This is a genomic window from Paenibacillus sp. RC73 (genome assembly GCF_044908085.1).
GTDB classification, from domain to species: Bacteria; Bacillota; Bacilli; order Paenibacillales; family Paenibacillaceae; genus Paenibacillus; species Paenibacillus terrae_A.
The window spans coordinates 1-230686 of the sequence record NZ_JBIYCV010000007.1 but is presented as its reverse complement, the minus strand read 5'-3'; the positions used below and the strand labels follow the sequence as shown (position 1 = coordinate 230686).

Genomic DNA, 230686 nt, shown 5'->3' with positions numbered 1-230686 from the left:
GCTTGTCCCGAAGAACCGAATACCGCAAGCCAGAGAAAAATTTGCGTCATGATCGGCAGCATGAACCCCGCCATCTGGAGCCAGTAATTGGCCCGGTATTCCATTTCGTTTTGCATGCCAAGCTGGAGCACCTTCATATATTTGTTATTTCGCATCAGCTAGCCTGCCTCCATCGTACAAATTGGCTATCCCCTCTTCCAACGGGACGTCCTCAATCGTAAAATCAACGACAGGCAGCGCATCCAAAATCTTTTTGGACCAGGTCAGAGTATCTTCTGCATCCAGCTCAAATACCGCCTCCAGCTCCGAGTTGGAGCGCAGCTTGCCAAGTCCCGCCAACGTCAGGTTAGGCACAGGGGTCTCCAGTCGAACCTTGAGCAACTTGCGGGCGCCGATCACCTCATTCACCTTGTTCAAATCCCCGTCATACACCAGTCTTCCCCCGCTGATAATGATGGATCTGCTGCACAAGTCCTCAATATCCTTCATGTAATGGCTTGTCAGCAGGATGGTCGTCCGGTGTGTGCGGTTATAGGCTTTGAAAAACTCGCGAATGCGCCGCTGAGAAACCAGATCCAGTCCAATGGTCGGCTCGTCCAGCAAAATGACCCGTGGACGATGCAGGAGCGCGGCAATCAGCTCCATTTTCATACGCTCGCCAAGAGATAATCGCCGAACCTGAACATGAAGCTGTTCCTCCACCCCAAGCAAGGTAACCAGCTCGTCCAGCGCCTCTTTGTAACGACTTTCATCTATTTCGTAAATAAGCTTGTTCAGCTCGAACGACTCGCTTGCGGGCAAATCCCACCAGAGCTGGTTTTTCTGTCCCATCACGATGGAAAACTGCCGTTTAAACTCCTTTTGCCGCTTCCACGGGGTAAAACCAAGTACAGATGCCTCCCCCTCACTGGGATGAAGAATGCCGGACAGCATTTTGAGCGTCGTTGTTTTGCCCGCCCCGTTCGGGCCGAGAAACCCGACGATTTCACCTTCCTCAATGGTGAAGCTGACATCCCGTACGGCCTCCTTGGTCAGCTTTTCCCGCCTGAACAGGTTTTGTAATGATTTGCGCACGCCCGGCTCCTTTTTATAGTACGTAAACGTTTTCGACAATTGATTCAATGTAATGGACGGCATTCAATTCTCCTCCTCTTTCATCTGTCCGTGACACCTTGTTGAGCATTCCTGATACGATTTGCCTGATACGTTATGCCTGAACTACTCGGCTGCTTGCTCGGCTAAAATCATCAATTCCTCCAGCATATGCCGCTGTTTGTCAATCAGGCCGAGGGCGCGGTCGCTAATGTCAGGCATCCGATGCTTGCGCAGTTGAAGACCTGTTTTGTAAATATGCAGATTGAGCTTATGCCATTCCGCATTCAATGACTGCGCCAGTTCCATCACATGCTGCGCTCGCGGTCCCAATGTGGCTTCATGCAGCATGCAATAATCCGCTGTGTAATCGGTCAGATGAAGGGCACTGCCCAAACGCAGATTGTAATAGATTTCATGGCAGTACGTACGGAAGTCCGCATCCTCCATGTCTGTCAGCAGGCGGAAGTCCTCGACAAAGGCCCGGTATCCCTCATCTCCCCGCTTGACCTGTTTGCCAACTGCGACATTTCCGGGGTTATTTCCCAGGTCATTGGACGAAGGTACACCTCTCCAGACCGCTTCATGTCCAGTCACATATTGACGAATATGGTATGCACACGCTGCATGCAATTCGCCTGGCGAAAGCGGCGCGGGCTGTTCCACCACCCAGGCATATTCAATAATGCCCTGCATCAGGTCGTCGAGCCGGGCCGAACCGACGTAAGTCATGGCATGGCCCGAAGAATCCAGCAGGAAGCTGTCATTTACCTGTGCTGTTCGCTCCTGCAAGTCCAGTCCAGACAGCTCAATGACATGGCCCCTTGGGTAATTTTTCACATACACGTCGTGGTAGGTTAAAGCGGTACTCGATGTGTGCAGCATCGTACCGTAGCCTGATGTCAGCGCCCGCAGCAGGTCGGTTTCATCGCTTACACCAACAATCCACGGCTCCACCCGAATCACCGGACCGCCGCTGGCTGCCATTTCCTGAAGCTGCTCCGGATATTTCTCGGGACCGAAGCGCTTCAAATCTCCGCTATATTCCGCGCACATACTGCCGCACAGCATGAACAGCTCGGATTCCGCCATGTTCACGCCATACCGCCGCAGCGAGGTGCGCAGGGATGAATATACACAGTGCTTGCCTGGAGGAGCATCTATAATTTCTTCAGCAGCGTAATCGACAACGGAGTCATGAACATCCTCCATGCCGGATACCTGCATAGGCTTGATCTCTGCCGCCCCCTTATGCATATTTGCCCAGCAGACGTTCAATACCTCGAAGTGTGGAAAGATGCTCCAGCACCAGATCGTCGTCCTCCATCGTAATATCCAGCTCATTTTCCAGCTCTACAATCAATTCAACAGCGGATAGGGAATTCAGCCCCAAGGTTCGCAAATCTTGCTCCGGCGTCAATTGTTCCAGTTCACCTGGAGCCAGCTTCAATACCTTTTCCAGCAAAGGTACTACATGGTACACATCTGTTTTCATCCTAAATTCCTCCCGATTATGAGCTTGCCAATCCCGCAATGACATCTTCCAGCCTGTGCGCATAGGCTTCGGCTTCCTGCCAGCTATCTGCCATAATAAGCGTGAAAATCCGATTCACATACCCCCGCTTCACCGGAGTACCGGACAACGTACCTGCTGTATAAACAAACACCCCTTCGGGGCGTTCGGGCGTGTAGAGCAAGCCTTCCTCTGCGAGCAAGCCGCACAAGCGGCTGTAGGTCAGCGGTGTGGCGGTAACGTTGCGGTAGTAGCGGGACAGCGTTTTATGCTGCTCTCCCAAGACCGAAGACAGGAACGAAATATAGGTAGACAGGGTAAACCTGCCGTTAATCTCGATCACCGGAACCAGCAAGCCTCCTTCATCGACAAAGCCGTCAATGGAAGCCATGCCTGTATAACCGATGGAATACAGATACGTTCCCAACTGGTAAGCGCAGCGTCTCACTTCTTCTTCCAGCGCAGCGCCAAGCTCAGCCGGAACGCGGGACCCGGTGTACACCGTGCCGTCCACATTTTGCCTTTTCAGCGAAAACATTGTCACCCCACCGCCCTCGTCAATACAGAGCTGGTAGTTCAGATCCATCTGCTTGTTATGCCAGCGCTCCACCAGCCAGCCTCCCGAAGAAGGGGACGAGCCGCCAAAGCGTTTCATCACACTTAGCAGCGTATCCAGCTTGGACAGCTCGTCCAGCATATACATACCTTGTCCCGATGCGCCATGCGGCTGCTTGATGATCAGCTTCACAGGCCCGTCCGACAAGTCGTCCAGTCTGCCGCACTCCCTGCGGATCGCCGCTTCGTCCGCGCATACGGCTCCCTCACTGACGGCAAAACCGAGCTTTTGCGCAGTCAGGCGGCTGAATATTTTATCATTCACCCGAGCGCTGACGGAGGACGGAGCGCCGATCAGTTCCAGTCCACAGCGCTCCGCAATCGCTTCCTCCTGCGGGGTAACCGCATACGGAACGAGCCACGCTTTGGCACGGCTACTACTGTGGCCTGCTTCCGCAACCACTCGCAGCCGTGCCAAAAGTGCCTCGTCCGCCAGCACCAGCTCCGAAATCGGCGTTAACGGATCAGTCGGCTCCGGCACCTCAATACGCGGCAGGCTAAAGCCCAACCGCTGAAGCATGTCCAGAAAAGCCTGATCCGGCTGTTCTCGCAGCACGATCACATCCTGACTTCGGCACAACAGAAGATTCATTTCCTCCATCCGATTTACCACCTGCTGTTCATCACGATCTACCATCCCCCCCTTACGGGGGGACGGATGCCATACCTGCTCTGCGCCAATATTAAACAGCCAAATCAGGACTCCATGATCGCGTTCATGGGCAAGCGCTTCCACAAGGTTAATGGTTTTAGTCGTCACGTCCTGTCATCCCTCTCTTCCATCCAGTAAGAAACAACTGCGATCGAAACTAAATATATTTCAGGGAGCCAGCTCCGTGCAGATACAATACGCTGCATTTGGAGCACACCGGCGTTAATCCTTCGTGATTAATCGTTTGGCGTGTTTTCTCATACGCATCCGAATTCCAGATTTCCTTCAGACTGTGCTCTCGCAAGCTTCCAATCGTGAATTCGCTAAAAAATTTGCAAGGCATCACCTTTCCGTCCGGCAAAATATCCGTTCTGGAGGTGAGCGCCAGGCAATGATTGGAGCAGCGACTGACCATTTCCTCGCCATGTATAAATTTGTCGATTTCCTCATAGTCCAGACCGGGCTGATAGCGCACACGAATGTTCCACGTCCGCTCATTAATCCGCTGTAGCTCCTGCATCAAAGGATCGATGTTATCCGGGTTGATTTTATATTTGAAAGCATGCCAGCTACTAATATTTTTTTCCTCCAGTTGTCGGAGCCAAGAAAAGTTTTGTGTAAAATAGTCATCCATTTTGAGGGAAGTCTCTTTGGAAATGTACCAGGGGAACGTCAGCAGCACCAGATCCAGCCTCTTGTCCTCCAGCATTTGCAGAAACTCGTACATCCGTCCGATCATGTTATCGTTAATGACGGCATGGACGGTCACCCGTCCCTTGTACAATCCCTGGTCACGCAGTTCAATCAGCTTATCCATCTGCCGCATCGTTTTTTGAAAGGTGCCTTTACCGCGAATCAGATCATGTTCTCTTTCAAAGCCTTCAATCGCTATTAACAGCTCCAGATTTTCAGATAAATCCAAAATCCGGTCCAAATATTTATCAATGAGCAGTCCATTGGTACAAAAGGTCATTTCGCGCCGATCTTCGGCCAGCACGTCCAAAATTTCGTCAAAACGCCGATGAAACATCGGCTCTCCGCCCCACATATACAGCCGGGACTTGGCCTCCTTCGTCTCGCTCAAAATTTGCCGAAGCATATCCGGGGCAAGATCCATGTTTTGCTCTTCTTTGTCCATTTGATGATGATAGCCTTCCTCGTTCCATTCAAAGCAGTGCGTACATCTCAGGTTGCAGCGGTTGGTCAGCTTAATGCCGATCGTCTGGGGCATGTCCGTTTTGAAGGCAGGGTCTTGTGTTGCGTTACGGTAAGATACAGAAGCGTTTTTCAGGTTGCGCTTAATGAGCTTGAACGCTTTCTCATCAATCAGCACATTGCTTTTGGGCTGCATGCTAACACCTCGTTTAATGGATTTTCAGGCACATGTACCAAGCTGTACGTCAGACTGTCTCCATTCCCTCCGGGTGCGGCGCTTTTTCCGCATCGCTGATCCCCTGAATGTAGCTGCAAAACGCATCTACCGAGCTCAAATGCTCCAGCTCAAAGGAATCAAAATCAATTTCCACGTCAAACGCATCCTCCACTTGCAGCATGAAATGAACCAACTGTAACGAATCCAGTCCTGCATCATGAATAATGTCCGAATGTCCATCCAGCTTACCGACCAGCTCAGGATCTTCCTTGACCGCGCTGATCATTTCAATCACTTGGCTTTGCATAGCAAACTCCTCCTTGTGAATGATCCTATTCGTTCCGCCCGACAATGCCATCTGCAAAGCTCCTCGAAAAATTCCTACACTGGAACTTTATTCAATTATACTCCTCCATGGAAGAGACAAGTCAATAGGTGATTTTGTAAATATATCGCACAATATGTAAATTAATGTGTGTTTTTTTCTACAATTTTCGCTATCTTTTTTTCGTAAAATCTAGCTCACATCTTGCTTGCAAGTGCGACAGGATTATTTTACAATAGATATGAAAATAATTTTCTTTTTAATGTTTATTTTTACGATATTTATTTTCATGTAAAATACTCTACAGCCAAAGGAGCGCAGCTCATGTCCCCCATTCTTCATACCTTAACCCACAGATTGGAGCAGCTTCCCGTCCAAGAGCGCAAGCTGGCGGAATCCATTCTGCAATCTCCGGGAGATGTGCTGCATCTGGGCATTCGGGAGCTGGCGGAGCGTTGTGGTGTGAGTCCGGCGACCGTTACGCGGTTTTGCAAATCACTTCATTTTAAAGGCTATCCCGATTTCAAAATGAAGCTGGCCGCCGAGCTGCCCCGTTCTAATAGTGACGGTGAAGCCTCCTATCAGGACATCGTCGCCGGAAATTCGCTCTCTCGTATCGTGGAAGCTATAGAGGCGAATCATACCGCATCTATTGCGGACACGACCCGACTGCTGGATTTCAGCAAGCTGGAGCAGGCGATTGCATGGCTGTCCGCCACAAGCCGCATTGATCTGTACGGCATGGCGACTTCCTCGATTGTGGCGCAGGATTTTTATCAAAAGCTCATTCGAATTGGCAAAAATAGTACCGCCTTCGCGGACTCGCACATGCAGATTACCTCTGCCTCCTCGCTTGGGCCGGGAGATGTCGCCTTTGCCGTCTCCTATTCGGGGGAAACACAGGAAACCATCGCGGCTCTGCGCTGTGCACAGGAACAGGGAGCCAGAACATTATCCCTGACCTCCTTCGGAAATAACACGCTGGCAGGTGTTGCGGATATTGCGCTATTTTCCTCCTCGCTGGAAGAAGGGATGCGGCGTGGAGATATGGCGTCCCGCATTGCCCAGCTTCATATCATAGATATCCTGTTTACAGGTATGGTCAGCGCGGATTTTGACAAATATATTCCGAGACTGGAAGGTTCGTATCAGCAAGTAAGCAAGCTCAAAAAACAACCAGGGGGCCACTAAAGATGAACATACGTATTTTGAACAGCCGTGAAGACCTGAATGCTACCGCTGCCGCTGTGATCGCCAGTTTACTGCTGAACAAGCCTCAAGCCATGCTTGGGCTTGCTACCGGAAGTACACCTATCGGCATTTACCGTCATCTTGTAGAAATGTACCGTAAGGGACAGGTGAGCTTTGCACGAGCCTACTCCGTGAATCTCGATGAATACGTTGGTCTTCCCCCGGAACATCCGCAGAGCTACCGCAGCTTTATGAATGAGCACTTGTTTCAGCATATCGACATTCCTCTTGCCCATACACGCGTACCTGACGGTAATGCGGCTGATCTGGCAGCAGAATGTGCGGCCCACGAGCAGGCAATGCTAGATCATGGACCCGTGGATCTCCAATTGCTCGGCATTGGTCACAACGGTCATATCGGTTTTAATGAACCCGGGCACGGCCTGACCGGAGCCACACATGTGGTAGATTTGGAAGAGAGGACGCGTACAGCGAATGCCCGATTTTTTGGCAATATAGATGATGTACCCAAGCAAGCAGTCACAATGGGGGTAGGCACGATTCTGAAGGCGAAGCAAATTATACTGGTAGCTTTTGGCGCGGATAAGGCAGACATTGTAAAGCAGGCTTTCACCGGACCTGTAACCACAAAATGCCCGGCTTCCCTGCTGCAATGTCATCCCAACGTGCTGATTTTACTGGATCAGGAAGCGGGAGGCTGGTTGAATTGAACTCGGATGAAACGATTTTTGATTTAACCCAACTACTGTATGGACAAGTCGTTATTGGGGATCACATGATTGAAAAAGGGGTTGTCGCAATTGAGGGGCAATCCATCGTATATGCTGGTGCAGAGGATGATTTGCCTGCTGATCTAATTGCAGCAGTAGTGGAAAATCAGGGTGATGGGGCAGCGGTGGGGGCAAACATCATGCGATTGGAAAGCGGCTACCTGCTGCCGGGCTTTATTGATATTCATGTTCACGGCGGTAACGGAGAGGACTTTATGGACGCCGATCCGCAGGTACTGGATACGATTACCTCTTTTCACGGCTCACAAGGAACGACCGCCATGCTGGCTACCACCATGACCGCACCAAAAAAGCGAATCGACCAGGTGCTAAGTGAGGTTTACGCCTATATGGCGCAGCCTATGCCCTATGCACAACTGGAGGGCGTACATCTGGAAGGGCCGTTTATTAGCCCGAACTGGCCGGGAGCGCAAAACCCGGAGCATATTCAACTGCCGAATCTGGCCTGGGCGAAGGAATGGGAGCAGCGCTATCCGGGCCTTGTCCGCCAGTTGACGCTTGCACCAGAGCGGGAAGGCGCGCTAGAGCTGATTGCCTGGCTGCGCAGCCATAACATTACTGCGGCTCTCGGTCATACGGATGCCACGTATGAAGAGGTGGAACGCGCAGCGGCGGCGGGCCTGAACCATGCGGTGCATACGTTCAATGCCATGACTCCGCTGCATCACCGCAAGCCGGGAGCCGCCGGAGCCGTGCTTACCGATCCGCGCATTGAAGCGGAGGTGATTGCGGACGGTATCCACGTGCATCCGGCAGCGGTCTCCCTGCTCGCCAAGCTGAAACGGGAGCACAATCTTATTCTTATCACCGATGCTATGTCTGCCACCGGACTGGAGGACGGGCATTACACACTCGGTGATTTACCAGTAATCGTGCAGAGCGGTGTGGCACGGCTGGAGGATGGCGTGACTCTGGCAGGAAGCACGCTGACGATGATTGAAGGCTTCCAATATCTGGTTCGTCATGTGGGTCTGACCATTCCCCAGGCATCACAAGCCGCCAGCCTGAATCCGGCTAAGTCCCTGAACATTGCGCATCGAACAGGTTCGCTTGCAGCAGGCAAACAAGCAGACGTTCTGTTACTGGATGCGGACTTAAAGCTGCAAGGCGTATGGATTAAAGGAATACGAAGATAATTTCTTCTTATGATTCCCCTAAACCAAAGAGCTATCCCTCAGCGATTTCGCCGAGATGGATAGCTCTTTCTTTGGCATTACACACATATGTGGTGAATTAGCGATGATTCATAGGTGCAGGGGTATAATTTTGTGGACGAGTTGGTGCGGTTGTTGATCCATCTGTTGGATGAGTTGCACCAGCAGCAGGAGTCGGGAATACCCGTTGGATGATATCCGCCAATTGGGCACTCATTCCTTTGATCGGATGACCGTTTTGCACACTGCGTGTAAAGTCAGTGGTATGCTTTACAAAATCGGGGTTAGCCGATACATACACCTGTTCAATCGAAGGTGCAAATTGCTTTACCTTGTTGGCGATGCGACTTTTGACGGCTTCGGTCAACGTACTAGGCTCATACGCAGTTCTTGCGCCTTCCACTGTGGTGCCATCCGTGCGTCCGATATCCGTGCGGGTACCGTCCGCCAAGCCACGAATCATACCATAAGAACCAGTACCCATCGTGCCGTACAATCCGTCACCACGACGCGGAGGTGTTACGGGTCGGCTCATTCCATTGTCCGTAATTCCCGGCGCTATGCCATCGGTGGTATAGTTGCCTCTTGTACCATCCACCCCATACGTAGTCATGCCATGTGTATTCATGGGATGCTTAGTACCTTTAACGCTTGAAGTACCTACACCGGTTCCGTTGGCTTGGTCCTTCAAGGAAACCGCTACATAAGCATTACGGTTACCGACCAGCACTGTCGCAGATTTTACATCCGGCAACTCGGATATACGTTTGGACAAATTGCGATCGACTTGCAGATTACCAATTTGGTGTCCAGTTCCATTGGCATTTTGGTTTAAACGCATCCCGTCCATACCATTGGACTTAACTCCGAAACGGTTCACACCATCCATATGATGTGTACTTTGCGCGTTATAGCGGGTAGTGTTCGTGCGGACATTATGATTCGCAGTCCCACACCCTGTCAAAGCAGCCATACTGGCGAGCAAAGCAGCAGAAATCGTTAAACTGATTACCTTCTTAGTCCCTGGCATGAACTCATCCTCCATACATATAAAATGTGTGACGAGATTAGGATGCGCTATGATTCTCAGGGCTATCCTGACTAAAAAATGACTAAATAAATAAATTTTTAATGTAAATATGAAATACAATTGATGATTTACCACAAGATGGCATGTATAATAAGGTTGAAAAATACTTTATTTTACAAAGGAGGATTTTCAGTTTGAAAAAGATCACCGTTTTGATGCTCATTTTTTTGTTATCCGTCACTCTTGTCCCTGTCGGCGCTTTTGCAGGCTCCACTACACCCCAACCCCCGAAAGATCCTGGAGGAAGCTGGGCAGAAGGCCCACCACCTAATCGCGTGGATCCTGCCAAGCCCGCACTATTATTTGTACATGGTTTGAACAGCAGCGCGGAAGTCTGGAAGAATAATAACGACATGCTTCAGCGCGCACGTGACGCCGGATACCAGACGGCCACCGTTAATCTGTACGATGCAAATGGCACATCACAGGATATGTGGGACAATGGTAAGCTTTTAGCCGACAAAATCAAGGTCATTAGTAATCACTTTGGAAAAAAACTCATCATCATTGCCCACAGCAAAGGTGGAGTGGATACTCAAACCGCTCTTGCATATAACGGAGCCGCTCCCTATGTACAACGTGTGATCACCCTCAGCAGTCCCCACCATGGCTCACAGCTTGCAGATCTTGCTTACAGTAGCTGGGCCGGATGGCTGGCAGATATTGTCGGCTCACAAAATCCAGGCACCTCCACTTTACAGACATCTTATATGAAGTATTTCCGATCCAAGACCGATGCACTCAGCAACGCGACTACAATTCCATTCTTCACGTTTGCTGGTGATAACTGGTCTGACGGAAGCGCTTCCTACATACTGGGCGGACTTTATCTTTCATCCTTTGGCAAAAATGATGGAGTAGTCGCAGTCGACAATGCCAAGCTTCCCGGTGGACGTGTAGTTAAAGTCGGCCCCTGGGATCATGCCAAAGTTCGTACCGGCTCTTATGTCTTCTCCCTGATCCAACCTTACCTCCAAGCAAACACTCCAGCATTGAATCAGGAAACTGAAGCACTTTCAGCAGCATCTTCCTTGCGTGCTTCCGCTTTAACATCCACCTATAGCGAGATCGACAATTCATACTTTATCCGCGGCGGAGACTATAACGGAAAAGCCTCCGAAATCCTCACCGTTGAAAATGGCGTCAAATCCATTGATTTGGACTGGATCAGCGATAAACGTGTAAGTAAACTTGAGCTGACCAAGCCTGACGGTACCAGCGAGATCGTTAATCTGAAAGCAGGTTATGATGACGAAATTTTTGCTGGTGCCTGGCATCATAATGCAGTCATCAAAAATCCAAAACCGGGCATCTATAAACTGAACGTCACGATTCCTGATAAAGGAGCGTATCTCCTGATCGCCCGTTATCAGGCCGCTCAGGTTCCTGAGCTGAAATATAATCTGAATGCCGTAGGTCCGAAGCTGAATCTGCAACCACAGGATTCCCCTAAAAGCGTTACACAAGTCACGTATCAGGTTCAATATTACGGTGATCCACAGCAAGGAATTACTCCTGCGTCCACAGATCTGACGGTACAACAAAAAGCGGTTAACCCCACCGGACAAATCGAGCTGTCCAAAGCGGACAAGCCCGGCATTTATTCCGTAACCTATGAAATCGAGGGAACTACAGAGGCAGGCTATCCATACCGCCGTACAGCTGTTCAGTCCATTTATATTGACGCTGACGGGAATAAGTATGTTGATTAAACTCCCCCACGCAATCATTTATATCATTCACTAAAACAAAAAGGTGTAGGCCCTCAAAAGCCTGCACCTTTTCTTTTCTGTATCATAATAATGGCATCCGGTTTAATCACTTCAAATATCGTCACGCTTCAAATCTTCTATAAAATCAGTCACAATACTTTGGACGGCATCTTCCCGGGACATTCGGATATACCGACTGGTTTTCTGAATATCTTCCTCGAACAGATGAAGTATACTGCTCATAGCTTCCTGATCTCCGTTTCGTGCTAATTTGAGCAGTTTGATGAACTCAGCATCTGAGATAATTGACGCAGCATTTTCTTTTTCCATTTATTCACCGCCTGTTGGGATAGCTTCAGCTCTCTTGCAATCTGTGCTTCGGTTTTGTCTAGTATGTAAAGGTCAAAGATGATGGCTTTTCCGATCTCAGATGGTAGAGAGTTAATGAGCTGTAGAATGTACATTTTAGAGTTTGCAGAGTCTGTAAAAGATGGAGTAGCGACGGCTTCGTTCTTTTCCATGACAAATTCATGATTGGTTTGTACCCGGGCACGATACTGGATTCTCCATGCAATGCGATACAGCTTCTTACGATATTGTTCAACCAATGTTAGCTGAGATTGATTCATCATAAACCACCCTTTCTCTTTGGATTTGGCTTTTCGAAATCCTCATATTATAGGGTAATTTGAGAACACATTTCACAACCAAATAAGAACATTTGTTCTTATTTATTATACTATTTTTTAGGTCGGTTGTATACGGTTCTTTTGATTTACCTTCCTTTATATACGGCTAAAAAGGAGGGAAACCATTGCAGATGGATGATGCTCTTTCTATCATAACCAACGTAGGCTTTCCGGCAGGTCTTTGCTTTATTTTGTTGCGGCACATCCTGCACACCATGGAAGAAAAACTGGATAAGCTGGATCTCTCGCTCCATGAGCTGATTGAGGTCATTAAGGAATTAAACGATGGGAACCGTCATTCTTCCAAAGGCAGCAAGCCTGATGAATAACGAACACAAAGAAGCTCCAACCGACGATCCTCGCCGATGGAGCCTCTTTGTTTGTTTCATACCGGAAAATTTGTTTGATTGCGGATCTGATCATGCTCCAAGCTCGTGTTCAGATGATCATTTTCCAGTTTGAGCCTGGTCATGTCCAGCCTGTTCAATACGCTTCACGTCAGATGCCGACAGACCATACGCCCAATTGCTTTGCGGAGGCACGACCCATACGATATCCGGTTCACCGTTCACCATCCAGCCCTGATACACCTGCTGCGACTCATCCTGCTTGCCCAGCGATACGCTCAGCGTAAAGCGGTGAACAGGTTGGTTTAGCTCGGAGGCTTTACGCAAGGACTGGCTGCTGGCCAGATTTTTGATTTGCTGCGATAAGGAGGTCGCCGTATCACTGGTTACCGACTTTCCATTCAACGTCCAAGCTGTGGAAGAGCTTTCCCCGGTTCCCCCGTCACCGGATGACTTAAGCATCCAAGACGCAGACTGGCCTTCCCACTCCAGTCCGCCCAGCTTGTCATCATCCCAGTCAAACGGCGTCGTATCCGTAAAATCGGCTGCACCCAGTAACAACCCGGAAAGGGTATCCACAGGTACGGAAGCTACCTCTGTTTTATCTGACAGCACATAAGCAGCATCTCCGGAAGGCAACGTTTCGCCAAAAGCAAAGGTATGCTCGCTTCCATCCTTGGTCTTGATCTGAATTTGGTTGTTGGTGGCGCTGATTCCGTATTTGGCTACGTCTTTTGGAGAAGACTCCACCACCTCACCGAGCTTCACGTTTTGAATAGCGGCTAACCAATTGTCTATCGTATAACCGTTTAACGGATAAGACTGCGGCTTGCTCATGCTCCATTTGCCATCACGTTGGTTAAGCTCCACTGGCTTGCCGTCCTTCCCCATTATAGCGAAAGACGTAATATCCCCCTGCGTAAGCTGGACCAGCTGGCGAGCAGCAGGAGCTTGTTCACGAAAAAAGTTTTGGCTCTTGGCATAGACTATACCCGCTCCCAATACAACTAACAGCAGCACTGTGGGTATCCATTTTCTCATGCTCTTCTTCGCCTCCACCATAATAAGATTCCGGCTGCCGCAAACAACATCGGCAATCCGATCACGGATAGGGTCAATATAATCTTCGCTTGCGCAGGAGTCAAATAAACCACCTTATAATCCTGCTCCTGACGAGGACGAATGGTAAGCCCGTCAGATTGTTCCTGTACATAATTCAGACTGTTCAGCACAAAATCCCGATTGCCTCCCGTGCTGATCTCGGTGTCGCTCAGAAGGGCCGACGTTCCGAGAATAATTGCCTTAGGCTTGCCGTCCTTGCCATCTACCGCGTAACCCAGATCAAGCGGCCCCTGCGGGTCCTTGTCATCCTTCTGTGTTTCGTTGTTCAGCAGCCCCTGAATATTCGTTTCCCCATAGCTGGCGGCAGAAGATTTGAGCAAGGCCGTAGTCTTCCAATTCTTCTGCTCCCCCGCTTGCAAAGCAATAGACAGCGAAAGCACCGGGTACAGATTGGAGGCCGCCAGCTTATCGGTAATCGCATGACTGCCAAAGGTGGGTACTGTAAACAGAGGTCCAAGCGTATTCGTCTGCTCCTGATCCACCACGATCGCATGTGTATCCTTCACACCGTAATCCGCCGCCAGTGCGTCAAGATTTTTCCAGTCCGATTGCATGTTCGGATGAAAGCCCAACGCCAGAAACAGCTTTCCACCACCCTCCAAATAGGTGCGAATGCTTTTCAGCTCCGTCGCGCTGATATCCCGTTGCGGCCCAACAATAGCCAGCACCGATGCATCTTTAGGCACGCTACCCGCCTGATTGAGCTGCACTTCTTCTGTTTTCACATTATCCTGCGCCAGTGAATTGCTCAATCCGGTCATTTGGGACAAAGGGATTTCCTCATGTCCGGTCAGGAAAACGGCTTTTCCCTGGCGGGTAGACGATAGCCCCAGCAGTCCGCTGGTCAGCTTTTCTTCCCCTGTAAACTGGTACGCCCCCTCGCTACTTCCCTGTGCCTGTGTAAACAGACTACCTATATCAATAACACGTTTCTTCTCACCCTGAACCAGCACGATGGATGCTTCGGTGACACCGTATTCCTTGGCCAGCAGCGGCTCCTGATTCAGATCATATTGCTCGACCTTGAGCTTGCTGTTACGCTTGGCGTATTCCCTCAGCATATCCGTAACGTCCCGGTTCAGCTTTTGATTTTGCGAAGTCGATACGGTAAAAGCAATCAGACGCACGTCTTCCTTCACTCCCTGAATGGCCGTCAATGTCTGATCAGACAACGTATACTGTTTGCCTGCCGTCAAATCTAGCTGAAAGCCTCCCAGCGAACGCAGAAACAACGTCAGCAAAATAAAAATACCTACAGCAGCAACCGACAATACCACACTGTTTGTATGACCCAGCCATTTTTTCATGTTCATCACCTCCACCGTTTCCGTTCGACCACCTGAATGCTGAATAACAAAAAGAGCCCCGCCACCGTCACGTAATACAGCACATCGGCTCCGTTCAGCAATCCTTTGGTGAAGCTGTCAAACCGTGCGGTTAGTGAAAAAGGCTCCAGCCATTGCTGCAATGCCGCAGACGCGCCTGTTTGTCCACCAAACGAATCCAGCATCCAAAATACAAGCAAAATAATAAAGCTGACGACCGCGGACATCATCTGATGCTGCGAAAGCGTCGAAGCGAACAGACCAATGGCCATCATGGCTGCACCCAGCATAAACAGACCGATCACAGACGTAAATACCAGTGTCCAGTCCAACGCCCCGTAAAAGGACATTACGACCGGATATGCCAGGCTGCACAGCACCAAAATGAGCAGCATGCCCAGCGACGCCAAAAATTTACCCACAATCATTTCCGTCACACTCACAGGCGAGGTAAGTAACAGCTCATCCGTACCCTGCCTGAATTCCTCCGCAACCAGCCTCATCGTGAGCAGTGGGACGACAAACACCAGCATGGACAGCGTATCACCGAGTACCAGCCGATAATCCAAGATGCTTGGCTGATACATGACAAAATTTGTGTAAAAGAGCAACCCCGTCAGCAGCATGTACACCGCAAGCGCAAAATACGTTGTCGGCGTCCATAGATAGGCTTGAAGCTCTTTTTGACAGACCGCGAACAAACGCCTCATGGCCGTTCACCTCCTGTACTTTTGTTTTGCCCGTCCTTGTCGTTGCTGGACGCAGCCTCCTCACTGTCCTCCGTAACATCTGCGGAGATTTCATTTTCCGTCGAATGCTCGACTTGTTCCACTGAATTCACTTGATCTGCCTGACCCGTTTTCGACTCGCGAGTCGTTAACTGCTGGAATATATTTTCCAAGCTGAGGCTTTCTTTTTTCAACTCCAAAATCGGAAGCTTCGCACCAGACAGCACATAAAAAAGCTCCTCACGGAAATCCTCACTGGAGGCGCCTGTCAGTAACAGCCCGGTCAAATCTTGCTCAGTTGCAGTCTGCTTCGTGTCAGCTTGAGACAGGCCAGATGTTAATAGCTCCACCTCTACTTTCCCCCAACCGCTAAGAACGTTCAGCACCTGCTCACGGCTGCCTTTGACCTCTACTTTTACCTTAAATCCGTCTTCCATCGAACCGCCGAGCGCCTCAGGCCGTCCATCCAGCACCAACTCACCCTCATGGATGATAAGAACCCGATTACACAAGGCGTCCACCTCGGGCAAAATATGTGTGCTGAGCAGCACCGTATGATTTTCTCCAATCTCCTGAATGAGCTGGCGAATTTCGAGAATCTGATTCGGGTCCAAACCTGAGGTCGGCTCATCCAGCACCAGCAAATCCGGGTTATGAATAATTGCCCCCGCCAGTCCCAAACGCTGCTTATACCCTTTGGACAAACTGCGTACCAGTTGCTTTTCACGCCCGTTCAGCCCAAGCCGGGAAATCATCTCAGAAATGCGCAGCTTTTGTTCTCTCGCAGGTACATCTCGAATGCTTGCCACAAACTTTAAGTAGGATCGAACGGACATATCTCCATACAGAGGGGGCGTTTCCGGCAAATAACCGATTTTGGAACGAGCCTGTCTGCCCTGCTCCTGAATCGGTATGCCATCAATCGTAATCACTCCCTCATTCGGCTGGAGATACCCTGTAATCATGCGCATCGTCGTCGTTTTGCCTGCACCATTAGGCCCCAGAAACCCGACAATCTCGCCACGCTGCATTTCAAAATCCAGCTTATGTACGCCCCGGTTGCCCTCGTACCACTTGCTCACCTGCTGCACCTTGAGCACACGCTTCACCCTTTCTTTTATCATATTGCAAAGTCATAGTCTTTCACTGTAAACTACCCATTCGTCCAAACGGCTCTATTCCCTTCTCACACATCCAAAATGTTGCGTAGCGGAGGTTTTGAAGCTGGAGAAGCGCTAGCGCTCGCCTGATCGAAAGCTCAAATCCTTCGCGGAGCGGCCTCATCTGCACCTCATGCAACACTTTTAAACTCTAATGTTAATCCCACACATATAACTCCAGCTTAAAGTCACTTAAATATAAGCTTAAAATAATATGTCTAAAATGTGAACGAATGTACTTTTACACTCGTTAACTTGTACGGTTCGCTCTAACATTCATTTGCATCCCCGCATCAGCCACAATTTTATGCTGATTCCATCTAGGCTTCCATAGATACCCACACCCTGTCCTTTTGCTGGAATACCTTGGTATATAAGAAACTTTCGATTGGCTGAAGGGGGTTATTGAGATCAAAGTCCTATTTACCTTTTATATACCCAGCGGCGGCGTGGAAACCTTGAACCGCCAACGCTGCAAGGTGCTTAGCCAGGATGGGATTGAATGCCATCTTCTCTACTATCAGCAGGGTACGGGGATGCAAAACTTGCATGGAGATATTCCCGTGTTTACGACTTCTTCCGAGGGAGATATTTCTAGTCTGATACACACTCACCGTTACGATGCCATCATCGTCTCGTCGGATTACCAGATGCTCGCAAAACTGCGCATGTTGGGCTATCAGGGTGTGCTAATCTATGAATCACAGGGCTTCGGTCCGCACGTGGAGGCTGCATTGGTAGTAGGCGAAGCCACACCGTTTCTTCAAAGATACGCCAATGCAGTACTGCTACCCACCACTACGCATCTGGTCGAACTATTTTCCAGCATGTGTCCGTGGCTTAAGCGTTACGTGTTTCCAAATGTACTGGATACCAGCGTATTTAATTATGTACCTAACACTCCTCCGGTCAATCCGGTCATTGCATGGGTTGGGCGACTGGAGCCGAACAAAAACTGGAGGCATTTTATCGATATCTCTTACTGGATGCTGCAAAACCGCCCGGATCTTCGCATCTGGATGTTCTATGATAATACCCTTTCGCAGCCAGAGGATAAGGTACAATTCGAGAGCATGGTTACACAGCTTGGCTTGTCCTCCATTGTAGAACGTTTCAACAACGTGCCCCATGCTAAAATGCCTCTGTATTACTCCATGATTGGCGATTCGGGAGGGTATCTGTTGTCCACTTCACTGGTAGAGGGATTTGGATACGCCGTAGCTGAGGCCATGGCTTGCCGCTGTCCCGTGCTCAGCTCTGATTCTGACGGGGTGCGAGCCTTCATCGATCACAACGTAACGGGTAAATTTTATGCGCAAGGAGATATCTTGCAGGCGATATTGGAGGGACTGGATCTGATGAACAACGCGCCCGACCGCGAATCCATTCGCCAGAAGGGGCTGACAAGGGTCGTCGACCTGTTAGCACCGGATAAATATGTGCAATCCTTCCGGCAAATGATGGGCGCGCTGGGCGTGGGGTAAGCTATTATTTTAATGAAGAATTACTCCAGCAGCTTAAAGTAGGGCAGGTCTCCAAGACGATACAGAAACCATTATCCCCCAAAAATAATAGCTGACGACATCCCTTTTTACACACGGGCCATCGTCAGCATTATGACTTTCTTTTTTTATCACTACTGTTCGGAATCTATCTAATCTTTAATAATTGGTCTCCAGCATGAATAACTGTTGTAGCTTCCATTATGATATCTGTGTACACGGCTGTATTAGTTACAATGACGGATGTGGTGATATCATATCCTTCATCTGCTATAGCCTCGGGATCAAATTCAACCAGCTTGTCTCCTTTTTGAATGGTATCTCCTTCAGACACAAAAGAAGTGAAATGCTTTCCTTTCAGGCTGACCGTATTTATTCCAATGTGAATGAGCAGTTCAACACCATCCTCAGAAATAAGCCCAATCGCATGTTTTGTTTTGAAAACGGTAACAACAGTTCCGTTAAACGGCGCGTAGGCTACCCCGTCTCTTGGAATAATAGCCGCGCCCTGACCCATCGCACCACTGGAGAACGCTTCATCTTTTACTGCGGTTAAAGGAATCAATTCCCCGCTTAAAGGACTGAATACCGCTTTTTCCTCCTCTTTGCTTTCATCTGCAACCTTAATCTCAGAAGCAGGTTTAGCATTTTTATAGCCGAAAAGATAGGTCAGGATAAATGCGAGTACAAAAGCCACAACCAAAGATATGATAAAGCCGATGAAACCTGCATCTATACCTTTTGGATTAATGAACAGAGGAATACCGAAAACGCCGCCTGAGGCAAAACCATATGCCGTGGATCCCAGCAAACCTGCTGCGGCTCCCCCTATACCTGCGGCAATGGAAGCTAAAATAAACGGCTTTTTGGCAGGTAGCGTAACACCGTAAATAGCTGGTTCCGTAACTCCCATCAAACCCGCAATTGAAGCAGAAGTGGCAATAGGTTTTAATTTAGGGTCACGTGATTTCAAAGCAATGGCAAAGGCCGCACCGGTTTGAGCAAAAGTAGTACAGAACAACATACCGTTAATCGGATCAAACCCGTTCGTAACTACATTATTCAGGAGGATTGGAATAAATGCCCAATGCAGACCGAAGATAATAATGGCCTGCCAGAACCCGGCCAGAACGAGACCAGCTACAGCCGGACTTAACTGGTAAATCCACATGGAGCCTTTAGCTAACCCATCGCTGACTATAGTTGCTATCGGCCCGACAACCAGAAAAACAATCGGTGATATGATGACCAAAGTCAGAAAAGGCACAATGAACATTTTAATGGAGGCAGGTGCATACTTACTTATAAATTTTTCGACCTTAGCTGCCAACAATGCTCCAATAATGATAGGTATAACAGAAGAAGTATAATTAATCAGAACGACAGGTATGGTCAAAAAGGACAGCGCCGTTTTATCCGTAAAGGCGGAAGTAATGGTCGGATATACCAAGGCGGCTCCCAAAACAGCAGACAGGTACGGGTTTCCTCCAAATTTTTTACCTGCTGAAAACCCTAAAATAACCGGAAAGAAATAAAACATAGCGTCTGCTGTCGCATATAAAATTTTATACGTGCCCATCTGATCCGTCATCCAGCCCAGGGATGTGCATAAAGCCAAAAGTCCTTTTAGAATCCCCACAGCGGCGAGCACACCAACAACGGGCATGAACACGCCTGAAATTACATCGACAAATCGGGAGAATAAACTGGATTTCTCATTGTTTTGCTCTTCTTGACTCGCTTGATTCGGCTTTACTCCCATCGTCTCCAAAAGAGCTTCATATACCTTTGGGACCTCATTACCAATGACCACCTGAAATTGTCCGCCGCTTTCTACGACAGTAATGACACCGTCAATCTGTTTGATTTTTTCTTTATCTGGTAATTGATTATCCTTTAATTTGAACCTCAATCGAGTGACGCAGTGAATTACACTGTTCACATTTTCGCTTCCTCCCACTGAACTTAATACTTCTTCGGCTGTTTTTTTATGATCCATCATGTTCACTCCTTCTTGGATGCGCTTTCTATTTTCTTTCTTGCAATAGCAGCGACAATTATGACGCTTATACCGCCTGCAAGCTTACCCACGATCATAGCTGCCATCATGTTCGTCTTTTGTTTTATTTTGTTCCGATGATCACAACATCACTTTCAAAACTATGCATGTCTATAATGGATTGACCATCCTGGATGTACACCTCTGTTTGGGCAAAACGTTTTCCCGCTAAATCAATCGTTGTAAACTTGTAATCCTGCACATTGATGCTTAACCGCACCTTTGTGTTAACCGGAATATACAAAACTACGGTATTCTCGTTTCCGGCGGCTCTAATCTCTTCTGTCTTATTTAGAACAATATCCAGCGGCCTAATGCCAACAAGCTTATACATTTCAAACAGATATTTAATAAATGAATAATCCCATGCACCTTCAAAACGCAATGCCGTTCTCCAATCATAGGGGCTATCAAAGCCTTCCCCTTCTACGATGCCGAATTTCTTCCCTTTTTTATGCCAGCTCCAAATTCCGTGCGCTCCGTATGTTACTCCTGCTCCCCCACCTGCAAGGAGACTCTGCCATGCTGCTTTTCTGGCATCCAATGCAGTATATCTGCCATACACATTGCGGCTGTAACTAATTTGTTCATAACATGGCTCCCCGTTAATTACAGGCCGTATATCCGACTTATGATAGAAATGTTGAGCAATCTCGTGGGCTACATGTTGAAACTGGGAGTTGTGTCCTGATTGATACATATAGAATGCAAGACCCTTGTGTTTCTCAAAGACATGAGGAATTTCCCTCAATCTTCCTTGAATATGCAGCGTAGTTAAGCTTGCCGGGCTTAATTGGTGTACAATATCCAGTGCTTTTAAATAATAGGAATTGGCACGTTCAGTTGGAAAATCACTATCCCCACTGATCAGAAAAATAGGATCAAATGGAGAAAAACGGTTTACGACGTGCGTTACGTAGTGTTCAATGCATTCAAACGGCATTTTATTGCCCTTTTGGAACATTTCAGCCCATGTATCCGGTACGTAGTTACACCACAACAGAACCAGTGCTGGAACAAATCCACGCTCTACAGCCATTTTTATCATGACTTCCGCTCGATCAAAATAAGCTTCGTTTAATGTATGGTAGTCGAAGTCTCCATTTTCCAGTAACGCAAACGGCTGTAGATTCAGATCCGATTCACTTGCATCCCATTGTTGAAGCATGTTGATTTGCAACACATTGAAGCCCTGCATCTTCCGATAGTCAAGGTAATCGCTCCACTCCTCCAACGTCGCGTTGGTAAATACGCTCCAAACCGTATCTGCCAAATAAAAAAAGAGTTTTCCCTCTTTGATAAAACTTCTTTGATTTTCAGCAATGTTTAAACTCAAATGAATCACCTTTCCTTTCTCGCCAAATTCACAACATCCCCTAAACAAAACTAAATAAACAACTAAATTATATGTTTTATTCGTAAAATAAACTAAATTAAAGCGCTTTACATTTGAATATTAACACCATCATTTATAAAAGGTCAACATTTTTCTGTTCAATGTTTTTTAGTTTAGTTTAGTTTAGTTTATAATCTAAACTTTTTTGTAGAATAATGATATAATTTATGTAGTTTAGTTCAATAGGGGGTTCTGCATTGAAAATTGATGATATTGCAAGGCTTGCAGGTGTTTCGAAATCTGCTGTCTCCCTTGCTTTTAATAACAAACCCGGAGTTAGTGAAGAAACAAAGGAGCAAATTCTAAAAATTGCACAAGAGCATGGATATAAACCACGTACCATGAAGTCCAACAAGGAATCTATTAAAAATCACCATGTGATTCGCTTTGTGGCATGTAAAAATACAGACATCGTAACAGAGCATTATGATTCATTTCCCTTTTTCAATGAATTAATTCATCATATTACTAATCAGGTGAGAGAGCATGGAAATACCCTAATTTTTTCGTCTTTTGATAGCCATAACCTCGAAGAAGAATTATCTGCTTTGGAAAAAGATCAGCCCTCTTCAGGCGTACTTCTGCTTGGCACCAATTTAACTTCCGAGATTATTCATTCTATACAATCCATTCATACCAATATTGTGATTTTGGATACCTGCTTTGAACACGTCGACGCCAGTTTCGTATCCATTAATAACTATCTTGGCGGGTATCAGGCAGGCCAATACTTAATTCAGTCTGGACACAGACGAATAGGATACGTGCAATCCAGTACCAGAATCCTCAACTTTAAAAAACGAAAGGAAGGGTTTATGGCGGCTTTAGAGGAGCACAATCTTTCCATAGAAAATGGGCTTATATTTGATATGCATCCCATGCTTGTGATGTCACAGGACTCTTTCAAAACAGCTATTCATGAATTGAATGAGCTTCCTTCGGCCCTATTTTGCGAAAATGATTATATGGCGATCAGTGCCATTAAAACGTTTCAGGAAACGAACATTCGAGTGCCTGAACAAATTTCCATCATGGGGTTTGATAATATTAATGAGGCTAAGGTTATTAGCCCGGAACTCACAACCATTCATGTGAAAAAGGAGGTTTTGGCCCGAACTGCTGTAAACTTGCTTATGGAGAGACTTAACAACGATCAGAAGCATCATACTCAGGTTCTGGTGAATACAGAGGTTATTGAAAGAAAATCTTGTTTAGCCTCAGAATGACCTATGATAAGGTAAACTAAATGGGGTGATAGAGAAGATAACAAGAGGGAGGGTTCAGCATGATATATGATTATGTGAGCTGGACAGGAGCGGTCTTCATCATACTCGCCATTATTTTAAGTGGAACAGGGGTTCTATGATTCTAAAATAAAGCCGCCGGGTAGGCGGCCTGCCTATTTACTCTCCTGTTTCAGCAAACTTATGAATGCGTACCCCAATTTCATCACGCACACGCTGGAAGACGGCCCATTTTTCCTCTTCGGTACCCTGCGCTTTCGCTGGATCATCAAAACCCCAGTGCTCACGGCGCACATGAGGAGGCGTAACAGGACATTTATCCGCTGCATCCCCGCACAAGGTCACAACCAAGTCGGCGGAGTTTAGCCGTTCAGAGCTGATGATATCTGATGTTTGCCCTGAAATATCAATCTCCACTTCCTGCATAGCCTGTACAGCTTTCGGGTTCAGTCCATGTGCTTCAATGCCTGCGCTGTATACGTTCCAGTGATCGCCCAGAACCTTTTTGGCCCAGCCTTCTGCTATCTGACTACGGCAAGAATTACCAGTACACAAGAAGTAAATTGTCTTTTTATCCATGATGATCGTCTCCTTTAGTGTTTAAATCATAATATTGTCAACCACAAATACAAACCCAAAAGTGTGAAAAAAAGCGTAGGCAAGGTCAGAATTACACCTGTTTTGAAGTAGGTTCCCCAACGAATCTTTATGCCTTTAGAAGTAAGCACATGCAGCCAGAGCAGCGTAGCCAAGGAGCCAATGGGTGTCATCTTGGGCCCTAAATCCGACCCGATTACATTGGCGTAAACAAGTGCCTCCCGGATCATTCCTGTTGCGTTCGTAGCATGGATCGCCAGCGCATTAATCATGACTGTAGGCATGTTGTTCATCACCGACGAAATGACGGCAGCCATAAAACCCATAGCCATCGTAGCCACAAACATCCCCTCGTCTGCTGCCGCTTGAATAAGATGAGCTAGCAAATCTGTCAAACCCACATTACGCAACCCGTATACTACGACGTACATCCCGATGGAGAAAAATACGATGGCCCATGGCGCGCTTCTCATGACTTCTTTTACAGGTACCACAGGACTTTTACGAGCAATAAATAAGAGAATAACAGCAATGATTGTCACAATTACCGAAACTGGAATGTTGAAAAATTCGCTGATCAGATAACCTGCAAGCAGAAGGGTCAGGAAGATCCAGGAAAGCCGGAACATTTTCGCATCCTTAATCGCTTTAGCAGGAGCCGTTACATGAGCAACATCAAACTTCCCTGGAATGCTTTTACGGAAAAAGAGATACAGCACTAACATGCTCGCAGCTATAGAAAAAAAATTCGGAATAATCATGCGGCCTGCATACTCCATAAATGTAATGTTGAAGAAATTGGCGGTCACGATGTTAACCAAATTGCTGACGACGAGCGGAAGCGAAGCCGTATCTGCAATAAAGCCGCTGGCTATGATAAAAGGGAATACCCTTGTTTCTTCAAACTTGAGCGCCCGTACCATCGCCAGTACAATGGGAGTCAGGATCAAAGCGGCACCATCATTTGCAAAAAAAGCAGCTACCACCGCTCCCAGCAAAGTCACATACATAAACAGCCGGACCCCGCTTCCCTGCGCAGCCCTCGCCATATGTAAAGCGGCCCATTCAAATAGTCCGATCTTATCCAGCACCAATGAAATGAGAATAATAGCTACAAAAGCCAGCGTGGCATTCCACACGATTCGGGTTACTTCCCACACATCTTGAATATGAACCACGCCAACAAGCAGAGCCAAAATTGCTCCTGCGGAGGCTGACCATCCAATAGACAGGTTCTTGGGCTGCCAGATCACCAGCGTCAAAGTTAACAGGAAAATAGCGCATGACAAGAAAACCGATAACACGTTCAAACCTCCGATCCAAGATGTATCATCACATCAAATCATTTTATAAGCATATGCTTATATATTGGGCATCATTTTCCATGCTCACAGAGGCAACTTTTCCATCGAATCTTTAGCAGGAGCAGGAATTCGAATCAGGTCCGCAAGCAGCGGTTGGTTCTTCTTTATTTAAAAGCTTCAAAATTTGCTTCTCATCTGGCATACATTGAAGGACCGCTTGAATATGAGGCTTGTCCTCCACATTGAGAGAATAGTACACCCACTGTCCGCGTCGAGCTTCTTTTACAATCCCTTGAGACTTTAGCTTTCTTAGATGCTGGCTGATACCCGGTTGCGAAATATCAAAAATCTCGACAAATTCGCACACACACCATTCCCTCTCTTGGAGCAAAGAGAGCATCGTCAGCCGTGTTCTATCACCCAATAGCTTTAATTGATCCGCTACATAAGCCAGTTGGTCCAATATGATCACCTCTTCTCTCTATATATAATCATTTGCTTATATCTTAATTGTATACTCAACACCACTCTTTTTCAATACAATCGTATAATCGGATTTTTCACTTTTACATAACCAATCTACTTTAACCGTTGTATACTGTTCATCAGAACAGCTATGGAAGGAGGCTCGTTTTGCGTATTTTTGATATTCTTCGTATATTGGTTGCAGAACAGATGGTGAGCGGAGAACACCTGGCAAATGTATTGAAGGTATCCTCTCGAACCATACGAACGGATTTAAAGGAATTGGGGGCGCTGTTGTCGAAGCATGGAGCAGCAGTCAAACCCCTTAAAGGAACGGGCTACAAGTTAGAAATTCGGGACGAACAAGCATTTCATCATTTACTAAAGCAGTTAAAGGATTATGAAAATCATGTGCCCTATCCATTAGCGAATTCTTCTGAAGCCAGAAATCGTGTTTTAATGAAAAAGCTGCTACTCACCAATGCATATATCAAACTTGATGATTTAGCTGAGATCCTGTATGTTAGTCGATCTACTTTACAGAATGACCTCAAAGAACTGCGCAAGTTACTGGCAACCTACGGACTATCCCTGGAGAATAGACCGTATCATGGTATTCGAGTCAAAGGTAACGAGGCCAAGCTGCGTTATTGCATTTCCGACTATATATTCAGTAGAACAGATGAAATAGGCGAGCGGCAGATGTCCCACCCTCCTCTGATCTCTAACGAAGAGATGGAATGGATAAGAGAAGTGATTCTGGATCGCATTGAATTCAATGATGTTCAGTTGTCGGACATTGCTTTGAACAATCTGGTCATTCATATTGCTATTGCATGTAAGCGTATTCGTGAAGAAAGGTATGTTTCGTATTATCCTCAAGAAATGAAAAAAATTGAAGCGCAGAAAGAGTTTATGGTGGCGACTGAGATCGTATCTGCTTTAGAACAAAAAATGAAGCACTCCTTTCCACTTGTTGAAGTTGCGTACATTGCTGTGCACCTGCTGGGTGTAAGGACAGTCGTTAGTGCCCATTTGGATGAAATAGAGATTAAAAAGATCATTGATAAAGATATCTACGAACTGACTATTGAAATACTAAACCAAATTGATCAACAGTTGAAAATGAACATTCACAACGACAAGGAATTGCTGATTGCTTTTTGTCTTCACCTCAAACCGGTCATTAACCGTTATCAATACGGAATGAATTTGCGGAATCCTATGCTGGATGAAATCAAAGCCAATTACCCGCTTGCCTTTGAAGCAGGTATCATTGCTGCGGAAGTCATCAAGCAGCGACTTCATATACACATCGAGGAAAATGAAATTGGGTATTTAGCCATTCATATCGGAGTCGCGATGGAAAGAAAGAAAATGGAGGGCGCACCCAAAAAGTGCATGATCGTATGTGCTTCTGGACTCGGCAGCGCAAAGCTGCTGTATTATAAGCTTCAATCGGTCTTCGGTTCCAGGTTGGAAATCGTGGGAACCACTGAATTTTATAAGCTTAAACAAATGCCGTTGGATACACTGGACTTTGTCATTAGCACGATCCCCATTTCAGAACCGCTTTCTGTACCCATGATACATGTGAATACATTTTTAGGCGGTTCTGATATCACTAAAATTGAACAAGCAATCTCAGAGGCAAGACTTCCTGCTGTGCAGTATGTACGAAAAAAATTGGTTTTTCTTCAGCAGAAGTTTGAAAACAAACTCCAAGTGCTTGAATTTATAGCCGCAAAAATACACGAAGCCGATCTTGTGAAAGGCCCCTTGCTGCAATCTGTGGTAGAGCGTGAAGCTGTTTCCCCAACTTCATTTGGCAACTTTGTCGCGATTCCGCATCCGATGGAACCTTTCGCTGATTCCACGTTTTGGGCCATCTGTACATTACAAAAAGCTATCGATTGGGATGGCAAGCCAGTACAGTTTATTTGTATGCTCTGCATACAGCGCACCAAATCAGAAGATTTACAGAGTATGTATCATATTTTGCTTGAAATTTTAAATAATGAAAAGCTCGTCCAGCAGCTTATCCGCTGCAAAACGTACACGGAATTTGTAGAAGTGCTGCATATAAATAGCTGAATATTAGCAATATGTAATTGCAAAGGAGGAACCTGAAGCCTGCAAGGCGGGGGTCTCTCCTTTTTGTGGTGATGGAGAAGTCATTTAGAAGAGACGATTTTTCCGTTAAGAAGCGGAAAAATTATGCGTTAAATTGAAAGCGATTCCAAATTATAATACTAAAGAAGGCAGCTTTTGAAGGGAGATAAAAAAACATGAATAATGATGAAACTACAGAGCACGACGTGAGTATGGAGGGCATGGATGATACAGAAATTGTATTCCAAATTATATTATACGCTGGGAATGCACGCAGCTCGGCCATGGAGGCGATTGAGCTTGCAAAGGCGGGAAAGTTTCAGGAAGCCAAAGAAGAATTATCCTCAGCTAAAAAAGAACTGGTGTCCTCCCACAAAATTCAAACCAGAATCATCAATAAGGAAGCAGCGGGTGAAAAAACAGAGATGTCGGTCATGATGGTACATGCTCAAGATCATTTGATGAATGCTATCACCATTCGAGATATGGCCTCAGAGTTTGTAGATCTGTATGAACGTATTGATCAATTCGTACCAAAATCGTAGAGGGAGGGGCACTATCCCATGGCTTTCAAAAACAAGCTAGTCGACGGCCTCACATCAGTGGCAAATGCAATCAACAATTTTAAATATATTATAGCGATCAAATCAGCCTTTATCACATTAATGCCTGTCATCATTGTCGGTGCCTTTGCTGTACTGATTTCCAATATGGTCATGGACCCGGTCAATGGTCTGGCCCATTTTAAACCTTTCTCCTTCCTGGCAGAGTACAAACCGATTTTCTCAGGCATTAACTATGCCAGTTTGAATATCCTTACCATCCTGGCTATTTTCATGATTGGTCTGGAGCTAGGAAAAATTAACGGGGAGAAAAACCTCTTCCCAGGACTACTCGCTGTAATCTGCTTTATATCTGTAACGCCAACCACGATAGAGTTGATGGTTAACGGAGAAATGCAAAAAGTAACGGATGTCATAGCCCGCCAGTTTACGGATACCAAAAGCTTGTTTTTAGGTATTTTCATAAGCATTCTATCCGTTGAGCTGTACAGCAAACTGGGCAAGTCCGATAAGCTAAAAATTAAAATGCCTGAAAGTGTTCCCAGCAATGTGGCTGTTTCTTTCTCTGCACTCATTCCAACCATCATTACGGTGACTGTCTTCTCGATGCTTGGATTCTTCTTTCATAAATTTACAGGTCTCTACCTGTATGATGCCGTCTATAATGTGGTGCAAAAACCTCTGGAGACCGTGGTGCAAGGACTGCCGGGTATATTGGTACTGATGCTGGTTGCGCAAATCTTCTGGGTGATCGGCATTCACGGGAACCAAATGGTAAAACCGATTCGTGAACCTCTGCTGCTTGGAGCGATTACCGTCAACATGACTGCTTATGAGCAAGGACTGCCGATTCCGAACATTATTACGATGCCTTTCTGGGACGTATACATGAGTATCGGTGGTTCAGGGATTACGCTGGCCCTTTTGATTTGTATTATGATTGCTTCCAAGCGCGAGGATATGAAGGAAATTACCAAGCTTTCGTTTGGACCTGGCCTGTTTAATATTAACGAGCCTGTCATTTTCGGACTTCCGATTATGTTGAATCCATTGATGGCTATCCCTTTCATTATTACTCCGCTTATCACAGGAACGATTGGCTACTTTTCGACGTTGCTTGGATTTGCAGGTAAGGCCGTCGTCATGGTTCCATGGACTACTCCGCCTATTATTAATGCCTACCTGTCTACAGGTGGAAGCATTGGCGCCGTCGTAACCCAGATCATTTGTATTGTGGTAGCGATTATCATCTATTTCCCGTTCGTCAAAATTGCCAACAAGCGAACGGCTGAATAATGCGCTACTATGGAGGTATATTTCCTAATAGAAAGCGTATTCTTATTGGATTCAGGTTAACGCCAACTTTAAAGGAAGAAGCTGATCATGGTGAAAATGACTTTTCGGTGGTATGGCGAGCAGGATTCCATTCCACTCTCTTACATCCGGCATGTCCCCTATATCAAAGGAATTGTAAGCGCGGTTTATACCGTTCCGCCTGGAGAGGTATGGCCTTGGGACCGTATCACTGCTCTCAAGCAGCAAATCGAGGAAGCGGGACTTACATTTGAAGTCGTGGAAAGCGTTCCTGTACATGAAGCGATCAAGCTGGGACTCCCCACCAGGGACAACTATATTGCCAATTATAAAGAAACGCTGAGAAGGCTGGGTGATGCCAGGGTAAAAGTCGTCTGCTACAATTTCATGCCTGCCTTTGACTGGTTTCGTACCGTCATTGACAAGCCTCTTCCCGACGGATCGTTGACATTGGCTTTCTCGGGGGAAGAACTGAAAAAGATTGAGCCGAACATTGCTGATTTTACGCTTCCGGGTTGGGATTTATCATATCCAAAGAAAGAACTCCCTGCTTTAATGAAGCAGTATAAAGAACTGGGAGCCGAAGGAATCTGGGAGAATCTAGCTTATTTTCTGGCAGAAGTAATTCCCGTAGCCGAAGAGGTCGGCGTAAAAATGGCGATCCATCCAGATGATCCGCCATGGCCTGTTCTGGGTCTGCCGCGTATTCTTAGCAAGGAAGCAGATTTTGACCGTCTGCTGGAGCTTCAGCCCAGCGTGCATAACGGTATTACCTTTTGCAGTGGCTCGCTAGGCAGCTCACCAGACAATGATTTACCCGGAATGCTAGACAAATACGCCGCGCAGAAAAGGATTCATTTTGTTCATCTACGTAATGTCAAACGTTATCCTAACGGTGATTTTGAAGAGTCAGCGCATCTGTCCGAATCGGGTAGCATAGATATGGCGGAGCTGATTCATATCCTGCATCGTCATCAGTTTGAAGGGTATGTAAGACCTGACCACGGGAGAATGATCTGGGGAGAACAAGGAAAGCCCGGCTATGGACTGTATGACCGTGCATTGGGAGCGGCCTACTTAACGGGCCTTTGGGAATCTATAGTACGAAAAGGAGAAGCATGTAATGGCTAAACATACGATACAAATTCCGTCGAATTTCATCATGGGTGCTGCGGCTTCCGCCTGGCAGACAGAGGGCTGGAGCGGTAAAAAGGAAGGGCAGGACTCATTTCTCGACCAATGGTACAAAAATGACCGCTATGTCTGGCACAATGGATATGGACCTGCGGGTGCAACCGACTTCTATAATCGTTACGCTGAGGATATTGCGCTGATGAAGCAGATTGGCCTAACCCATTATCGTACTTCTATTAATTGGTCCCGCTTCTTAACGGATTATGAGAATGTTGTCGTGGATGAAACGTATGCGGATTATATGAGCCGGGTCATTGACGAGTTGATTGCAAGTGGGGTCGAGCCCATGATTTGTCTGGAGCACTACGAGGTGCCCGCTTTTTTGCTGGACAAATATGAGGGCTGGTCTTCCAAGCATGTGGTGGAACTGTTTGTGAAATATGCAGAAAAGGTTTTTGAACGATACGGAGATCGGGTAAAACACTGGTTTACATTTAATGAGCCCATTGTTGTACAGACTCGTGTCTATCTGGATGCCCTTCGCTATCCCTATGAACAAAATACGCGGAAGTGGATGCAATGGAATTATAATAAAACGCTGGCTACTGCGAAATGCGTACAACTTTTCAAAACCAAAAACTATAATCAGAACGGGGCTAAAATAGGCGTTATTTTGAATCCTGAAGTAACCTATGCCCGATCCAGCGCCCCTCATGACCAGTATGCTGCACATGTGTATGATTTATTTTACAATCGAGTATTTCTGGACCCGCTTATTAAAGGCGAATACCCGCAAGAACTATTCGACTTAATGAGCAAGCATGATATTGCATTTGAAGCTACAACGGAAGAACTGGCAGTGATTAAGGAACATACCGTTGACTACGTCGGGATCAATCTCTATTATCCGCACCGGGTCAAAGCGCAGAGTAAAGCGTGGAATGAAAACATTCCCTTCCACCCCTCTTACTACTATGAGCATTTCGATCTTCCGGGTAAAAGAATGAACAAGTCACGGGGCTGGGAGATTTATCCCAAGATCATTTACGATATGGGAATGCGTATCAAGAATGAATATAACAATATCGAGTGGTTTGTCGCGGAAAATGGTATGGGTATTGAGAATGAAGTTGTCTTCAAAAATGAGGAGCACATCATTCAGGACGACTATCGCATTGACTTTATAACTGAGCATTTATGCTACACGTTACAGGCTGTAGAAGCCGGCTCCAACTGTACAGGTTATATGCTGTGGGCCTTTACAGACAACGTTTCTCCCATGAATGCTTTTAAAAATCGCTATGGACTGGTGGAAATTAACCTGGAGAATGATCGAAGTCGGCATTTGAAGAAGTCCGGCTACTGGTATCAATCTGCCATCAAAGAACGCTCGTTTGTTGCTGATCTGGATGAAGAGTATAAATAATTAAAAATCAATTTCTGGAGGCGTTCAAATATGAAAAAAATTATTCTGGCCTGCTCTGCGGGTATGTCCACATCCATTCTGGTTTCCAAGATGAAAAAAGAAGCAGCAGCCAGATCCATGGAGCTTAACATCGAAGCCATCCCCGAAAGTACCATTAAGGAAGAGCTGGAAGGCATTAAAGATTCTGTGATTGCTATTTTGCTTGGTCCTCAAGTACGGATGCGTAAAAAGCCGGTTGCCGAAATTGCAGCTCCCTATGGCATCCCGGTGGATGTCATTGATACGATCGCTTATGGTAGAGCAAACGGTGCCGCCGTGCTGGATCAAGCCTTGAAGCTGGCTGGCGAATCATAATGAACATGTAGACATTTTTCGATGAATAGCAAAAGGCAGCAGTCTCCCATCAGGAAGCTGCCGCCTTTCCGTATATTGGTATACATATTGATATTGATTATCCCGTCACCTTAAACCGTCCAATCAACTGGCGTAGCTCGGCGGACATCCCTTTCAGGCTCTCCGCCGATTGGCTGACGCCTTCCATGGAGGTTAGCTGCCCATCCGAGGCTTCTGTAATCAGGTGGAAGTGTTCGGCTGCATGCCGTGAAATTCCCTCCATTTGGTCCACGGAAGCTGCGACTTCCTCCGAAACAGAAGTGATCTCCTCCGAGGCAGCCGATACCTCCTGCAATTGTGTCGTGATCCGTTCCAGACCGGAATGAATATGGCCAAAGGATTGTCCAGCCACATTTACAATGTCCATTCCCACCCTGGCTTCAAGGGCGCTTCCCTCCATCCGCTTGGACAGCTCGGAAGTCTGTTGCTGAACCGAGGTGATGATGCCTGCGATAACCGCCGAGGACGACTGGGATTGAGTCGCCAGCTTCCTTACCTGCTCGGCTACCACGGCAAAACCACGCCCATGCTCTCCGGCCCGAGCCGCTTCTATCGCTGCATTCAGCGCGAGGAGATTGGTTTGTCCGGCAATATCCGTCATCAGGGAAAGTACCTCTCCGATTTCCACGGAATGCTCCTCTAATTGTTTGGTGGCGGTAGCCATCGCCGCTGTAGAGTCTACAATGGATTTCATTTGATCCACAGCCCTGACAATGGCTTCATTACCCTGATGAGCATTCTCGGTAGTTTCCTGCGATAAGTCCGCTACAATCGCAGCAGATTGTGCAATTCGATGCATGCTGGAGGTCATGTCCTCCATGCCTTTATTCATCTCCATGGCCTGGAATACCTGGGTTTCTGCCCCCACCGCAGCTTCTTTAATATGTATGGAAATATCCCGACTGGCTTCTGCTGTAACATGGGCATGATTGTACACATCCCCGGATGAAGACAGGATCTGGTCCGAGCCTTTGCCAATGCCCTCAATTACCGTTCTTGTATCCGTTACGAGGACCCCAAAAGCCGAAGCCAGACGGCCAATTTCATCCTTACGATTCGTATCAATAACGACCGTAAGATCGCCTTCACCAACCTTGGCAACATCTTTGGTCAACCTTAATAACGGACGAGTCAAATATTTGGCTAGTGCAAAGACCAACAGAATACATACCACCAGCACAATCGCAGCTACGATCAGCATCGTTCTTCTGGATGTTTCCATTAATTTGTATACCTCTGTAGCATCCAGATCTGCCCCGACAACTCCTGTAATGCTGCCGTCCTTGCCTTTAATCGGAACATAAGCCGAGACGGTGGCTCCGTACTCATCCTTCGTCAGATCGCCTATGGAAGCCTCCCCAGTTTCCAAAGTATGCAGCATCCCCGGGTACGCATTGTTTTCGGGAGTGCCCAGCGGCGAATAGTCCTCTTTGGCGGTGGAAGCAGCCACGCCGTCAACGATGTACACATAGCTCGCTTGGCCTCCGTCTTCCACTTTCCCCAGCGTGTATAAATACTTGAAGCCGTTAGCTTCCTTCAGCTCGTTAAGCTGATCGCGCAGCTCATTAAAATAAGCATTCTCTCCCCCGGCAACGGGTTTAATGTCTGTGTATTTGTCCACATTAATCATGGCTGCGGCCCTTTCGGCCACCGCTTTGGCCTGCTGGCCCATGGAGTTTTCCACCAGTTCGCTCGAAGATTGATACAAGGTAAAACCCAGAATGGCTCCACCGATTACAATAAGGCCCGAAAAAAACAACACCATACGTGACAACAGACTGTTCAACCCGCCAACGCTCCTTTGGATAATCCAACTTGTATTTACATCATTTTATATTATACATGTCTTTCTGCCTATCCTTTTTAGTTAAATCGTCCCATATTTCCTATTCCACATCAAAATTGAAGTATGTTTTAGCATAAGGCTCCTTCATCAGCGTAAAGTGCCACCATTCCTTGTTGTAAGGTTTGAAGCCACGCTTCACCATAGCATCCCTAAGGATTTTTCGGTTCGCCTGCTGTGTCTTGCTGATCAGCTTCGTGTTGTAATAGGAAATATCACCGAAAAAATCAAACGGACTCCCCATATCGACAGTCTTCCCCGTTTTGATGTGCACCAGCGTCAAATCCACGGTGCTCCCCCGCGAATGGCCGGATTTCCTGGCGATGAAGCCCAGCTTGAACAATTTGCGCTTATCCAGCTTCGGGTAATACTGCTGCTTCATTTTGAGATCACCGTTATCCTGCGACCATCTGACAAAATGATTCACGGCTTTTTGCGGACGATAGGCATCGTATACTTTCAACAGATATCCTTTGGCTGCCAGATCATCGCTAACCCCTTTTAAAGCCGCTGCACCTGTATGGGTCATGATCGCAAAAGGCCTCTTATATCCATCAATCCGTCTGCCAACAAAGTTATTTTCACTATAATAGCGGATTTCATATTGCGCCGCAGGAATCACTTCATCCAGATACACGAATCCCTTGGGCAATTTATTTTTCTTCTCAATGTTCAAATTCTGCGTTGTACTGCTATCCGCAGTTACGTCCGAGGCTCCGGCAGCAACGGTGAAAAAAGGACCTGCATTTAGCAATAATGCATATGTAATCAGTGCGATGCCGATTTTTCTTAAAGACTTCTTCAACATAGGCAGACTCCCCTTTGTGAAACTGGTTGGCTTACTGCTGACCATTGTATCAGGTGAGGACATATTTTCCTATAAGTAGCTGCCAGGCTATCCATAAAAAAGAGGCTGCCCCCAGCCCCTTCCTGAATCGCACGCTTTCCCGCTACACGCCTTCTTTTCCTGAACCAATACTGCTCGCATACGTTTCCTTCAATCCGGCAGAGATGCCATATAGCGGCTCCCATCGAAGCCAATGTCTCGCGACTGCGTTGCTAAGACAGCTATGGTGAATGTCTCCCGCCCGCGCAGCTGAATACACGGGCCGAACGGACGAGCCGTGCAGCTTCAGCAAATCGTAGGCCAGCCGATTGATGGACGTGGTTCGTCCCGTACTCACATGTACCGTACGCTGATCCGCTGCACGTATAGCCGCCAGATTCGCTCTGATTACATCCTTGACGTACACGAAATCGCGGGTTTGCGTTCCGTCGCCGTGAATGAGCAAGGGGCTCCCTTTTTTCAGTCGATCCATAAAAAGAGCGACTACACCGCCCTCTCCCTTCGCGGCCTGACCGGGACCATACACATTCCCGTAACGCAAAATCGTGTAATTTATGCCATATAACCGATGAAAAAGACGGATATACGATTCTGCGGTCAGCTTGGAAAGCCCGTAGCCCGAAATCGGCTCCACAGGATCGTCTTCCTGAATACATTGCTTTTGCAGTTCACCGTATACGCCGGATGTGGACGCAAATATCAGCTTGGATACACCGGCTTCATGACAAGCCTGCAACAGATGAATCGTCCCCATCACATTCACATCTGCGTCCTCATCCGGTCGATGGATGGATTGCTGGACATCGGCCTGTGCCGCCAAGTGAAATACAATATCCGGGCTTTCCCGAATGAGCAGCGTCCGGGTCTCGGAGCTGCGGATATCCGCCATATGCATGACCGCGCGCGGGTCCACATTTGCGACATTCCCGGTCGTCAGATTATCCAGCACATGCACCCTGATGCCCGAATCAGCAAGCGCACGCACCAGATGGGAACCAATAAATCCGGCTCCCCCGGTGACCAAAGCCTTCACTAGCTCACCCTCCTTTTGAACCGAAGCAAGTTTCTTCCTTTCCCATCATGTTATGCGGTGCTCTACAGCTTGGCGCAGGCACAAGCACAGACACCAAAGACAATCTAAGACGTACCTTCCAGTTGCTCAGACGTGTAGCCTGACGTTTGCCAGCATAAAGCGCCACATCTCATCCTGCCCGCTCCAAATATCCTCAGGCGGCAGCGCCACTGGAACCAGTTGCTCCAGCCCCCAATCCAGCTCCGTCACATCGGCAGCCCCTGTATAATCCACGAATAACAAGCGAAAATCGTGGGTAATCATCTGTGACAATACGGTGTGCAGTTCTACCGCCTGATCCCGACTGCCCCCCAGACGAACCAGCAGCAAACAGGATGCAAGCGCAGATTTCTCCAATAGACGTGCGATGCGGCGATCAAGCGTCGTTTTGAATGCAGGATAGGAAGTCAGCTGCTCCGATGTATTCAGGGTAACAGGAAAATGGTGTGCCGCTGTAATTTCATACGACGCGTCCTCGACCATGAAGTTATACTCGCCGTAATCATGCCCCGTCACACGCAGGCTGGCAAAGTCCATGAATCCGGCGAAACGGGCATCCAGCAAGCGACTGATCTGCGACAAGTTGCCGGAAATCATCCAGTCCAGCGGTCCCGCGTATGGACGCAGTCCGTTTTTATCCAGCTGAATGGAAGGCAGGCAATGTCCTCCCAAGCTGAATACAGCGTCATAATCCCCCTGCAATCGCTCAAGCACGCCGTCCTCCCCTTTCCGAAGATAGGGACATTCCCTGAAAAAGCGTACACCAGTGCGGATCACTTTTATAATTCCATACATCGGCAAAAGGCATTTCCACCGCGCATACATTTGGAAGCTGCCAGTCGACCTCAGTCAGCTCTGTTACACCGGAACAGTTCACGATGAGCAGTCGAAATTCATGCGCCACCATGCCGTACAAGATGCGCTCCAGTTCCTCTGCCTCTTCATAGGTTCCCAGCATACGGACGAACAAGCTGTGCTGCGCCTTCTGCGTTTTTGCAAAAAAACGTTCGATACGGCGGTCTATCTTCTCCCTGAACTCTGGATAAGTCGCCAGATCTGCGGACGTATTGCGTTCCTGCGGGAAATCATGTACCGAGATCACGTTATAATCGATATCCCTGACCATATAGTTCAGTTGGCTCGTACCAACGACACTTAAATTGGGAAAATCCATAAACCCGGCAAACCGGTTTTCCAGCAAGCGATTCACATCGGACAGCGTGTCAGACATCATCCAGTCCAGCACTCCGGCAAACGGCCGCAGGCGGTTTTTTTCCAATTGAATGGCAGGCGTGCAGTTTTGCCCCAAACTGAAGACCGCATCATATTCCCCTGCCAGCTGTGCAAGTCTCATAGCCGTGCCTCCTTTTTAAAGCGACCCTTTCCTCAGGCCGCAGGTTGTTCCACTCTACATTACATGCCAGCTCGGCTAAAAGGGTTGGACCCCGGCGCGTATTTTGTCAAAAAAGGCGTACAACTATCCAGTCCAGACACGGCCATTTTTCATATGATATAAGGCTGGTAACCTAACGAAATTCAAGGAGGCTTCATCATATGTCCGTGTTTCTTTTATCTGCTGATCATCACCTCGCTTATCACAGCGCCAGTATACAAAGCTGTCATGTGACCCTGTTCAATCGTGAAAAGAGACCTGTCGATGTAATGTTGGAAATAGGAAATGATAGCGGCGTTTTCCGACGACAACTACTTAGCCTGAGCACTTCTCCCCAAGCCGGGTCTGTCGTACAGCTCAAAGATATGGAAACAGCCCAAAACCCTTTTTACCTGCGGGTGGTCACAAGTATATGCAATCCAGAAACGTTATTTATTTTGGCTGAATTTGTGGAGAACGAGAACGTGGTCGCTATGCGTACAGCCAGTCATTTTACCGTGACGCCCTAATACACGGACAGGAGAGGAAGAAAGTATGCTAAAATACTCGGTACAAAACAAAGCCGAAGCAGGCACACATGCGCTGCCTTTTCAGGTCACCGAACAGGAGAGCGTGCTATCTACGTTGATCATTCCTGCGAGTGAGTCTGAAGGAAGTATTGTCATTGAAGCCTCCTTGGCATGGGAAAATCCGCTGCTCAACTGGGATATCGGAGAGCTGGTTATCCGACTGCGTCGCAACGACGGTCAGGGTCCCGTGCTGGACTGGTTGCAGGATTCCTGCTATCAGGAGGGCTTTGCCGAGCTAAGGTATGAGGAAACTGTGGAACAGACAGCGCCATATGTTTATTGCCTGACTGTGCAATCGGCTGACCGTCGGGCCGTTGTCACCGGTCCACTCGTGATCCAAGGCTCAGTTTACGATGATTCAGTTGATGGAAACCTGGACGAAACATGATCTGTAATCGCCCAAAAGGCAGGCTGGGAATCACGCCCCGGCCTGCCTTTTACACTTGCTCCACATATAATGAAACAGTCGAATATTTATATGCATTACGGACGTTTCGGTTCAGAATGACGACTGTCACTCTCATCGCGTGGCTTGTTTCAGACGTTCCAGTATGTTCGCGTCCGGTAGCTTATAATGTTCTGGTAAAGAGGTGTTAATCCGATTCCATATTTCATAATCCACCTCCAGATCCAGGTGCGATTGCTCGATTTCAAAAATACGGTTGTACAAGTCTCCAACTACAGGAAAAGTCATGATCCCCCTCCTCACTATCGAATCAACGTACTTGCTTGAGCGCTTGCGCGTAAATATCCACGAGTCGTGCAATCATTACATCCAGAGACCACTGCGTGGTTCCCCATGCTTTGGCTCGGTTCCCCATAGCAATACGCACATCATCCTGAGCCAGTAAATGTTGCAATTGAGCTGCTAACGCCTCCACATCGCCAACCGGGGAGACCAGCCCAGTATGTTCATGCTCCACCATTTCCGGGAGTCCACCTGCATCCGATACCACTGCCGGAAGCCCCGAAACCTGCGCCTCCATAACCGAAAATGGCTGATTATCTTGTATACTCGGATGAACAAAAATATCCGCCAGTTGCAAGAGGGCAGGCACATCCTCACGATGTCCGAGAAAAACTACCTCTTCCCTCAGCCCCAGCTCATCAGCCTGTGTTTGAAGTTCTTCCCTTTTGTCTCCCTCTCCGACAATCCAGCACACCCAATCTGTGCGCCGATCTTTCAGCAAACCAAGAGCACTCATTAAGTAGTGCAGCCCTTTGATATATACCAGCCGTGAAGGACAAATAATGACCTTTTTCCCCTCAGGTCGTGTGACATCCGTCCCCTTCGCGCAAACCTCCCAGAAGTGTTCGGTATCCAAACCATATTGGAAAGTAGCAATCTGTTGCTCGGGCACTTCAAACTCACGAATGAGCGTCTGCTTCATCCATTCCGTAGATGTAATTGTAATATCAGCGGATATAGCGCCATAGTGCTCCAGTGCCCAATAATATTTCCATACCAACAACTCTCGATATCCCGGCTCTTGATCCCGTTCCATCGCCATCATGACTTCGCGGGCCAGCGAGCCGTGAATATTGGCGACCAATGCGCTATCTTTACGTTTGACCCGGCTTAGGGCACGTGTCGCAATGACATCCTGTGTATGAATGACATCGTATTGTTCAACTCCAAAATACGCCGCCGACAGTTCCATGCAGTATCGGTCTTTTTCCACCGTCTGCACCCAGGAGTCCTGATGTAATACAGGTACAACCGTCTCATTCAGCTTCGTGTTCAGCATGGGCAACAACTGATCCTTCAGCAGCTCCCTATTCTCAAAAACAATATGGTATTTGGGTATATCCGGTCCGTTGCCCATCAAATCCACGGTGTGACCCAGCAGCTCCAGCCGTCGTTTAATTTGCAGCATAAACGGCCACACGCCTCCCAAATGAGGGATCGGCCAGTAGGTAGCCAACAAAATTTTCACAACAGCCTCACCTCCTCCTGTCTCGTACGCTAAGCTACATTCCGTTACTTCCGTAAATTTGCTGAGAGCCCGACAGTGCATCTGTCCATACCGCAAAGAAACCGTTATTGGGCACGATGGTCACATCAATAAAATTACCGATGGTGACAACCGGAACCGGGGCTGTTCCCGTTAGGATTAAAGGAACTATTGGTTACCAGAAGCTCTGTTAAATTTTATGCGCAGACTCCTGACAACCATACAAGCTTTCTATTCAGTAGATTCATAGTATAGAAGCATCCCTACAGGGATTTTCCAATATTCTGTATTCGAGAGGATGATTGTTTTGGCTTTTACAACCGGATATATGACAAACACTAGGGATTTTGGTACTGCCTGCTCCAATGTCGTTGTGAATCTGGTGAATGAGGATACGGTAAACGCAGCAACCGTGACCATACAAATTTTTTTCTCGCTCGTACCGGATACCAAGATCCCCTTGTACGTAACATCAGTTAACGTACCTGCAAACTCCATTGCCCGACGCACCTTCTTTATACAAGGTGTGCTTGCCTATGAAGTGCAATACAACGTGGTCGCCGCTGTTCCATCCAATGTGGTTCTTTCCAACTTCGGTCTGGACCAGTTTGGCAATGTTGTGCAGGAGCATCGTGTCCTTCAATCGGAGCTGACCACGATTGCGGCCCTGTCTCCAGTTAGCTAAAAGCGACCCTGTTCCAGCGCCTGATGCAATCGATGGGTGTAATACACGTAATTCCATTCCGGCGGTACAGCGGTGACTTCCCGCCCGCTGCCTATGGTAGAGTGATCATCTGTATAGTAGGAAAAAACGTGGGTATTCGGCAGTGGGCGGAGTAAATCCGTCAGATACAGCAAATCCGTCACGGCGATATAAGGTTTAACCCCGTAGCATACAACAAAGCGGGTCACCGTTTCCCCAATGGCCTGAATCAGCGCTTCCCTCATGGAATATCGCGGTCTTGGAGTTACGATCAGGCGAGGGTCGAGCATGATGGGCAGGAAGGAAGAGGCGCCCTGTTCAGGCGTAAGATCCAGCAACCGCACCAAGCAATTGCTGTAATGCTGCTCCAGCAGCTGATCCAGCAACGGCTCAGCCTGAGTCATATCCGTAACGGGCATCAAAATGGTCATTTCAAGCGGGATACCCCGGCGCGCTCTCGTCTCATGCTTGGCGACTTGAAATGCGTGCCGCCAGCGTCGATGCTCCTTCTGGCTGTGCAAGCTGGCCGATACACTAAAAGCGGAATCCACCCGGTAATCCATAAGGACCTCCGGGATGAATTTCATGCTGCACTTCTCGGTCAGTCGCAGCCAGTAATCATAGTCCTCCACGGGTTGCAACCGATAGCCGCCGATCTGACGGGCATATTGGCTTTTGTACATAAATGAAACCCCAACAATGCTGGCGTTCAGTAATTCGTGATGTGGCTGGCTCTGGTATCGGATCAGCGCTTGTTGATGCTGCTCGTCATACAACGGGTTTCCTCCAGCGTCAACCTGGCGGAAAGTGGAGAATACAAGGCCAAGCGAGTCGGGCCCCTGCTCCAGCTCTCTCCGCAATCGTTCAATAAAGAATGAATTATAAACATTGTCACTGGATACCCAGGTCACATATGTGATCGCAGGATCTTCGAACAACTCGTCGAACCCCCGGTTGAGAGCATGTGATACTCCTTTGTTTTCAGGAAGTATAATCAACTGAACACGCGGGTCCCCCCCTGCTGCATGGAACGCCGGTCCTACCATTTCCGGCGCTCCGTCAATAACGATGATGAAACGAAACGCTCCGTAGCTCTGGGCCAGTACGGACGAAATCGCCGCTTGTAGATAACCGATATCCTGTTTGTAGAGCGGCATTACAACCCCCGTATCTACCATATCAATCTCCCCCTGACAGACTTCCGGATTCATGAGGATAAACCGTTCAACAGCTGGCTGAAGCGATCTCGATACCGCGCTTGAGTTATGTTGTATTCCCGTTCAACGGCAGGCCAGTGCTTTTTTGTCCCCATTTCGTCATGCCAGCGATAGTTAACCAACGCTTCGTTCAGAAAAGGGAAAGGGTAACCCGCCAACATGACTCGATACCACATATCCAGATCATGGGTGTACGGCAGCAATTCATCGAACAGACCGATATGCGCAAACAGTTCCTTTTTGAACATGACAGTGCATCCATTGACCGGATTCCCTTGCTGGAAAAAACGGCAAAACTCCGGTATGGACGGAAATACGGCTGCCGCCTGCGGGTTCGTGATTTGGCTGTATTGATTGATAAGATTAAAATTGGTGTGAGAGATATATGCCCCCTGTTCCACCATAAAGGATACCTGGTTGTTAATTTTGTCCTTGTGATAGATATCATCTGAGCTGAGCCACGCAATATATTCGCCGCTGGCATGCCGGATGCCGTGATTCAGTGCGCTGGCTGTTCCGCCATTGGATTTGCCCAAATAATATATATATGGAAGATAGGGCTGAAGCATTTCGGTATGTGTCGTGGAACCGTCATCAACGACAATAATTTCAAGCGGACCATAGGTTTGCTCCAATGCGCTTTGCACAGCCTTATCCACGTATCCACAGTTATAAAATGGAATGACGATCGTTACACTCGGTCTCATATCGTTCCTTCCTTTCCGACTCGGCGGTATCGAATCATATCCTCCAGCGATTGCCCCAGCGGTATGATCGGCCTCCATCCCATATCCTCCAGCTCCTTGGCCCGGTATGCATCCATATACGCTGACTCTGCCGCGTCCCCCCATTCGATGGCAACAGGTGTCTCTGCCATTGCAACCATACGTTCCACGATATCTCCCAGCTCCACGATGCGGCCTGTGCAAACCGGGTAAACCTGCCCCGACACCCCTTGCTCCAGCAGCACACCGTATGCGCGGACGGCATCGCGCACATCGAGAAAATCACGCTGCGCATGCCGGGAAGATACCCGGAACGGTGCGGGTTCGAGTGCGGGCAAAGGCTCACATGCTGATTCGGTTGCTGGCTCCGTGTACGTGCGCTCCGTACGGATAATATGACCCGCCAGCAATGCGCAAAAGCCAGTGGATGGACCCGGCCCAATCAGATTACAAGGCTCTGCCAGCATGACGGATTGGTCAAACAACGTGCTCCAGGAGAGGGCGACTGCTTCTTGAAGGCTTTTGCTGAGACTATATGGATGCGATGGATGATACGGAGCCTGCAAAATTGCCTTTAGCCGGGAACCCGCCACGACAATCCGGGCCTTTGGAAAAGGACGCAGCGCATCCAGCAGATACAGCGTGGACAGCACATTGGATTCCATGTAGAGCAGCGGGCTTCGCCAAGATTCGGGCACCGAATTTTTTCCACCCAGATGGAGCACATAATCCGGCGCAATCTGGCCAATCACTTCGCGAAGACGCTCCTTGTCGAGCAAATCGCATACATAAGACGTGATGTAAAAGCTGGTGCCGGAATCTACGCCGACGTTCTCATCACCGTTAAACTGCAAGATCAGCTCCCGGGCGGAAGCAGCCGTGCGGGTCAGAGCCGCTACCTTCCAGCCGAGCTTTGCAAAATGGCGGCAGGCGTGTATCCCGGTATAGCCTGCCGCTCCGGTAATTACAATGACGGGCCGACGTTGTTCCGCTGTGCTTCTGTCCATTCCAGCAGCTCCTTCAGCATAATGCTGTAGTGAGGAACATCGTAGAGCAGATCGGCCCGGGTAGAACGAAGTGTCCGGTCTTGAACCGGCTCATCCTTCAGCACGATCCGAATATCCTCCCTCTTCCAGATGTCCTTGAACAACAGCAACAGATCATACTTGCTGATCGGTTCAGGATGAACCAGATGAATGAGTCCATCTAGCGGCTCATTCATCAACACCTGTATAGCCTTTGCCAGCTCCAGTGTTGTAACCCCGTTCCAAAAGACGCGGCGATACCCGTCAACGTCCCCACTCTGCTGCAAGAACCAGTTCAGCAGACCAATGCCCCCCGGCCGGATTTCCGGGCCGATAATGGAGGTGCGAATCGTCAGATGGCCCGGCGCCTTTACTTCCCCGAGTATTTTCGTCAATGCATAGGCGCTTGTCCCGTCAGGTTGATCCGTTTCTGCATATAAACCGGGTACCCGCGTCCCCTCGAATACACAGTCCGTACTGATATGAATGAACCGAGCACCGATTCTGTCCGCCGTCCGCTGGAGAAAGTGCGGCAGCAGGCCGTTAATTTGATATGCTGTAATCTGATCCGCTCCGGCATACTGGTTTAGCACACCCACCGCGTTAATAATGACGTCAGGTCGCACACTCCGCACCAGTTGCTCCACCATAAAGCTGTCATTCACATCCAGCAGCAGACCCCCTTTATTCTTGGGATCACGCGTGGTGTAGAACACATGATATCCGCCCTGCTTTTGAAAGTAATCGACCAGCACATGGCCTGCCATGCCGTTACCGCCCAAAATAAGCAGCTTCATTTAATGAACCCCCCGCTCTGGAGAATGCTTCGAATCTCCGCTTTAGACATCAGATTGAACTCTGAGCTAAAGCTGCTGAACGACACTGGAGGGCATTGCTTATATCGATCCTTTAGTTGAGGGATATTCAGCGTTGGCAGAATGATTAAATATTGCTCGTCGTATACGACCGTCGTCAGACTTTCAAAGTCGCTCATTAAAATCTCATGAATTTTCTCGCCAGGACGGACACCTTTTTCTACAATTTCTACATTCTCCACGCCCGAATCCTCGATGAGCACCTCTGCCAAATCCACAATGCGGCAGGTTGGCATGGTCATGATGAAAATTTCCCCGCCTACACTTTCCACCGAGGCTTTGAACAGAAGGCTGATCGCATCACGCAGGGTCAGGAAAAAACGGGTCATGTTCATATCCGTGATCGAAACGGTACCCTTTTGGCGAATCTGGCTTTGAAACAGATGCACCACGCTTCCGTTCGTGCCCAATACGTTACCGCCACGCACCGTCACAAATCGTGTATCGCTATTCAGCAGATTGGCGTAGACGATCAGTTTTTCACCAATCGCCTTGGTCATCCCGTAAAAATTGGATGGATTCGCAGCCTTGTCAGTGGAGATATAAATGACTTTCTTGACCTGATTGATGACAGCGGCTTCGATCACGTTTTGGGTGCCTACCACGTTCGTTTTTAGTGCTTCATAGGGCTGATCTTCACATACAGGTACGTGCTTGAGAGCCGCCAAATGAAATACATAATCCACACCCTGACAGGCGGTAACCAGTGCATCCTTATCCCGAATATCCCCGATGCAGAAGCTAAGTCGTTCATCCTCAAACTGCCTGTTCATCGCAACCTGACTCGATTCTCCGCGCGAAAAGATAATGACCTCTTTGGGGTTACGCGGCAGTAGCTGGGCAACCAGCTCATGCCCCCAGGAGCCGGTACCGCCGGTAACCAAGATACGTTGGTTTTCAAACATGCCGTTTCCCTCCAAGCAAAAATTTGACTACCTTATCTGACACATCCTCCGCCAGATAACCTGCGGGACACTGCCACTTATGCTTCATCCCGGTCATTAAGACTACTGCGTTCGCTATAACCTCTCCATCCAACCCGGACACGATATTGCTGCCACAATCTACGGTTTCCGGCCGTTCCGTCGTCCGGCGCATCGTGACCGTCGGCACACCCATGATGCAGCATTCCTCCTGTACGGTGCCGCTGTCCGTCAAAGCGCAGCGGGCATGCCGCTCCAGCAGTACGAAGTCAAAAAAACCGAACGGCTCATGGAATTCCACCAGCGGATCAAGCTGGATCGGCGGATGGCTCGCGATACGAGCGGCGGTGCGAGGATGAATACTGCAAATGACCCGCTGTCCGGACTGCTGTGCTACCCGATTCAGGCCATCCAGAATAGCCAGCAAATGTGGCGGATGGTCGACATTTTCGGCTCTGTGGGCGGTTACCAGGAAATATTGCCCTGGCGACAGTCCCAGCTTCTTCAAAATGTCGCTGCCGGACACCTCTTTCTCGTAATGCTGCATCACTTCGTAAATCGGGTTTCCAGTCAATACAATTTGTTGGCTCGGAAAGCCTTCCCGTATTAGATGCTGCTTGCTTTGCTCCGTATACGGCATATTAATCGTAGAAATCGCGTCAATGACGCGGCGATTCTTCTCTTCCGGCACATCCAGATCGTAGCAGCGGTTCCCCGCCTCCATATGCACGACCGGGTAGCCCATACGTTCCGCAAGCAAGGCGCACAGGGCGCTGTTCGTATCGCCGAGCAGCAGCACATGATCCGGGCGCTCCTTGTTTAAAATATCCTCCATCTGCGAGTACATGGCAGACAACTGTTTGCCCAGCGTTCCCGCCTTCTCCTGAAGCACATAATCCGGGGCACGCAGCCCCAGTTCGCGGAAGAATTGCCCGCTCAGGCTTTCCGTGTAATTTTGGCCCGTATGCACAAGCACATGCTGGTCTGCATGGCGATCCAGCTTCGGAATGATCAGGCTGAGCCGTATAATTTCCGGTCTTGTGCCGAGCACGGTCAATATTTTCATTGTGTTGGAACCCACCTTTGCTGTCGTTGTTTCATTAAACTGTGGAGTTTAATGCGTGAGATAGCCATCCAGCAAACTGTCTGTGCTCCAGCTAAACGTTCACCTCAACGGTCCGGCGTGCTTTCACCCGGACCGTTGTTTTTTGTGGCGTCCAGCCTTGAGCGTTAGCCGCTTCCGCTTGTGCGGATGCGGACGCCTCGACACAGGCTTGAGCTTGTGTTTTCGTTTGAGCTTCCGCTTCAACCTGGGTTTCTGTCTGGACTTGGATTTCGGCAGAAGCCCTGACAGCGGAAACCAGTTAATGCGATAGCTCCTGCTGCTGGCGTTGCTCTTACCCTTGCGCTTGCGGGGTCTGCTTTGCTTGCGGGCCGCTGGCCATCTCGCTCGAATGCCACGCTTGCCATGATGCAGGTCTGGCTGTAGCTCCGGTAAAGGAGGGGGTGGCTGTGGCAAGCCCGGAATGGCTGCATACTCGATAGGTGGCAAACCGAGCACAGGCAGTTGGCCAACCAGCGATTCGGGAAATTCTCGAATAGCGCTGGTACATGCCTCCGGTATAGCGATGACCTGACGTAGCCCTTCTCCCTCCCGCGTCCATACCGGACCACCCGGCTGCTGAATCAGCGGGAACCACTGCGGATCATGACACACCCATTGGCTGGCCATGACGTACAGGTTGTTTTGGTAGGAATCAGACCCGTATACACGTGTAGCCGCGCTGTGGTTCCGTACACCAATCCGTTCCACTTCCTCGGGATGATTGAGCAGATAGCCCACTTTTTCAGCCAGCATATCGCTGTTTCCCGGCTCTACCAAAAACTCAGTATTTCCGGTCGCCTCCATCAGCTCCACCAGTCCGCCCTGCGCAAAGGCCACAACCGGCTTTCCGTAAACCAGCCCCTCCAGTGCCGTCAGACCAAAGCCTTCCTCCACCATGCTCGGGATGACAACCATATCCATCGCGCTATATGCGGTGGATACAGATTCCTCAAATGAGCTGAACTGGAATCGGCGGCTGTAACGGGATTTGCGGATTAAAGAAACGCATTTCACGTAATATTCCGAGTCCACCGAGCTGCCGATGATCCAGAAGCGGCAGCTCGAATTCGTTTCACACAGCTTCAGAGCCATTTGAACAAAAGGTAACAGTCCTTTGGCTTCGCAGATAAAGGAAGAAATATAACCAATACAGATATGCGATTCCTTCAACCCCAGCTTTTCACGTTTGCGTTTCCGTTGCAGTACATGCTCTTTGTGCGGCGGCATATCCATATCCCGACAAGGAGACAACACCGTATGCGGACGTGTCAGCCCCGCCCCGTGCAAAGGCCTCAAGACGGCTTGCGAAATACCGATGACCCATCGGCTGTAACGCTCGATGATGGAGACCGAGACAGGTGTATGCTCATTCTGGTTAATGACTTCGGTTATTTTCCAGACCACTGGAATATTCGACTCATGGGAAGCCATCGCGGGCATGACGTTCACACAGGTATTGACCAGCACCACATCTGGACGCGCTTGCTGTAGCAACTGAAGCAACGGTGCGTACGAAGCATGGTTTCGCAAATTCTCCGCATCTTGCGCCAATCCCTCATACGGGGTATACATGCCGTGCAGCATGGGCAGGTTCTGAATTTGGACGGTAATCCCGCGCTTGCGGGCAATCGTGGTCAGCCGCCCTTCACCGGGCGTCACCAGAATGCAGTCGAAGTACGTACGAATGTCTACACAAAATTGCAATAACAGCTTCTCCGCTCCCGTAATGCTGCGGACATTGCTGACATGGCTGAATAGCATCATTTTCGGTTTGATCGGAGTTCACCTCCTTTAAAATAGCAATCATCGGGCGTATGAACCGAATTATGGAAATACGATCGACAGCAGCTGGTCAATCCGGTGACCATACGTGTGCTCACGCAGTGTCCGTTCCAGAGCACGCAAGGCAATCTCACGGCGTTCCTTTTCGTGCGTCAAATAAAACTCAATCTTCTCCAGCAGCTCCTGTTGGGAACTGTACGTCTCGATCTCTTCTCCCGGCTTGTAAAAATGAGCCAGATCATCCCGTGTGTCGGTCAGTTGCAAGGTGCCGCAGGCAGAAATTTCGAACGTGCGCGGATTCGGCGACGCCCCCGGAATTTTCAGCGCATTGTTATTCACTGAATCATCCTGATGCGAACGATGAAGATTAATGACAATTTTGCTGCCATTATACGTATCATTCGTCTCGACCGGAGACATCCAGCGGCCTATCTCGATTTTGTCTCCGTACGATTGATAATCAGGGAGACGATCCCACCAGATTCCGTTGATTTTAATATTACGAGCCATGAGCTGCGGCATAATCGGATTAAAGAAATAGATGCGATTCCAGTAGGCCGAGCCGGTAAACCCGATTTCACGCCGTACAGAAGCGGGAGAGCTAAGCGGGAAATATTGAGTCAGAAATGCCGCAAAGGGCAAGTAATGTACAGATGGGCAGCCAAGCTGACGGTACATTTCAATGCAATTCAGCTCTAGCGTGAACACATGGTCATAATGCGGGACAATTTGGGTCGTCGTGTCCGTGTAATAGGGATCATCCGTTAGCCAGATGGCGGTCGGAATGCCCAACTGACGCACCGCTTCCACCTGCTCCAGTGGAAGGTCCATCCCATCCAGCGCCAGCACCAGATTCGGACGGAGCTGAGCAGCGATACCACCTACGGGCTGACGCGGGTCGGTTACAGTAACCTGAGCCGTCATACTTTGCAATGTGGTAATAACCGCTTCATCCAGTGGAGAATAGGGAAGACCTTTACCGGAGACTACATACAGTACATGGATTTGTCGAAAAGGAAAGACCGCCTTCGTCCGGGTAAGAATCGCATTGGCGCGCCCGCGCAAATAGCCTTCGTCGTAACCGTCACTGATTCCCGCAGCTCTCCCCTTTTCCCAGGAAGTTGTGGCCGGGTCAAACGGTCCTGTCGTAGATATCGTCATCACTTTCACTCCTCACTGTTTTTGGTGTTTACTTTAGGCCATCGCCTTGTCCAGCAATTCTTCCATACGATTTGTGTACAGATGCTTTTGCATGGTGGTGTGCAGCCCGCGCCAGGCCATGCGTTCACGTTCCCAGTCATGCTTGAGATAGTAGTCCAGCTTGACCTTCAACTCCTCTACTCCACCAAAGGTTTCAATGTCATAGCCCGGTCGGTAATAGCGGCTCAGATCCTTCCGAATGTCCGTCATCTGGAGCGTGCCACAGGCAGCAATTTCGTAGGTCCGGGGATTAATGGACTCCGCCGACAGCTGATGTGTATTCCGGTTATCCAGTCCGGGGTCCGTCGGACGATGCAGATTGATAACAATTTTGGAGCCGTTATAATATTTGGCTGTTTCCTCCGGCTCCATGAAGATTGGACGGATAAATCGTTCCAGCACATCCCGACGGGTCAGCCGATCCCAGCTTCCACCCACGATCAGCACCCTTTTATCCGCTAAAAAAGAAGCGAGGTGGTCAAACAGCTTTACGCGGTTCCAGAAGGCATTCCCGATGAAGCAAATGTCATGCTGGTGCTCCCGCTCCACCCGCTGGGGATAAAAGATCCGGGCTGACGCAGCAAGCGGCAAATAATGTACCTTTGCCACTCCCTGATCTCGATAAAACGGCAGGCATGACATCTCGTGCGTAAATACAACATCGTAGGATTGGCAGATCAACGCCGTATCCTCCGTAAAGTAAGGATCATCTACAAACCATATGGCCGTCCGAATACCCAGGCCCCGTATTTGCTGCACCTGCTCCAGATGATCCGGTGGAAAAACATGCAGCCCGTTCATGACCAGTACGAGCTCGGGTCGATGGGCTTCGGCGTCAGCCAGCATTCTGGCAGGAGTACCGATGATGAATTCACTGCATATTTGGCTTAATGCCTCTTGTACCCCTGTGTCTATTGCGGCGAAGCCTTGCGGGATATACAGCACTTTCAAATGGCGAACAGCAGGCACCGTGGCCACGACCTGTGACAGAGCAGCCGTGCACCCCCCCATTCTGCGTCCTTCCCGGTAGCCACATCGATAGGCTTCGCGTTCATTCCCGCTTCGTTGATCGTTCACATCCTTCACCCTGTCCTGTTGTAGAATAAACTTCTGTCACTCCTAAACTATATGCGGAGGGGTCAAACGCATCATGGACGACTGCCACTGCCCGGACAAAATTGGCGTTTGCCCGTCCATCTGCCAAACAACAAATAACCCCGAGGCTGTTAGCTTCGGGGGATCAGTTACAATAGATGATGTTCACGGTTTACTGGGCCTTGTATGCGACTTGGTGTCCTTCTTCGTAGCCTTTGGCAAAGCCTGAATTGAAGCCCTCGTTATAGGCAGCATCATATCCCTGCTGGAATGCCTGCGGATCATGCTCCAGCACAACAGGCTCGGGCTGTGGATTTTCCGCTGCAGGAGCTGTAGACTGGGTGGGCTGAGGTTTTTTCTCCCGACGCAGATGAGGACGACTTCTACGGGCGGAGTGAAGCCCTCTTTTACGCCGTCTTAAAGCAAGCAGACGTTTTCTTCTCAGCTTTAATCTTCGGATACTCGAACGCCGGGTACTTTTGCGTCTTTTGCGGGCTTTTCCCCGCGTAACGCGTTCCCACCGTATTCTCATTCTCATTCCTCCTTAGTTTCCTCGTCGTTGTTGCGTTTTTGGAACAGGCAGTTGGAGCCACGGCTGAGTCGGTTTACCATACACCTGCCGTCTTAATGGTATGCCCGCCAACATCTGCGTGATTTTCCCCTGGTAGTTGCTGAGCACACGAATGGTTTCCTCCAGACGGGTAGCGGACATATCCGCATGGGGCGTCAAGTCCGCAAGACTGCTCAGCATCCGAGCAACGGCGTGCTGGCTGGTAGCAATGGACTCCATCATATCCAGCTTGATCTCACGTTCGCGCCTCATACTCATTAGCTCATATCCCCCGGTCCCATTCCTCCCATCATCCCTTCCAATCCGCCACCCTGCTGCTCATCCTGATCCAGTAATGCCTTGAGATTACTGCATAGTCCGGTTTGAAGCCGGGTTAAACCCTCCAGCATTTCCACCATCTGCTCATGAATTTCCAAAGGCCGTCCCAATTGTTCTTCATCCGTGTCAAATGCGTGAGGCTCCAGATGGTTCAGCGTCCAATTACGCATTTTTTCGGCTTCTACCGCCTTGGCCTCCAGGATCATGGACACATTCCATTGCATTTTGGAAGCTGCGTCCAGCATATGAATCATTGCTTTTTCCCTACTCATGTGTTCACTCCCTGCCCTCGGTTGGTACGTTACTCCTCGTCCGGGTATGCCGTCTCTTTCACGACACGAACGAGCATTTCAGCCATTGCTTCCTGAAGATCGGCAATACCGTTCAAGTAGGCAACAATGCTTTTGTTTACTTGTCCCGAGCTGTCGAGAATGCCCGGAATTCCATCAAAACGCGGCTCTTCGTCCGGCAGTTCATGTATGATCTGCGACATGCGCACGACCACCTGCCGTTCCGCATCCAACAGCCTTGACATCTGCTGCTGCGAGTGCGAAATATGGATCAGCAAATCATCTACCTGGTTATGCATAAGCCCCTCCTTTATGTGCTCCGCCGTGCGGAACGCACGAATTGCCTACGGGCTTTCCGCTACTACAGCGTATGCCGCAACGAGTAGTCGGTTCCGCCTAAAAGCGCCTATTCCGATCATTACAAATGCCCGTGCAGCACAGGTGGCGCAATAATGGGCTGCTCCTCCGCCAAATCCGACAAATCTCCGGGGGACACCAACCGAATCCGGTAATCAGCCGCCAGCCAGCTCATGGCGGCATAGGGGGTAAGGAACGATCTTTTCCAGCCGTTCCCGATTTGATACAGTTGCCCGCCTTCGACATAAAGGACCTCAATCCATCGCATGCGTTGAGCCGGGATATTAAGTGTGGGCAACACGGGCATGTTCTCCAGTTCCGGAGCCGCCAGCACCGGAACAGCTTCCTCTGGCACAAGGGATGCGAGAGGCGAAATCTCGTTTACAGGATCATAATCGCCGGGAATCGTAACCTCTGGCTTTGGCACCAACGGAAGCGCCATTAGATCAAGCTGTGATACCCTGACCGGGGCAACGTCTTCGCCTCCTGCATCCCTGACTCCATGCAGAAGCCGCCTTCCCCCCGGCTCCAGCCGATATATTGCACCAGACGGTCCCTGAACGAGCGCTCCAATGGGATAAAAGGTTGCCGCCGACACGTGTCTGGACTTGGTTGGCGATATCTGGCTGTCCAGCTCTGCTGCTGTGCCGAATTTCAGGCTGTGGAGCAGCTTATCCGCATCCCCCCATTTTCGTACAAAAAAGGATCGGTTCCGGCTGCTTTCCTCCATCAAACCGCCTTCTCCGGTCGTCTGGGGAGAGGCATAAGCCGTATCCCGATCACTTTCTGTGCAATGGATAAAAGCATCTCCCGCAATGGCCAGACGTGTCCCCAACAAGCGTACACGCAGCAGCCAATCTGCATCTGCTTCCTGACCGCTGTGACAGCCTTCGTCCCAGTACCCCGTCTTTTCCAGCGTCTCTCTGCTCAGCAGTAAACAAAATCCGGCCAGGCTTTTGGTTTCCCGCCATGCAGCCGGATTGGAAACATTATGAGAAATGGCGAAAAGACGTGCTTCATTTTCGTTCGTATAAGGTGCCTCAATCTGTTGCTCTCCGAACGGACCGTTCGTTACAGGTCCGACGACACCAATACGTGGATCACTGTGCAAGCACTCTAGCAGTCGATCCAGCCAGTCTGGCGTTACCAGCGCATTTGGGTCCAGCACCACAATGGTCGTGCCTTTCGCCATCATCAGTCCCTGATTCAAGCTGCCTGTCAAATGGATATCCTTTTGGAGTAGCGCGTAACGCACAGCGATGCTTTTACGCAGCAGATAGGTGCGTGTCCCGTCCGTTGAGCCGCAATCCACCACGATGATTTCATGCGGACAGCTTGTATTTTCCTCAATACGATCAATACAGGTGCGAAGCCGATGAAGCTGATTATAGGACGGAATGATAATACTGACGCCTTCAAAGACTTTGCCGAACGAAGCCTGGCCCAATCTGCTGCCCTGCTCCCGACCCCTTTTATATCCCGCCCAATAGCCTTTCTTACTGAGCCGCTTGCTGTGTTTCCTTTTTATACTCAGGCGTTTCATGCCGTTCACTCCTCCGGGTGGCATTATGTCCATACTATATGCCTAGCCCGGCCGGATGGTGTATCGCTGAGATCAGGGCAGAAGCCCTTTCATTTTTACACCGGCTTCCTGAAGGGAATCGAAGGTCCCCGCATCGCTCCAATACCGCCGCAAAATATCGTATTCAAGCTTGCCCTCAGCCGCATAACAGTTGTTAACATCCGTGATTTCAAGCTCACCACGCGCCGAAGGCGTAATTTGCCGGATCTTATCGAACACGGTGGTATCGTACATGTAGATGCCAGTTACACAATATCTGGACTGGGGATGCTGCGGCTTTTCTTCAATCCGCGCAATGCTCTCCGGCCGCTCGGGATCAAACACGGGTACTCCGTAGCGATGGGCATCTGCCACCTTTTTTAACAATACTCTGGCGCTCCCCGGAGGCTGCTGCCCGAACCGTTCAATAACAGGTCCCAGATCTTCCTTGAACAAATTATCACCCAGCAAAACAGTGAATTTTTCTCCTGGCTCCATGTAGCTTTTCGCCAGTTCCAGTGCTTCCGCAATGCCGCCCGCCTTTTCCTGAATCCGGTACGTCAGTTGGACACCATAATTACTGCCACTACCCAGAAAATCGGTGTACAGCCCGGCCGATTGTTTGCCAATAATAAGAAGCATATCGGTAATTCCCGCCTGTCGCAGTCTTTCGATACCATACACGATCATGGGATACTTGCCGACCGGAAGCAGATGCTTGTTGAGTAATGAAGTCAACGGATGAAGGCGCGATCCGGTTCCTCCTGCGAGAATAACCCCTTTCATATCTTCCTTCCTCCTTCGACAGCATGTTCAGTGCCTAAAGCTCCGCTATTTCCAGTCTCAATAAACGCTCTGGGGTCTATGTTCCATTTGTCCATAAACAAACGATAATTCCGCTCAATCAACTCTTCGACCCAGGCAGATTCCGAGCGTGAAAAGCTCGCACTCCCCTGGTGATAGACAAAACAGTCACTGCACATCAACAGCTTGTAGCCATGTACACGTGCGCGCAGACAATAATCGTCATCCTCATAATGCCCGGGGTTAAACCGTTCATCCAGTAATCCGATCCGTTCCATCAGCTCACGCCGGAACATCAGACAAAACCCGACCAGCCGCTTGACCTCCTGCCATCTGGACGGATTACTTGCATTATTCTGCTCTGCAAACTGGAGACAGCTATCCAGATCCCCTGCTAATCCGTCAATCTGCTGAGTACCGCTAATATAATTCGTCACTGGTCCCACCAGTCCCACTGTGCTTTGGCTCCGCAATGCAACCAGCATATTGGATAACCATCCCCGTGTAACCGTCACATCATTATTCAAAATGATGAGCTGATCACCCGAAGCCAGCCGAAGCCCTTGATTACAAGCTGCCGGAAAACCCCGGTTTTCGGGGAGACGGATGCTGATCAGCCGCTCGGCTTCACAAAAATCATCCGTTCCGTCATTTGAAGCGTTGTCCGCAACAATAATTTCATAAGGCACATCTGTCGTATGTGTCCTAATCGCCTCAATACACGGCTTGAGCAGGTGCAAACCGTTATAGGTCGGAATAATAATGCTCGTCAGACTCATCGTGCATTCCTCCCTTTAGCGACGTCGGCCCGTGTTGGAACAGGTCCCAACGGGAAAGCTCCGGCTACCTGAAACACCGCAGCCAGTGCCTCCGCATGATCGCCGACGATCAATTGCTCCATGGCATTCCCTTTGCCGATATTGATAGTCCGCTTGCGGTTTGTTCCAATGACGTCTACGGCATGTACTGCCGTCACCTTCATACCGTGCAGTATCGCCATAGCGTGGGCTTTCGGCGGAACAGCGAGCATAGCAGGGCCGAGCAGCTCCAGCGAACGTCGTGATAACGCGTGCGGCACAGCGGTCAAGGAGCTTGCTCCCAGATCCGGCCTGCGCAGCACGCGGTTCAGGAACCCTTTGCACCGGGTCACGCTGTCCTGCCGGAAGTAAGGTGGCAAATGTCTGCTCAGATCATTAAGTGCCACATCCGTTCCTTGATCCACTGCATAGAGGAACGGCAGCAAGTCAAACGCAGGAATCGGCAGATCCCCGTCTACGAACAATACGATTTCAGCCTGCGTCATACGTGCGCCTACCGCCCGTCCGACATCATGCCCGAGCCGAGTCGGCACGCTGACGAGAGTCACACCCGGATGATGCTCCGCTACTATAGAACGCGTGCCATCCGTGCAACCGTTCAATACGACGATGATGTCCGTAAGAGGCAGCTTTTCCAGCTCGCTCAGCACCCCACCAATCGTAGATTCCTCGTTGCAGGCGCTGACCACTGCGGCGGCTGTCCCCCGCAGCAGCATATCCCCGGGCAATGCCCGTACCTCCAGCGGATTTGCTTCGGTCATTTTCCCCCGCCGGGGCGCGGGTTTCCTCACCCTGCGGCTATCCATCATAGTCGTCGTTCCATGTCTTCGCTGTACACGTCGTATGCCCCGGCTTCGGTCATCACGCCTCCCTTTTCGATACATTCTGCTCACGGCCTCACCTCGTTTCTGATCCGTTTGCGCTTCAAATCCGTATATCCTGCACGCGTTCCCAAATGTGATGTAAGCCAGGCAATCGCGTCAAGATGATCCTGTACGACCACATCCACAAGCGGGTCCCTGCCATTCATTTTTTTGCGGGTCGCATTCACTTTACCCACGGCTATTCCACGAACAGTCACCACCCGCAAGCCGGAGGTAATCGTCATGGCCTGAAATAACGGAGGTTTTTCCAAGGACTTTAGACCTATTTTATTTAAGGCCTTTCGACTTATGGCATGCGGAATTCCAGTCATGGATGCCCCTCCTAAATCAGCACGGTTCGACAAAATATTCAATACATGCTTTGCTTCAACCACAGGATGCACCGACGTACGGTCTACTGGCCCATGATAATCATTCAGTGCAACATCCGCTCCCGCACATACAGCTTGTATGAATGGCTTGAGTCTGACGCAGGGAATAACGATATCACCATCCAGAAAAAGCAGTACCTGCCCGGAAGCCGCTTCCGCTCCAATACGGCGACCAATATCATGCCCCAAGGGTTGCGGAAAGGAAAGCACTCGCGCGCCCGCCGCTTTTGCCGCCTTGGCCGTCCTGTCGCTTGATCCGTTCTCGACCACGATGACCTCGGTGTGTGGATGAACATGGCGTGCCTCACGGACAACAGCCCCGATCGTTTTTTGCTCATTCATAGCCGGAATGATGACGGATACCAGCAGTTTTCCCGCCGAAGACGAACCGGATGGCCGTTCTTCACCTGTCTGTGCTTCTGCTTCTGTGCCTGGTCCCCTTCTTGTTACAAGGTACGGGGTGATATGCACGGATGGCGTTCGTACAGGCAGCCATACCTTTGAGTAGGGATTATTAGCACTGGAATGCCGCCTGCGATGAGCCTTGAATCCAAATCTTGTCTGCTTCCTCATGCTCCCGCCTCACCTCCCTTGCTGCTGTATGGATAGACAGCATGATTAGGACAGTTCAACATAACCTATGCGTTCTAAAACCCGTGTGTAACGGCAAGCGTGGAGTCTTTTCGACAAAGCAATTTTCGACTTTATTTTACAAAACTTATTAATCCTATTGAATAAATCAGTTATTAGGGTCTAAAGAATCATTTTGGATAAATTTGTGACATACATCTTCTCGTTCGTCATTCTCTGTGCTAATATCAGAGCCAGATGATGGGAGTTCAAAAATTCAGCATTTGTTTTTTTTGCATAAGTAAACTTCTTTCCATTATCCGCCTTTTTTCCACTTTCACTTATATGACAGGAAAGGAGGAGTTTGTCACCTTTTCAGGCTGTACGCTTCACATGCAATACCCTCTTTTCACACACGCTTCCATGAAAGACACTTCGGCTTTTCTTCTTCACGTTCCATTTTCTTCATGTTCCAGACGACAACACGACCTACATAAATGGCGCAATGCCTATTTCTTAACAGGATGGTCTTCATCCTGACATTAACCGGGGAGAGTGAATTTTTAATGAAAAAAGTATGGGTTTCGCTTCTTGGAGGAGCTATGTTATTAGGGTCGGTAGCGTCTGGTGCATCTGCGGAAAGTTCCGTTTCGGAGCCAAATCAGCTTACGCCAACCTTCCACGCCGAGCAATGGAAGGCCCCTTCATCGTTATCAGGTGATGACATTGTATGGAGTTATTTGAATCGACAAAAGAAAACGCTGCTAGGTGCGGACAGCACCAGTGTCCGTGATCAATTTCGCATTATTGATCGCACGAGCGACAAATCTGGTGTAAGTCATTATCGGCTGAAACAGTATGTGAACGGGATTCCCGTATATGGAGCTGAACAGACAATTCATGTGGACAAGTCTGGTGAAGTCACCTCTTATCTGGGAGCCGTGATTACTGAGGATCAGCAGCAAGAAGCTACGGAAGGTACAACTCCGAAAATCAGCGCTACCAAGGCCGTATATACCGCTTATGAAGAAGCCGCTACACGGATTCAAGCCCTCCCTTCCTTCGACGATACGATCTCTAAAGATGCTAAGGAGCAAAGCAGTGTAAGTAAAGACACTTACACGGAAGCTGCTAACAACGAACAAACCACCTATATTGATAAAGACAAGCTGAGTCTTGAAAAAGCTGCTGATTTGAAGGACAGCAAAATTGAAGCTGTAGAAGCACAAAGTTCCATCGCTAAAATCGCCAATTTACAGCCTGAAGTAGATCCTAAAGCTGAGCTGTACTTCTATCCTACTGGCGATACGACGCGTCTGGTTTATGTAACAGAAGTTAATATTTTGGAGCCTGCGCCGCTGCGTACACGCTACATCATTGATGCCAATGATGGCAAGATCGTATTCCAGTATGACATCATTAATGAAGCGACGGGCACAGGTAAAGGTGTGCTTGGTGATACCAAGTCGTTCAACACTACGCAGTCCGGAAGCAGTTATCAGTTAAAAGACACAACACGCGGTAACGGAATCGTGACCTACACGGCCTCCAATCGTCAGACCATTCCAGGTACGCTCCTGACGGATGCCGATAACGTTTGGAATGATCCAGCCGGCGTAGATGCTCATGCTTATGCGGCCAAAACATATGATTACTATAAGGACAAATTCGGACGCAACAGTATTGACGGACGTGGCCTGCAACTCCGTTCGACGGTCCATTACGGCAGCCGCTACAACAACGCCTTCTGGAACGGCTCCCAAATGACTTATGGAGACGGGGACGGTACCACATTTATCGCTTTCAGTGGTGATCCTGATGTAGTTGGTCATGAACTCACGCACGGTGTTACAGAGTATACTTCGAATTTGGATTATTACGGGGAATCCGGTGCGTTGAACGAGTCCTTCTCGGACATCATCGGCAATGACATCCAGCGTAAAAACTGGCTTGTAGGCGATGATATTTATACGCCAAGCATTGCGGGTGATGCTCTGCGCTCTATGTCTAACCCTACCCTGTACGATCAACCAGACCACTATTCCAACTTGTATAAAGGCAGCTCTGATAACGGTGGCGTTCATACCAACAGCGGCATTATTAATAAAGCATATTATCTGTTGGCACAAGGTGGTACCTTCCATAACGTAACTGTAAGTGGAATTGGTCGTGACGCAGCTGTCCAAATTTACTATAGTGCCTTTACGAACTACCTGACTTCTACTTCCAACTTCTCCAATACACGCGCCGCTGTGGTGCAGGCAGCAAAAGACCTTTACGGTGCGAATTCAGCGCAAGCAACCGCAGCCGCCAAATCTTTTGACGCTGTAGGAGTTAACTAAATCATAATTGCAATCCCTCTTATTCATCCTCGTCCATAGACCATTGTCGTTGTGCAGCTGTCATCCAACCCAGCTCATAAAATGGACGAAAAAATAGGGGTGCAGTGTACAAGTCTGCGCCCCTTCCCCCTTATGTATATGGCGTCCCCCAGCGGGACGCTCTTTTTTTGTCTACATAGCGGATGCTCTAAAACCAGTATGCTATGGCCATTGCCATTGCGGAATCATTTACACTTCAACAAGACTATTTTCGATCAATTTCGACTAAATAAGACAAACACAATCTAAATAAGGGTCTTTAGTCTCATTTTGGAGTAATTTGTAATATACATCTTCTCGTCCTACATTCTCTGTGCTAATATCAGAGCCAAGACGATTTAATCACAAAAAAATAAAACTTGTTTTTTTGCATAAGTTTATTTTTTCATGATCTTCACGTTTTAAAAAAGCAGCAAGACCTACATACATGGCGCCGTGCCTAAAAAACAAAACAGGATGCACATCATCCTGACCTAAATTTGGGGAGAGTGGTTTTTAATGAAAAAAGTATGGGTTTCACTTCTTGGAGGAGCTATGTTATTAGGGGCTGTAGCACCTGGTGCCTCAGCAGCGGAGAATTCTGTTCCCGATCCTACTCAGCTTACACCAACCTTTCACGCAGAACAATGGAAGGCTCCTTCATCCGTATCGGGTGACAATATTGTATGGAGTTATTTGAATCGACAAAAGAAAACGCTGCTAGGTGCAGACAGCACCAGTGTCCGTGAGCAATTTCGCATTATTGATCGCACGAGCGACAAATCCGGTGTAAACCATTATCGATTGAAGCAATATGTAAACGGGGTTCCCGTATATGGAGCTGAGCAGACCATCCATGTGAATAAGTCAGGTAAAGTCACCTCTTATCTGGGCGCCGTCATTTCGGAGGATCAACAACAAGATGCCACTGAAGACACCACTCCAAAAATTAGCGCTACCCAGGCCGTCTATACCGCGTATGAAGAAGCCGCTATACGGATTCAATCCTACCCTTCCGTCACCGATAACGTTACTGAGGGTAGTCAGGATCAAGGCAGTGTAAGTAAAGACACTTACAGAGAAGCATCTAACAACGAAATATCCATCCCGGAACAAATTTCCATTGCCAAAATCGCCAATCTGGAGCCAAGTGTAGAACCTAATGCAGAACTGTACATCTATCCTGACGGTGAGACTACACGGCTGGTTTATGTGACAGAGGTTAATATTCTGGAGCCTGCACCTTTGCGTACACGCTACTTTATTGATGCCAAAGACGGAAAAATCGTATTCCAGTATGACATCCTCAACTACGCAACGGGCAACGGCCGCGGCGTGGATGGTGTAATGAAATCGTTCACGACTACAGCTTCCGGCAACGGATATCAGTTGAAAGACTCGACACGCAGTAATGGAATCGTAACCTACACCGCTGCCAACCGTCAGACAACGCCGGGTACGATTTTGACGGATGCGGATAATGTATGGGATGATCCGGCGGCTGTTGATGCCCATGCCTACGCTATTAGAACCTACGATTATTATAAAAATAAATTTGGTCGCAACAGCATTGATGGACGTGGCATGCAAATCCGTTCGACCGTCCATTACGGCAAAAAATATAACAACGCCTTCTGGAACGGCTCTCAAATGACATACGGCGACGGCGACGGCAAATTATTTACCTTTTTCAGTGGTGATCCCGATGTCGTGGGGCATGAACTCACCCACGGTGTCACAGAGTTCACCTCCAATCTGGAGTATTACGGTGAATCAGGTGCGCTGAATGAAGCCTTCTCAGATATTATGGGTAATGATATGGATGGCAGCAACTGGCTCCTTGGCGATGGCATTTATACGCCTAACATTCCGGGCGACGCTCTGCGCTCTCTATCCGACCCTGCAAAATATGGCCAGCCGGATCACTATTCCAATTTTTACCCTGACCCTAACAATGATGATGAAGGAGGAGTCCATACAAATAGCGGTATTATCAACAAAGCCTATTATTTGCTGGCACAAGGCGGTACATCCCATGGTGTAACGGTAACCGGTATCGGACGCGAAGCGGCTGTATACATCTACTATAATGCCTTTACGAACTATTTGACCTCTACCTCCAACTTCTCTAATGCGCGGGCTGCTGTTATACAGGCGGCCAAGGATTTCTATGGTACTGATTCGCTAGCAGTAACTAGCGCTATTCAATCCTTTGATGCTGTAGGAATCAAGTAAATCATATTCCGTATTCCTCGCAATTGATCCTCATTCAGTAGACAGAAGCCTGTTGTGTGGGTATCATCTGATCCTGCTCATAAGCGGACCAAAAATAGGGGTGCAGTGTAAGTCTGTACCCCTTCCTCCTTGAGTCTATGGCGTCCCGTTCAACGGGATGCCCCTTTTTTTCATCGTGATGCCTGTTCGACTATATGATTTTCTATTTATTCGACGAATTATGACAAAAAAATTAATATTTTGGGACTATCGAATCATTTTGGAGTTATTTGTAAGATAAATCTTCTCGTTCGACAATCTCTGTGCTAATATCAAAGCTTAGAAGATAGAATGGAAAAAAAATAATCCCCATTTTTTTGCATAAGGTAATTTCTTTCCATCCTCTTCGCATTCTTATCCATAATCTTTACGTTTCAAAGGAGCAACAAGACCTACATACATGGCAAAATGCCTATTCAACAGGATGATTTTCATCCTCACATTAACTTGGGAGAGTGAGTATTTAATGAAAAAAGTATGGGTTTCACTTCTTGGAGGAGCTATGCTATTAGGAGCAGTAGCACCCGGAGCATCCGCAGCGGAGAATTCTGTTGCCGAGCCCACTCAGTTTACGCCAACATTTCAAACGGTAGACTGGAAATCTCCTTCATCGCTATCAGGTGACAATCTGGTCTGGAGCTTTTTAAATCGACAACAGAAAAAATTAATGAGTATGGACAACAGCGGCACCAGTGCCCGTGAGCAATTTCGGATCGTGGATCGAACCAGTGATAAATTCGGTACGCAACATTATCGCCTAAAACAGTATGTGGACGGCATCCCCGTATTTGGAGCTGAACAGACGATCCATGTGAATAAGGCTGGTAAAATTACTTCTTATCTGGGAGCTGTCATTTCAGAAGATCAGCAAGCGGACGCTAAAGAAAATACAACTCCAAAAATTAGCGCTACTGAGGCCGTATATACTGCGTATGAAGATGCAGCTACACGCGTTCAATCTCTCTCTTCCTCTGCTAATACCGTTTCTGAACCTTCCGAGGACGTTAGCAGTGTAAGTAAAGACACCTACGCAGAAGCATCTAACAACGAAGGATATCCCTCTATTGACAAGGATAAGCTGGATCTGGAAAAAGAAGCTGAACTGAAAAATAGTAAATTGGAAGCGGTAGAGCCTGCGTCTGCACCTATCGCCAAAATCGCCAATCTGGAACCAAACGTGGACCCTAAGGCAGAGTTGTACATCTATCCCGATGGAGACACAACACGTCTGGTTTATGTAACGGAAGTTAATATTTTGCAGCCTACTTTACTGCGCACACGTTACTTTATTGATGCCAATGACGGCAAAATCGTGTTCAAGTATGACATCCTCAATGAAGTAATCGGCACAGGTCGTGGTGTACTCGGGGATACCAAAACGTTCGAAACAACAGCTTCCGGTAAAAAGTACCAATTGAAGGATGCGACTCGTGGTAAAGGCATCTTAACTTACAATGTTCACAATACCGAGACGCTTCCAGGCACCCTTTATACAAGTACAGATAACGTATGGAAAGATCCGGCTGCGGTGGATGCCCATGCTTATGCCATTCGCACCTATGATTATTATAAAGAAAAATTTGGACGCGACAGCATCGACGGACGTGGCATGGCTATTGCCTCGGCAGTCCATTACGGGGAAAAGAACTACAATAATGCCCACTGGGGCGGCACCCATATGCTATACGGAGACGGTGACGGCACGCTATTTGCCCCTTTCAGCAGCGACCTTGAAATTGTTGCTCACGAGCTGACTCACGGCGTGACCGAGCATTCATCCGGGCTGGTGTATTTCGCTGAATCTGGCGCACTGAGTGAAAGCATCTCGGATATTATCGGTAACGACATTGAGCGTACCAACTGGGATTTTGGCAAAGTCGCTTATACACCAAAAATTAAGGGTGACGCAATCCGCTCCCTTTCCGATCCTGTCAAATACGGTCAGGTAGATCACTACAGCAATTTTTATCCTGACCCGAATAACGAGGATTATGGTGGGACCCATATTAATAGCGGTATTATTAATAAAGCCTACTATCTACTGGCACAGGGCGGTACCTTTCATGGTGTCAAGGTAGATGGAATCGGACGTGATGCAGCCGTATATATTTACTATAATGCCTTTACTAATTACCTGACCTCCACTTCTAACTTCTCCACTGCACGCGCCGCCGTTATTCAGGCAGCCAAGGACAGCTATGGTGAAAATTCAATAGCAGTCATTTCTGCCATTAAGTCCTTTGACGCTGTAGGTGTGAAATAAGTTGAGCTTAAACAAGCAATCTTCTGGCTCTACTTAGGATGTACAAAAAGAGGGCGATATTACCATTACAAGTGTGCCCTCTTCCCCCTCATGTATACGGCTTCCCTTCATCGGGACGCCTTTTTCTTGTTTTATGCAAATTCGCAATCCTGTGCAGAGGTCTTTTAATCGTGCCCGATTGCAATCCACAGAATCAAACCTTCACAAACCGAACCTGCATGTCTGCGTTCCACAGTGAACACCGCCGAATCTCTCTGACAATTCGTTACAGATACTATTACCCCAGGCATGCTCGCATTACCTGTGATTGCATAACGTACATCCTGGAATGGCTGCTCAAACACAATGCTCACATCATCCCTGTCCGCTTCTGCGGGAATGTAAAAAGGAATGCTGCCAAACCGTGTTGAGGCCACTCTTGAATTAAATGTATGCTCACGAAGAAGCCCGTCATCATAAGTCACGTTAAGCGGAGGTTCGTCATCATCCGTAAAAGCAGCAGCAGGCTTGTCAGCGGACAACGCTACCCGCTGCTGCTTGAGGCGATGCCTGCCTTCAGCAATGTGAATACTGGTAATGGAGCAATCCAGCAACGATTCCTGCTCTGACTGACCTCTGTATGCTATAGACGATATGCCTTCTTCTGTATTATGTTCCGTATCTGCCTCAGGCACAGACAGCAGCAGTACAGACGCCCGGTTCATCAGCATGGCTTCCTCCAGTGTCTTGGGAAGCTTATGCTTCCGCCATGCTGCTTCATCCACAGTGATAGGGTCATGAGCTGGAGCATGGATATCCACCATTGGCTTTACACTTGCCGTTTCCCGCTGGATCGGTTTGCCGGATACGGAAGACGTTTTATTTTTGTCTATTCGAGGGGAGGGAACCGCGTTGGAAGGGTTACGCCGCGCTGTTCTTTTATCCTTACTATTATGGTTCATACGATGGTTCATAATGAACGCTCCTTTGGACAGGAGTGAACCAGCGGTCGCTCCGCTTCATTCACCCGGCTGGGAATTATGCTAATGCCTATACGATAGCCTATGCTCACAGCTGGGCTCATGTCACTACGTTACGCAATCCAGCATGATTTGCGCCCAGCGCTGTGCTGAATGCTGCCATAAAAATCGTTTTCGCACCTCGTTAAGCCCGGCCTCTCCCATGCGCCGCCGCAATTCAGGCTGCTGAAGCAGTCCGATGACGGCAGCGGCCATTTCCTGCTCCCCCTGAGATGGCGAAACAAGCCAGCCCGTCTCCCCGTGCCGTACAATCTCCGGAATGCCGCCTGTATGGGAAGCAACTACGGGCACGCCTGCGGCCATCGCCTCCAGATTGACCAGCCCGAAGGCCTCATCTCTCACCGAAGGAACAACGGTCACATCGGCCAACTGATATAGCGAGGCCAATGCCGGATGGGGAACATAGTCGAGAAACTTGACGTGCTTTCCCATCCTGAGCTTACGCGTCTGCCGATGCAGCGACACCGAGTAAGGCGTGAGGCGATCCTGCCCGTAATAGGCGCTGCCCGCAATGAGCAGCAGCACATCCGGGCAGGTACGGGCGATGCGCGGCAGGGCCTTGAGCAGCCGATGAACGCCTTTACCCGGTACCAGCCTGCCCGCGTAGAGTACGATGCGACGGCCTTCCCAGCCGAAATCGTTCAGCCGTGCCGCTCTGACCGCTTCTGCCGCAGGGGTCCAGCGCGGCAGGAAATCGCCGGGATGAATGCCCAGCTCATTTATAGCGATGCGTTGCCTGACAGCATCAGAGCTGTCAGCGGTCACGGCTGCCCGCATGTAGGCGCTGTTCACGATGATCCGCTCCATCAGCTGCAGAGATCGATCCACTTCCTTCCGTTTGAGGTGCGGCTCCCGGATGAAAGTGGTCGAATGCAAAGTTAGCACGACCCGGCTATCGGGCAAAGCGTTGTGAATCGCATATGCCGCAGCCGGGCGGTTGTGTACATCCACCACCGCAGGTGACCATCTTTTCAGGTCAGCAATCACCTCGGGAATATAACTTGGCCCCTGCTTATAACGTATGCATGGCACCCCGTCCACATCGGCGTTATCCGGTACCTCTTCTCCCCGTATGCCATATATCTGTACCTGAAGCTTATCGCTGGCCAGCGGTACCGTATGGGCAATAACCCGCTCCACCGAGCTGCTGCGGGGCGAAGGTATAACAAAAGAGCCCGGTGTAATAACTGCTACCTTCGGCCTCTGCATCAGCCCTGCACCTTCTTTCCTCTTTGATTCAAGCTCTCTCCTGCAAATTCTCTTCAACACTCATGGTGTATCATATCGTCCCCCTGCCTGAAAGGTGCCTGGCTCCTCACTTTGGGCAAGCAGCAAGGCTACCGTCCATGCCTGGCCGATCTTTGATACATATGATGGACTAGAACCACTGAATTGTCAGTTGGAGTCACAACAAGGAAGGGCGGACATACCCATGCTGCATGTCGGCGTCATGCTCAACCCGGCAACGTACCGGGGCATCCCCGCCATGAGGACCGGATATGAATCACTCGCCAATTACGTGGACGCCGGGTTGAGCCATGAGCTAATCCCCTGCTTTCTTCGTTTGGAGGAAATTCATATACCGACCGGAACATGCCGGGCTTTTGTTAAACACGGTAACGGCTATCAGCAGATGACTCTCCCGTTGCCACGGGTCATCCACAATCGGACTCTCTATCGGCAAAACGAAAACGCCCGTGAAATCAACAGACTGGTGCAGAACGGAATTTATATCTTTAATGAACAAAACCGTTTCCGTAAGGACCACATACATGCGATATTGCAGGAAGACCCTCTGCTGCACCCCCATCTTCCGCGAACGCTACAAGGCAATCCGGCTTCGATTCGTACCTTGATGAAGCAGACCGGAGATGTCATCATCAAACCAAGCAGCGGGAGCATCGGTAGAGGAATTATGCGCCTGAGACATTCCCGTAGTGACTGGACTTTACAATGCGCACATCCCGCTGTACCCGATCGCTGGACTACACTGCGCCTGCATGCTGGAGAACTGCCTTCATTTCTGCACAAGCGGCTGTTGCATAGTCCTCATATCGTGCAGGAAACTTTACCGCTCGCTTTGTATAACAACCGCCCTTTTGATATTCGCGTGACGGTTCAACGCGGATATGGCAGCATTTGGAGCGTAACGGGCATGTTTGCCAAAATTGCTCCCTCCCACACCTTCGTTTCCAATGTGGCGCAGGGTGGCTCAGCCCGTTTCTTGCCAGAGGTGCTGTCACAGGTACAAACGGCTCAGCCAATGAACGCAGCCCGTCTGATGAATGAATTGGAAAGGCTCGCGTTGCAAATCGTCCATAGGCTGGCACAAAACCTTCCCCGGCTCGCCGATGTCGGTCTGGACCTGGGCATTACGCAAGAAGGCAAGATTGTTTTTATCGAATGCAACGGTCGCGATCAGCGCTACGGATTCAGCCAGGCGGGCATGAACAATGTCTGGAAAGAAACGTACACTCAGCCGATGGCTTACGCACGTTGGCTTCTCGAACGGATGCCCCCGGCGGACACCGCCCGTTCACTCGACCGTCCACTGTATTGATTTACGTCACATTCTGTGTCAATATAATTCAGAGCGGCCGGACATGTTCCGGCCAAGACGGCTCGGAAATGAACAAGGGGGATCTGAAATGGCAAAACAGTGGCTGCGGCTCATGACTGAGCTATCATCGCGCAAGTGGGTGTGCCGGGTTGTGGGTTCCTTCGCGCAAAGCGGTGCAAGCCGACTTTTTATCCCCACCTTTATACGTACGTACCAGATCCAGACGCATGAGGCTGAACAGGAATGGAAGGAATACCGTTCCCTGAACGCCTATTTTACACGCAAATTAAAAGCGGGCATGCGCCCGATTGATACGAACGCCGAGGTGATGACCAGTCCGGTGGATGCGCGGATTACGTTCACTGGCCCAATTACGTCCGGCACTATTTTGAATGTCAAAGGTCAGGACTATACGCTGGATGAGTTGCTTAACCGTTCGCCGCGTCTTGAGAAATACACGCACGGCTATGCCTTTGTGCTGTATCTCAGCCCGACCGATTATCATCGTATTCATGCGCCGGTATCCGGTACACTGGTGGAGAAGGAGCATTTGCGCGGCAAGGTATATCCGGTGAATGACTTCGGCTTACAGCACATGAGAGCGGTTCTGAGCCGCAATGAACGGCAGATTACGTACATAGCCCATGAATACGGCGAGGTGGCGGTCGTCAAGGTTGGCGCGATGAATGTAAGCAGCATCAAATACACCGATGATGAAGCTGTCTCATGGGAAAAAGGCGAGGATCTCGCATATTTCGAGTTTGGATCAACCGTCGTTTTGCTGACCGAAAACGGCACGTTTGATCCTGACCCTGCGCTGAAGCTGGGAGATGTGGTTAGAATGGGGCAGCGTCTCGGTTGCTTCCGGCACGATCCCAAAGTGTAAGCACGTTTGCCGTTACAGCATGACAACAGCAACATATATGATAAAGGACCCGACATCATTGCTCAGGTCCTTTTTTGTGTTTATCTTTTTATTCGTTATAGGAAATATGCTCAGAACCACACGTTCACCGCTCCGTCGCTTGGCTACAGCCTGTCCACCCGCTCATTCCTTCACCTGATCTCGGATGGACTTTTCCCCGTGTACTGCTTGAATTGGCGGCTGAAGAAAAAAATATCGCGGTATCCCAAAGCCTCTGCCACCTCAGTCACATTCATTCCGGCATGTAGTAACAGATGCTGTGCGCGCTCAATTCGCATGCTGATGATATGAGATTGAGCGGAAACACCCAGCAACTCCTTGAATTTGATTGAAAAATAGCGCGGTGACAGCCCTGCCCGTGCCGCCAAATCCTCGACGCGATGAGGAAGCCCGGGATGCTGGCGCACATAATTGGCCGTTTCCCGGATGACCTCGGTGAGCTGGTGGCTGGCCGACCGCTCCTGCGGCTCCTTGCGGTCGGCACGCAGCAGATGTATCATGAGCTGCTTCAGGATTAGCCTGCACTCCTCCTCGGCCCCGTAAGCACGTTCCAGGCGCAGACGGACGTACCTGGCAAGCATATGCTCCACCTCGATCGTTTCCTCCAGCATACGATAGCTTGCAGGTATGATCTCCGGCTGCTCGGTAAGATCAAAATGAATATAGGTAAGTATTAGCGGCTTTTGCGGGTTATGTGTAGCTCGGGTATCATCCCCCGGCTTGAACAGGAAGCAGCTTCCTTTGCTTACCGGATAGGACTCCCCGTTCAATACAACCGTTCCTTCACCGCTCCATACATAAAATAAATCATAGTTTGGCATCGGCCTTTCACGCACCTGCCATTTCCAGCCCGGCTCGCACACAATTTTGGCAAAGGCGGACAACAGGATGAACGATGACGCAGACGTATCCAGCAAAATCTGCACCTCCTTATGCTATTCTTTCGTTGTCCCTGATCCCGTTAAATTATAATATAAGCGCAGACCAGCCATTACGCAAAAAATAAAGCCTTCTTTTTCAGGAGCGCTTTTGCGTGACGCTTACCGTGTGTGATGCTATAATATGTAATCAAAATGACTTGGAAGGATGAAACCGGAATGAATCCACTGGCAGCGCAGTTAAACCGCAACATTCAGGCAAGCAACGAGCATGTATATGAAATGCTTTCTCTTTTAGGTAAAGAGATTTATTTCCCAAAAGAAGGAATTTTGAGTCAATCCGCAGAGGCGGGGAAACTTGCCAAGAAGTACAACGCTACGATTGGTATTGCTACCGAGGGCAGCGGCCCTATGCATTTGGGGGTCATTCAGGAGAAGCTGTCCGCATACAGCCCCAAGGACCTGTACCCTTATGCCCCCCCTGCGGGCAAGCCTGAACTGCGTAGTGTATGGCGGGAAAAAATGCTGAAGGAAAACCCGTCGCTCGCTGGAAAAAGCTACGGCCTACCGGTGGTTACGAACGCGCTGACTCATGGATTGAGCATCGTTGCCGACCTGTTTACGGATGAAGGGGATGCTGTCATTTATCCGGACAAGAACTGGGAAAATTATGAGCTGACCTTCGGTATTCGCCGTCATGGACGATTGGTGAATTTCCCGTTGTTCACAGAGGATCAACGTTTTAATAGTGAGGGGTTACGTGAAGCGCTGCTGGCGCAGAAGGAATACGGCAAAGCCATCGTTGTGCTGAACTTCCCGAACAACCCGACCGGCTATACACCGGGAATCGAAGAGGGCAAAGCGATTGTTGCTTCCATTCAGGAAGCAGCAGAAGCAGGCATCAATGTCGTAGTTGTGACGGATGACGCTTATTTTGGCCTGTTCTTCGAGGATTCGCTGCATGAATCGCTATTCGGCCAGTTGGCTGGACTTCATCCAAGAATTTTACCAGTCAAAATTGACGGAGCTACCAAAGAAGAATTCGTTTGGGGCTTCCGTGTCGGATTTATTACCTTTGCTTCGGAACATCAGGACGTGCTGAGCGCACTGGAGCAAAAAACACTGGGAATTATACGGGCAACGATTTCCAGCGGCCCTCACCCGTCGCAAACCTTCGTGCTGGATGCTCTCAAATCACCGGATTTTGAGCAACAGAAGGAAGAAAAGTTCCAAATCATGAAAGGCCGGGCCAACAAGGTCAAGGCGTTACTTGATAGCGGAAAATACGGAGATGTATGGAGTTACTATCCTTTCAACTCGGGTTATTTCATGTGTCTCAAGCTGAACGGCTTGTCCGCCGAACAATTGCGCACACATCTGCTGGAGCAATATGGGGTGGGAACGATTGCGCTGGGTGAGCATGATCTCCGTATCGCATTCTCCTGTATCGAGGAAGAATATCTGGAAGACTTGTACGACATTGTGTATCGTGGTGTGCAAGACTTATTGAACGCCTAATCTAATCGGTCGGTACTAACTGGTTAGAGTTATAGCTGGATGGAGCGGTGTGCCGGATGTTGCGGCATACCGTTTTTTTATATCCCCTGCTGAACGATTCATTCACAACTCAAAGCACTTATCCCTCAGCAGCCAGCAAAGATTATTGTGCCAGCGGCAGCAAAATGATAACCTCCGTACCCGCTCCCGGCTCGCTCTCATACCGTATACTGCCGTTCATCGCTTCAATCATGCGAAAGGAGACTGCTGTTCCCAGCCCTGTTCCTACTTCTTTGGTCGAAAAAAACAAAGTGCCTACCCGCTCCAGATGTTCCGGGCTCATGCCTTTTCCAGTATCCTTGATATTCAGACATGCCTTCTCTTCCTGAACTGCCAGCTTTATGTCTACCTCGCCTCCATCTTCCGCAGCCTCAATCGCATTTTTCGTGATATGAATTAACGCCTGCAACAGTTGATTACGATCCGTATGTAGATATATATCATTCCTTAACTCCGTCTGCATTCTTACGCCTTGCTTGGTCGCCATCGGTTTCAGGAGCAGAACAATCTGTTGAACCATGCCGGACAGATCCATCAGCTCTGTCTTCCCAATCTGCGGCTTGGATAAATTCAAATAGTCGCTAATGATTCTTTCAGCCCGATCCACCTCCGCCAGCGCCAGCGCCATATATCTGCGGTTTTTCCCTTCCAGCCCTGACTGAACCATTTGCAGAAACCCTTTAACGACTGTCAACGGATTTCGAACTTCGTGAGCCATGGAGGCGGCCAGTTCCCCTAACGTATTGAGACGTTCAGCATATTTGATCTTTTTTCTCATCTCTTCCCGCTCCAGACTAAACTCCATCCAGCAAGAGGCGGCTCCGATACTTAGAAATTGAATTATAGCAAACCAGAGAACCCCCTTGAACAGCTCGGCTTCATCCTGATCCAGTCTGCCGTTGGCCCAGGAATGCATCATAAGAATAACCAGCATAATCACATTCATCCATACACTCATGAGCAAGTTTATCCACACTCGGGGCAGCATACCTTTGAGCTGCATAAATCTTTTTCTCACCAAGAGAGGTACGAGATAACATAGCAGCATGCTAATCAGCCCCACCCCGATGGAATCAGGTCCAACATAAATGCGAGCCATCACCATGAGTGTTATATTCACCAGTCCTGCTCCGGGTCCAAAATATAAAACGGAGAGGATCAGCGGAACATATCGGAGATCCCAAAACAAGCCATACCAGCTATACGAGAAAATAAGACAAAGCACAGAAGAGATACCCAGCACCCCTCCCATGAGCAATGGGGCATGTTTCATATGTCGATGATCCGATAAAGTGCTATACACCAGCAAGGGTACAAAAACCAGAAATATATTCACGAGCAGCTTGTCTGCCAGCATCTCGTTGTTCCCACTTTCCAAGTGATAATGATTACATACTTCTTCTATTCTCGACAAAACGTGGCTTTTCCTCTCTATTCCCCCCTATCCGTTGAAAAAAATAAGGCGATCCGGCAATGTACCTCCACATTGGCCCAAGCAATACGAAAATGCGCTTCATAATATACGGTGTATCCTACATCACGATGACCGAGAGGAGAATGAGCATGGGAGCAGAAGAAACAAGAGGCGGTTACGGTGGTTACGGTGGTTTCGGCGCATTCACAAGCACAGGAACGATTCTGGTGCTGTTCATTTTGTTAGTGATCATCAGCAAAACGATTTTCATTTAAGCAGACGGACATCTGCGCCCACGGCTGACAAATAGCAGCTTCCCACGAAAAAAGGTTATTCTGCAAACAGCCCTTGCTGCTTGCGGAATAACCTTTGCTTTATCCACACAGGATTAAACTTCTTCTTCATCTTGACCGTCCAGGCGCCATTTCTTCGCCTGAGCGCCTCGTACCAGGTATACTACCAACACTCCACCAGCCAGCGTAAGCAGCATGGAGATCATCCCTTCAGTTCCTCTCAACAAAAAAGGAAGCCACAGGACGACCGCAACCGGCAACAGCAGCCGGACAACAAAGTCCAGGAAAGACGCGCGGCGGGTATGTGCAGGAAGCGGATAGAGCTGGAGCCATAGCGAATCCTTGTGGTACTGCCTTAGCGAAGTAATCTGCACGCCGATCAGGAATATAAAAAATATATACACAGCGATACCGATCCAGCTCGTATGCGTGATCCATATAATCAACAGGCCGAGGATACCCAGTCGTATCACCATCCCCACAGGCTCTGTGCGCACAAAGGTCTTGAACAGCAGGTAACGATAAGCTCCCCTTTTGTCCCACGGTATGTTACCACCCAACCAGGACAACCAGCGACGCGGAGTCACTCTCTGCGTAAGGGCCGGCACATCAACAAACCAGCCCAAGGTACGCATCACACGGGCAGCCTGAATACCTTCTGTGCGGATCAGGGTTTCCCATGCCACCAGCAGTTTGACCGGAAAACGCAGGACAAGCACGTACACCACACCTACCAGTATGATAAACGGCAAGCTGCGCAGCGGAGGCTGCCACAGCCATGCGGCTACCAGCAGCACTGCCAGCGCCCAGCGAAGCAGACGATACCCCATACTCGCGCCGCGCGATACCATGCGCAGCTCCTGCCAGCCGCCATAGCTGAACAGCAGCTTCAGCAGCACGAACAGCAGTATGGTCAGCAGCAGTGACTTAGGCGCAGTGTCGCTGCGGATATACAGCGGCCACGCGATCACAAGCAGCAACAGCAGGCCGAATATTTTGTACACTACGCCACGGATACGGCTGGACTTAAAATATTGGTGCATCGCATACTCCTGCGGACGCAGGAAGACGATATCGGCTTCATTCAAATACGTACGGAAGCTCACATGAGCGACCGGAACAGCTACAATGAGCATAATCCAGCGGATGGGCAAATCCGGCGGGATATGCATAATCAACGACGTGTACCATGCGGCAAAGGCAATCAGCGCAAAGCCGAAGACGACCGCCAGACCGCTCTGAATGACATAGCCGAGATAAGGCAGCACTTGTCCCCAGAACGCAACACGTCTTTCTTTATGTATACGTTGCAAATCCATGCTCATTCCCTGCCCTGTACCAGCTCATAAAATGCATCTTCCAGCGGCATGCCCGGCTTACCCGCCTGTGCTGTCACTTCGTCCAGCGTGCCCTGTGCAATGATGGCACCCTGATGAAGCACAATGAAACGATCACAATAATTTTCAATCGTGGACAAAATATGAGAACTAAGTAAAATGGACGAGCCCGAGCGCTTCATTTCCAGCATAAAATCAAGCAGGGAACGAATACCGAGCGGGTCCAGACCCAAAAATGGCTCATCAATCACATACAGCGGCGGCCCCGCCAAAAATGCGCACATAATCATCACTTTCTGGCGCATCCCTTTGGAAAGATGCATCGACATGCTTCCGCTCTTATCCCGCATACGGAACAAGTCCAGCATTTGGTCACTGCGGGTGCGGAAATCAGCTTCACTGACTCCATACGCTCTGGCGGTGAATTCCATATGCTCCATCACGGTCATTTCGGGATACAGCTCTGGAGACTCGGGTACAAAAGCAATGGCTCCCTGATACTGCTCGGGATTTTCCGCCTGCTTATGTCCCTGCACGCGGATTTCTCCCGCCTGCGGTGTCATCAGTCCCAAAATATGCTTCATCGTCGTACTTTTCCCGGCTCCGTTCAGACCGATCAGCCCCACCATTTCGCCCGGCTTTACATCCAGAGAAATCTGGTGCAGCACCGGGCGCTTGGCGCTGTATCCGCCTGTCAGTCCATTAATTTGCAATACAGGCTGTTGTTCCATGGCTCCCCCTCTTCTCACTTATCCGTTCGGTTTTGACCCTTTTTCCTTCAGCCATCTTGGTGCTCCCTTATTTTTACGATCACGCTCGCGCTGCGCTTTCCCTGCTTTGGACAAAGCTGCTCCTTTGCTCTTGCCTGGAGCCGAGCTATTTGCCGCAGTTCTGCCAGGACGACCGTTCTCACCGCGGGCAGGTGCCTTGCGGCTTTCCACTGGTGCTCCGTCAGAAGTAGGTCTGGCTTCGGATGGCCTTGCAGGCGCTCGCTTGGCATCCACCGGACGCGGCACGACAACCCGGCCTCCGTGCAACGCACGCTCCGCAATGTCGATGCCCAGTTCACGGGAAAATTTACGCATGATGAATGTTTCACGGTCGGTAACAACCGACGCAACCAATCCTTTACGTCCCATTCGTCCGGTCCGTCCTGCACGGTGAACATAAGCCTGACTGTCCGTAGCCGGATCAAAATGGATCACCATCTCCAGTCCCTCAATATCCAGACCACGGGCTGCCACATCGGAAGCAATCAGCACCTTGAGCTTGTCCGCACGAAACTGGGCCAGCACGTTGGTACGTGTAACTTTGTCCGCATCACCGTACAGGGATGCTGTAGTCAGTCCCATATGCTTGAGCTTGGCCTCAATCTCCCCGATGGCATTGGTTGTATTGACGAACACCAGTGCTTTTCTCGGATTAAAATGACGCACCAGTCGGCGCAGCATGTCCACCTTATCCCGTTCTTCGGATACAAAGTAGTAGTGTTCCAAACCGCTGGCCGTCTTCTGGTCAGGATCAATCCCGATTTCCACGTAATCCTGCATTTCCCGCTTTGCCAACGCTTGAATTTCGTCGTTCAGCGTCGCGGACAAAAATACTAACTGACGGTCACGCTGGGCAGTGCCCAAGATGTTCGTGACATCGCCTGCTCCCCCGAGCTGGAACATCTGATCCACCTCATCGATGACGATGGTTGTAATGTTGTGCATTTTCAGCTTCTTGGAAGCGATAAGTTCCCGTACACGTCCCGGTGTGCCAACCACAAGCTGCGGATGGTCCTTCAGCTTCTCGATCTGGCGCTTGACTGCCGCTCCACCGATCAGGCCGAGTACACGGATGCCGCGATGCTCCCCATAACGCTGACCTTCGCGTACAATTTGCATCGCCAGCTCCTGACTGGGAGCCAGGATCAGCTTTTGCGTAGCCTTTTTCTGCGGGTCAATGGCTTGCAGCAGCGGCAGCAAATAAGCCAGCGTCTTCCCTGTGCCGGTCTGCGAACGCGCCAATACATGCCTGCCCTTGATCATTTCTGGTATAGCCTGCGCCTGAACTGGCGAAGGCTGCGTAATCTCATGCTCAGCCAGCTTGGTCAACAGGTCTTGTTCAACGCCGAGCGATTCAAAATTCAATGTCATGAAAAGGTCCAACCCCTATACGTAAATTCGTTACTCTCCATTATATGCGAAAACAGCCCTGCAACCAAATGCAGATATTTAGTCCCGCCCTCCTTTGCTACGAAATAACAAAAAAAAGATGTCCCTCCACCATCACATGGCTTGCGGGACATCCTTTATTTTTTGTTCATCACGCCATGGCCCAGCCTGTCGGTCAGTCTGGGAGCAAGCTGATACAGCTTGAGAAAAGGAGAGATCCACCGTGGCAGATTAACCTCCTCCTTGCGAAGCTCCATCGCTCTCACGATGTGCTGCGCCACCTTGTCCGGCTTTAGCATAAACCAGCCTACATTACGGACATATCCGCCCGAAGGATCAGCGAGGTCAAAAAACGGCGTGTCAATCGGTCCGGGATTAATCGTCGTTACCGTAACTCCGCTCCCGCGCAGCTCCTGCCGAAGCGCATTGCTGAACCCTAGCAGCGCATGCTTCGTTGCTGTGTAGGAGGACGATTTGGCTGTCCCGATTTTTCCCGCCATGGATGCCACATTGACGATCTGACCTGTACCTCTTGCCGTCATTTGCGGCAGAAACGCCTTGATACAACGGACAGCACCCATATAGTTCACATCCATCATTTGTTCAAACTCTGTCAGGTCTGTCTCATGAAAATACTCAAACTTCCCGTAACCTGCGTTGTTGAGCAAAATATCGACCCGTCCGTACTGCTCCATCACACGGGCAGCCACGGCCTCTACCTGCTCCTGACGAGTGACATCCAGAGGGATCAGCTCATGCCTGCCGCTAATTCCCGCCGACACTTGATCCAACCGTTCCTGCGAACGCGCTGTCAAAATAGGAATCGCGCCCTTTTCGCTCAGCAACCGTGCGCAAAGGGCGCCAATTCCACTGGATGCCCCTGTAATGACAACCACCTTGTTTTGCAATGTACTCATGGTCATCCCTCCATATTAAAGAAACCTGCTTCTTTAATATTAAGAGATCATCACCTGAATATCCAGCTCACCGATTCCTTCCATCGTAAGCGGAATATAAAGGGCACGCTGAGGTACGAAGGAGGTCAAGTTTTCCGACTTCATGACCTGCGGAGGCGTAATGTCGACTACAATCCCCTGATTGGACAAAATCGTGCTGGCATTACCGCTGATCATATTGCCCAATTCCGAAATGGCGCTTTTGCCCATCTCATCAATTTCAGTCAAAACGAATCCGCCCATCATCGCCGAAACCATGCGCAACGCTACCTGTTCATTCAGGCCGAACACAATATTTCCGCTAAGCTGTCCGGTCATCCCGATCATAATCCAAATATGGTCTTCCACCAGCTCGACATTTTTCACACCGAGATCGCCGGGTGAGGGAGAGATTTGGATCAATTGTTCAATGACCCGCCGCGCCGACTCCAAAAAAGGATTTATCACTTCTGCCTTCACGATCATTGCGCCCCTTTACGATGGGCTTTTAGACACACAACAAAAGTCCCATTTTAATTAGAATTTTATTTTTCAAAATGATGCATAACGAATCAACCTTCAGTAAAATACTCTCTCTATCACTTATCGACAGCTATCCAGCAATTTTTTATAGCCGAATCACAAAAAATGTGAATAATGTCCTATTCCATTGCTTTCCATCGAATTCAAATGGGTTACTTTTGATGTATAGCAGGACTTTAGTCTTTATTTTCCAATATACCATACTTCACTGTGTTCTGCTTCGATTCATTGCCCTTCCCGCTCGAATAACCTATAATTTAATGAAATAAGCATAACGATGGTTTTACATATGCACATGTGGATTTGTGAAAAATCCTCAGGCTGTGCTGCTGCGACAGAATTAAGAAAAGAGAGGAGGAACTTCATGAACATCAGTCAACTTGAAACACTTATCATGATTTCCAAAACGATGAGCTTCCGCAAAGCCGGAGAACTTCTCAATTTGACGCAGCCGGCGGTATCCGCCCAAATCAAAAGTCTGGAGGACGAGTTCAAGACCATTCTGATCGACCGCAACCAACCCGTCACCCTGACCGACCGAGGGGCTGTTTTTTTGGAACATGCAGAGCGGATCTTGAGTGTTGTCGAGGAACTACGACAAAAATTGTACGATCTGAACGAAACGCCGCAGGGTCATATTGCGCTGGGCACTACGACGTCCATCGCCATTCAAATTTTACCACGTGTACTTTCCTACTTTCAGGATCAATTCCCGCTCATCAAAACCTCCATTCAATCCATGGCTTCCTCCATGATTTATCAACAGGTGGAAAACGGGCTTATTGATGTTGGCATCGGTTACTTGATCGAACGTAATCCAAATTTGAGCACTTCGATTTTGTATTACGATTCCTTTGAGCTTGTCGTATCGCCCACTCATCCGCTGGCCTCCCAACCGCATGCTACCATTGAAGCCCTTCGGGAAATTCCACTTATTCTGCTCTCACCCGATACGGTAGGACGAAAATTCGTGGACGATGTATTTAAAAAACACCAAATTGTGCCTCATGTCGTGATCGAATTGTCCAGCAGCGAGGAAGTCAAACGGATGGTCGAGATCAATCTGGGCGCTGCCATTATATCCAGGCTGTCGGTCACTCCCGAGCTACGTGCGGGTACATTGAAAATGATCCAGATTACCGAGCTGGAGGTTAGCCATCCGGTGGGAGTCATTTATAAATCCGGCCGATATCTGAACTCCGCTATGCAGCAGTTTCTAAGCGATCTAAAGGGTATGCCGGAAACCAATTTTATTAGTTCTGAATAGCGCACTCCGCTAGAAACACCATACGAAATACAAACCTTAAATACGAGAGGACGACATTCTATGAAATTTGATCTGCACACCCATCATTTCCGCTGCGGTCATGCAGACGGAAATATTCGGGACTATATCGAAGCAGGCATTCAGTCCGGTTTACAGGCAATTGGTATTTCAGACCACTCCCCCTTCTTATGCAGCGAGCAGGATCAGGCTTTTCCGAAAATTTATATGGCGAAATCACAGCTTGCCGAGTACGTAGAAGAGGTACAGCAGCTACAGAAGGAATACGAAGGCCGTATTGACGTGCTGCTCGGATTGGAAACAGATTATTTTCCTGATTTTGCAGAACTGTACCGTTCCACCCTGGCCCCTTATCCGTTCGACTACCTCATTGGGTCGATCCACAACGTTGAGGGAGACAGCATTTTTAATCGTAGCCGTTGGAATGACGTAAGTGATGCACGCAAAATCGAGGTCAAACAAGCTTACTATGCGCTCATTCAGGAATCTGCGCGGAGCGGTATGTTTCAGATTTTGGGTCATATCGACGCGATGAAGGGGAATTTCCCGGCTTTCTCAGATATTCCTGCCGATGAAGCGATTGATGAAACCTTGAAAGTGATTGCAGAATCCGATGTTGCCATTGAAATTAACACATCAGGCAAAACCAAGCTCAGTGGCGGATGGTACCCGTCCGTTCCTATTTTAGAAAGAGCGCATCATTTTGGCGTAGAGGTCACTTTTGGTTCAGATGCCCATAAACCTGCTCGGGTAGGCGATGATTGGGACGAAGTGAAGGCGATGCTGAAGGATATTGGCTTCCGCGAATGGGTTTATTTTAAACAAAAACGTAAAATTTCGGTGCCGCTTTAAAATTTGTTTAGGGTGGGAATTGCCGCTTCGCTGCCAACCACCTTAAACCGCACGGCTCCATTATTTTAAATATTATTTACATTTTACGACATCTATGTGTGAGGAGAATTACATATGTATCTGGAAGACCCGATGGACAAGATCAAAAAGCTAAAGCACGATATCACGCGTTTTATGCTGATCTATAAATTTGCACTCGACGAAATGGAAACCAAGATTGAAATACTAAAGCAGGAATTTCAGGCGTTGCACGATTATAGCCCTATTGAGCATACCAAATCGCGCCTCAAATCCCCTGAGAGCATCATGAACAAAATGCTTCGTAAAAATAGTGAGCTTTCCCTCGCTGCCGTCAAGGATAACATTAAGGATATCGCGGGACTACGCATTACCTGCTCTTTTATTTCGGACATTTATGATGTAAGTGACATGTTACAGAGACAAAGTGATTTGAAGGTGCTGGAGGTCAAGGATTACATCAAAAATCCCAAACCAAACGGTTACCAAAGTCTGCATCTGTTGATCCAGGTTCCTGTATTCATGTCCGACTGCCAGGAGCTGGTCTGCGTAGAGGTACAAATTCGGACGATTGCGATGGATTTCTGGGCCAGTCTGGAGCATAAAATCTTTTATAAATACAACCAGTCCGTTCCTGAAAGCCTGACACGCGAATTAAAAAATGCGGCAGATTCAGCCAATGCGCTTGACCTCCAAATGGAACGTCTCCACCGTGAAATTAAAGAGATTAAAGACGCCCAAGGTGAAGAAGACTCTATTGAAGAGATTCGGAAGATTATCATTAATAATCAGCAATTTTCGGTGCCAGCCAACTTTTTGAAGCTGCTCGGAGAGTAATTGGACAGGCTTCGTTAGTGATTTCATCGCTACGCGAATGATTTGATCTTACGATCGCTGTTGCAACGGGATTCTCAGGTTTGTATAAGCCCTTTAAAGGATAGAATCCCATTGCAAAGGCGAACGCTTACGCATATTCGACACCTCTATAAAATTGATTATCAATAAGCATCTGTAGGCTGATCCAATCACCTCCAAGTGTCTTTAGAAACAGTTTGCCGTTAATTAATCTTCCCGTTCTGTACATACGCACTCCTCCTCAGTAAACAGTTAATAACCGGATACATATCGGTCGACTTCGTCCTCAGCCCTCTCAATCACTTGAATCAAAGTTATTTCAGGTTCCTCCTGTTTATATTGAATAGCCTTCTCACACGTACCTCCTACCCCTGCCCACTCCCAATACAGATGGATGTCTACGGACTCCAGAAAATATACAGATAAGGCTTCAATAGGATTTGCAACATACAAGTCCATAAATTCCTCGTCTGTAAGCTGATGATACCGAAGATATTCACCCTTCATATTGCAGAGTAGATTAAAAGTGTCTTGTTCGTTAATATAAATAGAACGGGCAATGAATTCATTGCGCCTTTCAACCGAGTTCAGTATGATTTGCATAGCGTTACGGATGTGCTCATCTTCGGGGCTGATATGAAACATTTGAATGAGATCGTTCGTGCTCAATTTGGGGTTAAACGGGGCTGGCTTTATGATTCGTGTCCACATATCAGTCTTTCCTGTCTCAAACACTTCAATAGCGTCCGAGACATTATAGCCAATCGTTTGCCATTTACGGTTCAGAGCATCAGTGATGTGATAATAATGTATCTCTTGGTCATCGCTCCCCACTTCTTGCGGCCAAACTGGTTCCATGCGAACAATGTCCAGAATGTGCTGTTTGTTGAGTTTGTTTCCTAGTGTAGTCATATGTATTTCCCCCGGTTCTTTTTGGTAAAATGGCAATAGTAAAGCCAAGGATATGATGCATATCCCCTTGTTAAGATAAATAGTATGTAAATCATTATTATACGTTCCTTAGTATATACTTTGGATAGTATAATGTCAACGGAGGTTTTAGATTTGCTGAAGGTTAAATTAAAGCTACATATTGTCATGAAAAATAAAGGGATCACTCAGACAAAGCTGTCTCAATTAACAGGAATCCGCCAAGCCACGATTTCTGACATGTGTCGTAATGCAAGACAAGAAATTAGCTTTCCCGTAATCGAAAAAATTGCTCATGCTTTGAATATTACGGATTTATCAGAATTAATCCAGTTAGAAGAAGAAAACTAATTGCTCTCAATTCAAGTTAGGAGATAAATCTAAGATGGAACTGATCATAAAACTTAAAGACGTTATGAAAGAAAGAGGCATCACTCAGTTACAATTAGCAAAAATGGCAAATGTCCGGCAAGCTGCAGTATCGGAATTATGCAGAAATGCTCGGGAAGAAGTGAATTTAGCTATGCTAACAAGGATCGCCATCGCTTTAGATATTAAGGACATATCAGAATTAATGCAATTCGATGAGACTGAGTAGAGAAATTATACAGGGATAACTGGAAGGATTAAATAAACTCCATGTGTGATGTAATTGAAGAAGCAGGCGTGTTATTAAATCAATTAAATTACTACTTTAGGATTATTCAAACTCAAATTGCAACGAGCAAGCCTAAAATGGCATTGCTCGACATTGAAGCATGAGAATCTTTTTCGGGATACTACTCAACACATTTCTTAATTGCAAGCATAGCTCTGATCTTTTACAAATCTCTTCCAGATCCACTCCCGTCATGCCCTCCGTTACTTGAGCAAAAATAGAAAACGAAACATACTCATCAGGCGCCACCAAGTATCATATTTCGGTAAAGTTAGTGAAAAATAAGTAAACACATCCAGATCTAAACAAGGATACTTTCTTCCTTTTTACTACATGTGTCGAGACGATAAAAAGGGATATATTCCTTTTTATTATATATATTACCTACACTATCAAAAGCCACTCTTTCTCACAACACCCCTTTTTCCAGATGATGCCCGTTCTCCCTTCACTTCACTTCTATTGATCCCACTGATTCCATATGAGCCTGTATTAATTTACCGGAATCCATGATCACGATTAAATCAGCCATGTTCTTGACTTTGAAAGGCAATTGCCCAAAATTACTATCAGCTTTCTACATTCCATTATTTAACATAGTAAATACACCAATCAATGGATCATTCTGTAAACTAAATCTCTCTTTTAACCGATAAATACATATGCTGGACTGTTTAATAAATATCACCTCTTGCCCTTTTGTACCTTGAATGAAAGCTTACTCGGAACATCTGTATCCGAATAAGAACGTTTTGTACCCAACAAACTCAGTGATACATATGGGTCTTAACTCAAAGTTGTATCCATCCATTTCTTCTATTCGTCAGACCCGAATTAAAAATGCTGCACTTTACTTTTGTAATCAGCCATCACATCTTAGAAAGGAGTCATGAACTCACTTGAGCGTATTGTCAGATGGAATCGGATATGAAAGCCTACGCTTTTATGGTCCCTTTCAGCCACAACATATTGAACAACTTCAAATAACACGTGCCATCAACGATCATACCTTTTTACATATCAGTGGTATGCTCTCCGAAGAACAGGGAGCCGCATGCATCGGACAAAATATGGAGCAAGAGCCGATTGTGATTCGTCAATTGGATGATCAGGGACAATCGCTGAGAAGACTGTTCCACGGGATCGTTACGCAAATGTCTGTGAATTGCACACGTGGAGTATATACCTTTGAACTGAAGGCTGCTTCCCATTCGTATCAGATGGATATCAAGCTGAAAAAACGTTCCTATCAGGATATTCACCGTACCTATGATGATCTGGTCACCGCGATGGTTCGAAAGTATCAGTATGGGGAGACGCCATTGATACCGTAACTAATTATGCCAAACTGGATACTTTTGTTTTACAATATGAGGAGACGGATTGGGCTTTTTTAAAGCGTCTTGCTTCCCGCTTTGGCTCCGTACTTGTGCCAGAGGTAACCGCAGCCTCACCCAAGGTTTTCTTCGGGATGCCAGAAGGCAAACAGCACAAAGTGGAACGGGATGTGTTTTATCGGGTACGGAAAACGTTTCATGAGCTGGATGCAGAAAAGCCCGGAGAACAACGTGCTGGCTCGTATGTCACCTATACAATTGAAAGTCTGCAATACTATGCGCTAGGAGATCTCATCACGTTACCCATCGGACAAGGCAAAGAGTTGGTCGTGGTTCGGGCAGTGACAACGTTAGCGGATGGATTACTGCGTACTCGTTATGATCTCCAAGCGGAACAGAATATTCGCTATGCCCGGTATGAAAACGATCAGGCCACCGGGATTTCGCTGACAGGAACGGTGCTCAAGATACAGCAGGATTTCGTACAGCTTCAACTCGACATCGACCCGAAGCAAGACCCTGCCAAAGCCTGCTGGTTTCCCGTGGCGACTCGATATGTGGCCGAAGAACATAGCGGTTGGTACGATATGCCTGAGATCGGGGAACAAGTAGAACTGTATCTGCCTACACACCGCGAACAGGATGCCTATGTAACGGATTCCCTCCGACAACAACGCCACGCTCATGGACAGCCGAATGTGAAGGCTTGGCAACATGTGCAAGGTAGCGGCGTAGAAATGTCTGAGCAAGAACTGACCCTTTCCACCTCGTATGGATTTTCAATTACACTAAATGAAGATGGTGGCATCACCATCAACAGTCCGGGGGATGTACAGATTCAGGGTGGTCATGTGAAGCTGGATGCAGGTGAGGAACTGTCGTTAGAAGCTGGAACAGCCCTTTATCTAAAAGGTGGAGCCAGCAGCATGGTGCTGGATGGTGAGACGGATACCCATGCTCCAGTGATATATCAGGAAGGTACAGTGAAAGCTCCTGTTTTCGTAGCTGACCTCCCTCCTGTCCCTGAACCGCCGTTAATGAGCATCAAAGCATATGAGGCCGCACAAACCGTAACAGCCAAGAGCAGCCAAGCCCCTACTCCTAAAGCAAAAGTTACGACTCCAGCAGCGCTTCAACAGGCCAATGCTTTGTTGGGTATGGTATCCAAGCTATTAGGCTCCATTCCCATAGTTGGGAACGTAGCCAGTGTAATGTTGAATACTGTTGGTGGGCCAGCAGGTAAAGTGGCGGCAACGGTGTTACAAGCAACTGGAGCCATCCCTATTCGTAGTAAAGGAACTCCTACAGTTGGAGGAAGCGGTAAAGGAAGCGGAGTTCATCCGTTGAAATATTTGGCTGGTTTAGCCCTTGAGGGACTGATTAGTCATTATGAGCATGAGCAAGCTAAACAAGCTTACTATAGCAAGTGGATTTTAGGAAAAGCATATACGAGTGCGCGTCATGTAGCGAATTCTGGAGGCCCACTGGAGCTGGTTCAGAACCTGCTGAAAGAGTCGAATGCTATGGCTCATGCCTATCAGCAGATTCCTGTGGAATTGAGACAACGCTGGAGAGCAAATTATGACAGCTACATGGCACAACAACCGAAACCACAAGTTGAGGAGCCTAAGTCCTTGTGGGATCGTTATCTAGATCATACGGGTAATGGTGAGATGGTAAAAGGCCAAATAGCCATGGAGCAGGCACATGCATCTAAAAAATCAGCAAACAGCCTAGTTGAATTATACAAAGGCATAGAGCAGGCTAATAACGTAAGGTACCAAAATCAAGGAAACTCCATTGGTGAATTTTTAGATTATTGGTCATTTGGTATACCTAAAGGATTGTATCAAGCCTATATGGAGCGTGCACGTAATCAAGGTAACTCTGGTAGTGACGCTATCAATTTTGGTACATTTGGAATAACAGAGGCTATACGTGGAGCTGTGACACCTGAAGATCCTTTGTCACCAGACCATTGGTCCAATATCATTAGTGTAGCAGCGATCGTTGAGGGAGCCGGTTCATTTTTCAAGCCGAAAACCATACTAAATTCACCAGTTAAAGAACCTGTTCATCCAGGCCCTAAAATCATAAATGAAAAAACAGAGTCACCCCAACTCTCAAATCTGAAGCCTAATAAAGAGATAGAGATTGAGGGAGTGGGGAAAATTACTAATGTTGGTCGCATAGTTAAGGATGGAAATAAGACGAAATATACAAACCCTGCTGGTAATGAATTAACTTGGGTTGACCAACATCCGAAAAATATTAATCGGGATATTGATAATGCTCTAGATAGTTCAAACGTTGGTAAAGCAACTGAGGCAAAGGTTGCAGATTTTGTAAGAAAAGAAAAAGAAGTAACAGGGTTTGGACAGAAAGTTTTAAAAGATAATGGTGAAGCTGCTGGTGACTTAGATGTAGTTACAAAAGATGCGATTATCGAAGTCAAAGCATCAATTAAAGCGGTAAAGGACGACCAATTTAATAAGTTGACTCATACAAACCAGGACTATTTCTTTAATCCCGATAAGAAAAATGTTATTTTGTATATTGATAAACCTATGACTAATCTAGGACCTGAACACAAAATAATGCTAGAAAACATTAAATCTAAAGGAGTTACTATTGTTAACTCATTAGATGAGTTGAAGGAGGTTTTAAAGTAGAATGGGAACGTCAGCCTATATATTAATGAGTAAAAAAAAATATTCGCCTGAGCGACTTTTAGCTGATTCAATTATTTCTACTTTTCATGCAGATGTGATGCTGAACTTTCATAACAGTAAAAATTTTGGAAATAATGGACAACTTCTTTCTACAACATTGAATATCAATGATAGAATGGTACGAGAAAATAATTATTCGTTTATTTTTTATGTGGATTCAACGGATAACCCAAATCTTAATTTTTACTATAACGAAGATGTAGGCCTAGATTCTAATAATAAACTATACCAAGTAGGATGTATTGAGGATGTTTATGGTGTTGAAGCGTTAGTATTCCGGTTCATTTATGAATACCTCAAATTAAACTCAGATGATTATTTCTGGGTTGCAGATTATGATTGGGTTTACAGTTGGGAGGATATGCAGAAATTAAAATCCCAACCCTATGACCCAGACTGGTGTTATAAAAATCCAAAACTAATTTTCTAATGGTCAAAAAAATGTGAGTTTTAAAAAAACAAAGAATCATTCAATACAACCAACCATACTCTAAAAAACTTGACAAGAACACTTGAGAAGCTTTCAAAAGCTTATTCCAAACTTGAACCTTAAGTGAGGAATGAGCTTTTTGGCATGCCCAAGCTCAAAGGAGGAAGAAATAACCTCAATACTCTAAAACAATAACTTGCCATCCCTCCCCATCAGAGTTAACATACACACACTTCAACAACGGGAGGGGAAATGCGCTATGTCAAAATGGCCAGATTGGTTTCAAGAAGCATTACGCCAACGTTTTTATCAGTTGGAATTAGCCAGTGAGCAACAATCTTCTTGTTCATCAGAAGATGAGTATCTATTCACCAAAATGGATCAATTCAAGATTAACCAAGACGAGGATATCCAACATCTGTTATCTGAATGAGAAGAAGCCATAGGCTATCAACTAAGTCAGGAAACGCAAGCTGGAGGATGGAGACATCGACCATCTTATTTTTTTCATGCGGAACCCTTTCTTGTACTATTATTATAGAAAAATAATCCTTTCATCGTTCCGTTTCCTTTGAGAACATTATTCCGTCTACCTTAATAAAACCAATCCCTTAAGGAGTGATTCATGAATGAGAAAGATACTTGTATTAGGTGGAACGCGCTTTTTTGGCAAAAGGCTGGTGGAACGTCTGGTGGAGGATTCCGAGAACAACGTTACGATCCTCACGAGAGGTCAAACAAGCGATTCGTTCGGTGAGAGCGTTCAGCGGATTATTGCAGATCGTAACGATGCGGAAGCGTTGGCTGAGGCGGTAGGTGAGCAGGTTTGGGATGTTGTCTACGATAATATTTGCTTTTCTCCAGATGAAGCCAGAGAAGCGTGCCGCATTTTTGATGCTAAAGCCAAACGGTATATTCTGACCTCCAGCTTATCCGTCTACGATCCAGGTCCAAAAGTGCTGACCGAGAGTATCTTCGATCCTCAGGCTTACCCGGTTCGCAAAGGCAGACAGGGCGATTTTACATATCAGGAGGCTAAACGGCAGGCAGAAGCGGTTTTCATGCAACAAGCTACGTTCCCGGTTGCCGCTGTTCGTTTTCCGATTGTATTAGGAACAGATGATTATACGAGAAGACTTCATTTTCATATTGAGCATGTTCGTGATGGAATAAAAATAGGCATACCGAATCCGGCAGCGCACATCTCGTTTATCCGTTCTGATGAAGCCGCAGATTTTCTGCTTTGGCTTGGTCAATCTCATTTGACAGGACCCGTAAATGCTTGCTCCGACGGTACTGTGAAGATTGGAGAACTCATTTCCACCATTGAGCAGGTAACTGGAAAACAAGCCGTGATTCAAGAAAAAACAACGGACGAGCATATGTCTCCATTCGGTATTACACAATCGTGGTATATGGATACGACCAAAGCCCGGTCAGATGGGTACTCGTTCCTTTCCCTGACCGAATGGCTTCCCGAGCTGATCACCAACCTGAACCGTTCCTATGAATCATAAAAGTAACTTGTAACTCGCAAGCAGCTACAATAGAAACAAGGCAAAAAAAGAGGACCCGAAGCTTCGGGTCCCATCTATATATATCAATCAAAAGGGGGTCATGTCTATCTTGTACCCGTCCTATGTTAGAGTTATTTTACAGTTATGTTTCATCTTTGTAACAAAATAAAATACAAACAAAACCAACACAGGCAAGAAGTCCGCTCGCTGCAACAGAAATCGAAAATGCCCTGATATAATCCGACAGTGCGCTTCCGAAAGTGTATGCCTGAGCGAAGAAGAGAACAAAATACCGATTAAAGCAACGCCCAACGAATTAGCCAAATACATAGAGGTTGTGAACAAGCCTGAGCCTGTCCCTGCATCTTCAGCCGATACTGTGCCAAGGACGACATTGGCCAGTGGCGTTGTAGCCATCCCCAGCCCCAAACCATATATGCCTAATATCATGATGTTTTGAATATGAAACAAATGGATAGCATCCATATGCAGCGATCCAATAAGTAAAAAGCTGCTAACTCCCATCGTCAGCGTACCTGATTTTAGCACCGCTCTCCCCCACCTTTTAACCAACCTGGATGATAACAGCGAGGTAAGAAAAAAGCCAACACCCAGCGGTAAAAAGACCATACTCGTGGATTGAACACTGTAGTGCAACCCGGATTGTACATAGTAATTCAATATGATGAATAACGAATTCACGGGCCGTATTCAGCTTTGAAATATCTTCACGACTTATAAAATGACTTGCTCCCATCGTTTCAATGTCCGTCTATCTCTCCACATAAAGCAATAAACTCCATAGCCTTGCTTTCCATGTATAACCGCTTCATCCTCCCAATATAGGTGCAATTTATCATGTCAAAAACACATTTGTGCATCGCTGACATGTCTGCGTATGAATGAATACTCCCTCTGTGACGCTGTAGCTATGTTTCCATCCTGTGCTTTTCTGTGATATCTCCAGCATAATGAAAAAGCTCTTGTGGCGATAACCGTATTTCCAGCATTTGATGGCGAATACCAGCCTTCTTTTTCTTTATGATGAACACAGCCATCCACAAGTTCAGTGAATTGGTCAAACAGATGATGAATGTCGGTACTACATATATTCAAAGCCAATATCAGCCCTTCTTTCCTGTCCGGTCCCTATATGATAACAAAAAAAGAGGACCCGAATCATCGGGCCCAGCAACATATATTATTCAAAAGGGGGTCATGTCTGTATTGTACCCGTCCTGTGTTAGAGTTAGTTTGCAGTTATATTTCATCTCTGTAACAAAGTATTCCTTTTCCATTTCTATGCATAATCCCCTTGGGTAATCGAGAACACCAATACACTCGGCACTTCTCCTGAATGATCATAGGCACTGATTGTGCGCAGCTGGCGCATCTTATTTTTGATCAGCACACGCACAGAAGCCTGATTATCCTCTTGGCAACGACCCTCGATCCGCTTGAGCTTTAAAGCACCAAAACCAAATCTCAGCATTTCCTCCACGACCTCTGTAGCCAGCCCTTGTCCCCAGAAAGGACGGTCCAAAATATAGCCTAGCTGCGCCTCCCCTGCTTTTTCATTCCATTGCTGGAATGAAGCGATACCGAGCAGCGGCGAGTGGCTGCGTTCATTGAGTTCATTAAGTTCGCCAGGTTCGTTGTTTGCTGCTGTATTTCCCCCCTGCCATTCCACCGCAAAATGCAGGGAATCCAGGGAATCCGCAGCTACTCTGATTTGCGCTACCAGACGCCGCATCCGCGCATCGGCTGGCTTGCGAATCCGGTTCACATACCGGATAACCAATGGATCGGACAGCATCCGTTCCAGCGCGGGGTAATCCCTTGCTTGTAGCTGGCGCAACCGGACACGGTCGGTATAAAGCTCCGGTAGCCCTGACCCTGAACGAAGCATTTCTCTGGTCAGCACAATGATCCCTCCTGCGGATGGATTGGCTTTTTGCAGCGAATAGGTTGCACACTCAATCCAGGTCCTGAATTCCCCGGTAAATGCCTGTGCGCAACTCACGGATATAATACGGCAAAGAAGGTACGTCTGCTTCCTCAGCCTGTCTCACCGCCAGCTCAATATCATAAGGCACACGTACAAACTGGATAGAAAAAGGGGTAGGACTCTCTTCTCCCATGTTCCCCTCCAAAATGCAGTAGGAAGCCTGAGTTACATCCAGCGGATTGCCAACACTGCCGACATTAAAAAGCGTTTTGCCCTGAAAATGCTGTATAAAGGCATTATGCACATCTCCATACCCCACGACATCCGGGGCAAAAGCAACTTCTCCACTTTCCTCGGCCAACGGGTCGAACATGGCGAGTCTTTTCTCCGGCTCATCCCATGGCTGCACGCGATGATATACACTTTGCGGCGAAGCATGCACCAGACGGATACGACGTCCACTCATCCTGAAATCATGATGAAACGGTAGCTCTGCCAAATACTGTAGCCGTTCTGTGCCCAGGCGCTCGGCTTGCCAGCTAAAATTGAGATCATCCGTAATGCTAACCAGCTCATCCCAATTGCCACGCACCACCACCTCGCAATGTTGACGGACAGCCTCCAGAACCTCGCACGGGCTAGGCCCTTTGCCGATCAGATCGCCCAAACAAAACACACGACTAATCCCTCGGGAAGCAATATCCTCCAGCACCGCCTCGCAGGCAGGCCAATTGCCATGTATATCTGAAATGACAGCAATACGATCCATCTGAATATCACTCCTTTGTCCGAAACAGCTACATACTACACTAAACCCTTTTTATGTGAGGATTTTAAATAATCCTGATAGTAGTTACAAGCCGATGCTGATGAAGGTAAACATATAATAGCCTATTGACCGGATTTCAGTGTAATGACACTCAGCTCCGGCCTGCACAGCACACGAATCGGCAGCTTGGTCATACCAATGCCTCTGCTGACATACAGCGGCATTCTGTCGGTCCCTACATGAAATAATCCCTGAATGTACTTGCGTCCACCCGGAGGCGGCATCGGCGCTCCCATGACAGGCAAGCGCACCTGTCCTCCATGCGTATGCCCCGACAGCTGAAGATCAAAGGACATTCTCGCCGCCACATCCGCATAATCCGGCTCATGCATAAGCAGAAGCTTGCACATCTCATCAGGTAGTCCGTGGATGGCACGCCGTGGATTGGGTTTGCCCATAATGTCATCCTCTAAACCGACAATCGCCATTCGCTGTCCTGCTCGCTCCACAATCACGTGTTCATTTCTCAGCAACGTAAACCCGGTTTTCGGATATAGCTCCTGTACCCCGGCTGGTAAACCTCTATAATCGTGATTGCCGAGAATGGCGAATTTGCCGAGTGTGGCGTGCATAGAGGCCATGACCGGAACAGCAGCTTTCATAGATACGGCATAATCATCCACAATATCACCTGTAAAACAAAGCAAATCCGGCTCCAGTCCTGCAATCCGATCCGCAAGCTCCCGCAGGTCCTGCTCATCCATGTGAAAGCCCAAATGTACATCACTAAAATGCACCACCCTGATGCCGTCAAAAGCCAACGGCAGACGGGGCAAAGCTAGTGTGAAACGTGTAATCTCCAAATGATTAGGCTCCCATAAGGAAGCGTATCCTCCAGTCAAAAGCGCGGTTCCGGCTGTCGCTAAAGCGGCTTTTTTCAAAAAACGGCGGCGCGAAGGATTGGCTGGCTCATTTGAAATGGAACGCCGCGAAGAACCGGGAGGGATAGCTGCCTCATCGTGTGAGCCATCCTGACTCTCGCGGCGGGTTTGCGGCGTCTTCTCCATATGCGTGCCCCCTTGCTATCTATTCAACTATTGTACAGTTCAGATATCTCATGATTCAAATGTTCAAATATCTCACGCTTTTAGCCCTCTAGCGGTTGGTGGCTAACCATCGTTCTGCATAGTCTACCAAATCGCGCTGCCTCGCTAAAAAACAGAAGGCCTCTCCAATGTTGACCCGTGTAAAGCACGCAGGGCAATCCCGTTCAAAGTCATGGCCCAGCTGCTCAAAATCATCTGAGGTAATATTAAAATCCTGAAAAGTGACCCATGCTCTCTCCCCGTCCACCATCATCGGGGCCTGATGGGTCGATTCTTCACGTCCATTGTACGCCGTGCGGTATTCCGCCAAATGAAAGGACGTGTTGCTCTCATGTCCGCAGCCCAGCAACAGCACGAAGGCGTCTGCCTCATATAGCTTCGCCAGTGGCGAATGTTCACCCAGCCCGAAATCAGGCTCATGCCCTTCCAGCAAGTGTGAAGCCGCAGGTCCACGGGCCGCAAACGAAACATGCGGGTGTCCGCTGCGCAATGTTCCCGGCAGGCCACGGAACGTTTCCACAATGACACCCATCCCCCCGGTCAGTGTCCAGGCCGGATCATAGACGGGCATTTCCTCGCGTACAAGATCCCACCATGACTCATCCAGAGGCGGGTTCATCCATGTCGACGGATCGGTCAGATCATGGGATTGCGTCGGCGTGACCAGCGTCCCTTCCGGACCAATGGCTTCGGTTAACGATGCAAGAATGGCAGAGGCCCCGCCCGGAACAAAACTGCCGAAGCTGCGCATCGACGAGTGCACAAGCAGCGTCATGCCTTTTTGAACTCCTAGCTCCTTTAATCCCTTCAACACATCCGACCCGGTAACAGGCCGTCGCGTCATCGGTTGTACAGCCACCTGTCCAGCCTCCTTTTCTCCAAAAACGATACACAATACCATAATTATACCATAACTGCTGCCCCACTCTCCTCCCTCCACGATAACTCCGATCTGTCCTGAGCACAAAAAACAGGCTTTCTCCGGTTCAGGGAAAAAGCCTGTTTTTGTATAAAGCATTCACTGACGAGTGCTATACGGTCAACCAGCGCTTGAACATATGCTTGGTCGTTTGCTTGTTCATTTCGGCAATGGAGGTTGTCAACGGAATGCCCTTCGGGCAGGAACGTACGCAGTTTTGCGAGTTACCGCAGCCCTCCAGCCCGTCGTCCGTCATCAACGCATCCAGCCGCTCCTCCTGATTCATTTCCCCAGTTGGATGGCTATTGAACAGACGAACCTGAGATATCGCCGCAGGTCCAATGAATGTCGTTTTCTCGTTAACATTCGGGCAAGCTTCCAGGCAGACACCGCAAGTCATGCACTTGGACAGCTCATACGCCCATTGACGCTTCTTCTCTGCCATTCTGGGGCCTGGGCCCAGATCGTAGGTGCCGTCAATTGGAATCCATGCTTTGACCTTCTTGAGCGCGTTAAACATCCGGCTGCGGTCGATGACCAAATCCCGCACAACCGGAAACGTGCTCATCGGCGCGATGGTAATCGGCTGCTCCAGCTTATCCACAAGCGCGGCACAGGCCTGACGCGGCTTGCCGTTAATCACCATGGAGCAGGCTCCGCACACTTCCTCCAGGCAGTTCGACTCCCAGCATACCGGGGCTGTCTCTTTACCATGGCTGTCCACCGGGTTACGCTGAATCTCCATCAACGCACTGATTACATTCATCCCCGGTCGATAAGCCAACTCAAATTCTTCCGTATATGGATTCGCATTAGGTTCATCCTGACGGGTCACAACGAACTTCACGGTTTTATCCGATTTCACTGCTTGCTCCGACATCTAATACACTCCCTTCTGTATCTTCCTTTTACTTGTTCTTGGAGTAATCCCGAATACGCGGCTTGATCAACGAAACATCTACCGCTTCATACGAGATTTGCGGTCCTTCCGGTGTCCAGTCCGCAATCGTCGTTTTCAGGAAATCCTCATCGTTACGGTCCGGGAAGTCAGGTTTGTAGTGGGCTCCACGGCTTTCGTTACGCAGCAGCGCTCCTTTAGTCATCGCTTCGGCCAGCTCCATCATATTCCACAGCTGACGTGTGAACGCCGCACCCGCATTGTTCCAGCGCGAAGCATCATTAATGTTAATGTTGGAATAACGCTCCTTCAGCTCCTTAATCTTGTGGATCGTAGCTTCCAGCTTGTCATTATAACGAACCACGGTCATGTTATTCGTCATCCACTCGCCCAGTTCTTTATGAAGGACATAGGCATTTTCTTTCCCGTCCATATGCAAAATACGCTCATACTTCTCTGTCTGCTGGTTGACCGCCGCATCGAACACGGAGGAAGCTACATCCTGCGCGGATTTTTTCAAGCCTTTAATGTATTCCACAGCCTTTGGTCCAGCCACCATCCCGCCATAAATGGCTGACAGCAGCGAGTTGGCACCCAAACGGTTCGCTCCGTGATACTGGAATTCACATTCCCCGGCGGCAAACAGTCCCGGAATATTCGTCATCTGATTGTAATCGACCCACATGCCGCCCATCGAATAATGCACAGCCGGGAAGATTTTCATCGGTATTTTACGCGGATCGTCACCGACGAATTTTTCATAAATTTCAATAATACCGCCCAGCTTCACGTCCAGCTCTTTCGGGTCCTTGTGGGACAGATCAAGGTACACCATGTTCTCGCCATTAATGCCGAGCCCATCATCGACACATACACTGAATATTTCACGTGTCGCAATATCACGAGGGACCAGATTTCCATAAGCCGGATACTTTTCTTCGAGGAAATACCACGGCTTGCCGTCCTTGTATGTCCAGATACGGCCGCCCTCTCCCCGTGCCGACTCAGACATCAGACGCAGCTTGTCATCCCCAGGAATAGCCGTCGGATGAATCTGGATAAACTCGCCGTTGGCATAGCGTACGCCCTGCTGATATACCGCCCCGGCAGCCGTACCGGTATTGATCACGGAATTCGTGGTTTTACCGAAAATAATGCCAGGTCCGCCCGATGCCAAAATAACTGCATCCGCTGCAAAAGTCTTCACTTCCATCGTGCGCAAATCCTGCGCACAGATGCCGCGACAGATACTCTCATCATCTAGTACAGCCTGTAAAAACTCCCAGTTTTCATACTTGGTCACCAAGCCTTCGGATTCCCAGCGCCGTACCTGTTCATCAAGTGCGTACAAAAGCTGCTGCCCTGTCGTCGCTCCAGCAAAGGCGGTCCGATGATGCTGCGTACCCCCGAAGCGGCGGAAATCCAGCAGTCCTTCCGGTGTCCGGTTAAACATGACACCCATACGGTCCATGAGATGGATAATTCCCGGAGCCGCTTCGCACATCGCTTTTACCGGAGGCTGGTTTGCCAGAAAGTCCCCGCCATAGACCGAATCGTCAAAGTGAATCCAGGGTGAGTCACCTTCACCCTTCGTATTCACCGCGCCGTTGATGCCGCCTTGAGCACAAACGGAATGGGACCTTTTGACCGGAACCAAAGAAAATAAATGAACGTGAACTCCTACCTCTGCCGCCTTGATCGTAGCCATTAGACCCGCAAGACCGCCGCCCACGACAATGATGTTGGATGCTGCCATTTCTGCTCACTCCTTTTTTTCAGGATTTTAGCCAAATCCCCTTTTACCATAAGAAATAGAATCTGCAAACGATGTATTGCAAACACGTAAAGTGTGCATTCATTTTTTACAGTAGCTGTTGAATAGCACTGCTTTGTATCAAGGCGGTTGCCGTTTCCTGGAATTCCGCGCTGCGGAATGCCAACAGGGAAGCGATGAAGCCGATGGATACAACCACGAACAAGGTCATGCAGATATAGGAGGACACTTTTTGTGCACGCGGTCCCACCGTAATCCCCCAACTGACCATAAAAGCCCATAGTCCGTTAGCAAAGTGAAAGGATGCCGAAACAACACTGATTAAATAAAGGATAAAATAAACCGGATTCGTTACAATGCCATGCATCACGCCGCCTAGCTGCTCATGTGTTACATTACCCAGAGCCACCTGAAAACGTGTATCATATACGTGCCAGATAATGAATACGAACGTAATCACACCGGAAATGCGCTGAAACAGAAAGCGCCAGTTACGCGAATAGCCAAAATTTTTGACATTCGGATCAGCCTGGTAAGCGATATACAAGCCATAGATTCCATGGAACAGCAATGGTAAGTAAATAAATAACGTTTCAAGCACAATAACAAGCGGTAGACCATTCAGGAAGGCCACGCTGCGATTGAATCCTTCCTTGCCGCCCTCCACCGCTGTGAAGTTGGTCACCAAATGCTCTACAAAAAACAGAGCCAGCGGGATGACGCCAAGAAGCGAGTGCAGCTTTCTGGAATAAAATCCTCTCATCTAGGTAATGCTCCCTTCTCCCAATAATAGCGTTTTCAATAGTAATATAACATATGAAATGACAGTTTCCGACAGGAAATGTCCAACAAGGTGTTCCTTAAAAGGGAAAACAAAAGTGTGAACATCTTGTGTCGCTTTCATGTTACTCCTTTTCGGCTTATAATGGAATTGCAATATACGTATTAATTGTTATGTCTTTTTTGCATATAGAGAGGAAGTGGATGATTTGTTTGAGGATTTGAACGCTTTTGCTGTCATTGTCGAGCAATCCAGCCTGAATAAAGCCTCCAAGCTGCTTAATCTGTCCCAGCCGGCCCTGTCCCGCAAAATCGCCAAGCTGGAGGAAGAGATGGGTGTGAACCTCTTTGATCGGAGGGGCAAACGACTCGAAATTACGTCGACAGGCCGATTTGTATATACCTTCGCACTGGAGCAACGGCAACGGCAGCTCCGCTTTTTGCAAAAGCTGTCCCAGCACAAAAACGAAGCCCAGAGCATGCTCACACTGGGCGCGAGTCTGACGACACTCCAAACGACGCTACCTACCCTCGTTGAAGCTTTCATGAGCAAGCATCCCCAAACCGAGCTGAAACTACTCACGGGCAAAACCCATGAAATCGTCGCTTTTGTACGCGACAAAAAAGCAGACGCCGGTATTGTCGGGTCTGCCATTCATGAGGCCGGACTGCGTTGCATTCCGCTGTTTGATGATCATTTGGAGCTAGTCGTTCCGATCGGACATGAATTAACGATGAAGACGGGAACGGCCTCGATGAAAGACCTGCAAGGACTGCCAATGATTATTTTTTCCAAGGGAACCTGGTATCGCAGTCTTACAGATGACCTGTTCCAGCGCAGCGGCATCATGCCGGATATCCGTATGGAAATCGACTCGTTCGAGGCGATTGTGCGCCTGCTGCCGACCTGCAAGGCTTCCGCATTGCTGCCCAAATCCTACTTGCGCAGCGAGCTGCTTCGGGATAATGGGCTAACCGCGCTGTACTTGCCCGATCTGAAGGAGACACGACGCACCACCTCCCTTATCTACTCGGAGACAACCGATCTGGGGCCGACAGCACGGCGCTGGATCAGCGAGACACGTGCATCGTTTGCAGGCTATCGTATGGTGTAGCTGAGAACAGCTTTCCTAGTTAACGTTAACGACCTCGTCCTCGAAGCGGCCGATATTATCATTGGAGCCGATGATGACCATAATATCGTCCGCTTTTAGCCGATCCATCGCTGTTGGTGCAATCAGGATACCGTTCGCCGTATGAAGCGCGACGATGCTGCAACCAAAGCGGGTGCGGGCATTCAGCTCAGATAGCGTTTTGCCATGCAGACATGCAGGAACGTTGAGTTCTACAATACTGTATTCCTTGGACAGCTCCAAATAATCAAGCAAATTAGGCGTGACCAGTTGATGCGCGACCCGTATCCCCATATCCCGCTCGGGATAAATGACCCGGTCCACACCGAGCTTTTCCAACGCCCGTCCGTGCAGCACAGAAATCGCTTTGGCAACGACTTTGCTCACTCCCAGCTCCTTTAGCAAAATGGCAGCCAGAATGCTGACCTGAATATCAGCACCAATCGCAACAATGCCGCAATCGAAATTGCGGATGCCCAGTGATCGTAGTGAATCCTCATCTGTAGCGTCCGCCACGACGGTATGCGTCAACAGCTCACTCATACTGTCCACAACATCCTCATTCCGGTCGATGCCAAGCACCTCGCACCCCATATCTACCAATTGCAAAGCCAGGCTTGAGCCAAATCGTCCCAAACCAATAACTACAAACTGCTGCGTTTTCATATCTACTCGAAAACTCCCTTATCTGAATCAATTTCATAAATGATTGATTCATCCTATAATCATTTTGCCTTCCGGATGACGATATAATTCCTTACCCTTTTTCGGAGTCATTGCATAAGCGAGCGTGAGCGGACCCAATCTGCCCGCAAACATCGTCAGGGTAATGACCAGCTTGCCTATAACTGTCAAGTCAGGTGTAAGTCCCATGGACAATCCCACCGTCCCAAATGCAGACACCGTCTCGAATAATATCATCAGAAAATGATGATCCTCGGTTGCCGATAAAATCATCGTCACGCCAATCACAAACAGCAGCCCAAGCAGTGTAATAGTCAAAGCCTTGTAAATTCGCCCCTGCGCAAGCCGGTATTTGAACAGCACAATATCCTCCCGACCCCGCAGCATCGAAATCACGGCTCCAATGAGCAGCGCAAACGTTGTCGTCTTAATACCGCCTCCAGTAGAGCCAGGAGAAGCACCGATAAACATCAATATAACGATGAAAAACTGCGTGGCCTGTCGCAAGCCAGCGATATCTAACGTATTGGCACCTGCGGTGCGTGGTGTTACGGACTGGAATAAAGATCCCAGCAGCTTTCCACTCCAATCCAGCGAGCCCAATGTCTTCGGATTGGTAAACTCGAATACAAAGATGACGAGCGTACCGACTACAATCAGGGCAGCCGTCATACTGAGTACCACCTTGGTATGCAAGGAAAGTCTCCCGCGCTTGCGGTATTCTACCAGGTCCGACATAACCACAAAGCCGATGCCACCCGAAATAATCAGAAACATAGCTGTAAAATTAACAATAGGATCATACACATAACCTGTCAGGCTGCGAAATTGACCGAATAAATCAAAGCCTGCATTGTTAAACATGGAAATCGCATGCCAGATTCCAAAATAAATCGCCCTGCCTACGGGCATATCAAAGGACCAGCGAATCGCGAATATCGTGGCGCACACGCCCTCAATAATTAGCGAGTACAGCAACACCCTACGAATCAATCCGACAATTCCCTCAACAGAAGTCTGATTCATCGCTTCCTGCAAAATCAGGCGCTCCCGCAAGGAAATGCGGCGCTTGAACACCAGCGCAATCAAAGTAGCCATCGTCATAAAGCCGAGACCACCAATCTGGATCAGCGCAGCGATAACCACCTGACCAAAGGTGGTAAAGAAGGTACCAGTATCCTTAACGACAAGACCTGTTACACAGGTTGCGGAGGCAGCTGTAAACAAAGCATCTATAAATGCAAGCGGCTTCCCCGTTGTATTGGAAATCGGCAGCATTAACAACAAGCTGCCTATAAGAATGATAATGGCAAAGCCCGCAACAAATATCTGCGGTGGAGAAAGCCGAAGCCATCTTGCATTGGGATTCATCTATTTATCACTGCTCCTACTAGGTGAATTATGAGCATGGAGACGCTCCGGGTGCAGATTGTTCTTCCGATTGCTGTTACCCCCGGATTTTTTTCTGATTTTATAAGCCCTTTTAATGGTTAAAATCCGGTGGTAAAGGCAAACGCTGGCGCTTCTTCAGAACAATTCTGCCCCCTCCGCTACTGCCAGCTCATAAAATCACCAATCTCTTTTCAGTTTCTTTAGTCCGTTTTTTTAGCAAACAGAAAAGTATCCGCAGAGCAAGATACTTTTACCTATCAGTACTCATCACACTTCATACCTCACTACCTCATGAAACGTTTAGTGACTTTAAGGCGGGCAGCAGCGCAGCGATCCATTTGAATCTGGAGAAGCGGTAGCGCTCGCCTTTGTCTCTGAATTTTAACCTTAACAGGGCTTATCTAATCCAATAAAATTCAGAGACAACAGCGATCGGAAGATCAAATGGAGCGCGAAGCGGACTTAACTCAGCTACGTTTTAATCGCACAAAAAAAGACACCGGAAAACCGAGTGCCTGACTTGGTTCCTGCTCACAGCCTACGAGGTTAGCTGACGGATTCGGGCAGCACAGTATGCCCTATTCACACTTCCGGTCCGGGACCGGCTGTGAAATTCACCCCAGTAACATGGTTCCCCCGTTTTCCTATGGAAATTCGGCTCAAAATGTATATCGTTACCTATGTATTTCATATCCATTGCCTCAAGATTATAATCTTTATGTATGCAGAGCACAAAACCGATTTCGTCGAAATAACGTTAAATTAGCGGTAATTTGAGAATAGGCCACCTTTAATCGCAGCTTATCTTATTTTATTGAAACTTTAAAGTGCTTTCACTCCATTTTCATGAATATCGTAGGTCTGTTGGCGGGAACCTGTGCAGTATGATATCTTTAATGGATGTTCTTATTTACAGATTAAGGAGGAAACTCATGAATCCTATCGGGAAACCGGTCGTGCTCACGGCCAACTTCAAAAGATTAGGCTTGCTGGGCGCGATTGGCCTGATTTGCTTTTTTGTCTTTCAATTGCTTATTCCCTCATTTAGTAATCCGAATCCGGAGGCACTGGCGAATGCCAAGGTCATCAGCAAGCAGGAAGCAGTCATACACGCGCTGGACTTCGCCCGCTCCGAGCTGAGCTATACCGAATTACGGTCTAAGGAGCCTCTGGTGACCTATCAGGCCGAAACGGACCTGTACGGTTATTTATCCAGAGAAAAGCTGCTTCAACAGTATGACCGTACATGGAAAAAAAGTTATCCTTACGAAACCTTCCGGGTCGATTTGCCGGAACCTTCTTCGAAGAGCAAGTTGCAAATTCATGTGGATTTGTCCACTGGCAAAGTCGTTAGCTTTAAACGAATTACCTCCAGCACCAGTTACACACAAGCTGATATTTCTACGGATGAGCAAGCACGTAACAGGCTTGTACGTGCAGCTGAGGGAGACATGACGCTGGATGCGAAGGAGCAGGCAGCGACAGCTTGGGTGAAGCGCTTTGGCTTTAAGCCGTCGGACTTGAAGCTCGCAACAACCGATGGCGAGGGTGGATTGAAGTATACCGTGGACGATAAGAAAATCGGTTCCTCGGTGCTTACACTGGCTTTTACTTTTGAAGACGGGGATGTTCGCTCGTTTACACAAAGCTTTTCTGCCCCATCGTCCTATACGGATTATGTCAAAAAACAAACGTACTGGGCAAACTGGATGACCTACGCGGGTTATGCCTTATTAAGCATGGTCTTGGGCATACTTGCCATCGTATACGCCTCACTCACACGACGCCACACTTCCTTTGTACGCGGCATTGTTCTGTCCATTGTATATTTTGCTGCCAGTATGGCAGGAACATTTAACATGCTACCTGTACTGCAAGCGGAAGCAGGCGTACGGGGAGCGCTTATATTTCTTATGATTTTGCAAGTTGTGGTTTCCTTCGTAATGGCTGTAGCGATCTACTTCTCCTTGGTCGGCGGTGACGGGCTGATGCGCAAGGTTGGACTGAATGCATGGCCACGCGCCAAGGAGTCTGGCTATGGGCTGTATGTGCTTCGCAGTATGTATGTTGGCTACTTGTGGGCCTTTATTTTACTTGGGGTGCAATCCATTTTGTTCTTTGTACTGGAGCGCACGCTTAATACGTTCTCCACAACAGATGCCACACAGTCTCCTTATAACATGGCTTATCCATGGCTACTGCCGATTATGGCCTGGATGGCTGGTATTGGAGAGGAAGCCGTATACCGTCTGTTTGGTATTCCGATGGTGAAAAAAATAGTAAGAAATACTTTTGTTGCCTGTCTGATCACCACATTGATTTGGGCACTGGGGCACACACTGTATCCGATCTATCCGGTCATTTCCAGACCGATTGAGCTGACCTTCCTTGGATTGCTGTTCAGTTTTGTGTTCCTGCGCTACGGCTTTATTGCCGCCATGTTCAGCCACGTTATTTTTGACAGCATTCTGATGGGACTGAGTGTGATGACGCTGGGAGATAGCGTGAACCTGTTCGCAGGTATATTCTGGATCGTGCTCCCTGCCATTGTGGCCTATATCATGTACTGGTTTAGTCCAAAGAAACCAAATCGAGTCATGTTTGAGCCCATAAAAAAAGAAGAGCCGTATTCTACGACTCCTCCTCCCGAAGGGCAGCTATAATCTGACGCGCAAGCTTATCACCGATAGAGAGAGGCCGGAAGTCTTCGACGCTGGCCTCTCTTATTTTTTTAAGTGAGCCAAAATGCTTAAGCAGCAGCTTACGCCGCTTCTCGCCAATTCCCGGAATCGAGTCCAAACGAGAGGTTACCATGGATTTGCCCCGTTGCTCACGATGGAATGTAATGGCGAATCGGTGAACCTCGTCCTGAATGCGTTGCAGCAGGTAAAATTCTTCACTGTTGCGGGCCAGTGTCACGGCCTCTGGAGAATCCCCCACCAGTAGTTGAGAGGTTCTATGCTTGGTATCCTTCACCAGACCACACACAGGAATGAACAAACCCAGTTCATTCTCCAGCACATCCACAGCGGCCTTAATCTGTCCGCGTCCACCATCGACGACGATCAAATTCGGACGCTCCAGATTTTCCTTGAGCACACGTTCATATCGACGCCGAATAACCTCACGCATCGTTTCATAATCATCCGGCCCCTGCACTGAACGGATTTTATATTTACGGTATTCCTTCTTGGCAGGCTTGCCATCAATGAACACAATCATTGCCGAGACTGGATCGGAGCCCTGTATGTTGGAGTTATCAAACGCCTCCACCCGATGCAGGCTATCCAGCCCAATCGCACGCCCCAGATTGCTTGCAGCCTTGGATGTCCGTTCCTCGTCCCGCTCAATCAGCTTAAACTTCTCATCCAAAGCAACCCGTGCATTTTCCGTAGCCATACCCGTCATTTGCTTTTTCAGTCCACGCTGAGGCACCAGTACCTTTACATCCAGCCATTCAGCCAGAGCGAGTGCCGCCGTAGCTGGTTCCTCCAGCCCGCCGGACAGTTGGGCTTCTGTCTGGTCCTGCTCCGTTGCTTCTCCATAAGAAGCACGCTCTTCGGCCACCAGCAGTGCATCCGCGGAACGCTCGAACGGCTGCTCTTCATTTGCCACATCCGATAATGTCCCTGCTTCTTGTACAGCATTGTTACTGGTCTGTGCGGTTCCCTCGGTTGTTGCAGTGTGAGAAACAGCTTCCGTCACAGCCGATTGACCGACATCACCCTGTTCCGCCTGCTTCATCAGCTTCGGTGTATCCGGCAGCAATATTTCCTGCGGCACCGCCGGGTTATCACTATAATATTGCGTCACATAGGACATAAAGTCGCTGTAGGCCTCGCCATAAAAAGGAAACGTAGACATATGCCGCTCGATCATTTTACCTTTACGAACATATAGGATCTGCACACACATCCAGCCCTTGTCTACCGAAAATCCAAATACATCGCGGTCCTTCGCATCGGCTGTCGTGATCTTCTGCTTTTCCATCATCGCGTCAATGCTGATAATCTGGTCGCGTAGCTCCTTGGCACGCTCAAAGTACAGCTCCTCTGCGGCCTCCTGCATTTTGCGTTGAAGATCCTTTTTGATTTCCTCATGCCCGCCACTCAAAAAAGAACCGATCTCCTGACCAATCTGGTCATACGTTTCCTTCGCAACCTCTTTCACACAAGGGCCCAGGCATTGATGCATATGATAATAAAGGCACACTTCCTTCGGCATCACACCGCACTTGCGTAACGGATACATACGGTCCAGCAGCTTCTTCGTCTGATGTGCCGCGTAGGAATTAGGATAAGGGCCAAAATATTTTGCTTTATCTTTCAGAACGCGCCGGGTCACCTCCAGCTTGGGGTGCTCCTCGTTCGTAATTTTCAAATAAGGAAAGGTTTTGTCATCCTTCAACAGCACGTTATAGCGCGGCTGATGCTTTTTAATCAGGTTGCACTCCAGAATGAGCGCCTCCATATTACTGCCCGTAACGATATATTCAAAATCACGGATATCGGAAACCAGTCGCTGCGTCTTGCCGTTATGGCTGCCTGTAAAATAGGAACGGACCCGGTTTTTCAGCACTTTGGCCTTGCCGACATAAATGATGGTGCCCTCGCTGTTCTTCATCAAGTAACAGCCCGATGCATCTGGCAGCAACGCTAATTTGTGTCGTATGTTCTCCAGCGCCTTCTCCTGATTCCGCAAGTCCTCCGCATAAGATTCCATTCGCCCGGTTCCTCCTTCCATTCTTATAATGACTGCTCGACTACTATATAATATACAGGAATAATACACAAAAACGCCCCCGGTATTTACAACCGGAGGCATTGACCGTTCATGGCCGCTCCCCAAGCCCCCGCAGGAGCATGGGTCACATGCGATAATTACTGGTGTTTGGTAAGCATGCTTTTCAGCGCTTCTTTGGAATTCAGACCCACCACTTTATCAACGGGCTGTCCGTCTTTGAAGACGATCAGGGTAGGAATGCTCATAACGCCGAAACGGGAAGCAGACTCTGGGTTTTCATCCACGTTCACTTTCGCGATTTTGACGCTGTCGCCAACTTCTGTGGACAGATCCTCCAGAATAGGAGCGATCATTTTGCAAGGACCGCACCATGGCGCCCAAAAATCAACCAAAACGGTTCCTGTACCTTCGACTTCTGCGTTGAAGGATTGGTCGGACACGTTAACAATTGCCATTGTATGTTCCTCCTTTATAGAAAAGTCAAGATTATTATAACCTGTAATTTCTTTTTTGACACCTTTTAATTATATCACAATAGTTTTTTAATTGTAAGATATCAAAATAGCAAATTGATTTACAATTATCCTCGCTGATTTTTCCCTTTAACGGTAATGACATCTACAAAAGGGCGAATCCGGTCCATCAAACGCTGTCCCTTGTACAATTCCTCACCGTCCTTGCTCGTAAAGCTCAGATGCTTCTCCAGCCCTTGCAACGAATAATTCGAAGTATAAAAGGTAGGTTTGCGGTTCATTCGATAATTTAAAATCGAGCCCATCACATGATCCCGTACCCATGGACTCAAATTTTCGGCTCCAATGTCGTCAAATACGAGCAGATCACAATTTTTAAGCATTTCAGTCGTTTCCTTCAGCTTCTGCCCTTCCTGAATCATGGACTTTAAGTCCTCCACAAAATCAGGCATATACACAATCACACCGTTCAGTCCGGACAGGGCCAGCTCGTGCAGCAGATATCCCATTAAAAAGGTCTTACCCGTACCAAACGTACCTTCCAGGTAGAGTCCTTTTTTGGATAAACCCTGGCTTTTCGTTTCTTCGATGTAACGGAATAGTTGTGTGACTGCGGGCATACGTTGTGCATCCTTACGTGCAATCTCAAGGGCATTATAGCCTTCCAAGAGCGCACGCTCATCCACATAAAAGCTTTTAATCCGCTGACGCACCCGCTGTTCGTGCTGTGAAGCTACCAGTTTGGCGCAAGGGGTACGGATGTCCACCATTTCGGCTGTACCATTTGGGTATTCTACGCCCAGCTTGCAAAAATGTCCCTGAAAATCGTTAGGACACTGTTCGAGTCCCGGACAATTGTCGCAATTTCGACGATCCCGGGCATACTGAAAAAGCATACTCATGTTTAATCGCAGTTGTGTTTCGTCAATATCGTGATGCGCAGCACAAAATTCCTGCACCAGCGGATCATTGAGAACCTGATCGGCCACATTGCGCGTGCGCTGGCGAAACGAAGGGTTCTGCATCTGCTGTAGCAAATCGCCCAGTGATTCCAAGAACGCTCCTCCTTTCTAAAATGTACAGAATTATGGAGGGGAGATGCTTCGCATGCAGATTGTTCTTCCGATTGCTGTTATCCTCAGATTTTTCCTATTGGAATAAGGATTTAAAGGTTAAAATCCGGGGATAGCTTATGCTTACGATGCCAGCTTTCCTTCGGAAAGCTTTTAGGCAAACGCTTCGCTTCTACAGAACAATTCTGCCCGCTCCGCTGCCGACCGCCATAAAGTCGACACATATTTGAATTGGCTTCGCTGAACATTTTTATAATACCTAATTGGTTTTGGATCAAAACCAATTGATAGTTTGATTTAGCGTAGAGCTATCCACTACACCTTTTTTTGCTTGCCGGATTGCATTCGTTCGGCCAGGCGCAGCAATTCATCCAGTTCTTCCTCGGATACCGGTTCCTCGGCAGGATGATCCTGTACGATGGGAATGGATGGCTTGGATGGGCCGTTGTTTTTGGCATACGAACGGGAACGGCCGCCGGAAGGAGAGGCAGCGGACTGCTTGCCTTTTACCTTGGCTTGGTCACGTATATATTGAACGGCCTTTTCGTAGGTACTTACCTGCTTTAACAGCATATTGGAAGCGACGGCCTCGACAAAGTTTCGGTTGATCCGCTGATCGCTTCCTGATACCAGCAGGGACATTAAATAATGGATAAGTACATTGATGACTTCACCGGGCAACTTGTAGCTGATATCAATCTTTTCGAATATATCCAGCAGGTTACCGGGAACCGTGCCGGGGAAAAAGGTTTGCAACAAACGACGATAAGGCTCGTTGCGCAGCATCATATTATATTGGTGAATGTCGCATTTAGCTGTGAACTGTGGTGGAACTTCCACATAGAACTCCATTTCCACGGCCTGCTCCGCAGGAGGCTCTTCCGAAGTGGCAGCTTCTCTCTGACGCAGAGCAACCACTTTGGCGGCCTGCACCTGCTGTTCCTCCTGACGCTTCCGATCCTGTCTGGAATGCTGGCTGGCCCGGAGTTGAAGCTCGTCTAGCAGCAAATCGCCCGCTTCGGTAAAAACACCGTCCTCATCCAGCAAGCGGCTGATGTCCTGTACAGATAAGTCAAATTTGCGAACAACGTAATTGACCATGCCTAACTGCTCGTGCTCAAAACGCAGACGCTCTACATGCTTGCGATTAACGGATTCGCGCGGAAAACGGAGAATGATGTCCGCATAATTCAGCCCTTCCTCCGACTCTGCGGCCAGAGCCCCATTGTGACGGCCCGAAGACACCTCGGACAGCGCCTGCTCCAACTCGTAATCAATAACATGGGTGTTCAGCTCAAATAACTCGTAAAACGGAATAGATATATTCTCTTTATTATAGGAAGATTGCGACCATTCCGCAGAATCGCTGCTCCACAGCGATTCTCGCAGAGAAAGCACCGCAAACTTGCCAATTTTGTCTCTCAACAAAAGAGTAAGATGCTGCGTCCTAAAAAAATCGGCAGGCGCAAGCGGTGGCTGCATCTCATATTCATACATATAGTCGTCCGTTTCCGGTGCATACAGCCTGGACGTCTGCAACAGACCGACAGCCTCCAGCTTGGAGGTCTGTTCAATTAGATACTTGCGTCCCTTCTCACTTGGCTCCAGCCCTAGTGTCAGAAAAAGACGACGCTGCTGCTCCAGCGGCGAATAACCGATCTGTCCGGCTGGCACATGCTGGAACAATAGCCGATACAGGCTGACCGCAAATGCGCCTACCATCGGCTGATAGACGCTTCCCAGCATCAATTCATCCAGTGCGCTCAAGCCGAATTCCCGATAAACGCAGTAGCGGTGGTTCTCAGTATAGTGCAGCAGGTTTTTCATCCGCATTCCAACATTCTTCCTTTCCTGACATAACGGTCTCCAAGATGTTTTTCTATTCTATCATACTTGACCCCAACTGAGACCAGCAAAATAAGTCCAATTGTCCTCCTTTTTGGCAGCCTCATTCGTCCGTGTTCCCCTTTTTTCGAGAATACTAACTATTTTACGACTTGTGACCTGCATCACGGAAAAAACAAAATTCTTCACATTTCTTTCATTGGTGAAAATCCTTTATTTGGGCTACAATATAATAGTTAAGCATCACATATTTCTCATACGCAGGACATACTTAAAGCGCACATGTTTCGGCCATGCCGATGATTATTTACAGATTTGAAAAAGGAGTGACCATTGTGAACCAACATCAACCTCAACAACCCCCATCAACGCCAAATGAAGTAGCATCCACGCTGGAAGGCTGGTATGCACTTCACGATTTCCGATCCATCAATTGGACGGCATGGAAAACAGCAGACGATGAAGAACGCGCCGGGGCGCTGGACGAGCTTCAAGAGTTTATGAAGGAATGGAGCGTTACCGAGGAAGCGGGTCTGGGCAGCTCTGCCGTATATACTGTAATCGGACAAAAGGCTGATTTTGTGATGTTACATCTACGCGAAACGCTGGAAGATCTCAACAAACTCGAAAATGATTTTAACAAAACAACCTTTGCCAAATATACGACTAAAACCTACTCTTACGTGAGTGTGGTCGAGCTGAGCAACTATTTGAGCAAAGAAGAAGATCCGATGCAAAATCCGCAAATTGTTGCACGTCTGAAGCCTGTTTTGAACAAGGCTCGATATATTTGCTTCTATCCGATGAACAAAAAACGCGATCTGGATGACAACTGGTACATGCTTTCGATGGACGAGCGTCGCACTCTGATGCGCAGTCACGGTTTGATCGGACGCAGCTACGCCGGCAAAGTGAAGCAAATCATTTCCGGCTCCGTCGGCTTTGACGATTGGGAATGGGGCGTAACACTGTTCTCCGATGATGCCCTTCAATTCAAGAAGCTCATCTACGAAATGCGTTTTGACGAAGTTAGTGCCCGTTACGGTGAATTCGGCTCCTTCTATGTCGGCAGCGTGTTGAACGAAGAAACATTTGAAGACATGTTAAAGCTGTAAAACGCAAATCACCAGAACCCTTTTAAAATAAGACTACCAAGGATTTCGTGAACTCCCGCTTTAGGGAATGCGGAATCCTTTTTATATGCTGCAAAGCCGCACAAGATGAGAAAAGGCCCCCTCACAGGCGCCTGAAAAATCATATTCTTTGATATTAGTGTAACACAGGTTCAACCACTACAGCTGCATCCTCGCTTTTTGCCAGCTTTCTTTTCTCCAGAGCAATCAGAATAAAGATCAGAAGCAACAAAGCACTTAACAGGATCAAAAATCCTCCAACCTCAGGAATGAAATACTTCAAGCTTCCGCCCTTGAATCCCATCCCTCTCAAAAACTTGAAATGCCAGGTTAATGGAAGAATGTTACTTACATACTGCAACGATGGAGGTAGCATAGCTACCGGCAATTGAGCACCACTCAGCATAAACGAAGGCAATATAAGCAGCATGAGACGCGGGGAAGCTTTTCCCGGATTAGCCGCACTCCATCCCAGAACCATTGCAAACAAACCCAAAGTAATCGTGTACAGTAGAAACGGAATACTCATTTGCCATACATTGGCCTCAAAACGGAGTCCGCCGATCTGCTTGAGCAAACCAATGGATAGAAAAAAGGATACACATCCAACTACCGCATACGGTATGACCCTCAGAATCAGACCGTATGAATGCTGCAGCTCATCTTTTAATCGTCCTTCCTCCCGTAAGCGAGGAACAATCGTCAGCGCAGCAGCACCAATCAGTGAAATCATGACCGTATTCATGAACCCCATAACCGAGGTCATCAAAGTAACATTGGTCGGATTATACAGCAGACGCTGCTGGAGTAGCATATTGGAGGTAAGCCCTGTAACCTGGCTGTCACTCATTCCCATGCCCCTTAGTCCACCACCAGCCAGCATCGCATTTTCCGTGGCAATGATCTCCGTCACCGCCGACCGCAGATTCCCTGTAGCCAGCCCGACCGTGTTATCTACATAAAAGCCGATGTTGCTCTGGACTCCCTTAACTCTATTCTCCTCCAGACCTGCCGGAAGATAAATCACTGCAAAAAACTTTTCATTATATAAGAGTAAATTCGGATCGGTTTCATTCTCTTGCACATAACGTACATCAATGTACTGGGATGCATTTAATTTATTAATAAGCTGTCGGCTATAATTGCTATGATCTAAATCGACTACAGCCACAGAGGCATCATTAAGCTGATTGTTTTTAAAAACAAACCCTAAAGATGCCGATACGACAATCGGGACGAGCAGCATAACGAATACCAGCTTGCCGCTGATCAATAGCTTCCATTCTTCTATAAACGCCTTCATTTCGTCACAACCTCTATCGTCATTCCAGGTAATAATTCAGGTGTTCGCTGAACATCTACCCTTACCTGGAAGGAGCTTATATCCGACAAACCTTTATCCCGGCTCATTCTCATGTTGGTATACTGCGGAGCAGAGGTAACGTATCTCACCTTGCCCTGGATATTTTTGTCTAAAGCTACGACATGTGAAGCCACATTTTCCCCTGCTTTAAACTGTGAGATGGAATCCTCATCCACATAAATATCATAGTATAGCTGGTTGGTTTCAATAACGACGCCTGTTGCCCCCGTAGCAACGATTTCTCCCATCTTGGGAACAATGCGGGACACTTTACCGTCTGCGGATGCCTTCAGCACCGTACGTCCGCGCTGCAATTCCAAGGTTTTGAGCTGAACGCTTAATGCCTGCTTTTGTTGAGCCAGAAGATCCACGTTGTATTCACTATTTTTAACATCTTTACGTGTTTGGGAGGTCTGGGTTAGTGCTTCCTTGGCCTTTTCTGTTTTGATGCGGGCCTGTTCGCGTTCCTCTGCGGTTGCACCTGCCTCCATTTTTTCCAGAGCGGTTTGCTGCTGGGCGATACTATTTTTAGCAATGTCGGATTGTTTGCTGGCCGCAGTAATCTGATTATTGGCAATCTCCACCTGATCCCGGGCTGTATCTAGCACAATTTGTGCAGAATCCAGTTGGTTTTTAGCGTTATCCAGCTCCGCCTTGGTTCCAGCCCCAGCATCGTACAAAGCTTTAATACGGTTGTAATTGACTTTAGCCAGTTCCAGCGCCTGTTGTCTGGAGGTCACTGTCTTTTGCGCGATCTCTGCATTTCTCTTGGATGTCTCCACTCCTGTCAGAGATGCGTCCAAAGATTGCTGCGCCGCTTCAATAGCCAGCTTTTGCTTCTGGATATCCTCCGCACGTGTGCCTTGGTTCAACAGGGATTCTCCCGCTTGCGCAGCCTGAATATCGAGTTGCCCCTGTTTTTCTGAAGTCGAAATTTTCTCTGACTGATTTTGCAGTCCGTCTTTAGCCTGCTTTATTTTTACATCAGCCTGCGCGATATCCGTTTTTAATTTCTCAATTTGCAGGTCGAGGTCCACAGGATCGAGGGTCATGAGCACATCCCCTTTTTTCACCTGTTGTTCCTCCTTCACCTCAATGGTGTTCACTCTTCCCCCAACGCCCTGAAAGGCAGCATTTACGGTATCTGCCGTAAGCAGCGTGTTTTTTTGTGTGGCAGCCATACTCACAGCATCCTTGCCGCTCATAGCCATCAGCGTACCTCCAGTACCTAACGCGGCAATAAGTATAACGTACACAATGATCTTTTTATTCATTGCAATGAACTCTCCTTCATGATGATTTAGCCAATAATAAGCGGAAAATGATTGTTTTAAAAAACAAGTACGCAATCTGATAGTACGACGTCTAACTATCGGCCTTGGGAAAACATTTATTCCCGTTTTATTCGCTCCACACCTGTGGAAAGCTTCTGTAGCATCCCCGCGAAGTGGACATGATCTTCCTTCGTAAATTCCTTCAATAAATCGGAAAAAAGCTGAATGAACATCGGAATTCTTTCCGTCATTAACTGTCTTCCTTCCTCAGTCAAGGAGATTGCGGTCATACGGCGATCCGCCAGCGTACTTCTTCGGATGATACCGTCACGTTCCAGCTTGTCGATTACACTGGTTACGGTTGACCGTGTTACTCCTGAATATTCGGCCAGTTCAGATGGAGTCAATGCACGTTCATGCAGATACAGCGGAATTAAAATTTTCAGACTTCCAATCGATAGTCCATATTCGGACAGTCTGGAGCACACACCATTGTATACTTCATGAGCTGTCTGCATGAAAAGCGCTAGCGTACTCAACGATTGGGGGTCCACATGGGGAAATTTTTCTGCCAATAAATTTATCTTTTTGGGATCACCCTTGAAGTTAAAATCAGAATACAACGTGAAGGCCCCCCCTCTGTAATTAATATCCACACTATACGTCGCCGTATAGTTATGTGTCAATACCCTTTTTAGGAGTACATTAATAAAAAAGGTTTCCAAGCCCCCTGGCCAGGAGTCATGGAAACCTTCTCAATGCATAAGATCTTTTGATGTCATGCTCAAGCTTAGAAAAAACGTCCCTTTTTCAGCACCAACGGAATCCCGCCAATGATAAACAGATAACGGATATCCACAATTTTTTTCAGTTGCGCGGCTATCCAGCCCTTTATTTTGCGATTGCCCACGACGGCGACAGCCTCCCCTTTTCCAAGAGAAGCAACCGTGCCTTTGTTGGAAAATACAAACTTGTGCAGCTCCTTTTTACGAAGCGTAGCTGCCAGATTCTTCGCGCAGAGTACCCCTTGCTGCATTGCAATTTGGGCGGTCGGCGGATACGGGCGTCCTTCGGGATTAAACATTAAAGAACTGTCCCCGATAATAAAAATGTCGTCATGGCCCGGTGTGCGTAGAAAATCGTCGATCTTCACCCGTCCGCGCATCACTTCAAATCCGGCTTTCTCGATCAGGCCGTTACCACGAATACCTCCAGTCCATACGACCGTGCAGGCTTCGATTTTCTCACCCTCACCAACAATGACGCCGTCCTCAAGACATTCCTTAATTGGAACACCGATGCGGAAGGTAACGCCCTTGCGCTTAAGGACATCCATCGCGTATTCTACCAGTTCCGGATCGAAGCCCGGCAATGCCGTAGGAGCCGCCTCGACGTTAATGATTTGAATCCGGTTAAAGTCAATATCATAGGCTCTCGCCAATTGTGGCAGACGATCCGCCAGCTCCGCCACAAATTCAATGCCGCTAAAGCCCGCACCTCCGACTACAAAATTCAGCCGTCCGGGGTTTCCATCATTTTTATACAAAGCAAGCTGGTATTCGATATGCTCACGGATCAAGCGGACCGAGTTAATGCTTCGAATCGTAAGCGCGAACTTATCCATCCCCTGAATACCGAAGGTTTCCGGTTCTCCGCCCAGCCCGATTACCAGATAATCGTAGGATAGCGATCCATCCTCCAGCACGATTTTTTTCTCCTTCGGTATGATATCCTTAACCGTCCCTTTGATTAGATCCACCTTGAACTCATCGATCAGCTGCGAAATCGGAATACGTGAATGCTCAATCGTATCCGTACCCGCTGCGGGCATGTGGAGATGCGTTGTTATATAGTGGTAATCATGGCGGTTAATCAGCGTGACATCCGCCTCGTTGTGCTTGAGCTCCTTTTGCAATTGCTGAGCCGTCAAAATACCGCCATACCCGGCACCCACAATGACAATTTTGGGAATACTGCTCATGCTTCTACCCCTTCCGGTTTACGTAATCAGTAATTATTCACAGCTTTGCTCTCAAAATGACTTATTTATACACGCCGGATAACCTTCATCAAATAATAATTCGCTTAAACTTTGCAAGCGGAACCCGGCAGTTTATAATGATAGACAGTGAATCATACGTTCGGCGGCTTTTTTTAACCTCTATGCGGCTGATTCAACATTCAATATCCATTATCCATACTATCCCTTTCGGAGGTGTTTTTAGAGTGACAGCTCAATCCACAGGTGCGGAGCTCCGCGATCTGATTATCATCGGAGGCGGTCCAGCCGGTATTTTCGCTGCTTTCTACGGGGGAATGCGTCAGGCATCCGTCACCTTAATTGAAAGTATGCCCCAACTCGGAGGCCAGCTTGCAGCCCTTTATCCTGAAAAATATATTTATGACGTCGCTGGCTTTCCTAAAGTGACTGCACAGGAACTGGTCAACAATCTGGTTCAGCAGATGAACCACTTTAATCCAGAAGTACAGTTAGAAGAGAAAGTCGTATCATTAGAGAAAAAGGAAGAACGCCACTTCATCGTAAAAACAGATAAAGGCGGCGAGTATCACGGTAAAGCGGTCATTATTACCGCTGGCGTGGGTGCTTTCGAGCCACGCAGACTGGAACTGCCGGGCGCAGATCGTTTTGAAAAAACGAACCTGCATTACTTTGTCAGCGACCTGAGTAAATTTGCAGGCCGGAAAGTGCTGATCAGCGGCGGCGGCGACTCTGCGGTAGACTGGGCGCTTATGCTGGAACCGATTGCAGAACAGGTTACATTGATTCATCGCCGCGACAAATTCCGTGCGCATGAACACAGTGTAGAAAACCTCCTCGCTTCCAAAGTAAACGTCGTTACACCGACCGAAATTACAGAGCTGCACGGGGAAGACTCGATTACGAAGGTTACCCTTGCTCATGTAAAAACCAAAGAAACTCAGGAAATCGAAGTGGACGATGTGATCGTTAACTTTGGATTTGTATCCACTCTCGGTCCGATTGCCGAATGGGGAATCGAAATCGAAAGTAACTCCATCGTGGTCGATTCCCGTCAGGAAACGAATATTCCCGGCATTTTCGCCGCTGGGGACATTACGACCTATCCAGGCAAGCTCAAGCTGATTGCTGTCGGCTTCGGTGAAGCGCCTACGGCCGTCAACAACGCCAAGGTTTATGTTGATCCGGACGCCAAGCTGTCCCCGGGTCACAGTAGTAACATGAAACTGTAGTCTATTCTTAGACTATGACAAAAAAGGGTATTTTACTCCAAAATTGAATTATTGGAGTGAAATACCCTTTTCTACGGTGTGCCTATTCGTTGCAGTGATTGTCCGTAAAGTCATTCGAACCCTGAATGACTTCACAGTCGCAGTACGAGAGCTTGTCCGGTCTAATGAAGGACTACGGCTGTATTCATCTCTAAGTTTCTTTTGTGGATCTCAGCCAGCAACAGTGCAATGAAGTCGCATTCAAGTTTAAGCTCGATTGCCATCTGATAGGAATCCAAAAGCATTTCATCCGTCAGCATAGCCATCCTCGACACAACCTTTCCTTTTATTTCAAAATCTATTCTATCAAAATACCAAAAACGGAACAAGCGTTCTGTTATCCACAGCATGTTGTGGAAATCCTGTGTATAAATTGTTGGTAAGTGTCGTAAAGCCTTATATGTGACAGGGGATAATGTGGACAATACTTATACACAGGATTTTGACGCTGGTAAATAAAAAAAAATTTTTTATTGTTTACACAAATATATTATATTCACAATCTACTAAATTGAATTTTATGGGATTGAATTCAAGAAAATCAAGAATTATTGGGGCCTTGTGTTTACCTCCAAAATCCATATCCGTCCATTCGGATCAAGTCCATAATCAAATCCCAATTGTCCAATCCCCGGAAATCTTTTCTCCAGTACAGGAATACACCGCTGTGTAAGATTAACGATTTCACGTCGCTTTCGGGTAGCCACCTGGCGGGGATAAATCTTCCGAAGTGCATCCATTCCCTTCATCAAAGTTCCCCCTTTGCACAGGTTCGTAATGACTAGTCCGGGACGGGCATGACGTGCAACCACCGACCGGAAAACCCATTTCTGGCCCACTTTCACCACTTTTACCCGATAGTCAACCGGTCTGCCCTGAATAGTAGCCAACAAAATACCCTGCTGAATCAAATACGGACGCTGGAGCCGGAGCTTTCCGATTCCGACAGCAAGCTCTCCAAAGCTGCTGAACCGGTATGTGCGTTCCATGCGCGTGCAGGTGTATTCCCTGCGCCCCCTAGCCACACGCATGACTCCGATTCCACCGCCGCCCTTCACAGGCTTTATGAACACAAAAGCTTGCCGCCGCAGCATCATGCGCAGTTGATCTTCGCTATACAGACACGTTTCCGGTATATAAACGGCGGTATACGGATGGCGGAGCAGCGCCTTCGTCTTTAACCACTTGCTTGCAAGTTGTCTCATGAATCCTCTCTCCTTTCGCCGTCAAACTATACTTATACATACTCAACACGGATGCTCTATTCTTGGATGATTGCCCGAGGAACATATCCATTTCGACAAGATCAATGCTAACGGTAGCATGCACGGGACATCACTGGTACAATGACAATAATCTACTTATATTTGCACGGAGCAGCGGGTTTGCCGGCAAATTGTTTTTTCGACAAGGAGGTCAACTCATGAACAGCAAAATCGGCATCATGGACATTGGCTCCAACTCCATACGTCTAGTGATCTATGAAATAACAGAGACAGGAGCCTACCGGATTGTCCAGGAATGCAAAGAGGCTGCCCGACTAAGTGAAAAGGTTGGAACCAACGGCCGTATGGAGCGGGAAGCGATTCGAAGCATCGCTCCATTACTGCGCCAATTTATAACGGTATGCCGTATGCACGAGGTTGTTCGTATGCGTGCAGCAGCGACAGCCGCTATCCGTAATGCGGCGAATTCGGATGAGATTGTTCAATGGATTGCGGAGGAAACAGGCTTAACGCTGGAAATATTGAGCGGGGAGCAGGAGGGCTATGCCGGTTTTCTGGGCGTCGTCAATACCATGAATGTAAACGACGGCATTATTATTGACATCGGGGGCGGCAGTACCGAAATTACGCTGTTCCGCGAGCGACAGCGGCTTCATACCGTATCGTTTCCTTTTGGCGCGGTCAACACGAATTCGCGCTTTGGCCAGGAAGTCAGGAATGGTGAATGGTCCTCTCAGCAGATCGAGGAGATGGAGAGCTTCGTCCGTTCTTCCCTGCAAGACCATGATTGGATCTTTTCCAATCCGGGCCTGCCGTTCATCGGTTTGGGCGGTACCTTGCGTACCTTGGCCAAAATCAATCAGAAGCGGCAGGATTACTCGTTGCCCGTGACGCACCATTACGAAATGACGACAGAAGATGTCGATTATTTTTATGTCAGTCTGCCCCATCTTCCCTATGAAAAACGCAAAAAAACAGCCGGCCTGTCCAAAGACAGAGCCGACATTATTGTACCGGGGCTAGTTATATTGAAAACGATATTCGAGGCCGCTCATGGCTCCACCTATTTGGTCAGCGGAGCGGGCTTGCGTGACGGTTTGTTTCATGAACTGGTCAATTCCGAAAAGCCTGTGGTCGACAATCCGCTCATTGCGTCGATCCGCAATATACTTTCATTCGCTGTTCCGGTTAGCGAAGAGCACGTCAAGCGGGTTAACGAGTACGCTGTCCGACTCTATGACGAACTCGTTGACGTATGGGCTGACGTATCATCCTCAGCGATGGACAAACGTCTGCTGCTGACCGCCGCAACGCTGTACAAAACCGGAGCAGCCTTAAATTACTATCATTTCCGCCAGCATTCCGTGTTCTGGATCCTACATGCGGGCATCGGCGGTTTATCCCATCAGGAAACGGTGCTGGCTGCACTGATCGCAGACTACCATCCCAAGAATCGGACGCCCCGACTGTTGCGCACACATGCCGATATTCTGGAGCCTTCCGACGAAGAACGTGTACATCGGTTGGGCTCCCTGCTCCAGCTTGCGATCGGCATGGATCGGAGCGAATCCGGCATCATCACCAGCATCAATCCCACCACAGGTGACGATGCGCTACATCTTCGTCTGGAAAGCATGAGTGAACCGATTCTGGAACAGCGGGAGCTGGAGGCTGTCGCCAAGGATTTTCAAAAAGCATGGAACCTTACGTTGTCGTGGTCCATTCTTCCTTCTTCCAATTTCTAACCTTCATGGCTTCGGATTGGCTCCGCATAGGGGCCTCTTCGTCGTTTCTTGCCACAAACTGATAACTGCCATTGGACAGAAGCTGCCGCGCCTTCACATTATCTCTCAAGGACAAAAGCAAAATGTCCGACAGCATTCCCTTGATCCGGTCATCGTAAATCGGGCACATCAGTTCAATCCGGCGTGTCAGGTTGCGAGTCATCCAGTCCGCGCTGGACAGGAACAGCTCCGAAGCCCCTGCATTTTCAAAATAAAACAGCCTTGAATGCTCCAGAAAGCGATCCACAATACTAATGACGCTGATATTCTCGCTGAATCCTTCCACACCGGGACGCAAGCAGCAGACCCCTCTAATGATCAAATCAATCTTCACACCCGCCTGAGAAGCTGCATATAGTTCATCAATCATCTCCTGACTGGATAAGGAGTTGATTTTGGCAATGATACGGGCTGGCTTGCCTGCAAGTGCTTGCTCCGCTTCCCTGCGGATCAGCTCGAACAGCTTGTTTTTCATTCCCGTCGGAGCCACCGTAAAAGCTTGCAGCGTCTTGAGTGCGGAGAAGCCCGTGATTTCATTAAACAGCTCGGAGGCATCCTCGCCCAAGACCGGGTCTGACGTGAATAACCCGATATCCGTATATACGCGGGCCGTGCTTTCATTGTAGTTGCCAGTCCCCACATGCACGTATCGTTTGAGCATGTTACGTTCGTGGCGTACCACGAGAATGATTTTGGCGTGCGTCTTCAAACCGACTAGCCCGTACACCACATGACAGCCTGCTTTCTCAAGCGTACGCGCCCAGGCAATATTACGTTCCTCATCAAAACGGGCCTTTAATTCCACCACCACCGTGACCTGCTTGCCCGATTCAGCCGCACGTGCCAGTGCCGGTATCAGCTTGGATTCCCCGTTGACCCGGTACAGGGTCATTTTGATCGCCATCACATCCGGGTCCTCTGACGCCTCAATGATAAAATCCGTTACCGCATCGAACGACTCATACGGATGATATACCAGCACGTCCCGTTTGCGAAGTACGTTGAAGATATCCTCTTGCGGGGGCAGCTCTTCCGGATACACCGGTTTGATTGCCGGAAACTTCAAATGCGAATGCCCTTCCAATTGATCGGCAAAGGACGATAGAAACGTCAAATCCAGCGGCCCGTCCATCTCAAACACATGATCGAACAACTTGAATTCGCGCTGAAGCTCCATCAGAGCAAAGGGATTAATCCCTTTTTCCACTTCCAGCCTTACTGGCGCACCGCGTCTTCTTCGACGCAGTTCTTTTTCAATCTCTTCGAGCAAATCTTCGATTTCTTCTTCATTAATGGACAAATCGGAATTGCGCGTGACCCGAAAGGCTTGGACCGATTCCGGCACATAACCTGTGAACAGCGTTTGAATATGATGCTTGATCAGCTCTTCAATTAAAATGAATGATTTCTTCTTGCTATTGGAACGTAGCGGCACAGACACGACACGCGGAATATTGGAAGGCACCTGCACAATGGCAAAAAACGGCTTATCCTCCTCCGTATCCCCTTGACGTCTCAGTACAACTGCCAAATATACATATTTATTGTGAACTAGTGGAAAAGGACGGCTCTGATCGACCGCCATTGGCGTTAGCACCGGAAATATAATTTCATGAAAGTAGGTATCCAGAGACTTGCGCTGTGTCGCATTCAAGCCCTCATATTCAAGCAGCAAAATCCCCTTTTTCGTCAACAGGCGGGAAATTTCGCGATAGGTTCGATACTGCTCCGATACCATTGAGACCGTGCGCTTGATCAGCCGTTTGTACAAACCGGAGGGAGTATATCCGGTAAAATCCTTTTGCATAAAACCAGCCTTAATCTTCTCGCGCGTCTCTGCCACCCGAACAGCCATAAATTCATCCAGATTGCTGGACACAATCGCCAAAAATTTGGCTCTCTCCAGCAACGGTGTGTCTGTATCCTGAGCTTCCTGAAGCACACGACGGTTAAATTCAATCCAGCTCAAATCCCGATTAAAGTAGCGTTCTGACCCGGCTTTATCTTTATCCTTATTCTGACTCTCTATCAACATATGGCCTCCATCAATCATGCAGTATAGTTATGTTTTATTGTACTATTAGATGAAACGCACTAGCATCACGGCTGTGTAAACACAATGTAAAATGTGTGTAAAACGCAGCCTGTTGTTGAAAAGGTCAATCGGATACTTTACAAAAATAGTATTAAAGGGTACAGTGTTTACGTCTGTTTCATTGAGGTAGATTGTCGAATCGTACTTTTTCATCGTTTTTTTATATTTATCACGCTTTACTTGTCACATACCAGCCACTTTCAATTGTTTCATTTTCAAATGGCATCATATAGGGAGGATTTACGTTATGGAACCCAAGAAAACGCCACGCGTACTGCAAAAAAACATCGAATTTTTTACCGCAGCGCTGTCTCAGCATCTCGTTTCAGTCTGGCAGGAGGACCCGACGGGCGTATACTGCGAGATTGGCAGCGGATATATCGAATTGTTCAGCAGCGAGATGATTCGGGTGCGCAATCAGGATGGGACCCAAAGCCATTATGACCGCAATATCACGATGTTTCAGTTGATCACCAAGGATCAGCCGATATAATTATTATATGCTATGCCTGTACTGTTCTTCCAGATTAGAAATGCTTTTTTTCTTGAATATAACTGCTATCTAACTGTTACTTATAGGCTAAACGTTATTCTTTAAGGCAGCGATGCTGCTGGCTTTCGGTCTGTGAAAATATTACAGGTTTATCCAAAAGGCGCCACAGAGCGCTTTTTTTGTCGTTTTTTTTGAACATCGTTTCAAAAAGCAGTATGATAAAGTAGCATAAAATCTAAATTTAAAGGGGAATCAACCGATGGAGCCTACAACATCAGACGGACGCATCCTGATCATGACCGCGGTTGAGGGCGAACGGGAAGCCGTGCTGCGCGGGCTGAACGGCGACACCCGCTTTGCAGTTGAGCTGGCTGGTGTGGGCGCTCCGTCCGCAGCGGCTTCGACTGCTCTGGCGCTGGTTGGCGGCGGCTACCGCCTGGTCATCAGCGCCGGAATCGGCGGCGGCTTCGTGGATGTAGCCGCACTGGAGAGCGTCGTCGTCGCGGACGCGATCATCGCCGCCGACCTCGGGGCCGAGACGGCGGAGGGCTTCAGCAGCGTGGACGAGCTGGGCTTCGGCTCCAGCCGAATCGCCGTGAACGGCGCAACCACGCAGCGACTCGTTCAGGCGCTGCGTGCCGCCGGACAGACAGCCGTCGCCGGGCCGATCCTGACCGTCACGACGGCGACTGGTACGGCGGCAACCGCAGAACAGCTGGCTGTGCGCGTTCCCGGGGCTGCTGCCGAAGCGATGGAAGGCTATGGGGTAGCCGTAGCGGCGAACAGGCTGGAGCTGCCTGTGATGGAGATCCGCACGATCTCCAATGCAGTTGGCCCACGTGACCGCGCCGCCTGGCGGATCAAAGAGGCTTTGCAAGCGTTGGAAGCCGCATTTTCTACATTAACGGAGGTTATATAGATGCAAATTGCTTTTTCACCTTGTCCCAACGACACCTTTGTCTTTCATGCCTTGGCGCATGGGTTGATTCCGGGCGCACCCTCGCTGGACATCACATTCGCCGATATCGACATCACCAACAATCTGGCGGTAACGCCAAACGGGCTGGATGTTATGAAAATCTCTTATGCTGCACTCCCTTGGGTGCTGGACGAATACGCCCTGCTGCCTTGCGGCGGCGCGCTAGGCCGGGGCTGCGGACCGCTCGTGCTGACCAAGGAAGATACCACGGCGGAAGGACCGGAAGCCCTGTCCGGCAAGCGCGTAGCTGTGCCGAGCGAACGCTCCACGGCCTATCTGCTATTCCGCCTGTGGGCGGCCAAGCATGTGCCGGGAGGGGTCGGTGAAATTGTCGTGATGCCGTTCGACCAGATCATGCCTGCTGTCCGTGACGGACATATGGATGCCGGGCTGGTCATTCACGAGGCACGTTTCACGTATCCATCCTACGGTCTCAGCAAGCAAGTGGATCTGGGCAACTGGTGGGAAGAAGATACGGGTCTCCCGATTCCGCTTGGAGCCATTATTGCCCGCCGTTCTCTGGACCTCGATGCGATCGCAGGCTGGTTACACGCCTCTGTCGAGTATGCTTGGAAGCATCCCGAGGCCTCGCGCGAATATGTATTGTCCCATGCACAGGAGCTGTCTCCGGATGTGGCCCAATCACATATCGACCTGTACGTGAACGACTTTACCGCCAATCTGGGCGACAGTGGATACGCAGCCATCGAAGCACTGCTCGGACGCGCCGCACAGGAAGGACTTGTGCCTTCGTTTGATTTAGCCAAGCTGCGCCTTGCGTCCACCACCCGCTAATGGACCGACATTGCATGTTTTCCAGCTGAATAGAGCAGTTTAAACATATAAAACCTCCCGAACGAGCACATTGCCTAGCCATGCGCCCCATTCGGGAGGTTCTATGATTTCATATTGCGAATCATCATTCAGACTCGCCTGATCCTTGTCCTTAGTTCTGTTCCTGCTCCACGACCTCGGTCTTAAACACGTTATCCAATTTGGTACCCAATCTTTTGACCAGTGGCACCTTAATATCCCGGCTCAGCTCCTTGAAAAAAGCGTCCATGTCACAATTAATCTTATCCAACACGACCTTTACGGTGCCCTCTGCCAAGATCTGCTCATTCAGATCTTCCGGTACGGTAACCGAGATATCATACTTCTTGCTTAACGTTTTAATGTAGCGGGTAAAGATTTCGATAAGCTCCTCATTGTTGAACTTCTCGACTGCAACTTGCCCTTTGTTCGTAAATTTCAAATTCACTCTCACGTTAGCATTTCCCCTTTTCCTTTTGACCATTTATTTTGGATAAACGTTGAACCTTACGAGGTTCTTCAAAGAAAGGGCCTTACCGGTCGTTTTAGACTCTTGTCCTTTGATATACTAAGTATAACACATTAAGTCCGTTTTCATTTCCCAACTTGTCGTTTTATGATAAAAAATGATACAATTTGCGCATTTTCAGCATTAATTCTTTCTTTTCATGCCAATCATTAGGAAGATTTTATACATAAATACACAAAAAAACGCCTATCTCGCAAAAGAAAGACGTTTCCGTATAGATGCTTATGCAGTATGGATTTACAAAGGTTTTGTACATTCCCAACCATGTGAACGATACTCACGCACCGCATCCCGTACATCCTCGATATCATCGGTATGCAGCAGAACCGCAGGTAAAATCACCCAATATTCGTTCTCTGCTAGATCAATAAACACGTCCTCGACATCATAATATTGCATATCGCCAAAAGCCGTATCCCTGATTTTCTGTCCAACCAAAGGTGTAAAATGGGAATCAAATGTTTTAATCACCTTCGTATATTCCTTCACGCCCGTTGCTGTAATCTGCTGTGAAATAATGACGCTCAATGCTGTTTACCTCCCTGACTGATAATGCTCATTATAACCTCTTATCAGGCCTTCCACAAAACCTTGTGCTGCAAAAATAATAAAAATCAACAACCCGATGCCGACCCCAACGGAGCTTAAAACGATAATCAGGATGCCTTGTGTATTACGTTGCTCTATCCGTTTCGTCAAAATGCCGAAGACTAAACCCAGAATAGCCGACAGATTACCAATGACGAAAATACTTAATAGTAGCCCCAATCCTGCAAAAATCCAGCCAAACAAAGCAAGCACCCAGCCCTGCGGCTGCGGCTCACTCTGTCTCATCTGCCAGCGTTCCCTCGCTGTAGACGTGTACCTATCCATTCTTTAGCTCCCCCGCTCTTTAACCAATACTCAAGAAAGAAATTCGCTCGCCTTCTCCCGGTGGGCAGGCTTGATATGCATGTCCAGCACTTTTAAGGCCGCCAGCACGACACCCGCATCGTCCGTGAAGCCCAGCATCGGAATGACATCCGATATCGCATCCAATGGAGAAATAAAATACGCCAAGGCCCCGAAGGCCACCCCTTTGGCATAAAGAGGCGTTTCAGGATCTACCGCACAATAGTACATGGCCACTGCATCCTTCACAAAAGGAACCTTTCCGGCCGTGGATTTCACCTTTTTGAAAAATCCCTTTTTTACCTGTTCTTCCTGCTTCGGATCATATTTGGCTTTAGTTACATCAAAATCCTTCATAAGGTACCTCCTATTTCTGACTGGCAAGCTTGAAAATTCCACCTTCCCGCTTTCCAAGTTCATAATTTTGTACCGTCATTTCCACCTTCGTATTTTTATCCCATACCGGAAGCTTGTCCGACGTACCATACTGTTTCATAGCTATGTCTATGACTTCCTCCGCCTTCTTCGTCAAAGTAGAAGAAGCCATATTATATTTACCATAACCTCGATAAGCACCACCCAAACCAAGATTCGGTTGATTGTTCACATTTAAAAGCACACCCTTCAACGTACCATTCTCTGCTACATCAAAGGTCGCTTTTTCCAATACAAAATCATCAGTAACGACGGAAGTCTGCTCCAATACATGCGATATGGACGACAGGTTGGCTGCTAATCTAACCCGTTGCAGCAGGGCCTCTGTATCCTTTTGTTGCTTTGTCAATGCTTGCGTTGTCTTGTTGAGTGAAGCATTCGCTGTAGTTAAAGTATTTACCTTTGCAGTCAGATTATAATTCCATAACGCCAAGGTAATACATCCGAGTACAGCTATTCCTGAAATGACCGTGGCTACAACTGCGAGCTTACGAACAGCCTGTGGTTGCGGCTCCACAGACTGAGTATGACTGCTTAATTCCCCCATAGCAAACTTCCTCTCTATTTACATAGTCATATTTTACTATGACCCCCTTTTATAATCTAGTATATTCTTCCTGCTTTCGCATTCTCTATTTATGGGTACAGGATTTCGTTTCATTGGCCCTTGAGCTTGGGTTGCCTCGTTTTCCCGGTAAAGCCGTATTCACCAGATACACACTGCCCGCGATCAGCACCAATCCCACCACGAATGTCAGAGTAAGCGACTCCTTGAGCATCACCATACTGAAGATCGTAGACAGCACCGGAATCATAAATGTATAGGAGCCGACGGTTCCTGCTTCTCCGTTGTCGATCAGTTTAAAATAAATCATCCAGCCCATCGCAATCACGAATACCGATATAAACAGCAAGATACCGATAAAGGAGGGGGTCCAGTGAATATCGCTCCATTTCTCCGTCGTAAGTCCAATCCCATTGAGTATAATTCCCCCAAAAATGAGCTGCATCGTCATCGCCCAAATGGAGTCCAGCTGCTTGCTTTTTTTCTTCATATACATTGTTCCGAGCGCCCAGCACAGTCCAGAGGCCAGCCCCAGCACGATACCTAAGACGGACAAATGCCCTGCCATCCCGCCGGAGCTAATCACGATCACCCCGCCAAAGCCAAGAACCAGTCCAATGACCTTCATCGGAAACATGCGCTCACCCAACCACAACCAGGAGAACAATCCAAGCAAGATCGGCTGGAGGAATACTAAAGTGGAAAATAACCCGGCAGGCAAATACCGTAGCCCCACCGTCTGCAAGCCATAGTAGCCTGCAATATTAAATATCGCCAGAACGAGATACGTCCACGCATTCTGTCTCAAGCGTAAGGTTTCCCTGTGACGCATAGCGAACAGAAGCAGGATTAGCCCGCCTAACAGCGTACGGATGCCTGAAAATAAAATCGGCGGTGTATCCGGCAGAGCCAGCTTGGTCAACGGCCAGTTAATTCCCCACACCATCACTAATATCAATACAAGCCACAGCGTAGCTTTAGGTGTTAATGTTTTCATAGATATCTTCCTCTCCCCTAACGATGATCATCGCTCATTTCATACGGCTATAATCATTTACAGCCGTTTGCAAAGCTTCACTTTACTAGCGTATACTGTGGGCTTTAATAAATAAAATGAATGTTGTCAGAAAAGAGTTCGGCTATTCTTACGAAGTCTGGAACCAGCGGTTATTAGCTCAGCACGTTCGTAAATACGCTTTGGCTGAAGGTCATGAATGTCTTTTACGTTATTTCAGGATCGTTCTACTAGGCTGGTGAAAGTGTTTTACTTCTAAGCCATTTTCCCGGGGAGCAGTTTTTCGTAAATCGGTAAAGTTACAAACCATGTAAAAAAAAGCTTCCCTGGTCCCAGGCTGGGCCCAGCGCTTTTTCGTCGTTTCGGATTACGAACTTTCGTCAGGCCGAGCAGGCCGGGTTGGCGACTTATTTCCTAAAATGACGCATTCCCGTCCGTTCGCCTCTCTTGTTACTGGGCCGTTAAAATCAGTGGCCCGTCCGGCGTGACTGCGATCGTATGCTCATATTGCGCCGACAACTTGCCGTCGGCCGTTCTCGCCGTCCACTGATCGTCGTCGATCATGATACGGAACGTACCTTCGTTGATCATGGGTTCAATCGTAAATACCATGCCTTCCTTTAACCGAATGCCTTTGCCGGCTGTGCCGATATGCTCGTAGCTCGGCTCTTCGTGCAGGCTCCGCCCAATCCCGTGCGCCAGCAGATCGCGTACGACGGAATACCCATTCGCCTCCGCATGCTGTTGAATTGCTGACGTGATGTCGCCGAGCCGGCCCCCGGGGAGCGCCCGGGCGATCCCCAGATCCAGACATTCCTTCGTCACCTTCATTAATTGTTGCGCCTCAGGCCGGATATTGCCCACCGCATAGGTCATGCACGAATCGCCGAACCATCCGCCGTATTCCGCGACGATGTCGAGCTTCAACAAGTCCCCGTCCATAAGCGCCCGATTGGAAGGAATGCCGTGAGCCACGACATCGTTGATCGAAATACAGGTTTCGGCGGGGAAACCGTTGTATCCTTTCGTAAACTGCTTGCCGCCCAGCTTGGTGATGTGTCTGGCAACAAATTCATTGATTTCCTGGGTGGTAATCCCAGGCTCGATCAGTTTGGCCACCTTACGGTAGCAATCCGCAACGATTTGGCTCGCCGGCTTCATCTCTTCAATTTCCCTAGGTGATTTTAAAATGATCATCTTTGTTTATTCGCTCCTTATCCATTCTATAATTTTAAAAACCCGGCGATATCCCTGGCCTCCTCGTGCAGCTTTCCGCGGCGAAGCGAAAGTGAGGCGCAGCCGACCAAGGCGGCCAGCAGCATTTCCGCGCGCTGTAGCCGATCCGGCGGCTCCGCTGCGTTTCTGCCGGAAGCGGCAGCCCCGTCCGCCGCACGCCCAGTTTCCAGCAGCGCGGCAAGCGGCGCGAGCACCTCCCGGCGAAAGGCGGCCGAGAGCGGAGCCGACCGTGCTTCAGGCAGCGAGGCAAAGCCCTCACCGGCCAGCTTATGCAGCAGGTACAGAGCGTGGTCCTCCGCCCAAAGCTGTAACAGCCGGACCCCAGCGGCGGCGACGGGGCCAAGCTCTGCGGCAGCGGCCGTTTCGCGACTTCCGCTTCGGGAATCCGCGGCAGCCGCGTTCCCGGTGTCCGCCGCAGCAGCCAAGCCGAAATGCCCGCCCTCCGGCGCCTCCCCCGAAGCCGAAGCCGAAGCGCAAGGGACCTCCAGCGGGGCCTCTAGCGTGTCCTTCTGCCATCCCCCGGCCCGCTCCAACGCGTCCCATAGCAGATCGTGGAGCAAATCGCCCTTATTGCTGTAATAATGGTATACCGTGCCATAGCCGAGTCCCGCCTGCGCGGCCACATCGCGCATTTCCAGTAAAGGCCCTTTATTCAAAAACACATCGGCAGCGGCTTTCCGGATTTGCGCCAGACGCCGCAGCCGGATCTCTTCGTTTTGTTCCTTCGTGCGTGGAGACATCTCGTCCGTTCACCTCTTTTATTTTTGACCTACTCTTATGTCAATATAAAACATCGGCTTGCGAATAACAAGGAATTAGCTGGAGAATTTACGGCTTACCTAGAAATCGGAGCTGTTTACGGATGCGAAAAAATAGGAAGCAATAGTAACGAGATTTTGGCAGGTGTATAATGTTCCTTAAATACTGATTGAGATCGTTATTATAAGGGGTGTCTTTTCAAAAGTAGGTGGTTTTCCTGTCTTTACGTGATGTGCTTAAAAATAAAAAAGAGTTTTCCATGAACGGAAAACTCTTTCGCTATTTATCTTTTGGGTTGAGCCATCATAGACTTAGAACGATCCCTTTCACCGACATACCGCTCAAGGTTTTCGGCATGCTTCTATAGTTTCGTCAATGACGGACCAAACCTCCAGCCAAATCATCCCAGCGCCAGGAAACCTCATGTCCGTGAAGATGCAGCCCCCCAAACCACTCGTCGATCCCTTGAACTGCAATACGGTCCGCTGATCCATTTAGTACCTCATTACCCAACTCAGTCAGAATTACCGGGCGGTTCAGAAACTCCGGGATTTGCCTGAAATCCAAGCCGTCCTCAGCCCCGTCAATAATCAGTAAAGGATGCTCACCTTCCACCAAAGAACGAATAACTTTCCAATATTCGAGATCGCCCATGCCGAGCACATGCAGGACGTCAGTTACCTGACGGAACAATTCCAAAGGCGTATCCACTCCGTTGCGAACGGCCTGAAGCGTGGTCTGTTCCACAATGCCAAGACCATTCCGTTCCGAGGGCAACCGTTTGAGATGCGCTGTGAAGGCCTCATAGGCAAAAGGCAGGCCGGATGCTGCCAATGTTGCCTTCTTGTCTTCCAGAAGATTAGCCATTTGAACAGGATCAGGAGAAGCATACGCCTGCCAAAGCTCGCTTCCGAGCTCCATTTCTTGCCGCCCAATGGTCCGCCAGGTCCCGGATAATGTCTGAAGCTGTGCCGGAGTGAGCTGTCCCAGACCATGAAACCGTTCAATTCCTGGAAACTCCCCAATACAGAGCAGACTCAGCTTCGTGCGACCCAGTTTCTGTCTTTTGAACCAGTGGAGCAGATAGGCGAGCATACTCTGATCAAACAGGTCATGCTCAAACCACAACACGACTTCATCGTACTTGGTATATTCACGAAGTTTCTGTTCTTGTTCCTCACAGCCCGTTATGTATTCGCTGGCCGGAATACCCATCGTTTCTTCCAGAACCCGGGCCCGCAGTGACCGTTCTTCAGCCCCTGCTGGATTTGCAAATATCGGCCCTGATGGATAAACCTCTCTCCATACAAGCACATCACCCTGTACAACGCCCTGCTTCAACATCTCACCTACAACATCACCGTTAACAATATGTAGCATGTTTTGCCCTCCCTCATACAAATGATTGAACACGGAGACGAGGTCGGCCACCGGGAGTGTACCTTTCAACTTTCGGCGGGCATCGTGCAGCCGCTTCTTAAGCGTCGGGACCGGAGTGCCCAGATAATCGGAAATTTCCTGAAGAGAGTAGCCGTAAAAATAAAATAGCCGCAGAGGCACGCGCAGCTTGGCAGACAGTGCCTTCACCGATTGTTGCAAAACTTGACTCTCCTCCCTACGCTCCGAAATTTCTGCCAAATCCGGTACTCCTCCCGATACCTGCACCGCTTCATCCAGAGGAAGCACCGAATGATGCTTGCGCCGCAGCGTCCGCTGGGACTGTCTTACGACAATGGTCTTGAACCAGCCTGGAAAAGCGGCCGGGTTCTGTAGCTTCTCCAGATTCTGATAAGCCTCTATGAACGCATCCTGCACGGCATCTTCCGCGAGATGGACATCCTTCAGCATGTCATAGGACACCGCATAGGCCATCCCACGAAAATGCAGCACCAGCTGCCCAAACGCTTCCGCATCCCCTAGCCGCGCCTTTTCAACCCACTCCCTCATACGTCCCTAGCCTCGTTTCTTTCGTGTTCTTAATCTTAAGTGCCAACTCAATGGGGGAAGGTTACAAATTATATTGATGGAAAAATGAAATGATTGATACATAGCGTCACCGAACACTGCAACAATATGAACAGATTCTTTCTCATAGGAGCATACTGTAGTTACAGCTGATAGTTTCCAACCGAAATAAATCACCCTTTATTTTTCACGAGGTTAAGTTCAATGTGACTTCTACCATGTAGCCATAGCAGTTCATCCAGTAAAAATGCTAATCCATCCTTACTGCGCAAACGCTCGATCAGTTCTGTGACGACCTCCATGATCTCACGTTGCACATTCTCCGCTAGTTGTAGTCCCCCGCTTTCCCCGTCCACATAAAGATACGGATGATCCGGTTGTTCTACCTTTCGTACATATCGCAGACACAATATTCCATGTTCAAGATAAAAAAAATAGCTACGATCATACAGGACTCCCTCAAATAATTCATACATATGAGGATCATCATCAAGTCCATATACCATGGCAACTCTTTTCAATTCAACAGATTCGCTCATAAATAATTCCCCCTACCTTATAATATTACTGATTTATTTATGTATTGATATCCAGCATAAGCATGATTACTGTATGAATGATCTGGAAAACATAAACGACACGCCCCTTCACTCCCTAAATCATTGTTATAAGAAATTTTTTATCAATACTTAAATTCAGTATCCAGTACCGTTCTACTTTAGAACCAAGTACCAAGTGATCAAATTAACAATGTTGAGAGAAAATAAATTTAATACTCATATTCGTATATTCGTTTATTAGTATAATATATACGACTTTTAGTATAGAGTCAACATCAATTTTACGGATATTCGTATATTGGATATAATGGGCTAGAGGATGGTGTACATATGAGAACGATTCGGCTTAAATTGAACGAGGTTATGACACAACGGGGACTTACGCAAACTCAACTTTCCGAACTATCTGGTGTTCGTCAGGCGGCTATATCAGAAATGTCACGGAACATTCGTGAACAAATAAATCTAAAAACACTTATCAAAATCGCGGATGCACTTGAAATTGATGATATATCTGAACTCATAGCAATTGAAAATTCTGAAAAGGATCGCCTATAAAAACGGTCCTATTTTCGTTAAGTACTTTTCGTCTGCACTGGCTAAACTTAAATAATGTACAAGGAAAACGGAGAAGACGGATTGGTGCTGTACAAGCCAAGCGGTCGCTTCGGAAGCACCATCCGTCTGCGAAGTGGCAGTTCCATTTATATATTCGATCTTTTGATCAGTTCCTCCACGGCTTTATAAGTCATGTCAAGGTAATCACTTTATATAGTGTAGTGATTATGATCATTTAACACATTCAAAAAGGCCTCCATAGCAATATAGTATTATACGACTATACCGCTATAGAGGCCTTCATTTATAGTTAGATCATTTCTTTGCTTTCGTCTGATCCTATTTAAAAATCACTTCGATTGCTTTGTGGCTTCGTACAAACGCTGTAAAATGGTAACCGCCTCAGCCCGTGTGACTAGCGCTTTGGGGTGAAGGTATCCATCATTGGCGGTAAGGACGCCCATATTAGTCAGGGTGTAGAATGCTTCTCCTTTTTGATCTTGGGAATCTCCATCATAATAGGGCTCCTCTTGAGTCGTGTCGATGTATATTACTGGATAGCTGAACGAGTAATTGTCATTGTAATTCGCCTTACGAATTTTTATATCCTTATACTGCGCAGCTGCAGAGATTACTTCCTTGATCTCAGGATGAAGAGTCTGATTCGTATAATCCGTCCGAACGGAAGCAATCATCATAACATCCCAGCGGGTCAGCGGTTTGTCGGGATTGATATAGAATTGATAGTTTGGATATTTGCCTCCTACTCTTTCAGTGAAGCCCCAAACATAATCCCCATTGAATAATGCTGCAAAATCTTTATTCGCCCAGTGCTTACGCGCATCAACAAATTCTGAAGCTTTTCCGGACGAATGATTGATCTCTGGAAAAAGCTTGTGAAACATATTTACAAATTCCGCTTTCGTTATGGTTTTGCCTGGCTTGAAGGTCCCATCCTCATAGCCCTTGACAACGCCTTTGTCGACCATCGAACGAATAGATTCAGCAGCCCACTCATATTTTGTCCCGTTCACATCAGTAAACGTATTTGCCGCGAATGCGGATTGGCTAAAAAACAGTGCCACCGCAACCAGCGGAGTGATAAGCCATTTCTTTTTCAACATCTCTTTCCACTTCCTTCAGGTAAAATTTATGTAGAAAATAGTTCTTCAGAACTCCATGTTATATCGGCATCTCAAAAGCAAATGATAATAATAATCAGAAAAAACAACACAAAAACGACCTCGCAACGAGTAATTCCCGTCACAAAGGCCGTTATCCGCATTCCCTAACAAACCTGACATTTAGGCTTCTATAATTCAGACCACCACTCGAAAAACATTAATTAACAAGGCTCTTCGTTCGGCTTCCCTGCATCCGTAGCTGTACGGAAGCTTGAACCGCAACCACAGGTAGCGATTGCATTCGGATTATGAATGGTAAAACCGCCTGACATACCAGACTCTTCAAAGTCGATTTCCAGACCGTCCAGGTAGCGGATGCTTTCCTTTTCCACTACAATCTTCATATCCTGTACGTTCATATATATATCCTGATCCGTCTCGTTGTCGTCAAAGCCCATGGCATACGAGAATCCGGTGCAACCGCCCGGCGTAACACCCAGACGCAAAAACATATTCGGCGTTTCCTGCTGCTCCAGCATATCTTTCAAGCGCTCGGCAGCGGAATCGGTGATGTTAATCATGACTCCATCCTCCTCTTTTACTTCATGTTCTCCTTTAGTATACTCCACTATTTGCAGGTGCTCAAGTCATGGAATGTCCTTCTCTTACAGGCTAGAAGACCTGTTTTTCTATTCGTTTGTATTGAACACCTGTGAGGTGAGGTTTATAATAGGTGAAGAGTGTGTAAAAGAAACTGTCGGAAATTTGTCATTTCACAGATGAAGTTCTGAGACATTCATCATTGTAGCTTGTCATTGTAACATTTTTCACATATCACATATCCGCGCTGCCGGATTCGTACCGACGGAACGGGACATCCTGTGTGCATTAAGCGCTTGTGCCGCTTATCAGGCGGACAGCCTCGCACAGAGCAACTTGAAGGAGGAATAGGCATGTCCACATTAGTTACACCCTTTACAGACCGCAGAATGGCGGAGATTGTAGAAAAGGTACAGAATGGTATTCGTTTGAGCCTTGAAGACGGTATATATTTGTACGAAACTGACGATATTCTCACACTGGGTCAGTTGGCTAACGAAGCGAATTTACGCAAGAACGGAAAAAAGGTTTATTTTATTGAGAACATGAGCCTGTACTTCACCAATGTATGCGAAGCGCGCTGCGCGTTCTGCAATTTCCGCAAGGATCAGGGGGAAGAAGGCTCTTATACGTTGTCCGGGCAGGAAATGATTGATTATGTTGAGCAGCATATCCATCCGGGCGTCAGAGAATTCCATATCGTCGGCGGTCATAATAATCATGTGCCTTTCCAATACTATGTAGACTCATTGAAGGCGCTGAATGAAAAGTACCCCAATGTTACACTGAAAGCCTATACTGCGGCAGAGATTGATTTTTTCACACGCATTAGCGGCTTGAGTATCAAAGAAGTGCTTCAGGAGCTGCAAAAGGCAGGGCTGCAAACACTGACCGGCGGTGGCGCAGAAATTTTATCGGATGAGTATCGCCAAAAAATGCGTGTCACCAAAGCGAATGTAGATCGCTATCTTGAGGTTCATCGCACGGCTCACAATCTCGGCATGAGAACTCATACGACGATGTTGTACGGTTCGGTTGAATCCTACGAGGATCGTATTGAACATATGCTGCAAATTCGCGCATTGCAGGACGAAACGAACGGATTTATGGTATTTATTCCACTGTCCATGCAGCCGAAAAGCAAAAATGCCAACATTATGCGCCGTAACTCCGCTTACGAGGATCTCAAAACGATTGCGATCAGCCGCCTGATGCTGGACAATATCGATCATGTTAAAGCTTACTTCATTAATATTGGTCCGCAATTGACGCAGGTCGCTCTGACCTTCGGTGCATCGGACGTCCACGGCACGATTGTGCGCGAGCAAATCAGCCATGCCGCAGGCGCACTGACCCCGGCCGGATTGACCCGTAAAGAGCTGATCTGGCTGGTCAAAGGTGCAGGACGCACCCCGGTTGAACGGGACACCTTCTATAACGAAATCGAAGTTTTCGAATAAAAGCCATATCGGATTCGTATTTTCCCGCGTGCATTTCATCCCCATACCTCACACCATGCAGCGTCAAGCTGCCTCGGAATTTTCTGGTCTGCCTACAGGCGGGCCGGGAAGCCGGGTTTTATAACAACAAAAAACTTGTGTCTGATCGGAAACATTGAATTTGCATGTCGCCGGGATAAGACGTAATTTGAAGGCGAACAAGGTTTCCTGATGAGGCACCAGACCATTTGCCGGGGACACGGCAGCGAAAGGACGGCGGATTTTGATGAAAAATTTCGTTATTCTGGGAGGCGGCTACGGTGGCCTTACCATTGCCAAGGAATTAATCAATAAATATATTCCCGATGATGTACAGGTTATTCTAGTGGATCGAATGCCCTTTCAGGGATTGAAAACAGAATACTACGCACTCGCGGCGGGGACGGTATCTGATTTTGATTTACGGGTACATTTTCCCGATGAACAACGGCTCATTCGCAAATACGGAGAAGTCACCTCGATGGATTTGGAAAATAAAATTGTACATTTCCAGGACGGCGAGCCTTTGCCCTATGAACAGCTTGTGATTGCACTGGGCTGTACGGACCGTTTTCACAATACACCAGGGGCTGAAGAACATAGCTGTACCATCCAGTCCTTTAACAATACACGTCAAACGTATCTGCGCCTGAATGAAATCAAGCCTTACGGACATGTGCATATTGTAGGTGGCGGTCTGAGCGGTGTTGAGATTGCGGCGGAATTGCGCGAAAGCCGCACGGATTTGAATATTACCATTATGGATCGGGGCGAGCGGGTGCTGTCGGCATTCCCGCAGCGTTTGTCTGCCTATGTGCATGCCTGGTTTAAGGAGCATCAAGTCGATGCGTTAAATCATGTGGGGGTTTGCCGCATTGAGCCGGGCGCTATTTACAACCATGATGAAGAAATTGTGACGGATGCGGTTGTATGGACTGCCGGGATTCAACCCGTGAAAATCGTGCAGGATTTAGCTGTGCCCAAAGATCCTCAGGGCCGCATTGTACTAAATGAATATTACCAAATTCCGGATCATCCCGAGGTGTATGTAGTTGGAGACTGCGCCAGTCTCCCCTACTCCCCAAGTGCTCAGGCGGCCGAGGTGCAAGGTGAGCAGATTGCACACATTGTACACGACCTGTGGAAAGGCCAAACGCCTCACCCGCATCCTTTGAAGCTGCGTGGCACATTGGGTGCGCTTGGCAAGAAAGCCGGATTCGGCTATGGTTTTATGGGCAGCACCTCGCTGCGTGGTCGTGTACCCCGCCTGCTCAAAAGCGGCGTGCTCTGGAAATCCAAACGCCATTTTGGCTAATCTGTTGGTACAACACACAAAGAAAACCTGCTCTGGGAGCGGGTCTTCTTTGTATTAAACATGTATGGACGGTGCGTATATCATAGATAGAACGAAGAAGGCTGACGAATGATTAACATCTTAGTCCAGATCAAGGTTATCCCATGCCTCGGCTTCCTTGATTTTGTTCATAATCACTTCGTACAGCAGCTCGGCTGAATCGGCAGATACAATCTCACCGTTGACCATCGCATACGGTTCTGCGTTACACTGACCACAATTGCTGAGACAGCCGTATTCAATGACGTCGTAATCCGGATTTTGCTCCAGTCTGGACATCATTTCATCGGTGCCAAAATGCATATTGCTGGTGCAAAATTCAATGATGGGTCTTAACATTTTTTCACCTGCTTTGGTCGACGGGCATTTTAATTTGGCCCGCTTTGTAATATAATAAATAAGGTATAGGAAAGGAGTTGAATTCTAATGAGCGAAACACAAAGCGTTCAAATGTATGATGAAGTAGCGGATGTACTGGATAAGCTTCGTCCGTTCCTGCAACGCGATGGTGGCGACGTTGAACTGGTTGATGTAGAAGACGGCATCGTTAAGCTGAAGCTGGTAGGCGCTTGCGGCAGTTGCCCAAGTTCCACAATCACGCTGAAAGCAGGGATTGAACGCGCTCTTCTCGAAGAAGTCGACGGCGTCCAAGAAGTGGTACAAGTATTCTAATGCTTGATGCATAATGATCATGAGAGTCTTGACTTCGGTAACGAAGCTCAAGACTCTTTTTTGTGTGACGGGATGTACTGATCTTAATCCCTTATATGGTCGGCCGAATCGGGTCCAGTCCTCCCGACACATCCATAATATTACCCGTGATAAAATCCGAATGCTCATCACACAAATAAGCAATCACACGCGCAATATCCTCTCCACTCCCCGGGCGTCCGCGCGGTGTCTCTTTATCCTGCAAGCCGATGACGTCGGCAATTGACTTTTCCTTGTTCGCACCCCGGATATCCCCGGGACAAATCATATTGACCGTGATACCATAAGGAGCCTCTTCCACAGCCAGTGACTTCGTTAAAGACACCAGCCCCACCTTGGCGGCTGCGTACACAGCACGATGCGGCCAAGCCCGTGCTTCTCCAGCATGACCGAAGCCAAAATGAATAATACGTCCCCATTGCTGGTTCCGCATATGAGGTAATACCAGATGATCCAGCAGCATCGTACCAACCAGATTCCCCTGAATCATAGTATGGATCTCAGCTACACTGTACTCCGCAAACAAGCGACGTTCCCGGATGAACGGTCCGGCGTTATTCACCATAATATCTACGCCGCCCAGCCGATCCTGTACTTCGCCGATCAGCCTTGTAATATCTTCCTGAATCGAAATATCCCCTTGCAAAGACAGACAGCGTACTCCCTTGGCTTCAATCACCTGCCTAAGCTCTTCGGCTTCCGTTTGGCTATGCACATAGTTTAGTGCAATGTCACAGCCTTCATCAGCCAGGCGCAGAGCGGTCATTTTACCTAATCCTTTGGCACTGCCCGTTATAAGCGCGACTTTGTGTCTCAACAGTTTTCCTCCTCTTCACAGAGAACGGTCACCCCCAAGTATAAAATATTTACGCTTCGCCTACAACTCCAAGCAAAAAGAAACCCCAAATCCTCTTGTTCAAGAGAATTCGGGGTTGGGGTTCAAAGCGTTCTTGTGTCCAGCTTAAAATGCCGGGATAATCGCGCCTTGGTATTTGTCTTCGATGAATTTTTTAGTTTCCGGGGATTGCAACGCTTTGATCAGCTTTTGAATCGCTTCGGAATCCTTATTATCCGGACGTGCTACCAGAACGTTAGCATATGGAGAATCTTTATCTTCCAATGCCAGTGCATCCTTCGTCGGGTTTAGCTTCGCTTCCAGAGCATAGTTCGTGTTGATCAGAGCAATGTCGACTTCAGGCAACTGACGTGGCAGCATAGCCGCTTCCAGCTCCTTGAATTTCAGGTTTTTCGGGTTTTCTGTAATATCTTTTACTGTAGCTTCAATGTTGCTTGCGTCTTTCAGCTTGATCAGACCTTGTTTCTCCAACAACAACAATGCACGACCTCCATTGGTTGCATCGTTCGGGATGGCTACGGTAGCACCGTCCGGAATTTCATCAAGCTTTTTATATTTTTGGGAGTAGATACCGAATGGCTCGAGATGAACCGCGCCCACAGAAACCAGGTCCATTTTGCGCTCTTTGTTCATAACATCCATGTAAGGTACATGTTGATAGAAGTTAGCATCCAGTTGCTTGTCGAACAATTGTACGTTCGGTTGTACGTAGTCGTTAAACTGAACGACTTGAAGACGAACACCCTCTTTTTCCAACTGAGGCTTGATCGCTTCTAAAATTTCCGCATGTGGCACAGGAGAAGCGCCAACTTTCAGCTCGACTTCACGTGGTGACCCGCCTGTGCTTTGGGTCGCATTGTTTGTATCGGATGTCGTGCTTTTTGTACCGCAAGCAGCCAGCACCGCAATTAATGTCAAGCTTAATACGGCCAATACCCATTTTTTCATGTGATTACCCCTCCAATAAATTGTAGTGTTCAGGATTCAGACTTCCTGATCAATAAGGATATCTATATGGTTTCCCTATTTTCGAGTATAATGCCGCACCAGACGGTCTCCCGCCATTTGTAGCAATTGCACCAGTACGACCATCAGTATGACCGCAACGATCATTACAGCCGTTTCATAACGGTAGTATCCGTAGTTGATAGCCAGTGTACCCAAACCACCGCCCCCGATCATACCGGACATTGCTGTATAGGATACGAGCGTAACGACGGTAATCGTTAATGCGGCGAGCAGACCCGGCAGTGCCTCACGCAACAGCACCCGCCTAATAATCTGACCTGTAGAGGCGCCCATGGCTTGTGCAGCCTCGATGACACCCTTGTCCACTTCGCGCAATGACGTCTCTACGAGACGGGCGAAGAATGGCGCAGCGCCAATGACCAGCGGTGGAATCGTACCCAGCACCCCGGTAGAGGTACCAACCAACGACCGCGTAAAAGGAATTAGTGCAACAATCAAAATAATAAACGGTACGGACCGCAAAATGTTTACGATAAAGGAAAGTACAACGTATATCACCTTCATCAGACTCCATGAAGAGCGGCTTGCCAGAAATAATAAAATCCCGAGCGGTAAACCAATAATAAGGGTGAACAACGCAGATGCACCGAGCATCTGAAGTGTCTCTAATGTAGAGTTACCTAGTTCTTCCCAACTCACTTGCGAAAAATCAAGTTCACTCATTGTCCGATCACCTCCACATCAAGTCCCTGACCGGACACTTCGCGTAGCGTATGCTCAATATCCTCCTGATTACCTTCAAAACGGACGATAAGCTGTCCATACGGTACGTTTTTAATCGTGGAGATGGTACCCTGCAAGATCGCAAAATCAACGCCGGTGCTGCGGACTGTACGTGACAGAATCGCATCATATGTCTTGCTGCCCAAAAATGAAATCCGTACAACATGCGCTGATTCCCCGCCCCCTGCTGCTGCTATGGCTGCTTGCAGCTCCTCGGGATGCTCAGACTCCCGCTGGATAAAGTCCTTGGTCACCTGATGCTGCGGCTTGAGGAATACTTCTGCCACCGGACCTTGCTCCACGATGTCGCCCTGATGAATGACGCCGACACGATCACAGATGCTTTGAATGACATGCATTTCATGCGTAATCAGCACGATGGTCAAATTAAAGCGCTGGTTAATGTCTAACAGCAATTTCAGGATGGACCCTGTCGTCTGCGGATCAAGCGCTGAGGTCGCCTCGTCGCACAGCAGTACATGAGGATCACTGGCAAGCGCCCGTGCAATACCTACCCGCTGCTTTTGTCCACCCGAGAGCTGTGACGGATATTTAGCGCTGTGTTCTTCCAGACCGACCAGTTCCAGCAATTCACGAACCTTCTGGTCCAGCTTCTGCTTGGGCGTGTTCACCAGACGCAACGGAAAGGCAATATTGTCATACACCGTCGCCGAGGATAATAAATTAAAATGCTGAAAGATCATTCCGATTTTACGACGCTGTTTCTGTAACTGGGATTGGCTCACGGTGGCGAGGTTCACACCATCTACCCATACCTCACCCGAAGTCGGCCGTTCCAATAGATTAATACAGCGGATCAGCGTACTTTTTCCCGCCCCGGAATGACCGATGACTCCAAAAATTTCACCACGCTTTATAGAAAGATTCAAACCGGACAGCGCACTAACGCGTCGGATGCCTTTGCCATAATGCTTGGTTAATTGTTTAAGCTCTATCAACGTGCTGCGACCCCCTTCACTCTTCCTTACCCTTTTAAGCAACGTTCATCTCTATGATGATACAAAAAGAGCCCCTTTCACAGAATGAAAAGGGCCCCGCTATGCGAACCTTTTCTCATCTGTCAAAACTGCTATAACTCTAGCGGTTTTGTAGGAATTAGCACCATCATGTCCCCTCCCGGTGTGTTACACCGGGAAAGAACGGGTTGCCGGGCTTCATCGGGCCAGTCCCTCCACCTCTCTGGATAAGAAAAATATGTTAAACTCCAGCTTTAGCTGTCCGTTAAGTTTATATTTAAAATCATAATTCAATCATTTTTCTGAAACTAGATTTCAGTATAGATAGTTTACATAGCTTTGTCAAAGGATATTTTCTCACATAATTATGGGCGAGCTTCCCTGTTCTCCCATTGTTTCACCGTATAACGAAAGGCAGTTGTCAAGGAACGGTTCACCATCTCCAGGCCTTGCTTCAAATCCTCCAGGTGATGATCCAAATCCTCCAGTTGTATCTTGCCGTACAAAGCACGATGCCGTTGCCAGAGATCATCCTGCATTTCCGTATTCATATAGTGTATTTCCGTGTTACGCCGCTTGCGCAGCCGATTGATCGCGTCAGTGTATGAGTCCTTGATATCATTCAGATCGTCGGTCATTACAGGATGCATTTTCAAATACTTGAATTGCCGTAGCACGGTAAAATAAGAATAATGCGGCTTATACTCGCCTGTTTTCAGATCATACAGATCATTGAGCCAGTTCCCGAGCTTATCCAAAATGGAAAATACCCTCACAAACCCATCCTTATAAAAGAATACGTACAGCGCATAATCCGATTTTTCATCAACGCTCATATCCTCGGCATATCCGGCCTTCACTTTCGTTCGGAAAAAGGCGGCAGCATGATGGCTCTGCTCCAGCTCATCCAAAGATGACATCAGGCCGCGTGTCAAAATATCCGCCTTGCGAAAATCATGAGTCGGATCTCCACTGGCCTGAATATGCCGCTCCAGTACTTTTAGCATGTCTGACATGCTGTTCATAGCATTCAGCAGGATGCCCTTGTCCACACGTGGCGGCTCGCCTAGCAGCTTGCGTATCATGCTCACGCCTCCTTTTATGAATGTAAATCCGGTTGTTGGGTTGACTAGGGCGTCAAGCGAAATAACTCGTCCATCGTTGGTCTACAAGCTTAACAATATCCTCGCGCGGCAGCACTTCATCCGGGTACCCCGGCTTCATGCGTGCATCCACCACAATTGGCAGCTTGTAGTTCAGATGATGCAAACGCACCTCGCTATCTGCATACATATCCGTAGCCGGGTTAAATCGAGTAAACACCGTCCACAAGAATGATGCTTGTGAGCGAACGACTTCCTTGGCATCATCTACAATAAAGACAAGTGGCCATTCCTGCTCACCCGCAGCCAGACGCTCCAGCACCCGCGCCGCCAACTCAGGCTCCTGCTCAAAGGTCGCACCGGATACGACGAGACAGCCTCCGCAATACGGCTCAATCTCGCGAATACCCGGCAGGTCGCCTCCTTCATAGGCTCGAGGCAGCTCACGTATAGGCTCACCTACACCCATCAGGATCGCTTTACTGCCGTGATTCAGCTTACGGCCCGTATAATCAAGTGTATCGTGAGACGTATGATTGAAAATAAACAAATCTGTCGCTGGATTAAATCTCTCCAGAATGGTTTCCAGCAGCAGGTTAAAGTCGGATAAATCAATGACCCGATCCGTGAGCATCAGGAATTTGGTTAACGACAATTGGCCCTGTCCCAAAATGGTAAAGCCTGAGACCAGTGCTTCACGGGAATAGCTTTCACGCACAACTGCCGCTGCCAATGCATGTACGCCCGTTTCTGCGTAAGCCCACAGCGACTTGACGGAAGGCATCACAAGCGGATAGGCAGGTGACAGAAGACGTTGTAAAAATTCTCCGAGATAGTAATCCTCCTGCCGTGGTTTACCTACAATGGTCGCTGGATAAATGGCATCCTTGCGGTGGTACATATGCTTGACATGAAATACAGGGAAATCATGCTGTAAGGAGTAGTAGCCAAAATGATCGCCAAACGGTCCTTCCGGACGGCGTTCATGAGGCGGCACGTAGCCGCTGATTGCAAATTCGGCCTCTGCCGGAATCCGGTGACCGCCGAGCGGGTCCTCAGTCATCGGCAGCTTGCCGCCCATAATGAGCGAGGCAAGCAGCAGCTCAGGCAGATTTTCCGGTGCCGGAGCAATCGCGGACGCAATCAGGGCTGGTGGCCCGCCGATAATAACTGTCGTCGGCAACGGCTCATTACGCAGCTCAGCTTCATGATAATGAAAGCCGCCGCCTTTATGAATTTGCCAATGAATCCCGGTCGTCTGATCATCATAAATCTGGATACGGTACATGCCCAAATTATGATCCTTGGACTGACCCGGCTTCTCGGTATATACGAGCGGAAGCGTGATAAACGGCCCCCCGTCGTCCTGCCAACTCGTCACTCTTGGGAGTGGAGCCAGCGGAGCATCCGTACGGCGAACTCCCAATACAGGAGCCTCGCTATGAGATACCGTTTTCAGTCCTACTTTTAGCATGTCCTTAATCAGCCCACGTTCATTCCACAATGCCTTGGGTGTAGGTGGAAGCAATGTTTTGGTCGCCCCTACAATCGCATCCATCAATTGCTCCGGGCGAGGGCCAAAGGCCATGTCCACACGACGGTTTGTGCCAAACAGATTGCTGGCTACAGGGAACGGGGTACCTTTTACATTGGTGAACAGCAATGCCGGTCCCTCTTCCTCAATAACTCTCCGATGAATCTCGGCCAGCTCCAAATAAGGATCGACGGGTGCTTCTATAATTTGAAGATTATTTTCTTTACGCAGCGCTTCAATAAATTGGCGCAAATTCTGGTAGATCAACTGGACGATTCCTCCTAAGCAAATCAAGCCCTCGAGAAACTCGCGGGCCTGGTTTGTTTCTTATATGCTATTATACGTGCTTCAACGCCACTTGGGCAAAATATCCGTTTCACCAACCATACATGACTACTTAAGTGCGCTGTGAATGCGTCCGAACGATGTTGCGATCCGGTGACAATTGCCACACACGGTAGCTCATGTAGCACAAAATGGAGAACAGTGTTGCAATGGCCAGCATGTGTGCCAGTACCACAAACATGTAAATTTCCGGTCTGGTGACGTACAACAGGCTAATGCCAATAACAACCTGAAGCATAATCAATACCACCGCAACGACACCCAGTATACGTATATCCCGATGATTTGGGTGATAGCGATAAGAATAGTGCCCCACAGCCAAAATGACCACGAACAGCAGTCCCGATGAAAGCTGGTGAAGCAACAACGGAGATATAATACCGCCGAGATTTACAACTTTTTGAATTACCGAGTGACTGAGCAGTGCGCCCGAGTATACCGCAATATACGTATAGATCGTCGACAACCATATAAAATTACGAAAGCCCCTGTTGACAGGCACGGTGGCCAAACGCGGGTTGAAGCGCGAATCCGCATGTTCCTTCCAGGCTCCCAATGTCATCATAGTCGCGCTGGCAAAGGCGATCAGGGCAAAGCCAAAATGCAGCGCCATGACCGGAGCGGATTGGGAGAAGACCACAGCCAAGGCCCCCATCGCTCCTTGTATAATGACAAATACTAGCGTCAACAACGAGAACAGCTGCAAATCCTTCCGATGCTTCATATACAGCAGAAAGCCAACAAAAGAGGCGATAGAAAGCAGACCGGCCATCGTGCTGACGGAGCGGTGAGTAAACTCAATAATGGATGCGACCGTATGTGCCGGAACCAGCTTACCATTACAAAGCGGGAACTCCCGACCGCAACCCAGTCCCGAATCGGTCCGCGTCACGACACCTCCGCCAAAGGTAGCCAAAAACATGACAATACATGTTACGAGTGCAAGCCACTTTAATATTCTAATTTTGTTGTTCAACGAACTCACCATATCCTTCCAGATAAAATATTTATTATCCTTATATGTTGTGAAATGATCACTTAAAATAATTATAACTGATATATCGTTCCTTGACATACGCGCTTTGTTGACAAAATGTGAACGTGTCCCGTTAGAAAGCCGCCCCCTTTGGAAGGAAGCGGCTCTCTGAATACCCTTATGAATAATTTCCCTCGGAACCCTCATACCAGCATAACATCAATTATTTAGCCAAGCTGGCGTGTACTTCCACAGCCCGGTCCAAAAACTGCTCGATTTCCTCACGGGATTTACGCAATCTGTTCACCAGACGCACCAGCTCGCGGCCTTCACTGTAAGCGATAAAGCTGGGAATACCCAGTACATTTTGCTCCTGGCTAACGCTCTCCGCCTGCTCTACATCAATCTCAATTAATGTAAGCTTGTCTGCATATTGCTGCTCCACATCAGGCATAAACGGATCAATGAAATGGCAATCCCCGCACCAGTCCGCCTTAAACACAGCCACCGTTACGCCAGAAGCGGATATTGCCTTATTAAAGTCTTCATGAGAGACGATCTTTTGCATGGATGAGTCCTCCTTCAATTCTGTTTGTATAAAAGAGCTTGTGCTCTCTATTGTAACGCCAAGTGGCGCTTTTGCACACTCCCCTATTATTCTCGTATCACCGATTGGAAGCCCTGCCATCGAGACATACTAATCATATAACTTAAGAACACACTTTGAGCATCCCCGTATACTTAACGGGTACGGAGTGTTCTCATCATTGAAAGGAGGTTATCAAGTATGTCTCTCACCGAATGGTTCCATGTGGCATCACGTCAGCTACAGGGTGGGCTAAAGCTGCTCGGTTCCGTACCACGTGTTGCGGAGGAAGCGTGGGAAGGCAAGCGGGCGGCCTGGACCGAGTCCCGCAAACTGCGCTATCCGCTACGTGAGTTACCATGGGATTATCATACCGCACAGACCGCCATGGATGAAGCCGAAGCGCTGATGCTGGTAAATGGACCTGCATCCCGTCCCTCTTCTCTGAATATGCCCTTATGTGAAACGGACTGCGAGCTGGTCGAGCGGATCAAGAACGATACGGCACAAGAGAATCGCAGCAACATCACCCGTACAGCCGCTTACCTGGAGTGCTATCATGGCTACCCCGAGTTGCATTGGGCGCTGCTGGCTCACCTGGTTTCTCGCAATGGTGGCTATAACATGACCGATTTGAAGGGCGGTCTGATCGACAGTCTGTTCGGCGAACAAGAGAAGGAATGGTTATATCGGCTGCTGGAGCGCTGCAATGCCCTTATTTTTCAGGACGCCTACCCGCAGCTGCAGCTATACATGCACAGCCGTCATTTGGGCCGAAGCTGTTTTCATTTGCTGCCCCATTTTCATGTATCACCATTCATGAGACCCTTCTGGGAACGTTTCTGGGCTTGGCGGGACAGCTCTCTCTTAAGCGTAGCCCTCATCATCAATGAACAAAACTATATTGAAGGCCGGGTAGTGAAAGATCCATATTTCCAAAAATTTGTGACGCACAAACCAGGCTTTTATTTGCATGATTGGCTCCAGTTGAATCAGATCATATTTCCGCTCGGACTAAACGGGGGGCTCGCCGGACTTATAATGGAGCGCTTTGGCCATCTGGATGAACGGATTGGCTTTGGTAAAAGCCTGTATGCCATGCTGTTCGGACACCAGCAGGTGCTGGACCAAGTAACAGCATTCGCTACCAGGGTGCCCCACACTGGCTCACGCAGCGACTATTGGCCGGGACTGTTCACTCCGGACAAACAAAAAGCGCTGCGCTCCCCTGAAGAGAGTGCAGCGCTCCTGGCGCATGAATGGCTACCGCAAGGACAACGCCTGTACAGCCCCGAGCTGAACGCCGTCTGGTCGGATACCGCTTATGATCCGATCCCCCGTTACGACTGGTTTCAGGACGGATCCACACTTGGGCATCTCAGCGAACCAAAGCGACCGCTGTTATTTGCCATGCGGCATGAGCACCGCCATGGCATCCAAAAAACAGCGATGGCCCATGACGCTCATGCCAGCCTGCGGCCTTTCCACTAAAAAAGCTGGGGGGCTGCCTTTACTTCTTTTAGCCTCGTTGTCCTGTGGACTCACGCTGGAGACGCATCAGTGGACGCAGTACCTTTTGCAACACACGCGGGTAGTTACCCAGCTCGTCCCGGCGCAGTACGCGTAGTACGACCAACAGCACCAGATAGCATACCAGTACAGCCGCACCGGCAGTACAGCATGCGATGAAGAAGGCCACACGTGCAGGCATGATATGAACCAGCAGAATACAAGCCTCATTCACACCATATCCAATGACTCCCGAGAGCACGACTGCAGTCAGAAAGCCTGCCCAGCGACGGCCCATGATGGAGAAAGATACGATGCCTTTGAGCACACGCAAATTCAGCAGCGTAATCACGAGGAAACATAATCCGGTTGCGGCAATGATGCCGTAAATTCCAAGCCAGCCAGCCAGCAGCCAGCTCGCCAGAAACTTAACCACGATACCGACCATAACATTAACCATTGAAATACGTGGTTTGCCCATACCGATCAGAATTGAGTTGGAGGTCATCATCGTGATCTGGAATATCGTTCCGAGTGTCAGAACAGCGATAATCCCGCTGCCTCCAAGCGAGCTAAACAGTAAACCATTGATGGAATAGGCGGTTACACACAAGGCCAGCACAATCGGCATTCCGGTCAAAATAGAGATACGCAAGGCCAGCGTCATCTGATTTTGCAAATGCTGTTCATCCTTGCGGGCAAAGGCTGCCGAAATGATCGGAATGAGCGATTGACTGAGCGCGATAGCCAAAATCGGCGGAATTCCCGCCACACTCTGCGCACGTGCTCCCAAATAACCCAACTGGGTCGTTGCCTGATCCAAGCCGATTTGGACGGATAACAGTCTGACCACAATCGACGTATCAATAAAGTTAACGGCCGGAACCGTCAAAGAAGACAATACAATTGGAATAGACAGCGTAAAAATGTCTTTGTAAATGCGCATCATCGGCAGTGCCGAGCTTTCCTCATGGAATTGCTCTTGTCGATCCTGACGATCCTGGCGACGCATTTTCACCGTGTAATACAGCATGACCGCCAGTGCGCCAATGCTTCCCATGACACCCCCGAACGATGCCCCGGCCGCAACCTCGCGATCTCCATAACCGAGCTTCAAAATAATAAAGGCGAGCAAAATAGCAGTAGCCACCCGTGCGACCTGCTCCACAATTTGTGAAATACCACCTGCGGTCATGTTACCTCGCCCCTGGAAGTACCCGCGCATCATGGCAATGGCGGGAAACAGCAGCAAGGCAGGTGCCAATGCCTGAATAGCCAAGGCCGACTGCGGAACTCCCGCCACATGCTCGGCAAAATAAGGCGCGCCAAAATACAGCACCACCGTAATGATAATGCCAGCCGCCGCCGCAAACAGCAACGCCGCATGGTACACACGTCGTGCTTCTGAAGGCCGATTCAGCGCATAACGCTCGGAGACCATTTTGCTCAACGTGCTTGGAATACCTGCTGTAGCCACCGTGAGCAACATCAAATAAGCATTGTTCGCAATCGTAAACGAGGCGTTCCCTACGGAACCAAGCAAATGCTCTAACGGAACTCGCTGCACCAGACCCAGCACTCTCGCCACCAAGGCGGCTGCGGCTAAAATAAGCGTGCCTCTAAGAAATGTTTCTTTATTGGACAAAATGCGTTCCCTTCTTTCTTGCTGTTGACACGCATGCAAAAGCTCCGCAAAGCAGTCATGGCCTGAGCCATCACCGGTGCGGAGCCGCATGTCGATTCTGTCTCTGCAAATCACAAGCATAGGATGTTAAACTAAAACACCCAAATCAAGAATACAAGAATCATGACAAGCTGTAAAATTACTTTCATCACGGTGCTGGTAAACAGCCCTAATACAGAACCAAAGCCCACTTTAATCGCTCGATCCAGCGGGGCCTTGTTAATTAGTTCACCCAGCACAGCGCCAATAAACGGCCCTAGAATCAGACCAAATGCCGGAATAACAAAAGGGCCGATAATAATCCCGATGGTACTAAGGATCGTGGACAGACGCGAGCCGCCAAATCGTTTGACCCCCCACGCAGTGACGGCATAATCTGCAACAAATAGTGCAACGACGATAAGCGTCTGTATGATCCAAAACCATGCGTTATAAGGAGCAAACGAGAAAAACCAGCCGTACACAAAAAATGCAAAATAGATGGCGAGCGCCCCTGGCAATACGGGGTATACCGCCCCTGCCATGCCAACAATGAACAGCGCCACAATAATAATCCAGCCTACAACGTCCATTGGCTCCCTCCTTCTCGTCCAATTATTATCCTATATGCTTCATCATTCGTTCTCTTAGACAAGTACATAATCGCGGATAACTTCAACGATGCCATCTTCATTGTTCGAAGCTACGACCAGATCAGCCGCTTCTTTTACCGTATCCTGTGCATTACCCATCGCAACACCCAGTCCAACCGCTTGAATCACAGCCAAATCATTCAAACTATCCCCCACTGCAACTACCTGTTCCATTGTAATTCCAAGCAAATCGCATACTTCAGCAATCCCACTGGCCTTCGATATACCAGCCGGGTTGATTTCCAAGTTCGTCATGGATGAATTGGAAATTTCAAGTCCACCCATGTCCTGAAGCTTGAGCAAAATTTGATGACGAATTTCGTCATTTTCCGTATTATAACCAAATTTTAGCCATTCCTGTGTATCCAATGTATCCGGCCAACGATCTCTGTTAAATAATTCCTCAGTGGAGTATGCCCAGAACCAGGACCCGGTTTCTACAGCAATCCGGTGCATTTCCCGAACTAGCTCCTTATCAAGCAAATAACGGCGCCACAGTTCATGCGGGGATTTCCATACCTCGCTGCCGTTTACCGTTACCATAGGCGTATCCAGGCCGAGCTGTTGCCCGTAAGGCAAGGCATGCATCGCCGCCCGCCCGGTAGACAAGCACACGTGAATCCCCTCTTGAATCGCCTTGTTAATCCAGTTGATCGTTTCCAGCGTAATTTCATGATTGTCGTTCAATAAAGTTCCATCCATGTCGAGCGCAAGCAGCTTGTATTTATATCGGTTTTCTCCCATGGGTTCTCTTCCTCCTGTATGTCCCTTATGTCCAACGACATTTTACCATGAAAAAGAGAAGCCCACAAAAGAATTCAAGTCCTCATTTCGCTGCCTGCGGCTTTTTTGGTGTACCATCCAACCCGTAAACCTCGTCATAAGCTTCAAATATTTTACGTGCCACAGGCCCGGCGCTCGTCGAGCCAAAGCCCCCTTCAGGAATAATGACCGCGACGGCCAGCTTCGGATTTTGACGCGGAGCAAAAGCAATGAACACCCCGTTATCTTTAACCGCACGTCCCACCACCTGCTGAGAAGTCCCCGTTTTACGGGCATAATCATACGGAAACCCGTTAAATGCTTTAACATCCGTAGCCATACCGCGAATCACCGTATTCCAGTACGTATCTGAAAAAGCGACCTCATTCAGCACCTTAGGCTTGAACTCACGCACGAGGTTGCCCTGATCATCCACAATTTTACTGACCAAATGCGGCTGCATACGCTTGCCCTTTGTTGCCAGTACAGTTGTATACTGGGCAAGCTGCATCGCCGTATATTTCCCCTGTTGACCAAAGGATGCCTGTACCAAGCGTGTCAGCGCACTTTCATGCTTGCTCGTATACTCAAGTCTGCCTGCCCACTCGCCCGGCAGATCGACTTCAGTCGGTACGCCTAATCCAAATTCTTTCATATACTTGTCCCATACATCAATTCCCTGATGCATCCCTGCATTACTTCCGTATTTGTCATACAGCGGCTTGCCGATCATATCCACCATGAAAGTATTCGACGAGAACTCAATTGCCTTGCTAGGTGTCAGAGGACCATACACGTGTCCACTCGAATTACCGACCCGACTTGATCGATTTTTACCATAGTATGCGCTCCCCGTATCCAGATAAGTTTGTCCGGGAGAAAATAAGTTTTCCTTCAACCCGATCAGCACGGTTAGGGGTTTAATGGTTGAACCCAGCAGCACCGAGGATTCTGGATGCGGACCCGCTTTTCCACTAGGTACGGATTTAATCGTTCCATTCCCCATTTTATGCTGAATTTCGTCATATACCGAAGGCGATGTACTTCCCGTTTTCCATACATTGGAGTCATAGTCCGGCATACTGGCCATCGCTATGACATTCCCTGTCTCGACCTCCATCGCTACAGCGAAGCCGGTAGTGGCATCGCCGTGGAGCTTACCCGATACCGGATGGGTATGAAGCCAACGAAGCTGATCAACAATCGCTTGTTCTGTTTTTTGCTGAATTTCCTTGTTAATGGTGGAATACAGATGGTATCCTTTTTTCGGAGGAGTAATGGATTCAATGCCTTCTGGCATGCTACGCGGATTTACCTCTATAGTTTTATAGCCGTTTTTTCCTCTCAGCTCATCCTGATACTGAAGCTCCAAGCCATCATATCCGACGGTCTCACTTTCCGAGTAAACCTGTTCGGGTCTTAGGACCTCCGAATTGGCTTGATATATCTCCTTGTATTTTGGCCGATTGGTACGTGCTCCTTTGAACTTGTACATATATCCAATCGTTTGCACCGCCACCCGATCCGGGTCATAATGGCGCACACTCTCCTCCACAACTTCTACTCCGGGAAACTCCTGCCGATGCTCCAGAAAATATGCGATTTCCTCCCGATTCAAGTCAGCTTTGACCAAGCGCGGAGTAAAGCCCCTGTATTGAGTGTAGTCCTTGTCCAGCCGTTCCTTAATTTTCTCTACATCAAGCTGCTCGCCCTCTGTACTTCCTAACTCATTCAGCTTGACAGCAAGCTTTTCAGCAAAAGTATTAAACTCGGGGAGCAGCTTTTTTCCCGGCTTACGGTCTTTTTCTGCTCGTTTGCTATAATCCTTGGGTAAGGTCACATACAGCGACTGTACCGGAGTTGAATACGCCAGCTTGACGAGACCCGTAGAGTCATAAATCGTGCCGCGTCTCGGGGCTAACGGGACATTTTTCGTATTTACGGATTGCTGCTGCTCCTTCAGCTCTGCCGATTGCACAAACTGTAAGACCGCTAGTCTGGTAAAGATAATGGCAAATAACACAAAAACACTGAAAAAAAGAAGATTAGTCCGAAAAACCGTCCGCTTTTTTTGTGCCTCTTCATTTTCTTCATGGCTTTTCTTTTTGAATGAAAACTTCTTATCCAAACTGCCTCTGTCCATATTAGCAGGTCATTACTCCTTTCACCGGGTTATCATATCCCTGATCCTACCATAATAGTGGTAAATAACGATGAATTTAGTGGTTACAATTTTGTAAGAAAACATATAAATATCATAAAAAAAGCTCCTCTCAGCACAAAGGCCAAGAAAAGCTTAAATAAAATTATACGTAGTACGTTATTATGGCTGTTTGATTGCATTGGAATTGGATGTTGTAGCATCCTTTTTCTTAGGTACTCCGTCCAATCCATAAACTTCATCATAGGCATCAAAGATTTTACGTGCCACAGGTCCAGCGCTCGTCGCGCCAAAACCTCCTTCGGGAATAATGACCGCTACGGCCAGCTTCGGATTCTTTCGTGGTGCAAATGCAATAAATACCCCGTTATCCTTCAGTTTCCCGCCTACGCTTTGCTGAGATGTACCTGTTTTGCGGGCGAAGTCATAAGGAAAACCATTAAATGCGCTGACATCTGTAGCCATCCCGCGTATAACTTCATTCCAGTAAGCATCCGGGAATTTCACTTCATTCAGCACCTTCGGCTTAATCGTTTGGACTACATTGCCGTTGGTATCTTTAATTTGACTGACCAAATGCGGCTCCATCCGTTTGCCCTTGGTAGCCAGCACGGCTGTATATTGTGCAAGCTGGAGCGTTGTATATTTCCCTTGCTGACCAAAAGAAGCATACGCCAACTTGGACAGTGACGACTCCTTGCTTCTAGGTCCATACTCTCTTAACCCAGGATATTCCATTGGCAAATCTACCCCCGTAGACACACCTAGTCCAAACTCCTTCATGTAACGGTCCCATACATTCACACCTTGATCTTCCTTGGCATTATTAATGTATTTGTTGTATAGTCTTTTGCCTACCATATCGACCATGAATGCATTCGAAGAATGTCGAATAGCAGATGCCGGGTCCAATCCGCCATACACATGACCCGAAGAGTTACGTACCCGAGACGAATTGTTACGTCCAAAATAAGCAGCACCCGTATCCTGATAATAGGACGATGTACTGAATAGACCTTCCTCTAAGCCCACCAACACAGATAGCGGTTTGATCGTGGAACCGAGCAATACAACCGACTCTGGATGTTGACCCGATTGACCGGAGCCGAAGGAGCGTATAGTACCATTCAAATATACATTTTGAATTTTCTTGTAGTTATCTGATGATATATTTCCGGTTTGCCAATAGTTCGCATCATAATCCGGCATACTGGCCATCGCCACTACATTCCCTGTATCCACTTCCATGGCTACAGCAAAGCCTGTCTTGGCATAAGGATGAGTCTTGCCAGATACAGCATGGGAATGCAACCATCTTAATTGATCCATAATGGCGGTTTCTGTTTTAATCTGAATCTCTTTGTTAATGGTGGAATAAATGTTGTTTCCCTTCTGCGGAGGAGTAACGGAATCTACACCCTCCGGCATATTACGCGGATCAATCGGGACCGTTTTGTAGCCATTTTTCCCTCGTAGCTGCTCCTGATATTGAAATTCCAGTCCATCAAAACCAACAGATTCGTTATCCATATAGATGAGTCCCGGATCATTTTCTGCTGACATGGATTTTTGAATGTCTTTATATTTTTTCAGGTTTTCACGGGCACTTTTATAGCTTTTAATGTAACCCACTGTTTGGACAGCCACCGTATCAGGATCATAATGGCGTACAGTTTCCTCAACAACATCTAACCCTGGAAACTCGCTTTTATGCTGCATGAAATAGGCAACTTCATCTTTATTAAGATTGGTTTTAATCAGGCGGGGCGTAAAACCGCTAAACCGTTGATAGTTCCGGTCCATAGCGTCCATAATTTGCTCTGCCGTCATTTTCGGCTCATCTTTATTGCCATATTGAGCAAATCGATTTGCCAGCTTTTGTGTCATCTTTTCCAGCTCAGGCAGCAGCTTTTTATCTGGATTACGCTTTTCTTCCACGCTGTCACTATAATTCTTGGAGAGCGTGATATACAGCGATTGTACAGGTGTAGAATACGCCAGTCTGTTCTGCCCGGTTGAATCATAAATTGTTCCGCGAATCGGCGTAAGCGGTACGTTTTGGGTAACATTACTGGCCTCCTGCTGCTTAAGCTGAGGGCCCTCCACAAATTGAAGTATCGCCAGTCTTACGATAATGACCGTAAATATAATGAACGAGCTGAAAAAGAACAGATTGATCCGGAAGCTGAATCTTTTTCGGTCGGACGTCTCGTTGTCTTTTCCTTGCTCGTTGTCCATCTTTCTCATGTGCCCTTTTCCACTCCTTTTTAAATCACTTTATCCTTGATATGTGTTTGGGCAAAACCAGGCGGATTAAACCAGTCTCCACTCTGTGCCCAGGTCGGGTCTAACGGTACCCACTGATGCTGCCCACTCAAGTACACTTCATTCCAGGCATGTGAACCGTAGCCTCCCTGCCCGTTGTAACCAAGCCCGGTCACCACCTTGACCTGAAGTCCCTGAGAACGAGCCATCACCGCATAGAGGCGGGCATAGTCAATACAGACACCCTTGCGTGTATCAAACGTATCTCTGGGAGTCTGCTCATGCCAGTCACCACGCTGCTCATAGGCGTCCACCTTGCCGTAATCATAGCTAATACGCGTGCCTACCCACTGATACAACGCTCTGGCTTTTTGCTCATCGCCGCTTGCCCCCTCTGTAATCTTGGTCGCGGCCTGCTCAATATCGTTCGGAATATCCCGGTCAATCATTTCATATTTACGCTGCAAAATGCCGTTCAATTCCTTCGTGACGGCCTGCGTAAATACGGGCAGTTTATCCTTAATCAGCGTACCGGACAATGGTTCAATGACCGATTGCGCCCCTTGTTTATAAATCGGTGAAGCCTGAACATAGCTGCTAAACCCGCTGTCCGGGTATAAGCTTACACCTATAAACAGTAACGCTATGACCATCACAGCACGTGCTCCACCGATAAGGGTACCAATCCCGGCCCCCGCCAGCCTGCTGAAAAAGCCCGATTTCTTTTCCTGCTCACGTAGAGAGTTATCCGATCTGCCACCCACCACCATCACATAAATCGCGCGCAGCACAAATTGCGCGACAGCATAGCTGAGCATGAACAATACGGCAAAACGCAGCAGCGGAAAGCCCTCAAGCCCTGCTACAAGCGTATAATAAAATTGCTCAATTCCGCTCAGTCCACGTTGTGGCAAATGCTCCATATAAGCGGCCAGCCATTGCTGCACCTTCGGTGAAAGCCACATAGCCAACCCTAATGAGCACAGAATTCCGGCAACAGTCAGTATGCCATCCACAATGAGACTGAGTAGTGCACCTACAGATCTGGAAGCTCCCCGCCGCCAGCCCTGTATTAACGACAAAAGAACGATAACGATCAACAACACCGTCACGCCATTCCAATGAAGGACAGGCTCCAGCCAGGATGGTTTCATCATGCTCCCCCTGTCTTTACGGCGACTGCGGCGACTGCGGCGACTGTTGTGTTACAGTCGAGCCTTTTGCACTTTCGATATATTTCTTGACGGTGTCGCTCATGCTCCACTCGCCCAGCGGCATGCCTTGAAACCATACCTTGACCTTATCACCATCGAACGGGCCTTTTACCTCCAGGTTGGAGCTGGTTACCGAAAACGTACCGTCTCCGTTAGAGGTGTATTTCGCATCCCGTCCTTCCTTGATCATCATGCTCAAGGCCTCGCTCTGAAACTTGTTAATCGCATCATCCTTCGCCTGGGTAACTACCTTGCCGACCTGATCAAAGGAAATACCGCTGTAGATTAGCAAGCCCACAACCACCACAATGACAAGCAGCCATTTAACAAGGGTTCTCACAATCTTCAATATGACAAGCAATAGGACAAGCCCAATTAATATATATAGCCAGTTATCCTGAACGATCTGCCAATTATGTTTTAAAAATTCTGTCCAGACACTCTTATCCATTTCACTACACTCCCGTTTTCAACTGCATCTTTCGAATTGTAAAATCGTCTCTGTAATTATACATGATTACATAACGTCCTGTCAGCTTAGCTCTTTTCCGCCCCTTGTCCGCACAAAAAGGGTCTATGTTCGTCCACTCCAGCGTACAACTTAGAATGAGCTCATGCCACATAGCAGCATAGAAAGTCTATCTAGGGAAAGGGGGTCATCCACTTGAAAACAGCCCTCTGGCTGTATCTGTTTTTGTTCATCGCTTTTTTTGATCTGCACGCACAATATCCTATTCTCACACCATTCGCCATCTCTCTGGGCGCAGCGCCCACCTTTATCGGCTGGATGTTGGGCATATACTCCCTGACTCATCTGCCTGGTAATTTAATGGCGGGGCCAAGGGTAGATAAACACGGCAGCCGCCGATATATTATGTTCAGTCTGACAGCTGCAGGGCTCATCCTGATTATTCAGGCATATATTCATACGCCGTGGGAGCTGCTTTTTCTTCGTGCCATCAGCGGCTTTGTGCTGGCTTTTTTGTCCCCGGCTTGCATGACTATGCTCGCCCAGCTATCCGATCACCCGGTTACGCAGGGCAAATATATGTCGGGACATGGCGTCGTTCACACGCTAGCCTCTGTCCTGTCTCCAGCGGCAGGCGCGTTCATCGTAGCCAGCTTTGGCTTTAGCGAGACATTCCGTTCCCTCGGCATCATTCTGGTGATCACAGGACTCATGGCTTATTTTACGTTACCCAAAACGGCACCCGCTCTCCTAGCTCAACGATCTGACGGACATACGGCACCCGCTCCACTGACCGGGGCACAACCGCTTCTACCCTTCAATTGGCGTTACCTGCTTGTGCCTTTTGTTTTGGCGTGCGCACAAGGCATTTTATTTTACGTAATCCCGTTGCGCAATAACGGTACTGCGTCCATGATGTCTACGGGACTGCTCTTTTCCATTATCAGTCTGGGAGCGCTCTGTACACTCAGTCTGCTTTTTCTAAACAAGTATTCACCGATGATACGGCTGATTTGCGGCATCATACTGATGTCGCTGTGCTTTTATGCCCTCGCCACCTTGCCCGAGTCCGTGATTGGAATCGTACTCTTTATACTGGGAACAGCCAAAGGCATTACTTTTCCAGCACTGGCCTCACTCTTTATACGGCTTGGAGGTGCACGCTTGGGCAAAACCTTTGCGATGCAATCCATTGCAACGTCTCTCGGCTCCTTTGCCGGACCGGTGCTGGCTGGCCAGCTCCCCGTTCATTTTTCACCTTTTTTTATCGCTTTTCTGATTTTGATGACCGGCCTGCTGTTCATTCCCATTCAACGGTTATTCCCGGCACCGCCGCTGTCTACTTCAGGGCCGTATCATTCCTAGATCGTTTGAGATGCTCCCCCTGTAACGCCCAAAGAACCTTACAAAAAGGCGAATGCACAGTACCTAAATCCCTTATCAACATAGACTGGTTTGACTGAACATTTATGTATGAAGGGAGGTGCATTCCGTGAGCCACTGTCATCCTGTAAGCCCTGTTTCTTGTGGTGGATTTGGGACTTCGACCGGCACCATTCTCGTTCTTTATATCCTGCTCGTCATTATTCTCCGTACTTGCTGGATTTAATGTCTGAATTGCCCTAACATGCCGCCCTGTACCCATGCCTGCCACTCCCGGCAGGCTGTTTTGTTGCTTTTTTGCATGAGAACCCTGTTTGGAGCTACACTATACACATATTCTTTCATTTCCCGGGGAATTTCGAGCACAGGCTTTAAGCAGGGGGTGAGCAAGATGACGATTACCGTTATCGTTGAAGGGAAAAATGACCGCAGTAAACTTCGTCGTTTACTTGATCCCGAGGTTCATATCTTATGCACCTTCGGCACGCTAAACTCAGTAAAACTGGAGTCCCTCCGCAAGAAGGCCAAGCATGAAGAAATATACTTATTTATGGACAATGACAGCTCAGGCAAAAAAATACGTGGTGTGCTTGCCGACTCTTTTCCAGATGCGCATCATATGTATACCCGCAAAGGATACGCAGGAGTAGAAGGCACACCAGATGAATATGTGATCGCCCAATTGGAAAAGGCAGGACTGGAAGAGTATATTTTATACCCGCCTGTTCTATAGTTATGAGAACCCTAGTCATGAAAACCATCCACAAAAAAAGCTGTCCGCCAGGCCGATTTATGCCTGATGGACAGCTAAATTTTACACAGCAATAAAATTTTAAAAAATATCTTGTCTTAGAACTTGTGAACCGTATCCACGATCATCAGCAGAAAGCTGAGTGTCAGATGGTTAATGGAAAAGAAAAATACTTTTTTAGCCCAGGAATCCGTCTCTTCTTCTTTAATGGTAAAACCTTTAAAGGCATAAAAGGCCCAGAGCACGGACAGCAATACGGAAATGATCATAAAAATCATGCCAGCATATCCATAAGCATACATCAGGATCGGTACCGGAATCAGCAACACGATATAAGGAATCATTTGAATTTTAGTACGGTGAATACCTTTCACGACAGGCAACAACGGAAATCCTGCTGCACGGTATTCTTCGACCCTGCGGATTGCAAGTGCCCAAAAATGTGGAGGCTGCCATAGGAACAAAAGGGCGAATAAGAGCCATGCGCCCAAGTCAATACGACCCGAAGCGGCTACATAGCCGATCACAGGAGGCATTGCGCCCGAAATACCGCCAATGGATGTACTCCATGTGGATGAGCGTTTCAGCCAAAGCGTGTAAATACCGACGTATACGAACATGCCGAGTATACCGAGCAATCCTGCCTTGACACCAGAAAAAAAGAACAGTACAGCCAGCCCGACAACACCCAAAATAATAGCGTATGACAATACCGTTGTGGGAGTCAAACGCCCTGTTGGCAGTGAGCGATTGCGTGTACGCTCCATTTTCAAATCCAGTTCACGATCAAAATAGTTATTAAAAACACAAGAAGACGCCATAACCAGCATTGTACCTAGCAACGTCAGAATCAGCTTTATATAGTCAACGTCCCATTGTGAGGCCAACCAAAAACCACCAAATGCCGCAACCAGATTAGTGCGGAGAATGCCTGGCTTGGTGACTGTTATAAAATCTTTCCATGTACCCGCCTTACCGGGTGGTTTGGATTTAACCGAATAGGTAGCCGTATCTGAAGTAGCCTTATAACTAATATTGTCCATAGTGAGTAACTCCCCCTTAGAGATATATGAATTCGGGAGTAAGTTGAACTCCGATATAAATTTTATCATATAGTTTCCGTAAAAAGTTTGACAGAAAACGCACAAAACGTTCACAATTTCGATAACGAATCGAGCTTGCTGATCGTTTACAGTAAATTGGGGTAGTAATAAGTACAGGATACAATACAAAAAGGAGCGACAGATATGGATACAGCCACACACTTTGTCATGGGGATCGGGTTGGCCGGGCTGGCCTACACCGATCCTGCCGTCGCCGCAGATCCTAAGCTGGCGGGAGTCATACTGCTCGCCACGGTCGTAGGGTCACAGGCACCAGACTTTGACACCTTGCTTCGATTAAAAAACAATGCAGCCTACATCCGCAATCATCGTGGACTGTCGCACTCCATCCCCTTCTGGCTGATATGGATCTTGTCCATAACGGGATTAATTGGCCTTATTTTCAGGGATGTACCTATCGAACATGTCGCCTTGTGGGTCACGATTGCTGTCTGCCTGCACGTGTTTGTAGATTTGTTCAATACGTACGGGACACAGGCATTTCGACCGTTTACGCCCAAATGGATATCATGGAATATTATTCACATCTTTGATCCCTTTATATTCGGCACCCATGTTGCTGCTATTCTACTGTGGGTCACTGGACTGGTTTCACCAGCTCCCTTATTTATTACGTTGTACATCATTACAGGCCTGTACTATATTTGGCGCACCTGGAGTCATTTCCGTACCAGAAATGCGGTAGGTGACATGGACACCGAGCGTCAGCCGGACGATATCTATTATATCATTCCCACGGTTTCATGGAACCGGTGGCATGTGGTAAAAGCTCATCAGAATGGAAGTTATGACATTGGTGGACTGAACGGAAAGCATCTTTTTTGGACAAAACATGCGGTTCCGTCCACACATCCGGCCGTAGAAGCATCCAAATCCTACCGTGACGTGCAGGCATTTCGCTATTTTTCTTCCTTTGCTGTTGCGGAGGTGGAAGAGCTGGAATGGGGCTACATTGTACGCTGGGCGGATGTTCGGTATCGGCATCGGAGGCAATATCCCTTCGTGGCCGTCGTCGCCATGGATAAGCAGTTTGGACTGATCAACAGCTACATCGGCTGGCTCAGCCATGAAAAGATGCAGAAACGCCTCTCCCTGCATACGAATTAAAAAAAGCATATCAGCAAGCAACGCGAATGACAAAAGAACAGCAAGTCTCCCCTGACCCTGGAGCTTGCTGTTCTTTTGCCGTTCACCGAAAAAACCATCCCTCCATAAAGAGCTGCATGAAAGCGCCCTCTTGACGAAGCGGACTTGTGTGATTCACAATGGTCATAAGCCATGCTTGCAAAAAATCCGGAGCATGATTGCTCCGGATTTTCTTCATCACAGTTGCTCATAATACAGCTTCCAAGATGGAGTGTTTATGTGTATTACTGCATACGGCCACTGCCCGACAAGGATTGCTCTGCTTGTTGGACCAGCTTTTTAGTGATGTATCCCCCGAGAGAGCCTGTTTCGCGGGAAACGACGTTACCGTAGTAACCATCCTGAGGGATTGTGATGCCGAGTTCTTGAGCGGCCTCATATTTTAATTGTTGTAAAGCGGCGTTGGCCTGCGGTACTTGCAGGTTGTTTGAACGACGTCTGCTCATATTTGAATCTCCTTTCAGTTCTTTGTGAGTGAGGTTCATTGCAAGCTTGCAAGATTATTATGGCTCGCTTACACCTGCTTATTCCTAAAATTCAACATTCGAACGCTGGAGGTTTTTTCCATGAGCAAAGGTCTATCACTGTGGTTCGCCGTTTCATCCATTGTCCTGCTGACGGCAGCCGCCATATCCATCAGTTATTCCGCTTGGCTTGCCATTTTACTGGGCCTTCTCTCTGTTGGCAACATCGGCTGGGGCTTTGTTATCAAGGCCAAACAACGTCGCTCCTGAGACATTCACATTCCTGTCAAACGCCTGATTGCGTTGGCCTGCGTTCTTAGCGCTTGCGGGGCAGAAACCCCATACGTTCTTTGACCGCAGCCAGCGTGATTTCAGCCGCTTCTTGCGCCCGCTCTGCGGATTGGGCCAAAATGCGTCCAATCTCACCGGATTCCCGGATGTCACGATAACGCTGTTGAATAGGCTCCAGGGTGGCTACAACCGCCTCTGCCAGCTCTTTTTTGAACGTACCGTACATTTGACCTTCATAGCGATTCTGTACTTCCTGAAGCGACAGGCCCGTACACTGGCTGTAAATTCCCATCAGATTGCTGATCTCAGGTTTGCTTGCCGGGTCATATTTAACCTCACTGCCGGAATCAGTGGTAGCGCGACTGATTTTCTTGCGAATGACTTTCGGTTCATCCAGCAGAGCGATATAGCTGCCAGCATTCGGATTGCTTTTGCTCATTTTTTTAGAGGCATCATCCAATGACATAATTCGTGCGCCCACCTCAGGGATATACGGGTCGGGAACAGTGAAATAATCTCCGTAGCGGTGATTGAAACGACCTGCCAAATCGCGTGTCAGCTCCAGATGCTGCTTTTGATCTTCACCTACCGGAACCAAATCCGCATTGTAAAGCAAAATATCAGCTGCCATTAGTGCTGGGTATACGAACAATCCCGCACCTACCGAGTCCTTACCCGCCGATTTGTCCTTGAACTGGGTCATACGTTCCAGCTCGCCCATATGGGTCAGGGTTGTCATCAACCATCCCAGCTCCGCATGCTGAGGTACATGGGACTGTAAAAAGACGTTGGATTGCTCGGGGTTAATACCTGCTGCAATAAATAATGCCGCCACGGCCTCCGACTGTTCACGCAATTGAGCCGGTTCCTGCGGCACCGTAATGGCATGAAGGTCTACGACCATAAAGTAACAGCGATGATCCTCTTGCAACTTGACAAAGTTTTTCATTGCACCGATATAATTGCCCAAAGTAAGCTGCCCGCTGGGCTGAATGCCTGAAAGAACAGTTTTCATATTCATCATTCCTCCTGAAATTTATTGAAACAATTGAACGCAAAAAGGCCCCGCATCCTCAAGGGACGCGAGACCGTGGTACCACCCTTATTCATTGCCTTCAGCCTGTTACTTGTCGGAGTCATGCCCCGTGGCTGCTTGCAATCTTATAGCTCCGTTAACGGGGAGCAATCGGCCGTCATACTGAGGAAGAATGCTTCCTGTTCTGTACGGCACTCCAAGGTCCATTCAGCAGTGCAGGCTCACCGGTTCGCATCTACCACCGGCTTTCTGAAGAGCGTATGCGAAGGCTTACTTGTCCTCATCATCGCGTTATCCATGTCATTACATCGTAAACTACATTTATGATAATTCCGCATCCTGTAATTGTCAAATGACGATTGTACCCTGCGAGCAAAAATCTGTTATCATAATGACACGAAGCTTCAACCGATTATAGTGGACAAAGGAGCATGGATATGAAACAAGTGACCAAAGAACATTGGAATGGTTACGACACGTATGTTTTACATAGCCCTGAGCTGGAAGTTACGATGATCCCCCGTCTCGGGAATAATATTATCTCGGTGCGTGATCTGAAGCTGGATCGGGATATCGTACGGCGTCCTGGCGAGGAAGAACTGGCCTTTTATTTGCAAAAGCCGTATCATTTTGGCTTGCCGATTCTGATCCCTCCCGGCCGAATCCGCAAAGGACAATTCGAGTTTGACGGTGTTCCCTATCAGTTTGATCGGAATACGGCCAACGACAATCATATACACGGGCTGCATCGTAATCAATCCTGGCGTTGCAGTGATATTGAAGAAGATGAGGAAGGTTGCAGCGTGACCACTGAGCTGTTGACGGAAAGTGATCCGCACTGGATGGAGCAGTTTCCTATTCCCCTACGGCTGGAGATGACTTATCGCTTGCAGGGACCTGTATTGAGTCAAACGCTGCGTGTAACGAATCTGGGTGACAAAGCAGCCCCATTCGGCTTGGGATACCACACCTGGTTTATGGTGGACGGAGAGCCTGAGCGCTGGCGCCTGAAGCTGCCTGTGAATGGCATATATGAGCAGGACGCTGAACAGCTCCCAACAGGAACAATTACCCCTTTGAATGACTTGGAGCCGCTCTCTACGGGACTTTCCCTGAAAGGAACGAATCTGGATACGCTGCTGCGAGCATCGGAAGGGCCTGCTGAGGCCCTGTTGACCCGTGATGACGGTTATCAGATTCGCTACACAGCAGATGAACAATACTTTAAGTATTGGGTGTTGTATACCAAGGGTGAATGCGATCAGTATCTTTGCATCGAGCCTTATACCTGGCTGTCTGATGCACCCAATTTACACGATCCTGTGGGGGCAGGCGGGCTGATTCGTCTGGAGCCTCAGCAATCCATTAACCTGAAAACTCAGATTCATATGATATATCCGTAATTTCCCTCTATTCATTTTCCTTCCTTCGGCGCATATTTTCATAACTCTGTCGCATAATAACCTCATCACAGCCGAAGGAGGTGACTACACATGGCTAATGGAGCTAATCAAGGCAGAGGACGCCGCAGTAACAACCTGGTCGTACCTCAGGCCACCAACGCACTGCAACAATTGAAATATGAAGCAGCACAAGAACTCGGCATCACCATTCCGGCAGACGGTTATTATGGTGACATGCCATCCCGTGAGGCTGGTTCTCTGGGAGGTTATATCACTAAACGCTTGGTACAGCTGGCCGAACAGCAATTATCAGGTCGTTCAGGTCAATAAGCGTCATTATTCCACATGAAGCATTCCGTTTATCGCTTTTAACCAAAATGCGATAAGGCGGGCATATAACAAAGGCGGTCTTCCCCAGGAAGGCCGCCCTTTCTTTACTCTTTAATATGGATGATTATTCCGAATTAGCCGCTCGGTATGTAGGCTTGTTATAACGGATCATGAGATTCGCCATGTTATAATTCGATTCCAGCGTAGCATCCACCAGAATGGTTCCCTGTCTGACGGCAAAATCAAAAGCAATTTCACCATGAGTCCAACTACGCTTGTGATTTAGTGTATCCAGCGCCATACGACGGAAGTCCGCCCGATGATCTACAGACAGCCCAGGTTCCACCGCTCCAAATGTACCACCTTTACCTGCAATCGGATTATGACGGATACCAAATTTTCCAACCACGTTGTTACGTATTTGAACAAATACAGTTCCTGACGATAAACCCGCCAGTTCATCATCCAGCTCTTTAAAAACGATATCCATCTGCCTTACTAACGACAATTGACCTACTTCACTCATTACAAAAATCCCCCTATATACCTGTTTCAAAACCATTAATAGGTCTTATGACTCAATTATATGCGAAGCTTTTTAACGTTACAATCATAAACAACATAAATGGGCATTTATAACTAATTTCTAAGTATATCCATCAATTTAAATTTCGCCAACAGGTAATACCAACTCTAATTCGACATATTACGACTTTATCCCTCATCTTCTGCAGGAATTGCAAAAAAGGCCCCCCTTGCGGGAGACCTGATTGGAGTGTATATCCGTTATTCCGTCATTTGCAAAAATTGCTCAATATCCTGAACTGTGACTTGCGCGGCATTACGCCAGAAGTCAGCCTGTGTTAAATCGGTCCCCAGATGCTTGGAGGCCAATTCTTCCACCGTCATGCGACCCGTATCACGCAGCAAGGCATCATATTGATCAGCAAAGCCATCTGAATTTTTCTTCGCAAAGGCGTAAATCCCGGCACTGAACATGTATCCAAACGTATATGGGAAGTTGTAGAATGGAGTGTTCGTAATATAGAAATGCAGCTTGGATGCCCAAAAATGAGGGTGAGCCTCATCCAAAACGCCGCTGAACGCTTCACGCTGTGCTTGCTCCATTAATTCTCCCAATTGTTGCGCTCCTACGACCCCTTTTTTCCGCAGCTCGTAAAAACGGGTTTCAAACAGGAAGCGGGCATGGATATTCATGAAAAAGGCTACGCCGCGCTGAATTTTATCCTCCAGCAATGCTACCTTCTCCTGACCCTCGGCAGCCTCCAGCAAAGCATCCGATACAATCAGTTCTGCCAACGTCGAAGCCGTCTCGGCTACGTTCATCGCATAATTTTGATTCAATGGATGCAATTCATTCATCACATGCTGATGATAACCGTGTCCAAGCTCATGGGCCAGTGTCGAAACGTTGGAAGGCGATCCGGCGTAGGTCATGAAAATACGGGTCTCTTTACTAAGACGAAGGGAAGTACAGAATCCACCAGGACGTTTGCCCGGACGATCTTCTGCTTCAATCCAGCTTTTCTCAAAAGCCATTTGAGCAAAACCAGCCATTCTTGGACTGAATTTACCGAATTGCTCAACAATCGTTACGGCTGCATCGTCGTATGGGATTTTAGTAGTAGTCGTTCCCAGTGGGGCCTCAACGTCATGCCACGACAGTTTCTCCAGGCCCAGCAGCTTCGCCTTCCGCTCCAGATATTTAACCAGCACAGGCTTCGTTTCATTAATGACCTGCCACATTGTATCCAGCGTCTGTGCCGACATGCGGCTGATCTCCAGCGGCTCCTTGAGCACGTCCGTCCAGCCCCGGTTTTCATACAGCTTGAGGCGGAAGCCTGCCAGATGATTAAGCGTATCCGCACAATAGTCCTCAACCTTGGTCCATGCTTCTTCCCAACGTGTGAACACTTCTTGACGCACACTACGATCCGGTTCATCCAGCTTGTTGGCAGCCTGCCCTACGGACAGATTTACGATTTCTCCATTCTCTGGAACAGGGATCGTCATATTTTTGACAATCGTGTCATAAAAATCACCCCAACCGTGGTAGCCGTCCACAGCCAAATCCAATGCCAGACTTTCCAGCTCAGGTGCCATTTTCTCACGAGCCTCGTTCCGGTATTCATTCAGGACAAAAGAGATCGGCTTAATCGCTTCCCGTTCCATCCACTTCTGCCAAATGTCTTCACTCGTTTGTGCAAGCAAGTTCTGGAATGAAACCAAAGCACTTTTCCCCTGTGCATACAGCGTATTTATGCGTGCGCCCAGTTCAACAGCCTGCTTGTCATGTTGGTTCTGAGCAGTCAGACAGGAAACAAAGGAACCTGCTTGCGATGCTCCGTTAAACAGCTCTTGCATAGCGCTCAGCACACTATCCAGACGCTCGGTATCCAATACCGTTTGCGGTACCTTGGCTGATTTAAGCTGGGACTGCAATTGTTGAACCTTGCTCTCCAGTTCCTCCAAAAATGCTTTAAATGAGGGAGAGGAAGACCCCCCACTAAATATGGATTCCAAATCCCATGTTTGCTTCAATGGTGTTTTCATAGCAGTTCCACCTTTCTTTTTGGCGAATCATGTGGTTTCATATACAATAAAGCTACATCGTGATGGTAAAATCACTACAATTGGGAGGAATACAGGATGAGACCTTTACAAATTTCGCCGGAAACGGCTGTGAAATTATCCGAAAAGCTCGGCATTCCGCTGGAACATCTCATGCATACACCCCAGCATATTCTGATGCAAAAGCTGGCCGAACTGGCCAAAGAAGAAACCGCTAACCCGAACGGCGGTGAATCGGACAAATCATGATTCCTTTTCACAAAACCTGGCCTTATGACATTGTCATGGGAGACGTTTATGTACAATATTGTCCGTTTTGCGACCATGAGAACGTCCTGCTACCCCTAAAGCCCAAAGAGCTTAAGCTCATACATGAAGGTATGAAAAAGCTGCTTGTGTTTCCATGCTGCCACAGCAGGATTACTTTGGTGGATTGTGACAACGATTATCTGCTGTCAGATACCACCCTGCGCCATCATTAATTCATGAGACAGTATTGAGAAAGGTAACCTTTTTTATAAACAAGGTGTGAACCATGAGCCTGAACCGGCCATAGTGCACACCTTTTTTATCAGGAGGAGCTTGCGTCCTGCATTTCCTCCGGCAGTTGAATATCTTTAGCCAGCATTTGTTCTCTCAATACAGCCCATTGTTCACGGGAAGCCCGGATCATAGCCGCATCCATAATTTTCTTGTCATTAATGACACGTGAAAACCAGCGAACCGCTTCGTTAAAGTTGCCTGTACGTCGATGCAATTCTCCAATCAGATAGAGAAGCTTGGCATTATTCGCCCCGACACCTTCCAGCTCATAGACTCGAATATAGGAGTCCAGACTAAACTTTAGAAACCGAAGCTCCTGCTCCTCGTTCCCCTGGTATCGGTACATCCACGCGATATGCTGTAGCAGGCTGGCTATCACCCGTTCCTTTTCCCCGATGACCTGCGCACACAGTAAACCCAGCTTGTACGTTTCCAGCGCCTCTTCCCAGTTGCGATGTCCGCTATACTCACGGGATTGCCAGCGATTACCAATTTTGTCCTTAAACAGCTTGTTCTGTTGATCGCTTAACTGAACGGTAGAATGCTCTGTCGAGGTAAATCCGCAATGAGGACAAACCCGTACGACATAAAAATCGGGATTTTCATTCTTGTAATACGCGCAGAAGTCTGAATCCGTACGAATTGCCTTCTTTAGGCTCGGTCTGACACGAGATGTCTGAAATTCTTCTTCACAAAGCGGACAAGAGATTTTAATCTGATATAACGGTTCAAGTTCCAATGTTTTTACAACCCTCTCCAAAATTCGGCAATCCCCGCAAGTTTACGGGGTATTTACAAAATGATGCGCAGGACCGGACAATCGGTTAAGTATAAATGAACGAAGCGGCTCCTCAATGCCTGTATCCGTTAACGCACCCGCCATGCAGGACAACCACGCCTCTGCTCGCTCCTCCGTTACGGGAAACTTCATATGTCTGGCACGTAACATCGGGTGACCATAGGCATCTGAAAACAGGGATGGTCCGCCAAAAAACTGGCTCAGGAACATATACTGTCTTTCCTTGACCGACTCTATGTCTTCAGGAAACAGCGGACTTAACAACGGATCTTTATAAACTCTCGGGTAGAAGGCCTCAATAATAGCACGAACGCCTTCCGCACCCCCAAGATTGTCATAAATGCTCAGGCTAGGATTCACTTTTTCCCCAACTTTCTGTGCTATGGTAATAAATATACACCCGTATTATAACAAAAAACAAAAAATGACGCTAAGAATAAGCGTCATCTTATCATTTCACATATACAGACAGGCTTGCACGACTTACAAACAGGTCCGCCATTCTACAAACACAGCTAATAACTCCGCCAATCCTCTTCACCGGGATGGACGAGAGAGGCACGAATAACATACACAAAAGCACATACGAGCAAACCGGCAACGATACTCATCCTGATCACTCCATCCTTAAGGTTATGGATCGTTGTTTTTTAATTTTAACATAATCTTTACAAAAATACAGCATTTCGCGCAAACGCTTTCTTGACTTTTTGGTACTCTTTGTCCATCCTCGTCCATAGAAATAGTAGTAGAACTCCAAAGGAGGGGCCTCTATGCCGCTGTACCGCCGTTACTCACTCCCTTTGCTCATTCTTATGCTGCTATTCCTATTTATACTTATGGCGGCGCACCCGCAATCTTCTCTGAATGCCGGACTTCGTGGTCTAGCCATTTGGTGGGACGTGCTGTTTCCGTCTTTGTTCCCGTTTTTCGTTATTTCCGAGCTGCTGCTCGGTTTTGGCATCGTTCATTTTATAGGTACACTGCTGGACCCGCTTATGCAGCCTTTGTTCCGTGTACCCGGTTGCGGAGGCTTTGTTGCCGCTGTCAGTTGTGCATCCGGCTACCCGATTGGAGCCAAATTAACGGCCAAGCTGTGGGAGCAAAAATGGATCACCCGTATCGAAGGAGAACGGCTGGTCGCCTTTACAACTTCCTCTGATCCGATATTCCTGATCGGTGCCGTTTCCGTCGGCTTCTTCCATCAGCCTGAAATTGCAGTCGTGCTGGGCGCTGCCCATTATGGTGGCGTGCTGATCATCGGCCTGCTCATGCGCTTTCACGGTTCCCGCTCGGGGGACGATGATACTCACGGCAACCGTCCCCCGTCTGCTGTAACCGCAGCTGGCCACACCGGGCAGCCAACACCAACATCCCTCGCTGTCGCTCCAAATGCCAAATTAGATGCGTCTTCTGCGCAACGACGCGGACGACTGCGCCAAGCGTTATTTGCTATGCATACAGCACGCTTGGAAGATGGCCGTCCGTTTGGGGAGCTGCTCCGTCAAGCCATTGCTTCCTCCCTCCGTCTTATTATTGTCGTAGGAGGACTGGTTGTATTCTTCTGCGTCATTCTGGAAGCTTTGACGAACTCCGGTTTAATGAGCGGGCTTCGTCTGCTTACAGCAAGCTTGTTGTCCGCCTGCGGCCTTCCTCCTACGTTAACAGATTCCATTGTAGGTGGTATTTTCGAAGTCACTTTAGGGTCACAAGCCGCTGGTGAAGCCACAGGAGCGGCTTTGCCGTTCAAGGTAGCCGCAGCAGCCTTTGTGCTCTCCTGGGGCGGACTATCGGTTCATGCACAGGTCGCGAGTATTTTGAATACGACGAATCTCCGGTACCTGCCGTTTTTGCTGGCTCGGGCTGCGCACGGCATCATCTCTGCTCTGCTGGCTCTCGTGCTATGGCGTCCGCTCATGGGTGAGGGAAGCTCGCCGGTCTTTTCTCCGATATACGTTATCACCTGGTCTCCCGGCTTCTCATCCACTGTGCTGTGGCAAAGCCTGCTATTCCTTACCTGCCTGCTGATAGCCATGCTCTGTCTCTCTTGGTTGAGTGCAGGCACAAGCCGCTTATTCGCACGTCTGAGGGGAGCGTCCAGGCAATGAACGATTGTGTTCTTGCTCATAATTGATTATGATCGGTATATACCCATGACAAAGGAGCTTTTCATCTTGAGATATTATGTTCTGGATCGCGGGGATCAGCACTCCATGGACTTGAGTCAGCAGTTTCACCGTCTTGCCCAAGAAAAGAATTTCAAGCTGGATGCCGAATCGCCGGAAATCGTCGTGTCTATTGGAGGCGACGGTACTATGCTGCATGCGTTTCATACCTTCATCGACCGACTTTCGGATATAGCCTTTGTTGGTGTACATACCGGTCATCTGGGCTTTTATGCCGATTGGCGTGCGGACGAGCTGGAGGAGCTAATCCACCTGATGAGCCAAAGCGGATCAGAGGGACCCCTTAAACCGAGAATCGTCAAGTATCCATTGATCGAGCTGGAGATTCACAAGAAGTCGGGAAATGCTTCTTTTATTGCGTTGAATGAATTTACGTTAAAAGGGGTCGATGGCACTGTCGTTGCACAAGTGGATATTAACGATGTCACTTTCGAAATGTTCCGCGGAGACGGAATATGCGTTTCTACCCCTTCAGGTACGACTGCCTATAACAAAGCACTCGGCGGAGCTATGGTTCACCCCACCATTGAAGCGTTGCAATTAACCGAGATCGCTTCCATTAACAACCGGGTGTATCGGACACTTGGATCGCCATTGTTGCTACCCAAGCACCATCATTGTGATATTTTTTCGAGAAAAGATCAGCGTCTTCTGTTGACGGTAGATCATCTGAACTTCCCTGTGGATGATTTGATTTCTGTTCGTTGTCAGGTCTCCAGTCACAAAGTCAGCTTCGCTCGTTATCGTCCCTTTCCATTTTGGGATCGGGTACGCATTGCCTTTCTTAATTAGGCAAGCTGCTTTCGAATACACATAGAACTTAAAAGTACTAGTACAAGCAAAAAGAGCCAACCTTGGCTCTTTTTGCTTGTATGATAGGACCAACTCAATCCATAGTTGATCTTTTTACCAGTAAACAAAAACGGCTCCTGAAATTCAGGAACCGTTTTGTTGTGGAGCTGTGAATGTTTTATTCTTTTTGCTTCCCTCAGCTCTTTCGGCTTTGGCAGCAGGCTGCGCCTGACGCTGGCCTCCAGAATCACGTGAGACGCGGACTTGCCGTCCCTCCCGGTTTTCCTTCGGTTGACGCTCATAGCGTGGGCCACGGGATTCCTTTTTCTCGAAATTCCCTTGCTGATTACGCTGTTTCCGTGGTTCCCGGGCTTGCTGCCCTTCACCGGAAATTCGTCCATCCTTCGCCTCACGTGGTTCTCTCGGCTGACGCGAATCACGTGCTTCTCGTGGCTCACGCTGTCGATTCCCTTCACGTCCTTCTCTGGACGGACGACTTTCACGGAATTCTCGTGGCTGTCGCTCACGCGGTTCCTGGACTTCCCTTGGTTCCCGTTGTTGCAACTCCCGTGAGTCCCGAATTTCCTGAGCTTCACGCGGCTGCTCCACTCGCAGCTCCTCGGTTTCCCTGGACTCGCGACTTGGCTCCGGCCATTCCCGTTCTTCTCCGTCTGCGCGTTGCAGCACTTCTTGCGGCTCTCCGGCTCCAACCGTTTCCATTGGTTCCGCTTGAGGTTCTGCCAACTGTTGATGATCCGGGGAAACGGATTCATCATTGTTTTCATTCTTGCTGAGCACTTCGCGGCTCTTAAGCAGCACAAAATAAGCACAACCGAAATTACAATATTCATTAATGTAATCGTCCAGTACTGCTATGGATGTATCTTTGTTGGCCTTGGGATGCCCGTCACGGTAAAAACCCTTTAGACGTAGCTGATTGTAACCCCAGTCACCAATAATATAATCATAGCGCTCCAGCACTTCACTATACCGATCACGAAAAGCTTCGGGATTCCACCCGTTCTTGTGATCCTGCAACACTTCATAGTTTTTACCACCGATATGAAACAAGCTAATCTGACCGCCTTTCCCGGATCAAGCCTGCGAAAGGGCGCCTTCTTCCTTATGCTGAGCGGCAGATTTCACCTGCTCATGCGCTTGGTAGGAGCTGCGGACCAACGGACCAGATTCGACGTGGCTGAACCCCCGTTGTAATCCCTCTTCCTTTAACTTCGCAAAATCTTCCGGTGGGTAATATTTTTGCACATACAAATGTTTCTCGGATGGCTGCAAATATTGTCCAATTGTCATAATATCGCAATCGACTTTACGCAGATCATCCATGGTTTGTAAGATCTCGTCCCACTCTTCTCCCACACCCAGCATGATACTGGATTTGGTAGGGATGGACGGATTTAATTGCTTTGCACGTTGAAGAAGCTCCAGGGAGCGACGGTATTTGGCCTTGGCCCGAACTTTATCGGACATCCGCTCCACCGTTTCAATATTATGATTCAAAATATCTGGCTTGGCATCCATGACAATACGCAGCGATTCGATATCGCCCATAAAATCGGGAATCAACACTTCTACGCTGCAAAAAGGCAAACGACGACGAATCGCCCGCACCGTTTCTGCAAATATAGTGGCTCCCCCATCCTTCAAATCATCGCGGGCCACACTGGTTACGACACAGTGTTTCAAGTTCATGTTTTCAGCCGCTTCCGCGACGCGTTCAGGCTCCTGTAAGTCCAGTTCCGTAGGCATTCCCGTATTCACTGCGCAAAAACGGCACGCACGCGTACAAATATCACCCAAAATCATAAATGTAGCTGTCCTGTTGGCCCAGCATTCATATATATTAGGGCATCGCGCCTCCTCACATACGGTATGTAATGTCTTGGAACGCATCATGCTCTTGATTTCCTGATAGTTATCGCCTGTCGTGAGTTTAATACGAATCCAGTCGGGCTTGGCTTCCTTCACTTTTCTAGACAATGGCATAGACCTTCTTTCTGATAAGCTTGGGCTGTCATTGCCATACATTATAACATGAAAGCCATGGAAAAACCTCCATTCATTGTTCCCTTTTTGATATGACTTTGATGCCGGAAAAGTAAAATCCTTATATGGATAAAAGCGACGGATATGGCTCAATCTAAACCAAAGCGCCCGTACCGATGCCGTTGGATGCGGGCCTGTAATCTACGGGGGCTGTCAAGCTCCCTTATGAGGAGGTTGGTTCACGTGCCTTACCCTAAACGTACAGTCCGCGCTGTTCGCCTGTTGCCGCTGCTGTTATGTGCTACTACATTAACAATGGCCTGTCCGCTTCCTGCTCAGGCCTTGGCCAAACCTTTACAAACATCATCCCAAAGCATTCAGCAAGCACATGTGGCTACTCCAAATTCCCAGTCATCATTGTATACGTTCAGGCTTGCTCTATATCGTTCCGTCGAAGCCTTGACAGGGATTCCCTGGTACAGGCTGGCCGCTATCGACCAGTATGAACGTACGCTTACGATTGCGCATCCCAAGGATCGCAAGCATGCGGAGCGAGTCACAGGTATCTTTGTCACCGCCCCCGTCTGGTCGGGTCTGATGAACCCTGATCCCGAGGATCGGCATCCACGTTCCATTTCTTTTTTTTCCGGATTGGGACAGGACGGTTCGGGTGACGGAATTGCTAACCGTGATGATGACAGGGACTTGCTGTTCAGCATCGCCTCTTATCTCGGTAAATATGGAAGCACAGAGGATGAGTTTTCCATTGCGGTATGGGAATATTACCACAACAGCCGTGCCGTTCAAAGGGTACAGCAGTTTGCCAAGCTGTATCGGACATATGGAAAGCTGGAGCTTGGCAAACAAGCCTTCCCGCTTCCCTTGGGCAGCATTTATAGCTATCGCAGCACTTGGGGCAGTCGTCGGAGCTGGGGCGGTTACCGCATTCATGAAGGAACAGACCTATTCGCTGGCTATGGCGTTCCGGTTCGCAGTACCTGCTACGGCGTAGTGGAAATGAAAGGCTGGAATCCGTTCGGTGGATGGCGAATCGGGATTCGGGATCTCAGCAACCGCTATCACTACTATGCGCACCTCTCTGGCTTTGACAAGACCGTTCACAACGGGGACATTGTCAAGCCAGGTCAGATTGTCGGCTGGGTCGGAAGCTCGGGTTACGGCAAGCCCGGTACCCAGGGTAAATTCCCGCCACATCTGCACTACGGCATATACCGGGACAACGGTTGGATGGACTGGTCCTTTGACCCGTATCCGTTATTAAGACAATGGGAGCAAACGGAGCGTAAAGCGCTCAAAACCAGTAAAGTAAAAGGGACCTCCACATAAGGTCCCTTCACATTCCACTTGCCTTCGCTTATGGCGTTGGAGATGAAGTGGTGGGTTCGTCTTGCTGCATCTGTGGAACACTCTCTATGCCGGAATCCGCAGCGCCTCTCTCTATCGAATGGGGTGGCAGCGCCAAATTAGGGGCGATGGCTCCATTTTTACCAACGGGCTTACCCTGATTATCATAGTAGTACATCGGGACATTGCCCACCACGAGCAAATAAGACACCGGAATTTCCGTCTCCACAATCTGAGGCTGCATTTCAAAAGGAATCACGACGGACACCTCCGTCGTAATCCGAATATACACCTCCACCAAAATCATGTTGATGCCCGCATCCTGCTGACGTGTATTTAAATCTACCTTGATTGCTCCATGCGGCTCCACCTTGAGTGGGACCTTCGGGCCATAGGCTGCCAACAGCGGACTACCCAATGCCTGACCGATTGGAACGCTCTCATCAAAATGGCTCATGCTGTCCATCGTTGCCTTGACTGCCCTGAGCGTATCCGAAGTAATTCTCATATGCTCCGCATAATTCAGAACAAAGCCGGAGGTTTTCCCTTGCGCATCCGTTCTCCATTCGATCAGTTTATCAGCGGTCTCCCCCTGCTCCACCTGCGCAGTAATCGCTGAATTAATGGCCTCCGTCGCCATTTGCTTGACCCGCACTTTTGCCAAATGCATCATAGGCGGTTTCAAATGCTGCTCCACATAAGAGGCAATCTGTACGATTCCTACCAGCAGTATCAGCCCCACAATGAGCCATACTCTGCGTCTGCCTTGTCTTCTTCTGTTGGGCCGGCTATGCCAATGCGGTCTTCTCTTCATCCCGATCCCCCCGCAGCGATGAGCTTACCCTACAAGGATATGCGAGGGGTACACGAAAAAGAAGCTGCCCGTCCGGCAGCTCCCTTGGGTGTGCTAAAAATATATAATCCCACGATGTGACTCTTAAGTATTATTTGAAAAAATTATTTAAAAATATGGTCAATCTTTTCAATATCTGCCTGACTCAGCTTAACATCCAGCGTTTTCAGATTCGCCAGCACCTGCTCCGGCCCCTTCGCCCCTGGAATGAGGGCATCAATCGAATCGTGGATCAAATACCATGCGAGCACAACATGAGCAACCTCTGCATTCAACGCATTGGCAATCTCCCGTACCTGCTCCACTTTGTCCAAATTACGAGCAAATGCCTCTCCCTGGAATAATGGACTTTTCGCTCTGTTGTCTGTGAAGGTTGTGTCTTTCGTATACTTACCGCCCAGCAATCCGGAAGCCAGCGGGAAATAAGGCACAAACGAAATGCCATTGGCCTTGGTGTAAGGCAGCAGTTCCTTTTCCGCTTCCCGTTGGAGCAAATTATATTCGGATTGAAGCACATCTACATAGCCGTCACTATTCGCATCCTTAAGTTGTTCAATGGAAAAGTTAGATACGCCTATGGCCTTGATTTTGCCTTCGTCCTTGAGCTTCTTCAATTCTCCGACAGCCTCTGCCTTCGGCGTAGCTTCATCCGGGAAATGGATATAAAACAGATCAATATAATCGGTCTGCAATCTTTTCAGACTGGATTCGACGGATTCACGTAAAAAAGCAGGCGAGTTGTCAACAACAACCTCTCCGTTCACAAATTTGTGTGCCCCCTTGGTCGCAATGACAGCTTCCTCACGTTTACCGCGCTCCTTCAGCACCTCACCGATCAACCGCTCTGAGTGCTCAGGTCCATAAATAAAAGCCGTATCCAGAAAATTGATGCCGTTATCCAAAGCTGTGCGAACGACTTCTTTGCCCGTTTCATCGTTCAAACCGGAAAAAAGATTATGTCCTCCCACCTTATTTGCACCCAAACCGATTTGCTTTACATATAGATCTGTTTTGCCAATACGCACTTGCTCTGCCAATTCACGTCATCTCCTTTTCGAAAGTTACTTCCATTTTAATATTAAATTCCAAAAAAATCAAAGTGCGTACCTGGCAGTGGCTCTTATCCTTTAATCCCCGTTAAGGCAATCCCTTCCATAAAATACTTCTGTCCTATGGCAAACAAAATAATAGCAGGCAAGACAACAATTAAAGAAGCTGCCATCAAAACGCCCCATTGAGCCGAATATATTCCCTGAAACTGCTGTAGCCCAATCGCCAACGTAAATTTGCTCTCATCATTAAGATAAACCAGCGGTCCCATAAAATCATTCCATGTATTCAAAAATGTAAACAATCCGATAACCAAAATTGCCGACCTCGACAAAGGTAAAATAATGCGAGTAAAGATGGTAAAATGGTTGCCTCCATCCACAAATACAGCTTCATCCAGTTCTCGCGGAAGAGTCATGTAAAATTGTCTGAGCAAAAAGATATTAAAAACGCCTCCACCAAAAAACGAAGGTAACACCAGTGGAACGTACGAATTGACCATGCCTAATGCCTGCCAACCAATAAAAGACGGTATTAGCGTAACCGCAAACGGCAGCATCATGCTGCTTAATAGCACGGCAAATACCTTATCCCTTCCCTTCCATCTCATTCGTGCAAAGCTATAAGCAGAAATCGTACTCGACAGAAGTACACCCGCCAAAGTCTCTGCAACGACGATAAACGTATTCACAAAATAGCGCCCAAACGATAATTCTTCAAACGGCTGTAAAAAATTCTCGAATACAAAAGGCTCGGGAATCCATTTTGGCGGGATCAGGAAAATTTGGCTTAAATCCATCATGGAGCTTCGCACCAGCCAGTAAAAAGGAAACATGCAAAAAAGTGAGCCCACAATGAGAACTGTGTATAGCAACACCCTGCTCCAGCTCCAACCACGTTTTTTCATCCTCAAGCCCCCCCGCCTTCGTAATACACCCATTTTCGGGCCGTCTTGAACAGAAAGGCAGTGAATATCAAAACGACAATAAAGAGCACCCAGGCAATAGCACAGGCATAACCCATATTCGAAAACGTAAATGCCTCACGGAACAAATAAAATGTATAAAACAAGCTGGAGTTGTTGGGTCCGCCCTGTGTCATGACGTAAGGCTGAACAAACACCTGAAAGCCTCCAATGAAGCCCATAATCGTATTGAAGAAAATAGTGGGCGATGTCAATGGAATTGTAATATAGATAAGCTTGTGAAGAGCATTCCCACCGTCAATTTCAATGGCTTCATAATAATGTCTAGGTATATCCTGCAAGCCCGCCAGAAAAATAATCATGGTCCCTCCAACGGTCCATAAACTCATTAAAACAAGAGTAGGGACTACCGACCCTTCGCTATAAATCCATTGACTTTCGGGCAAATGCAGCGCACGCAGGACCACATTTAGCAAGCCAAGATCCGGATCAAACAGCCACATCCAAATCATAGACGATGCAATAAGTGGCACAATGGTCGGCAGGTAAAAAACAGTCCTGAAAAAAGCCAAACCTTTTACCTTTTGATTAAGTAATATCGCCAAAAAGAAAGCTACAATAATTTGAAGGGGCACACTCAGAAACACATAATAAAACGTAACCCCAAGCGATTTATAGAAAAACTGATCCGTTCCGTCAAATAATTGGATGTAATTATCCAGACCAATAAAATGGGCCTGTGAAGCAACCTTATAATCAGTAAGACTGAACCACAGACTGGCGATCATCGGTCCCAGAACAAAAATGACAAAGCCGAGAATAGCAGGGGCGGCAAAAAGCCACCCTAACCCATTTTCTCTCTTGCGAATAGAAGATAATGATTGCATTCTATCCCTCTCTTTCTGTCAAAACATTCACCCTATTCTTTCGGATACGTACCCTTAAATTCCGCGTTAGCCTTTGCGGAAACCTCCTTGAATGCTTGCTCCACCGTTTTCTTGCCTAGCCATACCTGATCCAACGCCGGGTTAATGATAGCATTGATTTTTTCCGAGTTTTTCAGATAATAGTCGTAAGAATTGACACCGTTATGCAGCGTTTGGTTCATGACAGCATCACGGTACCCATCCGCATGACCTGGTTTAACATCCGCCCATTTGCTAATCAAGTCTGGTTCGGTGTACCATTTTTTCATGACAGGCATCCACAATCCGCTAGAATGCATGTCAAGTCCGCTTTCAGCATCCAGCAAGAATTTATAAAACATCCATGCTTCTTCAGGATGTTTGGTTTTGGCAGAAATCACTTCCGGTTCGCCAAACAGGATCGTTTTGCTGCTTTTCAGTTTAGGTAACACGCCTACACCGAAATTCACCTTCGATTCTCCAAGATCCAGTTGAACCCACTGCCCATCCAGATCCATCGCTACACGTTTACTTTGCAGTGCTACGGCTGGGGAAGGTATATTTTTGGACTGCGTCGGCGACGGTGCCACATGATAAACGTTGATCAGATCAGCCATCTTCTGAACAGCTTCAATCACATCAGGATTCTCAAGATTAAGCGAGTCCCCTTTGTCTGAAATGACACTTGCGTTATTGGAAGGCACAAGCAGATGCCACATCCATGTGTCAAACCGAACTCCATACTGTTTAATGTTACTTGCATCGAAATTGGGACTGAGCGCATTATTTCCCGCTTTATCAATGGTGAGCTTTTGTGCGGTCTCTAAAAACTGCTCCCATGTCCAAGCCTCCTCAGTCTTTACTGGCGGCAAAGCAACACCAGCCTTATCAAACAAATCTTTATTGTAATAGAGCGCGAAGGCTTCCTCAGTTACCTTGATCCCTGCCACTTTGTCCTTATCCCAATAGATGACTGAATTAGGAATGAGACTTTCCTTCGTTAGCTCCTTATCCTCCTTCAAAAATTCATTTAAATTATATAGTTTGCCTTGTTCGGCCCATTGCAGAGCCTGTGCTTTATAAATGGGAAATACATCGGGTGCCTGATTGGCAGCAAACATCGTCGTTAATTTGGTAACGTAGTCCCCGGGGATATGCATATAGTTGATTTTGATCCACGGATATTTCTCTGTGAATTTTTTGGCGATTTCCTGTTGAACTTTCTTTTCATTGGTGCTCCCCCAACTGGCATAAGTCAGTGTCACTTGCTCGTGACCCTGCAAATCTACTGGCTTGCTGCTGCTCTCATTTGAACTACAGGCTGACATAAGCCCAACGATCAAGCACATGCAGACGATCCATAACTTTCGTTTTAACATGAGTAACGCCCCCAAACCGTTTATTTTTTTATCCTTTCGTTTGTTACTTCGTCACTAAACCCATTTTAGCAAACGCTTACATTATTAAAAGTCGTACTCTCATTGGATTGGTGTCATTTGATTAGATCTATGAATTTCTCCGATTCGAATCAGGACAAATGTCCCCTTGCCTGCTGGCGAGTGGAGCGTAACCCCATATTCCATCCCATATAACAGCCGTACTCTTCTGTCTACATTTTTAATGCCCGTTGAACGGATTTCTCCAGCTTGAATTCGGCGTATATGATCTTCTTGAATTCCTAATCCATTATCCTCGACTTTAAAACACACCAATTGCTTCTCGATCCAGGCTGTGATCCTAATCCGACCACCTGATTCCATTTCGGCGAAGCCGTGAATAATTGAATTCTCCACGAAAGGCTGTAAAAAAAGTTTGGGAACTTCCATCTGAAGCAAAACCGGATCAATATCATATTCCACCGTAAACTTGTCCTCAAAGCGATTCTGCATAATATAAATGTATTTTTCCAGCCAATTCAGATCTGTCTCCAAGCTCCATGTGTCGTTTTTGTTTCGGGTCGTAATTTGCAGCATTTCCGCCAGACTAATGATCATCTGCCCTAATCCTTGCTGTTTATGTTCTAATGCAATCCAATACATGGTCGTTAAGGTGTTATACAAAAAATGAGGATTAAGCTGTAGATTAAGTGCCATTAACTCCGACTCTTTGGCTCGCAGGCGTGATTTGTAATTTTCCTCGATTAAATCTTTAATTTTTTCATTCATTTGATTAAATCGGATCACCAGATCCCCTAGTTCATCATAGCCTCGTTCAGGAATTCGAATATCAAAATGCCCCTTCTCCATCACTTTCATCGCCTGTTTCATATCCGTGATGGGCTTGCTGATGTATACAGACAGTAAATAAGCAAGGATAACGGCAATGAGCATCATAAAGCCTAAAAAAAACAACGTGTAGGTGCGAATCGTCGACAGATGTTCCAATACATCTTCCATGGGAATAGCTATATAAGATACCCAGCCTGTTGTCTTCATCGCTTCGTAAACAAGTAGGATAGTTTGACCCTTAACGTTTACCATTTTCATCCCTTGTTCCGAAGTAATGGCATCCTTAAGCCAATCCGCCACGGGCTCTCCCTCTTGTTGCTGTAGGTCTGAACTAATGACCATCCCGTTTTTATCATGAATCATACCGTAGGATAGATGTGCAAATCCGCTACGGGCTGCGTAATCTTCAAAACCCCCTTTTAACAAGTCAGGACGGAAATTCAATATAAGTATTGGCTTTTCCTTTCCCTCCGGAAGCGTGTGGAAGGTTCCCGCATCATCTATTGCAGTCAAGTGAAGCTGCTTCACCACAGCAAATAAAGAACTAAACTCATAGGAGCCTCGTTTTAAATCCTGCTGATGAAATGTATCGGCATACGAATAGGCGGGAATCCACTTGGTAGCCCCCTCTGCTTCCACCGCCGTTGTCGCCAAGGGAGAAGAATAAAACGGCTGAACGGGAATATACATCCGATTGGTGCTTCCGTATGCATAATTTCGCGTCATAATCTGGGAAGCGTATACTTCCTCCATATTGCCAAAGTATCTGTACAAAATTTTCGTAATGCTGCGATCAGCTCGTAAAAGCGATGAAGAATCCGAAATATCCACGTCCGTAATGGTCTGAAGAAGGTCATGGTCGATCGGAATCATATCTACGGTTTTTTGAATAGCAGTTAGCTTGTTATCCAGCAGCTGGTTATTACTACGCAGAACGCTTGTAACGCTATCTGTTACGTTTGTAGTAATATTCCGTGCGCTCGTTTCGAAGTAAACAAAACCCAGGATCAAAACCATAAAACCAGACAACAAAAAATAGGACAGCATCAACTTCGTACGAAAGCTACTGTCCAAAAATTTTTGATACATATATTTAACTTGGCGCATCGTACCTTCCTTTCCCCTAACGATCAGTTGAATTTCCTGCGAAATTCTTCCGGTGTATGCATTACGTTTTTTTTGAAAACTTTAAAAAAATACTTGATATCTTTATAACCAACCTGTCTACTAATTTCTACGACCTTGGCGTCTGTATGCAGCAGTAAGTGCTGAGCCTTTTGCATCCTGAGCTTCACCATATATTCTGTGAACGAGAGTCCAAAATAATTTTTGAACAGAATACTAAAATAGGACGCATTATAGTGGAAGCGCCGGGCCACAATCTCCAGACTTAGGTCTTCATGTAGGTGCGTGTCCAGAAATTCCTTGCACTTTTTCATAATGGGTTCGCCTTTGGAACCGCTATGAAGCTCAAGGATCAGTTCTTTAAGCCATGATGCAACACGATCCTGGAGGTCCTGAAGACATGTGGCTTCCAAGACAGCTTTGTTCATCTGCTCCGAATGACGCGAGTAAAATTCTTCACTCCACCCTATATTTAACCTTTGTAAACTAACCAATAGGAGCTGTATCAATTTCGTTTTAAGCGCTTCAGGTGCAGGATACCCTTGCGTCATTCGTCCAATGAAATGTTGCACCCTATCCAATAGCTGATCGGTCTCTTCATTCGAGATAGCGCTTTCAATAAATTTCAAATTGGTCATTTGTTCGTGTGCGCTCATTTCCTGTACCGGCTGTTCATCATCTGAAACGACAAGGTCCAAACATCTGATGTGAGGGGTATAAAAACGCATGGAGATGAGGCGAACGGCCTTTTCGAGAGATTGGCTTATTTGCATCTCATCAAAATCAAAAGGTTGACCCCAAGCAGACCAGATCGAAATAGATTGCTGCTGCTCCATCTTTTCCAGTCCAACTTGAAGTGCACTTTTGGCCTCCTTACCTTCAACCCTGTCCTTCCAATTTACAACTGCGACCACATGCTCTTTATGGGATTCGAGTGGAAACACGACAGATGACGCCCAAGGCCGCAATATTTCAGCAACCGTATTACGGAGTAGGGAATCCCACTCATGAATATCCTCCGGGCGGGAGGCAGATGCTCCCAACGCGAGAACCTCTCCTAGCCCCTGCCATCCAAAGTGACTCTTTAACAGGCTTTTCTCGTGAGCCTGTAACTTGTCTGTCACCCATTTGCTAAACAAATGCTCCAAAAATGCAGGCATACTCTGCTCGATCTGGTTCAACGCCGTTCGATTTTCGCTGAGTGCTTCCTGTTCTTGTACAATTACCTTTTCCATGTGTTGAATCACTTCAATTAGCTTCTGCGATTGCACGGGTTTCACCAAATAATCATTCGCCCCGTACCGCACCGCCTGCTGTGCATAGCTAAATTCCTGGTAGACTGTCACTAAAATAACTTTGGTCTCATGCTGACCGGATGTTCTCAATTGTTGGAGATATTCAAGTCCATTCATAATCGGCATTTGAATATCTGTAAAAACGATCTGGATCGGTTTGGACAACGAAATGGTCAGAGCATCTTTCCCGTTCTTGGCTTCCCATACCTCGTATTCGGGACGTAAATCCCTGACCATGGCAGCCAACCCTCGACGCTGTCTAGTTTCATCATCTACAACAAGCACTCCCAGCGGGATCGAATTCACTGACTCCCCTCCTGTCGTTTTCATACACGCATGTTTTTTTCAGTATAACACTTACAGGTGGGGTCCAATCCTAATTTCTTTTTCGCTTCATACTGCGAATGGTTGTTTTCGTTTCCTGATCCACCCGGTATGATTCCGTGATCTTTTGCAAAGCTTTATTGAACGTAAAATCATCCAGTGTATTGTTTTTCAAGTAATTCATCGTCATCTCAGGCAGCTTGATATAACAGATAGATATTGCCCATGCGACCGCCATTTGTACATAATAATCCTCACGGTGGGTTTGATCCATCCATTGCAGTACCCGGATGATATACTCTTCCTCAATATAAAAATTCAGAAGCATGACCACGCCAAACCGAATTTCATATTCTTTTCTGGATGACAGATACGGCTGGATAAAGTCCCATACCCGTTCCTTATGATTTTTCGTACATTTTAATCCGGCGCAGAAGCTGTCACACACTGACCAATTATCAATTTTAGGAATAAAACTGGCGACGTAGCCCAAAACTTCCTCTATATCTGCTTTCACATAGCCAATCACCATACCTTGTAGCATTACTTCTTCGAAATGTTCACTTTCAGCGGTTTCAAGGTAGAGATGCCAATCGCCCTTGGCAATATCCTGAGCCAGCTTACGTAGTACCGGCAGACGTACGCCCAGCACATTATCAATATTCGGAAGCAATGCCGCCGTAAATTTTTGAAAATCTGAATCGACATATAATAGTATTTGTTCTCTGATTGTTGTTTTCACAATTCCCACTCCCTGATCCTTAACGAAATGAAATACTCCATAAATAAATAGAGGCCACCGAACCATAAGGCGAATAGACTCGACAGTACTCCTCGAATTGCTCCCTGGTAAGTGTATCCAGATTGTACAGCTTCATCATCCCCCGCCGAATAGCTATATCGCCCCAACTGACGACATCCGGACGTTCCATGGAATTAATCAGCATCATTTCAGCCGTCCACGGACCTATCCCATGCAGCGAGGACAGTTTTTGAATCACTTGTGTATCGGAGAGTTCATATAATTCCTGCAAATCCAACAAACCCTGCTCTATCGTTTGGGCTATATTCAGGATACAAGCCGCCTTTTTCATCGTTATACCACAGCTTTGAATAGCATCAACCGACTGGGTCGCTATATTTTCCGAATTCATCGCACCCAGCTTCTCCTGCATTCTTGCCCATATGGTTTGAACCGCCTTGGCAGAAATAAGCTGTCCCACAATCGCATGAACAAGCGCAGCGAACAGATCGGGAATAATCACTCGTTCAACCTTGCCCATTTGCGTCATTGCTGTACCGAGTACGGTATCCACATTTTTCAGATAATTGATTTCCTTCTCCCCATAGTCAAAATTTCTCGTGATCACAGTTTGCAAACTCAGCTTCCCCCTCTACAACCCTTATGCTGTCCCACCCACATTCCATTGGAATGAGGTCTATTCCAAACTCAGGGCTCAAATCCTTCACGGCTCACAAAAAGCTGTTCTTCAGGAAAAACGTTGCGAAATTGTTCGTAGACCGCCTTGTAGGCAGCCGGATGATACCAATCCTCCAGCCCTAACGGCTCGTACAGCGCACCGATATTTAAGCTTCGTGTACGCCTTCCTCCACTGCCGTCTCCCATAAAATAATCATCAATACAGATACGGTTGACCAGTGGCAAAAGCTTGTCCGCAAAATGTTCGCTACTTGGAAGCATCGGAGCGATTGTGGCTTGCGTCGGTACTCCTGCCTCTTTTAACAGTTGCAGCGTCTTGAAACGGGCCTGAATAGGGGGCGCATCCGGCGTAAAATGTTTGCGTATATCTTCGAGGTCTGTTTCTACCGTCATGCTCACCCGTACGCGATCCTCTAGTTGGAGCAACAGGTCGATATCCCGCCGTACAAGCGGACTGCGAGTCTGTACAAACAGGAAATCCGGCGGATCTTCCACCATCACCTCCAGCAGTGAACGGGTCACTTCTTCCTTGTACTCGACAGGTTGATAAGGATCTGTGCTGGAAGACATAAAAATAGTGACTTTCCCCCTGGATTTGGCCCGCCGAAGCTCCTTGCGAAGAATATCTGCCGCCTGCTTTTTAATATCAACCCATGTTCCCCAAGCTTCCTTACGGAACGTGGAGACTGGCATTTGGCGCACATAGCAATACGAGCAACCAAATGTGCAGCCTGTATACGGATTTAGCGAGTGCGTATACCCGGACAAGAAGCCTGTTCCTTTATTCAGAAGGGTATTGGGGGATTTGTATATATGATGTGCTTCCATGGTTAACCTCTTTCAAGCTGCAAAAGCTTTACTTTCATGTCCAAACCACCGCGATATCCGGTTAAAGCACCATTTTTGCCGATGACCCGATGGCATGGGACGGTGACCAGAATCGGGTTAGCACCGATTGCAGCCCCCACCGCCCGAACAGAGGCAGGCTTTTGGATAGCGTGGGCAATGTCTGAGTAGGATTGTGTCTCTCCATACGGAATGCCACACAGCGCGTTCCAGACCGCCATTTGAAACGCAGTCCCCCGAAAGTCAAAAGGAACGGTAAAACTTGTGCGTTTCCCTTGAAAGTATTCCATTAGTTCTGTGGCATAGGGCTGCAAGACCTCATCATCTTCAACCAATGGACTGCCAGGAAATCGGCTTCCTGCCCACAAAGCCAATTCCTCTAAAGGTTTATCGGGTGAGCCTACATAACATAATCCATCCGGTGTAGCTGCAATATATAAATTCCAATCTTCATGGGTTAACAATGACCAATAGATCGTTTTAGGGGTTTGGGTTAACATGATGTATACCTCCATTTTGTAATTTTTCTGATTTAAGGTGGCGATATTGCAAAGGCGTGTAGCCTGTATTCTTTTTAAATAACGTAGAAAAGTAAGGGGTATTGGACAGACCTACGCTCTCCCCTACTTCCGCAACTGACTTATCCGAGTTCATTAGCTGTTGCTTGGCTTGTTCCAATCTGGTTTGCTGTATATATTCCATCGGGGTTATATCCATGACCCGCTTGAAGGTACGATGTAAATGGTAAGGGCTCCCATGACTCATTTCTGCAAGCAAGTGCAGCGTTAAATTTTCCTTATAGTTAGAATCCACATACTCTGTAACCAACGCAATCCATTCATGATCAGGCAAGCGTTGCCCCGTCGGTTTACACCTTTTGCATGGTCGAAAATGCTCCGCTAAAGCCTGTTCTGCTGTTTTGAATAAGCGGATGTTTTCTCTTTTGGGAGGGCGGGATTTGCAGGAGGGGCGACAAAATATTCCTGTTGTCCTCACAGCATAAAAAAATTCACCATCATAAGACTTGTCGTTCTCCACAATAGCTTTCCACTTCTCGCTAGTTATGGGCAACTCGGATTTCTTCATTACATTCACCTCTCATTTGCGATGTAGCCTCCCACATATCTATGTTTAAATTATAAACCAAACAGTGAACATATGTACCCCTCTTGGAATGTAAAGGCAAGATAACGAAAAAAGATGACTCCATCGGAGCCACCTATTCATAAAAACCAGCTAACCTGATAATACGCAAAGCCGCCTCTTCGGTTATAGGTTTGTATCCTACTAACCCCGAAAAGAGCGGCTTGTTCAACTCACTAAATCACTTATTCTGGTTATTCAACAGACGTATTCAGGCAATTCCCTCTTACTCATTCGTACCGCCGAACAGTTTTAACAGTGGGTCCTGCATCTGCACCTGTCCTTTGGTGGTTGGAAGGATTTCTGAATAAGCGGAAGAATTCGTAACGATAATCGGCGTAATCGTAGGGTAGCCTTCTGCCCTGATCTGCTCAACGTCAAATTCGAGCAGAAGGTCCCCCGCTTTTACCTGGTCGCCTTCTTTGATATGGGAGATAAAATGTTTACCGTCCAGCCTAACCGTGTCTACTCCCACATGAATCAGAATTTCTGCGCCTTGGGGCGAAACAACCGCAAGCGCATGTTTTTTCTTGAACGCCACGGTAATCGTCCCGTCGAAAGGGGCTACAACTTTGCCCGATGTCGGTTCGATGGCGACGCCTTTACCCATAGCCTCCGACGCAAATGCGGGATCGGGAACTTCCGAGAGGGAGACAACGGTTCCTTCAATCGGACTAAATACCTCTTCGTTAGAAACATCTGTTGTATGAACTGGTTCTTTAGTCGAATTTTCGGGTGATTCTTCCGCTTCAACCGGATCTTCAAACCCTAAAATATAAGTCAGAATGGCTGAAACCAGAAACGATACCGAAATTCCTAAAATCAGTCCCGGGAAGCCTTGTCCGCCGGGGCCGTAGAAGATGGGCAAGGTCAGCAGTCCCGGCGCGCCGGAAGCGAATGCTTGCGTTCCCGCTTGGCCGATAATTGCACCACCGATAGCACCGCCGATAATACCTGCAATAAACGGACGTTTCAGCGGAAGCGTGACTCCATATACGGCTGGTTCTGTGATACCGAACAATGCGGTAAGCGTAGCGGAACCCGCCAAGGTCTTCAACTTTTTATTTTTTGTTTTAAGCATGACACCAAACGCAGCACCGGTTTGAGCGAAGATGGAAGCCGCAGCGGAAGGTTTGATTCCGTCTCTTCCGTTCACAGCAATGTTATTAATAAATACAGGTACGAGACCCCAATGGACGCCGAAAATAACGAGAATTTGCCAGCAAGCACCCATGATTGCGCCAGCCAACAACGGGCTGAAGCCGAACGCGGCAATGAGTCCAGTTGCGATGCCGTTGCCCACGTAGACCCCGAATGGACCAAACACGATCAAAGTCAGAGGAAGCATAATCACGAGCAGGATCAATGGCGTAATAAAATTTTTGACGCTTTCATGGATCAACCGGTTACACAGTTTTTCCAGCTTGCTCATGACAATGATAGCAATAATAATGGGAATAACCGTAGACGAATAACTCATCATGACAATTGGAATACCGAAAAAGTCAGTAGGTGTACCTTCCGTTTTCAACGTGACGATGGACGGGTAAAGCAATCCTCCGGCAATCGTCAGGGCAACGAAGATGTTACCTTCAAATTTCCGGGCCGTTGTAACCGCTAACAGGAGGGGCAGAAAATAAAACAGACTATCCGCGGCAGCCAGCAAAATAATGTAGGTAGTGTCCTTTGGTGTCAGCCATCCAGCGTTGCTGGCAATAAGCAGCAGGCCTTTCAGAATACCGGCTCCCGCCATGACTCCGAGTAGCGGTGCAAAAATACTGGAAACAACGTCTATAATGGCACCGAAGCCTTTGTTGGCTTTAGCAGGTTTTTCATCTTTTTTGGACTCGTCCAAAATGTTGGATACCTTGCTGATAGCACTGTATACTTCCGGTACTTTGTTACCGACTACGACCTGAAACTGACCACCGCTCTGCTTAACCGTGATGATCCCATCGGTTTTTTCCAGTTTTTCTTTGTCCGCTTTCGCCTCGTCCTTTAGCACAAAACGCAAGCGGGTGGCACAGTGTACGAGGGATACCACATTTTTTTCACCACCTACCAGGTCAACAATTTCCTTAGCCAATTTTTCATAACTCATGCTAGACACCTCCATGTTCTAATGGGCATTTTACGTATTTAGGCACACAAAAAACCTAAGCCTTGAAAAATGGTGGGCGCTTTTTGTCCCGCAATTTTTCATGACTTAGGTTTTGCCTGCATAACCAGTAACAATCCCAGTTAAAGCTGTATTAAATTCCTGTTGTTCTCATAATATAATTAATCAACCATATCTGTCAATAAAAATATTTACCCATATATTCTCTATCCTGTTTGCAGGAAAAATCCAGCTTATCTGTTAACCACCCGCTCAATATGCACGGTCAGATACAGCTTTTCTTCGTTCGTCAATTCGTGGTTGTATTCTTTTTCCACAAAAGCTCCGATTTTCTCCGTGCAAGCAGCCGCGTCTCTGTGCTTTTCCTTGATCATGTCATACAAATGATCGTAGTTGTTTTCGTAGTGATTCCCCTTAAACACACGCTGGGCGAAAAATTTCAGATGCGTAATAAAGCGGAAATAACTCAGAGAGTCCTCGTCAAAATCGACCTTAAAATGATATTTTGCAATATTGATAATTTGCTGCATAAATTTTGTAATACTCATTGTGGTGATAACTTCCTCGTTCATTTCGGCATTCACGATGTGAATCGCGATAAAAGCCGCTTCGTCCACAGGCAGTTCAATATCGAGCTTTTGTTTAATTTGTTCTAGCGTTTTCAGACCGATCGCAAATTCTTCTTTGTACAACTGCTTGACTTCCCACAATAACGCGTTTTTGATCTCCAATCCTTCCTGGTATCTTTCAACGGCGAAATTGATGTGGTCAGTCAAGGAAACATAAATATTTTCGTTCAGCTTTTTGTTTAAATTGTGCTTGGCATCATTAATGATCTCTTCCACAATCACAATCAGTTCCAGCGGAACCTCACGCAGCAGCATTTTGAAGTTGTCGGACGTCTGCTTGTTTTTCAGGGCAAATACTTTCTGAATTCTGGTTTCATCTACTTTTTCTCCAGGCTTTTTCTTAAAAGCAACCCCGCGGCCCATCACCACGAGTTCTGTACCGTCCGTCTGGTAGACACTAATTACATTATTGTTGATGACCTTTGCTATTTTCATCTCGATCCCCCGTTCCATATGCCAGCAAGAGCCACACCTATTCCATCCTGTTTCTGACAAACAGAAAAAACCAAAGCTCAACAAATAAACAAGACTGTAATATCCGCTTATTCGTGGCTTAGGTTTTGCCTGCCTATGCAGTAACAATCCTAAAAATGATGGAATTGCGTCAAGTATAGCCCGAAGAGGGTCGATTGTCAACGCTTTCAACCAAGAAACGAAGACCGGACATCCCCATACTTACGGGATGTCCGATCTATTTTCTTGTGGGACGTTACTCTCCCAGATTCTCGCCATCGGAATGAATTACGTTTTTGTACCAGTGGAAGCTTTTCTTTTTAATCCGGTTCAGCGAGCCGTTGCCTTCGTTATCCCGGTCCACATAAATATAGCCGTAGCGTTTTTTCATCTCTCCAGAGGAAGCGCTGACGATGTCAATAGGACCCCAACTCGTATAACCGATAATCTCAACCCCATCCTGAAGAGCCTCGCCCATTTCCGCAATATGCCGCTTCAAATAGTCGATCCGGTAATCGTCGTTGACTTCTCCTTCAGGAGAAACCACGTCGTTGGCACCAAAGCCGTTTTCCACCACAAACAGAGGCTTTTGGTAGCGGTCGTGCAATTGGTTTGCCGTGATACGGAACCCCTTCGGATCAATCGTCCAGCCCCAATCGGACTTGTCCAGATACGGGTTGGATACGGAGCCAAACACATTGCCGCTCGTCATGTTTTTGACAACTTCCGGGTCTGTGCTGGTCGTCCGGCTAGAATAATAACTGAATCCGATATAGTCAACGGTATGATGCTTCAAAATGTCCGCGTCGTCCGGTTCCATCTCGATGGAGAGTCCATGATCCTTGAAGAAGCGCTTCGCATAACCAGGATATTCCCCGCGTGACTGCACGTCAATGAAGAAGTAGGACTCGCGGTCTTTTTCCATTCCTTGATAAACATCTTCGGGATTACACGTATACGGATAGAAGCTGCCGGCAGCCAGCATACAGCCAATCTTGGCGTCTGGAATGATCTCGTGGCACGCTTTTACAGCCAATGCACTTGCAACAAGCTGGTGATGTGCAGCCTGATACTGAATTTGTTTGACGTTTTCACCTTCTTGAAATACAAGCCCGGCACCAATAAACGGCAAATGGAGCAGCATGTTAATTTCGTTGAACGTCATCCAATATTTCACTTTATCTTTGTAACGGGCGAATACTGTTTTGGCATATGTTTCAAACAAAGCAACCAGTTTTCGGCTTCGCCAGCTGCCGTATTTATCAATCAGATTTACCGGTACGTCAAAATGAGCGAGGGTAACCACTGGCTGGATGCCATGTTTAAGCAATTCGTCGAACAGATCATCGTAAAATTGTAACCCGGCTTCATTCGGCGTGGCGTCTTCTCCCGTTGGGAAAATACGGGCCCAGGCAATGGAAACACGCAGCGCCTTGAAACCCATTTCCGCAAATAACGCAATATCCTCGCGATAGCGATGGTAAAAATCAATCGCTCCGTGAGAAGGATAGAATTCGCCTTCGAGCGGAATGAGCGAGGGAACATTCCCCTGCATGATACTTCTTCTTTTCTCTCCAGTCGGCAACAGATCCACCAGGCTCAATCCTTTGCCGTCTTCCAGATAAGCACCCTCGGCCTGATTGGCAGCAAGAGCACCACCCCATAAAAAGTCTTTCGGAAAAATAAAGCTGGACATAAACGTTCTCCTTCCAAATGTGTGATGGGGGAAAGCCGAAAGGGGTTGGAGAAATAAAAAAACCCAAACTAGCCCAGATACACGTGTAGTGTAGACAAGCCGGTTCAGGTTATGCCCTAACGGTAACATCCCATGAAAAGGTTATACGTATTTGATTGAAACTCTAACAAAGATTTGGAAGCCTGTCAAATTGATTTGATGCTACAATCGACAAATATATAGTTATTTCCACTAGTTTCGCTGTCTCATCGCCTCAAAAAGCAGCACCGTGGAGGCCATCGCTGCGTTCAGCGATTCCGCCTGCCCCTGCATCGGGATGAACACCGATTCATCCACCATACGTGCGGTAGCAGCGGAAATACCTTGGCCTTCGTTCCCAATCACAAACCAAGTAGAAACACGCAAATCAACGGCATAGCACGACAGACTTGCGTCCAGCGAGGTGCTGATCAGTCGGGCACCTTTGCTTTTAGCCTGTGGCAAAAGCTCCTCCAGACTGCCCTCAATCACGGGCAGGTGAAAAAACGATCCCATCGTAGAGCGGATCGTCTTCGGGTTGTACAGGTCGGCGCAGCCGTGACCCAGAATGACGCCTGCGGCTCCGGCGGCGTCGGCACTACGGATGATGGTGCCTACATTGCCGGGGTCCTGTACCCCGTCCAGCACCATCACCAGCGCATCCGGCTGCTCCAGCAACGCCGGGAATGCGCCGCGCTCCTCCTTGTGCACGATAGCAAAAACGGACTGCGGTGTCTTCGTATCGGTGCATTTGGCAATGACCGCCGCCGACACGGGAACCCATTCCACCGGCTGGTCTGCTTGGTCCAGGCCATTCAACTCGGCAGGAATGCCCTTGTCCAAATCATAGGCAACGCTTTCGACAACCGCGTTCGAACGCAGCGCTTCCTGCACCAGATGAATGCCCTCGACGATATATTTATGCTGCCGGGTGCGATGCTTTTTTTCCAGCAGTTGTGCCCATTCTTTTACACGTGTATTGTTTGGTGAAATGATTTCCATTCGTTATCCGTCCGTTCCTTTATAAATAAATGATTTATCATCACACTGCAAAAGCTAGCTCCAGCTTGGTTAAATCATCCTTGTGGCCTACAATAACAAGCACATCCCCCGTCTCCAGCCGATCTTCAGCATAAGGGGAGATATTCATTTCCTGATCTCGGCGAATCGCCATCACGTTACAGCCAAAACGAGCGCGTATATCAAGTTCCTTCAAATTTTTTCCTATCATGGAATCTGCGGCTTTTATCTCCAGAATACTATAATCCTTGGACAGCTCAATATAATCCAGAATATTCGGGGACGTCAAATGATGGGCTACTCGTAACCCCATGTCCCGCTCAGGATAAACCACCTTATCCGCGCCTATTTTTTGCAGCACTTTCCCGTGCAATTCATTTTGCGCTTTTACGATCAGAGCTGGCACCCCCATATCCTTGAGGATTAATGTCGTCAATATACTTGCCTGTATATCTTCGCCAATCGCCACCACAATGACATCAAAATTACGGATGCCAAGTGCTCGTAACGCTTCCTCATCCGTCGAATCGGCAGATACTGCATGTGTCACAATATTCGACATTTCCTGTGTGCGCTGCTCGTCCGAATCAATCGCCAGCACGTCAAAACCCATTTCGCTCAATGCAGTGGCAACACTGGAGCCAAAACGACCCATGCCGATTACCGCATACTGCTTCTTAGCCATTCCTTCCTTACCTCCCGATCACCATACTGTCCGTCATAGTATAGCATAACCCGCCAAAAACATAAATTTGGCATGCTTATGCCAAATGCTTCTTCATGTATACCGGGCAGCAGCCCAAGCCATAATACATCCGACAACGATTACAAACATACGGGAGGTACACATGCCCATTACACTGGATTTACGACAAGCCATTGTTCACAAAGTTCACGGCAAATCAGAAGCTGATCTTACCGATATGATTATCGGGTCAGTGGATGGACCAGAGGCCGCTTTGCCCGGATTGGGTGTCATTCTTGAGGTGGCATGGAAGCACATGAACCAGACCCAGCAACAAGAGTTTGTCCACCTGGCACATGAGCAGCTTGATAAAATCAAGCCCGTCCCGCTAACCTAAGTCCTATATTCAAACTTTTGTTCAATCCTGCTTCATCCTACTGGCCGTATACGAGAATAGTCCACTCGCCGTAACACCGAGTGGACTATTCGTTGTACAGATCAAATAACAATTTTCATTCCTGTCCTGCTTATCAAATCCTAATCTTATGGAGCCATCTCCAAAAACTTAGCTGTAGGATTTTTCTCTATAGCTGTCCGCATCGCATACTCATTTTCGAACAAGGCAACATAATTGCCCTTCTTGTCCTTCACCAACGTAGAGTTAATACGGAATTTGCTTGGATCAATCTGATCATCCACAATCCAGCGTGCAAACTGGAATGGCATACGCTGAAGCTGTACATCAACTCCATATTCACCCTTCATGCGGTACTCAAATACTTCAAATTGCAGTTGACCGACAACGCCCAGCAACGTATCGTCAAAGCTTACCGTACGGAACACCTGAATCATACCTTCCTCGGTCAACTGGTCAATACCCTTCAAATACTGCTTGTGCTTCAAGGCATTTTTCACCGTTACCTTGGCAAAAATCTCAGGCGAGAAGGTTGGCAACTCATCAAATACAACCTCTCCACCTTGACTAAGGGAATCCCCAATACGAAAAATACCCGGATCAAACAAGCCGATAATATCGCCCGGGAAAGCTTCCTCGACAATATCGCGGTCCTGCGCGAGAAACTGCTGTGGTTGGGACAACTTAATCTCCTTGCCCATCCGTACATGCTTAACACTCATCCCCCGTTGGAACTTACCAGACACAATACGCAGGAATGCGATGCGGTCACGGTGAGCCGGGTTCATGTTTGCTTGAATTTTAAATACATAGCCGGTAAATTTCTCGTTCGTCGGCTCGATTTCCCCCGCTGTACTGTGACGCGGCTCCGGCTTAGGGGCAAGCTGAAGAAAGTTTTCCAAAAACGTTTGAACTCCAAAGTTATTAATCGCACTACCGAAGAATACAGGCGTTAATTCCCCGCGCTGTACTTTCTCCATGTCAAAAGGGTCACCCGCAACATCGAGTAACTCCAGATCCTGACACAATTGGTCATGCAAATATTCACCCGCCATTTCGCGAATGATTGGATCATTGTAACCCTCCACTTTTTGTACCTTGATCGTGGAATGGTCGTCTCCCTGAAACAGCTCGACCTGATTTTTGACACGGTCATAGACACCACACAACTCACGTCCTGTACCAATTGGCCAGTTCATAGGCACCGAACGGATGCCGAGCACCTGCTCCAGCTCCTCCATCAGATCAAAAGGACTGCGTCCCTCACGGTCCAGCTTGTTAATGAAGGTGAAAATCGGAATGCCACGCTTGGCACAAACCTGAAACAGCTTAATCGTTTGCGCTTCCACACCCTTCGCTACATCAATCAGCATGACTGCGCTATCCGCTGCTGTTAATGTACGATAAGTGTCTTCACTAAAATCCTGGTGACCTGGGGTGTCCAGAATGTTAATGCGATGCCCATTATAATCAAATTGCATAACTGAGGATGTGACCGAAATTCCCCGCTGCTTTTCAATCTCCATCCAGTCACTCGTGGCGTGCTTGCTTGCCTTACGCGCTTTAACTGAACCGGCAAGACGAATCGCGCCCCCGAACAGCAGCAGCTTCTCCGTCAGTGTCGTTTTCCCCGCATCCGGGTGAGAAATAATCGCAAACGTGCGCCGTTTGTCGACTTCCTGTTGAAGTATATCCAGTGTTTTACTCATTTCACATATCCCTTCATGATCAAATCCATTGCGTTCCTGCTCAAGCTATTCATAAAAAGGCCATGATGCACGCCTGTTTTCGTAATTTCATCGGTGCTATCGGTTTCTTTACCGTTAGATCCAGTATTCGGCGTACTCCGTTACCATATTCATTATAAATACGATCTATTTACATGTTTTAGCCTGCCTTTAACGTATAATCAGTTGCAAACTGAAAACCTGAGACTAAGTTATTATAGCACACTCCGAACGCAAAGCATCCCCTTACATCCTGAACAGGACGTAGGGGGATGCTGAACAATTATCAGGATTACTGAGTGCCGCCTACCCGCCAGATGACATTATCTTCATCCTGGCCACTGACTGGCCACCATTTGAAGCCATCTTGCTCCAGCAGCTTATGAGCTCCTTCCGGTCCCCATGAGCCTGCAGCATAGGTTTCCAGCGTATCCGGGGCTTGTTGCCATGCTTTGGCGATCCGATCCACGAATCTCCATGCTGTCGCAACCTCATCCCAACGCGTGAAGTACGTAGAGTCCCCTTCAATCGCGTCCATCAACAACCGTTCATAAGCCTCAGGTGAGTTGATGCCGACCATACAGCTTTGGCAGAAATCCATAGCCAGCGGTTCAATATCCGATTCCGAACCCGGCTTCTTGGCATTAATTTTGATGTAAATGCCCTCCATCGGATTAACCCGGATCACGAGCAAGTTCGGTTCCAGCTTATGCTTTTGACCAAGATATACGTTCGTAGGCATGCTCTTAAATTCCACAACGATTTCGGTTGTCTTTACAGGAAGACGTTTGCCAGTACGAATGTAGAAAGGAACCCCTGCCCAACGGAAATTATCCACAAATACGCGTGAAGCAAAATAAGTCTCTGTGCTCGACTGTGGATCAACCTTGTCCTCTTCACGATACCCCGGCAACTGCTGACCGCGATAGCTTCCTTCCGTGTATTGACCACGTACCACATTAGTCAACACATCCTCTGCGGATTCAAAAGGACGCAACGAACGCAGCACTTTCACCTTTTCATCACGGATATCCTCAGGGAGCAAACGACTCGGTGGTTCCATTGCAATCATCGTCAGCATTTGCAGCATATGGTTCTGTCCCATATCCCGCAGAGCGCCGGAATGATCGTAATAACCTCCGCGTTCCTCTACGCCCACGGTTTCACTAAGCGTAATTTGCACATTGGAAATATGCTTATTATTCCACAATGGTTCAAAGAAGGCGTTTGCGAAGCGGATGACTTCGATATTTTGCACCATTTCCTTACCAAGATAGTGATCAATCCGATAAATTTCTTCCTCTTCAAATACTTCGCGTATTTCAACATTCAGCTCTTGCGCAGATTCCAGGTTATAACCAAACGGCTTCTCAATGACAAGACGATTCCAGCCCTTGCCATCCATCATACCGCCTTCTTTGAGGCTCTCCGATACGCTTCCAAACAGTTCAGGGGCCAAAGCCAAATAAAACAAACGGTTCCCCGGAATGCTGAATTTCTTCTCTATGGTCTCTGTCTGCTGTTTCAGTTCATGAAATCCTTCGACATTGTTGATATCCAGTGATTTATATTCAAAATGCTCGGCAAATGCCTGCCATTCTTGATCGTTTTCTGCCTTGTAACGGCTAAACTCCTGTATCGAAGCGTACAGGTCATTACGGAATTCTTCCTCTGTGCGAGGGCGTCTCGCTACGCCAATAACGGCAAAATCCTCACCCAGCTTCCCTTCGCGGTACAAGCTGTAGATCGCAGGAAAAAGCTTGCGGCGGGCCAAATCGCCCGTAGCACCAAAAATAAATAACACAGCGCCTTGCATCACAACAGATTCATTATTAGGTATGTCAGCCATGAAGTACCTCATTCTTCCCATGACAAGATTCCGCTTCCACAACCCTCGAAATCCGCATGTAGTATTGTGTATATTTATTCAAGATCATACTTGATTTTCGACAAACATGGAACTGAAGATTTGATGACATTTTAGCATATTCAGCATGGATAAGCTATCCGATGAATCATAAATTTACCTTATAAGTCAGTATTCTATCGTAATCAGCGGAAAACCGATCGTAATACGAGTATCCTGATGCTCCTCATCTTCATGCACAGCCATCTGCATATGCACCTGATGCTCACCACTTTGAACTGTCAGAGGTAGCTTCGGTGCTTCATAGGATACAGCTACCGTCGTCGCATCTGTATATCTTTCTTTTGCTTTCATGGACAAGCTTCCTGCTAAACGTGTCTCTGTCAGCTTCATCAGTTGGTCCACGGGCTCATTTGATTTCAGCGAATGCTGAATGGACGTATTCCATACTGCTTGTACTCCCACAGCCGCCAATTGTTCAGCACAAAGTTCATGCAGTCGGATTAACTGCTCACGTCCTGCATTGCTACTCTCAAGTTGAACGACCGTATACCATTGACCAGCTAGCTGTTCCATCACATTTAAGCGGATTTTCAGTTCTCCGCTACTGCCAACAGATCGATACACCGTGTGTCCATTTTCCTCAACCTTGCTTACGGCGGGAATATTCAGTTGATCGGCTATCCGGGCCGCCATGGCTGCTGGATCATCACCGTAAGAAGTCCAGTTACCTTGCCATTTCACAACCAGCTTATCCAGTGTACCAGGAGCCTGATCCGAGACGGTCAATACAGAGCGCAAGTCCGTTCCTGCCTTGAGGGAATCATATCCGGTAGCTTGAAACGTCCCGTAACGCCAGCCTACCAGTAACAGCAACGTTCCGAACACCGCGATAGCGACAATCCCTTTTTTGATGACCTCTGCTTTTAACATCATGGTTCCTCCCGCTCCACAAGCATCCGATTCCTGGAGGCACATTCTGGATGTTTTTTTCGGCTGGCTTGGATTCTATCAATCTATCAATAGCTTTCCCGTTGCAAGAGGTTTTATACACGCTAGAAGCAGAAGAACATCTTTTAAAAATATTCGTTCACCTGCTGGGTGTTCGACCATACATTATAGGCAGCGTGAGAATAGACTATGATCACAACGTATCTTATTCAGAAAGAGGTGAAATCATGTTTCCCATATATCCTGTAAATGAAGCCAATGTGGCACCTCACGGTGGACGTCTGGTCTGTGCTGTTCTGCATGACGGTACACGACATGTTGGCATTCTCAGCGGGTGTGGCAAAGGTAAGCTGATGCTGAACGGATATCCATCCTCCTTTTCTAATAGTCTCTACGCCGGAAACTATAATAACAAGGGAAAACAAGAAGCCAAGAAGATATCCTCCAAAAAGAAAAAAAGAAATTCTAAAAACAAAGCAAATTCCTCTGCCAAAATAAGCAGTTTAATCAAACCCACTAGGGAGCCCCTGAGTCCGTCCCCTCCCTATGACACAGGTGGATTTGCTGGAAATGGTGGACCAGGCTATGGCGGCGGATATGGTGGATATGGATACGGAGCCGGACTTGCGCTGGATTTGGCCTTAATCGCCTTTCTGTTCTTACTTATTTAAATAACGTTTTAAGGACCGAAAAAAACCGGAGAGCTACTACAAGTCTCCGGTTCGTTGTATTCACCTATTTAATTTGGAACCTGTTCAGCAGCGTAAAATGACTCCATTCTTTTGTATTTCATAGTATCAGTCCGTTCTACACGCTACTCCGCTAATCCGTTTTTGTAGGCATAGATTGCCGCCTGTGTGCGGTCCTCTACCCCCAGCTTGGCCAGAAGGTTCGTGACATGAAATTTCACTGTCTTGATCCCGATGATCAGCTCATCTGCAATATCCTGATTGGATTTACCCTGTGCCAACAGCCGGAGTACTTCCATTTCACGATCCGTCAGTTCCGCATGCGCAGGCGCTTCAGCCTGCGGCTGGCGAAATCGATTCATCATCTTGGAAGCCACCTGCGATTCCAGCACGGACTGTCCGCGTGCCGCTGCACGGATCGCATCCGCAACCTCGGATGCACGGGAGGTTTTGAGCAGATAGCTGAACGCGCCCGCTTCAATAACCGGATACATTTTCTCATCGTCCAAATAACTCGTCAGTACGATGACCTTCGTCTCTGGAAGCAGGCGTGTCACTTGGCGAGTCGTCTCGATTCCATCCATGCCGTCCATAACCAGATCCATTAAAATCACGTCCGGCTTGTATTCCGTAGCCAGTCGTATGCCTTCTTCCCCGCTCCCGGCCTCGCCTACCACTTCAATGCCTTCTTCCGTGCCCAACACCGCCGCCAGACCAATCCGCACCATTTCATGGTCGTCTACCAGCAGTACGCTAATCGGCAATTCCGTTTCCATGATCATCGTTCCTTCCGCTTTCATCATTTATAACCGGCACCGATACCTCAATTCGTGTTCCTTTCTCCGGAGCCGTTATATACTGTATAGCTCCTCCAATCTCGCTGACCCGCTCCTGCATCGTGGACAATCCATACGAAGTCTGCTTTTTCTCGTCCAGCTCGAATCCAATTCCGTTATCCCTAATCGTTAACCGAACGGAATCCGGGCGTTGCACGATACGAATCTCCATGCGGCTTGCTTTGGCATGACGCAACGTATTAGACATAGCTTCCTGAACGATGCGAAACAAATGGTTCTCAATGCCTTTAACCAACTGTACTCCGCTCTCCATCTCAAAATCAATCTCCATGGGAACCTTGGCCTGCAATTCCTGTATTAAATCACGTAATCCCTGTTCCAGCCGCTTGCCTTCCAAATAAACAGGTCGTAAATGAAGCAGTAACGCCCTCATTTCGGATTGCGCCACCGAGGACATTTCTTCAATCAATGCAACCTGACGCTGCGCCTTATCAAAATCCTTATCCAGCGTCCTGCCTACAGCCGTCGCCGTCATCGAAATGGCGAACAATTGCTGCGACACTGCATCATGTAGCTCCCTCGCCAATCGCTGCCTTTCCTCGACAATCGCGGTTACTCTGGCCTGCTCTGCCAGCTGTGCATTGTTGGTGGACAGGCGTTGCAAAGAAGTAACCTGCTCTTGCCATTTGTGCCCGATTCGCTCCAGTTGCTCACCCAGCCTGCCCAACTCATCATGACCCAGTGGCGGCAGCTCCCGGGCAGGGGTCCCCTTTTCCCACATCAGCAGCGTCTCCCGCAGCTTTTCCAGCCTGCTTTTGAAGCGGTAGCTCTCATAAAAACCGTATATTGCCCCGGTGCCAATCAGTACCATGACGACGGCTCCCACAAATTTCAATATCATTCCCCAGGTTGGGAACGACTTCACATATCCATATGTATACAGCATATAAAAAACAACTACGCCCACAACAACACACAGGAGGATACCTTCACCCATACTGCGGGTTACCATGTTGGACGTTTTTTTATGATTCATCCCGGCTCCTCCTGATCAATAAAATCGGACGCGCACATCGCCCGCCAAATACGAAATGACAAACTTCACTTTATATTCACTCTGTGCATAATTGGGTGACTTCCAAACCAGACGATTGAGCATACCCGCCTCATGATCACGGTCAAATTGAATCTGCCCGAACAACACGAACATTTCCACCTCTACACCGTAATTATCCGGTAGCGTGATGTCAATATCACCGAAGATCCCCTGCAAAAATATAACGGGTTCACGTTCTTCCGGAAGTGCCAACGTCAAATCAGCATCCACATCCCCAACCACATGCCATATACTTGTGCTGCGCAAGCTCCACGGCACTTCGTCCCATTTATGATTGGATATAAAATTGTGCTTGAATATCGAGCTTTGACCCTTATGCAGCTTTCTTGAACGTGAATAGAATGCAGCTAGCGACCCTAGAGTTACTACCACAAAAAGAAATAAATGATCCAGTACGAGCAGCCCTGCCCCAATTGCGAGCATTGTATAGCCCTTTTTGATTTTGGAATTACGAATCTTATATATTCCGGCCAACATCAGGATCAGTGCAATCACGGAGAGGAAGCCAATCCACTGACCGAATAAAATGATAATCCCGATTGCGATACCTGCCAGTGCCAAGACTGATTTCCTTTTCTCCATGCTGCACCCCCTTTATTTATACAGGAAGGAAAAGCCATAGTGGCGCGACATTCCGCCATATGGCTTTCCCGAACCATACAGATTGAGCACTATAATTGACCAGTGTCCATTCCATACAGCATATCATAATGTCTTATTTTCGAGTAGTCAGTCCTTCTTTATATCTACTGGTTTAGCACCCGTTTGAATTTTGGATTTGAGCTGTTGAAGCTGCTCATTCACTTTGAACAGTTTTTCAGCCTCTGCCGGATTGACGTACGCTTCTCCCGGAGCTTGACGGTAAGGGGCACGCAGTACGTCAGCTTCTGCTTCCATTTGCATGATTTTTTCTTCCATGCGGTGAAAGCCCAGCGAAGCAGATCCGCTTTCAATCGTGTGCAGACTGTTGATTTGCGACATTTGTTTTTTGGCTTTTGCCATTTGAGCGCGGGATACCAGCTCATTGCGCTTGTTGCGCATTTTGTAGAACTCATCCTTCATGTCGTGAAGCTGTTGCACCAATTCTTTGGCTTGAAGCTCGGCTTGCGTGTGCAGGTCGCGGTATTCATCTTGTTTTTGTGTAAAATAGATCTTTTCGCCCAGCAGCTTGCGCGCTACTTCCTCCTGGCCGTTCCGCAATGCGGATTCTGCTTGTTGTTCACGCTCATTAGATACTCTTACTGCTTCCTCCAAGCGCTGTTTCATGCGACGTTCATTTGCCATTTGCTTGGCAACCGTTACTTCTGCCTCGTGAATTTCCGCTTCCATATCACGCAGATATTGGTTTAGCATAATAATCGGGTCTTCCACTTTATCCAGCACTTCATTCACCGATGCTCTTGTCATATCCTTCATTCTTTTAAAGATTCCCATTATTTACGATCTCCCTTCTCGAATTGCTCTACTTTTTTGCGTAACTCTGCCAACTCTTTTTTCATTGCTTTTCTCTCGATATCTTCCATCATGGAATCCAGATCACTGTTAGGACCTGTGTTAAATTTGGATGAATGACGGGCATCTTGACCAAAAGATTGGCTCGGATTACCGTATGCTCCGCCCTGATTGTAACCAGTTCCCGGTCCGTACTGTGAACCGGTGCTGTTCCCGCCATAATAGCGTGAATCCTGTTGATTGTAAGGCCCACTGTTGGGACCAAATCCTCCATCATAAGGAGATCTCGGCTCCTTGGAGATAACCAGCGCCGCAATTACATACAGCATAAATGTGGTTCCTGCTGTTATAAAGAAACTGATCACAACCAGAATACGAATCCAAGTTGAGTCCATCCCTGTTGCGTCAGAAAGACCGCCGCATACACCTGTTAATACTCTATCCCGGTTTGATCGGTAAATTCGGGTCATAATCAACTTACTCCTTCCCGCTGTTGTTCAGCTTGCTCTTCAGTCTCGCCCACTCTTGTTCGAGCAGCGATTCGCCGCCATGGGCATCCTGCGTGTGACCGCCTTCTCCCCGCCGCAAATCACGCAAGCTCAGCGTTTCTGCTTCCATATCGGCTACCCGATCTTCCAAGCGGTTGAACATTCGGGGAACATTTCGTCCACCGTATGTACCTGCCCGTTCGTTCATCTGCTGCTGGAGTCTCAACGTTTGTACACGTGCCGCATAATACTGGCGCTTACTGTTTACCGTTTGATATTCCATTTTTAAGGTATCTAGCTGATGCTCCAATTCACGTAGCGATTCACGGCTCTGCTCCCACAGCTCTCTATACTGCTCTTCTTTTTCTGCATACAGCATTTTTTCCTGAAGGGCCAGCTTTGCAATGTGTTCTTCATCTGCCTTTAAAGCCAGCAGCGCCTGTTCCTCCCGTTTAATCTGCATGGACACTGCGTGATCCAGCTGTTGCTTCATCTGTCTTGTGTGCACTGCATATTGCTGATGAAGCTTTTCCGCTTCGGCAATATCCTCGCGGGTGTTATACAAGAACTGATCAATCAGTTGTATCGGTTCTTGACTTTGTTCCAAATGCTCATTGAAGGTCGCTACGGTAATATCACGCATTCTACGAAACACACTCATTTGCGTCTGCTCCTTTCACATTTCGTATTTTCATATCTTCATACTTCGTTTCTGTAATTCACATTACCCGCGAATCCATCAATCTCAGTAACGTCTTCTGCGGTCACTCAGCAGTGAAACACCAAATATGATTAAACCAATTGCCAGCAGCGGCCCCAAAAGCCATGACAGTTTGCCGAGTAAAACCAGTACCCCGATTACAAGTACGATCCAGCCGAAGACCACATTTCCTCTTTTCACACCGTAGTAACCTAGCATGATCATCGCTATCGGGATTAAGTAACCGATCAAGTGTCCTATAAAGTAACCGAAAAATGGAGTAAACTTACCGAGCAGCATAATCGAACCCAATACAATCAGTACAATAGCCAACCCATTCCCTTTGTTAACTCTCATCATCTCTCACCGCCTTTCACTGTGTCTTGCTTATGTCCTTATTGTACGCTGATCCGGAGTTCGCCAAAACGGACCCCAGACGGTTTTTGAACCTAGACCTAAGTCGGGGGTGCATACAGACCTGCGGCTATCACCCTCTATGTTGTTCTGCCGCACGGGCTGTTGGTTGTTGCTCACCCGCTTGCTTGGAGCGTAGTGAAAGGACGAGACAAGCCAGTAACGCTATAGCTGCAACCATATAAGGCAAGTTAATATGAACATCGAACAGCAGTCCTGCAATCAGTGGTCCGATCACATTACCCAAACTTGTATAAGATGAGTTCATTCCAGCCACGAACCCCTGCTCGTCCCCGGCCTGCCGTGATAAGGATGTGCTTACCGCCGGACGAAGAATGTCCATGGCCAGAAAAATGATGAAGGTCGTCAGCATAATCATGGCGTACTGCTCGGCAAACAGTGTCAGAAAAATGAATAGTCCCGCAACTGCCAGACAGATATGAATGACCTTTTTCTCGCCAAAACGATTAATAATCCAGCCAAATATAGTCGCTTGGACAACTGCCCCCAGAATGGAACCTGTGGTTATAATGATGGCAATATCCACTGGCGTAAAACCATATTTATGATCTACAAACAATCCGAACACCGTTTCAAAGTTAGCCAGCCCAAAAGCAACCACAAACACAATGACCAATCCCATGAAATAAGGAGAACGATACGACTTGGCAAACTGCTGCAAAAGGTTTTCCTTTTGCCGCGGAAGCTCTCTATTATCCCGTTGCTTTTCCTTGCTTAAGGATTCGGGTAGCACTAGCAAAGACAAGATAGCGGCTATCCCCGCAGCTCCTGCGGCTGCAAAAAAGGGAATACGTATGCCGTACGTGGCCAGCAAACCACCAATGCCTGGTCCGATAATAAACCCAGTGTTAATCGCCGCGTTAATCATCCCCATTCCCTGGCCTCTTTCCTCGAATGAGGTCACGTCAGCGACATACGCCATTATAGAAGGAGTAAGCAGCGCGGCCCCCGCCCCACCCATGATTCGAGCTACAAACAATGTAGGTACAGAACTAGCCAGCCCAAAGACAAGCTCGGATAACATAAAAATAAACATACCCGAAACAATCAATTTTTTACGTCCATAACGATCAGACCACTTGCCCGCCAATGGTGATAATAAAAGCTGTGTCAGGGCAAAAGCCGCGACCATCAGTCCCATCGATGAGCCATTCATTCCCAGCTCGCTTATAAATTTAGGTAATACGGGAACAACCAATCCAATTCCCATGAATGCCAAAAAGATGTTAAGCATCAGTAACAGCATAGCTCCCCGATTTCGTGTCAGCATAGACATGTTTCAACCCTTCCTTTTCCTGTGTATCTTTTATTATTTATCATTTCTTAAACTTGCTTACCGTATCTTCGGAAACAATAAAACTTAAATTGTTTTATTAGTTTTCTTATAAAAAAATGACCTCTTCAAATATGTAACATATTGTTGAGGCCATTTTCTATTTTTCGACCAGTCCAAATAACAATATATCTACAATAGAATAAATAGCATCCTCTACCGTCACGCTGTTATCCAGAAAAAATCGCTGATCAAGCGTTAAATTTATAGAATCAATAATAAGTCTCATGATGAGAGCCTCGTTTTTATTTACAATAATCCCTTCCTGGATGCCCTGCTGGATTAATGTTCTGATCTGGGGCCAATCATTCAAATCGGTATACATCCTTTTCCAATGCTCAGGATAATATTTTTTCATTTGATCCAGTATTCGCAAATCATAAAACTCATAATATTGCGGTATGACCCTGATCGACTGCTTAATCTTCTCTAGCAAGGTTAATTGATCGTTTTCGACAATTTGCTCGGTTTTTCGAATCATATCATCATTCGTACGCTCTATAAGCGTTTCTAAAATGAGTGTTTTGGACGAAAAATGCTCATATAAGGTGCGCTTACTAATAGCAAGTCTTTTCGCAAGATCATCCATGGTAAATTTCAAACCGCTTTCATGCGCCTCCTCCACAAAAGCTTCTAAAATCCTTTCCTTCATATTCATCCCTCATTCCTTTATACCAAATAAAACTATAAACGTTTTTTCAGTACCAATATCCTACTACATAATTAAAAAACCCGTCAAATTTACATTGCTCTAAAACATAAATATAATAAAAAGGAGGGGCCCTGAAGCCCTTTTCAACCGCTTTGTAAGTCAAAAGTTTAGAGCCCGTTACAGCATGTTATCAAAAAAATATCCCTCCAAAATTTTGAATCCTGAATTAGTCAGGATCTAAAAATCGGAGAGATTTTTTTAATGGCAGACTTTTGAATGCTGAAATATGTTGATTCATGCTTGGTATTATTAGCTCCCTTTCCTTCAACAAAGAAATTCGTAAAATCACCTTAGGTTAGCTGTGGGTATATCGCGGCAACACCGCCGGCAAGACCGCTTTGGACAGTGCGGCTCACGTTGTCGGCGATAATTTCAAAACTATCGGATTCTAAACCATCGATAGCCAATTTTGCAATATCCGCAGGATTGGATTTGGGAGCTTCAATGCCTGCCGTCATGTCTGTGTCCATAAATCCCACATGCAAGCTAGCTACCCTCACTTTTTGAGGATACAGATTTAAGCGCAGTGCGTTTGTCATTCCCCACTCTGCCGCCTTTGCAGCCGTATACGCGCCTTCACTTCCCATACTAACCCAAGATAATACGGAAAGAATATTCAGAATTGAACCCCCGCCATTCTTTGCAATAATAGGCGCGAAAGCACGAACCATGGATAATGTGCCAAAGACGTGTGTATTAAACTCCAAGTGTATTTTATCGAGATCTCCGTCAAGCAAAGAAGCGCCTGTAGACGTGCCTGCATTATTGATCAGAAGCGTAACATCCTTAGCTGCCAGAATAGCTGCAGATACCTCTTGAGGATTGGTAATATCAAGTTTTACAGGTGTTACACCGGGAATGTCAACGGAATCCGGATTTCTTGCACCAGCATAAACCTTAGCCCCTCTGGATAGAAGTTCAAGTGCAAGTTGACGACCAAGACCTCGGTTCGCACCGGTGACAAAGGCGACTTGTTCAGAAATATTCATTTTTTTATGCTCCTTTAGTTGTTTTTGAGTATAACAGAACATCTTACTCTTCTGAGCTATTCATCATGCCATAAATGCAATTAATGAAGTTAGCTACTATAAACAGATATATAGAACGCTCATTCGTTACATGATATAGCTATAGGGAAAAGAGGAGGTTCAACTATACAAGAACGAACATTCTAATAAAGAGAAAAAATAAATACTACCCTCGAAATCAGAGGAGAATTCACCATTCTGCTGCCTCTAATATACTTGAGTAAAACGAGCCTTTTCCCTTTATCCAATGGCTCCTTGCCATTCCATTTCCCTCCCATCACCAATATACCATATTGAGAACGATTGGTAAAGAATTTACTTCTAGCATAAGTCATTGTTAAAGTACCACTGATCTTCGCTATTCAGATCAGCGGCTTTAAGACTCATATTATTTCCTTTTCAATCTAAAATGCTCAGTGTGGTATTAATAATACCGAATAACTTCTCTTGACTGGTTGCTGTTTTGACCATCGTACGTAACCCTAACCAAGCATTCATGAAGTAATGAGAAAGGGCTTCAGGGTCAAGCTGAGCTTCGAATTCACCTGTTTGTTGACCAATAAGAATGAGATTATATAACAACTTCTCCGTTTTTGAATAGCTATCTTCAACTAAGGAGGCAACTTCTGGATCTAATAATCCCAGCTCCACACCCGAATTAACGATGAAACACCCTTGGGGGTCTCCTTTTTTCTGTAGAGTGGACTCAAAAAATTGTCGAATTAATTCCTTAACCGGTTCTTGCTTGTCAACCAATAATCTCATTTTGTTGTTTTGAATAGCCTCGTATCGTTTGAGTGCATTCATAAATAAAGCATGCTTATCCCCAAAAGTATCATAGATGCTTTTTCTGTGAATTCCCATAAAGTCGACTAATTCTTGCATCGAGGTTTTCTCGTACCCTTGCATCCAAAAGAGTTGTATCGCTTTATCTAATACTTCATTAACTTCAAATTCTTTATATCTTGCCATTTCCATCACCTCATGCATTCATTATACATTTAAGTAGATGATCAGCAAACGTGAGGGTAAAACTCGAAAAAAATCAAGCGTGCGCTTTCGAAGCCTTGAAGTATATTCGAACAACCGAAAAACAGTTCGATTTATCAACTTTATGTTGTTGTTTCTCCCTCTTGTATAGTCATAAGAATCTTTCCTTGAGCTGTCCCTTTAACGCCCGCTACATATGTTTTGATCAATACTTGATGTTTGTTTATTCCAGGAATAGGCAAATCGTTGATGTGAGCTTCTAGCTTTTTTGAGTAGCCGTATATTTGTACTGCTTTCATCATTTTCTCCTTAAAAATTAATAATCACCTTCCCTTTTGGACGTCCATTTGCGACTAGTTCTAGCGCTTCATTAACGTTGCCTATGGTAAATAGTGTTGGATGAATCGGTGGAACAATGTTGTTTTTTTCAATGATTTTGGTAATCTCTTTTAGTTGTGCGCCGTCAGAACGAACGAAGATAAAGCGGTATTCCACGTCGTGTTTCTTGGCTTTGTTGTCATACTTTGCGCCAACAACAGAAAATAGCTTTTGTTTCCACCATGGAAAGTTATTGTCTTCTGCGAAACGTTTATTGGGTCCTGTACGAAGAGAGAGTAATCTTCCGCCCGGTTTAATGATTTTTAATTCATTGTCAAATTCTTCGGCTCCCAAGGTATCAATCACATAATCGACATTCGACAACAAGTCAACATAGTTTTCTTTCGTGTAATCCAAATATTGGTCTGCACCAATTTCCAAAGTGCGTTCTCGCGCTTGTGCGTTGCCACTAACAATGACATTTAGACCCATTGCCTTTGCGATTGGGACAGCCATTTGACCAAAGCTACCCGATCCACCTGGAATGAAAACAGATTTACCAGACTGTGCCTCAAGTTCTTCATGTAGACCTTGATACGCTGTGAGTCCAGTCAGTGCTGCAGCAGCGGCTTCCACATAGGATAAATTTTTTGGCATGGGGGAGATTGCGGCAGCGTCAATTGCGGCATATCCCGCAAAAGCACCAATTTTTTTTAGTGGGAGACGTGTATAGATATCGTCTCCTACGTAAAAGTTTGTCACATTTTTTCCGATTTTTTCGATAACGCCTGCCAATTCATTACCAAGCGTTAATGGGAAATCATAATCTTGAATCAGTTTCACGCTACCTGTGATAACCAACATTTCAAGTGGATTGACCGCTGCAGCTTTGACCTTTACCAAAACTTCGTTGTCAGCAATCTCTGGAATTGGAATGTCATTGACTTGGGCGTGGATTTTTTTTGAGTACTTGGTGATCTGAGCTGCTTTCATGAGTGTTTTCATTTTTAAATCAGCATCCTTCCGTTGAGTTACCTTCATTGGGTTTGTTCACCTTATTATTTTCACTTTCTAAATACCATAATCTAAATGAGCTTGTATTTTTTCAAAGTAGCGATAAGACAATAGTTTTCACTATTTCAATAGAAAAATGAGCACGATACTATACAGATAACCAAACTAATCGTTTCATGAATGCTATTGCTAGCTTCGGGTGCAGATGGATCAAAACACAAAAACCAGTGCTTGACAAAAGATATGGATTTATACGAAAAGCCACCTATTTCTATAATGTTGTAAGTCCTACCCAACACTGATGCGAATCCATGTGTATCATGAGCTGCGTGAACAACCGTTAACGAATATCCAGAGGCTGTCCAATAATTCCGAAGTTCTTCATATAGAAGCCTGGGCTAGAGGCACCTATCCCAAACCCTCCCAACTTGCCATTCCAAAGTTTATATAACTCGCAAAGGTTGCAACGACTCCAGAGTCATCTGGAACTTGACCGCTGAAGCCGGTGTTCCCGTACTCAATCGGTGGAACAGGCATTAAGATCTACATCGGCCCATAGCGTCCGAATGCAGTAAAAGCCTACCAGTACAGTGCAACCCATGCGTCAAGCACTGATTTTTAGATTGATCCAAGAAACTATACAAATATAATTTTATTTGACCTGAGGTTTTTTTCTCATAACATTGATGACTCACAGATAAATTTATGGCGTACAATTTTTTAGTTGTACGCCATTTTTAAACACTACTGTCTATATTGTAGTTTAAGTTTAAAACTACTTTGTTATTTCCTCTATTTCGTTTAAAAAATAGAGAATCACTTCCAGCTTCAAGCTGGTTGTAAAGCGTTGATATTTGCCATATAAGCTATACTTACCCCTTCTGAGATTCTAATTCTTTCAATGTAGGATAATCCGTATAACCCTTGCTTTCACCACCATAAAATGTTGCAGGATCTGCTTCATTTAATGGAGCGCCTGCTTTAAGCCGTTCCACAAAATCTGGATTAGCCAATGACCATCCCCCAATAGGTGCTAAATCAGCAAGACCACTATCGATATCAACGCTAAGATTTTCCAGTGCCCGTCCAGCCCGATTGACTAACAACGGATTCTTCCATAGAGATCGAATGTCTTGAAGCAGTTCTTCGTTTCCGAGGTGCATAATATGAAGGTAAGCCAAATTTAATTTAGCTAATTCTTGCGTCAGGTAACGATAAAGATCAGGACCTTGTTCACCATCTTGAATCCCACCAAGAGGAGTTCCTGGAGAAATACGGAAGCCAGTTCTCTCTGCCCCAATCTCGTCAACGATGGCTTTTGCTACTTCAATCGCGAAGCGAGTACGATTTTCTATAGAGCCACCATATTCATCCGTCCGTGTATTCGAATTTTCTCCGATAAATTGGTTAATCAGATAACCATTTGCTCCATGAATTTCAACACCGTCAGCTCCTGCTGCAATAGCAGCCGCCGCAGCTTTACGATAATCTGCAATGGTCGCTTGAATATCTTCTTTACTCAACTCACGTGGTACGGGGATATCCTGCATGCCTGTAGCCGTAAACGTTTCTAATCCTGGTGCAATTGCAGAAGGTGCAACCGGCTGCCGATGATGAGGTGTATTGTCAGGGTGCGATATACGACCGGCATGCATTAATTGGATATAAATATACCCGCCTGCTTCATGCACTGCATCGGTAACCTTTTTCCACCCTTCAATATGCTTTTCCGTATAGATCCCAGGTGTCCTTAAGTAACCTTGACCATCATCTGAAGGTTGTGCACCTTCCGTAATAAGAAGTCCTAAGGATGCACGTTGAACATAATAAAGTGCAGCCAACTCTCCAGGTGTACCATCTTCTTGCGCTCGACTACGTGTCATTGGTGCCATCGCTAATCGATGAGGCAATTCAATGTTACCAATTTTTGTTTTGCTCCATAATTTCTCCACTTTTATTCCTCCTATTTAAATGAGTTGCACGGATGTACAATTGGATTTAAAATTCTGAAATTACCGGATAGATTTGCCCTCTCAAATTGAAATTATAGTTCTGGTCTACAATTCCTACCACTTCGTTACTATCATAAAGATCCACCATGAAGCCCGCCATTTGCTTCGCAGTGTGATACTTAGGCATGTTTGCTTTAAAATCAAATTCTTCAGCATCTATTGATTTTTTCGCAAATTCCGTTTCCGTTATGGCTGGTGCTAAAACTTTTGCCTTCATTTTCGCACCTTTCAGTTCCAGTTCTTTTGCAAGCCCTTCGGTGAAGGCACTAACATAATATTTAGTTGCAGAATAAGTAACACTGCTAACGGCAACAGCATAACCAAGTGCTGAAGATACGTTAATTAACTGAGTTCCTTCTATATCAGCATAATCGTGTGCATATAGAGTAGAGAGAATTGTTAAGGTTTCTATATTAACACGCAGCATAGCTTCAACTTTATCTAAATTCTGATCCACTACAAAAGAGGATTCACCAAGCCCGGCATTATTAATCCAAGTCTCAATTTGATACTCCTTTAAATCGTTATACAGGGTATAGGCCTGATCAGTAACCGACAGGTCACTTGTAAGAATTACAACGTCTAAATCTGAATTTATTCCTTGAATTTTTGATTTAAGCTCTTCTAATTTTTCCAATCTTCTAGCTACAATAATCAAGTTTTTGCCGCGAGACGCAAAGGCCAATGCTGTCTCATATCCTATTCCTGAGCTCGCTCCTGTAATAACTGTGTACTTCATACGATTCTCTCCCTTTTAAAAAATATTATTTAGATAATTGAAGAATGATCATTCTACTTTAGTTAAAAAAATAAGAGTTAGATCTAACTTGGTCTAAGCATAGCATTTTTAGAATGATCAGTAAAGTATTTTTAATAAGAGGTGACCAATAGACCGTCAGCAGATTTAGCATTGCTTTGGATGTTATAGAAAATCAGGTCAATGCCCTGTTCTGTTTTGGGTGAATCTAACCATACGGGTCACCAATTTGCGTGGCAGTAATCGTGGAATGAACTTCATTAATCGGTTGCGAGCCCCTGGCATTATGAATGTCTTGCCGCGTAAAAAGCCTCGATAACCTTCCTCAGCTACCTGCCCGGCCTCCATGATAGCCCCATTCTGGAACAGTTTCGAGGCCCCCATACCCGAACGATCAACGAAGCCGGTTGATGTCAGACCTGGACATAGTGCCGTCACAGTCACGCCCGTTCCGTTCAATTCGTTTTCAAGAGCCTCGGTGAACGACAGCACATACGCCTTCGTTGCGTAGTAAACTGACATCATAGGTCCCGGAAAAAAAGCCACCAATGAAGCGACATTCATCACGCCTCCTTCGCCGCGTTTAACCATATCCGGCACGAACAACTTTGTCATAATCGTTAGGGCCTTTATATTGACGTCAATCATATTCGTCTCTTCCTCTAACTTCGTCTCCAAAAATGTCCCAAATAAACCAAAACCAGCATTATTGACAAGATAGTCGACGACGATCCCCTTCTCCTTGAGCTCCGCGAAAATCTCCTCCGGCACACCGTGCGACGCGACATCCTTGGCGATGACCGTCGCTCGGGTGTCATATTTTTTTTTGTATTCTTTACCAAGCTCCACAAGCTTACTCTCACTACGCGCCACCAGCACCAAATCATATCCATCCTTGGCGAAACGATCTGCCAATTCTTTTCCAATCCCGCCAGATACTCCAGTGATAAGTACAGTTTTTCTCATCTTACAAGTTCACCTCTATTTTTTAGTATTAACCGTTTTTCAGCATTCAATAAGATTATTGATTTGAATGTTCGTTCTCCATATAAAAGACCTCTAATAAAGAGCGGCATGGAGAGATTGTACATACGAGAACGATTATTCTAGTAATGTGAAAAAAATATTAATCAAATCATTTTTCTAAAAACTGCATTGATATGTTGGCTATACGGTGAAGTTTCTCTCTGGGAATCGAGGTTCTTGCCATACTCCTTAATCCAACTCCTACATTATGCAGATACTCTGCCAATTCCCCAGCGTCGTAATCAGAGCTGAATTCACCGTCTCGTTGCCCCCAAAAAATTATTTCCTTGAGTAGTTGCTCTTCTGTTGTAAACGCCTCAGTAGACTTTTTATTAACATCGGCATCGCGCGCTGCCAATTCGACCGCCGAATTTACCATTAAGCAGCCGGAAGGCGAGTCCGTTTCCCCACTGATCAGGATGCCAACAATAAATTGTAGGGCTTCCGTTGCAGTCTTGGAACGTTTAACTCCTCCTGTAAGAGAGGCGTTGACTTTACTTTCATAACGATCCATCGCCTTTAGAAAAAGCGTATGTTTGTCGCCAAATGTGTCATACAAGCTTCTGCGATGGATGCCCATATGCTCAACCAAATCGGACATGGATGTTTTCTCGTAGCCCTGTTCCCAAAAAAGTTGCATCGCCTTATCCAATACCTTGGTCTCATCAAACTCCTTGTTTCTTGACATTTCAGTTCCCTCCTTCTTAAGAATTTAACATATCGGGAACGATCAGTAAAGAAAAAGCATGTTAAATACGTTTGCAGCCTCCCCACCATTATGCTCTCATGTGGATCAAATCAATCTCACAGCTCAAAATAATGGAGCAATCAAGCTGAAGAGGATAGTTTGCGAAGACTTCAAACCGATTATATCCATTTGCATCAACTACACCGACCTGATGTTCATACCAATATTGAAAAAACTCTTGATGCGCTTACGTATCTGGTCAGAAAAGGGAAGAATACTGCCTTACATTATACAGGTAGCAAAATTAATTCTTTCATCAGTCGAATGAATAATTCCATAGAGGAGCTTATCCACTTGTTTTTATGATAAGCACAAATTGCTGTGATTTTTTGTGTGTCAAGCTCTGTTTTGAGTTTTATCAAAGATTTATTTTTCAATTCTTCTTCGACTGTAAATTGCGGTAGATATGCCACCCCTAAATTACTTATCACACTTTGTTTAGTTGCTTCAATACTTGATAACTCAAGGGTGTTGTCAAGTACAATACCTTTATCTTTCAAGTATTGATCAAACATTTGCTGGAAAATGCTATCTGGATCATTAATGATCAAGCTGACCGATTTTCTTTGGTTTCCTTGCAAAAAATCCCTTTGATTGATTGGTAAGTTAGGCGAAGCAATTAAGGCCATGCCCAAATTGACAATAGGTTCAGTTAATATTGTTGGAGAGTACCCACCCACATCATAATGCACTGCAATATCTGCTCCACCGTTAATGATTTGGTCTCTTATTATATAACAATTTAATGCTTGCAACGATAACTTTACGTTAGGAGCCCGTTCTTTAAATGCTCTAAGTACAGGCTGCATCTTATAGATTAATAGCGACTCGGGCATGGCTACCTTTAGTGTACCGCTCATTTCGAGAATGCTTTTACCATAATTACTGATTTGCTCGGAAGATTGAATAATCGTATCAATGTACGGTAAAATATCCTTCCCCGCTTGTGTTAGGATCATTTTTCTCCCAATTCTTTCAAATAATTTTACTGATAGTTCTTGCTCTAATTGTTGTATCTGGAAGGTGACTGTGGACTGCGTATAATTGAGTTTACGTGCAGCATTTTGAAAGCTTCCAGTCTCCAAAATTGTTTTGACAGTGTTAAGATACTTTAATTCCATAGTTAATGACCCCTAAACATAATTCGATTTAATCGAATTTTAATATTTGCAATATCGATTTAATTAATATTTAGTTCGCAGAACTCTATCATAAGTAAAACAACCTGTCAAGGGGGATGTAAGGAGTAAATACGCGAGCAAGTTGTTTGAGATAACATTCAAAAATATAACAGAATCTATCCATTGCTTAATGGTGTGCCGTCAGTCCATGGCTTGGTTCTCGCAGATCTCCTTTCTATAATTCAATAATACTGAATCATAAGTTTTATTATTTCGATTTTTTTAATATTTTTATTTGTGGTATCGTTTCATAAAGTGGAGCAACCGATCCAGGAGGATATACGGAATAAAATAGATCTTTACTTTAAATGATATTGAAAGAAGGTTTATTTAGGTGAGTACAGTAATGTGGGTATCTTTCTTGTCTTATGCAATTACAACAGCTCTTTCGCCGGGCCCTAATAATATATTAGTCTTAAATGCAGTTAGCAACAATGGAATGAAGCGAAGTAAACAATTGATATTTGGAGTCTATTTTGGTTTTTTTAGTGTGATGGTCATATGTGGAATGTTTAGTGTAGTCCTCGCAAAGTATATACCTACTGCAATGCCATATATGAAGTACATTGGGTGTGCTTATATTTTGTGGCTTGCTTATTATACGGCAATAAGCAAGCCATCCAGCTCCGATGCCGAGGAAGGCTCTACTTCATTTATGCGTGGCTTTATTCTGCAATTTGTAAATGTAAAAATAATTTTATGGGGAATTACGATATTTACAGGCTATGTTCTTCCGTATTATTCATCTTTTGCAGCGGTAGCCGGTTTTATTGTTTTGGCTACTATTATTGGTGATGGAGCAACGCACCTATGGGCGATAGGCGGGGTAATCCTGCATAAAATCATAAATAAGTATTGGCGCCCAATTAATTTAATGATGGCATTGCTATTGGTTTACAGTGCATTAAGTTTAATATGAAATAAAAGGAGATTGGATTATGTCATTTGAAAAGGTTCGAAGCTATTTCGAAAAGCTTAACATGGGAGACAGAATCAAAAATTTTGATAGTTCCTGTGCCACGGTCGAACAGGCGGCAGAAACAATAGGTGTAGTTCCATCTCGTATTGCAAAAACACTGAGTCTAAGAAAAAACGATGGCTGTATGCTTATTGTGATGGCTGGAGATGCCGGTATTGATAATAAGAAATTCAGACATTTTTTTGGACTCAAAGCAAGGATGTTGACCGCTGATGAAGTGATGGAACAAATAGATCAACAGGTTGGTGGTGTATGTCCATTTGCAATTAAAGAGGATATACCAGTATATATCGATATTTCTGTTAAGCGTTTCGACTCCCTTTTTCCCGCTTGTGGAAGTCCGACAAAAGTCATCGAACTTTCTCCTGATGAATTATTTACCTATGGACACGCTATTGCATGGATTGATGTGTGTAAAGGCTGGGATTTATACCATCAGTAGTAAGCCATAAAATTCATTATGCATGGTTATATTAGCAGCCTATTTTTTTGGGGGGTGGCTTCTCAAAGCGTACGCTCTCCTTAAGCAGCATACCAGGGGGTTCGTGCACCATGTCCGGGTATTCTCAAGCTTTCTCAAAGTGATTTTCATCCAAGCGACCACGACATTCAATCTGTTACATGTGACCTGTTTCGAATGTCCCTCCTGAGACACCTTACACCTGCCATTCTTATTACCAATGCCAAAACACCTCCAAAGTTTGTCTGGGAAGTAATCTTTTGAAGGTGTTTTGGCTTATCTCACACTGAAGGTCATTTCCTCAACCTAAAACTTGCTCTCTTCCATAAAATTATTCCCTTTTTGCTGCTTTCAAATGTTCCATGACGTGTTTACCCATTGATTCTACGCTTGTCTGCTTGTAACCAATCGGGGGTCCATCCTTTTTCCATCGCATCCAGGGTCACTCCTGGCGGAACAATCGCATCTATCGCATCAAGTACATCACTGCTCAATCGAACGTCACTGCCCTTTAAAGTTTCCCGGAGCTGCTCGATCGTTCTAGCCCCAATGATGGCTGAAGTTATGGAAGGATGAGATTGTGTAAAGGCCATGGCCAGATGCGGTAAAGTTAACCCCGCTTCATCTGCAAGTGTTTGAAGCTTTGCTATGATTTCAAACTTGGTCCGGTTTTCTTCCCGATTAGGGTCGACAACAGATTTTAAGCTTCCCGCAAAGGTGGCTGCTCTTGAATCGGAGGAGTATGATTCCCCAAATCGGTATTTACCAGTTAATAGACCACCCGAAAGTGGACTCCAAACCAAAACGCCCATTCCGTATTTTGCTGTGGCAGCAAGCAAATCGAATTCGATACTTCGGTTTAAAATGGAATACGGGGATTGCTCAGAGACAAAACGTGCTGCATTTTTACGTTCGCTAGTCCATTGAGCTTCTGTTACTTGCCATGCTTGAAAGTTCGATGTGCCAATGTAGCGAATCTTCCCTTCTCTAACCAGATCCGTAAGCGCATCAAGAGTTTCTTCAATATCGGTGTTAACATCAGGCAGGTGTAGTTGATACAAATCGATATAATCGGTTTGAAGTCTTCGTAAACTATCCTCTACTGCTCGTTTGATCCAATATTTCGAGCTACCAGATTGATTGGGTCCACTGCCCATGGGAAAACCACCTTTAGTGGCCAAAAGGATATCCTCCCTGCGTCCTTTTAACAGTTCACCTAAAATTTCTTCTGCTTGACCACTTGAATAGACATCGGCTGTATCGATCAGGTTGACTCCTGCAGCCAGAGCTTCATCCAGAATGGGTTCACACTCTTTCTTCGTGTTGTTTCCCCAAAAACCAAATGTACCTGTACCTAATACAAAACTGCTTACTTTAAGACCTGTACTGCCTAATACACGATATTCCATCTTCACCCATTCCCCTCTGCTCGTTAATATTTAAACGAAAAATTTTTTCAGTACGGCAACCTCATTAATTTTCTTTTACAAACCGATTAACTAGATATTAAATTGAATAAAGGTTCCTCCTTGTTTAATACTCCTGCAAAATTAAAGAATGATCATTCTAAAAAGAATTGAGGTAGCCATTACATGTAGGGGGCAACTGTGTGCTCTTTAAATTCTTCACTTCTTGCCGTTGCATTTCCCTAGCTTGCATCATCAGTATAACATATCTAGAACGCTCGGTAAAGAAATGGTTTTTTATAGTGCTTTGTTCATCAACTAGACTCCGGCCAAAAAAAAGACACTGACTTTAGGCTGGTTTACTTCCTTGTTTCGCAGATTGTATTAGCCTTAAGGCAACGTCACTTGAAGATGTAGATTTATCTTTTTCCCGACTTTCTGCCATATGCATAATATAGCTTCTTCCAATCCATTGGCAAAAACAGTTGCTCCATGGTATATTCCGTGTACAAAAAAAGCGAGTCCTTTGTAAAAGGTTGCTCGACACTTCCATTTTACCAAGGACTGGCTTCTTTTTGTGTTACATTTTTTTTGAAGTGGGCCGTCCCTCATTCATTTATGACTTTTGAGACAGCCCCGTCTTCATAAGGAGTATTCGATATAAAATGTCTTCTTTACATACTCGACGACCTCTTCCGAGGTTTTCAGGGAAAGAACGGCCTCTTTTATGCTTTTTGCCTGTTCTCCGGTCAGATCTCTGAGTTGCGTACGTACCGGAAGGATCGAGGTTGCGCTCATGGAGAACTCATCGAGTCCCAAGCCAAGCAATATAGGAACGGCCAGTGGATCGCCGGCCATTTCTCCACACATCCCAACCCACTTTCCTTCTTTGTGCGCTGCGTCAATAACCATTGAAATCAGCCGTAAAACCGCCGGGTTGAAGGGTTGATACAAGTAGGATACGCGTTCATTCATACGATCGACAGCCATAGTATATTGGATCAAATCATTGGTTCCGATGCTAAAGAAGTCAACCTCTTTGGCAAATAGATCAGCCATAACGGCCGTAGACGGTATTTCCACCATCATGCCGATTTCAATTTGCTCTGCTACTTTTACTCCTCTTCCCGCAAGCTTTTCTTGTTCTTCCATAAGAATAGTTTTTGCTTCCTTAAATTCAGATAATGTTGCAATCATCGGGAACATGATTTTCAAGTTTCCATAGACACTCGCACGTAACAAAGCGCGTAATTGCGTGCGGAAAATGTCCTGTTCTTCCAAACATAAACGAATCGCCCTAAAGCCTAAAAACGGGTTCATTTCTTTGGGTAGTTTCAAGTAAGGCAGTTCTTTATCGCCACCGATGTCCAACGTACGGACAACCACCGACTTCCCTTGCATTTTTTCCAAAACGGTTTTATAAGCAACAAACTGCTCATCCTCTGTCGGAAGCCTGTCTTTTCCCATGTAGAGAAACTCTGTACGGTAAAGCCCAACCGCTTCTCCTCCATTTTCCAACACACTTTTAACATCAGCCGGTGTACCAATGTTTGCGGCCAGTTCGACATGCACGCCATCTTTAGTTACCGTCGGCTCATGAACTAAATTCGCCCACTGTGCTTTTTGCGCTTCGTATTTTACTTTTTTCGCTTCATATTGAGCAATGACTTCTGATGATGGGTCAATGATGACTTCACCTTCCAAACCATCAACAATAACCACTACGCCGTTTTCAATCCTTGAAATAGCTTGTTTTGTTCCGACTACAGCCGGGATTTCCATGGAGCGGGCCATGATCGCCGAATGGGAAGTACGGCCACCGATATCCGTCGTAAACCCTTTCACATATCGGCGATTTAGCTGTGCGGTATCTGATGGTGTCAAATCCTCAGCGATGATGACGACTTCCTCGGAAATCAGGCTTGGATCGGGAATTTGCACCTCTAACAAATGCGCAGTCACCCGTTTCATTACATCGCGGATGTCTTTGGCGCGTTCCTGCATATATTCGTTTTCCATCGATTCAAGCATGGAAATAAACCTGTGGGCTGATTCTTTTAAGGCATATTCCGCATTTACGCCTTCCATACTTATGTTTTCGAAAACCGGATTTAATAGTTCCGGGTCATTTAACACCAATAACTGAGCAGCAAGAATTTCTGCTTTATCGGCGCCAAGCTCACAGTTTACGTATTCCGTAATTTTTTCAAGCTCTGCTTTTGACCGGCTGATGGCTTGCTCCAATCGCTGTTTTTCAGCTTCCTTGTCAATGACATTGTTCTTTAAAATTTGAAGCTCCAGTTCCTCCAGACGATAGGCTTTGGCGATCGCTATACCGGCTGACGCGCCGATTCCCTTTAAGCGATTCCCCATTACTCACCAAGCCCCTCGTTTTTCAATATTTCTTCAATCCCATGGATCGCCTTATCCGCATCGGAACCAACAGCAACAATTCGAAATTGTGCTCCTTGAGGAATACCCAGAGACATAACACCCACAATCGATTTCAAGTTGACACATCTGCCATTATATTCGATATTTAGCTCTGCATTATATTTGCTTGCGGCTTGAACCAGGATTGAAGCCGGCCGCGTGTGTATGCCAACCTCATCAATAACTGTAAATGTTTTTTCCGTCATAGTCTCCTCTTTCTATATAAGTTGAATCTTTGGCGTAACTTGCGCTTTTTTTCAATTCACCTTATACAATCTTCCTAATTTCAATAGCATTTTTTCTAGCAGCATGGTTCCCGGTCCGGTTAAAGCAAACGCTATAACCGTTCCGATACCCACGATCCCCCCGAAAAAGAATCCGGCGCTTAAAAAGACGGCATCTACGCCGATTCTGCCGATATCATACCTTAATCCGAATTTTGACTCCGTATATCGCAATATAGCGTCTAAGGCATACATGCCGTTGCCAAAATTCATCAACAACACATAAGTGATGGAGAAACAAAAGTTAGCCAGGATGACAATGACGATTTTTATGAATAACGATAAATTAGACAGCTCCATATTGGCAATAAACGGATGAATCCAATTAATCAAGGGTCCTATCAAAAAGGAATACATAATGGAAGAAAAACCAATTGATTTATGATTTAACAAAAGACCCGCAGCCAGAAAAACAATACTTACGCAAAAGCTTGCAAGACCGACACTAACTCCGAGACTTTTATGCAATCCATCCAATAAAACCGTTAATGTATCGGATCCTATATTGCACTCGATAAATAAATTGACGGCTATAGCGCTTAACAAGGTGGCAACGGCCACAATAACCAATCGACCGCTAAATTTCGCAAAAGACGGGTATTTACACAACCTCAATCCAGATTTTCTCCATTAGAAGCGATCACTTTTTGCATCCAGTAAAAGCTGTCTTTCCGGAAGCGCTTTTTACTGCCCTTGCCGTAATCATCCTGATCCACGTAAATAAATCCGTAGCGTTTGCTCATTTCCGAGGATGAACAACTAACGATATCAATCGGTCCCCAAGCATAATAGCCTCTTAGATCCACCCCATCCTTAATGGCTTCTTTCATTTGCTCGATATGAGTCCGATAATAGTCAACCCGATAAGGATCATGGATCGAATTATTCTCTTCTAATTTGTCATGGTAGCCAACCCCATTTTCCGTGATATAAATAGGACATTGATACCGGTCATAAAACAGGTTAAGCAAGGTGCGAAGACCAATCGGATCAATCGTCCATCCCCATGAATTGGCCGGAAGTTCAAAATTGCGGTAAGGTCCTGTCTTGTTTTTCAAACTTTCTTCATCAAAAATGCGAGTATAGTAGTAGGAAAATGACATAAAGTCAGCCGTATTTCTCAATGCTTCTTCGTCGCCTTCCGCGAATTCAACGGTAATATTGTTGTCGTGGAAATAACGGAAAGCATAGCCAGGATAATATCCGCGCATTAACACATCGGAGAAAAAGTACTCCATTTGATTATTGCGCACGGTGGCGAATACATCTTCCGGTTTGCTGGTAGCCGGATAGGACGGTCCCCCGCAGAGCATCATCCCGATTTGCAAGTTGGAATCCAGGTTTTTGGCATACTTCGTGACCAAACCGCAAGCTACCATTTCATTATGCACACCTTGATATTTGGCGGAAGCTAAATCATCTACTACATCTTCCGCAATGCCCAGATGGTTAAAGGATTCATGAACAATCAAATTGATTTGATTAATAACAATCCAATATTTCACCTTTTTATGGTACCGATCAAGAATCACTTTGCTAAAGCGGACAAAAAACTCGATCATTTCTCTGGAGTACCAACCTTTATAAGCCAAGGTCAAATGCAGCGGCATTTCGTAATGGGACAGGGTGATCATTGGCTCCATCCCGTTCGCTATAATTTCGTCGATCAGGTTATCATAAAATTTCAAACCTTCTTCATTCGGCTGCTCTTCGTCACCGTTCGGAAAAATTCTTGTCCAATTGATCGAGGTGCGAAAGGTTTTGAGTCCAAGTTCGCTCAACAATTTCAAGTCTTCTTTATAAGAATGATAGAAATCGATTCCCCAACGTTTTGGAAAAATTCGCTCTTCATTTTGCATAGCTTCCTTAATATAGTCCATAGTCAGTTCTGTATTGTACTTTTTATCTAAAGGAATTTCATCCGTATATTCATTAATATCCGCTACGCTTAACCCTTTTCCGTTCACATTGTAAGCGCCTTCTGCCTGATTAGCAGCGATAGCTCCTCCCCATAAAAAATCGGCTGGAAATCCTGATGGAATATTTTTCATTTTTATTACTTCCTCCCTTTATTTATTGGTCATTTCTAATTGGGTCAGCCTCTGATTAAAACTCTCAAAAATATCGATTAACCGCTTGGCAATATTAATTTCACTATAGACCGTCATGAGCGTGTCTTGCGCATGGGCAAATAAAACCGAGTACTCTCCATTTGCTCCTTCTGTTTCTTTTTGGATGCAATTCGTTTGCACGCGATGAGCGATCACAATTTCCGCGTTGGCTAATTTCATCTTTTCCTTAGCGCCGTCAAAGTCGCTTTTTTCAATATCCTTTAAGGCATCCGTACAATGCTTTCTTGCTTCCCCTGCGTGCAAAATGATTTGCATCGCCTCTTGAGCTACTTGTTCCGAAGTCATAATAAAATCTCCTTAACAGATTAATTGGTTTGCGGCAATTCTTTTTCAAGTTCTTGTTTTTCGTAGGTTTTGAAAAATGGGTACCAAATCAGCGTAGCTACCCCGACGCAGATTAGCATCAAAATAATGCCTGTGATCGTTCCTGTCGTAATCCACGTGGAGATTGGAAAAGGAGCATACCACAGATCGAAGATCACTTTCGGGATGGAGCCGAAAGGAATGACTTTGGTCCCGATCCAAACGATCGCCGGCAAGATGATCCCCGTGATCCACATCGGCAGCATCAATATGGGGTTCCATACGATCGAACCGAATACCAAAGGCTCGTTGATATTAAAGATGGAAGGGACTAAACTTGCGCGTCCCAGCGCTTTTAGCTTGGTGCTTTTAGAGAAGACATGCATAATAACCAGGGGTAACGTACAGCCTACGCCGCCTACAAACAAGTATGCCGAAAAAATCGTTTCGGCCGTTACAAGATTATGCGCCCCCATGGTCGCGTTTGAGGTAATGGCCGCCAGAAAAATCGGTTTGGTGACAGGGGTTAACACCCAACTGGAGATCCCCATGGAATATAAGAAACAGTATAAAAATATAATCAGGATGAATCCCCAAGGCGTCTCTACCACGTTGGCCAACGGCATAAAAATATTTAAAATGATGTTGTATATATCAACATGAACGATATCGACCAACACCCAAGCCATAACCAAAGTGATACCGATGGGAAGCATGGAATCAAACCAGGCTCTGACAAAGTCCGGGATGACGGAATCTTCCTTGAAAAAAGAGAATTTTCCGAAAAGACTCATGATATATCCGGTGAAAAGAGCGGCGATGATGGCAACGAACATACCTCCGGTTCCCAAAGAACTATGGGAAAAGCCAACCGCACCGTCTTTGACGACCTGGGGAGTAATGATGATCAAGAAAACAATCAAACTGGTGCAACCGGCGATAAACCGCTGCTTTCTTAACTTCTTTTTCTCCATCAAATTGAACGGAATCAGGAAAGAAACCAAGAGCGAAAGCATGCCCATCGTCCATCCGAACGGAACCCAAAAATTAGGGTAGTTTTTGATTTGATAGACATCGCCGGGGATGGTGAGCAGGCAAAATACCGATCCCAGAAGAATGAAAGGCAATAGTTGCATGACGGAATCCTTGAGCGTGACGATCCATACATTGTTATTGACTTTATTCATCTTCGGAGAGAAGTCGTTTTTCAGCCATTCCATTAATTTGTTCATTTTCCTTATCCCCTTTTTAGCTGTTCAACTCATTCATCATATCATCCAAAGCCGCTTCCCCATCCAAAGTGGAATAATAAGAAGGCTTCATTAAGAGCACTTTGACATCTGTATCTTTGGTAAGCTCGTTGATATCATCCATAATATATGCTAAATGTGGACCGACTAATAAAGCATCAATATCATGAATGTAATTTTCGATTTCCGCTTCCCCTCTGGCTTTGATGTCCATGTTCAAGTTTCTTTTTTTAGCGGCTTTGCGAATATTGGCAGCCATAAAGCCGGAGCTTGCTCCGGATCCGCAAACTAACAACACGTTTAACATTTCTTTTGTATTTCCCATGGTAATCCTCCTTGCTTTTATTTATAATGATTTGACAGCGCTATCTTTGTTACAACCAAACTATAATACAAACCCCAAAACGGGCTCAAATAAAAAAATGCACCCCTAGGGTGCAACATTTTAAAGCGAGGGATCATACCATGAAAACGCAGTATATTGATTTGATTCAATATTTAATCTCATATAACAATGAATGGATTTCATCGCAAAGTTTGGCGGACAAATATGATGTGTCCAAACGGACCATCAAATCTTATATAAGTGAGATTAATGCAATTCACCACGGGTTAATCCTATCTTCGAATAAAGGTTATAAGGTCAATACCGATCAAGTAAATAGGTTTCTAACCAGTGAACAAAAAGCAATCCCGCAAACCCAATCCGAAAGAATGGCGTATATTCTGAAAAAACTGGTGCAAACCAATGAGCCCATTTATATTTACGATTTAAGCGACGCTCTGTTTATCAGTGAGTCAACACTGAGACTGGATTTAAAGCTTATTAAAGAAAAGCTTACTAAAAACAACTTGGAATTGAGTTTGGTTAAGGAGCATCTAGGTTTACGAGGCAAAGAAAAGGACAAGCGCAAATTAATGAGTAGTATTTTGTACGAGGAGGCCAACGGAAGTTTTATTGATATCGATAAAATCAAAAGATTTTATCGGGATTTAAATGTGGATTATATTCGGGAAGCTGTCATTGAAACCTTTTCTTCCCATCACTTTTTTACCAATGATTTTTATTTAACCAATGTGGTCATCCATATTACCATTGCTCTGGACAGAATGAAACATGATTTTCAGTTTTTAAATAAGACTGTGAATTATACTACCAACAACACTACTTATTTAATCGCCAAAGAAATTGCCTTAAAATTGGAGTCTTATTTTCAAGTACAATATTCAGAAGACGAAATCGCTGATTTAGCGATCTTAATTTCATGCAATGGAACAAACGTTAACTTTACCCAAACCGAAATTAGTGACCTGGAACGTATTGCCGGAACAGATTGTATTGATTTGGTCAGTGAAATCGCAACCGACTTGGATAAATATTACTACATCAACATTATTGATGCAGATTTTATTATGCGTTTTACGCTGCATATTAAAAATCTTTTAATGAGATTAAAAAATCATTATTCGACGAAAAATCCATTAACGAATACGATCAAAAGAGAATGCCCACTCATTTATGATTGCGCCGTTCATGCTTCGCATGTGATTAAAGAAAAAACCGGCTATAGAATTAGCGATGATGAAATTGCTTATCTAGCTTTTCACCTGGGGTATGCCATTGATTTGCAGCGGCAAACGAACGTAAAAATCTCATGCACGGTACTGTTTCCACTTTACTACAGTATGAATGTGCAAATGATCAATAAATTACAGCAGTATTTTAGCGACGATATTTCGATTCATTCGATTGTAACCGATGAGAGCGATTTGAAATACGCAACAAGCGATTTTATTATTTCTTCCGTCCAATTACACAAAATTCCTGAAGTCCCTTATGTTGTGATAACTCCGTTTTTTGTTGAAAGCGACCTAAAAAAAGTATCGAACAAACTATTTGAATTAAAAGAGCAAAAAAAGAAAAATCAATTTAAGCTTTATTTAAAATCTTTTTTGGACGAAAGACATTTCTGCAACTCCACGGAAAGATGCGAGAAAGAAGACGTTTTACGTTTTATCTGTCACATCATGAACCGGGATGGTTATACGGACGAAGATTTTTTCGCCAAAATTATGGAACGGGAAGCGATGTCCTCTACCGCGTTCGGACAAGTTGCTATTCCTCATGCGATCAAAATGGAATCCCGCAAAACGGGCATGTTCATTTATTTGAATCCGAATGGCATCAAATGGGATAATTTTAACGTGAAAATTGTATTATTAATCACCGTCAGCGGGGAGGATCGAAAAATATTCCGCGACGTATTCGATGCACTCGCCACTATATTGACGGACGATAAACATGTGAATCTGTTATCTTCCGTTCATAGCTTCGATCATTTTATCAATCAATTAATCACCTGCTGGGAATAATTTTTCGACAGTATTACCACATTCTCGTATAATGAATGATAATCATTCACATTCAAGTAGGAGGGTAATGAATATTGGCAAATTTCTCTGATGGGAAATACAATCTCATTTTAAACGCGGCTATTGAGGTCATTACGGAAAAAGGATATGATAAGACGGCCATTTCAGATATCGTAAAAAAAGCAGGCGTTGCACAAGGAACGTTTTATTTATATTTCTCATCCAAAAAAGCGTTAATCCCAGCGATTGCAGATAATCTTCTGACCATTACTTTTAGTAAAATCAAAGAAAAAGCACAAGATAAAGAAAGCTTTTGGGAGGTGCTGGATATTGTAATAAACGAAACCTTCAACATAACCGATTCATACAAAGAAATCCTTGTCCTTTGTTACTCAGGTCTTGCTATCGATCATTCCCTGGAAAAATGGGAAGCAATCTATTCTCCTTATTATACTTGGCTTGAGGACATATTATTGAAAGCCATTAACAATAATGAGATCATCAGTGACCTTCATGCAAAATGGACTGCCAAACTTATCATAAATCTGATTGAAAATGCTGCCGAACGATTTTACATTGGCCTTGAACAAGAAGAACCCCTGAACGTATTTAAGACTCGGGTATTTAATTTCATAAAAAGATCATTATGGAGAACATGAAAAAGAGTACTGGAAAATCTGCATTTATTTTTTTGAAATAATATGACTGATGTTCATTCATTAATAGTCTGGTGACTTTTGTGAATTTCGGAAAGGAAAAATGGTCTATGAATAAGGGTTGGATTTTTGTCATTTTAACTTCTCTATTCGAATTATTTTGGGTTTTTGGATTTAATGTTGCCAACACTTGGTGGCACTGGATTATCATCATTACTATTATTATCAACAGTTTCTTTCAAAAGCATGTGAGTCATTGCCGACAGGTACCGTTTATGCCATTTTTGCAGCAGCAGGTACAGTAGGTACGGCTCTAATGGACATTATTATTTTTGAAGCGGAATTCAGTGTTGCAAAAGGTCTGTTTATGGGGATCCTGGTCATTGGAGTTATTGCATTGAAACTATTCGATAATAAGCCAGAATCTAGATCAGCAAAAGGAGCTCGTTGATATGGGTTGGCTATTCGTATTTATTGCTGCTCTATTGGAACTTATTGGAGTCATCGGTTTAAAAAAATTCAGCCAAAGGAAATCCATTTTGAACATACTGATGTTCTTTGGTGGATTTGGAGGTGCTCTTGCTTTTCTATACGCTTCCTTTAACTATCTTCAACTCAGCATTGCCTATGCTGTTTGGATTGGAATAGGAACTTTAGCTGCCGTTCTAGTAAACATGTTTTTTTTCAATGAATCAAAAAGCATTGGGCGCATTATAAGCATCATTATCATTGTTGTTGGTGTTGTTGGACTCAAAGCAGTTTCATAATGCCTGCAAAGCTGTATAAGCCATTTACAGCCCGGTTTATTTAAGGTTTATTATCAAAAAAGAGAATCAAATGCCGTCTCTTTCTCAGCTCGTGTACGGGAAAGTTTTTCTGAGGAAGGAATGCAGCGGTTTAAGCCTACCTCTCTGCCCCTAATAACAGAAGAAAACCCTAACAATCATCTGGCCCATTTCATTCACTTGTTTAAGCCAGAGAAGATGGGAAACGTGTATGTTCTGGAAGGAAATGAACTTTATATGACGGAGGAATTGAATCTGGACTACAACATAATTGTTATGGATTGCAGAGTTTTTGGAAAATAGCGCATTCAGGAAAACTTCGCAGGGGCGGATATTCACCTTCTCTGCGGATCTGCCATGCCCTATGAGGTGGCAAGATTTTATCGGGCAGTAGAGCAATGTAAGAGTCTCTCAGTGTGGTCCTTGGATTGTTTAACCCGCATGTAAATGATAAGGTTTATCGAAATTTGCTCGAAACTTAGATCATCGGCTGAAAAGATAGCGAATGAACGAATAATAGCAAGTAGGTGTCAATCATCTATGAACCAAGAGTATTTTGTCGCCGTGACTAAGAGGACAAGATTAGAACCAGACGGTTTGCTTAGGGACCGCTACTCCTAACATTGCGTCTTTTTTGACATAGCACCGAGAGTCCCCATTTATCCGCATAGATATGTTGCATTTCTGCCCCTTTTTAACCACAGGGTACGGCTTTGTCAATACATGCCACGACCAGAATTATCATATCCATTAAAGGCTACCTCTTCTTATTTGATATAGACGGGCAAAGCACAATTCGAACTAGGATCGAGCTTTTGCAAAGCTATCCCTTACCTCTTGGCTATGGCGCCATCAATATTAAACAGAATACGAGCGGCCTTCTCCTTCTAAGATTTACTAGCTTCTATCTACTAAGAGTATAGCTATTATTGGCAGGTAATAAAACATCCAAAAACAAAGCCGAAATCTTGCTCCAGGAAGCCAGAAAGAATTATCACATGGAAGAACAGGCACTCGCGGAAGAAACCGAAAAAAATGCTGTAAAAGCAACAGAGGCTGTTCTGCTCTTTTCGGTTATAAGGGGCAAAAAAATTGAGCTAGCTGTGATACTTGCGGCTTTTTACGGACTAAGGAGAAGCGAAATCGTTGGACTTAAATGGTCAGCCGTTGATTTAACCAATCGCACATTACAATCAAACATACGGTTACATCTGGCAACCTCAATGGGAAGTACATTGAAATCGAGAAGGATCGAACAAAGAACAAAGCCAGTCGTCGAACCCTACCGCTGGTAGATACCTTTTATGAGCTTCTGGTTCGCATGAAGGAGCAACAAGAAGCCAATCGCTTATCTTACGGCAACGCTTACTGCACCGATTACCTGGAATATATTTATGTGGACGCATTAGGAGAACGCATCAAGCCGGGTTACCTGACACAGCAATTCCCGTATTTTCTGGAGAAGCACAGCTTCAGACGTATTCGATTCCACGATCTTCGGCATAGCTACGCCAGTCTATTGTTAGCCAGCAGTGTGGGCATGAAGGAAGTTCAGGAATGGCTGGGCCATAGCGATTATTCAACCACAGCCAATAAAATGAATGAGGTCATAAAAATATAAAAAAAGCTCATTAGAAAAATCTAATGAACTATCACGAGTTTTGATTGGTACCGGCGAGAGGACTCGAACCTCCACGGTTTCCCACTCGATTTTGAGTCGAGCGCGTCTGCCATTCCGCCACGCCGGCATATTCAATTATGGAGGCGCCACCCAGATTTGAACTGGGGAATAAAGCTTTTGCAGAGCTTTGCCTTACCACTTGGCTATGGCGCCAGAGTATTACAAAGCGGACGACGGGAATCGAACCCGCGACCCTCGCCTTGGCAAGGCGATGCTCTACCGCTGAGCCACGTCCGCATTAAGATGGCTGGGGATATAGGATTTGAACCTATGCATGACGGAGTCAAAGTCCGTTGCCTTACCGCTTGGCTAATCCCCATTAAAGGTAAAGGGCGACCGATGGGGCTTGAACCCACGAATGCCGGAGTCACAGTCCGGTGCGTTAACCACTTCGCCACGATCGCCGCAAAGACAAAAAAAATTTGGCAGGGGCAGCAGGAATTGAACCCACACCAACGGTTTTGGAGACCGTTGTTCTACCTTTAAACTATGCCCCTATAAAACTGGTGGAGGATGATGGATTCGAACCACCGAACCCGTAAGGGAGCAGATTTACAGTCTGATGCGTTTGGCCACTTCGCTAATCCTCCAAAAATGGTGCCGGCGAGAGGACTTGAACCCCCAACCTACTGATTACAAGTCAGTTGCTCTACCAGTTGAGCTACACCGGCACATAAATTATTCAATTAAGAGTGGCTCGGGACGGAATCGAACCGCCGACACGAGGATTTTCAGTCCTCTGCTCTACCGACTGAGCTACCGAGCCTTATTCTAAGCCTCTTCGACAAACATTGTATTACTAAAATGGCGGAACTGACGGGATTCGAACCCGCGATCTCCTGCGTGACAGGCAGGCATGTTAGGCCTCTACACCACAGTTCCAAGGGTATTTCCTAAGGGAAATTAATTGCGGGGACAGGATTTGAACCTGTGACCTTCGGGTTATGAGCCCGACGAGCTACCGAACTGCTCCACCCCGCGACAATAATAAGTATTCAATTTTCCAAGTGGTGGAGGCTGAGGGGCTCGAACCCCCGACCCTCTGCTTGTAAGGCAGATGCTCTCCCAGCTGAGCTAAGCCTCCACAACGCAACACTTCACATATTATACCATTACAAGCTTTTTATTTCAAGCTCTTTTATAAAATAGTTAATGACCCGTAGGGGAATCGAACCCCTGTTACCTCCGTGAAAGGGAGGTGTCTTAACCGCTTGACCAACGGGCCACACAATAAATAATATCTGGCGGAGAGAGAGGGATTCGAACCCTCGAGACGCTTTTGGCGCCTACACGATTTCCAATCGTGCTCCTTCGGCCAACTCGGACACCTCTCCATATGGCTCCCCGAACAGGACTCGAACCTGTGACAACTCGATTAACAGTCGAGTGCTCTACCAACTGAGCTATCAGGGAATAATAATCATTTATTCAAGGTTACACCCTGAAAACTGGATCCGAAACTCCATTGCGTCCTATACTTTAGGATAAGCCCTCGACCGATTAGTATTGGTCAGCTCCATGCATTACTGCACTTCCACCCCCAACCTATCTACCTCGTCGTCTTCAAGGGGTCTTACTAATTGGGAAATCTCATCTTGAGGGGGGCTTCACGCTTAGATGCTTTCAGCGCTTATCCCTTCCGTACATAGCTACCCAGCGGTGCTCCTGGCGGAACAACTGGTACACCAGCGGTACGTCCATCCCGGTCCTCTCGTACTAAGGACAGCTCCTCTCAAATTTCCTACGCCCACGACAGATAGGGACCGAACTGTCTCACGACGTTCTGAACCCAGCTCGCGTACCGCTTTAATGGGCGAACAGCCCAACCCTTGGGACCTACTTCAGCCCCAGGATGCGATGAGCCGACATCGAGGTGCCAAACCTCCCCGTCGATGTGGACTCTTGGGGGAGATAAGCCTGTTATCCCCAGGGTAGCTTTTATCCGTTGAGCGATGGCCCTTCCATGCGGTACCACCGGATCACTAAGCCCGACTTTCGTCCCTGCTCGACTTGTAGGTCTCGCAGTCAAGCTCCCTTCTGCCTTTGCACTCTTCGAATGATTTCCAACCATTCTGAGGGAACCTTGGGGCGCCTCCGTTACTCTTTAGGAGGCGACCGCCCCAGTCAAACTGCCCACCTGACACTGTCCTCGTACCGGATCACGGTACCAAGTTAGAACCTAGATACGATCAGGGTGGTATCCCAAGGATGCCTCCTCTCAAGCTGGCGCTCAAGTCTC

The 230686-nt window shown here is 47.1% G+C and carries 224 protein-coding genes, 15 tRNA genes, 1 rRNA gene, 3 pseudogenes and 2 riboswitches (1 of these 245 cut by a window edge); of the genes and pseudogenes, 69 read left to right on the top strand and 174 right to left on the bottom strand.

The window, feature by feature from the left end:
- The 7 genes from ABH897_RS18385 to ABH897_RS18355 all read right to left on the bottom strand — a co-directional run.
- On the bottom strand, positions 1–155 hold the start of the coding sequence (locus ABH897_RS18385; RefSeq protein ID WP_404519602.1) for an ABC transporter permease. It extends 652 nt beyond the left edge of the window; the window shows 155 of its 807 coding nt (coding positions 1–155); the start codon lies at positions 153–155; the stop codon falls past the left edge of the window.
- Positions 145–1137 (bottom strand): ABC transporter ATP-binding protein, encoded by a 993-nt coding sequence (locus ABH897_RS18380; protein ID WP_283653085.1) that lies wholly within the window; start codon positions 1135–1137, stop codon positions 145–147. The genes ABH897_RS18385 and ABH897_RS18380 overlap by 11 nt, the downstream gene beginning before the upstream one ends.
- A gap of 81 nt (positions 1138–1218) precedes the next feature.
- Positions 1219–2349, bottom strand: coding sequence for a hypothetical protein (locus ABH897_RS18375; RefSeq protein WP_283653086.1), 1131 nt, complete (start codon positions 2347–2349; stop codon positions 1219–1221).
- Positions 2342–2587: an acyl carrier protein gene (locus ABH897_RS18370; protein ID WP_283653087.1), complete on the bottom strand. Its 246-nt coding sequence runs from the start codon at positions 2585–2587 to the stop codon at positions 2342–2344. The genes ABH897_RS18375 and ABH897_RS18370 overlap by 8 nt, the downstream gene beginning before the upstream one ends.
- A 16-nt stretch (positions 2588–2603) precedes the next feature.
- Positions 2604–3980, bottom strand: a complete 1377-nt coding sequence (locus tag ABH897_RS18365) for a preATP grasp domain-containing protein (protein ID WP_283657287.1) — start codon at positions 3978–3980, stop codon at positions 2604–2606.
- A gap of 49 nt (positions 3981–4029) precedes the next feature.
- Positions 4030–5223: a radical SAM/SPASM domain-containing protein gene (locus tag ABH897_RS18360; protein ID WP_283653090.1), complete on the bottom strand. Its 1194-nt coding sequence runs from the start codon at positions 5221–5223 to the stop codon at positions 4030–4032.
- A 49-nt stretch (positions 5224–5272) separates the two neighbouring features.
- Entirely contained in the window at positions 5273–5551 is a 279-nt protein-coding gene (locus tag ABH897_RS18355) for a phosphopantetheine-binding protein (RefSeq protein ID WP_014277736.1), read from the bottom strand.
- A 342-nt stretch (positions 5552–5893) separates the two neighbouring features.
- Between ABH897_RS18355 and ABH897_RS18350 the strand changes: the two genes are divergently transcribed.
- Genes ABH897_RS18350 through nagA form a run of 3 tightly spaced genes read left to right on the top strand, consistent with a single transcriptional unit; the run spans position 5894 to position 8708 of the window.
- On the top strand, positions 5894–6760 hold the full coding sequence (locus ABH897_RS18350; protein ID WP_283653091.1) for a MurR/RpiR family transcriptional regulator: 867 nt from the start codon (positions 5894–5896) through the stop codon (positions 6758–6760).
- A 2-nt stretch (positions 6761–6762) separates the two neighbouring features.
- Positions 6763–7491 (top strand): glucosamine-6-phosphate deaminase, encoded by a 729-nt coding sequence (gene nagB, locus ABH897_RS18345; RefSeq protein WP_283653092.1) that lies wholly within the window; start codon positions 6763–6765, stop codon positions 7489–7491.
- A complete protein-coding gene (gene nagA / locus ABH897_RS18340) occupies positions 7488–8708 on the top strand; it encodes an N-acetylglucosamine-6-phosphate deacetylase (protein ID WP_283653093.1) in 1221 nt (406 codons plus the stop codon). The genes nagB and nagA overlap by 4 nt, the downstream gene beginning before the upstream one ends.
- A gap of 97 nt (positions 8709–8805) precedes the next feature.
- On the opposite strand, the gene ABH897_RS18335 is transcribed toward nagA, so the two are convergent.
- Positions 8806–9756, bottom strand: a complete 951-nt coding sequence (locus ABH897_RS18335) for a YhcN/YlaJ family sporulation lipoprotein (RefSeq protein ID WP_283653094.1) — start codon at positions 9754–9756, stop codon at positions 8806–8808.
- Positions 9757–9950: 194 nt separating this feature from the next.
- On the opposite strand from ABH897_RS18335, the gene ABH897_RS18330 reads away from it, so the two are divergent.
- Complete coding sequence (locus ABH897_RS18330; RefSeq protein WP_404519592.1) at positions 9951–11528, top strand: esterase/lipase family protein; 1578 nt, start codon at positions 9951–9953, stop codon at positions 11526–11528.
- Between the two features lie 111 nt (positions 11529–11639).
- Here ABH897_RS18330 and ABH897_RS18325 read toward each other — a convergent pair whose 3' ends face one another.
- A complete protein-coding gene (locus tag ABH897_RS18325; protein WP_252361499.1) occupies positions 11640–11771 on the bottom strand; it encodes a hypothetical protein in 132 nt (43 codons plus the stop codon).
- 23 nt (positions 11772–11794) lie between these two features.
- Positions 11795–12157: a sigma-70 family RNA polymerase sigma factor gene (locus ABH897_RS18320; RefSeq protein ID WP_283656318.1), complete on the bottom strand. Its 363-nt coding sequence runs from the start codon at positions 12155–12157 to the stop codon at positions 11795–11797.
- A gap of 191 nt (positions 12158–12348) precedes the next feature.
- Between ABH897_RS18320 and ABH897_RS18315 the strand changes: the two genes are divergently transcribed.
- On the top strand, positions 12349–12546 hold the full coding sequence (locus ABH897_RS18315; RefSeq protein WP_283656319.1) for a hypothetical protein: 198 nt from the start codon (positions 12349–12351) through the stop codon (positions 12544–12546).
- Positions 12547–12663: 117 nt separating this feature from the next.
- Here the strand turns inward: ABH897_RS18315 and ABH897_RS18310 are convergent, their stop codons facing one another.
- From ABH897_RS18310 to ABH897_RS18295, 4 genes are read right to left on the bottom strand one after another with little or no spacing between them, the layout of a single operon-like run.
- On the bottom strand, positions 12664–13605 hold the full coding sequence (locus ABH897_RS18310) for a DUF4340 domain-containing protein (protein ID WP_283653096.1): 942 nt from the start codon (positions 13603–13605) through the stop codon (positions 12664–12666).
- Positions 13602–14993, bottom strand: coding sequence for a GldG family protein (locus tag ABH897_RS18305; protein ID WP_283653097.1), 1392 nt, complete (start codon positions 14991–14993; stop codon positions 13602–13604). The genes ABH897_RS18310 and ABH897_RS18305 overlap by 4 nt, the downstream gene beginning before the upstream one ends.
- Before the next feature lie 5 nt (positions 14994–14998).
- Entirely contained in the window at positions 14999–15721 is a 723-nt protein-coding gene (locus tag ABH897_RS18300; RefSeq protein ID WP_283653098.1) for an ABC transporter permease, read from the bottom strand.
- Positions 15718–16863, bottom strand: coding sequence for an ABC transporter ATP-binding protein (locus ABH897_RS18295; RefSeq protein ID WP_283653099.1), 1146 nt, complete (start codon positions 16861–16863; stop codon positions 15718–15720). Before ABH897_RS18295 ends, ABH897_RS18300 begins: the two co-directional genes overlap by 4 nt.
- A gap of 485 nt (positions 16864–17348) precedes the next feature.
- Here ABH897_RS18295 and ABH897_RS18290 point away from each other — a divergent pair, with 485 nt between their 5' ends.
- Positions 17349–18383: a glycosyltransferase family 4 protein gene (locus ABH897_RS18290; protein WP_404519585.1), complete on the top strand. Its 1035-nt coding sequence runs from the start codon at positions 17349–17351 to the stop codon at positions 18381–18383.
- A 166-nt stretch (positions 18384–18549) separates the two neighbouring features.
- Here ABH897_RS18290 and ABH897_RS18285 read toward each other — a convergent pair whose 3' ends face one another.
- Positions 18550–20400 carry a beta-glucoside-specific PTS transporter subunit IIABC gene (locus ABH897_RS18285; RefSeq protein WP_283656320.1) on the bottom strand — a complete coding sequence of 617 codons (1851 nt, stop codon included), beginning with the start codon at positions 20398–20400 and terminating at the stop codon, positions 18550–18552.
- A 124-nt stretch (positions 20401–20524) separates the two neighbouring features.
- Positions 20525–21805, bottom strand: coding sequence for a glycoside hydrolase family 140 protein (locus ABH897_RS18280; protein ID WP_404519583.1), 1281 nt, complete (start codon positions 21803–21805; stop codon positions 20525–20527).
- A gap of 248 nt (positions 21806–22053) precedes the next feature.
- On the opposite strand from ABH897_RS18280, the gene ABH897_RS18275 reads away from it, so the two are divergent.
- Positions 22054–23082 carry a LacI family DNA-binding transcriptional regulator gene (locus tag ABH897_RS18275; RefSeq protein WP_283653102.1) on the top strand — a complete coding sequence of 343 codons (1029 nt, stop codon included), beginning with the start codon at positions 22054–22056 and terminating at the stop codon, positions 23080–23082.
- Between the two features lie 177 nt (positions 23083–23259).
- Here ABH897_RS18275 and arsC read toward each other — a convergent pair whose 3' ends face one another.
- From arsC to ABH897_RS18260, 3 genes are all read right to left on the bottom strand, one after another.
- Complete coding sequence (arsC, locus tag ABH897_RS18270; RefSeq protein ID WP_044645741.1) at positions 23260–23679, bottom strand: arsenate reductase (thioredoxin); 420 nt, start codon at positions 23677–23679, stop codon at positions 23260–23262.
- A gap of 26 nt (positions 23680–23705) precedes the next feature.
- Complete coding sequence (locus tag ABH897_RS18265; protein WP_283653103.1) at positions 23706–25001, bottom strand: arsenic transporter; 1296 nt, start codon at positions 24999–25001, stop codon at positions 23706–23708.
- Between the two features lie 112 nt (positions 25002–25113).
- Positions 25114–25464: an ArsR/SmtB family transcription factor gene (locus tag ABH897_RS18260; RefSeq protein WP_044645743.1), complete on the bottom strand. Its 351-nt coding sequence runs from the start codon at positions 25462–25464 to the stop codon at positions 25114–25116.
- Between the two features lie 170 nt (positions 25465–25634).
- Here ABH897_RS18260 and ABH897_RS18255 point away from each other — a divergent pair, with 170 nt between their 5' ends.
- The 6 genes from ABH897_RS18255 to ABH897_RS18230 all read left to right on the top strand — a co-directional run bounded on the left by ABH897_RS18255 (position 25635) and on the right by ABH897_RS18230 (position 32369).
- Positions 25635–27560 carry a BglG family transcription antiterminator gene (locus ABH897_RS18255; RefSeq protein WP_404592537.1) on the top strand — a complete coding sequence of 642 codons (1926 nt, stop codon included), beginning with the start codon at positions 25635–25637 and terminating at the stop codon, positions 27558–27560.
- 194 nt (positions 27561–27754) lie between these two features.
- The gene (locus ABH897_RS18250; protein WP_404592536.1) at positions 27755–28123 is read left to right on the top strand and encodes a PTS lactose/cellobiose transporter subunit IIA; all 369 of its coding nucleotides are present in this window, start codon (positions 27755–27757) and stop codon (positions 28121–28123) included.
- Positions 28124–28141: 18 nt separating this feature from the next.
- Positions 28142–29437, top strand: coding sequence for a PTS sugar transporter subunit IIC (locus tag ABH897_RS18245; RefSeq protein WP_044645745.1), 1296 nt, complete (start codon positions 28142–28144; stop codon positions 29435–29437).
- Positions 29438–29527: 90 nt separating this feature from the next.
- On the top strand, positions 29528–30586 hold the full coding sequence (gene uxuA, locus ABH897_RS18240; RefSeq protein ID WP_404592558.1) for a mannonate dehydratase: 1059 nt from the start codon (positions 29528–29530) through the stop codon (positions 30584–30586).
- Positions 30579–32015, top strand: a complete 1437-nt coding sequence (locus ABH897_RS18235) for a glycoside hydrolase family 1 protein (RefSeq protein WP_283653105.1) — start codon at positions 30579–30581, stop codon at positions 32013–32015. The genes uxuA and ABH897_RS18235 overlap by 8 nt, the downstream gene beginning before the upstream one ends.
- Before the next feature lie 30 nt (positions 32016–32045).
- Positions 32046–32369, top strand: coding sequence for a PTS sugar transporter subunit IIB (locus tag ABH897_RS18230; protein ID WP_283653106.1), 324 nt, complete (start codon positions 32046–32048; stop codon positions 32367–32369).
- Between the two features lie 97 nt (positions 32370–32466).
- On the opposite strand, the gene ABH897_RS18225 is transcribed toward ABH897_RS18230, so the two are convergent.
- From ABH897_RS18225 to ABH897_RS18205, 5 genes are all read right to left on the bottom strand, one after another.
- On the bottom strand, positions 32467–34194 hold the full coding sequence (locus ABH897_RS18225; protein ID WP_283653107.1) for a methyl-accepting chemotaxis protein: 1728 nt from the start codon (positions 34192–34194) through the stop codon (positions 32467–32469).
- Positions 34195–34294: 100 nt separating this feature from the next.
- The gene (locus ABH897_RS18220; protein WP_283653108.1) at positions 34295–35059 is read right to left on the bottom strand and encodes a M15 family metallopeptidase; all 765 of its coding nucleotides are present in this window, start codon (positions 35057–35059) and stop codon (positions 34295–34297) included.
- Positions 35060–35201: 142 nt separating this feature from the next.
- The gene (locus ABH897_RS18215) at positions 35202–36131 is read right to left on the bottom strand and encodes an NAD-dependent epimerase/dehydratase family protein (RefSeq protein WP_404592535.1); all 930 of its coding nucleotides are present in this window, start codon (positions 36129–36131) and stop codon (positions 35202–35204) included.
- A 126-nt stretch (positions 36132–36257) separates the two neighbouring features.
- Positions 36258–36884 carry a DUF1796 family putative cysteine peptidase gene (locus ABH897_RS18210; RefSeq protein WP_283653110.1) on the bottom strand — a complete coding sequence of 209 codons (627 nt, stop codon included), beginning with the start codon at positions 36882–36884 and terminating at the stop codon, positions 36258–36260.
- Positions 36877–37524, bottom strand: a complete 648-nt coding sequence (locus ABH897_RS18205; protein WP_404519576.1) for a DUF1796 family putative cysteine peptidase — start codon at positions 37522–37524, stop codon at positions 36877–36879. Before ABH897_RS18205 ends, ABH897_RS18210 begins: the two co-directional genes overlap by 8 nt.
- Positions 37525–37724: 200 nt before the next feature.
- Between ABH897_RS18205 and ABH897_RS18200 the strand changes: the two genes are divergently transcribed.
- Both ABH897_RS18200 and ABH897_RS18195 read left to right on the top strand, forming a co-directional pair.
- Positions 37725–38072, top strand: coding sequence for a hypothetical protein (locus ABH897_RS18200; protein ID WP_283653112.1), 348 nt, complete (start codon positions 37725–37727; stop codon positions 38070–38072).
- Between the two features lie 25 nt (positions 38073–38097).
- On the top strand, positions 38098–38520 hold the full coding sequence (locus ABH897_RS18195; RefSeq protein WP_283653113.1) for a hypothetical protein: 423 nt from the start codon (positions 38098–38100) through the stop codon (positions 38518–38520).
- A 132-nt stretch (positions 38521–38652) separates the two neighbouring features.
- Here the strand turns inward: ABH897_RS18195 and ABH897_RS18190 are convergent, their stop codons facing one another.
- Together ABH897_RS18190 and ABH897_RS18185 are read right to left on the bottom strand one after the other, a co-directional pair.
- Positions 38653–38826 carry a hypothetical protein gene (locus ABH897_RS18190; protein WP_283653114.1) on the bottom strand — a complete coding sequence of 58 codons (174 nt, stop codon included), beginning with the start codon at positions 38824–38826 and terminating at the stop codon, positions 38653–38655.
- Between the two features lie 22 nt (positions 38827–38848).
- Complete coding sequence (locus ABH897_RS18185) at positions 38849–40069, bottom strand: glycosyltransferase family 4 protein (RefSeq protein WP_283653115.1); 1221 nt, start codon at positions 40067–40069, stop codon at positions 38849–38851.
- 346 nt (positions 40070–40415) lie between these two features.
- Here ABH897_RS18185 and ABH897_RS18180 point away from each other — a divergent pair, with 346 nt between their 5' ends.
- Complete coding sequence (locus tag ABH897_RS18180; RefSeq protein WP_404529636.1) at positions 40416–40772, top strand: hypothetical protein; 357 nt, start codon at positions 40416–40418, stop codon at positions 40770–40772.
- On the opposite strand, the gene ABH897_RS18175 is transcribed toward ABH897_RS18180, so the two are convergent.
- The 18 genes from ABH897_RS18175 to ABH897_RS18090 form a co-directional block, all read right to left on the bottom strand.
- The gene (locus tag ABH897_RS18175; RefSeq protein WP_283653118.1) at positions 40769–41968 is read right to left on the bottom strand and encodes a glycosyltransferase family 2 protein; all 1200 of its coding nucleotides are present in this window, start codon (positions 41966–41968) and stop codon (positions 40769–40771) included. The genes ABH897_RS18180 and ABH897_RS18175 overlap by 4 nt on opposite strands.
- Positions 41969–41997: 29 nt before the next feature.
- The gene (locus tag ABH897_RS18170; protein ID WP_283653119.1) at positions 41998–42714 is read right to left on the bottom strand and encodes a glycosyltransferase; all 717 of its coding nucleotides are present in this window, start codon (positions 42712–42714) and stop codon (positions 41998–42000) included.
- Positions 42711–43739, bottom strand: a complete 1029-nt coding sequence (locus ABH897_RS18165) for an NAD-dependent epimerase/dehydratase family protein (RefSeq protein ID WP_404519572.1) — start codon at positions 43737–43739, stop codon at positions 42711–42713. Before ABH897_RS18165 ends, ABH897_RS18170 begins: the two co-directional genes overlap by 4 nt.
- Positions 43697–44554: a dTDP-4-dehydrorhamnose reductase family protein gene (locus ABH897_RS18160; RefSeq protein WP_283653121.1), complete on the bottom strand. Its 858-nt coding sequence runs from the start codon at positions 44552–44554 to the stop codon at positions 43697–43699. Before ABH897_RS18160 ends, ABH897_RS18165 begins: the two co-directional genes overlap by 43 nt.
- Positions 44551–45537, bottom strand: a complete 987-nt coding sequence (locus ABH897_RS18155) for a polysaccharide biosynthesis protein (RefSeq protein ID WP_283653122.1) — start codon at positions 45535–45537, stop codon at positions 44551–44553. The genes ABH897_RS18160 and ABH897_RS18155 overlap by 4 nt, the downstream gene beginning before the upstream one ends.
- Positions 45530–46621, bottom strand: a complete 1092-nt coding sequence (gene wecB, locus ABH897_RS18150; protein ID WP_404581089.1) for a non-hydrolyzing UDP-N-acetylglucosamine 2-epimerase — start codon at positions 46619–46621, stop codon at positions 45530–45532. The genes ABH897_RS18155 and wecB overlap by 8 nt, the downstream gene beginning before the upstream one ends.
- A gap of 123 nt (positions 46622–46744) precedes the next feature.
- Positions 46745–48424: a glycosyltransferase gene (locus ABH897_RS18145; RefSeq protein ID WP_404592534.1), complete on the bottom strand. Its 1680-nt coding sequence runs from the start codon at positions 48422–48424 to the stop codon at positions 46745–46747.
- Positions 48425–48484: 60 nt separating this feature from the next.
- Positions 48485–49603: a CgeB family protein gene (locus tag ABH897_RS18140; RefSeq protein WP_283653125.1), complete on the bottom strand. Its 1119-nt coding sequence runs from the start codon at positions 49601–49603 to the stop codon at positions 48485–48487.
- 33 nt (positions 49604–49636) lie between these two features.
- Positions 49637–50728: a CgeB family protein gene (locus ABH897_RS18135; protein WP_283653126.1), complete on the bottom strand. Its 1092-nt coding sequence runs from the start codon at positions 50726–50728 to the stop codon at positions 49637–49639.
- 181 nt (positions 50729–50909) lie between these two features.
- Positions 50910–51269, bottom strand: a complete 360-nt coding sequence (locus tag ABH897_RS18130) for a FliH/SctL family protein (RefSeq protein WP_283653127.1) — start codon at positions 51267–51269, stop codon at positions 50910–50912.
- Positions 51270–51281: 12 nt separating this feature from the next.
- Complete coding sequence (locus ABH897_RS18125) at positions 51282–51566, bottom strand: hypothetical protein (RefSeq protein WP_283653128.1); 285 nt, start codon at positions 51564–51566, stop codon at positions 51282–51284.
- A complete protein-coding gene (locus tag ABH897_RS18120) occupies positions 51566–51898 on the bottom strand; it encodes an alpha-helical endospore appendage domain-containing protein (protein WP_137060081.1) in 333 nt (110 codons plus the stop codon). The genes ABH897_RS18125 and ABH897_RS18120 overlap by 1 nt, the downstream gene beginning before the upstream one ends.
- A gap of 29 nt (positions 51899–51927) precedes the next feature.
- Positions 51928–52215 (bottom strand): hypothetical protein, encoded by a 288-nt coding sequence (locus ABH897_RS18115; protein ID WP_025684990.1) that lies wholly within the window; start codon positions 52213–52215, stop codon positions 51928–51930.
- 119 nt (positions 52216–52334) lie between these two features.
- Positions 52335–53816: a glycosyltransferase family 2 protein gene (locus tag ABH897_RS18110; protein WP_404592533.1), complete on the bottom strand. Its 1482-nt coding sequence runs from the start codon at positions 53814–53816 to the stop codon at positions 52335–52337.
- Positions 53817–53888: 72 nt separating this feature from the next.
- Positions 53889–54620: a sugar phosphate nucleotidyltransferase gene (locus tag ABH897_RS18105; protein WP_404592532.1), complete on the bottom strand. Its 732-nt coding sequence runs from the start codon at positions 54618–54620 to the stop codon at positions 53889–53891.
- On the bottom strand, positions 54617–55417 hold the full coding sequence (locus ABH897_RS18100; RefSeq protein WP_404581093.1) for a glycosyltransferase family 2 protein: 801 nt from the start codon (positions 55415–55417) through the stop codon (positions 54617–54619). Before ABH897_RS18100 ends, ABH897_RS18105 begins: the two co-directional genes overlap by 4 nt.
- Positions 55414–56349 (bottom strand): glycosyltransferase family 2 protein, encoded by a 936-nt coding sequence (locus ABH897_RS18095; protein WP_349361867.1) that lies wholly within the window; start codon positions 56347–56349, stop codon positions 55414–55416. The genes ABH897_RS18100 and ABH897_RS18095 overlap by 4 nt, the downstream gene beginning before the upstream one ends.
- Positions 56346–57284, bottom strand: coding sequence for a glycosyltransferase family 2 protein (locus ABH897_RS18090; RefSeq protein ID WP_283653132.1), 939 nt, complete (start codon positions 57282–57284; stop codon positions 56346–56348). Before ABH897_RS18090 ends, ABH897_RS18095 begins: the two co-directional genes overlap by 4 nt.
- Before the next feature lie 563 nt (positions 57285–57847).
- Between ABH897_RS18090 and ABH897_RS18085 the strand changes: the two genes are divergently transcribed.
- From ABH897_RS18085 to ABH897_RS18075, 3 genes are all read left to right on the top strand, one after another.
- On the top strand, positions 57848–59623 hold the full coding sequence (locus ABH897_RS18085) for a M4 family metallopeptidase (RefSeq protein ID WP_283653133.1): 1776 nt from the start codon (positions 57848–57850) through the stop codon (positions 59621–59623).
- A 537-nt stretch (positions 59624–60160) separates the two neighbouring features.
- Positions 60161–61876 (top strand): M4 family metallopeptidase, encoded by a 1716-nt coding sequence (locus ABH897_RS18080; protein ID WP_283653134.1) that lies wholly within the window; start codon positions 60161–60163, stop codon positions 61874–61876.
- Between the two features lie 505 nt (positions 61877–62381).
- Positions 62382–64178, top strand: coding sequence for a M4 family metallopeptidase (locus ABH897_RS18075; protein WP_283653135.1), 1797 nt, complete (start codon positions 62382–62384; stop codon positions 64176–64178).
- 164 nt (positions 64179–64342) lie between these two features.
- Here ABH897_RS18075 and ABH897_RS18070 read toward each other — a convergent pair whose 3' ends face one another.
- Both ABH897_RS18070 and ABH897_RS18065 read right to left on the bottom strand, forming a co-directional pair.
- Entirely contained in the window at positions 64343–65131 is a 789-nt protein-coding gene (locus ABH897_RS18070) for a WIAG-tail domain (protein WP_283653136.1), read from the bottom strand.
- Positions 65132–65245: 114 nt separating this feature from the next.
- Positions 65246–66406 (bottom strand): glycosyltransferase family 4 protein, encoded by a 1161-nt coding sequence (locus ABH897_RS18065; protein WP_404592531.1) that lies wholly within the window; start codon positions 66404–66406, stop codon positions 65246–65248.
- Between the two features lie 223 nt (positions 66407–66629).
- Between ABH897_RS18065 and ABH897_RS18060 the strand changes: the two genes are divergently transcribed.
- Positions 66630–67757, top strand: a complete 1128-nt coding sequence (locus ABH897_RS18060) for a YheC/YheD family endospore coat-associated protein (RefSeq protein ID WP_404592530.1) — start codon at positions 66630–66632, stop codon at positions 67755–67757.
- A gap of 88 nt (positions 67758–67845) precedes the next feature.
- The gene (gene asd, locus ABH897_RS18055) at positions 67846–68643 is read left to right on the top strand and encodes an archaetidylserine decarboxylase (RefSeq protein ID WP_283653139.1); all 798 of its coding nucleotides are present in this window, start codon (positions 67846–67848) and stop codon (positions 68641–68643) included.
- Positions 68644–68813: 170 nt separating this feature from the next.
- On the opposite strand, the gene ABH897_RS18050 is transcribed toward asd, so the two are convergent.
- Positions 68814–69599 (bottom strand): helix-turn-helix domain-containing protein, encoded by a 786-nt coding sequence (locus tag ABH897_RS18050; protein ID WP_404519564.1) that lies wholly within the window; start codon positions 69597–69599, stop codon positions 68814–68816.
- Positions 69600–69779: 180 nt separating this feature from the next.
- Here ABH897_RS18050 and ABH897_RS18045 point away from each other — a divergent pair, with 180 nt between their 5' ends.
- Positions 69780–71078: an aminotransferase class I/II-fold pyridoxal phosphate-dependent enzyme gene (locus ABH897_RS18045; RefSeq protein WP_404592557.1), complete on the top strand. Its 1299-nt coding sequence runs from the start codon at positions 69780–69782 to the stop codon at positions 71076–71078.
- Between the two features lie 142 nt (positions 71079–71220).
- On the opposite strand, the gene ABH897_RS18040 is transcribed toward ABH897_RS18045, so the two are convergent.
- Positions 71221–72531, bottom strand: a complete 1311-nt coding sequence (locus tag ABH897_RS18040; RefSeq protein ID WP_283653141.1) for an ATP-binding protein — start codon at positions 72529–72531, stop codon at positions 71221–71223.
- Between the two features lie 149 nt (positions 72532–72680).
- Here ABH897_RS18040 and ABH897_RS18035 point away from each other — a divergent pair, with 149 nt between their 5' ends.
- Positions 72681–72806 carry a hypothetical protein gene (locus ABH897_RS18035; RefSeq protein ID WP_014277794.1) on the top strand — a complete coding sequence of 42 codons (126 nt, stop codon included), beginning with the start codon at positions 72681–72683 and terminating at the stop codon, positions 72804–72806.
- A gap of 113 nt (positions 72807–72919) precedes the next feature.
- Here the strand turns inward: ABH897_RS18035 and ABH897_RS18030 are convergent, their stop codons facing one another.
- The 5 genes from ABH897_RS18030 to ABH897_RS18010 form a co-directional block, all read right to left on the bottom strand.
- The gene (locus ABH897_RS18030; protein ID WP_404581095.1) at positions 72920–74143 is read right to left on the bottom strand and encodes an ABC transporter permease; all 1224 of its coding nucleotides are present in this window, start codon (positions 74141–74143) and stop codon (positions 72920–72922) included.
- A gap of 2 nt (positions 74144–74145) precedes the next feature.
- Positions 74146–74892, bottom strand: a complete 747-nt coding sequence (locus tag ABH897_RS18025; protein ID WP_025685414.1) for an ABC transporter ATP-binding protein — start codon at positions 74890–74892, stop codon at positions 74146–74148.
- A gap of 18 nt (positions 74893–74910) precedes the next feature.
- Entirely contained in the window at positions 74911–76302 is a 1392-nt protein-coding gene (locus ABH897_RS18020) for a DEAD/DEAH box helicase (RefSeq protein WP_283653143.1), read from the bottom strand.
- A 155-nt stretch (positions 76303–76457) separates the two neighbouring features.
- On the bottom strand, positions 76458–77237 hold the full coding sequence (locus tag ABH897_RS18015; protein WP_283653144.1) for an SDR family NAD(P)-dependent oxidoreductase: 780 nt from the start codon (positions 77235–77237) through the stop codon (positions 76458–76460).
- Positions 77238–77276: 39 nt separating this feature from the next.
- Positions 77277–77735, bottom strand: coding sequence for a chemotaxis protein CheX (locus ABH897_RS18010; RefSeq protein ID WP_283653145.1), 459 nt, complete (start codon positions 77733–77735; stop codon positions 77277–77279).
- A gap of 427 nt (positions 77736–78162) precedes the next feature.
- Here ABH897_RS18010 and ABH897_RS18005 point away from each other — a divergent pair, with 427 nt between their 5' ends.
- The 3 genes from ABH897_RS18005 (at position 78163) to ABH897_RS17995 (ending at position 80790) form a co-directional block, all read left to right on the top strand.
- On the top strand, positions 78163–79065 hold the full coding sequence (locus ABH897_RS18005) for a LysR family transcriptional regulator (RefSeq protein ID WP_014277800.1): 903 nt from the start codon (positions 78163–78165) through the stop codon (positions 79063–79065).
- Positions 79066–79125: 60 nt separating this feature from the next.
- Positions 79126–79935 (top strand): histidinol-phosphatase, encoded by an 810-nt coding sequence (locus ABH897_RS18000; RefSeq protein WP_283653146.1) that lies wholly within the window; start codon positions 79126–79128, stop codon positions 79933–79935.
- A 114-nt stretch (positions 79936–80049) separates the two neighbouring features.
- Positions 80050–80790, top strand: a complete 741-nt coding sequence (locus ABH897_RS17995) for a GTP pyrophosphokinase (RefSeq protein ID WP_283653147.1) — start codon at positions 80050–80052, stop codon at positions 80788–80790.
- Positions 80791–81060: 270 nt separating this feature from the next.
- On the opposite strand, the gene ABH897_RS17990 is transcribed toward ABH897_RS17995, so the two are convergent.
- Positions 81061–81720, bottom strand: a complete 660-nt coding sequence (locus tag ABH897_RS17990; RefSeq protein ID WP_283653148.1) for a hypothetical protein — start codon at positions 81718–81720, stop codon at positions 81061–81063.
- A 153-nt stretch (positions 81721–81873) separates the two neighbouring features.
- Here ABH897_RS17990 and ABH897_RS17985 point away from each other — a divergent pair, with 153 nt between their 5' ends.
- From ABH897_RS17985 to ABH897_RS17960, 6 genes and pseudogenes are all read left to right on the top strand, one after another.
- Positions 81874–82089 carry a helix-turn-helix domain-containing protein gene (locus ABH897_RS17985; RefSeq protein WP_283653149.1) on the top strand — a complete coding sequence of 72 codons (216 nt, stop codon included), beginning with the start codon at positions 81874–81876 and terminating at the stop codon, positions 82087–82089.
- A gap of 34 nt (positions 82090–82123) precedes the next feature.
- A complete protein-coding gene (locus ABH897_RS17980; protein WP_283653150.1) occupies positions 82124–82336 on the top strand; it encodes a helix-turn-helix domain-containing protein in 213 nt (70 codons plus the stop codon).
- 959 nt (positions 82337–83295) lie between these two features.
- Positions 83296–86405: pseudogene (locus ABH897_RS17975) on the top strand (contractile injection system protein, VgrG/Pvc8 family).
- 1 nt (position 86406) lies between these two features.
- Positions 86407–86895 carry a hypothetical protein gene (locus ABH897_RS17970; protein ID WP_283653152.1) on the top strand — a complete coding sequence of 163 codons (489 nt, stop codon included), beginning with the start codon at positions 86407–86409 and terminating at the stop codon, positions 86893–86895.
- 259 nt (positions 86896–87154) lie between these two features.
- Positions 87155–87328 carry a hypothetical protein gene (locus tag ABH897_RS17965; RefSeq protein WP_283653153.1) on the top strand — a complete coding sequence of 58 codons (174 nt, stop codon included), beginning with the start codon at positions 87155–87157 and terminating at the stop codon, positions 87326–87328.
- 196 nt (positions 87329–87524) lie between these two features.
- Positions 87525–88412 (top strand): NAD(P)H-binding protein, encoded by an 888-nt coding sequence (locus ABH897_RS17960; protein WP_404592529.1) that lies wholly within the window; start codon positions 87525–87527, stop codon positions 88410–88412.
- A 120-nt stretch (positions 88413–88532) separates the two neighbouring features.
- Here the strand turns inward: ABH897_RS17960 and ABH897_RS17955 are convergent, their stop codons facing one another.
- From ABH897_RS17955 to ABH897_RS17920, 8 genes are all read right to left on the bottom strand, one after another.
- Complete coding sequence (locus ABH897_RS17955) at positions 88533–89093, bottom strand: MFS transporter (protein WP_404592528.1); 561 nt, start codon at positions 89091–89093, stop codon at positions 88533–88535.
- A 619-nt stretch (positions 89094–89712) separates the two neighbouring features.
- Positions 89713–90336 (bottom strand): GNAT family N-acetyltransferase, encoded by a 624-nt coding sequence (locus ABH897_RS17950; protein ID WP_283653155.1) that lies wholly within the window; start codon positions 90334–90336, stop codon positions 89713–89715.
- 52 nt (positions 90337–90388) lie between these two features.
- Positions 90389–91129: a metallophosphoesterase family protein gene (locus tag ABH897_RS17945; protein WP_283653156.1), complete on the bottom strand. Its 741-nt coding sequence runs from the start codon at positions 91127–91129 to the stop codon at positions 90389–90391.
- A 122-nt stretch (positions 91130–91251) separates the two neighbouring features.
- Positions 91252–92196 (bottom strand): metallophosphoesterase, encoded by a 945-nt coding sequence (locus tag ABH897_RS17940; protein WP_283653157.1) that lies wholly within the window; start codon positions 92194–92196, stop codon positions 91252–91254.
- A gap of 88 nt (positions 92197–92284) precedes the next feature.
- Positions 92285–93094, bottom strand: a complete 810-nt coding sequence (locus ABH897_RS17935) for an AAC(3) family N-acetyltransferase (RefSeq protein WP_283653158.1) — start codon at positions 93092–93094, stop codon at positions 92285–92287.
- A 172-nt stretch (positions 93095–93266) separates the two neighbouring features.
- Positions 93267–94034 carry a succinate dehydrogenase iron-sulfur subunit gene (sdhB, locus tag ABH897_RS17930; RefSeq protein ID WP_014277823.1) on the bottom strand — a complete coding sequence of 256 codons (768 nt, stop codon included), beginning with the start codon at positions 94032–94034 and terminating at the stop codon, positions 93267–93269.
- Positions 94035–94062: 28 nt separating this feature from the next.
- The gene (gene sdhA / locus ABH897_RS17925) at positions 94063–95808 is read right to left on the bottom strand and encodes a succinate dehydrogenase flavoprotein subunit (protein ID WP_283653159.1); all 1746 of its coding nucleotides are present in this window, start codon (positions 95806–95808) and stop codon (positions 94063–94065) included.
- 106 nt (positions 95809–95914) lie between these two features.
- A complete protein-coding gene (locus tag ABH897_RS17920; protein WP_283653160.1) occupies positions 95915–96589 on the bottom strand; it encodes a succinate dehydrogenase cytochrome b558 subunit in 675 nt (224 codons plus the stop codon).
- Positions 96590–96815: 226 nt separating this feature from the next.
- Here ABH897_RS17920 and ABH897_RS17915 point away from each other — a divergent pair, with 226 nt between their 5' ends.
- On the top strand, positions 96816–97721 hold the full coding sequence (locus ABH897_RS17915; RefSeq protein ID WP_044645479.1) for a LysR family transcriptional regulator: 906 nt from the start codon (positions 96816–96818) through the stop codon (positions 97719–97721).
- A 15-nt stretch (positions 97722–97736) separates the two neighbouring features.
- Here ABH897_RS17915 and ABH897_RS17910 read toward each other — a convergent pair whose 3' ends face one another.
- Positions 97737–98405, bottom strand: coding sequence for a potassium channel family protein (locus ABH897_RS17910; protein ID WP_044645478.1), 669 nt, complete (start codon positions 98403–98405; stop codon positions 97737–97739).
- 48 nt (positions 98406–98453) lie between these two features.
- Positions 98454–99794, bottom strand: coding sequence for a TrkH family potassium uptake protein (locus ABH897_RS17905; protein WP_283653161.1), 1341 nt, complete (start codon positions 99792–99794; stop codon positions 98454–98456).
- A 541-nt stretch (positions 99795–100335) separates the two neighbouring features.
- A riboswitch (cyclic di-AMP (ydaO/yuaA leader) is annotated at positions 100336–100485 on the bottom strand.
- Between the two features lie 262 nt (positions 100486–100747).
- On the opposite strand from ABH897_RS17905, the gene ABH897_RS17900 reads away from it, so the two are divergent.
- The gene (locus tag ABH897_RS17900) at positions 100748–102478 is read left to right on the top strand and encodes a CPBP family intramembrane glutamic endopeptidase (protein WP_283653162.1); all 1731 of its coding nucleotides are present in this window, start codon (positions 100748–100750) and stop codon (positions 102476–102478) included.
- Here the strand turns inward: ABH897_RS17900 and uvrC are convergent.
- The 4 genes from uvrC to ABH897_RS17880 form a co-directional block, all read right to left on the bottom strand.
- Positions 102447–104537 (bottom strand): excinuclease ABC subunit UvrC, encoded by a 2091-nt coding sequence (uvrC, locus tag ABH897_RS17895; RefSeq protein ID WP_283653163.1) that lies wholly within the window; start codon positions 104535–104537, stop codon positions 102447–102449. The two genes, ABH897_RS17900 and uvrC, sit on opposite strands and share 32 nt — an antisense overlap.
- Before the next feature lie 158 nt (positions 104538–104695).
- On the bottom strand, positions 104696–105013 hold the full coding sequence (gene trxA, locus ABH897_RS17890; RefSeq protein WP_010347861.1) for a thioredoxin: 318 nt from the start codon (positions 105011–105013) through the stop codon (positions 104696–104698).
- A 125-nt stretch (positions 105014–105138) separates the two neighbouring features.
- Complete coding sequence (gene dnaI, locus ABH897_RS17885; protein WP_404592527.1) at positions 105139–106086, bottom strand: primosomal protein DnaI; 948 nt, start codon at positions 106084–106086, stop codon at positions 105139–105141.
- 333 nt (positions 106087–106419) lie between these two features.
- A complete protein-coding gene (locus ABH897_RS17880; RefSeq protein ID WP_404592526.1) occupies positions 106420–107937 on the bottom strand; it encodes a replication initiation and membrane attachment family protein in 1518 nt (505 codons plus the stop codon).
- A gap of 347 nt (positions 107938–108284) precedes the next feature.
- Between ABH897_RS17880 and hemQ the strand changes: the two genes are divergently transcribed.
- Positions 108285–109064: a hydrogen peroxide-dependent heme synthase gene (gene hemQ / locus ABH897_RS17875; RefSeq protein ID WP_404592525.1), complete on the top strand. Its 780-nt coding sequence runs from the start codon at positions 108285–108287 to the stop codon at positions 109062–109064.
- Between the two features lie 154 nt (positions 109065–109218).
- Here hemQ and ABH897_RS17870 read toward each other — a convergent pair whose 3' ends face one another.
- From ABH897_RS17870 to ABH897_RS17855, 4 genes are all read right to left on the bottom strand, one after another.
- Positions 109219–110385: an ABC transporter permease gene (locus tag ABH897_RS17870; protein ID WP_283653167.1), complete on the bottom strand. Its 1167-nt coding sequence runs from the start codon at positions 110383–110385 to the stop codon at positions 109219–109221.
- Positions 110382–111719: an HlyD family secretion protein gene (locus ABH897_RS17865; protein WP_404592524.1), complete on the bottom strand. Its 1338-nt coding sequence runs from the start codon at positions 111717–111719 to the stop codon at positions 110382–110384. Before ABH897_RS17865 ends, ABH897_RS17870 begins: the two co-directional genes overlap by 4 nt.
- 116 nt (positions 111720–111835) lie before the next feature.
- Positions 111836–112237: a MarR family winged helix-turn-helix transcriptional regulator gene (locus ABH897_RS17860; RefSeq protein WP_404592523.1), complete on the bottom strand. Its 402-nt coding sequence runs from the start codon at positions 112235–112237 to the stop codon at positions 111836–111838.
- 272 nt (positions 112238–112509) lie between these two features.
- A complete protein-coding gene (locus ABH897_RS17855; protein WP_404592522.1) occupies positions 112510–113700 on the bottom strand; it encodes an NAD(P)/FAD-dependent oxidoreductase in 1191 nt (396 codons plus the stop codon).
- A 245-nt stretch (positions 113701–113945) separates the two neighbouring features.
- Between ABH897_RS17855 and ABH897_RS17850 the strand changes: the two genes are divergently transcribed.
- Positions 113946–114950 (top strand): NAD(P)/FAD-dependent oxidoreductase, encoded by a 1005-nt coding sequence (locus ABH897_RS17850; RefSeq protein WP_283653171.1) that lies wholly within the window; start codon positions 113946–113948, stop codon positions 114948–114950.
- A 161-nt stretch (positions 114951–115111) separates the two neighbouring features.
- Here the strand turns inward: ABH897_RS17850 and sda are convergent, their stop codons facing one another.
- Both sda and ABH897_RS17840 read right to left on the bottom strand, forming a co-directional pair.
- Positions 115112–115255 carry a sporulation histidine kinase inhibitor Sda gene (gene sda, locus ABH897_RS17845; RefSeq protein ID WP_007431918.1) on the bottom strand — a complete coding sequence of 48 codons (144 nt, stop codon included), beginning with the start codon at positions 115253–115255 and terminating at the stop codon, positions 115112–115114.
- A 282-nt stretch (positions 115256–115537) separates the two neighbouring features.
- Positions 115538–116194: a YheC/YheD family protein gene (locus tag ABH897_RS17840; protein ID WP_283653172.1), complete on the bottom strand. Its 657-nt coding sequence runs from the start codon at positions 116192–116194 to the stop codon at positions 115538–115540.
- A gap of 218 nt (positions 116195–116412) precedes the next feature.
- On the opposite strand from ABH897_RS17840, the gene ABH897_RS17835 reads away from it, so the two are divergent.
- Positions 116413–117960: a Ppx/GppA phosphatase family protein gene (locus ABH897_RS17835; protein WP_283653173.1), complete on the top strand. Its 1548-nt coding sequence runs from the start codon at positions 116413–116415 to the stop codon at positions 117958–117960.
- Here ABH897_RS17835 and ppk1 read toward each other — a convergent pair.
- Complete coding sequence (gene ppk1, locus ABH897_RS17830; RefSeq protein ID WP_404592521.1) at positions 117920–120034, bottom strand: polyphosphate kinase 1; 2115 nt, start codon at positions 120032–120034, stop codon at positions 117920–117922. The genes ABH897_RS17835 and ppk1 overlap by 41 nt on opposite strands.
- A gap of 307 nt (positions 120035–120341) precedes the next feature.
- On the opposite strand from ppk1, the gene ABH897_RS17825 reads away from it, so the two are divergent.
- The 3 genes from ABH897_RS17825 to ABH897_RS17815 all read left to right on the top strand — a co-directional run bounded on the left by ABH897_RS17825 (position 120342) and on the right by ABH897_RS17815 (position 122361).
- On the top strand, positions 120342–120587 hold the full coding sequence (locus ABH897_RS17825; RefSeq protein WP_044645463.1) for a hypothetical protein: 246 nt from the start codon (positions 120342–120344) through the stop codon (positions 120585–120587).
- 259 nt (positions 120588–120846) lie between these two features.
- Entirely contained in the window at positions 120847–121506 is a 660-nt protein-coding gene (locus ABH897_RS17820; RefSeq protein WP_283653175.1) for a futalosine hydrolase, read from the top strand.
- Positions 121507–122361: a 1,4-dihydroxy-6-naphtoate synthase gene (locus ABH897_RS17815; RefSeq protein WP_283653176.1), complete on the top strand. Its 855-nt coding sequence runs from the start codon at positions 121507–121509 to the stop codon at positions 122359–122361.
- A gap of 151 nt (positions 122362–122512) precedes the next feature.
- Here the strand turns inward: ABH897_RS17815 and ABH897_RS17810 are convergent, their stop codons facing one another.
- From ABH897_RS17810 to ABH897_RS17765, 10 genes are all read right to left on the bottom strand, one after another.
- Complete coding sequence (locus tag ABH897_RS17810; RefSeq protein WP_014277849.1) at positions 122513–122833, bottom strand: hypothetical protein; 321 nt, start codon at positions 122831–122833, stop codon at positions 122513–122515.
- 312 nt (positions 122834–123145) lie between these two features.
- A complete protein-coding gene (locus ABH897_RS17805) occupies positions 123146–123436 on the bottom strand; it encodes a hypothetical protein (protein ID WP_014277850.1) in 291 nt (96 codons plus the stop codon).
- A 6-nt stretch (positions 123437–123442) separates the two neighbouring features.
- Complete coding sequence (locus ABH897_RS17800; RefSeq protein ID WP_404592520.1) at positions 123443–123781, bottom strand: hypothetical protein; 339 nt, start codon at positions 123779–123781, stop codon at positions 123443–123445.
- A gap of 30 nt (positions 123782–123811) precedes the next feature.
- Entirely contained in the window at positions 123812–124156 is a 345-nt protein-coding gene (locus ABH897_RS17795; protein ID WP_404592519.1) for a YkvA family protein, read from the bottom strand.
- A gap of 10 nt (positions 124157–124166) precedes the next feature.
- Positions 124167–124781, bottom strand: a complete 615-nt coding sequence (locus ABH897_RS17790) for a hypothetical protein (protein ID WP_404592518.1) — start codon at positions 124779–124781, stop codon at positions 124167–124169.
- 85 nt (positions 124782–124866) lie between these two features.
- Positions 124867–125796, bottom strand: a complete 930-nt coding sequence (locus ABH897_RS17785; protein ID WP_404592517.1) for a DMT family transporter — start codon at positions 125794–125796, stop codon at positions 124867–124869.
- A gap of 468 nt (positions 125797–126264) precedes the next feature.
- Positions 126265–127011 (bottom strand): type I methionyl aminopeptidase, encoded by a 747-nt coding sequence (map, locus tag ABH897_RS17780; RefSeq protein ID WP_404592516.1) that lies wholly within the window; start codon positions 127009–127011, stop codon positions 126265–126267.
- A gap of 26 nt (positions 127012–127037) precedes the next feature.
- Positions 127038–127790, bottom strand: a complete 753-nt coding sequence (locus ABH897_RS17775) for a TetR/AcrR family transcriptional regulator (protein WP_404592515.1) — start codon at positions 127788–127790, stop codon at positions 127038–127040.
- A gap of 391 nt (positions 127791–128181) precedes the next feature.
- The gene (locus ABH897_RS17770; protein ID WP_404592514.1) at positions 128182–129756 is read right to left on the bottom strand and encodes a sigma-70 family RNA polymerase sigma factor; all 1575 of its coding nucleotides are present in this window, start codon (positions 129754–129756) and stop codon (positions 128182–128184) included.
- Positions 129757–129947: 191 nt separating this feature from the next.
- Positions 129948–130313: a hypothetical protein gene (locus ABH897_RS17765; protein ID WP_283653183.1), complete on the bottom strand. Its 366-nt coding sequence runs from the start codon at positions 130311–130313 to the stop codon at positions 129948–129950.
- Positions 130314–130664: 351 nt separating this feature from the next.
- Here ABH897_RS17765 and ABH897_RS17760 point away from each other — a divergent pair, with 351 nt between their 5' ends.
- Both ABH897_RS17760 and ABH897_RS17755 read left to right on the top strand, forming a co-directional pair.
- A complete protein-coding gene (locus tag ABH897_RS17760; RefSeq protein WP_283653184.1) occupies positions 130665–130892 on the top strand; it encodes a helix-turn-helix domain-containing protein in 228 nt (75 codons plus the stop codon).
- 54 nt (positions 130893–130946) lie between these two features.
- Complete coding sequence (locus tag ABH897_RS17755; protein ID WP_404592513.1) at positions 130947–131081, top strand: hypothetical protein; 135 nt, start codon at positions 130947–130949, stop codon at positions 131079–131081.
- 161 nt (positions 131082–131242) lie between these two features.
- On the opposite strand, the gene ABH897_RS17750 is transcribed toward ABH897_RS17755, so the two are convergent.
- Both ABH897_RS17750 and ABH897_RS17745 read right to left on the bottom strand, forming a co-directional pair.
- Positions 131243–132016, bottom strand: coding sequence for an S-layer homology domain-containing protein (locus ABH897_RS17750; protein WP_283653185.1), 774 nt, complete (start codon positions 132014–132016; stop codon positions 131243–131245).
- Positions 132017–132237: 221 nt separating this feature from the next.
- Positions 132238–132597, bottom strand: coding sequence for a HesB/IscA family protein (locus tag ABH897_RS17745; RefSeq protein WP_014277861.1), 360 nt, complete (start codon positions 132595–132597; stop codon positions 132238–132240).
- A gap of 372 nt (positions 132598–132969) precedes the next feature.
- Between ABH897_RS17745 and mqnE the strand changes: the two genes are divergently transcribed.
- A complete protein-coding gene (gene mqnE / locus ABH897_RS17740) occupies positions 132970–134076 on the top strand; it encodes an aminofutalosine synthase MqnE (RefSeq protein WP_283653186.1) in 1107 nt (368 codons plus the stop codon).
- 265 nt (positions 134077–134341) lie between these two features.
- Positions 134342–135409, top strand: coding sequence for an NAD(P)/FAD-dependent oxidoreductase (locus ABH897_RS17735; protein WP_283653187.1), 1068 nt, complete (start codon positions 134342–134344; stop codon positions 135407–135409).
- Between the two features lie 120 nt (positions 135410–135529).
- On the opposite strand, the gene ABH897_RS17730 is transcribed toward ABH897_RS17735, so the two are convergent.
- Positions 135530–135787 (bottom strand): YuzB family protein, encoded by a 258-nt coding sequence (locus ABH897_RS17730; protein WP_134912826.1) that lies wholly within the window; start codon positions 135785–135787, stop codon positions 135530–135532.
- A gap of 87 nt (positions 135788–135874) precedes the next feature.
- Here ABH897_RS17730 and ABH897_RS17725 point away from each other — a divergent pair, with 87 nt between their 5' ends.
- On the top strand, positions 135875–136120 hold the full coding sequence (locus ABH897_RS17725; protein ID WP_013311836.1) for a NifU family protein: 246 nt from the start codon (positions 135875–135877) through the stop codon (positions 136118–136120).
- A 91-nt stretch (positions 136121–136211) separates the two neighbouring features.
- Here the strand turns inward: ABH897_RS17725 and ABH897_RS17720 are convergent, their stop codons facing one another.
- The 8 genes from ABH897_RS17720 to ABH897_RS17685 form a co-directional block, all read right to left on the bottom strand.
- Positions 136212–136976 (bottom strand): SDR family oxidoreductase, encoded by a 765-nt coding sequence (locus ABH897_RS17720; protein WP_404592512.1) that lies wholly within the window; start codon positions 136974–136976, stop codon positions 136212–136214.
- Positions 136977–137120: 144 nt separating this feature from the next.
- The gene (locus ABH897_RS17715) at positions 137121–137963 is read right to left on the bottom strand and encodes a MetQ/NlpA family ABC transporter substrate-binding protein (RefSeq protein WP_404519538.1); all 843 of its coding nucleotides are present in this window, start codon (positions 137961–137963) and stop codon (positions 137121–137123) included.
- A 75-nt stretch (positions 137964–138038) separates the two neighbouring features.
- Positions 138039–138707 carry a methionine ABC transporter permease gene (locus tag ABH897_RS17710; RefSeq protein WP_044645445.1) on the bottom strand — a complete coding sequence of 223 codons (669 nt, stop codon included), beginning with the start codon at positions 138705–138707 and terminating at the stop codon, positions 138039–138041.
- A complete protein-coding gene (locus ABH897_RS17705; protein WP_404581105.1) occupies positions 138704–139726 on the bottom strand; it encodes a methionine ABC transporter ATP-binding protein in 1023 nt (340 codons plus the stop codon). The genes ABH897_RS17710 and ABH897_RS17705 overlap by 4 nt, the downstream gene beginning before the upstream one ends.
- A 112-nt stretch (positions 139727–139838) precedes the next feature.
- Positions 139839–139978: riboswitch (SAM riboswitch) on the bottom strand.
- Positions 139979–140109: 131 nt separating this feature from the next.
- Complete coding sequence (locus ABH897_RS17700) at positions 140110–140829, bottom strand: Cthe_2314 family HEPN domain-containing protein (protein ID WP_404519535.1); 720 nt, start codon at positions 140827–140829, stop codon at positions 140110–140112.
- A 52-nt stretch (positions 140830–140881) separates the two neighbouring features.
- Positions 140882–142648 carry a UbiD family decarboxylase gene (locus ABH897_RS17695; RefSeq protein ID WP_404519534.1) on the bottom strand — a complete coding sequence of 589 codons (1767 nt, stop codon included), beginning with the start codon at positions 142646–142648 and terminating at the stop codon, positions 140882–140884.
- 130 nt (positions 142649–142778) lie between these two features.
- Positions 142779–143711 carry a COX15/CtaA family protein gene (locus ABH897_RS17690; RefSeq protein ID WP_283653193.1) on the bottom strand — a complete coding sequence of 311 codons (933 nt, stop codon included), beginning with the start codon at positions 143709–143711 and terminating at the stop codon, positions 142779–142781.
- A gap of 214 nt (positions 143712–143925) precedes the next feature.
- Positions 143926–144270, bottom strand: a complete 345-nt coding sequence (locus tag ABH897_RS17685) for a thioredoxin family protein (protein ID WP_137060148.1) — start codon at positions 144268–144270, stop codon at positions 143926–143928.
- 219 nt (positions 144271–144489) lie between these two features.
- Here ABH897_RS17685 and ABH897_RS17680 point away from each other — a divergent pair, with 219 nt between their 5' ends.
- Positions 144490–145779 carry a DUF2515 family protein gene (locus tag ABH897_RS17680; RefSeq protein WP_283653194.1) on the top strand — a complete coding sequence of 430 codons (1290 nt, stop codon included), beginning with the start codon at positions 144490–144492 and terminating at the stop codon, positions 145777–145779.
- Between the two features lie 28 nt (positions 145780–145807).
- On the opposite strand, the gene ABH897_RS17675 is transcribed toward ABH897_RS17680, so the two are convergent.
- The 7 genes from ABH897_RS17675 to ABH897_RS17645 form a co-directional block, all read right to left on the bottom strand.
- Complete coding sequence (locus ABH897_RS17675) at positions 145808–147442, bottom strand: putative polysaccharide biosynthesis protein (RefSeq protein WP_283653195.1); 1635 nt, start codon at positions 147440–147442, stop codon at positions 145808–145810.
- A 131-nt stretch (positions 147443–147573) separates the two neighbouring features.
- Positions 147574–148053 (bottom strand): DUF456 domain-containing protein, encoded by a 480-nt coding sequence (locus ABH897_RS17670; protein WP_283653196.1) that lies wholly within the window; start codon positions 148051–148053, stop codon positions 147574–147576.
- Positions 148054–148107: 54 nt separating this feature from the next.
- Entirely contained in the window at positions 148108–148857 is a 750-nt protein-coding gene (locus ABH897_RS17665) for a Cof-type HAD-IIB family hydrolase (RefSeq protein ID WP_283653197.1), read from the bottom strand.
- 82 nt (positions 148858–148939) lie between these two features.
- On the bottom strand, positions 148940–151018 hold the full coding sequence (locus ABH897_RS17660; protein WP_404592511.1) for a peptidoglycan D,D-transpeptidase FtsI family protein: 2079 nt from the start codon (positions 151016–151018) through the stop codon (positions 148940–148942).
- A 180-nt stretch (positions 151019–151198) separates the two neighbouring features.
- On the bottom strand, positions 151199–153283 hold the full coding sequence (locus ABH897_RS17655; protein ID WP_283653199.1) for a peptidoglycan D,D-transpeptidase FtsI family protein: 2085 nt from the start codon (positions 153281–153283) through the stop codon (positions 151199–151201).
- Between the two features lie 20 nt (positions 153284–153303).
- Positions 153304–154455, bottom strand: coding sequence for a transglutaminase domain-containing protein (locus ABH897_RS17650; protein ID WP_283656323.1), 1152 nt, complete (start codon positions 154453–154455; stop codon positions 153304–153306).
- A gap of 16 nt (positions 154456–154471) precedes the next feature.
- Positions 154472–154966, bottom strand: a complete 495-nt coding sequence (locus ABH897_RS17645; RefSeq protein ID WP_404592510.1) for a hypothetical protein — start codon at positions 154964–154966, stop codon at positions 154472–154474.
- 213 nt (positions 154967–155179) lie between these two features.
- Here ABH897_RS17645 and ABH897_RS17640 point away from each other — a divergent pair, with 213 nt between their 5' ends.
- The 3 genes from ABH897_RS17640 to ABH897_RS17630 all read left to right on the top strand — a co-directional run bounded on the left by ABH897_RS17640 (position 155180) and on the right by ABH897_RS17630 (position 157100).
- Positions 155180–156349 (top strand): MFS transporter, encoded by a 1170-nt coding sequence (locus ABH897_RS17640; protein ID WP_283653200.1) that lies wholly within the window; start codon positions 155180–155182, stop codon positions 156347–156349.
- Positions 156350–156476: 127 nt separating this feature from the next.
- Positions 156477–156593, top strand: coding sequence for a sporulation protein YjcZ (locus ABH897_RS17635; protein ID WP_235332204.1), 117 nt, complete (start codon positions 156477–156479; stop codon positions 156591–156593).
- 165 nt (positions 156594–156758) lie between these two features.
- Positions 156759–157100, top strand: coding sequence for a toprim domain-containing protein (locus ABH897_RS17630; protein ID WP_283653201.1), 342 nt, complete (start codon positions 156759–156761; stop codon positions 157098–157100).
- Between the two features lie 116 nt (positions 157101–157216).
- On the opposite strand, the gene cyoE is transcribed toward ABH897_RS17630, so the two are convergent.
- Positions 157217–158161, bottom strand: coding sequence for a heme o synthase (gene cyoE, locus ABH897_RS17625; RefSeq protein ID WP_283653202.1), 945 nt, complete (start codon positions 158159–158161; stop codon positions 157217–157219).
- Positions 158162–158365: 204 nt separating this feature from the next.
- On the opposite strand from cyoE, the gene ABH897_RS17620 reads away from it, so the two are divergent.
- Entirely contained in the window at positions 158366–159349 is a 984-nt protein-coding gene (locus tag ABH897_RS17620) for a metal-dependent hydrolase (RefSeq protein ID WP_283653203.1), read from the top strand.
- 263 nt (positions 159350–159612) lie between these two features.
- On the opposite strand, the gene ABH897_RS17615 is transcribed toward ABH897_RS17620, so the two are convergent.
- Positions 159613–159834, bottom strand: coding sequence for an alpha/beta-type small acid-soluble spore protein (locus ABH897_RS17615; RefSeq protein ID WP_025686385.1), 222 nt, complete (start codon positions 159832–159834; stop codon positions 159613–159615).
- A gap of 120 nt (positions 159835–159954) precedes the next feature.
- On the opposite strand from ABH897_RS17615, the gene ABH897_RS17610 reads away from it, so the two are divergent.
- A complete protein-coding gene (locus ABH897_RS17610) occupies positions 159955–160122 on the top strand; it encodes a hypothetical protein (RefSeq protein WP_014277888.1) in 168 nt (55 codons plus the stop codon).
- A gap of 46 nt (positions 160123–160168) precedes the next feature.
- Here the strand turns inward: ABH897_RS17610 and trpS are convergent, their stop codons facing one another.
- Positions 160169–161158: a tryptophan--tRNA ligase gene (trpS, locus tag ABH897_RS17605; protein WP_283653204.1), complete on the bottom strand. Its 990-nt coding sequence runs from the start codon at positions 161156–161158 to the stop codon at positions 160169–160171.
- Between the two features lie 458 nt (positions 161159–161616).
- Between trpS and ABH897_RS17600 the strand changes: the two genes are divergently transcribed.
- Together ABH897_RS17600 and ABH897_RS17595 are read left to right on the top strand one after the other, a co-directional pair.
- On the top strand, positions 161617–162582 hold the full coding sequence (locus tag ABH897_RS17600) for an aldose 1-epimerase (protein WP_404519526.1): 966 nt from the start codon (positions 161617–161619) through the stop codon (positions 162580–162582).
- 90 nt (positions 162583–162672) lie between these two features.
- The gene (locus ABH897_RS17595; RefSeq protein ID WP_044645425.1) at positions 162673–162912 is read left to right on the top strand and encodes an alpha/beta-type small acid-soluble spore protein; all 240 of its coding nucleotides are present in this window, start codon (positions 162673–162675) and stop codon (positions 162910–162912) included.
- A gap of 124 nt (positions 162913–163036) precedes the next feature.
- Here ABH897_RS17595 and ABH897_RS17590 read toward each other — a convergent pair whose 3' ends face one another.
- A complete protein-coding gene (locus ABH897_RS17590) occupies positions 163037–163438 on the bottom strand; it encodes an O-methyltransferase (protein ID WP_283653206.1) in 402 nt (133 codons plus the stop codon).
- Positions 163439–163698: 260 nt separating this feature from the next.
- Positions 163699–165486 carry a M3 family oligoendopeptidase gene (locus ABH897_RS17585; protein WP_404592509.1) on the bottom strand — a complete coding sequence of 596 codons (1788 nt, stop codon included), beginning with the start codon at positions 165484–165486 and terminating at the stop codon, positions 163699–163701.
- 96 nt (positions 165487–165582) lie between these two features.
- On the opposite strand from ABH897_RS17585, the gene ABH897_RS17580 reads away from it, so the two are divergent.
- Both ABH897_RS17580 and ABH897_RS17575 read left to right on the top strand, forming a co-directional pair.
- Complete coding sequence (locus ABH897_RS17580; RefSeq protein WP_283653208.1) at positions 165583–165753, top strand: YycC family protein; 171 nt, start codon at positions 165583–165585, stop codon at positions 165751–165753.
- Entirely contained in the window at positions 165750–165986 is a 237-nt protein-coding gene (locus ABH897_RS17575) for a hypothetical protein (RefSeq protein ID WP_082067120.1), read from the top strand. Before ABH897_RS17580 ends, ABH897_RS17575 begins: the two co-directional genes overlap by 4 nt.
- Positions 165987–166075: 89 nt before the next feature.
- Here ABH897_RS17575 and ABH897_RS17570 read toward each other — a convergent pair whose 3' ends face one another.
- Complete coding sequence (locus ABH897_RS17570; RefSeq protein ID WP_283653209.1) at positions 166076–166786, bottom strand: DUF2225 domain-containing protein; 711 nt, start codon at positions 166784–166786, stop codon at positions 166076–166078.
- Positions 166787–166828: 42 nt separating this feature from the next.
- Positions 166829–167206, bottom strand: a complete 378-nt coding sequence (locus ABH897_RS17565; RefSeq protein WP_044645421.1) for a globin domain-containing protein — start codon at positions 167204–167206, stop codon at positions 166829–166831.
- A gap of 413 nt (positions 167207–167619) precedes the next feature.
- Here ABH897_RS17565 and ylbJ point away from each other — a divergent pair, with 413 nt between their 5' ends.
- Together ylbJ and ABH897_RS17555 are read left to right on the top strand one after the other, a co-directional pair.
- Positions 167620–168954: a sporulation integral membrane protein YlbJ gene (gene ylbJ, locus ABH897_RS17560; protein WP_283653210.1), complete on the top strand. Its 1335-nt coding sequence runs from the start codon at positions 167620–167622 to the stop codon at positions 168952–168954.
- A 66-nt stretch (positions 168955–169020) separates the two neighbouring features.
- Entirely contained in the window at positions 169021–169824 is an 804-nt protein-coding gene (locus ABH897_RS17555; RefSeq protein ID WP_014277899.1) for an NAD kinase, read from the top strand.
- 144 nt (positions 169825–169968) lie between these two features.
- Here the strand turns inward: ABH897_RS17555 and ABH897_RS17550 are convergent, their stop codons facing one another.
- Positions 169969–170895 carry a YutD family protein gene (locus ABH897_RS17550; protein WP_283653211.1) on the bottom strand — a complete coding sequence of 309 codons (927 nt, stop codon included), beginning with the start codon at positions 170893–170895 and terminating at the stop codon, positions 169969–169971.
- A gap of 24 nt (positions 170896–170919) precedes the next feature.
- Positions 170920–171822: a lipoyl synthase gene (gene lipA / locus ABH897_RS17545; RefSeq protein ID WP_283653212.1), complete on the bottom strand. Its 903-nt coding sequence runs from the start codon at positions 171820–171822 to the stop codon at positions 170920–170922.
- Between the two features lie 249 nt (positions 171823–172071).
- On the opposite strand from lipA, the gene ABH897_RS17540 reads away from it, so the two are divergent.
- The gene (locus tag ABH897_RS17540) at positions 172072–173175 is read left to right on the top strand and encodes a M23 family metallopeptidase (RefSeq protein WP_283653213.1); all 1104 of its coding nucleotides are present in this window, start codon (positions 172072–172074) and stop codon (positions 173173–173175) included.
- Positions 173176–173203: 28 nt separating this feature from the next.
- On the opposite strand, the gene yunB is transcribed toward ABH897_RS17540, so the two are convergent.
- From yunB to ABH897_RS17455, 17 genes and pseudogenes are all read right to left on the bottom strand, one after another.
- Positions 173204–174007: a sporulation protein YunB gene (yunB, locus tag ABH897_RS17535; RefSeq protein WP_404592508.1), complete on the bottom strand. Its 804-nt coding sequence runs from the start codon at positions 174005–174007 to the stop codon at positions 173204–173206.
- Positions 174008–174150: 143 nt separating this feature from the next.
- On the bottom strand, positions 174151–175083 hold the full coding sequence (locus ABH897_RS17530; RefSeq protein ID WP_404592507.1) for an aldo/keto reductase: 933 nt from the start codon (positions 175081–175083) through the stop codon (positions 174151–174153).
- Positions 175084–175166: 83 nt separating this feature from the next.
- The gene (locus tag ABH897_RS17525) at positions 175167–176003 is read right to left on the bottom strand and encodes a carbohydrate ABC transporter permease (RefSeq protein ID WP_404592506.1); all 837 of its coding nucleotides are present in this window, start codon (positions 176001–176003) and stop codon (positions 175167–175169) included.
- A 2-nt stretch (positions 176004–176005) separates the two neighbouring features.
- Positions 176006–176908 (bottom strand): carbohydrate ABC transporter permease, encoded by a 903-nt coding sequence (locus tag ABH897_RS17520; protein ID WP_283657299.1) that lies wholly within the window; start codon positions 176906–176908, stop codon positions 176006–176008.
- Positions 176909–176940: 32 nt separating this feature from the next.
- The gene (locus ABH897_RS17515; protein WP_283653217.1) at positions 176941–178305 is read right to left on the bottom strand and encodes an ABC transporter substrate-binding protein; all 1365 of its coding nucleotides are present in this window, start codon (positions 178303–178305) and stop codon (positions 176941–176943) included.
- A 99-nt stretch (positions 178306–178404) separates the two neighbouring features.
- The gene (locus tag ABH897_RS17510) at positions 178405–180261 is read right to left on the bottom strand and encodes a sensor histidine kinase (RefSeq protein ID WP_283653218.1); all 1857 of its coding nucleotides are present in this window, start codon (positions 180259–180261) and stop codon (positions 178405–178407) included.
- Between the two features lie 23 nt (positions 180262–180284).
- Entirely contained in the window at positions 180285–181880 is a 1596-nt protein-coding gene (locus ABH897_RS17505; protein ID WP_404592505.1) for a response regulator transcription factor, read from the bottom strand.
- 70 nt (positions 181881–181950) lie between these two features.
- On the bottom strand, positions 181951–182640 hold the full coding sequence (locus ABH897_RS17500; protein WP_283653220.1) for a DNA alkylation repair protein: 690 nt from the start codon (positions 182638–182640) through the stop codon (positions 181951–181953).
- 19 nt (positions 182641–182659) lie between these two features.
- Positions 182660–183277 (bottom strand): DNA-3-methyladenine glycosylase family protein, encoded by a 618-nt coding sequence (locus ABH897_RS17495; RefSeq protein WP_283653221.1) that lies wholly within the window; start codon positions 183275–183277, stop codon positions 182660–182662.
- Between the two features lie 71 nt (positions 183278–183348).
- Positions 183349–184167, bottom strand: a complete 819-nt coding sequence (locus ABH897_RS17490) for an SPL family radical SAM protein (protein WP_404592504.1) — start codon at positions 184165–184167, stop codon at positions 183349–183351.
- Between the two features lie 2 nt (positions 184168–184169).
- Positions 184170–184685, bottom strand: a complete 516-nt coding sequence (locus tag ABH897_RS17485) for a methylated-DNA--[protein]-cysteine S-methyltransferase (RefSeq protein WP_404519517.1) — start codon at positions 184683–184685, stop codon at positions 184170–184172.
- Positions 184666–185271 carry a bifunctional transcriptional activator/DNA repair enzyme AdaA gene (locus ABH897_RS17480; protein ID WP_283653224.1) on the bottom strand — a complete coding sequence of 202 codons (606 nt, stop codon included), beginning with the start codon at positions 185269–185271 and terminating at the stop codon, positions 184666–184668. Before ABH897_RS17480 ends, ABH897_RS17485 begins: the two co-directional genes overlap by 20 nt.
- Before the next feature lie 283 nt (positions 185272–185554).
- Positions 185555–187429, bottom strand: coding sequence for a beta-glucoside-specific PTS transporter subunit IIABC (locus tag ABH897_RS17475; RefSeq protein ID WP_404592503.1), 1875 nt, complete (start codon positions 187427–187429; stop codon positions 185555–185557).
- A 251-nt stretch (positions 187430–187680) separates the two neighbouring features.
- Positions 187681–188511 carry a BglG family transcription antiterminator LicT gene (licT, locus tag ABH897_RS17470; protein ID WP_404519515.1) on the bottom strand — a complete coding sequence of 277 codons (831 nt, stop codon included), beginning with the start codon at positions 188509–188511 and terminating at the stop codon, positions 187681–187683.
- Between the two features lie 274 nt (positions 188512–188785).
- Positions 188786–190225 (bottom strand): 6-phospho-beta-glucosidase, encoded by a 1440-nt coding sequence (locus ABH897_RS17465; RefSeq protein ID WP_404519513.1) that lies wholly within the window; start codon positions 190223–190225, stop codon positions 188786–188788.
- 231 nt (positions 190226–190456) lie between these two features.
- Positions 190457–191245 carry a TrmH family RNA methyltransferase gene (locus tag ABH897_RS17460; RefSeq protein ID WP_404592502.1) on the bottom strand — a complete coding sequence of 263 codons (789 nt, stop codon included), beginning with the start codon at positions 191243–191245 and terminating at the stop codon, positions 190457–190459.
- A gap of 40 nt (positions 191246–191285) precedes the next feature.
- Positions 191286–191951 (bottom strand): annotated as a pseudogene (locus ABH897_RS17455) (potassium channel family protein); the annotation flags it as partial.
- 160 nt (positions 191952–192111) lie between these two features.
- On the opposite strand from ABH897_RS17455, the gene ABH897_RS17450 reads away from it, so the two are divergent.
- Positions 192112–192345 carry a small acid-soluble spore protein SspI gene (locus ABH897_RS17450; RefSeq protein ID WP_044648543.1) on the top strand — a complete coding sequence of 78 codons (234 nt, stop codon included), beginning with the start codon at positions 192112–192114 and terminating at the stop codon, positions 192343–192345.
- A gap of 146 nt (positions 192346–192491) precedes the next feature.
- On the opposite strand, the gene ABH897_RS17445 is transcribed toward ABH897_RS17450, so the two are convergent.
- From ABH897_RS17445 to ABH897_RS17435, 3 genes are all read right to left on the bottom strand, one after another.
- Positions 192492–194072 carry a peptide chain release factor 3 gene (locus tag ABH897_RS17445; protein WP_044648542.1) on the bottom strand — a complete coding sequence of 527 codons (1581 nt, stop codon included), beginning with the start codon at positions 194070–194072 and terminating at the stop codon, positions 192492–192494.
- A 310-nt stretch (positions 194073–194382) separates the two neighbouring features.
- Positions 194383–195939 carry a glucose-6-phosphate dehydrogenase gene (gene zwf, locus ABH897_RS17440; protein ID WP_283653229.1) on the bottom strand — a complete coding sequence of 519 codons (1557 nt, stop codon included), beginning with the start codon at positions 195937–195939 and terminating at the stop codon, positions 194383–194385.
- Between the two features lie 186 nt (positions 195940–196125).
- On the bottom strand, positions 196126–196890 hold the full coding sequence (locus ABH897_RS17435) for a YwmB family TATA-box binding protein (protein ID WP_349361972.1): 765 nt from the start codon (positions 196888–196890) through the stop codon (positions 196126–196128).
- Between the two features lie 68 nt (positions 196891–196958).
- Here ABH897_RS17435 and ABH897_RS17430 point away from each other — a divergent pair, with 68 nt between their 5' ends.
- Positions 196959–197579: a hypothetical protein gene (locus tag ABH897_RS17430; RefSeq protein WP_404592501.1), complete on the top strand. Its 621-nt coding sequence runs from the start codon at positions 196959–196961 to the stop codon at positions 197577–197579.
- A gap of 143 nt (positions 197580–197722) precedes the next feature.
- Here the strand turns inward: ABH897_RS17430 and ABH897_RS17425 are convergent, their stop codons facing one another.
- The 17 genes from ABH897_RS17425 to ABH897_RS17345 form a co-directional block, all read right to left on the bottom strand.
- The gene (locus ABH897_RS17425) at positions 197723–198373 is read right to left on the bottom strand and encodes a response regulator (protein WP_044648538.1); all 651 of its coding nucleotides are present in this window, start codon (positions 198371–198373) and stop codon (positions 197723–197725) included.
- On the bottom strand, positions 198351–199430 hold the full coding sequence (locus tag ABH897_RS17420) for a sensor histidine kinase (RefSeq protein ID WP_283653232.1): 1080 nt from the start codon (positions 199428–199430) through the stop codon (positions 198351–198353). Before ABH897_RS17420 ends, ABH897_RS17425 begins: the two co-directional genes overlap by 23 nt.
- 15 nt (positions 199431–199445) lie before the next feature.
- Complete coding sequence (gene liaF, locus ABH897_RS17415) at positions 199446–200093, bottom strand: cell wall-active antibiotics response protein LiaF (RefSeq protein ID WP_283653233.1); 648 nt, start codon at positions 200091–200093, stop codon at positions 199446–199448.
- Between the two features lie 147 nt (positions 200094–200240).
- Positions 200241–200945: a PspA/IM30 family protein gene (locus ABH897_RS17410; RefSeq protein ID WP_283653234.1), complete on the bottom strand. Its 705-nt coding sequence runs from the start codon at positions 200943–200945 to the stop codon at positions 200241–200243.
- Positions 200945–201433 carry a PspC domain-containing protein gene (locus ABH897_RS17405; protein ID WP_404519509.1) on the bottom strand — a complete coding sequence of 163 codons (489 nt, stop codon included), beginning with the start codon at positions 201431–201433 and terminating at the stop codon, positions 200945–200947. The genes ABH897_RS17410 and ABH897_RS17405 overlap by 1 nt, the downstream gene beginning before the upstream one ends.
- A 7-nt stretch (positions 201434–201440) precedes the next feature.
- Positions 201441–202112 carry a PspA/IM30 family protein gene (locus ABH897_RS17400; protein ID WP_404592500.1) on the bottom strand — a complete coding sequence of 224 codons (672 nt, stop codon included), beginning with the start codon at positions 202110–202112 and terminating at the stop codon, positions 201441–201443.
- A gap of 84 nt (positions 202113–202196) precedes the next feature.
- Positions 202197–202508, bottom strand: coding sequence for a LiaF transmembrane domain-containing protein (locus ABH897_RS17395; protein ID WP_283656324.1), 312 nt, complete (start codon positions 202506–202508; stop codon positions 202197–202199).
- Positions 202509–202638: 130 nt separating this feature from the next.
- Positions 202639–203862, bottom strand: coding sequence for an MFS transporter (locus ABH897_RS17390; RefSeq protein ID WP_404519507.1), 1224 nt, complete (start codon positions 203860–203862; stop codon positions 202639–202641).
- 157 nt (positions 203863–204019) lie between these two features.
- Positions 204020–204571 carry a TetR/AcrR family transcriptional regulator gene (locus ABH897_RS17385; protein ID WP_283653238.1) on the bottom strand — a complete coding sequence of 184 codons (552 nt, stop codon included), beginning with the start codon at positions 204569–204571 and terminating at the stop codon, positions 204020–204022.
- A 350-nt stretch (positions 204572–204921) separates the two neighbouring features.
- Complete coding sequence (locus tag ABH897_RS17380) at positions 204922–205620, bottom strand: SDR family oxidoreductase (protein WP_283653239.1); 699 nt, start codon at positions 205618–205620, stop codon at positions 204922–204924.
- Between the two features lie 438 nt (positions 205621–206058).
- Positions 206059–206631 (bottom strand): TetR/AcrR family transcriptional regulator, encoded by a 573-nt coding sequence (locus ABH897_RS17375; protein ID WP_283653240.1) that lies wholly within the window; start codon positions 206629–206631, stop codon positions 206059–206061.
- Between the two features lie 140 nt (positions 206632–206771).
- A complete protein-coding gene (locus ABH897_RS17370) occupies positions 206772–206948 on the bottom strand; it encodes a hypothetical protein (RefSeq protein WP_404581117.1) in 177 nt (58 codons plus the stop codon).
- Positions 206949–206958: 10 nt separating this feature from the next.
- Positions 206959–207972: an NADP-dependent oxidoreductase gene (locus ABH897_RS17365; RefSeq protein ID WP_283656325.1), complete on the bottom strand. Its 1014-nt coding sequence runs from the start codon at positions 207970–207972 to the stop codon at positions 206959–206961.
- 881 nt (positions 207973–208853) lie between these two features.
- Positions 208854–209933 (bottom strand): alkene reductase, encoded by a 1080-nt coding sequence (locus tag ABH897_RS17360; RefSeq protein ID WP_404519503.1) that lies wholly within the window; start codon positions 209931–209933, stop codon positions 208854–208856.
- Positions 209934–209979: 46 nt separating this feature from the next.
- Positions 209980–210732, bottom strand: a complete 753-nt coding sequence (locus ABH897_RS17355; protein WP_283653243.1) for an SDR family NAD(P)-dependent oxidoreductase — start codon at positions 210730–210732, stop codon at positions 209980–209982.
- Positions 210733–210930: 198 nt separating this feature from the next.
- Positions 210931–211716 (bottom strand): SDR family NAD(P)-dependent oxidoreductase, encoded by a 786-nt coding sequence (locus ABH897_RS17350; RefSeq protein ID WP_283657305.1) that lies wholly within the window; start codon positions 211714–211716, stop codon positions 210931–210933.
- Positions 211717–211885: 169 nt separating this feature from the next.
- Positions 211886–212464 carry a TetR/AcrR family transcriptional regulator gene (locus ABH897_RS17345; RefSeq protein ID WP_283653246.1) on the bottom strand — a complete coding sequence of 193 codons (579 nt, stop codon included), beginning with the start codon at positions 212462–212464 and terminating at the stop codon, positions 211886–211888.
- Between the two features lie 159 nt (positions 212465–212623).
- On the opposite strand from ABH897_RS17345, the gene ABH897_RS17340 reads away from it, so the two are divergent.
- Positions 212624–212830 (top strand): aldo/keto reductase, encoded by a 207-nt coding sequence (locus tag ABH897_RS17340; protein ID WP_349361870.1) that lies wholly within the window; start codon positions 212624–212626, stop codon positions 212828–212830.
- Here the strand turns inward: ABH897_RS17340 and ABH897_RS17335 are convergent.
- Positions 212752–213645, bottom strand: coding sequence for a LysR family transcriptional regulator (locus ABH897_RS17335; protein ID WP_404519502.1), 894 nt, complete (start codon positions 213643–213645; stop codon positions 212752–212754). The genes ABH897_RS17340 and ABH897_RS17335 overlap by 79 nt on opposite strands.
- 394 nt (positions 213646–214039) lie before the next feature.
- Here ABH897_RS17335 and ABH897_RS17330 point away from each other — a divergent pair, with 394 nt between their 5' ends.
- Both ABH897_RS17330 and ABH897_RS17325 read left to right on the top strand, forming a co-directional pair.
- On the top strand, positions 214040–214624 hold the full coding sequence (locus tag ABH897_RS17330; protein WP_283653248.1) for a LysE family transporter: 585 nt from the start codon (positions 214040–214042) through the stop codon (positions 214622–214624).
- 19 nt (positions 214625–214643) lie between these two features.
- A complete protein-coding gene (locus ABH897_RS17325; protein WP_283653249.1) occupies positions 214644–215126 on the top strand; it encodes a YbaK/EbsC family protein in 483 nt (160 codons plus the stop codon).
- Between the two features lie 389 nt (positions 215127–215515).
- On the opposite strand, the gene ABH897_RS17320 is transcribed toward ABH897_RS17325, so the two are convergent.
- The 8 genes from ABH897_RS17320 to ABH897_RS17285 form a co-directional block, all read right to left on the bottom strand.
- Positions 215516–216553 (bottom strand): aldo/keto reductase, encoded by a 1038-nt coding sequence (locus ABH897_RS17320; RefSeq protein ID WP_283653250.1) that lies wholly within the window; start codon positions 216551–216553, stop codon positions 215516–215518.
- 639 nt (positions 216554–217192) lie between these two features.
- On the bottom strand, positions 217193–218923 hold the full coding sequence (gene ptsP / locus ABH897_RS17315) for a phosphoenolpyruvate--protein phosphotransferase (protein ID WP_404592499.1): 1731 nt from the start codon (positions 218921–218923) through the stop codon (positions 217193–217195).
- On the bottom strand, positions 218923–219189 hold the full coding sequence (locus tag ABH897_RS17310; RefSeq protein ID WP_283653252.1) for a phosphocarrier protein HPr: 267 nt from the start codon (positions 219187–219189) through the stop codon (positions 218923–218925). Before ABH897_RS17310 ends, ptsP begins: the two co-directional genes overlap by 1 nt.
- Before the next feature lie 51 nt (positions 219190–219240).
- Positions 219241–219828 (bottom strand): DUF6198 family protein, encoded by a 588-nt coding sequence (locus ABH897_RS27560; protein WP_283653253.1) that lies wholly within the window; start codon positions 219826–219828, stop codon positions 219241–219243.
- A 50-nt stretch (positions 219829–219878) separates the two neighbouring features.
- Positions 219879–221318, bottom strand: coding sequence for a glycoside hydrolase family 1 protein (locus tag ABH897_RS17300; protein WP_283653254.1), 1440 nt, complete (start codon positions 221316–221318; stop codon positions 219879–219881).
- Positions 221319–221336: 18 nt separating this feature from the next.
- Entirely contained in the window at positions 221337–221684 is a 348-nt protein-coding gene (locus tag ABH897_RS17295) for a PTS lactose/cellobiose transporter subunit IIA (RefSeq protein ID WP_283653255.1), read from the bottom strand.
- 20 nt (positions 221685–221704) lie between these two features.
- On the bottom strand, positions 221705–222934 hold the full coding sequence (locus ABH897_RS17290; protein WP_283653256.1) for a PTS sugar transporter subunit IIC: 1230 nt from the start codon (positions 222932–222934) through the stop codon (positions 221705–221707).
- Positions 222935–222950: 16 nt separating this feature from the next.
- On the bottom strand, positions 222951–223259 hold the full coding sequence (locus ABH897_RS17285; protein WP_404581125.1) for a PTS sugar transporter subunit IIB: 309 nt from the start codon (positions 223257–223259) through the stop codon (positions 222951–222953).
- 158 nt (positions 223260–223417) lie between these two features.
- Here ABH897_RS17285 and ABH897_RS17280 point away from each other — a divergent pair, with 158 nt between their 5' ends.
- The 6 genes and pseudogenes from ABH897_RS17280 (at position 223418) to ABH897_RS17255 (ending at position 228387) form a co-directional block, all read left to right on the top strand.
- Complete coding sequence (locus tag ABH897_RS17280; RefSeq protein WP_283653257.1) at positions 223418–225325, top strand: BglG family transcription antiterminator; 1908 nt, start codon at positions 223418–223420, stop codon at positions 225323–225325.
- A 74-nt stretch (positions 225326–225399) separates the two neighbouring features.
- Positions 225400–225984: a TetR/AcrR family transcriptional regulator gene (locus ABH897_RS17275; RefSeq protein WP_283653258.1), complete on the top strand. Its 585-nt coding sequence runs from the start codon at positions 225400–225402 to the stop codon at positions 225982–225984.
- Between the two features lie 107 nt (positions 225985–226091).
- A pseudogene (locus ABH897_RS17270) lies at positions 226092–226432 on the top strand (DMT family transporter).
- 1 nt (position 226433) lies between these two features.
- Positions 226434–226748: a DMT family transporter gene (locus tag ABH897_RS17265; RefSeq protein ID WP_283653259.1), complete on the top strand. Its 315-nt coding sequence runs from the start codon at positions 226434–226436 to the stop codon at positions 226746–226748.
- 947 nt (positions 226749–227695) lie between these two features.
- On the top strand, positions 227696–228061 hold the full coding sequence (locus ABH897_RS17260; protein WP_283653260.1) for a site-specific integrase: 366 nt from the start codon (positions 227696–227698) through the stop codon (positions 228059–228061).
- The gene (locus ABH897_RS17255; protein WP_404519673.1) at positions 227953–228387 is read left to right on the top strand and encodes a tyrosine-type recombinase/integrase; all 435 of its coding nucleotides are present in this window, start codon (positions 227953–227955) and stop codon (positions 228385–228387) included. The genes ABH897_RS17260 and ABH897_RS17255 overlap by 109 nt, the downstream gene beginning before the upstream one ends.
- A gap of 45 nt (positions 228388–228432) precedes the next feature.
- On the opposite strand, the gene ABH897_RS17250 is transcribed toward ABH897_RS17255, so the two are convergent.
- From ABH897_RS17250 to ABH897_RS17175, 16 genes are all read right to left on the bottom strand, one after another.
- A tRNA-Leu gene (locus ABH897_RS17250) sits at positions 228433–228514 on the bottom strand.
- A gap of 11 nt (positions 228515–228525) precedes the next feature.
- Positions 228526–228600 (bottom strand) — tRNA-Cys (locus tag ABH897_RS17245).
- A gap of 12 nt (positions 228601–228612) precedes the next feature.
- Positions 228613–228684: transfer RNA gene (locus tag ABH897_RS17240), tRNA-Gly, on the bottom strand.
- A 7-nt stretch (positions 228685–228691) separates the two neighbouring features.
- Positions 228692–228766, bottom strand: a tRNA-Gln gene (locus ABH897_RS17235).
- Between the two features lie 12 nt (positions 228767–228778).
- Positions 228779–228851: transfer RNA gene (locus tag ABH897_RS17230), tRNA-His, on the bottom strand.
- A gap of 19 nt (positions 228852–228870) precedes the next feature.
- Positions 228871–228944: transfer RNA gene (locus ABH897_RS17225), tRNA-Trp, on the bottom strand.
- A gap of 7 nt (positions 228945–228951) precedes the next feature.
- A tRNA-Tyr gene (locus ABH897_RS17220) sits at positions 228952–229037 on the bottom strand.
- Positions 229038–229042: 5 nt separating this feature from the next.
- Positions 229043–229118 (bottom strand) — tRNA-Thr (locus ABH897_RS17215).
- A 22-nt stretch (positions 229119–229140) separates the two neighbouring features.
- A tRNA-Phe gene (locus ABH897_RS17210) sits at positions 229141–229213 on the bottom strand.
- Between the two features lie 39 nt (positions 229214–229252).
- Positions 229253–229329 (bottom strand) — tRNA-Asp (locus ABH897_RS17205).
- A 25-nt stretch (positions 229330–229354) separates the two neighbouring features.
- Positions 229355–229428, bottom strand: a tRNA-Met gene (locus ABH897_RS17200).
- Positions 229429–229455: 27 nt separating this feature from the next.
- Positions 229456–229531: transfer RNA gene (locus ABH897_RS17195), tRNA-Val, on the bottom strand.
- Between the two features lie 69 nt (positions 229532–229600).
- Positions 229601–229672 (bottom strand) — tRNA-Glu (locus tag ABH897_RS17190).
- A 17-nt stretch (positions 229673–229689) separates the two neighbouring features.
- Positions 229690–229781, bottom strand: a tRNA-Ser gene (locus tag ABH897_RS17185).
- 3 nt (positions 229782–229784) lie between these two features.
- A tRNA-Asn gene (locus tag ABH897_RS17180) sits at positions 229785–229860 on the bottom strand.
- A 67-nt stretch (positions 229861–229927) separates the two neighbouring features.
- Positions 229928–230686: ribosomal RNA gene (locus ABH897_RS17175) — 23S ribosomal RNA — on the bottom strand; the annotation flags it as partial.

Excerpts from the sequence above, each read along its gene's own strand:
- sda (WP_007431918.1), bottom strand. The coding sequence starts at position 115,255 with ATGGCTATGCTGACGGATGAAATGCTTTTGGATTCCTATCAGATGGCA.
- ABH897_RS18370 (WP_283653087.1), bottom strand. The coding sequence starts at position 2,587 with ATGAAAACAGATGTGTACCATGTAGTACCTTTGCTGGAAAAGGTATTG.
- ABH897_RS17745 (WP_014277861.1), bottom strand. The coding sequence starts at position 132,597 with ATGATTAACATCACCGATTCCGCTGCCGAGCGCTTGAAAGATATGCTG.
- ABH897_RS17770 (WP_404592514.1), bottom strand. The coding sequence starts at position 129,756 with ATGAGGGAGTGGGTTGAAAAGGCGCGGCTAGGGGATGCGGAAGCGTTT.
- ABH897_RS17400 (WP_404592500.1), bottom strand. The coding sequence starts at position 202,112 with ATGAGTGTGTTTCGTAGAATGCGTGATATTACCGTAGCGACCTTCAAT.
- ABH897_RS18170 (WP_283653119.1), bottom strand. The coding sequence starts at position 42,714 with ATGAGACCGAGTGTAACGATCGTCATTCCATTTTATAACTGTGGATAC.
- ABH897_RS17945 (WP_283653156.1), bottom strand. The coding sequence starts at position 91,129 with ATGGATCGTATTGCTGTCATTTCAGATATACATGGCAATTGGCCTGCC.
- ABH897_RS18165 (WP_404519572.1), bottom strand. The coding sequence starts at position 43,739 with ATGGACAGAAGCACAGCGGAACAACGTCGGCCCGTCATTGTAATTACC.
- ABH897_RS18190 (WP_283653114.1), bottom strand. The coding sequence starts at position 38,826 with ATGACTTTTCCTGTAGTTGGAGACTTGTACAACCGTATTTTTGAAATC.
- ABH897_RS18015 (WP_283653144.1), bottom strand. The coding sequence starts at position 77,237 with ATGAGTACATTGCAAAACAAGGTGGTTGTCATTACAGGGGCATCCAGT.
- ABH897_RS17960 (WP_404592529.1), top strand. The coding sequence starts at position 87,525 with ATGAGAAAGATACTTGTATTAGGTGGAACGCGCTTTTTTGGCAAAAGG.
- ABH897_RS17900 (WP_283653162.1), top strand. The coding sequence starts at position 100,748 with ATGAATCCTATCGGGAAACCGGTCGTGCTCACGGCCAACTTCAAAAGA.
- sdhA (WP_283653159.1), bottom strand. The coding sequence starts at position 95,808 with ATGGCAGCATCCAACATCATTGTCGTGGGCGGCGGTCTTGCGGGTCTA.
- ABH897_RS17870 (WP_283653167.1), bottom strand. The coding sequence starts at position 110,385 with ATGAAGGCGTTTATAGAAGAATGGAAGCTATTGATCAGCGGCAAGCTG.
- ABH897_RS18205 (WP_404519576.1), bottom strand. The coding sequence starts at position 37,524 with ATGAGACTTGCACAGCTGGCAGGGGAATATGATGCGGTCTTCAGTTTG.
- ABH897_RS17800 (WP_404592520.1), bottom strand. The coding sequence starts at position 123,781 with ATGGATAGGTACACGTCTACAGCGAGGGAACGCTGGCAGATGAGACAG.
- ABH897_RS17355 (WP_283653243.1), bottom strand. The coding sequence starts at position 210,732 with ATGAAGTACACAGTTATTACAGGAGCGAGCTCAGGAATAGGATATGAG.
- ABH897_RS17990 (WP_283653148.1), bottom strand. The coding sequence starts at position 81,720 with ATGACTACACTAGGAAACAAACTCAACAAACAGCACATTCTGGACATT.
- ABH897_RS17595 (WP_044645425.1), top strand. The coding sequence starts at position 162,673 with ATGGCTAATGGAGCTAATCAAGGCAGAGGACGCCGCAGTAACAACCTG.
- ABH897_RS18310 (WP_283653096.1), bottom strand. The coding sequence starts at position 13,605 with ATGAGAAAATGGATACCCACAGTGCTGCTGTTAGTTGTATTGGGAGCG.
- ABH897_RS17280 (WP_283653257.1), top strand. The coding sequence starts at position 223,418 with ATGAAAACGCAGTATATTGATTTGATTCAATATTTAATCTCATATAAC.
- ABH897_RS17700 (WP_404519535.1), bottom strand. The coding sequence starts at position 140,829 with ATGATACGCAAGCTGCTAGGCGAGCCGCCACGTGTGGACAAGGGCATC.
- ABH897_RS17685 (WP_137060148.1), bottom strand. The coding sequence starts at position 144,270 with ATGCAAAAGATCGTCTCTCATGAAGACTTTAATAAGGCAATATCCGCT.
- ABH897_RS17865 (WP_404592524.1), bottom strand. The coding sequence starts at position 111,719 with ATGAATAAAAAGATCATTGTGTACGTTATACTTATTGCCGCGTTAGGT.
- ABH897_RS18060 (WP_404592530.1), top strand. The coding sequence starts at position 66,630 with ATGCTGCATGTCGGCGTCATGCTCAACCCGGCAACGTACCGGGGCATC.
- ABH897_RS18175 (WP_283653118.1), bottom strand. The coding sequence starts at position 41,968 with ATGGTAGATACGGGGGTTGTAATGCCGCTCTACAAACAGGATATCGGT.
- ABH897_RS17750 (WP_283653185.1), bottom strand. The coding sequence starts at position 132,016 with ATGTTGAAAAAGAAATGGCTTATCACTCCGCTGGTTGCGGTGGCACTG.
- ABH897_RS18115 (WP_025684990.1), bottom strand. The coding sequence starts at position 52,215 with ATGCATAACCAGGTAGATGATTTGCTGATCCATATTTCGCACTCGCAG.
- ABH897_RS18080 (WP_283653134.1), top strand. The coding sequence starts at position 60,161 with ATGAAAAAAGTATGGGTTTCACTTCTTGGAGGAGCTATGTTATTAGGG.
- map (WP_404592516.1), bottom strand. The coding sequence starts at position 127,011 with ATGATCATTTTAAAATCACCTAGGGAAATTGAAGAGATGAAGCCGGCG.
- ABH897_RS18160 (WP_283653121.1), bottom strand. The coding sequence starts at position 44,554 with ATGAAGCTGCTTATTTTGGGCGGTAACGGCATGGCAGGCCATGTGCTG.
- ABH897_RS18000 (WP_283653146.1), top strand. The coding sequence starts at position 79,126 with ATGAAATTTGATCTGCACACCCATCATTTCCGCTGCGGTCATGCAGAC.
- ABH897_RS18375 (WP_283653086.1), bottom strand. The coding sequence starts at position 2,349 with ATGCATAAGGGGGCGGCAGAGATCAAGCCTATGCAGGTATCCGGCATG.
- ABH897_RS17855 (WP_404592522.1), bottom strand. The coding sequence starts at position 113,700 with ATGAGCAGTATTCCCAAAATTGTCATTGTGGGTGCCGGGTATGGCGGT.
- ABH897_RS17370 (WP_404581117.1), bottom strand. The coding sequence starts at position 206,948 with ATGAAAGCAGTACAAATATACGGCTACTCAAAAAAGCTAGAAGCTCAC.
- uvrC (WP_283653163.1), bottom strand. The coding sequence starts at position 104,537 with ATGGAATCTTATGCGGAGGACTTGCGGAATCAGGAGAAGGCGCTGGAG.
- wecB (WP_404581089.1), bottom strand. The coding sequence starts at position 46,621 with ATGAAAATATTGACCGTGCTCGGCACAAGACCGGAAATTATACGGCTC.
- ABH897_RS17335 (WP_404519502.1), bottom strand. The coding sequence starts at position 213,645 with ATGGAATTAAAGTATCTTAACACTGTCAAAACAATTTTGGAGACTGGA.
- ABH897_RS18245 (WP_044645745.1), top strand. The coding sequence starts at position 28,142 with ATGGCTTTCAAAAACAAGCTAGTCGACGGCCTCACATCAGTGGCAAAT.
- ABH897_RS18025 (WP_025685414.1), bottom strand. The coding sequence starts at position 74,892 with ATGGAACAACAGCCTGTATTGCAAATTAATGGACTGACAGGCGGATAC.
- ABH897_RS18355 (WP_014277736.1), bottom strand. The coding sequence starts at position 5,551 with ATGCAAAGCCAAGTGATTGAAATGATCAGCGCGGTCAAGGAAGATCCT.
- ABH897_RS17435 (WP_349361972.1), bottom strand. The coding sequence starts at position 196,890 with ATGTTAAAAGCAGAGGTCATCAAAAAAGGGATTGTCGCTATCGCGGTG.
- ABH897_RS17590 (WP_283653206.1), bottom strand. The coding sequence starts at position 163,438 with ATGAGTGAAGTAGGTCAATTGTCGTTAGTAAGGCAGATGGATATCGTT.
- ABH897_RS17965 (WP_283653153.1), top strand. The coding sequence starts at position 87,155 with ATGTCAAAATGGCCAGATTGGTTTCAAGAAGCATTACGCCAACGTTTT.
- ABH897_RS18120 (WP_137060081.1), bottom strand. The coding sequence starts at position 51,898 with ATGAGTAGGGAAAAAGCAATGATTCATATGCTGGACGCAGCTTCCAAA.
- ABH897_RS17460 (WP_404592502.1), bottom strand. The coding sequence starts at position 191,245 with ATGGAAATCATTTCACCAAACAATACACGTGTAAAAGAATGGGCACAA.
- ABH897_RS18285 (WP_283656320.1), bottom strand. The coding sequence starts at position 20,400 with ATGGATCATAAAAAAACAGCCGAAGAAGTATTAAGTTCAGTGGGAGGA.
- mqnE (WP_283653186.1), top strand. The coding sequence starts at position 132,970 with ATGTCCACATTAGTTACACCCTTTACAGACCGCAGAATGGCGGAGATT.
- ABH897_RS17420 (WP_283653232.1), bottom strand. The coding sequence starts at position 199,430 with ATGAATCATAAAAAAACGTCCAACATGGTAACCCGCAGTATGGGTGAA.
- ABH897_RS17650 (WP_283656323.1), bottom strand. The coding sequence starts at position 154,455 with ATGAAACCATCCTGGCTGGAGCCTGTCCTTCATTGGAATGGCGTGACG.
- ABH897_RS17760 (WP_283653184.1), top strand. The coding sequence starts at position 130,665 with ATGAGAACGATTCGGCTTAAATTGAACGAGGTTATGACACAACGGGGA.
- ABH897_RS18195 (WP_283653113.1), top strand. The coding sequence starts at position 38,098 with ATGCTAAAATACTCGGTACAAAACAAAGCCGAAGCAGGCACACATGCG.
- trpS (WP_283653204.1), bottom strand. The coding sequence starts at position 161,158 with ATGAAAACTGTTCTTTCAGGCATTCAGCCCAGCGGGCAGCTTACTTTG.
- ABH897_RS17835 (WP_283653173.1), top strand. The coding sequence starts at position 116,413 with ATGAACAGCAAAATCGGCATCATGGACATTGGCTCCAACTCCATACGT.
- ABH897_RS17630 (WP_283653201.1), top strand. The coding sequence starts at position 156,759 with ATGACGATTACCGTTATCGTTGAAGGGAAAAATGACCGCAGTAAACTT.
- ABH897_RS17655 (WP_283653199.1), bottom strand. The coding sequence starts at position 153,283 with ATGAGAAAGATGGACAACGAGCAAGGAAAAGACAACGAGACGTCCGAC.
- ABH897_RS17515 (WP_283653217.1), bottom strand. The coding sequence starts at position 178,305 with ATGTTAAAACGAAAGTTATGGATCGTCTGCATGTGCTTGATCGTTGGG.
- ABH897_RS18130 (WP_283653127.1), bottom strand. The coding sequence starts at position 51,269 with ATGAGAATACGGTGGGAACGCGTTACGCGGGGAAAAGCCCGCAAAAGA.
- ABH897_RS17680 (WP_283653194.1), top strand. The coding sequence starts at position 144,490 with ATGTCTCTCACCGAATGGTTCCATGTGGCATCACGTCAGCTACAGGGT.
- ABH897_RS17485 (WP_404519517.1), bottom strand. The coding sequence starts at position 184,685 with ATGTTAACCCAAACCCCTAAAACGATCTATTGGTCATTGTTAACCCAT.
- ABH897_RS17710 (WP_044645445.1), bottom strand. The coding sequence starts at position 138,707 with ATGAGTGAACTTGATTTTTCGCAAGTGAGTTGGGAAGAACTAGGTAAC.
- ABH897_RS17380 (WP_283653239.1), bottom strand. The coding sequence starts at position 205,620 with ATGAATATTTCTGAACAAGTCGCCTTTGTCACCGGTGCGAACCGAGGT.
- ABH897_RS17995 (WP_283653147.1), top strand. The coding sequence starts at position 80,050 with ATGTATCTGGAAGACCCGATGGACAAGATCAAAAAGCTAAAGCACGAT.
- ABH897_RS18075 (WP_283653135.1), top strand. The coding sequence starts at position 62,382 with ATGAAAAAAGTATGGGTTTCACTTCTTGGAGGAGCTATGCTATTAGGA.
- ABH897_RS18315 (WP_283656319.1), top strand. The coding sequence starts at position 12,349 with ATGGATGATGCTCTTTCTATCATAACCAACGTAGGCTTTCCGGCAGGT.
- ABH897_RS17385 (WP_283653238.1), bottom strand. The coding sequence starts at position 204,571 with ATGAAGGAAAGGATTTTAGAAGCTTTTGTGGAGGAGGCGCATGAAAGC.
- ABH897_RS17795 (WP_404592519.1), bottom strand. The coding sequence starts at position 124,156 with ATGAAGGATTTTGATGTAACTAAAGCCAAATATGATCCGAAGCAGGAA.
- ABH897_RS17345 (WP_283653246.1), bottom strand. The coding sequence starts at position 212,464 with ATGTCAAGAAACAAGGAGTTTGATGAGACCAAGGTATTGGATAAGGCG.
- ABH897_RS17320 (WP_283653250.1), bottom strand. The coding sequence starts at position 216,553 with ATGGAATATCGTGTATTAGGCAGTACAGGTCTTAAAGTAAGCAGTTTT.
- licT (WP_404519515.1), bottom strand. The coding sequence starts at position 188,511 with ATGAAAATAGCAAAGGTCATCAACAATAATGTAATTAGTGTCTACCAG.
- asd (WP_283653139.1), top strand. The coding sequence starts at position 67,846 with ATGGCAAAACAGTGGCTGCGGCTCATGACTGAGCTATCATCGCGCAAG.
- ABH897_RS18350 (WP_283653091.1), top strand. The coding sequence starts at position 5,894 with ATGTCCCCCATTCTTCATACCTTAACCCACAGATTGGAGCAGCTTCCC.
- ABH897_RS17365 (WP_283656325.1), bottom strand. The coding sequence starts at position 207,972 with ATGAAAACACTCATGAAAGCAGCTCAGATCACCAAGTACTCAAAAAAA.
- ABH897_RS18045 (WP_404592557.1), top strand. The coding sequence starts at position 69,780 with ATGAATCCACTGGCAGCGCAGTTAAACCGCAACATTCAGGCAAGCAAC.
- ABH897_RS18360 (WP_283653090.1), bottom strand. The coding sequence starts at position 5,223 with ATGCAGCCCAAAAGCAATGTGCTGATTGATGAGAAAGCGTTCAAGCTC.
- ABH897_RS18200 (WP_283653112.1), top strand. The coding sequence starts at position 37,725 with ATGTCCGTGTTTCTTTTATCTGCTGATCATCACCTCGCTTATCACAGC.
- ABH897_RS17755 (WP_404592513.1), top strand. The coding sequence starts at position 130,947 with ATGTACAAGGAAAACGGAGAAGACGGATTGGTGCTGTACAAGCCAAGC.
- ABH897_RS17390 (WP_404519507.1), bottom strand. The coding sequence starts at position 203,862 with ATGTCTATGCTGACACGAAATCGGGGAGCTATGCTGTTACTGATGCTT.
- ABH897_RS18320 (WP_283656318.1), bottom strand. The coding sequence starts at position 12,157 with ATGAATCAATCTCAGCTAACATTGGTTGAACAATATCGTAAGAAGCTG.
- ABH897_RS18020 (WP_283653143.1), bottom strand. The coding sequence starts at position 76,302 with ATGACATTGAATTTTGAATCGCTCGGCGTTGAACAAGACCTGTTGACC.
- ppk1 (WP_404592521.1), bottom strand. The coding sequence starts at position 120,034 with ATGTTGATAGAGAGTCAGAATAAGGATAAAGATAAAGCCGGGTCAGAA.
- ABH897_RS17585 (WP_404592509.1), bottom strand. The coding sequence starts at position 165,486 with ATGAAAACACCATTGAAGCAAACATGGGATTTGGAATCCATATTTAGT.
- ABH897_RS17300 (WP_283653254.1), bottom strand. The coding sequence starts at position 221,318 with ATGAAAAATATTCCATCAGGATTTCCAGCCGATTTTTTATGGGGAGGA.
- ABH897_RS18250 (WP_404592536.1), top strand. The coding sequence starts at position 27,755 with ATGAATAATGATGAAACTACAGAGCACGACGTGAGTATGGAGGGCATG.
- ABH897_RS17820 (WP_283653175.1), top strand. The coding sequence starts at position 120,847 with ATGGAGCCTACAACATCAGACGGACGCATCCTGATCATGACCGCGGTT.
- yunB (WP_404592508.1), bottom strand. The coding sequence starts at position 174,007 with ATGAAGAGAAGACCGCATTGGCATAGCCGGCCCAACAGAAGAAGACAA.
- ABH897_RS18155 (WP_283653122.1), bottom strand. The coding sequence starts at position 45,537 with ATGTTTGAAAACCAACGTATCTTGGTTACCGGCGGTACCGGCTCCTGG.
- ABH897_RS17450 (WP_044648543.1), top strand. The coding sequence starts at position 192,112 with ATGCCCATTACACTGGATTTACGACAAGCCATTGTTCACAAAGTTCAC.
- ABH897_RS18305 (WP_283653097.1), bottom strand. The coding sequence starts at position 14,993 with ATGAAAAAATGGCTGGGTCATACAAACAGTGTGGTATTGTCGGTTGCT.
- ABH897_RS17970 (WP_283653152.1), top strand. The coding sequence starts at position 86,407 with ATGGGAACGTCAGCCTATATATTAATGAGTAAAAAAAAATATTCGCCT.
- ABH897_RS17645 (WP_404592510.1), bottom strand. The coding sequence starts at position 154,966 with ATGGATAAGAGTGTCTGGACAGAATTTTTAAAACATAATTGGCAGATC.
- ABH897_RS17980 (WP_283653150.1), top strand. The coding sequence starts at position 82,124 with ATGGAACTGATCATAAAACTTAAAGACGTTATGAAAGAAAGAGGCATC.
- zwf (WP_283653229.1), bottom strand. The coding sequence starts at position 195,939 with ATGGCTGACATACCTAATAATGAATCTGTTGTGATGCAAGGCGCTGTG.
- ptsP (WP_404592499.1), bottom strand. The coding sequence starts at position 218,923 with ATGGGGAATCGCTTAAAGGGAATCGGCGCGTCAGCCGGTATAGCGATC.
- ABH897_RS17940 (WP_283653157.1), bottom strand. The coding sequence starts at position 92,196 with ATGGAGAAGACGCCGCAAACCCGCCGCGAGAGTCAGGATGGCTCACAC.
- ABH897_RS17295 (WP_283653255.1), bottom strand. The coding sequence starts at position 221,684 with ATGACTTCGGAACAAGTAGCTCAAGAGGCGATGCAAATCATTTTGCAC.
- ABH897_RS17825 (WP_044645463.1), top strand. The coding sequence starts at position 120,342 with ATGGAACCCAAGAAAACGCCACGCGTACTGCAAAAAAACATCGAATTT.
- ABH897_RS17285 (WP_404581125.1), bottom strand. The coding sequence starts at position 223,259 with ATGTTAAACGTGTTGTTAGTTTGCGGATCCGGAGCAAGCTCCGGCTTT.
- ABH897_RS18325 (WP_252361499.1), bottom strand. The coding sequence starts at position 11,771 with ATGAGCAGTATACTTCATCTGTTCGAGGAAGATATTCAGAAAACCAGT.
- ABH897_RS17615 (WP_025686385.1), bottom strand. The coding sequence starts at position 159,834 with ATGAGCAGACGTCGTTCAAACAACCTGCAAGTACCGCAGGCCAACGCC.
- ABH897_RS17840 (WP_283653172.1), bottom strand. The coding sequence starts at position 116,194 with ATGAGACAACTTGCAAGCAAGTGGTTAAAGACGAAGGCGCTGCTCCGC.
- ABH897_RS17310 (WP_283653252.1), bottom strand. The coding sequence starts at position 219,189 with ATGACGGAAAAAACATTTACAGTTATTGATGAGGTTGGCATACACACG.
- ABH897_RS17600 (WP_404519526.1), top strand. The coding sequence starts at position 161,617 with ATGAAACAAGTGACCAAAGAACATTGGAATGGTTACGACACGTATGTT.
- ABH897_RS17445 (WP_044648542.1), bottom strand. The coding sequence starts at position 194,072 with ATGAGTAAAACACTGGATATACTTCAACAGGAAGTCGACAAACGGCGC.
- ABH897_RS17785 (WP_404592517.1), bottom strand. The coding sequence starts at position 125,796 with ATGAAAACATTAACACCTAAAGCTACGCTGTGGCTTGTATTGATATTA.
- ABH897_RS18140 (WP_283653125.1), bottom strand. The coding sequence starts at position 49,603 with ATGACGATATCTACGACAGGACCGTTTGACCCGGCCACAACTTCCTGG.
- ABH897_RS17735 (WP_283653187.1), top strand. The coding sequence starts at position 134,342 with ATGAAAAATTTCGTTATTCTGGGAGGCGGCTACGGTGGCCTTACCATT.
- ABH897_RS17670 (WP_283653196.1), bottom strand. The coding sequence starts at position 148,053 with ATGGACGTTGTAGGCTGGATTATTATTGTGGCGCTGTTCATTGTTGGC.
- ABH897_RS17490 (WP_404592504.1), bottom strand. The coding sequence starts at position 184,167 with ATGGAAGCACATCATATATACAAATCCCCCAATACCCTTCTGAATAAA.
- ABH897_RS17325 (WP_283653249.1), top strand. The coding sequence starts at position 214,644 with ATGTCATTTGAAAAGGTTCGAAGCTATTTCGAAAAGCTTAACATGGGA.
- ABH897_RS18070 (WP_283653136.1), bottom strand. The coding sequence starts at position 65,131 with ATGAACCATCGTATGAACCATAATAGTAAGGATAAAAGAACAGCGCGG.
- ABH897_RS17715 (WP_404519538.1), bottom strand. The coding sequence starts at position 137,963 with ATGAAAAAATGGGTATTGGCCGTATTAAGCTTGACATTAATTGCGGTG.
- ABH897_RS17575 (WP_082067120.1), top strand. The coding sequence starts at position 165,750 with ATGATTCCTTTTCACAAAACCTGGCCTTATGACATTGTCATGGGAGAC.
- ABH897_RS18110 (WP_404592533.1), bottom strand. The coding sequence starts at position 53,816 with ATGAAACGCCTGAGTATAAAAAGGAAACACAGCAAGCGGCTCAGTAAG.
- ABH897_RS17730 (WP_134912826.1), bottom strand. The coding sequence starts at position 135,787 with ATGTTAAGACCCATCATTGAATTTTGCACCAGCAATATGCATTTTGGC.
- ABH897_RS17525 (WP_404592506.1), bottom strand. The coding sequence starts at position 176,003 with ATGAAAAAACGTGGTTGGAGCTGGAGCAGGGTGTTGCTATACACAGTT.
- ABH897_RS17465 (WP_404519513.1), bottom strand. The coding sequence starts at position 190,225 with ATGTCCAGCTTTATTTTTCCGAAAGACTTTTTATGGGGTGGTGCTCTT.
- ABH897_RS18005 (WP_014277800.1), top strand. The coding sequence starts at position 78,163 with ATGAACATCAGTCAACTTGAAACACTTATCATGATTTCCAAAACGATG.
- ABH897_RS18030 (WP_404581095.1), bottom strand. The coding sequence starts at position 74,143 with ATGGATTTGCAACGTATACATAAAGAAAGACGTGTTGCGTTCTGGGGA.
- ABH897_RS17775 (WP_404592515.1), bottom strand. The coding sequence starts at position 127,790 with ATGTCTCCACGCACGAAGGAACAAAACGAAGAGATCCGGCTGCGGCGT.
- ABH897_RS17610 (WP_014277888.1), top strand. The coding sequence starts at position 159,955 with ATGAGCAAAGGTCTATCACTGTGGTTCGCCGTTTCATCCATTGTCCTG.
- ABH897_RS17510 (WP_283653218.1), bottom strand. The coding sequence starts at position 180,261 with ATGCGCCAAGTTAAATATATGTATCAAAAATTTTTGGACAGTAGCTTT.
- ABH897_RS18065 (WP_404592531.1), bottom strand. The coding sequence starts at position 66,406 with ATGCAGAGGCCGAAGGTAGCAGTTATTACACCGGGCTCTTTTGTTATA.
- ABH897_RS17665 (WP_283653197.1), bottom strand. The coding sequence starts at position 148,857 with ATGGGAGAAAACCGATATAAATACAAGCTGCTTGCGCTCGACATGGAT.
- ABH897_RS17290 (WP_283653256.1), bottom strand. The coding sequence starts at position 222,934 with ATGAACAAATTAATGGAATGGCTGAAAAACGACTTCTCTCCGAAGATG.
- liaF (WP_283653233.1), bottom strand. The coding sequence starts at position 200,093 with ATGGAGAAAAGGAAATCAGTCTTGGCACTGGCAGGTATCGCAATCGGG.
- ABH897_RS18235 (WP_283653105.1), top strand. The coding sequence starts at position 30,579 with ATGGCTAAACATACGATACAAATTCCGTCGAATTTCATCATGGGTGCT.
- nagB (WP_283653092.1), top strand. The coding sequence starts at position 6,763 with ATGAACATACGTATTTTGAACAGCCGTGAAGACCTGAATGCTACCGCT.
- ABH897_RS17580 (WP_283653208.1), top strand. The coding sequence starts at position 165,583 with ATGAGACCTTTACAAATTTCGCCGGAAACGGCTGTGAAATTATCCGAA.
- ABH897_RS17910 (WP_044645478.1), bottom strand. The coding sequence starts at position 98,405 with ATGAAAACGCAGCAGTTTGTAGTTATTGGTTTGGGACGATTTGGCTCA.
- arsC (WP_044645741.1), bottom strand. The coding sequence starts at position 23,679 with ATGGATAAAAAGACAATTTACTTCTTGTGTACTGGTAATTCTTGCCGT.
- ABH897_RS17660 (WP_404592511.1), bottom strand. The coding sequence starts at position 151,018 with ATGGACAGAGGCAGTTTGGATAAGAAGTTTTCATTCAAAAAGAAAAGC.
- ABH897_RS17790 (WP_404592518.1), bottom strand. The coding sequence starts at position 124,781 with ATGGGGGAATTAAGCAGTCATACTCAGTCTGTGGAGCCGCAACCACAG.
- cyoE (WP_283653202.1), bottom strand. The coding sequence starts at position 158,161 with ATGGACAATATTAGTTATAAGGCTACTTCAGATACGGCTACCTATTCG.
- ABH897_RS18100 (WP_404581093.1), bottom strand. The coding sequence starts at position 55,417 with ATGAGTCTGACGAGCATTATTATTCCGACCTATAACGGTTTGCACCTG.
- ABH897_RS18230 (WP_283653106.1), top strand. The coding sequence starts at position 32,046 with ATGAAAAAAATTATTCTGGCCTGCTCTGCGGGTATGTCCACATCCATT.
- ABH897_RS17265 (WP_283653259.1), top strand. The coding sequence starts at position 226,434 with ATGGGTTGGCTATTCGTATTTATTGCTGCTCTATTGGAACTTATTGGA.
- ABH897_RS17765 (WP_283653183.1), bottom strand. The coding sequence starts at position 130,313 with ATGAGCGAATCTGTTGAATTGAAAAGAGTTGCCATGGTATATGGACTT.
- ylbJ (WP_283653210.1), top strand. The coding sequence starts at position 167,620 with ATGCCGCTGTACCGCCGTTACTCACTCCCTTTGCTCATTCTTATGCTG.
- ABH897_RS18125 (WP_283653128.1), bottom strand. The coding sequence starts at position 51,566 with ATGAGTATGAGGCGCGAACGTGAGATCAAGCTGGATATGATGGAGTCC.
- ABH897_RS18295 (WP_283653099.1), bottom strand. The coding sequence starts at position 16,863 with ATGATAAAAGAAAGGGTGAAGCGTGTGCTCAAGGTGCAGCAGGTGAGC.
- ABH897_RS17520 (WP_283657299.1), bottom strand. The coding sequence starts at position 176,908 with ATGCAATCATTATCTTCTATTCGCAAGAGAGAAAATGGGTTAGGGTGG.
- ABH897_RS18105 (WP_404592532.1), bottom strand. The coding sequence starts at position 54,620 with ATGAAAGGGGTTATTCTCGCAGGAGGAACCGGATCGCGCCTTCATCCG.
- trxA (WP_010347861.1), bottom strand. The coding sequence starts at position 105,013 with ATGGCAATTGTTAACGTGTCCGACCAATCCTTCAACGCAGAAGTCGAA.
- ABH897_RS18090 (WP_283653132.1), bottom strand. The coding sequence starts at position 57,284 with ATGAGGAAGCAGACAAGATTTGGATTCAAGGCTCATCGCAGGCGGCAT.
- ABH897_RS18335 (WP_283653094.1), bottom strand. The coding sequence starts at position 9,756 with ATGCCAGGGACTAAGAAGGTAATCAGTTTAACGATTTCTGCTGCTTTG.
- ABH897_RS17425 (WP_044648538.1), bottom strand. The coding sequence starts at position 198,373 with ATGGAAACGGAATTGCCGATTAGCGTACTGCTGGTAGACGACCATGAA.
- ABH897_RS17375 (WP_283653240.1), bottom strand. The coding sequence starts at position 206,631 with ATGGCAAGATATAAAGAATTTGAAGTTAATGAAGTATTAGATAAAGCG.
- ABH897_RS17410 (WP_283653234.1), bottom strand. The coding sequence starts at position 200,945 with ATGGGAATCTTTAAAAGAATGAAGGATATGACAAGAGCATCGGTGAAT.
- ABH897_RS17475 (WP_404592503.1), bottom strand. The coding sequence starts at position 187,429 with ATGAGTTATGAAAAATTGGCTAAGGAAATTGTTGACCTGGTAGGTGGT.
- ABH897_RS18145 (WP_404592534.1), bottom strand. The coding sequence starts at position 48,424 with ATGATGCTATTCAGCCATGTCAGCAATGTCCGCAGCATTACGGGAGCG.
- sdhB (WP_014277823.1), bottom strand. The coding sequence starts at position 94,034 with ATGTCGGAGCAAGCAGTGAAATCGGATAAAACCGTGAAGTTCGTTGTG.
- ABH897_RS17405 (WP_404519509.1), bottom strand. The coding sequence starts at position 201,433 with ATGACCCGAATTTACCGATCAAACCGGGATAGAGTATTAACAGGTGTA.
- ABH897_RS17860 (WP_404592523.1), bottom strand. The coding sequence starts at position 112,237 with ATGCAGACAGCTCATGAAGTATACAATGGTGTGTGCTCCAGACTGTCC.
- ABH897_RS18220 (WP_283653108.1), bottom strand. The coding sequence starts at position 35,059 with ATGTTGAAGAAGTCTTTAAGAAAAATCGGCATCGCACTGATTACATAT.
- ABH897_RS17480 (WP_283653224.1), bottom strand. The coding sequence starts at position 185,271 with ATGAAGAAATCCGAGTTGCCCATAACTAGCGAGAAGTGGAAAGCTATT.
- ABH897_RS17880 (WP_404592526.1), bottom strand. The coding sequence starts at position 107,937 with ATGCGGATGAAAAACCTGCTGCACTATACTGAGAACCACCGCTACTGC.
- ABH897_RS17905 (WP_283653161.1), bottom strand. The coding sequence starts at position 99,794 with ATGAATCCCAATGCAAGATGGCTTCGGCTTTCTCCACCGCAGATATTT.
- ABH897_RS18085 (WP_283653133.1), top strand. The coding sequence starts at position 57,848 with ATGAAAAAAGTATGGGTTTCGCTTCTTGGAGGAGCTATGTTATTAGGG.
- ABH897_RS17350 (WP_283657305.1), bottom strand. The coding sequence starts at position 211,716 with ATGAGAAAAACTGTACTTATCACTGGAGTATCTGGCGGGATTGGAAAA.
- ABH897_RS18180 (WP_404529636.1), top strand. The coding sequence starts at position 40,416 with ATGACAAACACTAGGGATTTTGGTACTGCCTGCTCCAATGTCGTTGTG.
- ABH897_RS18380 (WP_283653085.1), bottom strand. The coding sequence starts at position 1,137 with ATGCCGTCCATTACATTGAATCAATTGTCGAAAACGTTTACGTACTAT.
- ABH897_RS17920 (WP_283653160.1), bottom strand. The coding sequence starts at position 96,589 with ATGAGAGGATTTTATTCCAGAAAGCTGCACTCGCTTCTTGGCGTCATC.
- ABH897_RS17620 (WP_283653203.1), top strand. The coding sequence starts at position 158,366 with ATGGATACAGCCACACACTTTGTCATGGGGATCGGGTTGGCCGGGCTG.
- ABH897_RS17395 (WP_283656324.1), bottom strand. The coding sequence starts at position 202,508 with ATGAGAGTTAACAAAGGGAATGGGTTGGCTATTGTACTGATTGTATTG.
- ABH897_RS18035 (WP_014277794.1), top strand. The coding sequence starts at position 72,681 with ATGGGAGCAGAAGAAACAAGAGGCGGTTACGGTGGTTACGGTGGTTTC.
- ABH897_RS18300 (WP_283653098.1), bottom strand. The coding sequence starts at position 15,721 with ATGAGGCGTTTGTTCGCGGTCTGTCAAAAAGAGCTTCAAGCCTATCTA.
- ABH897_RS17725 (WP_013311836.1), top strand. The coding sequence starts at position 135,875 with ATGAGCGAAACACAAAGCGTTCAAATGTATGATGAAGTAGCGGATGTA.
- ABH897_RS17815 (WP_283653176.1), top strand. The coding sequence starts at position 121,507 with ATGCAAATTGCTTTTTCACCTTGTCCCAACGACACCTTTGTCTTTCAT.